This is a genomic window from Sulfitobacter sp. GN1-4 (assembly GCF_055693825.1).
In genome coordinates this window covers 638,702-868,411 of record NZ_JBVFUQ010000003.1, presented here as the reverse complement: position 1 = coordinate 868,411, position 229,710 = coordinate 638,702, and the positions used below count along the sequence as shown (strand labels likewise).

The following is a 229,710-nucleotide window of genomic DNA, read 5'->3' as shown; positions in this document are numbered from 1 at the left end:
GCCGAGGGGCGCAGCCCGGTAATGTCGTCGCCCTGATGCCGGATGTGGCCCTTGGTGGGTTTCATCAGGCCTGAGATCAGCCGCAGCAGGGTGGTTTTGCCATGTCCATTCGGACCAAAGAGCCCGATGTTTTCACCTGCCTCCATATGCAAGCTGAGCCCCCGCAGGACGGTAACAGAGCCGTAGGCGGCCTCGATGTTTTCCACCTCAAGAATGCGGGTCATGCGGCGCGTGTCCCCAGATAGGCTTCAATCACGGCAGGGTCCTGCATCACTGTTTTGGGATCGCCCTGGGCCAGAAGCCCGCCCTGGTTCAGCACGATCAACCGCTCAGACACCGCCATCAAAAGCCCCAAGACATGTTCAATCAGGATCACCGTCACGCCGGTTTTGTTTATTCTGCGCAAAAGCGTCTCAAGCGCTGCAATCTCGGGTCGGGTCAGGCCTGACGCAGGCTCATCCAGCATCAGCACCTTGGGGCCTGTCACCAGAGCTGAGGCGATCATGAGTTGCTTGCGTTCATAGACCGACAATTCTGTCGTGGGCATGTCGCGCCGGTCTTCGGCAAATTCCACGGTGTTGAGCGGCGCTTGCACATCAGCATCCGCCCCTCCGCCATAGGTGGCGGCGATGGCCACGGTTTCGGTGGCCGTCAGATCGGGAAATTCGACATCTTTTTGAAAGGTACGCGTCAGACCAAGCTGCGCAATCTTGTGCGGGGCCATGCCGTCTATCCGTTGTCCGTCAAACAGCACCTCACCCGAAGTTGGGCCAAAAGGGATACGCGTCATGACGTTAAACAACGTGCTTTTGCCAGACCCGTTTGGCCCGGCCACACCCAGAAACTCACCGGGGACGACATCAAAACTGACATCATTGACAGCTGTGAGGCCACCGAAGCGTTTGGTCACCCCCTTAAGGGAGAGGATCGGCTGTGTCATGAAGGTCTCTTTGTTTGTGTCCGGGCCACGTATAGGTGCGCGGCCCGGATCAGGGAGGTTATTGCATCCAGGACGGTTCTACGAATTCACCTGTCGCATAGACGGGTGGGTAGAACAGCGCACGGTTGCCGTCTTGGATCTGGTAGAACTGCAGCGGGATGCCGTCGTTTGATTGGACAGCCAGGTGTGTCGCGGGATCAAAGGCAACCGCGCCCATTGCTGTCTGCGTTTTGGAGGCCCCAATCGCTTTGCCGATGGCCACACGATCTGCGGGATCACCCACCTGTTCCAAAGCCGCCGCATAGATCAGCACCTGCTCATAAAGGGCGGCACCGTAGGTGCCCGGCTCATTGCCGAAGGCGTCTTTATATTTCGCGATCACTTCGGCCGCACGTGGGTTGGTCGGCGTGTTCAGGATGCCGCCAAGCAGGTTGTAGACGATACCTGATGATTGCTCTTTCGTCAGTTCGATAAACTCAGGCACCGAAGGGGCGTATTGGATGAACACCAGGCTGTCGGTCGGGTTTTCGTTGAACTGGGACACAAAGAGTGCGGCGTTAGAGGACACATAATCGGTGTTGATGATCACCGCCGGTTCGGCATCACGCACGGTGCCAAGGAAACCACGCCAGTCGTTGATTTCACCAAAGGGCACCAGATCGTTGGTGACAACTTCCCATCCGGCCCCTTCAAAGGCCTCGACCATGCCGTCCGCAATCCCTTTGGAATAGGGGTTGTCAGAAGCAATGAGCGCCACCTTTTTGTTGGGCAGATTCAGTTTGCCATCCGCGGCCAATCCATCAATCACGGGTACGATTTCGGTGTTGTAGCCCGCAAATGACGGGGTCAGCGACCAGACGGTCGGAAAGGCGTCTGGGTCAGGCGAAATGATGGCTTCGGTCTGGGATGAGTTGGCGGAGACCATGTAGATCATCTCCATCTCGGCCATCAGCTCAATCTCAAAATTTGAACCGGAGGCATATCCGGTCATGATGGCCCCCATGTCGCGGTCCCCCAGCAGACGTTCTGCAGCGGTCGTGACCTTATCGGCAGCACCATCGACGACATCGCCGACCACCAGCTCAAAGGTATGACCGGCCACACCGCCCGCCGCGTTCAACTCGTCGACGGCCATCTGCGCCCCGTTGACCATTTCGGCCCCGTCCGCAGCTTGCGCGCCCGAGACGGGTGCCAGCACACCGATTTTGACCACATCAGCTGCGGCAATCCCGGCCTGGGCGATCAGCCCAAGCGCGGTGGCGCAGGCAAGTAAAGTTCGACGTTTCATGAGTTAGCTCCCTGTTATTGGCTAAGGTCGTTCAAAAATCTGCTGAGATAGGCATCAAAGGTTTCGGGCGCTTCCCAGAAGGGCGCGTGCCCAATGCCGGCCAGATCATGAACCTTTTTGTCCCAAAGGTTTCGGTATGGCAGCCGTGCGATAAATTCATTGTGGATAAACGCATCCTCCGCGCCGTTCACAATCGCTAATGGCACTGGCGCGTTTACGGCCAGATGTTGCTGGTTTTCGCCAACGCCGCAGGCAAGTTTGGCAATCATCAAAGAACGCGCGCGCCCGTCGCAGCGGGTCACGGCCTCTTTTAGAAAAGGATCATAGGGGGCGTTTGGCCCGCAGGTGTTATGGGCAAAGACATCAATCTCTTCATCAGACAGTATCTGTTTGGAGGCGATCGAATGTTCGATATCACCTGCGAACCCTTCGGCCACCGCCCCTTTGCCTTGGGTGATCGGCGGTGAGCCTGTGATCATCACCCCCGCTAACGCCTGTGTTTGCGCCATCATGTCCAGCGCGATGTGCCCGCCAAGCGACCAGCCTAAGACGGCGTAACGCTCAATCCCCAAGGCGCGCATAAGCTCAATGGCAGCCGCCGCATATCCCTTCATGTTGTAACTCAGATCCGGATCGGCGGCATCTTCGCTGGCACCGTGACCGGGCAAATCGAAGGCGATGCAGCGATGTTTGGCCCCAATGGCCCCGTCCAGTTGGTTGCGGAACACCTGATGCGAGGTGGAGTTGCCGTGGATCATCAAGAGCGGCAGCCCAGCCCCTGCCGTTTCGACATAGGCAAGCCGCGCGTGGGACGTGTCTATGTAGGCCAAATCGCTCAAGACTTGACCCCGCACATGTCCAGCACAGTGGCGGCAATCACCTTTGTCGTATCAATCAGGCTATCCACCTCAACACATTCGTTGTCGCCGTGAAAGCCATCGCCCGAGGGGCCATAGATGATTGGCACCACCCCTTTGCCTGCGTAGTGCGCAGCGTCTGTCACGGCCTCAAACCCTTTCAGGCGCGGTGCCTTGGCTTGAAACTGCGCCGCCCGCGCCAAAGCGGCTTGGGTCAACGGGTGATCGTCCGGCGTGTTCATCGGCGGAAAGTGCAGACCCCAGAGCGACCATTCGATCTTGGGTGGGTTTTCCCGCATCCAAGGATCCATCTGTGCAAAATGATGTACGAAAGCCTCAAACTCCGCCTTCACATCTGCAAAGTCTTCTTGCGGCATGAATTTGTAATCCAGCACGATGGTGCAGACATCTGATGTCATGGCAGCATTGCTCATGATGGCCGGGTTGCCGTCTTCGCCCATACCGGCCCCGCCCATGATGGTGCCGGGGTTGATGGTTGCCAATCCGGCGGGCATCAGCAGGTGGTTGTTGTCACGACAGCGGCTGGCCTCAAAATCACGCAAAGCCGCAATGAACCTTGTGGCCAGCTCAATCGCGTTCACCCCCGGCTCAAGCCGGCCGGGCGTATCGTGCTGGGGCCAGATCATGTTGTAGCGCCAACCGGCGTGGGATTGTTTGCCAAAGATGGTGATCTTGGTCCAATCCAGCCCCCCTTCGGCGGGGATCACATCGCCCCATGTCGGCTCCGCGATCAGCGCGTGCTTGGCCAGATGGCCGCGGTTTACAACGTCAATTGCGCCAAAACCGCCTGCCTCTTCGTCCACGACCGTGTGAACCGACAGGCGGCCCTCAAGCTCAACTCCCGCTTTGCGAATGGCGCGGGCGGCTGAAATGCAGGCGGCCACGCCACCTTTCATATCCACAGCCCCCCGGCCCCAGATCTTACCCGCATCAAGCTGGCCACCAAACGGATCACGGTCCCAGGCGTTTGCATCGCCCACGGGGACCACATCCACATGGCCGCACAGGATCATGCTTTTTTCATCTGAGCCGGGCAGGTCGGCAATCACGTTTGGGCGATCCTCAAAGCTCTCAAACCGCTCAATCCCGAAATCAAGCGGGCGCAGCTCCTGCTCAATCCGGTCTTGAACATCCGCTTCGCGGTTCAGCCCTTGTTCGGTCTGGAACTTTGGGTTCACGGACGGGATGCGCACCAGGTCTTGGGTGAGGGCCACAACGTGATCCTTGTCCGCCTCAATCGCATCCATCACAGCCTTTAATGCGGTATCCATCAGGTGTTCTCCAATTCTGCAATCAGCTCAGCGGTCGTGACCTGGCGGCAATAGCCTTTTATGGCGCTGATTGAATTGTCGTGCCGCTCATCGTTGTAGGTCAGACAGGCATCCGTGACCTGCGTGACCAGATACCCCAGATCACAGGCATCCCGGATGGCGCTTTCCACACATTGATCGGTCAGCAGCCCTGACAGGACCAACTGTTTCACCCCAAGATTGCGCAGGATGTAATCAATATGGGTGGACACGAAGACGGATGAGGACGACTTGGGCAGAACAATCTCGTCTCCCTCGGGCGCGATCTGATCAATCACCTTCCCGTCCCACGACCCTTTTGGCACGTTGAATCCGGTGATCTTGTAATCGAGCGAACGGTCCCGCCCGTCCAGCGTCAGGCTTTCGATTGTGGTGTACATAACCTCAACCTTTGCGCCCCGCGCCGCGGCCTGAAGCGCCTGCATGTTGGGAATGACACGGGTGTTGAGCTGGTCAAAATACCAGCCGTATTTGGCTTCAAACTCTGCTTTGTCATAGTCTGCAAATTCAGCCCCCTCAGGGTGCGCAGAGAAGTTCTGCACATCAACGAACAGCAACGCGGACTGCGATGGATCAAGTGGGATGTTGCGGGACAGGGTCATATGGTCTTTCTCAAACAGTGGGGAACGCTGGTGCGCTGTCTGGCCCTTCGGGCGAGGGCACCCGCCACGACCACGCCCGCCTCCATTGGGGGCCGAACGCCTTGAAGTGCCGGCTCCAAATCCACATGACGAAACCCAGGCGAGGCGTTCCGCACGTCCGCGAAGGCGTCTGGCATTGGGTCATCTAGGTTGAGCAGCGTTTGCGCAGAAGCATCTCTCATGAGGATCAGAGTAAGGAAAATAAAAATTCAAAGTCAAGGCAATTATAATCTGTTGAAATTATATTTCCAAAAATCCAGATGCGATGAACTAGGATTAGCAATGGATGCACAAAGAGGTGGCATCAACCTGTCTGACGGATTTTGGAAAAAACGCGCTACGCCCATCAACACTGTGGGTTCATCGCACTGCATACCACCGATCATCGCAGCATCCGCAAGTCGCCGACACCTGTACCGCAATGCAACCTATGCACCGGTGCTCATCGGGTCTGGCTCCGGCGGGAAACGGCAGGTGTCAGAGGTGATACGCGCTGGTCCTTTGTGCCTGCAAAGCCACTGGCGCAGATCAGGTGCCCAGCAACGGATCTGAGCGCCATGCCACGCCTTTCATCAAACCTGCGAGAATGACTACAGACCCAGGGCCAGCTTTTTCTTCTCCGACCACGTCAGGATCGCCATATCAAAGGTCAGCGCCATCAGCGACACACAGAACCCAAGCACAAAATTCTTACCCAAATCCGTGCCCGCCAGGGTCTTTTGCAGCTCTTGGCCCAAACCTTGGGTGCCGATAAATGCCGCGATGATCACCATGAAAAAGGCGAACATGATGGCCTGGTTGAACCCCACCGCCATGGTCGGCAGCGCGAGTGGCAGTTGCACGTTCCAAAGCTTTTGATAGGTCGTCGCCCCCGACATCTCCGCTGCCTCAACCATTTCAGCAGGCACGCCGCGCAACCCTTCCACGGTGTAGCGCACCAAAGGCACCATGGCGAAGATCAGGATCGACATCACCACAGAGGTTGCAGTGATCCCAAAGAGCATGATGGCCGGGATGAGATAGATAAAGCTGGGAAAAGTCTGGGCCGTGTCGCAGACCAGCAGAACACGCCTGGCGCGCTTTTCAGAGCGGGCCGCGTAAACACCCAGCGGGATGCCGATCAGCATCGCCAGTGTCACAGCAGAGATGACCGAATAAAGCGTGATCACCGATCGGTCCCACCAGCCAGAGAACGCCACCAGCCCAAAGAACACGGCGGCATAGATGCCGGGGCGTCTGCCCCCCATCGCAAGCGCGCCTGCGACGACGAACAGGATAAAGGCTGAGGTCGGGATAGATAGCAGGAAATCACGGAAAGGGTTCAGCACCTTGACGTTCAAAAAGAAGCGGATGGCTTCTGTCGTAGATTTGACAACATCAAGCGCCAGCAGGGATTTGATCGCGGTATCAATCTCCTTGCCCTGGGAAAAGCTTTGGCGGCGGCCAATCTCAGCGAACCATTCCACCATCTGGCCCAGCACGAAGAAGAAAACAAAGGCGCCAAAACCCAGCAGCAACAACTTGTGTTGCGCCCACCAGGGGTGTCACGCTCAAAGTGTTCGGGCTGTTTGGCCACCCAGGCTTTGGACAGCCGGTCCAGCGTCACGGCAAGCAAAACGATCGTCACGCCAATCTCAAAAGACCGGCCCAGTTTGAAGCTGCCCATCATGGCTAGCAGCTTGGCACCCAATCCGGGCATGCCGATAAAGGCGGTCAGAACCACCATCGCCAGGCACAGCATGATGACCTGGTTGATGCCGACCAGAATGTCGGTGCGCGCCGACGGCAGATAAACATGTCTAAGCATTTGAAAGCGCGAACAGCCCGCCATCTTGCCCGCTTCAACCACTTCACCCGGTACTTTTTTCAGACCAAGCGTGGTCATCAGGATCATTGGCGGGATGGCATAGATGATGGTGGCGATTGCTCCTGCGGTTGGGCCCACTTTGAAAAAGATCACGGCTGGCAGCAGGTAGGTGAAAAAGGGCAGCGTTTGCAGAACCGACAGAATGGGCCGCAACGCGCGGTCGACCCAATCGTATTTCCAAGCCGCAATGCCCAGGCCCAGCCCCACAACAAAGGCGATGGGGGCCGCCACCACGAGGACAGACATCGTCTCCATCGCGATCTTCCACTGACCGATAAGCGCGGTCCAGACAAAGGTGCCCCCTGCCAAAGCGGCAAGACGCCAGCCGCCAAGGTAGTACCCCAGCACAGCAGCAGAGGCGGCAATCGCGCTCCAGGGGATGGCATCAAACCGCGGCCAGCGTTTTTTGCCGTAAAGCAGGTTGGCCGTGGTATCGAGCATGAACTGCAATGGCCCTTCGGCAAACCAGCGGGTCAGCTTTTCAAGGCCAAGATCGGTGCGCACAAAGTTGAACAGCGCATCAAGCCAGACGGCAAAAGGCGGCACCAGGCCTTCGGGCACACGGTGCAACCACGCAGGCAGCAGGCCAAGGTATTGAACGACGGTGAGCAAAAACGCCAAACAGGTTAAGCCCAGCGCCACCTGTGACGCGGAATAGCCGGGTTTTGGCACTGTTGGTGTGTCGTTTGAGACAACCGCCATCAGGCCTCTCCCACCAGGATCATCAGTGTTTCTTGTCTTGAAATGGCACCGATGATGTCGCCATCCCGTTCAACGGGGATGACTTCGCGGTCATCAGATACCAATACGGACGCAAGCTCTCGTACCGTGGCAGAGGCTGGCACGGGCGCGCCCTCGCCCTTCAGATCGGATTTGGCCAAGACGCCCGCGTGCACCACGCGGGATTTGTCGATATCTTCGATGAACTTGCGCACGTAGTCTGTCGCGGGGTGCAGCACGATCTGATCAGGGGTGTCGCATTGCTCAACCGCGCCATCTTTCATGATCGCAATCCGGTCGGCCAGGCGCAGCGCTTCGTCGAAATCATGCGTGATGAACACAATTGTTTTGCCCAGCATTTCCTGCAGGCGCAGGAATTCATCCTGCATCTCTTTGCGGATCAGCGGATCCAGCGCCGAAAAGGGTTCATCCAGGAACCAGATGTCCGGCTCAATCGCCAAACTGCGGGCGATGCCCACGCGCTGCTGTTGCCCGCCTGAAAGCTCACGGGGGAAGTAGTCTTCACGGCCCTCAAGCCCCACCAGCTTGACCACCTCCATCGCCCGGTCCCGGCGCGAGTGGCGATCCTGTCCGCGCATTTCCAGCGGGAAGGCCACGTTTTCAAGCACGGTGCGGTGCGGCAGCAATCCAAAGCTTTGGAACACCATGCCCATCTTTTCGCGCCGTAGGTTGATCAGGTCTTTTTCAGACAGCGCACCAATGTCTTGGCCTTCGACCTCAATGGTGCCGCTGGTGATTTCATGCAGCCGTGAGAAACAGCGCACCAAGGTCGATTTGCCCGAGCCCGAAAGGCCCATGATCACCAACATCTCCCCCTGGGACACCTCGATGGAGACATCGCGCACACCGGCGATATAGCCATCTGCACGGATCTCATCAAAACTGCGTCCCGCTGGCATCTTCTTAAGATACGCTTGCGGGTTATGCCCGAAAACCTTCCAGACGTTTTTGCAAGATATCACGGGGGAACTTGTGGCCATTAGCGATCTACCTGGGGTTTTCGGCAAGCCGCAGCTTGCGCGACATGTGTCTGTGAGACAAGCAGCCCCGTTCCAAAAAGGATCGGGGCTGCTCAAGTTGGGTTGGTTGGGATTAGTTCAACCAAGCCTTCCAAACGTCTTCGTTGGCTTCCAGCCACTCAGCTGCGGCCTCTTCAGGCTCCAGCTCATCCACGTCAACCAGACGCGCCATTTCGGCGATCTGAGGGTTTGTGAAGCTGATCTTTTCCAGAACGCCGTAGGCTGTTGGCCACTTGGCTTCCATACCTTCCCAGGCCGCTTTCTTCAGATAGCCATCCGCTGGGTTGCCACAGTCATAAAGCGCGTTGGGGTTTGGCCCCACGGCTGGGTCTTTGTCACAGCCATCAACCCATGTTGGGAATTCAACGAATTCACCTGGCCAAACCGCTTCGGCAAAGTTGGGTGTCCAGTTGAAAACAACGATAGGACGCTTGTCTGCTTCGGCTGCACCGATTTCCGCCCAAAGTGCCGCAGCGGAGCCCGCGTTGATCACTTCGAAGTCCATGCCCAGCGCTTCGACACGTTCCTTACCGTGCTTAAGCCAGTCCACAGGACCATCCAGATAACGGCCCTTGGAGCCGGTTTCAGCTGTCGCAAAAAGTTCAGCACATTCGTTCAAGGCTTCCCAGCTTGGCAGACCTGGGCAGGCCTCTTTCGTCCACATCGGATACCACCAGTCTTCGCGTGTGACGGCGTTGTGGTCACCTACGTCAACAATGCCGCCTTTTTCCATGGCAGCGCGGAAGGATGCGCCAAATGCGCCTTCCCAGACTTCCAGCTCAAGCGTCACGTCGCCCAGGCGCACGGATTCGTAGACCGCCTGGCTATCGGTGGTGACGTATTCAACGGAATTGCCCATCTCTTCGAAAATCTGGCCAACCACATTCGACATCACGATCTGCGAAGACCAGTTGTGGATTGGAATTACGATGGGGTCAGAGCTGTCGGCGGCGAAGGCGGACATTGGCGCAAGCGCCAACACACTTGTCGCCAGTAATTTATTTAGCTTGGTCATTTTAGTCTCCCTAGTCGTGGACACGGTTTTTGGGGGCTTCCCTTCCGCGTTTTATGCAACACCCGTGCGCGCCACGTTGGGGCATCCACCAGTGCTGACTTATCCTTTCATAATTTTCCCCATAATCAATCTTTTTTCTTGGTAGTACCTCTTTCACCCGACCTACATCGCAGTCTGCTGTTCAAATTATGGCCTTAACCCACCGGTTTATGCAGGTTTCGCTCAATTCCTGAGCAGTAGAGTAACAGCGGGTTCGGAGCGCCTATGCCGCGCAAGTGCCGCCCCCTGCAGCAGTCTGGCGATTCTTCAAGAGTCGGCTTTTTGGGCCCGCAGCACGATCAAGCTTTTGCCCAGCGCCGTCTTGTCTTTCAGGGCGATACTGATGGACATCTGGTCAAACTCACCTGTCACCTGATCAAAGGTGTCGGGGTGATTAACGGGCGATGACGACACAATGCTCTCGGCCTGCGCGCAGCCCAGTAGTTGGGTGCGCAAAGCCTCAAACGTCGCCTTAGCCGAACCTGCGCGCAGATCATAGGTCCAGATGCAGTGCTTTGAGGTCCCGCCGCCCAGGGTTTGGGACTGGCCACATGTCACGTCCTGCGCCTGTATCTGGGGCGGTTCGCCGTGCAGTGCGAAGGCGCGTAAATCCTGACACACCTCTGCCACGGCAACCGTGGGCCATGCACAAACCGCCAATTGCACCAGCAAGGGCAGCCTCATTCAGGCACCAAAACTTGGCCGTCCAGCACCTGAAATGGGGTGGGTGGGGTGGTTTTGGAGACCCAATAGAAGGTGTCGCCAAAGCTCATGACGAACCAACCTTGCCAGCTTTCATCCCCCGGCCAGATGCTTTCATATTCCTGGGTGGCCTCGTTCACTTGCCATTGGCCGCGCGCTGACCGCGCGCCTTCTTGCGCAAAGATCGTGATGCCATCGGGCGCGAAATACTGCCGGTATTTGACCCCTTCCCAGCGGCCAATCGCGGTGTTGCCGGACAAAAGCTCCGTGATCTCTGCGCCGGTCAGTTTCACCGCCTGCGCATGGGCGGTGGAGGCACAACAAATGGCGGCAGTCAGAGCGAGGGCAGTCCAATGAAACACGCAAGCCTCCTTTCGTTGGTCACAGGCCCCCTAGAGTGCAAAGAAATTATGCCGATGCAACAAAGCAATTTCGGCGGCCATCGCTCTGATGCTGCTGGAAGCGGAAACTTGGCATGTCAAAAAAGTTGTGGCAATTCTGAGAAACTGAAAACAGAAGGCCCTGAACGACCATGTCCGAACGCAATTTTGAACCCATGACCAAAGCCGAAGTCGTGACCGCCCAGCGCGCCTGGGCCAGGTGTGTCACTGAGCAAGATGTGGACGGGCTGTTGGAGCTCTATGATTTCGGTGACCCGGATGAGCCACTGCTGTTCAAACCGACGCTCGCTGATGTCATCCGACTGGATGAAAAAGGCGCACGGGCCTATTTTGTAGGCGGTGACGCGGATTACCCCCAAGACAGCGGCTTTCTAAAGCGTGGCTGGAAAACGGTTGAGTTTCAAAGCGCTGTTGGGCCGATCCTGAAGGCAGGCGGGCTGGGGTACAAAGACATGGGGCACTACACCTTTGTGAATGGGGCCGGCAATGCGACGCGTGCGGATTACACTTTTGCCTATCACAAGTTGGACGGGCGTGTTCTCATCTCACTGCATCATTCATCCCTGACCTGGTTCCCGCCGGTCAGCGAGTGAACCCACTGAAATAACCAGGCGCGTCCCAAAAAACGGAGCGCGCCCTTGCACAGAACCGAGGTCGCGGAATGTCACTGAATTACGTCATGTTAGGCTCCAACGACGTGGCAAATGCCGGCGCATTCTATGATGCTGTGCTCCCCCATGTGGGCGGCAAATGTGTCGCTGAATATATGCCCCACGCCGTGTGTTATGAGCTGCGCGGCGGCGGGCGCATCTGGGTTGTCACGCCCTATGACAACCAAACTGCAGTTGCCGGAAACGGAAACATGGTTGGGCTGGCCTGCGAAAGCAAAGAAGAGGTCGACGCGGCCCATGCGGCAGCACTTGACCAAGGTGGCACGAATGAAGGGGATCCGGGGCCACGGCCCATGTATGGACCTGACTTTTATGGCGCATATGTGCGCGACCTTGACGGCAATAAAATGAGCTTCGTCTACCTGGGTTAACGGTTGCCCTTGCGCTTTGCATTGGACGTCATGTCCCTGCCAAAGCACTTGTGCAGCCCCCAATCGCGCCCCTGCCTTTCATAGCCCCTCACGCTGAACATGCGTGCAAAGCTGATCCTGCTAGCCGCGGGCGGTTGACGGCGAAAACGCATCTGCGACACTCACATATCAAAGGACTGCTGGCGCGCCTTGCGCCACGCGGGGGATGTGGCGGCACCGTCGCTCCAAACGCCAAAGGGCCGTGAAAGGAAAACGTGATGACGAAACCTCCGATTTGGCAGTGGAGTGCCTCAGAAATCGTGACCGCAACGCACGAAGGAGCCGTATCCGCGACAGAGGTGACAGAAGCGGCGCTGGCCCGGATGGAGGCCGCCAATCCGTCCCTGAACGCCGTTGTCGTCAGCTTGGCCGATGAAGCGCGGGCAGATGCGGCAGCGCTTGATGCACAAGACGGGCCAAAGGGTCCGCTGCACGGGGTGCCTGTCACCATCAAAATCAACGTGGATCAAAAAGGGCAGGCCACCTCAAACGGTGTGCCCGCATTCAAAGACCTGATGGCCAGCGAAGATGCCCCCATCGTGCAAAACCTCAAGGCGGCGGGGGCCGTTGTCATCGGGCGCACCAACACACCTGAGTTCTCATTCCGCGCAGATACCGACAACCCACTTTTCGGCCGCACCCATAACCCCTGGGGGCCGCATCTGTCGGCAGGCGGGTCATCCGGTGGGGCAGGCTCAGCTGTGATGGCGGGGATTGGCGCGCTGGCGCATGGCAACGACATTGGCGGATCGCTGCGCTTTCCAGCCGCAGCCAATGGCGCGGTCACGGTCAAACCGGGGCTGGGGCGCGTGCCCGCCTATAACCCAAGCCAAAAGGCGGAGCGCGGGCTGTTGGCGCAATCAATGTCCGTTCAAGGGTTGATCGCCCGCAACGCCGCTGATCTGCATCTGTCGATGCCCACCATGATCGCGCCTGATCCGCGTGATCCGTTTCACGTCCCCCTGCCCTGGCGTGCCGCACCGCTGCATGGCCCCATACGCGTGGCCGTGGCACGTGATGATTTCGGCTTTGGCCTGCATCCCGATGTGGCCACCGCCCTTGATCGCGCGGCATCCGCCCTTTCAGACGCGGGCTATGCCATCGAGGAAGTGGAGCCGCCCTTGGCCAAGGAAACCGGCGAAGTCGGGTATCGGGCGTTGCTGGGTGAAGTGGAAGAACTGCTTGGCCCTGACATTCGCACCTACGGCTCACCGGACATCATCAAGATTTTCGATGAGTATTATCGCCAGTTCCCCCTATGCGGGCAAAGAGCTGTTGAGCATGCTGGCGCAACGGTCACACTACGCCCGTGCTTGGGCTGGATTTTTAGAAGACTACCCGCTGGTTTTGACGCCCTTCATGCTGAAACCGTTCTTTGCGCCGGGCCGCGATACAGAAGGGGCCGAAGGGGTGGCGGACGCGCTGGGAGGGTCGCATTGGTCGTTCATCATGAACTTCCTGGGGCTGCCTGCGGGCAACTTGCCAACGCATATCGCCCAACTGCCCGACGGCCCCAGCCCGATTGGCGTCCAGCTTGCCGGGCGCAGATGGCGCGAAGACCTGATTGTGGACGCCATGCAAGCGATCGAAGCGCGCATTCCGCCAACGTGTGGCACGCTCTGGTCTGCCTGAGGCGCTTTGGGTTAGCGTGCTTTTTGGACGGCACAGCTCAGCCCATTGAGACCGCGCCAGGTTGGGCCTTTTCCAAAAGAAACCCCCGCAACGGATCATCCGTTGCGGGGGGCATCAATCACACAGACCTGCGGAGCTTTTTAATAAAGGTCCACGCGGAAGGCAGAGCGTTCCCAAAGCAGCTTGGCCAGCGCCGTAATCCGGTCAACCGGATCTTCTGGAATGCGCACCCCTTCACTGGCCGCAAACGCATTAAGTGCTGCCAGACTTTGAGGACCGAAGGAGCCATCAACCTCAATCTCAACACCCAGTTCCTGCATCAACTTCTGCGTTCCGCCACCAACTGCACGGCGGTCCAGCGCACGCAGGGTTTTGAGCGCTTCTGCCTTGGGCTCAGAGTTCTTGAGGCTGGCCGCTTTGGCCGCAAAGACAGCCGCATCATAGGGGGTGAACCCCGCAGGCTTACGGTTCGCAATGAGCCAGGCCGCGTTGGCACCACCCCAGCCGTCACCACGGGCCAGACCAATGCTGTACCACTGGATCGCTTTGGTCAGGTCTGTGCCACCCGGCGCGGTTCCTGCATTATACATCCGGCCCACGCTTGAGGGCGCACGGGGGTGCCCCCTTCGCTGGCTTTGACAAACAGATCATAGGCGCGCGCCGTGTCTTTCTGGGTGCCCCCAATGCCGTTGGCATAGACGAAACCCATGTTCTGATAGCCATAGATATCCCCCCGCGCCGCACTTTCCCGCAGATAGCGAAGCCCGCGTTCCGCGTCGTAGTGATCAGCATCTTCGTTGAGGAAATAGAGGCCCAAGGCGTTCATCGAAAATGTATGCCCAAGCTCAAGCGAGCGTGACAACAGGTTGAACCCCTGGCGCTGCTCATCCGCATTTTCCGGGTACAACAAGAACTGCCGCCCAAGCGAGTGATAGGCATAGGGATCGCCGCGCTCCACACCTTGGCGGTAGAAATCAAGTGCTGCGTCCGGTGCCCGGCCCGCCCGCACGCCCGCGGTTTGTGCAACCTCGGTCACCAGAGCGGTGCCTTGTGCCTGCAACGCGCGGGTGTGCCCCAGTGCTGCGGCCTTTTCAAACGCGGCCTGTGCAGCGTCCAGGTTGCGCAGCGCCAGATGCGCCCGGCCCAGCTGATAATGGAACCGTCCATTGTTAGGCTCGCGCGCGACGCTTGCCTGACACATTTCCAGCGCCACCTCAGGCTTCAGCTCATTGGGGAAACGGCCGATGCCAACACCGTCCGGATCCAAGTGGTCTCCGGCTTCGAAATCGCAGGCATCCACTGAGATGTTCAGCTGAACGTCACGTACCTCACCCCCGATGGCCACCTTAAAGCTGTCCCCGATGGAGAAATTCTCGGCCGCCGCTTCCTCATTTGATGAGGTCAACACCAGCCCACGGGTGCGCTGGCGTTGGGGCCTGTAGACAAGCGATTGCCCTTCGGTCAGCACAACCTTACCCGACCCGGTCAGGTTCGAAGACTGCCCCTCTCCCAGAATGGCCAAACTGCCCGATGTCGGCAAAGACACCAAAGACACATCCAGCCCGCCGGCAGGGGCGTTCTGGATCAACTGGTTGTCGATGCGGATCGAGCGGTCAAAGGTTGCTGTAATGCTGACCTGAGAGACCGGCATTTCCTCGGTCGGCTCTTCCAAAGAGGCTGTGACGATGGCGTCGCCATCGCGTGACAGATAAATCGGCTCCACCAAAGAAGAGCTTTCCCACGGCACCTGCCTGCGGCCTGTCAGGCCATAGACGTTGCGGCGGATCTCTTTCAGCATGTCGTTAAAAGGCAGCTGCGGAGATTTCTGTGCCACATCCAGAAGGGCCGTCGTGAAGGGCGAATTATCGCCAACACCATCAAGCGCCACAGCACCAGGAGAGGTGGAAAAGACCACCAGAGAATTAATCGGGCTGTCCTGTGCGGTAAAGCCGGTGCGCAGCTTGGACGGCACACCGTCGAGGAATACCACCCCTTCCTGATCCGGGAACGGGTTGTCCCGGCAGGCATCCAACACCGCCACCATCGACCGTGCCCGCGCGGATGTCAGCGACATCACGCTGGACAGCGATACCGTCGCAAAGGGCACATCATAAATGCTGGTGACTTGCGTGTCGGACGGCAGCAAATAGTTCTGCCCACCGATCTGCACGCCATGACCTGCGTAATAAAAGAAAAGCTCAGCGCCGGGTTCCACTTCGAACAACATCCGGCGCAGCGCAGCTTCGAAATCCAGTTTGGTGACGTTGTAGTATTCCGCCACCTCATACCCACCACTGCGCAGCAGGTTTGCCATGTCACGTGCATCACGTTCCGCATTCGGCAAATCGCCAACTGTGGTGTAATCACCATTCCCGATGACAAGCGCGTATCTTTGGGTGCTTTTCTCCTCCAAAACGAAGGAAAGGGGAGGCACACCGTCAAGCTGAGTGGAGCGGACGATGACAGTTCCATCGTCCGCTGTCTGTGCAAATGCCATGCTTATGGCTGACGCACATCCAATCGCCAGAGCAGGTATACCTCGGCGCAGTGTCTTTTTACAAAGTGCCGAGTTCCTAGCCATGTTTTACCCCCAGGAGCCACCACCAGAGCCGCCGCCACCGCCGCCGGAACCACCGCCGCCATCGGCATCACCAACCGAGGATTGCGAGCTGCTGGGTGCAACGGTTACGGGCTTTGGTGTGGCCGGACGTGGTGCAGGTGCCGCAGCTGGCTTGGCCTTAGCTGTTGTGGTCGTCGTTGGTTTCGCTTTGGAGGCTTCCGGCATGGTTTCCGTATTGCAGGCCGAAAGGCCCATCGCCATGCCAAGCGCCGCACAGGTTAGCGTAATTTTGTTCATCATGAGTACCATCGCAATAAAAGTTAAAATAATGGCCCGAGCATATCGCCCCTGAACAACATTTCAACATTTTAGAACATCTTTACGTAAAGCAGCCCCATACATCCTTGCCCGAAATCAGCGATTTCAAAGGGTTGTATGATCTGCCGTCTGGCAAGGCGGTGGCATTTCGCTGTGGCTGACATCCGTATCTGCACGCCAGACCACATGCCGACCTCTTAATGAGCCGCAGTAAGGCCAGGCCGATCAGGGTTTGATGTGATGGCCCGCGCTGAGGTAACGCGTCACTGACTGGTGGCATTGGGCCGCAAGGCCGTTTGGTATCAGGCTGATATGGGCCCAGGTCGCGGACCTAAGTGCAAGACGGCGCCAGTGATGCAGCACAAGGATGCGCAGGATCGTTTGCGCGTGCGGTGCCAGCACCTGGTTGGGCTCTTCGGCCTTTTGGATCACTTGGCACAGCGCCGCCGCGTTCCCATGAAAGGGCTCGGGGAGCAGCAGGTCTGAGATCCAGCCAGGCAGGCCGCTGTCCATCGGCCGCAAAATCAGCGCATCGGTTTGCTCAGACGTCTCGCCCGCGGGCTGCAGAAACACGTCCTGTGTGACAGTCACCGCATCTGCCGGGGCCTGCGTGTCTTTTGTCAGATGAAAACACCATCCGCCGGGATGTTTCACCGCGCGGCCATAAACGTCCGCTCGGACCGCTTCGGTCTCATCCCGCCCGCGGTCTGACAGACGGTAGCGCGCTTCGCGTCCAACCTTGTCTGCAACAATCCAGCCATCCGCTTTCAGCCGGTGCAGCGCCACACGGATGGCCTCCGGCTTGACGCCGATCTCTTGCAGCAGGCCGCGCAGCTGCGTCCCCGTCAGCACATCCCCATCCAGATCACCAAAGACCGTCACGATCAGCGACCAGGTCTTGAGCGGTTCAAGGTCAATCAAAGACTGAATAAGGGGATGTCGATCTGGCACGAGGCTTCTTCCGCTGGCCGCTAGGCTGACGCGCCAAAGGCGTTCATCGTGAGCAGTTCATATTCCGCGACAGGCTCTGCATCCTGATTGGTCAGCGTGACGTGCCAACGCACCTCGCCGTATTCTTCATTCCGCGGCGTCTTATGTTTGACCGTCAGCCGGACCTGAATGCTGTCGCCTGCCTCAACCGGCTTCATGAATCGCAAATTATCAAGGCCGGTGTTCGCCAATACCGGCCCTTCGTCAGGTTGCACAAAAAGACCCGCAGCAAAGCTTAGCAGCAGGTAGCCATGGGCCACACGTCCGGGAAAGAACGGGTTCCGCTTGGCCGCGGCATCATCCATATGCGCATAAAACGTATCGCCCGTGAAATGCGCGAAGTGTTCAATATCCTCCAACGTCACAACACGTGCGGCGCTGTTGAATGTCTCGCCGATGGCAAGCGCGTCGAAGGTGCGCGTGAACGGGTGATCCGGGTGCGACAGCTCTTGCGCGCCGGGCACCCACTTGCGGCCAATGCTGGTCAAAAGATCCGGGCTGCCCTGTATCGCCGTACGCTGCATGTAATGCATCACGCCGCGCACCCCGCCCAGTTCTTCGCCGCCGCCCGCACGCCCCGGCCCACCATGCACCATGTGCGGCAAGGGTGAGCCGTGGCCGGTGCTTTCAGCCATTGAAGTGCGGTTGTTAAAATAGAGCCGCCCATGAAACGCCCCCGCCCCCAGCGTCACCTCACGGGCCACATCGGCGTCGTTGGTGATCACGCTGGCCACAAGGCTGCCTTGGCCCTTGTTCACCAAGGCAATGGCGTGGGCCAGATCCCGGTACGGCATGACCGTGGATACCGGGCCAAAGGCTTCAACCTCGTGCACGCAGCGGGCCGCATCCGGGTCCGCGCAGTGATAGAGCATCGGCGGCAGGAACCCGCCCGCCTGGGCATCAACACCCTGCACCTCAAAGGCATCGGGATCGCCAAAGACGCGTTCCGCTTCCTGCCCAATTTCACCTGCCTTTTGCAGCACGTCCTGCCGTTGGCTGGCAGACACCAGCGCGCCCATGCGGGTTTCTGCGTCTCTGGGATCGCCAATCTTAATCTCGGCCAACCGCTTTTGCAGGGCGTCAATGACCGCAGGCACATGCGCCTCAGGCGCGATGATCCGGCGGATCGCGGTGCATTTCTGCCCCGCCTTCGTCGTCATCTCACTGCTAACCTCTTTGACAAATAACTCAAACTCCGGCGTGCCGGGGCCCGCATCCGGCCCTAGGATGGAGGCGTTCAGGCTGTCTTGTTCGGCCACAAAACGGATGGCGTTGGACAGGATATGCGGTGCGGACCTCAGCATAAGCGCGGTGTCGGCTGAGCCGGTAAAGCTGACCACATCTTGGTTTGTCAGCTGGTCCAGCATGTCGCCCAAACCACCTGACACAAACTGCAAGGCTCCTGGGGGCAGAATGCCACTGTCCAGCATCAGCTGCACGGCAAGCTCTGTCACGTAACAGGTCGCGGTCGCAGGTTTAACGATGGCGGGCACACCGGCCAGAAGCGTGGGGGCGAGCTTTTCCAACATGCCCCAAACGGGGAAGTTGAACGCGTTGATATGAACGGCCACCCCCTGCAACGGGGTGCACACGTGCTGGCCCAAAAACGTCCCCTGGCGTGAAAGCTGCTCAAGCCCGCCATCCAGGTAGATGTGATCATCCGGCATTTCACGCCGGCCCTTGGCCGCGATCACAAAGGCCGTCCCGATGCCGCCATCAATATCGATCAGGTGATCTTTTTGCGTGGCCCCTGTGGCAAAGGAAATGTCGTATAGCTGCTGTTTGTGCTGCCCCAGATGCTGGGCCAGCGCCTTGATCATCTTGGCGCGCTGATGAAACGTCATAGCCCGCAACGCAGGGCCACCTTTTGTACGGGCAAAGGACAACATCGCAGCTGTATCCAACGATTGGCTGCCTGCGCGCGCAATCACCTCACCCGTGATGGCCGAGCGGATATCGCGGGCACTTTCATCAGGCTCAACCCACTGACCTGCAGCGAAGCTTTTGACGTTTTGAATGACCACTCTGTTTCCCCCTAAAGCACGTGTCGTAAAGCCAGCCACCTAGTGGCCCGCTTCGTCATAATCCCAAACCACTTTGTCACCAGTGACGGGATAGCACTGACAGGTCAGCACATATCCGGCTTCTACTTCGTAATCCTCAAGCGCGTGGTTCGCGATCATTTCTACCTGGCCTTCGATCACCTTGGCCTTGCAGGTGGAGCAAACCCCCGCCTTGCAAGCAAAAGGCGCATCCAGGTTGTTGGCAATCGCCGCCTCAAGCAGGGAGGTCTGGTGAGGAATTATCAGGCTGCGCGCCTCACCCCCGATGGTGACCCGGCCTGGCACGCCTGCTTCCATTTCATCTGCTGAGGCCAAGGGTTGCGGCAACCGACCAGGCTGTGCGCTGGCGAAAAGCTCAAACCGTATTTGATCTTTCGTCAGCCCATGAGCGCCAAGGGCCTCAGATATGGCCAACATCATCGGCTCAGGCCCGCAGATGAACGCCATGTTGACGGTGTCGATATCAATCCAATTTTGAAACAGGGCCGCGCATTTTTCGCCATCAACCCGGCCTTTGAACAGGTCAATCTCCTGGCTGTCGTCTTCGAGGATATGGATGATGTTGAACCGGCCAATGTGGCGGTTTTTCAGATCCTCCAATTCCTCGCGGAACATAATCGTATTGGGGTTTCTGTTGGCATAGACCAGCGTGAACCGGGCCTGCGGTTCATCCTGCAGCCCCGTGCGCAGAATGGACAGAACGGGCGTGATACCTGAGCCGCCTGCAAACGCCAGATAGTGCGGTGCTGCACCCTCAGCTGGGGCGAAAAAACTACCCATCGGCGGCATCGCCTCAACCCTGTCGCCCACGGCAAGCTCAGTGTTGGCCCAGGTCGAAAACGCGCCGCCCGCGACCCGTTTGATGCCAACCTGCAAAACGCCGTCGTCCTGGCCCGCGCAGATGGAATAGGAGCGGCGGATTTCCTGATCTTCAAACTTCCGGCGAAACGTCAGGTATTGGCCCTGCGTAAAGGCAAACGCCTCTTTGTCCTCAGGCTCTAGCGTCACCACGACCGCATCGCGGATCGTCTTTTCAATACCGGTGACCTTTAACGCGTGGAACTGGGCCATGCGGGGCTCCTTAGATGCATTTGAAATAGTCAAAGGGTTCCAGACAATCCGTGCACCGCCACTGCGCCTTGCACGGGGTTGAGCCAAACTGACTGATCTTCTCAACAGCCGCCGATTGGCAATGCGGACAGCGTTCAGGGCCTCCCGCGGCCTGGGGCGGCGCAATGCCGTAAGCCTCAAGACGCGCGCGCCCCTTTTCAGACAGCCAATCGGTTGTCCAAGCAGGTGCGACTTGCGTTTTAAGTGTCAGGTCCGTCACGCCTTGTTTTGCAAGCGCCGTTTCAATGTCCATCGCAATCACAGACATCGCAGGGCAGCCCGAATAGGTCGGCGTGATCGTGACAGTCACCGCCTTGCCTGCAATGGCCACATCCCGCACCACGCCCAGATCCACAACGGAGATCACGGGGATCTCAGGATCAGGCACGCCATCCAGCCAGGCCCAAACCTGCGCGGGATCCACCGCTTGCGTTGCACTCACCAAACCGCTCCGGGATGTGAGCGTTGAAGGACCTGCATGCTGGCCAGCATATGGCCCAGGTGTTCGGTATGGCGGAACCCGGTCCGTCCACCGCTATGGGCGAAATCACTGTCCGGCTTGGCAAGGCAGGCTTCTTTAAAGACCCGGGCGACCTCTTGCTCCCAAAGGGGGCGGATGCTGGAGGGCAGCGGCGCGATCTGCGCCTTTGCCATTGCCGCGTCGGTTGCGTCATCTGCAAAAATCTCACCCGCATAGGGCCACAAGTAGCTCAATGCCTTTTGCATCCGGGCATTGCTGGCGTCGGTGCCATCGCCCAACGCGATGACCGTCTCAGCGGACCGGTCCAGATGATAGCGCGCTTCTTTGACGGACTTGGCCGCAATTTCAGCCACCCGCGTGTCCGCGCTTTCGCAAAGGGAGGTGAGCCATGGGACTTGAAACGCATCAAAGAGGAACTGGCGCATCAACGTGCGGCCAAAATCCTCATTGGGGACCTCAACCATCAGCACATTGCGAAAATCATAGACCTCACGCAGGAACGCCAAATCATTGGCCGTGCGGCCAGCACCCTCAACCTCGGCGGCATAGCCCAGCCACATCTGCGTCTGGCCGATAAGGTCAAGCGCGGTGTTGGCCAGCGCGATATCTTCTTCCAGCGCGGGGGCGACACCGCACCATTCTGAGGTCCGGTGACCCAGGACAAGCGCGTTGTCCCCCTGTCGCAGCAGGAACTCAAAAAGCGCGTTCTCAGCGGCTGCCATCACATCTTTCCCACTTCTTTGGGAATGTCGTAAAAGGTGGGGTGGCGGTACACCTTGTCGCGCGCAGGGTCGTACATCGGCCCCTTGTCAGAGGGGCTGGAGGCGGTGATCTTTTCAGCCTCAACCACCCAGATGCTCACCCCCTCATTGCGACGGGTATAGACGTCACGCGCGTTCTTGATCGCGTGATCCGCATCCGCTGCGTGCAGCGATCCGACGTGCCGGTGGCTCATGCCATGTTGGCCGCGGATAAACACTTCCCAAAGGGGCCATTCATTTGCCATCGTGCTTCACCTTTCCAAAATCTCAAATGTCGGACGCTTACGTTCCTGTGGCACCTTCACAACGCCTCCGGCACGAGCCAAGTCAGCGGGATTGCCGCGCGTCCTGCGCGGGCAGGCAACCGCTGCATTGGTCAGCCAGCCCCATCGCTGCTACTCAGCGGCCAGCTTACGCGCCCGTTTCTTTTCGGCATGCGCCATCATGCCCTCGCGGACCCACGCGCCATCATCCCAGGCCTTATTGCGCGCGCTCAAGCGTTCTGTGTTGCAAGGACCGTTGCCTGACAGCACATCATGGAATTCACGCCAGTCGGGTTCTGAGAACCGGTAATGGCCGCTCTCTTCATCGAAGCGCAGGTTTTCGTCGGGGATGGTCAGGCCCAGATAGTCCGCTTGCGGCGCGGTTTCATCGACGAACTTCTGGCGCAGTTCGTCATTGGTGTTCATCTTGATCTTCCAGGCCATGGATTGCGACGAATGCACGCTGTCCTTGTCGGATGGCCCAAACATCATCAACGCGGGATACCAGAAGCGGTTCAAAGCATCCTGCGCCATCCGCTTTTGTTCAGCCGTGCCGTTCACCATCGCCATCATGATGTGGAAACCCTGCCGCTGGTGAAAGCTTTCTTCCTTGCAGATCCGCACCATCGCGCGGGCGTAAGGGCCGTATGAGGTCCGCTGCAACGGCACCTGGTTCATGATCGCCGCCCCATCCACAAGCCAGCCGACCGCCCCCATGTCGGCCCAGGTGAGCGTGGGGTAGTTGAAGATGGAGGAATATTTCATCCGGCCATCCAGCAACATCTCGGTCAACTCATCCCGGCTGACGCCTAAGGTTTCAGCCGCACAATAAAGGTAAAGGCCATGCCCCGCCTCGTCCTGCACCTTGGCCAGCAGGTTCGCCTTACGCTCCAATGACGGGGCGCGGGTGATCCAATTGCCTTCGGGCAGCTGACCGACGATTTCGGAATGGGCATGCTGACCGATCTGGCGGATCAGCGTCTTGCGATAGCCCTCAGGCATCCAGTCCTTCGGTTCAATCTTTTCGCCCGCGTCGATGCGCGCCTGAAAGGCGGCGAGCTTTTCGGGGTCTTCTTGCGTGGCCTCAGATTTGATCATCTGTGCATACATGTCTCATACCCTTTCCAAAATAAGTGCCACACCCTGGCCCACGCCCACACACATCGTGCACAGCGCATAACGCCCACCCGTGCGGCGCAGTTGATAGGCGGCGGTCATCACCAAACGCGCGCCTGTCATGCCCAAGGGATGGCCCAGCGCAATGGCACCACCGTTGGCATTCACATGCGCAGCGTCATCGGGCAGGCCCAGCTGCCGCATCACCGCGACCCCCTGGCTGGCGAAGGCCTCATTCAGTTCTATCACATCCATCTGGTCCAGCGTGAGGCCCGTGCGTTCCATCACCTTGTGCACCGCAGGCACCGGGCCAATGCCCATAATGCGTGGTGCCACACCTGCCGCGGCCATCCCCACAACGCGGGCCAGCGGGGATGCGTTTTTTGCAGCCTCTTCATCCCCCAAAAGCAGGGCGGCAGAGCCGTCGTTCACACCTGAGGCATTGCCAGCTGTCACGGTCTTGTCCGGGCCATTTACGCCTTTGAGCTTGCCCAGTTTTTCTGCCGATATGCCGGGGCGGGGATGTTCATCGGCTTCAAATAAGATCGGATCGCCTTTGCGCTGCGGGATGCTGACGCTCATCAGCTCATCCGCAAAGTGCCCCGCCGCTTCTGCCGCCGCATAGCGCGCCTGAGACCGGGCGGCAAAAGCATCCTGATCCTCACGCGAGATACCAAAGTCATCAGCGACGTTGTCCCCCGTCTCGGGCATGGAATCAACGCCGTGCGCGGCCTTCATCTTGGGGTTAATAAAACGCCAGCCAATCGTTGTGTCATAAACCGCGTTGGCACGTGAAAATGCGGCCTCTGCCTTGGGCATGACAAACGGCGCGCGGCTCATGCTTTCGACACCGCCAGCGATGGCCATCTTGTAATCCCCCGCTTTGATCCCGCGTGCGGCCATGCCAACGGCATCCATGCCAGACCCGCACAGGCGGTTGATCGTGGTGCCAGGCACGCTTTCCGGAAGACCGGCAAGCAACGCGGCCATGCGCGCCACGTTGCGGTTGTCTTCGCCCGCCTGATTTGCATCGCCCAGGATCACGTCGTCAACACCACCGAAATCCACACCGGGATTGCGTCGCATCAGCTCTGCGATGGGAAGTGCGGCAAGATCATCGGTTCGGATAGATGAAAGTGCGCCACCAAACCGCCCAATGGGCGTGCGCACCGCGTCGATGATATATGCCATAGATCCTCCGATAGATCGCACCCTAGCCCACAGGGATAAAGTGTTACGATATTTTGTCAACTGGCAAATTCGTGTAACCAGTTAAGGTCTCCTGACAGCGCAGCAAAGCCCAATACCATTCTGTTTCGCTGCTGCCCGTTTCAACAACACACTCCGGCCCAGAACGCAAAAAGCCCGGCCAGACGTGGTGTCTGACCGGGCCTTTTATTTTGCCATCGTGGGCAAACTGATGCGGGATTACTTCCGCGTCAGTTCAACCCAGTTACCGTCACGAATAACCGAGATAACAACCTCATCCGCGCCTTGGTGATCTTCGGCTGAGTAGGTCACGGTGTTGCCGGACACGACATCTTCGTAGTTCAGGCTTTCCATGCCGGCCTGGAACGTTTCAGCGTTCAGGTCAGGTCCTGCAGCTTCCAGTGCCTTGACCAAAGAGATCGCCGCAGAGTGACCCAGCAGCGCGCCGGAGCCTGGCAGCTGTTCGCCGGTCGCTTCCGTGAAGTTTTTGACGAATTTCTGAACCTCTGGCTGGTCCATGCGGGACAGCAGATCAGCCCAGCCAGCCGCAGCATACATGCCTTCGGTCACGCCACCTGGCACTTTGGCCATCACGGTGTGGAAACCGGCAGAGGAGTTCAGGAAGGACATGTCAGTCAGGCCCAGCTTCTTAGCGGTTGCGGAAACCGTAATCGCCTGACGCACGCCCAAAGCCAGGGCAACAATCTGACAGCCGTCTGCGTTCAGCTTCTGCAAGGAGCCGACGAAATCGGAATCGTCCGGCTTGTGCGTTGTTTCAGACACAAAGCTCAGACCGTCGGTCTCAGCGGAAATGGATTCAGCGCCTTCTTTGATGTCCTTGCCAAAGTCAGTCGGCAGATACATCGCGCACACGTTGCTGACGCCCTTTTCGTTGGCCAGATACACCACACCGTCGCGGATCTGTTCGTAATATGTGGCCGTCCCTGCATAGTGCAGCGAGTTGAAAGGCTCTGCCATTTCACGTGCCGCAGACAACGGTGAAACGTTGGCAACCTTCTTGGCGTCCTGCAGCTTGAACGCCGCGATGTTCATGGGTGTGCCCAGCGACAGCAGCATCGCAAAGACTTTGTCGCCGTTGACCAGCTTGTTCATGCCCTGAATGGCTTTGGGCATCTGATAGGCGTGATCTTCGACAATGAAGCGGATCTTGCGGCCGTGGATGCCGCCGGCGGCGTTCACTTCATCAAATACAATCTGTGCCGCTTTCGTGGCTGGCGCGCCGAAGGCTGCAAAAGGGCCGGACAGGTCATTGTTGGACCCGATCAGCACTTCTGTGTCGGTCACACCCTGCTCGGCGTGGGCCGGTGTCATCGCAGTCGCGGCAAGCAGCGCAGCGGCGCCCAATTTCTTAAAGAGTGATTTCATGTTGGTCTCCCTGAGTTTAGTTTGTTGGCTCGGCCCATTTAGTACATTTGACCAATGAGCTCTTGGTGTTTGGTTTCGACAAAGCTGCGTTTCAGCTTCATCGTTGGTGTAAGTTCATCATCTTCTGCCGTCAGCAAGACGTCAATCAGGCGGAAGTCTTTGATCTGCTCCACACGCGCGAAGTCTTTGTTCACTTCGTTGATGGTTTCGCGGATCAGCTCCTGAACTTCTTTCGCCGCGCAAAGCGACGCGTAGTTGGAGAACGGCACCCGTTTGTCTTGGGCAAACTTTTCGACGTTCTCTTGGTCAATCATCACCAGACAGGTGAGGAATTTACGTTTGTCGCCAATCACCACAGCGTCAGAAATATAGGGCGAGAACTTGAGCCGGTTCTCAATCTCTGCCGGGGTGATGTTCTTGCCACCCGCGGTGATGATGATGTCTTTCAGACGTCCGGTGATCGACAGATAGCCTTGGTTGTCCATCATCCCGACATCGCCAGTGCGCAGCCAGCCATCCTCCGTAAAGGTCTCAGCGGTTTTTTCGGGGTTCTTCCAATAGCCCTGAAAAACGTTCCCGGCTTTGTACTGCACTTCACCATCGCTTGCGATGCGCACCTGAGCGCCGGGCAAGGGTTGCCCAACCGTCGACATCTTGTTGCTGCCCAGGTTGTTGATCGCGATTACGCCCGCACTTTCCGTCATCCCGTAGCCTTCCAGCACCGGCACCCCGATGGAGGCATACCACTTGAGCAACTCCGGCGAGATCGGTGCCGCACCAGAGCCGCCACGGCGCAACCGGTCCATCCCAATCATCCGGCGCAGGTTTTGCAACAGCATCATGTCCCAGAATTTATAGGCGATGTTTGCCCTAGCAGAGAGCGTCTTGCCCTCGGCCTCGGCCTCAACCCGGGCGGCCCCGGCCTGAAGCGCTTTGGCATAAGCCCATTTTTGCATACCCGTTGCTTCGCCAATGCGGATCGAAACCTGGGAATAGATCTTTTCCCACAGGCGTGGAACGGCGACAAAAGTCTGCGGGCTGACCTCTTGCAGGTTGTCAAAGATCGTCTCAGGGCTTTCAGCAAAGTTGATCGTTGATCCCGCAGCAATCGAGGCGTTGACCGAAAACACCCGCTCCAGGATGTGGCAAAGCGGCAGAAAACAAATCTGATCATCTGTTGGAAAGGTGGGGGCATCCTTGATGCCCGCGCTGACCGAATACATCAGGTTGCCATGGCCAATCATCGCCCCCTTGGGCAAGCCGGTTGTGCCCGAGGTATAGACCAAGATTGCTGTATCTTCGGGCTTAGTCTGATCAATGGAGGCCTCAAACGCTCCGGGATGTTCGGCGTCATAGGCCGCGCCGATCTCATAAAGCTCATCCAGAAAGATCACGTCGGGGTCAGAGAAATCATGCAGACCGTCACGTTCGATGACGATGACCTTGATCAGCCCCTGCATCGCGTCGCGGACTTCAAGATATTTATCAAGCTGCTCGTCGTTCTCCAGAAACAGGAATTTGCTTTCAGAGTTGTTGACCAGATACTCAAGCTGCTTGGCGGAATCGGTGGTGTAGACGCCGGAACAAATGCCCCCTGCCCCCTGCACACCCATATCGACATACATCCATTCTTTGTTGTCTTCCGACAGAATGGACACGACCTCTCCGCGTTTCAGACCCAAGGACACAAGCCCAAGACCAATCTGCTTGGCGCGGGTGAAGTAATCATTCCACGAATGCGACCGCCAAATGCCATAGCTCTTCTCGCGCATCGCGGTGCGTTCACCCAGGGTTTGGCACCGCAGGCGGAACAGCTTGGGCGTGGTGTCTTGGCCGTCGATATAGAACGGGCCTTGGGACAGGTCTGCGTTGAATGTCAGACCGTGCATGGTTTGTTGGGGGGCAGCGTTCGATCCATCGTTGTTCCCTATCGCCAGGTCTTGCGTTGCTTCCAGCGGCGTTGGCCGCGTTGGTTTTCCTCTTGGCTGACGCCAAGATAGAATTCTTGGATGTCCTGTGATGCGGCCAGCACGTCGGCTTTGTCGTTCATCACGATGCGGCCAAGCTCCAGAACATAGCCGTAATCAGCCGCGTCCAAGGCCACCTTGGCGTTCTGCTCAACCAGCATCATCGTGACCTTTTGCTCTTTGTTGAGCCGCACGATGATCTCAAAAATCTCAGAGGTCAGGCGCGGAGAAAGGCCAAGGCTTGGCTCATCCAGCAGCATCAACTTGGGCTGAGACATCAGCCCCCGGCCAATCGCCAACATCTGCTGCTGACCCCCTGAAAGCGTGCCTGCACGCTGGTCGCGGCGTTCTTTCAGGATGGGGAAATAGGAATACACCATCTCTTCGTCCGCCGCGATGCCGCCCCGATCCGTCCGGGTATAGGCCCCCATGGCGATGTTCTCAGCAACCGTCATCAACGGAAAAATCTCGCGCCCTTCGGGCACATGCACGATGCCTTTGCGCACAATCGCATCCGGCTCAAGGCTTTGGATGTCGGTGCCCATCATCTTCACGGTGCCCTTTTCAGGGTCCATCACGCCCGAGATGGTTTTCAGCAACGTTGTCTTGCCCGCGCCATTGGCCCCCAGAACGGTCACGATCTGTCCTTCGTTGACCTTCAGGCTCACCCCGCGGATGGCCATAATCGGGCCATAGAAACTCTCAAGGTTTTCGATCTCCAGGACGACGTTCCCGGTGTCATTTGCCGTATTCATGCCCGTGATGTCCCCGTTTTGGAAATCTCACCCGTGCCAAGGTAGGCCTCAATCACCGCTGGATGTGATTGCACTTCAGCAGCGGATCCGGTCGTCAATTCCTTGCCGTCCGACAGCGCCATCACCCGGTCTGACACGGCTGAAACAAGCCCCATGTCATGCTCAACCATCATGACCGAAATACCCATCTGCTTTTGGATGTCCTCTATCCAAAAGGCCATGTCTTGGGTTTCCTCAACCGACAGACCAGAGGCCGGTTCATCCAACAACAGCAGCTTCGGCTCAGACGCCAGCGCGCGGCCCAGCTCAACCACCTTGCGCACACCGTAAGGCAGCCCGCCGATCATCTTGTCGCGGTAGGCTTGCAGATCGAGGAATTCGATCACCTCTTCTACCGTTTCGCGGTGGCGCAGCTCTTCTTTGTGGGCCTTCGGCGAAAAGATGATGTCCGACAGAACGCTGGTGCGCCGATGCCGGTGCCGTCCTACCAAGAGGTTCTGCAGCACGGTCGCTTGCTCAAAAAGCTCAATGTTCTGGAACGTCCGTGCGATGCCATATCCGGGCACCTGATCGGCTGTATTTTTCAGAAGGTCATTGCCGTCAAAGCGGATCTTGCCCTCAACCGGGTCATAGAACCGAGAGATCAGGTTAAATACCGTGGATTTACCCGCCCCATTCGGCCCGACCAGGGCAAAAACCTCGCCTGCCTCAACGGTGAGCGAGACGTTATCAACAGCCACCAGCCCACCAAATTTGAGCGTGACATTTTCAATCTCAAGCAAGCTCATTGCAGGCGTTCCGTTTTCAGATAGGATTTCTGACGTTTGAACATGTCCTTGCGGTAGAAGGGGAACAGTTCAAAGTAGGTGCGGATCTTGAGCCAGCGGCCATAAAGCCCCATCGGCTCCAACAGGATAAAGCACACCAGAATGAAGGCGAACATCGCGCTTTCCAGGCCCGGAATGTTGATGTTGACGTCAAAGGCATTCGACAGAAACGACCGTCCGTTTGCAATGGCCACCGGGATGATGCCCACAACAATCGCACCAAAGAAGGCCCCGTGGATAAACCCAAGCCCGCCAATCACGATCATCAGCAAGAGCGTGATGGACATCACCAGATCGAAGGTTTCATTGGTGACATAGCCTGCCGAATGGCCGAACAAACCGCCCGCCAGCCCCGCCATCGTGGCCGACAGAAAGAACGAGGTCGCTTTCGTCCGGGTCAGGTTGATCCCCATGGCACGGGCCGAAATTTCACTGTCGCGGATCGCGGTAAAGCTGCGCCCGGTCGGCGTGCGCAATAGGTTGCGGTAGAACCAGACCAGCAAAATCGCCACGAAAAGGACGAGATAGTAGAACTTGTATGGCGTGGAGTAGCGGTTGATTTCCATGCCGAAGATATTGATGTCCGGCACCGCAGACCCTGCAATCCCCCCGGTCCAGGGTTCGGCCAGCACGACGATATCGCTCGTCAGGATCGACATCGCCAGAGTGGCAAGCGCTAGGTAAACGCCATGCAGCCGCAAAACCGGCAGCGCCACCAAAGTGCCCAAGGCCCCGGCACACAGCCCCGCCAAAGGGAAGGCCAGCAACCAAGGCACGCCAGAGGACAGCAAGTTGATGTGCACATAGCACCCAATGGCCATAAACGTGGCGTGGCCCAGGCTGGGCAGGCCGGTGTGACCGGTCAACAGCATCAGCCCCATCCCGGCAATCGCCAAGATGAGGACACCGGTGATTTCACCCAAAAGGTAGGCATCGCCGATGGCCACGAAATAGAGCGGCGTGCCCAAAAGCAGCAGCAGCAACAAGGCGTACCAGGTGGCCTGCGCACGATGTTTGAAGAGGCGAATATCTGCGTCGTAAGTGGTTTTGAAAACAAAGCGCATGGAGTTACACCTTCTTGCTTTGTGTCTGAGAGAAGATGCCGCCGGGGCGGAAAATCAGGATCAGCAACAAGATACCGTAAGGGGCGATCTGGCTCACGCCGGGGGGGCCAAAGCGCGAGGCCAAAGGCTCAACCACGCCGATGATCAACCCGCCAACCAACGCGCCCGGCAAAGAGCCAAAGCCGCCAATGGCCGCCGCCGCAAAGGCTTTGATCCCCAAAAGACCGGTCGCCGGATCAATCGCCCCCTTAGAGGCAAAAAGAATGCCCGCCACCGCGGCCACCATGCCGGACAGCCCCCACACAAGGCTATGAATGCGCCGCACCGGGATGCCCATGTAATAGGCCGCCAGTTGGTTTTGCGATGCGGCCTGCATTGCAAGGCCCAAGCGTGTGCGTGAGAAAAAGAGATAGAACAGCAAGGTCAGAACGGCCGTCACAATGACGATCAGCACTTCATCCACGCCCAAGACCAGCCCGCCAGATCGTATGTCCTGCCCGGCATAAGGGGTTTCCAGCGATGTGGGCTCATGTGTCCAAAAGGTGCCCGCGAAGAACCGGATGATAAAGCCCATCGCGATGGTCATGATCACAATGGATGTCTGGGACTGGCCAAACATGTGCCGCAGGATGCCCCAGTTAAAGGCATAGCCAAAGACCCCCATCACCAGGATGGACAGGGGCACGGCCAGCCAGAAATTCAGGCCCATATATTCGTGATTGGTAAAACCGATGCAGATGAAGGCACCCAACATCATGAAATCGCCCTGGGCGAAGTTCACCGCCTCGGTTGCTTTGTAGATCAGCACAAAGCCAAGCGCGATCAGGCCATAGACACAACCATTCGCGAGGCCGCTGATAATCAGCTGCAAAAAGTCCACTAGATCCCTCCCTAAGACCCAGAGTATCCGCCGCATTTTCGCCAGTTCCGACAAAGGGTCTGGTCTTATTGGTAAGACAACGACGCCGCCCATTCCAACAGGCAAGGTGCTGAAAAGGCCTTTCTTACAAAGTGACGCTGCGTTTTTCGGATGGTCAAGCAGGTTTTTGGCCTGACGACGCTGAATTCGAGCGAATTGCGGTGCTTCCGCAAGGCAGGTGCTGCATTTTGAAACTCAGCGCTGCCCCCCGTCCCGTTGTGATCTTTGACGCCCGAAGGGACCTATGATCCAAATGCATGAAATTCCGCTTTGGGTGGTGCTTTCCTTGCATTTTCAGCGCGCGCGGCCCTTGGATGCAGGTGCCCGCGACGCCCCTGATCTGTGAATTTGGCTTGACCAAGGGGCGCGGGGCTGTGCTCACATTGAGGGAGCTTTCATCAACTTACCTTGCGGCAGCGCGCGGATGCGCGTGCTTTGGACCTTGGATACTATGCAACACGCTTCCCCGTCTCCTGAACGCGAACGCCGCCGGTTAATGCAAATCGAATCCATTGCGGTGGCTGAACGTGTGGGGTCGATCCAGTTCTACGTTCACATTGGTCTGATCTCTTTGGGTTCTGCTGTTGCTCTGTTGCTCTATGATGATGCGTCTTTTGTGATCATCGGGCTGCTCTACGTCATTTTTCTATCGTTGGAGAAACTGACAGCCGCCCGTGCAGCCCAACTTAGAAACACGCGACTTTATGCGCTGGTGTTATCGCTGCTTGCCGGGCGCGCGTCTCTTTACGCACTTCTGGTGCTATCGGTTTGGACCAATGAAGGAGACATCTACAAAGTCGCGGCGCTGGCCCTCGTGATGGCCGCGACGATCAACATCTTTGTGTTTCATGCCACCTATCCCGAGATCATTGCCTGCGTCGTTGTCCCGATCTGGCTGGTCTTTGCCGCATTGGCATTGCTGATCGGGATGGATCAGGGCCTGAGTGTCGACACCATCGCCGCGATCATCGTTTTTCTGGCCATCTCCCCTTACGTCTACATGTCGCTTAGATACGCCAGTGACCGCTGGGGGGAATTTGATCGGACCCGCCTTGCCCTTGGTGAGGCGCAAAAGCATGACGCCCTGGGTAAGCTGGTGTCGGGTGTGGCGCATGATTTCAACAACGTTATGGCCATCACCTTGGCCACCGCAGAGTTTCTGCGCGATGCCTCGGAGGAGGAAAAAGACGCCCTTGTCGATGAAATCGTAGAAGCGGCTGAGCGGGGGGCCTCACTGTCGGCGCAGCTTTTGGCCTTTGGGCGCAGCTCAACCCTTGAACCTGCGGCCTATGATCTGGAGGAAGTGTTTGAAAACCTGCGCTCCATGCTGGGCCGGGTGTTGCCGCAGAATATTGAGACTAAGGTGACCGTCGCACCTGGGCTGCCCCAGGTCTTTGTGGACCGCTACCAATTGGAAACGGCGCTGCTGAACCTGGTGATCAACGCCCGCGACGCGATGCCCGATGGCGGCACCCTGCGCATTGACGCTGCGGGGATGCCGCATGCCTCTGTCAGTCCAGCTACCAAAATACCCCCAGGCGGGGATGGCTCGCAAATCTGCATAACCGTCCGGGACAACGGGCGCGGCATATCAAAGACCATCCAGAGCCAGGTTTTCGATCCTTTCTTCACCACCAAACCGGTTGGCGAAGGCTCGGGGCTTGGGCTTTCGATGGTACATGGCTTTGTGGGGCAATCGGGCGGCAAGGTCAGCCTCAAAAGCAGGCCCGGCAAGGGGACCAGCATCCGGTTGTGTCTGCCCGCTGCCGCCGAAAAACCAGCGCCGCGTGTACCGGCCAAGGCCAAAGCCGCGCAGCCCGGTGAAGGCCAGATTTTGCTGGTTGAGGACGAACCCGCGTTGCGCCGGGTGCTGTCCCATCAGCTTGAGATGCAGGGCTATGTCGTAACCACGGCCAGCAATGGGGACGATGCCGACCGGCTGCTCCAAAGTGGCTTTGCGCCCGACGTCGTTGTGACGGACATCGCTATGCCAGGGCGCATTCAAGGGGATGAGTTGACGCGCATCCTGCGCAAGTCACACCCGCGAACGCCGGTCATTTGCATGTCGGGCTATCCCAAAAAGCCGATAAATTCATTCACCGAAACGGAGACGCCTGACATCACCTTGCGCAAACCCATCCCGGCAGAGGAATTGGCATCGGCAGTGCAAATGGTCCTTCAACGGGTTTCCTCTTGAAATCAGCACCTTAGCACTTTCCAGCCGCCACGGAATTTACATTTCCCGGATTGCACTAACCGCTGAACCCGGTCACCCTTTAGGGCGTTAATGGTATCTTTGCTTTGTTAAATTTCATTTATCTTTTGTGCGGAGATCACTTTGAATTCAATAACTTGCCTCCCCGATACTGAAACAAATCAACTTCACGCCCTACTGGTGGAAGACGACGAAAAACTGAACCAGCTGATGAGCCGCCAGTTGGAGAAAATGGGCTGCACCGTTCGCAGCGCGAAAAACGCCAGTGATTTTTTTGCAGAACTGATCCAGATCGACACGCATTTCGATCTCGCCATTGTGGATTTGCAGCTACCCGGCTTGGCCGGGGACAAGATCATAAGCTGGCTTCGGGAAAGTGAGATGAGCAAGCTGCGTCATCTGCCCATTCTGGTGGTCACAGGTTTTCCCCAACTGGCAACGGACATGCTGTTGGAGCATGGCGTCAAGATGGAAGTGGTCAGCAAACCCTATCGCTATGATGAACTGAAATCAGCCGTCACACGCATCGTGTCCAAGGGCCAGGTTCACTAACACGGCCCCGCGCCTGCGACGGGCATTAGAAAGCCCTCTCATAGCCTGATCCGGCCAACCGGCCCCCGTTTAAAGGGGCTGAGGCAACATGCCACGGCCCCACTGCGGGTCCTTTTTGCCGATTTCCCCATAAAACAGCGAAAACACGCAGCCCCCAGCCCCCGCGATGCTGCGTCGCAGCCCCTATCTATTAAGGGTCTGTGGCTTAGGTATGTCCCAAGACGACATAAGGACAAAGTTCATGGAACCGGTTTTCGACACGTTTTTGCTTTCGCGCATTCAGTTCGCCGCGAATATTTCGTTCCACATTCTCTTTCCCACCATCACCATCGCGTTGGGGTGGGTGCTGCTGTTTTTCCGTCTGCGCTACAACCGCACCGGCGAAGAGCGGTGGATGGAGGCCTATGGCTTTTGGGTGAAGGTCTTTGCCCTTTCCTTTGCGATGGGTGTTGTCAGCGGCATCACCATGTCCTTTCAGTTCGGCACGAACTGGCCCGGCTTTATGGAAATTGTCGGCAACATCGCGGGCCCGCTTTTGGCCTATGAAATCATGACGGCCTTCTTCTTGGAGGCTGTGTTCCTTGGCATCATGCTCTTTGGGTTTTCGCGTGTGCCGCGCTGGGTGCATACGGGCGCGACCTTCTTAGTGGCCTTTGGCACCACGATGTCGACCTTCTGGATTATTGTCCTGAACTCCTGGATGCACACACCCCAAGGATTTGAGATGATTGACGGCGTGGCCCATGCCACCGATTGGTGGGCGATCGTCTTCAACCCCTCAATGCCTTACCGTTTCTTCCACATGATGCTGGCCAGCTTCCTGACTGTCAGCTTCCTGATAGCAGGGGTCAGTGCCTTCCGTTGGTTGATCGGTGGACGGACCACCGGTGTCCGCACGGCCCTGCAGACCGGTGTGGTGATGGCCGCGCTGGTGATCCCGGTGCAAATCTTTGTGGGCGACCTGCACGGGTTGAACACCAAGGAATATCAGCCCGCCAAGGTGGCCGCGATGGAAGGCGTGTGGGAAACCCAGACCGCCGCCCCCCTGCTGCTCTTTGCGCTGCCCAATGAAGCGGAACGGGCCAATGATTATGAGATCGGCATCCCCGGACTTGCTTCCTTTATCCTGACCCACGACTGGAATGGGGAAGTCAAAGGCCTGAACGAATTCGTGGCCGAAGACGGCACAGCCCTGCACCCGCGGGTGGCCCCTGTGTTCTGGTCTTTCCGCATCATGGTGGGCACCGGTGTGCTGATGCTGCTGGTCAGCTGGGCCGCTGTCGCTCTCATGCTGCGCAAACGCAAGGACCAGATGGGCCGCCAGGGCGTGGACGGTTTGCCAAAGATCTTCCTCATCGGTCTGGTGGGCATGACCTTCAGCGGCTGGCTTGCCACGCTGGCGGGCTGGTACACCACTGAGATCGGGCGCCAGCCTTGGCTGGTTCAGGGTGTGATGACCACCAAAGAGGCGGTGGCAGATGTCGCGCCTGCGATGGTGCTGTCCTCTCTCATTGCCTACCTCGTGGTCTATGCCGTCCTGTTGGGGGCCTATATCGGGGTGATCTTCTATCTCGCGCGGCGGGCGTCCAATGGTCAGTCCATCGAACCCCGCGTCCCACAAGCGGCTGAGGCACCTGTGTCCAGCGTACCAGCGGAGTAAGTGATGTTTGACATGAACATGTTCGGGGAGCCGACCCAATGGCTGCCTTTCACCTTCGCCGGGCTGATGGGCCTGTCTATCCTGATCTATGTGATCCTGGATGGGTTTGATCTGGGCATCGGCGTGCTTTTCCCCTTCGCCAATGAAGAGGAAAAAGACGCCATGATCGCGGCCATCGGCCCGTTCTGGGATGCCAATGAAACCTGGCTGGTGCTTGCCGTGGGCCTGATGCTGGTGGCCTTTCCGGCCGCGCATGGGGATATCCTGACCGCGCTCTATGCGCCGGTGGCGATCATGCTGATCGGTCTAATCCTGCGCGGGGTGGCGTTTGAATTCCGGGTCAAGGCGCCTGCGGCCTACAAAAGGCTGTGGAACAACGCGTTCTTTATCGGGTCTTTGATGACCTCGCTTAGCCAGGGGTTCATGCTGGGGCTCTACGTGATGGGGCTGGAATGGACCTGGATCAACGTGGGCTTTGGCTTTCTGACAGCGATCTTTCTGACCGTTGGCTATTCCTTCATCGGAGCGACCTGGGCCATCCACAAAAACTCAGCTGCCCTACAGCTCAAGGCGGTGCAATGGGCCAAGGGCGGGATTTGGGGGCTGGTTCTGGGCATCGGGGCCATTTCGTTGGCGACCCCTTTCGTCAGCGACCGAATCTTTGACAAATGGTTTTCGTACCCGGCTGTCCTGTATCTGGCACCCCTGCCTATCATCTCTGCCTTTTTGATTGGGGGCCTGTGGTGGATGCTGCGCCGGATGCCGTTCCAAAATGACCGGCTGAACTGGCTGCCCTTCGTCTTTGCGACAGCGCTTTGGAGCTTGGCCTATGGCGGCATGGCTTACAGCTTTTATCCTTACGTCGTGCCCGAACAGCTGACCATCTACGATGCCGCCAGCGCACCTGAATCGCTCTTTATCATCCTGATCGGATCGTTCTTCGTGCTGCCTGCAATCGTAGGCTACACGCTGCTGTCCTACTGGATTTTCCGCGGCAAGGCGCGCGAATTGCGCTACGATTGATAACTGTGGCGCGGGGTGTTTGCCGCCCCGCGCCATGGCTTCGGCCTTCACGTTTCGTTGATACCCCCCTGTTGCCGATCCGCTCCCTACCATGTAGTAGGTAGTGAAATTCCGAAAGAGGCGCGTCATGGAACTAAACTCCGATTTCTCCACACCCGTTGTCGTCCACTCTGACCAGCTTGAGTGGCAACCCTCGCCCATGAAAGGCGTGGACCGGCGCATGCTGGACCGCATAGGTGGCGAGGTTGCGCGGGCGACAACGATTGTCCGCTATGCGCCGGGCAGCAATTTCTCGGCGCATACCCACACAGGAGGCGAGGAATTCATCGTGCTGGACGGCGTGTTTCAGGACGAACATGGTGATTTCCCGGCAGGCACATATGTGCGCAACCCACCGACCAGCCAACACACCCCCGGCTCTGAACCCGGCTGCACGATCTTTGTGAAGCTTTGGCAATTCGACATGGACGACCGGACCCAATTTCGCAAAACAATGGCTGACGAACTTTCCGCGCCCGTAGACGGCATTGCCAAGGCGGTGCTGCACGAAGATGCGCGCGAAGTGGTGACATACTACCACCTGGATCCGGGCGTTGCGCTTTCATCTGATGCCGCGGGCGGCACTGAGGCGCTGGTCATCGACGGCAGCATCGACCTGGCAGGGGAAACCCTTGGCAAAAATGCCTGGCTGCGGCTGCCCGAAGGCGCGCCGCTGCGCGCAACAGCGGGCAAGGCAGGGGCAAAGATCTGGATGAAGACCGGCCATCTGCCCTTTGCCAAAGCCCCCGACGTCTGAACCCTGCGACATAGATGATCGCAATCCATCCCGGCGGAGCTTTATGAAAACCGACACCCTCATCATTGGCGGCGGGCTGGCAGGCTTGCGCTTGGCCGATCTTTTACAAGACGCTGGCCAGGATTTTGCCCTGCTCGAAGCCCGCGACCGGCTGGGTGGGCGTGTGCTGTCTGACGCCCATGGGGCATCCGCCTTCGATCTTGGGCCCGCGTGGTATTGGCCCGGCCAACCCCGCATGGAAGCGCTGGTGGCCCGTCTGGGCCTCAATAACTTTGCGCAGTTTTCCGAAGGCCATCTCATGTTGGAGCAACCGGACGGCCAAGTGCAGCGCGCGCACAACCAAATGTCCATGCAAGGTTCTTACCGCCTTGAAGGTGGCATGCACGCCCTCATCTCCGGGCTGCAGGGCCAGATTGGGAAAGGGCGCGTTCATCTTTCCTCACCGGTTGAAAGCATTGCTCAGAGCGGCCAAAGCCTTATCGCGACAACGGCGTCCGGTCAGAGGTTTGAGGCCGCGCAAATTGCGCTGGCGCTGCCCCCGCGCCTTGCCGCCACGCTGCGCTTTACCCCCGCCCTGCCCCAAAACGCCCTGGACAGCATGACCACCATAAGCACCTGGATGGCGGGCCAAGCCAAGGCCGTTGCGATCTATAAACAGGCGTTCTGGCGGGACGCTGGCCTATCGGGTGACGCCATGAGCCGCCGTGGCCCGCTGGTAGAGATCCATGATGCCAGCACAGCCGACGGTGGGGGTGCCGCCCTCTTCGGGTTTATCGGCTATCCCCCCGACATGCGCTGCGATGAAGCAGACCTGCGCCAACGCATTGGTGCGCAACTTGTGCGCCTATTTGGCCCGCAGGCGGCCACACCAGAGGCGTTGTTGATCAAAGACTGGGCACAAGACGGTTTTACCAGCACGCCGCGCGATCTCGCCCACCCAAGATATGGGCTGTCAGCACCCCTCAGGGGTCTGTGGAACGGGCGGCTGGCCTTTGCCGGGACAGAAGTGGCACCGCAATTCGGCGGCTATCTTGAAGGGGCGCTGGAAGCTGCCGAGAATGCCTTTGCCCAGCTCTTGGACGTCAACAGGGGGGCACCATCATGACAACTGATACCAAAACCGCGCTTCTGGATTGCGCCACTAAGGCTGCGATGTCGCGTGGGTTTGACGGGTTCAGCTATGCTGATCTCTCTGCAGCGGTGGGCATTCGCAAAGCCTCAATCCACCATCATTTCCCGACCAAAGCGGCGCTTTCTGCTGCCTTGGTCGAACGCTATCACCAGCAAAACGATGCCGCCTGCGCCCGCATCGCTGAGGCGGCAGAAACCGGTGCCGACCGGCTGGCTGCGATGATTGATATCTATAGGCAGGCGCTGAATGGCGGGGAAACGCTGTGCCTGTGCGTGTCGTTTTCGATCAGCACGGAAAGCCTGACGGATGAAGTGTCAGCCCAGATCACAGGCTTTCGCGCGATGATGCGTCGGTGGTTCAAAGAGGCCTTTGCCCAGGGGGCCAAGGACGGCAGCCTGACGCTTCAGTCCACACCACATAAAGAGGCGCTTTATGCGCTGGCCCTGCTGGAAGGCGCGCATCTGGCCGCCCGCTGCGAACGCAACACAGCGACCTTTGAACATGCGGTTGAGGTGCTGCGCGCCCGGTTTTGATGTCCGCGCTTTATAGACCACCGACAACAGCAATGATCGCCCTGCCGGCGCGTCCTTTGAGCTTGGCGCACAAACCACACATAAGGCTGGCTGGGTTACTCCACCCCAAGAAATAGCAAATCTGATTTGCAACATCCCTTCTTTGAGGTCAAACCTGCCACAAAGACGGAGAACACAGATGACCATCGCCAGCAGAGACTGGGTGCCAGCGCCCAGCGAAACACGGGTTCAACAAATCGCGTCCACCACAGCCAAGGCCACATCACCGGATTTGCTTGCGCATATAGAAGAGCTGGCACGGCGCAACAAAGAGATCCACGAGGCTGAGTGTTTCAACCTCAACCCCGCCACCAATGTGATGAACCCGCGGGCTGAGGCATTGCTCGCCTCTGGCATCGGGTCACGTCCGTCCTTGGGGTATCCGGGCGACAAATACGAAATGGGGCTTGAGGCCATCGAAGAAATTGAGGTGATCGCCGCCGAACTCGCCGCTGAAGTGTTCCAGGCGAAATTTGCTGAGATCCGCGTGGCCTCTGGTGCGATGGCGAACCTCTACGGCTTTATGGCCACCTGCAACCCGGGCGACACCATCATCGCGCCGCCCGCCGCCATCGGGGGGCATGTCACCCACCACGCCGCGGGCTGCGCCGGTCTTTATGGCCTGCGCACGCTTGAGGCACCGGTGCATGCGGATGGCTATACCGTTGATCTGGACGCGTTGCGCGCGCTGGTCCTGAAAGAACAGCCCAAACTCATCACTATCGGGGGCAGTCTGAACCTTTTTGAACATCCCGTGGCACAGGTGCGCGACATCGCGGATGCGGTGGGGGCCAAGGTGATGTTTGACGCGGCCCATCAATGCGGCATCATCGCGGGGCGGGCCTGGTCCAATCCGCTGACCGAAGGTGCGCATTTCATGACTATGAGCACCTACAAAAGCCTTGGTGGCCCCGCCGGTGGTCTGATCGTCACCAATGAAGCCGACATTGCACAGGCCCTGGACCATATCGCCTTTCCCGGCATGACCGCAAACTTTGACGCTGCAAAATCAGCGGCCCTGGCGGTGACCATGCTGGACTGGCGCGCGTTCGGCGCGGCCTATGCCGCTGAGATGATCGCGCTGGCCCAAGCACTGGCAAAGGCGCTTGCCGCTGAGGGCGTGCCTATCTTCTCAGGTACGGGCGGCTTTACGCAATCGCACCAATTCGCGGTTCTGGCGGCAGAGTATGGCGGGGGGCAGGCAGCCTCCAAAACCCTGCGGCGCGCCGGCTTTCTGGCCTGCGGCATCGGCCTACCCATCCCAGAGGTCAAAGGCGACATGAACGGCCTGCGCATCGGCACACCAGAGCTGGTGCGCTGGGGCATGACGCAGGGCGATGCCCCCCGTCTGGCGCATCTGATCGTACAAGGGTTGGCAGGCGCAGACATTGCCGCAGAGGTGGCCACATGGCGGCGCAGCTTTGATCAGCTGCACTTCGTGCATTCCTAGGGTCAGCTCGCATGTGCGCAATTTCTGCTCTGGTGCCACGCAAAAAACTGACATAGCACTTCGGTCTGACGGCTTTTGAGTGAGACCGCACATGGCTGACACACAGACCCGCTTGCAAACCCAGCTTGATCAGCTTGGCCCCTTGGCACAGGCCGCTTTGCCCCTTTGGGGCTTGCCTGCCACGGCGACGCTGGAACTGATCAACGTGTCAGAGAATTACACCTATCTTGTCACCACGCCAGCAGGGTCAAAATCCGTTCTGCGCGTGCACCGACACAACTATCACACGCGGCGTGCGATTGCCTGCGAACTGGCCTGGCTTACCGCATTGCGCCAAGACGATGTGTTGCCAACGCCCCAGGTGGTCCTAGGCCTGGACGGCCAAGCGATCCAGCAGATCCATGAGCCCGGCCAGACCGATCCGCGGTATCTGGTGCTGTTTGAGTTCATCCCCGGCGGCGACCCGTCCGAGGCAGGCGAGATGCCCGCGCATTTCGAAACTCTGGGCAAGATGGCCGCACACTGTCACCTGCACGTCCAAAACTGGCAGCGCCCCGCCCCGTTTGAGCGGCTGACCTGGGATGTGGAAACCGTCTTTGGCGCGGACCCCACCTGGGGGAACTGGCGCGCGGCCCCTGGTGTGACAGACCCCATTCGCCGCGTGTTGGAAGACGTTGAACAACGGGTGCGCCTGAGGCTGGCGGCCTACGGGCAAAGCCAAGACCGCTTTAACCTGATCCACGCGGACATGCGCCTGGCCAACCTGTTGGTAGAAGGCGATGACATTCGCTTGATTGATTTTGACGACTGCGGCTTTGGGTGGTTTATGTATGACTTTGCCGCCGCAATCAGTTTTATCGAAGACGATCCGATGATCCCCCAGCTCAAAGCCGCATGGCTGCGGGGTTACCGCACCATCCGGCCCCTACGCGCGCAAGACGAGGCTGAGATTGACACCATGATCATGCTGCGCCGCATGGCGCTCCTGGCCTGGATCGGCAGCCATATCGACGCGCCAGAGCCACAACAGCTTGCCGCTGGCTTTGCCAGCACAACGGCCCGTTTGGGTGCAGCTTGGCTGGATCGCCAGACTTAAAAACCTAGCCCAGCGCCTTCATCCAGCCCAACGTCTGATCGGTTGGAAAATCAGATTTATACTCGGCCCCAAGAGGCGCGGTATATCCTGCCGTTCTGATGCGCGCAAAGACATCGCGGTAATTCAGCTCGCCCCCGTCTGGGGGGCCACGGTCTGGCACTGAGGCGAATTGCACATGCCCGATCAACGGCAATAGCTGCGCGAAACGGTGCCCCACATCCCCTTCGGTGCGCTGCACGTGATAGCAATCAAACATCAGCCGGATGTTTGCCTTGCCCACAGCACTGATCAACGCGGCAGCCTGATCGGTCGTGCGCAGGAAGTATCCTGGCGCATCGTGGCGGTTCAGGGGCTCAATCAGAATGTTCATGCCCTGCGAAGCCGCCAGATCCGCCGCATAGCTGAGTGAGGCCAGAAAAGCCGCCTGCGCCGCTGGCCCTTCGGCCCGCCCGGCCATGACATGGACGTTATGCGCGCCGATTGCCTTGCCGTAGGCCACTGCTTCGTCGATCGCCGCGCGCGCATCTGTGCCGCGCCCTGGCAGGGCCGACAGGCCGTTTTCACCTGCCGCCACATCGCCGCGCCTTGTGTTCAGGCCCAGCATCGGCAGCCCCGTTTGCGACAGTGCGGCGCGGACATCCTCAGCCGGGATGTCATAGGGCCAATGACACTCCACCGCATCAAATCCGGCCGCTTTGGCCGCGCGAATGGCATCTGGCAGCGGCCGGTCGGCCCAAAGAAAGCCCAAGTTGGCGGAAAACTTCACGCCTCCCACTCCACATTGAAGGTGGTCACCAAGGCCTGCACCTGATCTTCGCTCAAGCCCACGGGGGACATGCCCCGTGTCATCATCGCCAGCCGCGCGGTGTCTTCCAGCTCTTCAATGGCATTGCAGGCCGCTTCAACATCCTTGCCCGCTACCACCGGCCCGTGGTTGGCCAGCATTACGGCAGACCTTTTGCCTGCCAGGCCGCGCACGGCATCCCCCATTGCGGGATCGCCGGGCAAAAAGAAAGGTAGCAGTTTGACCTTGCCCAACTTCATGATCGCGTAAGGCGTCAGCGCAGGCAGGAAATTCTCCGGGTCCACCTCCGGCATCATCGACCAGGCGACCGAATGGCAGGCGTGCAGATGCACAACCGCACCCGCCGTGCTGCGGGTATCATAAAAAGCGCTGTGGAGTGGCATTTCCTTGGTCGGCGCATCGCCTCCAACGAATTGACCTGCGGCGTCAAACCGGCTCAGCCTGCCCGGATCAAGCCGGCCAAAGCTGGTGCCTGTGGGGCTGACCAACAGCCCCCCATCGGGCGTGCGGGCCGAGATATTGCCCGTGCTGCCGCCAGTCAGCCCCCGGTCAAACATCGACTTGGCCAACAGGCACATCTGTTCGCGCAGCCGCGCCTCTTCTGTCATGCCTGCTCCAACACGTTTTGAGCATCCTCAAAGAAACTCTCTTGGCCAAAATTGCCCGATTTCAGCGTCAAGGCAATCCGCTGCCCTGCCGACGTGCAAAACGTCCAAGGCACGCCCGGTGCAATTTCCGCGCCGATGTCCAAACTGCTGACGCCCAGCGCCTTTGTCACCGCACCCGAGGTTTCGCCCCCCGCCACAATAATCCGCCGCGCGCCCGCATCGCGGGCGGCCACGGCGCAAGCGGCCAGCACTTGCTCAATCCGTTCGCCCACCTGGGTGGCGCCAAACCTGTCTTGCGCGGCCTTCACGCTGGCCGGATCGGCGGTGGCATAGACCAAGGGGGCCGCTGACAAATCCTGTTCTGCCAGCCAAGCCAGCACCGGGCCTTCGCCGGTCTGAGCCAACACAAGCGGGTCTAGCTGATAGCTTGGCGCGCCTGCGGCTTTGTAATGCGCCACCTGGCGGTTGGTCATGTCCGAACAACTACCTGATAGCACGATGCTTTGCGCGGCCACCTGCGGCTGGTCGGTCTGCAGCGCCTCCGCCTTGAGCAACCCGTCTTTTACAAAAAGCGCAGGCAACGGCATGGCCAGCGCCGACCCGCCAGTCAGCAACGGCATATCCCGGCAGGTCTGTGCGATGATCTCCAGATCCGCATTCGCCACCGCGTCGACCACCACATGGGCCACGCCCTTTGCCTGCAACTGCTGCAGGGCATCACGCAACGCCTCAGGCCCCTGCGCCACGGTCAGCCGGTCTGCCAATCCAACGGGTTTGCGCACTTGCGGGGCCAAAAGCCGCATCAGATTGCTGTCCCGCATGGGTGTTAAGGGATGATCCTTCATCGGGCTTTCAGACAAAGGCTCTTGGCCGACAAAGAGGTTGCCCATAAAAATGGACCGCCCGTTTTCTGGAAAGGCCGGGCAATAGATGGTCTGTTCCATCCCCAGCTCAGCCATCAGCGCCTCTGCAACCGGACCGATATTGCCCTCGGCTGTGCTGTCGAAGGTGGAGCAGTATTTCCAGAAAAACCGCCCCGCCCCGGCCTGTCGCAACCAGTTCAAGGCGGCAGTGGTCTGGGATACCGCATCAGCCACCGGGGCCGTCCGCGATTTCAACGCAATCACTTCAAACGGGGCGGGATCCTGCGGTGGCTCCTCTGGCACACCGATCCGCAACGAAACCCGTGCGCCGCTGCGCGCTAACAGCCCCGCCAAATCGGTGGCCCCTGTGAAATCATCTGCGATGCAACCCAATACGGTGCTCATGCTGTGCTTGCCCTTCTCAGTCTTGGTCGCAGCGGTTCCTGCACCGCCGCCGGATTAATGTATCCACTAATGTATACTTTGACCAGCGATAGCCGCACAGCCCCGCTTTCACAACCACCCTCTATGCGGGAGGCAGCGGATTTGCTTAACTGAAGCCAACGCACAAAAGCAGCAATAAGCAGGGCAACAGGCATGGCAGGCAGTGGATCACTCGATAAAACGCTGGCGCGGGGCCGCAAGGCAGCAAAGGCTGGGGATTGGCTTGGCGCTGTTGACGCCTATCAAAGCGTGCTGTCGCGGTTTGCTGGCAACAAGAAAGCGCTCAAAGGGATGCAAGAGCTTCGGCCCATGCTCCCGCAGCTGCTGCCACAGGCTCAGACCGCGCAGAAGGCGGGCGATTGGTACGGGGCGGAGCGTATCCTGGCTGCGTGTTTTGCGCTTGCCCCTGACACCGTGGCAATTGGGCTGGCGCTTGCGGCCAATCAGCTTGAGATGAACCGCGCGCCAGCCGCGCTAAAGACAGCGCGCAAGGTTTTGCAACATGCCCCAGGCAACCCTGAGGCCCTGAACTTCAAAGGGCGCGCGGAACGGATCATGGGCCTGTCCGATGCGGCAGAGGCCAGCTTTCAGGCCGCCTTGGGACACCCTGCAACCGATGCGCAGACCTATAGCAACCTTGGCATCCTGGCCCGCGCGCGCGGGGATCGCGCCGCCGCACGCGGCTTTTACGAACAGGCGATCAGCCTGGCCCCAGATAATCCGATCCTGCACCGAAGCCTTGCTGAGGTGACGAAATACACGTCTGACCATCCCCATCTGGGGGCCATGCGCGCCTTGGCGCAACAGGCGTCCCAGACGGACAGTGCAACCGCACCGCTGCATTTCGCGCTCTTCCGCGCCTTGGATCAGGTAGACGCCCGCGATGAAGCCTTTGCCCATTTGGCGCAGGCAAATGCCCTGTCCCGCAAAGCCGCCCCTTACGACTTTCAAAAAGACGCCATTCCAACCGCGCTTGGCAAGGCGCTGATCAAAGGGCCCATAGCGGGTGTTCAAGACACCCCTGCTCCGCGCACGCCCATCTTCGTGACTGGCCTGCCGCGGTCAGGCACCACGCTGGTTGAGCGGATGTTGAGCCGCGCCAAAGGCACGCAGGCCTGCGGGGAACTCGGCGTGGTCCAAACCACGGTATCACAGTTTTTGCGGGCCCTGATGGACCGGCAGGACAAAGCCCTCACCCCCGACGACATCGCCACCCTGCGCGATAAGCTGCGCGCGGGGCTGGCAGAGTATTCAGACGGCAGTCCGGTTATGATTGACAAGATGCCGTTGAACTTTGAATGGACCGGCTTCATCTGCGCCGCCCTGCCCGAAGCCAAGATCATCCACATCACCAGAGATCCGATGTCTGTGGCCTGGTCGCTTTACCGCATGTCGTTTGAAGGGGCCGGGAACGGCTATGTCTATGCGCCAGAAGACATCGCCCGCTTTATGGTGCTGCACAACGACATCATGGGCCATTGGCGGCAGTGTTTTGCGGACCGGATTTGTGACATCACCTATGAAGAATTGGTCAGCGCGCCCGAAGGCGTGACGCAAAAGATGGCGGCGGCCACCGGCCTGACCTGGACGCAGGACTGGCTCAGCCCCGAAAAGGCGAAATCGCAGGTTCTGACAGCCAGCGCGGATCAGGTCAGAAAACCGATTTACGCCGACAGCAATGACCAATGGAAACGCTACGCGCCTCAGCTGGAACCGATGCGCAAAGCCCTTACAGCTGCCGGGGTTTTACAGGAAGCGCGTTAAAGCGAACTGTATGGGGCGATGATGACCCGAAGCACCGGGCCAGCACTTTGCAGCCCCAGGGTCCTGATCCTAAGCCCGCAAATCCAACTGCCCAATCGCCTGGCCCAGCTTTGAGATCAGCTCATCCACCTGGGCCGTTTCGTAGATAAACGGCGGTGCCAGCAGGATATGATCGCCCAAGCGGCCATCGCGTGTCCCGCTCATGGGATAACAGATCAACCCCGCCTCAAACGCCGCCTTTTTGGCCTTTGCTGCGACCTTTCGCTCAGGCGCGAAAGGTGTCTTGGTCTCTCTGTCCTGAACCAGCTCCATCCCGATAAACATCCCCCGGCCCCGAATGTCTCCTACATGGGGGTTCTGGCCAAAGGTGCTGCGCAGGCCTTCGAAAATCTGTTCAGAGCGCTGATGCACCGCAGACAGCAAATCACGCTCAAGGATCGCATTCACCACAGCCAAGCCCGCGGCACAGGCAACGGGATGGCCAATATAGGTGTGCCCATGCTGAAAGAACCCGGATCCCGCCCCCAGCACGTCATAGATCTGTTTGGAGCACAGCATCGCCCCGATGGGCTGGTATCCCGCACCCAGTCCCTTGGCGATGCACAAAATATCGGGGGCCACGCCATCGGCCTCGCAGGAAAACAGATGCCCCGTGCGCCCCATGCCGCACATCACCTCATCCAGGATCAGCAGCACGCCATACTGGGAACAAATCTCACGGATGCGTTTGAAATACCCCTCAACCGCCGGAACCGCGCCCATCGTGGCGCCCACAACCGGCTCTGCAACAAAGGCCATGACGCTCTGAGGTCCCAGACGCAAAATCTCATCTTCCAGATCCTGGGCGGCACGCTGACCATACTCAAAAGCGCTCTCATCGGGTTGTTGATCCACATAGGCATAACAAGGCGCGATATGGCTGACGTTCACCAACAGCGGTTCAAACTGCGCGCGACGCCACTGGTTGCCGCCCGTAGCCAGCGCCCCCAGCGTATTGCCATGATAGCTTTGCCGCCGCGCGATGATGTGACGTCTGTCAGGCTGCCCGTTTTCAATATGGTATTGGCGCGCCAGCTTAAGCGCCGCCTCCATCGCCTCTGATCCACCAGAGACGAAATAGACCCGCTCCATCCCCGCTGGCGCGTGTTTGATCAACAGATCCGCCAGCGCCTCAGCCGGTGCGCTGGTGAAAAAGCCGGTGTGCGCAAAGGCCAGCTGTGCGGTCTGTTCCTGAACGGCGGCGATGATCTCAGGATCGCCATGCCCCAAACAGGACACCGCAGCACCACCTGAGCCATCCAGATAGGTCTTGCCGTGTTCATCGGTGATATAGCAGCCCTGCGCGCTGACGGCCTTCACCGGAGGGGCTGTGATTTGGCGTGGGAAAACGTGGTTCATTTAAAGACCTCGGTGAGAATCAGCAGCACCGTTCCGGCAACTGCAACGCTTCTGTGACGGGATTACGCTAACGCGGCAACGGGTTGAAACGCAAACGACCGCGCAGGCGTCTTAGCGCGCCATAGACACCTACCGCCTGCATCCTCGGCACGGGCGCGCAGGGGGATGGCCGCCCTTTTTGCCTCCGGGCAGGTCGACCCAACAGCTCCTGCTGCAAAACAATCGAGCCGACGCAAGCCCCTGAAATAACTGGCATATCAACGTTTCACTAGGTGAATTTGGGAAAAATTCTGGCTAGGGTAGTGACATCCCGGCCAACATTTAAGAACCTTGGCGCACAAGCGGTGCCTTTTGGACGCCGCAAAAATAAGGGAGACACATATGAATTATCGTACATTCCTCGGTGGACTTGCAGCGGCTGCATCTCTGTCCTTTGGCGGTGCTGCAATGGCGCAGGACCAACAGTTCATTTCCATCGGCACCGGCGGTGTGACGGGCGTTTACTACCCCACCGGTGGCGCGATCTGCCGCCTCGTGAACCGCGAGCGCAAAGATCATGGCATCCGCTGCGCGGTGGAATCAACCGGCGGCTCCGTCTACAACATCAACACCATCAAAGCGGGTGAGCTTGAGTTTGGTGTGGCCCAGTCAGACTGGCAGTTCCATGCCTTCAACGGCACCTCCAAGTTCGCAGACAACCCCTTCCCCGAAGTGCGCGCGATGTTCTCCGTGCACCCAGAGCCCTTCACACTGATCGTGCGCGCAGACAGCGGCATCGACGGCTTTGAAGGCCTCAAAGGCAAGCGTGTGAACGTCGGCAACCCCGGCTCCGGTCAGCGCGCCACCATGGAAGTGGTGATGGAAGCCTACGGCATGTCCATGGACGATTTCGCCCTGGCGACAGAGTACAAAGGCTCTGAAATGGCCAAAGAGATCTGCGACAACAACATCGACGCGATGATCTACACCATTGGCCACCCAGCAGCGGCGATCAAAGAAGCCACCACCACCTGCGACGTCAAACTGGTCTCTGTGACCGGTGACGCGATCGATAAGCTGGTGGCAGATAACCCCTACTACCGTGTCGCGACCATCCCAGGTGGGATGTATGCAGGCACAGATGGGGACACCACGACCTTCGGTGTGGGCGCCACCTTTGTGACCTCTGCCAATGTCTCTGACGATGTGGCCTATGTTGTGGCCAAGGCTGTAATGTCAAACCTGGATGATTTCCGCGGTCTGCACCCTGCCTTTGCAAACCTCGACGCCAGCCAGATGATCAACGATGGCCTGTCCGCCCCTCTGCACCCCGGTGCCGAGAAAGCGTATAAAGAGCTGGGTTTGATGGACTAAGCGACATCACTTTGATGTTTTGAACAATGAGAACGCCAGCGTGTCCCTTGGACCGCTGGCGTTTTTTGACCAGGGACATGGCTTGAGGGGACAAAGCAATGACAGACACATCAACCAGATCCGCAGAAGATATGGTGGCAGAGGCCGACACCGGCGCGCGTAACGCGGGCCCGTTTGCTGCCAATCTGATATTCGGGCTCTGCATCGCCTGGTCGCTCTTTCAGCTTTATATCGCGTCCAAATTGCCCGGTGTTTTGGCCCAGGCCACGGGCGTCAGCATCTTTGCCAATATCGTGGCGCAGGCGCGCTTTGTGCATCTTGCCTTTGCGCTGTCACTGGCCACGCTGGCCTTTCCGATGTTCGGCCACCGCAACAAAATCCCTTGGTATGACTGGGCGCTGGTGATCCTGGGCAGCTCTGCCTGCCTCTATCTGATCGTCTTCCGGTTTGAGATCGCTGACCGCCCCGGATTGTGGAGCACCTCAGACATTGTGATGTCTGGCATCGGCATGTCCGTGCTGATGATCGCGGTCTTCCGGTCACTGGGCCTGCCCTTGGTGATCATCGCCTCTGCCTTCCTCGCGCTGGCCTTCTTTGGCGGTTATTCGGAATGGGTGGGCAGTGTGACCAACTACGGCGGCGCGTCCTTCAGCAAGGCCATGGGCCACTACTGGATGCAGACCGAAGGTGTCTTCGGCGTGGCGCTTGGGGTTTCAACCTCAATGATTTTCCTCTTCGTGCTCTTTGGCGCGCTTTTGGAAAAAGCGGGCGGCGGCAATTGGTTCATCAAAGTGGCCATCGCCCTGCTGGGCGCGCTGCGCGGCGGTCCGGCCAAGGCGGCGGTGTTGTCGTCGATGATGACAGGCATGATCTCTGGCTCTTCCATCGCCAACACCGTGACCACCGGCACCTTCACCATCCCGCTGATGAAGCGCATCGGCTTTGCCCCTGAAAAGGCGGGCGCGGTTGAGGTGGCTTCCTCCACCAACGGGCAGCTGACCCCGCCTGTGATGGGGGCGGCGGCCTTCCTGATGGTGGAATACGTCAACATTCCCTACATCGAAGTCGTCAAGCACGCCTTCCTGCCAGCGGTCATTTCCTACATCGCGCTGCTCTATATTGTGCATTTGGAAAGCCTCAAGCTGGGCCTGCAAGGTCTGAAAAAGCCGGGCCGTCACATCGGCGTGGTGATGATCTTTATCCTCTTTCTCACCGGCTTTTTCGCTATGGCCGCGATCACCTTCCTGGTGATTGGTTTCCGCGCCCTGCTTGAGCCGATGATGCCGGGTGCCACGATCTATCCCGCGCTGGTGCTGTTGCTGGTGGCCTATCTGGCGCTCCTTTATGTGGCCTCGCGTTTTCCGGACGTGGTACCCGATGACCCCAACGCTGATGTGGTTGAGGCGCCGCGCCTCACGCCCACCTTCTGGGGTGGTGCCTATTTTGCGCTGCCGATCTTTGTGCTGGTCTGGAACCTGATGGTGCGCACCGACACGCTGGACCGGCTGTCACCTGCGTTGTCGGCGTTTTGGGCGACCGTGGTGATGATCATCGTGACCCTCACCCACCGTCCGCTCAAGGAAATGATGCGCGGCAACACCCACGCCCACCTCTCTGCTGCGGCGGAAAAGATGGGGGTGACAGGGGGCCTGCGCGATTCCTTCCGTGACTTTGTCGCAGGCCTGGAAAGCGGCGCGCGCAACATGATCGGCATCGGTGTGGCCACGGGTGCTGCAGGCATCATCGTGGGCACCATCTCTCTGACCGGGGCGCATCAGATCATCGGCCAGGTGATCGAAACCATCGCCGGGGGCAATCTGATGATCCTACTCATCCTGGTGGCGGTGCTGTCCTTGATCCTTGGCATGGGCCTGCCGACGACGGCGAACTACATCGTTGTCTCATCGCTTATGGCACCGGTGATTGTCAGCGTGGGCGCGCAATCTGGCCTGATCGTGCCCCTGATCGCAGTGCACCTCTTTGTGTTCTACTTTGGCATCTTAGCCGATGACACACCGCCCGTGGGCCTGGCCGCCTATGCGGCGGCGGCCATCTCACGCGGGGATCCCATCAAGACGGGCATCGTGGGCTTTAGCTATGACATCCGCACAGCGCTCTTGCCGTTTATGTTCATCTTCAACACCGACCTGTTGTTGATCGACGTAGGGCCTGCCAAGGCGGTGATGGTCTTCTTCATATCGCTCATCGCGATGCTGGTCTTTGCCGCTGTCACCCAAGGGTATTTCATCGCCCGCACCCGAAAATGGGAGGCCGTGGTGATGATGCTGTGTGTCTTCATGCTGTTCCGGCCTGGGTTCTTCTTGGACCAGATCCAGGATCAATACACTGAGACAACAGGCCCCGCCGCCCTCACCGCGCTGGGGGACATGCCGGTGGGCGATACCGCGCGGCTGCGCGTCTCTGCCCCGGATTTTGACACAGGCATCGTCGGCACCATCACCATCACCGTCACGCCAGAGGCCGAAGGCAGCGGGCAAGAGCGGCTTGAGGCGGTGGGCCTCACCGTCTTTGAAAGTGATGGTCTGGTCACGCTAGAAGAGCCCTTCCCCGGCACGCCATTCTTTGAAACCTTGGCCAACGATTATGACTTCTACGGCGATGAACCTGCCCAGATCGAAGCCATCCAGGTGGAAAATGACCGCATGCCGAAAGAGATCTTCTTTATCCCGGCAATCTTGCTGCTGCTGTTGATCGTGGCCATCCAACGGCCCCGTGCGACGCAGCCTGCCTTCTAAGCGGCCCCCAAGGAAATCGTCAGGGCGCGACCCCCTCGCCCTGACGCGACGCCAGGATCAGATTGCGCAGCCACAGGTTGCGGCCTGATTTTTCGTATCTGCGGTGCCAGACCAGATCATAAACGATGTCCGACATGCCAAAGGGCGGCATCGTGTAGGACAGCCCGCGATAGGCAAATTCCGAAAGCCGCTGCGGCATCGTTGCGATGATATCCGTGCCGCTGATCAGATCGCCCAACATCGACGCCGTTGGTGCCACCAAAGCCACCTCGCGCTTTAGTCCGATCTCAGCCAGCCGCTTTTCCACTTCGCTTTTTTGCGCGCCGCCAAAGTTGACCACGCCGTGCCGGGCGGCGGCATATTCCTCAACCGTGGTGATCGGCCCACGGCAATTGGGATCGTAATAGACCACGGATTTTTCCGTGCCATAAACGCAGTGGTTCAAGGTTGAGCCATATCTGAACCCCGCCACACAAATCGCCACCTCCGCCTCATCCTGCGACAGCATTTCTTGCAGACGGTCGCGGGGCGCGAGACGTTTCAGCTCCAGCTTCACCCCCGGTGCAGCCTCCAGCGCCTTGGCGTGCAGCGCGCGCATGTCGTTCAACAGGGCGGGTGTGGAAATCGCCAGCGCAATCGGGCGTTCATCCTTTGAGACGTCATAAACCTCAGGCGTGACCAGACCTTCGATATCGGCCAGGATTTGCTGCACGCGCGGCACCATGTTCAGCGCTTTTTCCGTGGGCGTGATGCCCCGGCCCGACTTTACAAACAAAGGATCGCCAAAGGCAGATCGCATCTTTTCCAACGTATGGCTGATTGTGGATTGGTTAAGGTCAAACAACTCCGCCGTGCGGCTGACCGAGCCGGTTTCACACACCGAAAGGAAGACACGCAAGGCGTGGCCGTCCACGCGAAAAAGATCAAAATTTTGCATGATTTTTTTAAGACCTATCGATTGTTTTTCTGAGACTATCGGCTCTATTGTACACTGGGAAGGCCAGAATGGGCCGTTTGAGGGAACAAACAGGTGAACGACCCCGAAAAAGCCGTAGACCGCACAACCGGGCTGCGAAACCTGACAATTCTGTTGGGATTTGCCGCGTTGCGTGCAGAAGAGCTTGGCGCAGAGAGCCTTGTCGCCGCCATTGAAGAGACCAAGAACCTCGCGTCTTCTGAGATGAAAAAGTCTCTGCGCCTGAGTTAACTGGGGATGCCGCGCAGGCATCCCGCCCTTTTTCAGGCTCTGAGCTCTACAACATATCCTCGCAAAACCATCGAAATTCTGCATCTGTTGCGGACAGCTTTTCGGCACCACACGTCACACGGGCCATCAAGGCCCCGTTGATCGGCAAACGCAGGTCCTTTCCGCATCACATATTTCTGCGCTAACCTGCGGACTTGTTTGAAAAATCACTTTGACCTAACCTGATCCAAAGGCCCACGGGTCGGTACATCCAGGTGGGCGATATGGCGGCTTTTCCCTATAATACAGCACGCGGCGCGGCGAGTTCTCTGCAAATGTCGCCTCCCTTTGCGTTCAGCGACGTCACCATGTCCGTCTTCCCGCTGCGCGCCAGCCTGCCGCGGCTTGAGACCTTCTGTAACAGCTACCTCAATCAGGCACCGCACCTGGTGCAGTTCAAACCCTTCATCCCCTTTGTTTATCTGGTGATCCTTGATTATGGGCGCATGTCCCTGCAGGCCGCCAACATGGGCTGGGTGTCCCAGCGCGAGGTCGCCTTTGGCATCCCGCTGCGCTGGCTGAACATGACACCGGATGGGCCTGAGTTCCACGATTGGGCCTTCACCTCTCCTTTCATCTTTGTCGACAATGAAATGTCGATGAGCACCGGGCGTGAGGTTTATGGCTGGCCCAAACTTTTGGCGCAGCTTGATCCTTCTGTCAGCGAATGGGTCCGTGACCCCCATGGCGCGCGCCGCGTTTTTCAGGTCAGCACCAAGCGGGCAGCACACGCCTATCAAGGCGAGGTTCAGCAATACCGCCCGTTTCTGTCGGTCTACCAACACCGCGCTGCGGGGCTTTTGATATCCCGCCCAGCCTGGACACAATCACAAAACCGCTCCAGCAGCTTTCAAGCACCACCGCTGGTGTCGCACGGCTGACCAAGGATCTGGCCACGACCTTTGCCGGCATGGCCAGCGACGGCATCACCGGCAGCCCCGTCTTGCCCAACTTCTCAGATCAGGACACGTTCCGCGAAAACCTAAAGCCTGACCGGCTGAAATCCTGGGCCAATCCCAAAGACTGGATGTCAGGGATCAGGGACACGCTGTGGTCGCTCTTCCCCCGCACCTACGCGAACACGATCAACTTCAAGCAATTCCGCGATGCCGGCGATCCGCACGCCACCTGCTATCAGGCGATCACATCCGCCAAGATGCCCGTCAAATCCTTTGCGCGGGGCGGGCTGTTGGGGCCGCAGAACATGATGCTGGGTCAGCTTGATGGCGGTTTCCGCGTGGACGTGCACAGCCTGGCGGGGCTTCCTATCGTTGAATCGCTGGGGCTAGAGGTGGCCGAGGAACGCGAGGCGGATGGCACCATCGTGGCGTCGCTCACGCCCGTATGCCCCCTATGGATGCAGGTCGATATGACCTATGGGCTGGCCGAAACGCTGGTCTGGCAGGGCAGCAAAGACAAATGGGCGATGGGCCCCTTCTTGCATCAGCTGGCCGAAAAACGCACAGCCGAAGCAAAAGCGAAAGCAGCCGAGGCGAGTGCCAAAGCCGCCGCCGCAAACGCCAAAGCGGCCACCCCAAGCGCCCCCGCCCCTGAGGGCACAAAAGCCACTGAGGCAATGCTGGAACACGCCAAGCCGACACCACCTGAGGGTAAGCCGCAGGATCTTGGTGATCTCGAAGACGCCTTTGATCTCGACTACATCCGCACGATGAACTTCTTTAACACCGCACGCGGTGCATCCGAGGCGATTGGCGGGTCGTTCAGCATGCCCAACGCCTCCGTCCGGGTGTTGCCGATCAAGGCGGATCACGCCGCTCTCAACAGCTTTGTGTCCAATTATCTCAACGTCAAAAACCACATGCGGTTTGAGGCCTGGGGCGATTTTGTCTACCTGATCATCTGCGATTTTGATCAGATGAATTCGTCACTGAACGCCATGGCCAAACGCCGCGCACGCGAGATTAACTTTGCCGTGCCGGTCAAAGCCTACGACTGGTTTGAAGACGACAAATATGCCGATGAGGATGAAACCGATCCCAAGGTCATCGCCAAAAAAGCCAAACGTCACCTGATGACCACCGGCTTTGTGTCGGCGTTTTCCTATGTTGATGACATTGGCACCGCGATCACCGCCAGCGAAGTGTCGGGCATCCCGACCATGAGCTCCAAGATCGAGTCTGCCGAAAACGACTGGCTCAGCCTTGATCTGTCCAAGGACCGCGCCGAGCGTGACATTCTGGAAATGCGCGCCTCTGTCCTGCCCGCCTTGATGAGCGGCGCACAGGCGCAAGAACGCTCCGTACTTGAGCTGCACAGCCACACGCCGACCCACACCGGCGTTCAGGAAAACCAGTACCAATCCGTCACCTCTTGGGTCAGCCTTTTAGCTGAAGATATTCAAGCCAAGGAAAAGCAGCGCGAACATCAGCCGCTTGAGCTGGGCCAGGGCTTTGTGCTGCAACTGTTGGGGGGCGATCTGCCAATCAACCAGTTCTCTCTCAAACAGTTCCGGGATTCGCGCCACACGGTGAACGCCTGCTACCAGGGCCTTGTGCAGCGCAGGCACCGTCTGAAAAAACTCGCTGACCTGCGCGAGCTGGAAGAACAGCTGCACGTCACGATCACCGATTATCCAACGCAGCCGATTTGCGAAATCCTGGGGCTGAAGCACAAGTTCGAATATGAACAAGATGGCCGCGCTGTGCGGGTTTTTGAACCCCTGCGTCCCTTCTCACTTACCGCAGATCTGTCGCGTGAGGCGGGCAATACGCTTTTTGAACGGGTCAAAAGCCACGTCTGGCAACGCGGTGATGTGGTCGAACAGCTCTTTGGCTGGAGAACCAGCGACACCGCCCGCGCCGAAGAGGTGATCGAGTGCGCGGACAAATTCTGCGCTGACCGCCCGGTTGAGCTGAACTATGTCTGCAAACTGCGCAATCGCCCCCGCGCCTTCCGGCTGCATTCGCGCAAAGTGTCGGCGCAGTTCCTAAAGGACGGCTTCCGCAAGCATCTGGAGGATGGCGATGTCTCCAGCCTGGCAATCCGCGACCGATATGAAACCGGCAAGCTCTTCGTGACAACGGACCGCAAGCTGCTCAAGGCGGTGTCGAAGGGCAAAACACTCAACATCGCCGCGTTCAACGAACGGGTGGCCCATGCCGGTCAGATGCAAGAATACAGCCAATCAGAGGCGGCAGCGAGACATTGCAACCTTGGATCCGGCAACCATCGCGGATTCCGTTCTGTCGCGCCAATGGGGCCTGGCCCAGGAACAAACCGCCGGAAATACCGCAAGACGGATTTCTGCGTGCGCGCGGAAACCGTACCGAACAAATTCATAGAAGACCTTTTCCCAACGCCTGAGCGGCTGCACGGCTATTGGCCGATGACGCGGATGTTCTTCAAAAGTGAGGTCGCACGCCGCACCGCTGATCTGCTGAGCTTCCGGTCTGAGCTTTTTACATTCATCAGCGGCGTGGGCGCTTTCATCAACAAGAAAGTGGAAGACGCCGGCAGCGATGATTATGCGGCAACGCAGATTAAAAACATGATCGCAGATATGCGGCACACCCTCACCGATCTAGAACAGCCGGTTTTTGAGAAAGCCTTGAAAGAGCTGCAGAAACACACCGAGGATGAAGGCACCCGTTTGCCCAAGCTCTTTAACGCCTACGCAGACACGCTGTTGCCCGGTGCGCTTCAGGTGGGCACAGATTTCACCCAGCACGGGCTGCTGATGCGCGCCATCCACGCCAGCGACATCCTGAAATCGGCTGACTGGGCGCGGGTGGAGGAGGCCATCCCCCGCCTGATGGCCGTGTCGAGCGATGTCTTCCGCGATGATCCCGAATACGTTGAGGGCCTGCAGGAAATCGCAGAGGCGTTTAGTGAACGTGCGCTATCGCACCGCGAAGACATGGCCGCCTTAGAGGCCGCCATTGGCCAGCGGGGCAGCATTGAAAACTACACCCTGCCCAACCCTGCCAAGATCCTGAACAAACGGCTGAGCAAACTGGTAACGGGCGGCATCATCCGGGGATAGCAGCGCTGCGACTGGCCCGCGCGTCTTGCATGTCAGACAGGGATGTCAGCGCGGGGGGCATGCGCCAGCCCTAGCAGTGCCCGATCTCTTTGTACCACGCCCAGGCATCGCGCAGCGTGTCGGGCAAGGGGCGGGGCAACACCCCAAGCGCTTGTTGTGCGGCACTCAGCGGCATGGCGCGCCCGGCGGCGGTCAGCAGAACCGGCAAACTGGGCCAAGCGGATTTGCGCCCCACCAGGGCCGCTGCGGTTTCGGCCCAATAGGCACCCGCCAATGTCATCAGCAGCGGCGCTTTCAGACGCGGCTCAGGCACCCCGGCCATGTGGCAGATCTGACGGGTCAGCTCATCAATGCGAATGTCATGGCCCAGCAACGGCAGCTGCGGCACCGCGTGCCCGGCTGTGACCGCGGCCACAACGCCCCGTGCAACGTCGCGCACATCGACCACATTGACCGTATGGCGCAGCGTGCCCGCCACCTTCCCAGACAGAAGCATCGGGATATAGGCCTGCTCAGCCGGTTTCAGATCGTAAGGTCCAAAGCAGGCCGATGGGTTGACCACCACGCCCCGCAATCCGCCGCGCAGGGCGGCATGGACCTCCTGCTCAACCGCTTCTTTCAGCTCAAAATAGGGGTGCATCCCCCGCAACGTGGCCAGCCGCAACCGGTCTTGCGTGCTGCCAGAGGGCGGCAGCGTGGTGAAGGATGAGATATGGACCAGTTGCGCCTGGGCCTGCTCGGCCACCGCAATGACATGCCGCATGCGCCCGCGCGCCTCGGCGACCACCCCGCGTACCTGCGTGCCGTGCCGCCACAGCGGATAGGGGGTTGCCGCATCCACGATCACATCCGCATCCGCGCACCAGGCCTTCAGCTGATCGACCTGTCGGTCATCGCCCGCCTGCTGGATCACGGCGGTGCCCTGCAAATTCGCGCGCGGTGCAGCATTGCGGCCGATGGCGCTTACATCCGCGCCCTGGGCCGCAAAGGCCCGCGCGATCGCAGCACCGATGTGGCCCGTGCCCCCTAAGACGACAACCTTGCCCACCAACGCCCTGCCCGTCAGCCGGTCAGCTTGGCCAGCAGGGCCTTGGCCTCTGACAACTCTGCAAAATCGTCCTTTGCCTTGATCTGCTCGATCGCGGCCTGCAACCCAGGTGCGGCCTCTGCGCCGCGATCTTGTGATGCATAAAGCCCGGCCAAGCCGTTCATACATTGCAAATTATGCATCGCCATCCCGTTTGCCCGGGCAAAGCCGATGCCCGCCTCAAAACAGGCCTCTGCCGCATCAGGATCCGCAGGTTCCATCAGCAACGCCTTGCCTTTCATCCGCAACAAGGCCGCGGTGTAGAACTCATCAAGCCCTTTGTCCGCGCGGGCCAATGCATCATCCGCCGCTGCCAAAGCATCCGCCTTGCGGCCTGCGGTGATCAGCCCCGCAATGAGATAGGTGCGCCAATAGGTCTGCGGGGTTTCCTGGCCGATCATGTCAAAGAACCCCAGCCCGGCGTTGATCATCTCAACCCCTTCCTCTTGGCCCGACAGCGCCATCGCCCAGCCCAAGCCAATCTGACCCGCTGTCGCCCAATAGGGATAGCCCTGGGTCATCGAAATCTCGATCACCTCAGGCGCAAGCCCGATCACCGCAGCGACATCGCCCAGCTCTTGCAGCCGGCCCATCCGAAACGCAAAGGACCGCGTCTGCGCGTTCTTGTTGTTCAGATCGTTGGCCATCTGCTCGGCGCGGTCGATGTATTCTGCTGACAGATCGACATCGCCCTTTTGCAAATGCAGCCACTGCAGATAGCACATCGAAAACTCAGCCAGGTTGTCGCCAAATTGTTCCACCAGCGGGCCATGCTGGTCATCCGAATAAAGCGCAACGGCCTTTTCAAAACTTGCTTGTGCGGCGTCCATGTGCCCTTGGAAAAACTGCGCGACGCCAGCCGCAAAATGCGCAGCGATGGCCCAGGACGGTACAGGCGCCTCGCCAAAGGTGCTGACCATTTCATCGGCCAAAGCCACCGCTTCTTCTTTGTTGGAGCGGGATGCATTGACCGTGAAAAGCCCATAAAGGCATGAGCAATACATCGGGTTGTCACCCAGCGATTGGCACAGTTGACGCGCCCGGTCGAAGGCGTTGTAGACATCCGGCGCGGCAAACCCGCGCGTAGCCATCAAGGCACCGCCCAAAAGCGCCTGGATCAATACCTCTTGGGCATCCCGCTCGGGCGAGGCGGGCAGGTCTTTCAACAGATCAAGTGCGGCTTGGTAATGGTTGGTCGCCTCAATCTGGCTCGCCCGCGAATTGGCCCGCTGGCCTGCTGCAATCAGGTACTGGATCGCTTCGCTCAGCTGACCAGATCCGGCAAAGTGGCGCGCCAATGTCTCAGGCTCTGTTTCCGCCAGGCCGGGGCGATGCTCCAACAAAAGGGCCGCGATTTGGGCATGCAGCTCTCGACGTTGCGTGCGCAAAAGCCCCTGATAGGCCGCCTGCTGCACCAAGGCATGGCGAAAGAGCATGGTGTCTGCATTCGCTTCCTCAACGGTGGAGATGATCTTGGCATCCACCGGTTCCTGAACAGCCAGCGCTAGCTTTTTCTCGTTCATCTGCAAGATCGGCTGTAGCAACGACAGATAAAACCGCCGCCCAAAGACCGCCGCCGTCTGGATCAGGCTTTTGCCTTGGGTCAGCCGGTCCAGACGCCCGCGCAAGGAGTCCTCCAAGGAGGAAGGCAGATTGATCTTCTGCGCTCCGGTCGCGTCAATCTGCTCAGCCGCATTGCGCGCCAGTTCTTCAACGAACAGGGGCACGCCGTCGGCGTTTTCAATGATCTCATACATCAGCTCAGCTGGGCAGGGCGTCTCACCCATCACCCGCAATACAATCTCGCGGCTTTGATCCCGGGTCAGACGATCCAGGTTCAGATGCGTCACCCGGTCTTGCCCTTCCCAGGCCAGATCAACCGTCGGGCGGTGTGTGACCACCAGCAAGACACGGTTGTTAGGCACGATCTGCGTCACGATGGACGTCAGAAACTCAAGCGATGTCGGATCCGCCCAATGCGCATCTTCGGCCAGGATCAGCACAGGCTGCTCGGCTGCATTCTGGACCAGCTCAGCTTGCAAAGCGGCAAAGGTGGCTTGTTTTTGTTGGGCCGCCGTCATGTCGAGCGGGGGCAAAGTATCGCCCACATCCACTGACAGCAAATCCGCAATCAGCCGCAGGCGCTGGCGGTCATCCGCGCCGATCACCGCCTCAATCTTGGCCAACCGAGTGGTTGCGTCATCCGTCGCCTGGATGCCTACCGCGTGGTTCAGCTGGGCGATGACGGGAAACATCGCGCTGTTTTCATAAAACGGCGCGCTGAAATAGCGGATGTGCATATGCGCATCCTGCTCCACAAAGCGACGCACCGCATCCAGCACCGAGGATTTGCCGATCCCCGCATCACCAGACACCACAGCCACCTGCCCGTTGCCCGCCTTGGCCTGTTCCCACAGACCTTGAAGGACGGCTACTTCCTCAGCCCGGCCAATCATGCCTGGCGCTGCGTCGCCCCCATCGGCGCTCAGCCGGTCGGCAATGTCGAACATGCCGGTGGCCGTCCAGATGCCCACAGGCTCCGAAAAGCCTTTCAGGTCATGTTCCCCAATGCTTTCAAGCCGGGCGGTTTTTTCAACGAGCCGTTTGGTGCCCGCGGCCAACACAACGGTGTCCAGCGCCGCGCGGTCCTGTAGCCGAGACGCCAGGTTCAGCGTGTCCCCCACAACATTCCCCGGCTCTTCCACCGCGCCCCGCACAAAAAGCCGCCCAGTGGCCACACCAATCCTGGAATGCAGGCGCAGCCCGTCGTCAAACGTCAGGGCCTTGATCGCAGCTGAGATCTCGAGCGCGGCGCGCAAGCACCGCTCAGCATCATTTTCCTGCGCTCTCGGCAATCCAAAGCAGGCGATGACGCCATCGCCCTGCGTGCCAAGCGGCCTGCCGCCCCAGCGCTCGATGATCTTGTAGCTTTGCGAATGGTACTGATGCAGGATCGCGGCCATGTCTTCGGCATCATAGCGGCGCGCCAGTTCGGTTGAGCCTGCAAGATCGCAGAACAACACCGTCAGCTGACGGCGCTGGCCCTGTTCTTGGGTCGCGGCCTGATCTGCGGCACCCTGCGCCTCCAACGCGCGGCGCAGGGCCTTCCGGTGCCCCATGGACAGGCCCAACTCCTTCAGATCCGCATCGTCAAGATCCGTCAAATCATCAAGCGTGATGTCTTCTGCGTCCATCGCGGCATGGTATTGTTCCAATCCATGCTCCGACAGCCAGGCCAGCAGCGGCTCAGTTGGCGTCGTTTCTTCTGTCATTTTTTGTCCCTCCACTGCGCCAATGGCGCAGCGCTTCCTGTTAGTGATCGCGCCGGAAGGTCCAGGTTATAAGTTCCTGGATGAACCGTTTGTCACGGCCATCGGGCAGGTCCTGCACCAAGGTCGTGAATTCTTCCAATGCTGCCCCTGCAAGTCCCCGGGCAAACATCTGCGCTTTCTCGATCGCGTCGATCTCATACATCTGCTCCAAAACCCATGCGACATCTTCCTCTGTCCGGGTTTCACGAGATTTCCTGAGATAGGCGTCGAACCGTGGCTTGTCTTTTTCCTGCAATGACCGCGCCACATCGATCAGCATCAGCGTCCATTTGGCCTCCCAAATATCTCCACAACTTTCCTTGCCATAGGTTAACCCGCCTTGCAGGTTCAAAACGTCGTCCTGAATCTGGAACGCCGCCCCAAAGAAAAACCCGAATCGGATAAAGGCATCGTCAGCGATTTTCCCCCGCCGCCCCAGCATAGCCCCTAAACGGGCCGGATAGATACCTGCCAGCCAACAGGTCTTTTTCAAAACCATGTTGAGATAGTCATCGCGGGTCGGGCGCGCGGTGGGATCTTTGCGCCAGCCCAGCTCCAATGCCTGCCCTTCGGCGGATTCGCGCGACATCCGTTCCAGGTCATGAATGATCGGCATGGCCAGCCAGGGACAGGTCTCATACACATTCTCAAGCAGGGGGCGAATGCTGAGCATCGCCAGTGTATCGCCCGCATTCAGCGCAATCGGAATGCCGTGCAAAGCATGCAACGTGGGCTGGCCGCGACGCTCTTCGCTCTCATCCTCAATATCGTCATGGATCAACAGCGAATTGTGCAACATCTCAATGCCCGCCGCCGCCTTGGCCGCGCGCTCAGGCTCCGCCCCGAAAAGACGCGCGGTTGCGATGCACAGGCTCGGACGCATCATCTTGCCCCCCGTGAGGGGTAATCAGCCACCGGATCGTAAAGGTATTCTCGGGGTTCTTCGCGGGGCAGATAGCCCGCCATCACCTTGCGCGTCATCGCACCATATTCGTCCAGCATCAGCGATACGGTATCGACGGCTTGATCTTTCACGCAGGCCCCACAGACGCCCCGGTGCCATGCACCGTGATGGTCAACACCCCAGCGGGGCTTTGATCCTCAGCAGACAATAGCAGGCCATGATAGACGCCCGGCGTCTGATCGGCGGGCACCTCCACCATCAGCCGTGCAGGGGCTTCGGCCACAAATGCAATGTCCGTGATTTGCGCAGGCGGCGTCACAGAGGAGCTGACCAACGGCTGCGGTGTCACAGCCGGGACCGGCTTGAACATCTCAATGCGGGTTTCAACCCGGCCTGCGCTGATCAGGCTCAGACCAAAGTTTGGTGCCAGCGCGGGCCCCGGCGCGGCAGCGCCTTCACCGCCCTGCCCCAGCCCTTCTACCTTTTGCGCCAAGGATCCCACGATATCCACCCAGACAGAGGCAACATCGGAATAGGCACGCACCAAGCCGGTCAGCAGGCCAGAGACATCCGTCTGGCTCAACGGGATGCTGGTGCCTTTGGCCAGCGATTTGGCGGTTTCCTCGCCCTGACGGATATGCGCATCCACCAGATCAGAGGCCGCGCGCACGCCTTCATCAATCACACCTTTGGGATCCACCCCTGCCCCGTCGTTAAAACCTGGGCCAAGCGGATGGCCCCCATCCTCAGGCGCTTGCATGGGGGGCGTCTGCGGCTGAGCGGTGCCGCCCTGCGCGCGTCCGTCGGTTTGCCCCAGCGCGCCCAGCACATTGCGGCGTGGCCCGGTGCGGGGCGGGATCGGGCGTTTTATGCGTTCTTGCGTGTCCATCGTGTTTTGTTCAGTCCCGTTCCCTAAGGGTGATCATACCCAATAATATGCTCCAGCCGAGGATAGCCGGAAACCGCCGAAGCCGCCAAGAGACCCGACATCACCGCCGCCTCCACACAGCCCGCCTGATGCCCGCAATCGGTCCAGTCTCCGGCGATGGTGAGATTGTCGAAATGCACCTCCAAAGGTGAGATGCGGTACTGCAGCGTGCCAGGCAGCGACAGGATATAGCGATCCGTTGGCGTGATGTTGGCCGACCAGAACTGGCTTTCAAACCGCGCCGGCCCGTCCGCTGCCGCCCCTTGCACGGCATCGGCGTGCAACAGCTTCCAATCAAATCCATCCGCCCCCGTGGAGCCGGGCCAGAAATAGCCCACGTCGCGGTCCAGAAACTGCACCGCATTGTCGCGCACATGGCTGCTGGCCCCGACGGGTTTTTTGGTGATATCGCCATCCTCAAACACATCCGCGTCCGGCAGCACGCTGCAGAAATAGGCAATCGCCTGTGGATCGGTTTCCCAATCCTCGCGGTGGATCAGCTGGCGCATGTCCGCCCAGGTGTCAAAGGGTTCCACATAGCCTGAGATGTTGATGGGCGGCAGGCTCCAGCCCAACTCCTCTACCGGTTTGTTCAACCAAACCTGAAAGGCCTGGGTGGCCACATGTTTGACCTTTTCGGTCATCAGTCGCCAATCGTCATTGGCCGCAATCAACTCAGCCGCGACCTCAGGCACAGCGCCAAGGCCCACGCCCAGCACCACAAGGTCAAAATCCTGACCCACCTTGAGCGTCTTTTGCTCAACCGACCGGAACGCGCCATGCATCTCCGGGTTCCAGCCTTCTTTCTTCAGCTGCGCGCCATTTGCCAAACGGTCATAAAGCGGCAGGCTCGGCCAGCATTCCAGCCCGCGCACATCCACCAGCGGATCATATTCCGTTCCCTTCTTGGCACGCGCCTGAACGCGCATCTGCAAGGCGGCAACATGCGTTTTGTCGGTGGAAAGGGCGACATTCTCTAACCGGTGGAAGAATTCAAACTGTACGCCACGCTGTTTGAGCACCTGATAGGCGGGGGTAAAGACGATGTCGCCCATGCCCGCCTGCATTTTCCAAAAGAGCGCCCCGCGATAGGTAAAGAACATCCGCAGCGCCCCACGCAGCGCCTGCCCCGCCGCCAGGCTGGGCTTGGTCACATCACCGTCTTCAAAGGCAAAGAGCAGATCATAGGATCCACGGATAAAGCCGCTGTTCAGGGACGCTTTGCTGGCCCCGTTCTGCGCCAGCCAGTCTTTCCAGTCGTAATGATCAATCGCCTCAAACCCGTTGGGCGCAAACAGCAACCCATCGCGCAGCACACCGCGAATAATGGCGACCACAACATCAACAATTTCCCAAATCCGGCGGATTTCGGGATCGTCTTTGATCATGTTGTCAAAATGGTGCTGCGCCACCAGGGCGATCTGATCCAGCAAAGACGCCGCCTGCTTTTCATCCTTTCGCGAACTCAGCGCCTCAAGCGCGATTTGCAGCGTCTTGATCGCCTCCAGGATGACACCGCTGACAGCCAGCTTGCCGTATTGCAAGGTGCGTTTGGTGAAGGCGGTCTTGTTGTTGGCCGCAGATTTAACGATTGAAGAGACCAGCACAGAAACCGCCGTGGCCAAGCTATCGCCTGCGCCTTCGATAGGCTCTGAGGTGTCGTCCTGCACGCTCAGCACCAAGGTACGCACCAAAAGCACGCAGCGGATCAGATAGCCGCGCACAGAGAACGGGTTGCGGTCGGCCAGAGGATCGCCCGGCAGCCCCGCTGCCGGTGGGAAATAGGCCGCCCAGTTGGTCCATTGGTTGCCCCCCGGTCCTCAGTCACCCCGACAAAGTTGTCAGGCACAAAGGCATCTTCCCAGGTGCGGATCGGATGGCCTTCGGGCCGATCCAGCTCAGCATAACAATCGCGCATCATGCGAAAGGCGTTTTCGTAAAACCCCATCCACAGGTGCAGCCCATGTTCTTCGATCCGGCCCGTATCGGCATCCCGACCCGACGCACCTTTGCCCCCCAACCGCCAACCGGTCTGGTAGAGTGTGACGTCATACGCCCCGTTGTGCTTTGGGTCCGTCAACTCCATGGCCGCCGCAATACTGGCACAGCCCCCGCCGATGATCGCCACTTTTTTCTTTTTCTGCATATACATAAACTGCTTTAAATCGCCGGTCAGAGTACCACAGAACCCAAGCCCGGCAAGCCCCCGTTCACTGATAATAAAACTAGTTTCACACGCGGAGAGGGAAGGACAAGCACCTCCAGCAGCCCCAGATCGACATCGGGCCTTTTGCCGCAGGGCCCCATGGAAATTTGCCACGCCTTCTGCCTAAATGCGCAGCACAACGTGGCCAAAGGAAACTCTATGCCCCCTCGCTATTACGCGCCGACAGGCGGTCTGCCTTCGCAAGAGCAATTGCTCACGGACCGTGCGGTCTTTACCGATGCCTATGCTGTCATCCCCAAGGGGACGATGCGCGACATCGTGACCAGCTTTCTGCCTTTCTGGGAAGGCGCGCGCCATTGGGTGCTGGCCCGTCCGATGACCGGCTTTGCGGAAACCTTTTCCCACTACATCACAGAAATCAGCCCAGGCGGCGGCTCAGACCAGCCAGAGACGGATCTGTCAGCCCAGGCGGTTTTGTTCGTGGTTGCGGGCACAGCCACGCTCACGACAGGTGGCCAGACATATGCGCTTGCCCCCGGCGGCTATGCCTATCTGCCCGCAGGCCAGGCCTGGCAGATCCACAACACCGGCGACGCCCCCGCCACCTTCCATTGGATCTCGCAAAGCCTACCGCGCGGTCGAAGGCCTGCCCCCGCCCGAGGCTTTTGTCACCAGCGACCAAGACGTGGCCCCCATCGCCATGCCCGATACGGATGGCAAATGGGCCACGACCCGTTTCGTCGATCCTGCGGATCTGCGCCACGACATGCATGTCAACATCGTCACCTTTGAACCGGGCGGCGTGATCCCTTTTCTGGAAACCCATGTGATGGAACACGGGCTTTATGTGCTCGAGGGCAAGGCCGCCTACCGGCTGAACCAGGACTGGGTTGAGGTGGAAGCAGGCGATTACATGTGGCTGCGCGCCTTCTGCCCGCAGGCTTGCTATGCCGGGGGTCCGGGCAAGTTCCGCTATCTGCTTTACAAGGACGTCAACCGGCACATGCCGCTGACGCTTTAGGCCGCGTCCACCACGGTGAAGGGCACATCGAACCAATGCTCTTGCAGGTTCGCGCCCTCTCCGATCCGGTCCACCACCGCAAACAGCCCCGGTCCGCCCAGCGGGGTCAGCACCCCATGCCAGGTGCCTTTGTGCAGGTTGATCCCCTGCCCCGGCGCCGTCAGAAAGGCCTGAGGGGCGTGGGGCGCACCGCCCTTATCTGAGGCGACCAGCACCAAAAACGGATCTTGCGACATCGGCAAAAAAGCTTGGCCGCCCTGCGGGTGCCGCTCCATCATCTCGACCTTGAGGGGCAAGGTGACACAGTCACTTTGAAACAGGCTGATGCCCGCGCGGCCCGTGTCAAAGTCCAGGCGTGCCCGGTCATGAAACCGTCCGCAGCGGCCTTGGTTGATCATCTTATCCGGCGTGCCCGACACCTCCAACACATCGCCGAAGGCGGCAAAGGCGGCGGCGGTCAGCGGGGTGGGGATTAGGGTCTGGCTCATGCGCCCAGCGCCTCATTCAGCCGCAGCTCTGCGATCCGTTCCACCTGGCGGCAGGCCTCAGTAAACTCGGTTTGTCGGTCATGGGTGATGCGCCGTTCAAAGGCCGCAAGAATGCTGGCCTTGGTGTTGTCGCGCACGGCGATGATGAAGGGGAAGCCGAACTTTTCGGTATAGGCGGTGTTGAGGCGCATAAAATCGGCGCGTTCATCATCCGTTAACGCGTCCAGACCGGCTGAGGCTTGCTCAGCGGTCGACTCTGCCGTCAAGCGTTTGGCCGCGGCCAGTTTGCCCGCCAAGTCGGGGTGCGCGCGCAAAACCTCAAGCCGTGCGGCATCGCTGGCGGATCGGAACACCCGTGCCAGGGCTGCATGCACGCCCTGGGCGCTGTCATGGGTCGGGCCCAGCTCCAGATCAAAGGCGCCTTCGGCGACCCAGGCGCTGTGCTCAAAAATCCCACCAAAGGCCGCAACAAAGTCTGCGCGGCTCATCTGCGATGGGCGCGGGCCGGGCTGGGGTGGATGGGTCTTGGCCCAATGCTCCGCAATCTCAAGGCGGGTGGCAAACCACACACCGTCATGGGATTTCATATGCTCCAGTGCCCGCTGTAGCGCGGCGGCCCGGCCGGGACGCCCGGCGATGCGGCAGTGCAGACCGATGGACAACATCTTGGGCGCGCCTGCCTGGCCTTCGGCATAGAGCAGATCAAAGCTGTCTTTCAGATAGCTTTCAAACTGATCCCCGCTGGTAAAGCCCGCCTGAATGGCAAAACGCATGTCGTTGCAATCCATCGTATAGGGCACGATCAGTTGATCGCGGCCAGCCGTGGCCAGCCAATAGGGCAGATCATCCGCGTAGCTGTCTGCGACATAGTCAAACTGCCCGGTTTCTGCGGCCAGACGGACCGTGTTCATCGAACAGCGCCCGGTGTACCAGCCGCGCGGAGCCGCACCGGTGACCTCTGTGTGTAGGCGGACCGCTTCGGCCATGTCCGCGCGTTCGTCCGCCTCGGCCATGTCTTTGTATTCGATCCACTTCAGCCCGTGGCTGGCGATCTCCCAGCCGGCGTCTTTCATCGCGGCCACCTGTTGCGGGGCGCGCGCCAGAGCTGTGGCCACACCGTAGACCGTCAGGGGCAGATCCCCCAACATCCGGTGCAGCCGCCAAAAGCCTGCGCGGCTGCCGTATTCATAGAGGGTCTCCATATTCCAGTGCCGCTGCCCGGGCCAAGGGGCGGCCCCGGTGATCTCAGACAGGAACGCTTCAGAGGCGGCATCGCCGTGCAGGATGTTGTTCTCCCCGCCTTCTTCATAGTTCAGCACGATCTGCACCGCGATCTTGGCCCCGCCGGGCCAAGCGGCAGCGGGGGCCTGGCCCCATATCCTGTCATGTCGCGCGGATATCTGTTCATCCTGTCCCTCATGCGAAGTGGCATTGCGCTGGATAGCCTAGGGGCAAGCAAATCCCAGCGAAAGGGGCTTTGACACGGAAGCCTTTGAAAGAGGCGGCCCCTTGGGCCTATAGAGGGGCAAGCAACGGAGGCTGCCATGACCGGATATCTGACCACCCATGTTCTTGACACAGCGCGCGGCTGCCCGGCGGCGGGTTTGCAAATTGAGCTTTTTCGTCTGGAAGGCACAGAGCGTGTGTTGCTGAACACGCTCACCACCAATGCTGATGGCCGCACCGACAGCCAGATCTTGCCTGCCGATCAGTTTGCCACAGGACGCTATGAGTTGGTGTTTTATGCCGGTGCCTATTTGGACGCCGTGGGCACGCCCCCCGAAGCGCCACGGTTTTTGGATGAGATCCCGATCCGCTTTGGCATGTCGCAGGCCGCGCATTATCACGTGCCGCTGCTGCTGTCGCCCTTTGGCTATTCGACCTATCGAGGCAGCTGAGCGCCTGCCCCCGGAGGGGATAGAGGCCTGCGTGTCCCCGCGGGGACAGCGGGGTGAATCCCACTTCTTTCAGTGTGTTACGGCGAATTTAACACTTAAGTAGGGATTTCTTCGTGGGCCGGACCTGCACCATGGGCGTTGTGTCTGGGGAAGATGCTGCGCTGTAAGTTGTATTGGAAAGATGAAGCGAGGGTGGTGCATTTTTGGCGAGGCTCCGGGGTGTGGGGCGGGGCAAAGGGCGCTAGAGTGGCGGGTGCGAATCTAAAGGGGTCAGCATGTTTGAACTTGCCGTGGTTTGGGATTGGATCGGCTTTGCGGTCCGCTGGCTGCATGTGATCACGGCGATGGCCTGGATTGGGGCGTCGTTCTTTTTCATTGCGCTGGATCTGGGGCTGAAAAAGGTGGCCCATGCCCCTGCCGGTGTTAGCGGTGAGGAATGGCAGGTCCATGGCGGCGGATTTTACCACATTCAAAAGTACATGGTGGCCCCTGAGCATATGCCGGAGCATCTGATCTGGCACAAATGGCAGAGCTATTTCACCTGGCTGTCCGGCGCGGCGCTGTTGATGATTGTCTATTGGGTGGGCGGGGAGTTGTATCTGCTGGATCCCAGCAAGGCGGAACTGGCGCTGTGGCAAGGCATTCTGATTTCTGCGGGGTCCTTGACCATTGGGTGGCTGGCCTATGATGCGCTGTGCAAATCACCCTTGGGCGATCAGCCCACGGTGTTGATGCTGCTGCTTTTTGCCATTCTGGTGGCGATGGCCTGGGGGTATGATCAGATCTTTACCGGGCGGGCGGCGCTGCTGCATTTGGGGGCGTTTACGGCCACGATCATGACGGCCAATGTGTTTTTCATCATCATGCCCAACCAGCGCATTGTGGTGGCGGATTTGCAGGCTGGGCGCACGCCCGATGCCAAATACGGCAAGATCGCCAAGCTGCGCTCAACCCATAACAACTACCTCACCTTGCCGGTGATTTTCTTGATGCTGTCGAATCATTATCCGCTGGCCTTTGGCACAGAATATGCCTGGATCATTGCCAGTTTGATCTTTCTGACCGGCGTGACGATCCGGCATTATTTCAACACGCTTCATGCCACGGGTGCAGGCCCACATTGGACCTGGGCGGTGACGGTGTTGATTTTCATTCTGATTGCCTGGCTGTCTACGGCCTCTGGCACGGAAAGCTATGAGGACGCGGAGGCGCGCAGCCTTACGGCGCATGAGGCGCGCTTTGCCTCAGCGGCGGGGTTTGACGCGGCCTATGACGCGGTGCAGTCCAATTGCGCGATGTGCCATGCACGCGCGCCTGTGTGGGACGGCATCCGCTGGGCCCCGAAAGGCGTCGTGCTAGAGACGCCCGGCGATGTGGCGCGACATGCGGGCCAGATCTATTTGCAGGCGGGGATGAGCCATGCGATGCCGCCGCCCAATGCCTTTGAGATGGATCCGGAGGACCGGGCGGTGATTGTCGCCTGGGTGCGCGCAGCACGGGAGCAGTAGCGGGCCGAGGGGCAGATTGCCCTAGTGGATCTTGATGTTCAGCAACACGCATTCAGAATAAAGCATGTCGATCTCTGACCACTTCAGCAGCCCCGGCTGGCAATAGCGCGGGGTGGCAAAGGGGCGCACGTCGTCGCATTGGATGCCGTCTGCGGCAAAGCGGCGGTCGAGCGACAGGATCGCCTCGCGTTCGGGCAGTACAGCGGCGGCGATGGCATGGGCGTGCTGGGCAAAGACTGGTTGGTTGCCCAGGTACATCACTTCGTGGGTCGCATAACCTTCGTTCTTTTTCTGCGGGTAGAGGACCATGGCCACCAGGCCGTCAGGCGTTTCCACTGCCAGGTGGCGCAGTTTGAGACCCTGGTGATCGCCGATGACCTTGCGGTCTTTTTCCGACAGCCTATCGCCCAGCGACAGCGGATCGTCATGCACCACCAGGCCTTTGGTGTTGGGCGCGGGTTCCCAGACGAGGCGTTCCTTGTCGAGCACGGTGAGCCCTGCGTTGACCAAAACGCTGACCGCGGCCTTGGCGGAGGAGAAATTGGTGACGGTCACCTCCGGATCAGAGGTGGCCAGTGCGAGCATCTGTTGGCCGATGCCCTGGCCACGATAGTCTTTCAGGATGTACCATGAGGTCATATCCGCCGTGGTGCGCAGCCCGCCGCTGGTCATCCGGTCGGCATAGACAAGGCCCAGCACGCCCACCAGTTTACCCGCATCGCGCACGGTGATGGCAAAGCGCCCCTCTGGTCCGCACCAGCGCCCCGCTAGCAGCCTGCGCCAGCCGTCGATGTCCCATTTGGCGCGGGTGAAGACGGCCTTCATGAATTGTGCGACTTCTTCGCGTTCATCTGGGCGGGCGTAGGTAATATCAACCATGTCAGCTCCGGTTTAGGAGGGTTTGAAGCGGGATCCAGCGGGCGCGGGCACGGTGCGCGAGCCGGTCACAAAAGGCATCGCAAAAGTCCCAAACCGCGTCCGGGGTTTGCAAATGGTGGGTGACGAGGCAGGTTGGCTCATCCCGCTCTGCCACACCGGTGCGGCGTTCGCGCAGGTGCTGGACGCACATGCTCAGGGTTTTCTCATCCCCCGCAAAACGCGCATCGGGCCGCCAGCGCAGCGGCTCAATGTGGCCGTGAAAGAGCTGCAGCGGGCCTGTGGGCGCGGGGTTGGGGCGGCGGTCAAAGCAAGAGAGCGCCAGGTAGCCCCACTCTGGCAGATGCGGCACAACCTTTTCGCCGATCCGCGTCCAGTGGTGGGACGAGCACCGGCAGAAGGCGCGGCAAAGCGGCGGCCTGCAAGCGCTGCCAGCCGTCTTTCAGGTCGGCACCGGTCGCGGCCAGATCGCGGTGCTGGCCCATCTCAGAGGCGCGCGCGCCTTTGGGTTCATGGTTCTTGTGGCGCAGACCGTGCTGCATCGACCAGACATGCGGGGCTGCGGTGAGGCGCGGTGCGAGGTCTGGATCAATCGCGTGGGGGATCACGGCCAGATGCAGGGGGGCGCCGTGTTTGGCGCTGAGGGCGATGAGCGTGTCGAGTGCGGCGGTCGGGGCCTCACAATCATCGTCGCGCCACCAGAAGGTGGGCGTTTCGCCTGCGGCCTGCCAGAGGTCAAGCTCTGCGTCTAGATCTGCCCAAGTTGCCATCGCTGAGCGATACACCAGCTGAAGGCGGGGGAAAACCGGTGGGATGGGTTTTTTCGAGGGCCAGACACTTTGAAGTGTCTGGGGCAATTCCGTTCAAGGAATTAGCCCAAGCCAGCAGCCGCGCGGGCCAAAGCCTCAATTCCCGCCCAGTCCCCCGCCTGCACCAGATCGCTGGGGGCCACCCAGCTGCCGCCTGCGCAGATCACATTGGACAATGCCAGATAATCGCCGGCATTCGCCGGGCTGATCCCGCCGGTGGGGCAGAAGGTGATTTGCGGCAGAGGCCCGCCGATGCCTTTGAGCGCTGCGACACCGCCGGAGGCCTCTGCCGGAAAGAACTTCAGCACATCATAGCCGCGCGCCAAAAGCGCCATCGCCTCGGACGCGGTGGCGGCACCGGGCAGCATCGGCAGGGCTGCGGCCTCTGCGGCATCCAAAAGCGCATCCGTGGCACCGGGAGAGACGCCGAAGGTCGCGCCTGCGGCCTTGGCGGCCTGCACATCCTGAGGCGTCACCAGCGTGCCCGCGCCGACATGCCCGCCGGGCACTTGCGCCATCTCCGAGATGACCTCCAAGGCCGCCGGGGTGCGCAGGGTCACCTCAAGCACCGGCAGACCGCCTTTGACCAAGGCTTCTGCCAGGGGGCGGGCCTGGGCTACGTCGTGCACCACCAGCACTGGCACAATCGGGGCCAGGGCACAAAGCTTGCGGGTCGCGTCAGATTTTGATGCGGTGTTCATGGTCTTGCCCTCCTACCAGCCAAAGACAGCGGCACCGCTGTCCGCCGTGCCCACCGCCGCGCGGAACGGGGCAAAAAGCTCGCGCCCCGTGCCTGCGTGAGAGGCGCTAAGATCGGCCGTGACACAGGCGCGTTCCATCACGCCTTGGGTCAGAATGTCCAAGGTGCCTGCGGCTGCATCGACGCGCAACAGATCACCGTCTTGGATGCGGGCAATCGGCCCGCCGTCCACTGCCTCGGGGCAGACGTGGATCGCGGCCGGCACTTTGCCCGAGGCCCCGGACATGCGGCCATCGGTGACCAGCGCCACTTTTTGCCCGCGCCCTTGCAGGATGGCCAACAGCGGCGTGAGGCTGTGCAGCTCAGGCATGCCGTTGGCCTTGGGGCCCTGAAAGCGGACAACCACAATCACGTCGCCGTCAAATTCACCGGCCTTAAAGGCGGCCTTGACGTCCTCTTGGGTGTGAAAGACCCGGGCGGGGGCCTCTACCACATGGTGTTCTGGGGCCACGGCAGAGATCTTGATCACGCCCGCGCCCAGGCTCCCTTTGAGCCGTTTGAGGCCCCCGGTTTTCTGGAAGGGCTCAGACAGGGGTGTGACGATCTTGGGGTTGAGGCTGGTCTTGGTGCCGGGCTTCCAGATCAATTCTCCGTTTTCCAAAAAAGGTTCTTGCGTGTAATGGGCCAGGCCGTCACCGGCGACGGTTTTGGTATCGGGGTGCAGCATCCCGCCGTCCAACAGCTCTCCGATCAGATAGCCCAGACCACCGGCGGCGTGGAAGTGATTCACATCCGCCAGCCCGTTTGGATAGACCCGCGCCAAGAGCGGCACCAGATCCGAGACGTCAGAGAAATCTTCAGGCGTCAGCAGAATGCCGCCCGCCCGCGCCATCGCCACCAGGTGGATCAGCAGGTTGGTAGAGCCGCCCGTGGCCATCAAGCCCACCATGCCGTTCACAAAGGCTTTCTCATCCAGGATATCGCAGACCGGCGTGTAGTGATTGCCCAAAGCTGACAGCGACAGCGCGCGGCGCGCGGCCTCAGCGGTAAGCGCTTCACGCATTTTATTTCCCGGATTGATGAAACTGGTGCCCGGCAGGTGCAGGCCCATGAACTCCATCAACATCTGGTTGGTGTTGGCGGTGCCGTAAAAGGTGCAGGTGCCCGGCCCATGGTAAGCCGCCATCTCTGCCGCCATCAGCTTGTCGCGGCCACATTCGCCAGCGGCGAATTCCTGGCGCACCTTGGCTTTGTCATCATTGGCCAACCCGCTGGTCATCGGCCCTGCGGGCACAAAGACGGCGGGCAAATGCCCGAAGGCCTGCGCGCCGATCACCAGGCCCGGCACGATCTTGTCGCAGACGCCCAAAAAGACCGCCGCATCATAGACATTGTGGCTGAGAGACACGCCTGCGGCCATTGCAATGACGTCACGGGAAAAGAGGCTCAGCTCCATGCCCGCCTCGCCCTGGGTCACGCCGTCACACATCGCGGGCACGCCACCTGCGACCTGGGCGGTGCCGCCCACGCTGCGGGCTGCGTCACGCAAGATGGGGGGAAAATGCTCAAACGGCTGATGCGCGCTGAGCATGTCGTTATAGGCGGTCACAATCCCAAGGTTCCCCGCCGTGCCCGTGGCCAGCGCACCCTGATCATCGCCCGCGCCCGCATAGGCATGGGCCTGCCCGCTGCAAGACAAATGCGCGCGCGAGGGGCCTTTGCTTTGCGCCGCGCGCATCCGCGCCAGATAGGTGCCTCGTGGCCCTTCGCTGCGCTCGATGATGCGCTGGGTGATGGCTTGCAATGCGCTGTGCACGGTCATTGGGCTGTCCTCCTTGGGGCCAGATGTGGCTTAGATAAGAGCGGCCATATGGCCCGCCGTGTCGAGCATCCGGTTGGAGAAGCCCCATTCGTTGTCATACCAGCTGACAATGCGCACCATACCATCGCCGGTCACACTGCTGAGCGCGGGGGCAAAGACCGACGACAGCGGGTTGTGGTTATAATCAGACGACACCAGCGGTGCTTCTTCATAGCCCAGCACGCCCTTGAGCGGACCTGTCGAGGCCGCTTGCATCGCCGCATTGACCGCGTCGACCGTGGCAGGTTTGTCGGTCATCACGCACAGATCTACCATGGAGACATTGGCCGTGGGCACCCGCAGGGCGGAGCCTTCAAGCTTGCCTTCCAGATGTGGCAGCACCAGAGAGATCGCCCGCGCCGCCCCTGTTGAGGTGGGCACGATGGACAGCGCCGCTGCGCGCGCGCGGTAGAGGTCTTTGTGATCGGTGTCATGGGTGGGCTGGTCGCCCGTATAGGCGTGCACAGTTGTCATATAGCCGGTCTTGATGCCGAATGTATCGTCTAGCACCTTGGCCACGGGTGCCAAGCAGTTGGTGGTGCAAGAGGCGTTGGAGACGACGACATCCTCTGCCGTCAGCTCTGTGTGGTTGACGCCAAAGACCACCGTGCGGTCCACGCCCGAGGCCGGAGCCGAAACCAGCACCCGTTTGGAGCCGTTCTGCAGATGCAGGCCCGCTTTATCCTTGCTGTTGAACACGCCGGTGCATTCCATGGCGATGTCCACATCAGACCAGGCCAGGGCGGCCGGATCCCGCTCAGAGCTGAGGCGGATCTTTTGGCCTGCGACGGTGAGCGTATCGCCGTCCAGGCTCACGTCTTGGTTGAAGGTGCCATGCACGCTGTCGTATTTCAGCAGATGCGCCAAACGATCGGGCGGGGCCAGATCGTTGATCGCCACCACTTTGATGTCGCTCCGCCCGCTTTCAAAAACGGCTCTGAGGACACAACGGCCAATGCGGCCAAATCCGTTGATGGCGATATGCGTTGTCATGGACATGCTCCTTGGAATGCTGGTGCAGGCGTTCACCTGCGGTGTTGCGGCCTTGTTAGCGCTAACAAATCCGTAATTCAAGGCGATCTGTCAAATTCACCAGACCCGAGATGCGCCAGGGCACGTGCAAAAGACGACATACTACGTCGCAAACGCTCAAGAGGGCCACGGCTTTGCCCCGCTACGCTCACGACGGAGGATCTTATGGACCAAGACACCAAACCGCGCCGTGCAGGCGGCCGCCGCCGCGCCCAGCAGGCGCAGGCCACCCCCAGCCGGGCCCCCAACTACCGCCAGCTGCGCCATCCCTTTCCACCTCAACAGGTGTTTTCAGACGACGAAGTCGCCGCGATCCACAACACGGCCTTGCGGGTGCTGGAAGAGCTGGGGATGAAAATCCTGCTGCCCGAGGCGCGCGAGATCTTTGCCAAAGGCGGCGCGCGGGTTGAGGATGAGATGGTCTTTGTGGGCCGCGACATCGTTGAGGCGGCGTTGCAAACGGCCCCCTCCTCCATTCCGATATCGGCCATCAACCCGGACAAATCGCTAACTTATGAAAACGGCGCGATGATCTTTATGGCCGGGGCCGGGTGCCCCAATGCCACCGATTATCGGCGCGGGCGCCGCCCCGGTGATCTGACCGCCTTTGTTGAGACGCTGAAGCTGGTGCAAAGTTTTGACGTCATCCACCTGCTCAGCCCCATGGCTGAGCCGCAGGACATCCCCGTGCATCTGCGCCACTACCAGATGACAATGGCTGAGATGCAGTTTTGCGACAAACCGCTCTTTACCTATGCCCGGGGGCGCGCGCAGGTGCAGCAGAACTTTGAGATGATCCAGCTGGGCTTTGATCTGTCGGACGAAGAGTTTGCGGCGTCGTCCTGGTGCACCACGGTGATCAACTCCAACTCTCCCCGGCTTTTGGACAACCCAATGGCGCAGGGCGTGATTGATTATGCCCGCGCAGGCCAGATGCCGATCATCACGCCCTTTTGTCTGGCAGGTGCCATGGCCCCGATCACCGTGGCCGGCGCGCTGACCTTGCAACACGCTGAGGCGCTGTGCTGCATCGCGCTGTCGCAGCTGACCAAGGCGGGCGCGCCGGTGAGCTATGGGGGGTTCAGCTCTAACGTGGATATGAAATCCGGCTCCCCTGCTTTTGGCACGCCTGAACATGTGAAAATGCAGATCGGCGCGGGCCAGCTGGCGCGGCATATTGATCTGCCCTGGCGCTCAGCCGCGGGATCGGCGGGCAACATCGCGGATGCGCAGGGGGCCACCGAATTGGTCAATGGTTTGTGGGGCGGGATGATGGCCAATGCCACCGTGAACGTGCATTCCGCAGGCTGGCTCGAAGGGGGGCTGAGCTTTGGTTATGAAAAGTTCATCACCGATATCGAAGCGGTGCAGATGTGCGCAGAGCTGTGCAACAAACCCTCAGGCGCTGAGGCAGAGATTGGTTTTGACGCGCTGGCGGATGTCGATCCGGGCGGGCATTTCTTTGCCACGCAGCACACGATGGACCGCTATGCCGATGCCTTTTATGCGCCCGTCGTCTCTGACCTAAGCAACTACGGCGCTGGGAAGAGGCCGGCGCGCAAACCGCAGATGTGCGCGCCACGGCGATCTGGGAATCGCTCTTGGACAATTTCACCCCGCCCAAGACGGGCGAGGCTGTGCCAGACCGTTTGGCCACCTACATCGAAAAGGCGACCAAGGCGGGCGGTGCCCCGCCGGTGGAGTAGCAGGCAGTCGCAGGACCCTAAACCGGGTTGGGAACCGCTTTGCCGTCAAAGAAGGCAATGAGGTTGTCCACCGCCATCAGCCCCATGCCTTCGCGCACCTCCAAGGCTGAGGTGCCAAGGTGGGGCAGCAAGGTCACGTTCTCCATCGCCTTCAGCGCATCGGGCACGACAGGTTCATGTTCATAAACATCTAGCCCCGCGCCTGCGAGCTGTCCGGCCTGCAAGGCGGCGATCAGCGCTGCTTCGTCCACCACATCGCCGCGCGCGATGTTGATCAGATAGCTGTCCGGCGTCATCGCCGCCAAAGCCTCAGCATTGATCAGGTGATGGGTCTGGGGGGAGGCAGGCACCGCCAACACAGTGACATCTGCGGCCCCCATAACCTCTGCCAGGCTGCCAAGCTGCTGGGCCTCAAAGGGCAGGCCGGTGACCTGCGACCGATTGTAGAACACCACCTTCATGCCAAAGCCGAAATGCGCGCGCTGGGCAATCGCCTTGCCGATCCGGCCCATGCCGACGATGCCCACCGTCTTGCCCGACATGTGCATCCCCAACAGCTGAGTGGGATGCCAGCCCGGCCACTGGCCTGCGCGCACCAACCGCTCCCCTTCGCCCGCGCGGCGGCAGGTCATCAGCATCAGCGTCAGCGCGATATCTGCGGTGGCATCGGTGACGGCACCGGGGGTGTTGGTCACTTCCACGCCCGCCGCCCGCGCAGCATCGGCGTTGATGTGGTTAAAGCCGACGCCAAAGTTGGCCAGGATACGGCAGCGGGGCTTTTGTTCAAACAGATCAGCCGAGAACTGATCGCCCAATGTGGGCAATACGCCGTCGTATGCTGTCAGCGCCTCGGTCAGCTCTGCCGGTGTGAGCGGCAGCGTCTCTTGCCGCACGGTCACGTCAAACCGGGCCTTGGCCGCTGCCTGTACCTTTTCCGGCAATGGCCGCGTGATGAGCACTTTTTCCACGATGATCCCCTCCGTCTGTTGCAGGGATATCTAACGCAAGTGGGGTCGGTGACCACCCCCTGCCATGCGCTTAGGGTCAGGACCCGTTCATCTCACGCCACTGGCGTCAAAACCGCGAAGTTTCAGTGGTCTGAGACATGTCCGCGCCGAACGGGCTCATTGCAAATGGCTCATGCTGCTGAAAGGACGCGGTTTTGTCGCCCTTCGGATTTGACGGATTTTCCTCATGAACCTTGTCACGAGAAAAATCTGTCAGACCAGGGGTGCGAGATTGATCGATCCTGGCCCTAGCTCGGGGCGATGACGTTGCCGCCTTCGACGTCGATCATGGCGAAGACACCCAGCACCTCAAACGCGCCCCCGGCCCCGGCAACCGTATAGCTTTGCGGCGCGGTTTCAGAGATGGTCCAGTTTTCGCTGTCCTCAAACATCACCGTATCCAAGCGGTCCGCTTCAATGGTGATCGCGGCGGTGCTTGGGCCCTCTTCGCCCAAGAGCGCCAGGAACGCATCGCTGTCGACCATCAGCGTGTCCGCCCGCCCGTCGTTCAGATCAACCTCAGCCGCAACCGTATCGCCCAAAGCGCTCAGCCCGCTGAGATCCACCGCCTCGCTGAGCAGCGTGGGCAAGGTGCCAAAACTGCCGGCCTCTGTGGGCGCGACAAAGCCGTCTTGTTGCGTGACGTCGATGCGGGAGGAGAATTGAGGCGTTAGGTTCAAATCCCCTTGGGTGGTATACCCTGATGCTGTTGTAACGGAATAGGTGACTGGCACGGTATCTGTGCTGCCCAGATCCGTGATCTGCCATTGCCAGGACCCATCAGATTCCAAGGTAAATTCTGTTGGCGCGCTGACGACAGAGAAGGTAAAACTCTCTGATGTCAGGCCTTCCACATAGTTAAAGAGACTGCCGCTTGCAAAGCGATCAGGGCCTTCATGTTCGACGTAGTAACCGAGGTCCGATTGGCCGTCACCGCCGTAGGCATCCAGGCTGTCAAAGGCCACGTCGTTCCAAGCCCCATTGGCGTTTAGGACCACGTAATCTTCATCTATCCCTGACCCACCGCCATTGTTTGGCTCAGAGCCGCTCCAATTCGTAAAGCCAGCGTCAAATGTCGGTGGAGTGGTGCCGGGCTCCTCAACCCAAACCCATGTGTCCTCGGTCGCTGCATCCGACCCGCCAAGCCAGCCGGTCTTGCCCGTGCCTGCAAGCCCTGAGACAAAGCTGTTCTCATCCGCGGACGTGATTGTGGCCAGATACCCGCCCAAAGCATCTGCGGCGGCGGCGGCAGCGCCCCAAGTCAGTTCAGTATCAAAGAACTTGTAAAAGTGGTCATTACCAGATGGAGATGCCGACCATTGCGCCCAGCCAGGTTGCCCATCGGGACCGGCTTGAAAGGGATCAAAGGTTGCCGTCTGATCAGACAGCGTAAAGGGCGCAGCCGGCACGGTGATTGTGATCTGGCCGGTGGACTGGGCGCCATTATTGTCCTGAATCGTATAGGTGATCACATCATCACCAACGAACCCTGCGGCCGGTGTATAGGCGATCTGTTCAATCGTGTTGGGATCGCCGGTCATAGCGTCAATGACATAGCTGCCGCCGCCTGTGCCACTCACACTGAGCAGGGTGAGGGTATCATTGGTGTCGCGGTCAATGACATTGTTTGACAGATCAATGTTCTGCGCCCCTCCACCCTCCGTGTAGTCTAAATCATAGGTGGCCGCGATGGGCGCATCATTGGTGCCGGTGACATTAAAGTTAAGCGTGCCCGCCACCACATTGCCTTGCCCGTCATCAGCATCATACCCCAGGCTAAAGCTGCCCTCTTCGTCCTTGGCCAAAGCGACAAAGTTGGCGCTGGTCAGATCGAACGTCCATGTCCCATTGGCGTCGAGGGTGACCCCCGTCAGAGCGGAGGTGACGGTATAGGTAATCGTGTCCCCCTCATCGTCACTGTCATTTGTCGCAATGGAGCCGCTGGTGGTATTTACTGGATCACTAAACTCCAGCACGTAGCCGAAGAACTGATTTGAATCGCCAACGGCTGAGATGTCGTTCCACTCGCCATTGTTGGTCAAGTGGAGATAGTCTTCATCTTCTGCAGCGGATGGGACGGGTTGCCCCGACTGCCATGGGTCAGTGAGCCCGCCGCCTACAGAGAACCCGCCATTGCCAATGCTATTGCCCACCCAAAACACCAGACCTGCCTCTGGGCCATCCGCCCAACGCCAGACCCCTTCATCAACCTGGTCGGTTCCGCCCGCATAGGCGACGCGGCCTGCCAAAATGGTCTCAATATGCAGCTGCTCAGGTTCGCTGGTGATCGTCGCAAGGTATCCACCTTTGGCCTGTGCGTCATCGAATGCGGTTGTCCATAGGAAGCTTCCGGGGACATAGAGATAGTAATGCCCATTCACGCCCCATTGCACTGCACCGGTCGGTATCCCCGAAGCCGCAGCTATATCAATGGTTTCAAGATCAGCGCCCAGAACCGGTGCCTCATTGGCTGTTTCCGCCCCCGCGACTGCGAAGGTCACCGTGCTTTGAACGAGGGATCCATCGCCATCTGAAACGGAGTAATTGACAACAATGTCTGTTGTATCCCCCTGATCCAGCCCGGTGATCTCCGCAGGCGGCGTGTAGGTCAGCGTGCTGCCAGACAAGGTCACATCCGACGGGCTGCCCACCAGCGCATATGTCAGCGTGGTGCCGGTATCAGGGTCCGTGGCCAGCGAGGCCAAATCCAACATCACCGCATCACCACCTTCGACCGCGGCCACAGTGCCAGCCTGCACCAAAGGCGCTTGGTTAGAACCGGTGATATTGAGGGTTAACGTGCCGTCTTCAAGAACCGTACTCAACGGGATGGTATAGGAGTACTCAATGTCAAAACTGACCTCATTCCCGCTTGCGATCGCAAGAAGCTCAGGATCATTGACCAAAACGGTCCAGTCTCCGCTCGCCGACAGTTTGAACCAGTCAGGAGCTGATGAATCCAAGGAAAAGGTCCGTTCTCCGCCTCGGCCGGGACCAGATCCGGGCAAGCTGCCCGTGACAGAACCGCCCGTTTCTAGGTAATAGCCGGCCAAGGCAGATGTTGGGCTGAAATCATTCCATTCGCTTGCACCCCAGTGGTGCAGCGCCGTCTCACCGAAACCGTCAGGCTGACCAGCAGTCCAATTCGCAAAGGACCCATTCACAGTTGAGCCGCTTGTCCCGCCCTGCCAGAAGGTATCGCCCGTTTCTGGGCCTTGGCTCCACTGCCATACGGCCGTCGTGACGCCAACGTCTTCCCCACCAAGCCAGCCAACGCTAAGCCCCCCTACGGGCCGAAGCGCGTCAATGATGGCCTGTTCCGTTGGCGAGGTGATGGTGGCAAGGTAGCCGCCGCTGCTGGCGGCGGACAGTTTGGCCGTTGCGAAATCAATGTCTGCGTCAACGTAAGAATAGGTGCTCAGCCCTTCCGTCGAGAGGTTGATATCAACGCTTGAGGTGTCGCCGGTCGTATCCCCCACCCCGGTGACCGTAATCGTGACGTCATTCTCAACCGTGGCACCGTGATCATCTGTGGCCTCAATCCGCACGGTAACATCGCGGGTTGCCCCTTCGGCCAGATCGTCAAATTCTGAACCCGCTGTAAAGCTCAGCGTGCTGCCGTTCAGTGTAGCCCCCGGCGTGCCGGTTACAATCTCGTAGGTCAGTGAGCTGCCGTCGTCGTCCACATCCGGGTCATCCCCCAGACCGGTCAAATCCAAGCTGACCTCTGGCCCACCTTCGGTCGCCGCCAGTGCACCCGCGCTCAGCGTTGGCGCATCGTTGACCCCGTTCAAGGTGATCGTGATGGTCTGCGTTGTCTCGTCGCCCTCTGCATCGCGCACGGTGACGGTAAAGGTCTCTGTTTCCGGGGCGGTCGCGCCAAGACTATTGGCAGCGGCACTGCTCAGCGTATAGGTCCATTCCCCCGCACCGCTGATCACCATCGACCCGCGAGCAACCGAATCGGGCAGGACAGACCAAACCACCGCTTCGCCTTCCACAGCATCAGGATCGACAATGCTCAGCTGGCCAGAGGCGGTCAAAGTGCCGTCTTCGGTCACCGTGCCCACCAGCTCTTCGGCGGGGGCGTTAAATTCGGGCGCGTCATTGGCGCCCGAGATGGTCACCGCGACCTCAACGGTATCTGACAGCCCGTCATCGTCCGTGATCGTCGCCAGGAAAACGTCGTCTGCCGTTTGCCCTTTTCTGAGGGAGTCGGCGGCGTTCTGGTCGACCGTGTAGGTCCACTGGCCAGTCACCGGGTCAATCGTTGCCGATCCGTAAAACGCAGTTGTTGGCACGATGGACCACGTACCGTCCGTCGCCGTGGTCGCGTCTGTATCGTCATAGTACAAGCGCCCTGTGGCCTGCACCACACCTGCGCCCGACGCGCCAGCTTCCACAACGGTACCGGTCAGATTAGACTCGTTCTCGATGATAACGGGCGCAACGCCATTGCCAGTGACCGTAATGGTCACCGCCGCAAAGGTGGTCTCTGTGCCGTCTGACACCTGCACCTCAACCACCACCTGGGCGCTTTGCCCGTCAAGCAAATTGTCGTAGGCGCCGTTGGGATCAAAGGAAAGCGTGCTGCCGCTTAATGTGATGTTGGGGGTTGGTGTTGGGTCAGAGATGACGGAGCTTGTGGCACTGCTGGTTGACAGTGCAAAGGTCAGCGTATCGCCCGCATCGGGGTCAGAGGCCAAAGGCGCCAGCTCAACTGAAACGCCTGCGGCATCCTTGTCGACGGTGCCCGCCCCGTTGGAAAAGGTCGGCGCGTCATTTGCGCCGGTGATGTTCACCGTGATCTGCTGCGTGGCTGTCAGGCCAGCCGCATCCTCAATCGTAGCAACGAACGTGTCTTGTGTTGTCACGCCCTCCGCCAGGCTTTCGGCTGCGGTATTGTTCAGCGTGTAGGTCCATTCACCCGTGGTCGCGTCGATCGCCGCGGAGCCAAGAGCGGCTGAGAGCGGCGCGATGCTCCAAGTGCCTTCGGTGGGAGAGGCCGCATCATCGTCGGTGTAGCTTAGCGTGCCGCCTGCCGTGGCGGTGCCGCCTGCGTTGGCGCTGCCTGCTTCGATTACGCTGCCTGTGGCATCGGCCTCTATCGAGGTGATCACCGGCCCCGTGTTACTGCCCGTCACGGTGACGGTCACGATCCCCATGGTGGCAGCACCCGCGCCGTCGGTAGCGGTGATCTCAATATCAACCTCACGGCTTTGGCCGCTTGCAAGGTCATCAAAATCGCCGTCGGTGTTAAAGGTCAGCACCTTGTCGGTGATGCTGGCCGAGCCTTCGCTCAGCGTGCCAGAGACCGTGTAGGTCAGCGAGTCCCCATCCTCGCCAGCGTCAGGGTCATCGCCCACTGTGGTCAGGTCCAGTGTGACCGATGGGTCTGCCTTGCCCGGGGTAAGGACCGCGGCGTCCAAGGTCGGCGCGTCGTTTGAGCCGGTGATTGTGATGGCGATTTGCTGGGTGTCGGACTGGCCATCGACGTCTTGGATTGCGGCCAGGAAGGTGTCCTGCACCGTTTCGCCTTCGGTCAGGCTGTCCGACAACGTGCTGTCCAGCGTATAGGTCCATTCGCCTGTGGTCGCATCAATCGCGGCGGTGCCGTAAGACGCTGAGACCGGTTGAATACTCCACACACCTTCGGTGGGAGAGGCCGCATCATCGTCCGTGTAGCTTAGCGTGCCGCTTGCTGTGGCGGGTAAGGCAATTTTACCAGCACCATTTTCCGTGACGCTGCCCGTGGCATCGGCCGCGAGGGAGGTGATCACCGGGCCCGTGTTGCTGCCCGTCACGGTGACGGTCACGGTGCCAACAGATGTTTCACCAAAGGCGTCTGTGACTGTGATCTCAACCTCAACATCCCGGCTATCGCCTTCTGAAAGGTCGTTGAACGCGCTGTCGGTGTTAAAGGTCAGCACCTGATCTGTGATGCTGGCCGAGCCTTCCGTTGGCGCGCCAGAGATCGCATAGCTGAGTGAGGCACCATCTTCACCCGCGTCGGGATCGCTGCCCAGGGTGGTCAGATCAAGCGTGGCGCTTGGCTCAGTCTTGGCAACGGTGACAGATCCTGCGGCAAAGGCAGGGGCGTCATTCACACCGTTCAGAGTGATTGTGATCGTTTGGGACGCGGTCGCGCCAAAGCTGTCTGTGACCGTGGCGGTAAAGGTCTCAACCTCAGGCTCGCCTGCGGCCAGACCGTTGGCAAGTGCGGGATCAAGGGTATAGAGCCACTGGCCCGACACCGCATCAATCTCCATCGTGCCACGGCTGCCGCCATCGGCGGTAACAGCCCAAGTGGCGGCCTCCCCCGGTTGCGCGTCGGGGTCCACGAAATTCAGCTGGCCCGTCGCGGTGGCCACGCCGTCTTCGGCCACCACGCCCGACAGCTGCTGCGGATCTGCGATCAAGTCAGCGGCATCGTTAGAGCCTTGCACGGTGATGGTGATCACCTGGCTGGCTGTTGCGCCAAAGGGGTCTGTGACCGTGGCGATAAAGGTCTCAACCACCTCATCGCCCTGGCGTAGACTGTTGGCGGCCTCTTGATCCAGGAAATATTCCCAGGCCCCGGTCACTTCGTTGATGGTCATGGAGCCCAGCGTGGCGCTTTCAGGCTCAACCGACCATGTGGCCGCACCAGCTTGGCCATCCTGATCCACATAGCGCAAGGTGCCTGTGGCATCGGCGCTGCCGGCCTCATCCTGTTCGTTCAGGCGGCGGGCGTTGCGGGTGCTGTCCTCAGCCGGGATCACGCGCAAAGAGGGTGCCGGATCGGTGCCAAAGCCATCCTCAACAACTGTCGCACTGATGTCTTCGATGGAGAACTCAATGACCGGCGCCTCATTCGTGCCGACCAAGGTGATGGTGATGGCCTGTAGGCTGCTGGCGCCTTGGGCATCCGTCACGGTGGCGTTATAGACCTGCGTGACGGCATCCCCATTGCCCAGCGGCACCGGTACATCAGAGGGCAGCGTAAAGGTCCAGTTGCCGGTTGCGGCATCAATGACCATGGTCCCGAAATCGGTCTCATTGCCCGCATCAGCGACAATGCTCCACTGTGCCGCAGCGCCGCGCTCATCAACGTCGGTGTAGCTGAGCGTGCCGCTGGCCGTCCCACCTGCCGACGCATCGGGCAGATTATCGCTGCCGGGGCCGGTGACCAGGAACCCTTGGGTGTCTTCCAGGCTGGCAGAGATCTGCGGCGCGTCATTGGTGCCTTCAATGGTGATGACCAGCGTACTGACATCGCTGGCCCCTTCGGCGTCGGTGATCGTGGCAACGAAGCTTTCTTCAAAAACCTCGCCGTCGATCAGCGTATCGGTCGCTTCCTGATCCAGATCATAGCGCCAAATGCCCGTTACCGGATCAATGGAGATGGTGCCGAAAGACGTTGTGTTTTCTGCGGCTGCGGCAATGCTCCAGCTGCCCCTTTCGCCGCCTTCGTCGACATCCACATAGGTCAACGTCCCGGTGACAGAGCCGCTGCCCGCAGGCGCGCCATCGCCCTCTTCCAGACTGGAGGCGTTGGCCACCCGAAGGTTCACGACAGGCGCGTCATTAACCGGGTCCACAACCACGGTGATGACAGATTCCTGCTGCTCCCCGTTTTCGTCCGTGCCTGAGACGACAAAGCTGTCCGTGCCTTCAAAATCGGGATCAGGCGTGTAGGTAAATGTGCCGTCACCTGCGAGGATCACCAGACCGTTTTCAGCGCCGCGCGCCAAGGCCACCTCAATCGTCTCACCTGAGCGGGTGGTGATGGGCAATGCATCCACCACTGCCCCGTCCTCAACCACCTGAACGGAGAGGTTGGAAAACTCAACACCCGATCCGTTTTCAGCGAAGTCCGTTTGTGGCCCGGTGGGGGCCGCATCAAGCGATGCATCGTCATCATCGCTGTCGGGTCCGGGCGCTTCTTCGTCGATGATCGGCTCGTCAGTGCCATCAAGCTCTGGATTGCCGGTGCCCGATCTGCCCTCTTCGCCGTCACCGGTGCCGGTTTCATCCAGCGGCGCAGGGCGCAACGGCTCTGCCTCCTCGGGGGCTTCTTCTTCCTGGAATTCGGGTTGCTGGACCTCTTCTTGCACCTCGCCTTCGGCGTCGGGCAATTCCACAAATGTCTCACCCTGATCCACCCGTGTAACCGCCGCACTGGAAGGCGGCCAGCGCCTGGGTCAGCAGAGGGGCATCGCTGCCCAGATCAATGGTGTCACGCTCAACCTCAATGGGCGGCTCATTGGTAAAGGGGGGCGGATGATCCATTTCGTATCGGTGCTGGTGATGGTCGAAATCAGGTTGCCGGAAAGATCAAAAAGCTCAATCGCGCCAAGCCCGCCATCAGGGTCAGGGTTCAGCGACACCGTGACCGTCGACACACCATTGGCGGTTTGAATGTCGATCTTACCGGTGGTGCCCCGGATGCCCATCGTGGCGGCAGGCGTGTTAATTTCGATCCCACCGGTTTTCGCCGCCTGCCCGGCGATGAAAACAAAGCTGCCCTCAATCAGATTGAAAACACCTGAGTTATCAGTTGCTTGAGCATCATAAATCAGCTCATCCAGCACCATACGTGAGCCGGAGGCGAGCGTGAAGATCGTCCCATCCGCAAAGGTCAGGCCCAGGGTGCTGCCGTTCTCCGTGCGCACCACGTCGCCCTGAAACACCTTGGTGCCAATCTCCAGTTCTTCGACAACGCCGTCGGTGCGCTGCACAAATGCAACCCCTTCAAGCGTTTCAACCTGACCAATCGCGTTGGCCAAATCGGCCCCGCCCAGCTGGGCGTATTGGCCGGGGAAAAGCGGGCCTGCCAGCTTTTCAACAACCGCGCCGCGCAGGGCCGCCCCGTCGTGCGACACCACATCACCAAGCACCGCCTCAGCGAAATATCCATCCAACCGAACGCTCTGGCCGTCCTGGGTTTCGATGATCAGATCGAATTGCTCTCGGCTGAATTCAGCGGTGAAAAGCGCAATCGTTTCGGGTACATGCCAAGTGCCGGTATCGTCTGCAGAAATACGCAGCATTGCTTCCGGCAGCGAATGGCTGGAATGGTCATCAAGAGACAAAATACTCATCCTAAAAAATGAAATAAAATAATGTGCTGATATTCTACTAGTTTCACTTGTGGGACAAGAAATTACGGCAAAAGAATGGCGGCTTCTACTTTCCCGTGAAATGGAGTGCCTGCCATTTGTGCAGCCAACCCGTTGCCCTGCGGCCATAATTCGGCATAGGGTCGGAGCAAATTCAGACGGGCCCAAATGAAAGCAATCAAATGGATCATTCGGAAATTTGATTGGGGCCGCGCTGTTGCGTTGGGCCTGCTTAGTCTGTTGTTGCTGGTCCGGATCTGGGACCACGAGTTTATCCAGACTTTCCGGTTTCAGGCGTTCGATCTTTATCAACAGATTAAGCCGCGGGAAAAACAGCCCTTCCCTGTCACCATCATCGATGTGGATGACAAAAGCCTAGAGGAAATTGGCCAATGGCCCTGGCCCCGCACCACCATCGCCGATCTGGTGGACAAAACGCGCGAGGCTGGGGCCGTTGCCACCGCCTTCGATATTATTTTTGCCAATCCTGACCGGCTGTCGCCGGAAAACATCGCCAAAGACAACGAAGACCTGCCTGAGGACATTCGCGCCGCACTCAGCGCGCTGCCGCGTGGCGATACCGTACTGGCGCAGGCCTTTGCCCAAAGCCGGATCATCGTGGGTGAAACCAGCATCCGCTCAGAGGACGGCAGCGATGGTCCGAAACGCCCTGGGCCAAAGGTGGAATATGCGTTTTTGGGGAATGATCCCAAACCCTTTATGCTGAAGTTCCCCGACCTGGTGCAAAACATGCCCGAGCTTGATGCCGTGGCCACGGGGCGCGGTATCTTTACTGTGCGCCCCGATACGGATGGCGTGTTCCGTCGCGTACCTTTGGTGATGACGGTGCAGGATCAAATCCGCCTTGGCCTGTCGGTTGAGCTGTTGCGGGTGGCCACCGGCGGCGGGGCCTTTGCGATCAAATCCAACGCGGCAGGCATCGACGGCGTTGTCGTGGCGCGCCAGCTCATTTCCACCTACCGCGACGGCACGGTCTGGCCCTATTTCTCGCCCGCATCACGCGAGCGCTATGTCTCGGCCGCGGACATCCTGATGGACCGCCTGCCCCCCAACCGGTTGCGCGGGCAGCTAGTGTTTGTAGGCACCTCGGCCATCGGGCTCGAGGATTTCCGCGCCACCCCGCTGGGGGTTTCCATGGCCGGTGTCGAAATACACGCGCAGGTGCTGGAGAATATCCTGGGTAAATCCATGCTGATCCGCCCCAACTACGCCATTGGTGTGGAACTGGTGACCATCGCCATTCTAGGGCTGTTGATGATCATCCTTGTGCCGTTTCTGGGGGCCACCTTTACGCTGCTCAGCACCGTTGTCGTCATGGGCGGATACACCTTTGCGTCCTTCTACGCCTTCACCGAATACCGGCTGATGCTGGATCCGACCTATCCCACCTTTGCCGTGGCGGTGATTGCGATGTTCATGGCCACCGCCAACTACCTGCGCGAAGAACAGGAACGCCGCCGCATTCGCGGGGCCTTTGGTCAATATGTCTCGCCCGATCTGGTCAACCAGTTGTCCGAAGACCCCGACCGTCTGATCCTGGGGGGCGAGCGGCGTCCGCTGTCGATCCTATTCTCTGATGTGCGCGGCTTCACGACGATTTCCGAAAGCTTCAAAGACAATCCATCAGGACTGACCCACCTGATGAACCGCTTCCTGACCGTGCTGTCAGACGCGATCCTGCACCACAGCGGCACGATTGATAAGTTCATGGGCGACGCGGTCATGGCCTTTTGGAACGCGCCGATTGACCACCCTGATCACGTCCGCTCATCCTGCCGGGCCGCGCTCAAGATGCTGGCCGATGTTGAAGCCCTGAATACCGAACGTGAGGCTGAGGCGGCAGAGACCGGCGAAGACATTCACCGCATCGATGTGGGCATTGGCATTAACACAGGCGATTGTGTCGTGGGCAACATGGGCTCAGACACCCGCTTTGACTATACCGCGCTGGGGGATGCCGTGAACCTTGCGTCCCGTTTGGAAGGCCAGTCCAAAACCTATGGCGTGGGCATCATCCTGGGCGCGGACACCGCAGGCCCCGTAGAAGACATCTTTGCGGTGCTGGAGCTGGACCTGATACGCGTCAAAGGCAAGAACGAACCGGCCCATGTCTTTGGGCTTTTTGGGGATGAGACGCTGGCAGGCAACGCCGCCTTTGCAAAGCTAAAAGAGCATAACGCCGCCATGCTTATCGCGTACCGGGGCCAGGAGTGGGACACGGCCAGCCAACGGCTGGACGATATTGATGCGGTAGCGAAAGAGGCGGAGCTGAACCTGCGCACCTACACAGCCCTCTATCGCACCCGTCTGGCTGAGATCCACGCAACCCCCGTGCCCGCAGATTGGGACGGTGTTTTCGTGGCCACATCAAAATAACGCGTCCGCGTTTTCTTTTGTAAGATCAATGGCTCAGGCGCCAGCCCCAGCACCCCGCCAAGGATACGCCGCGATTGCGCCTACCGCTCCCGCAGCGCCTCTTGCTGGGCGCGCAAGACCGGTTTGCTGAGGTAGTTTAACACCGACTTACGCCCGGTCTGGATATCGACGGTGGCCACCATGCCGGGGATGATATCGAGCCTTTTGTCCTCTGTCCCCAGATGCACCTGATCCGTCTCAACCACGATGCGAAAAAACGCCTCGTCCTGGCTGTTTTCAATCGTATCGGCCCCGATCCGCGTGACACGCCCGGTCAGCGCCCCATAGACCAGGTAATCATAGGCGGTGATCTTAACGTTTGCTTCTGCACCGGGGCTGATAAACGCCACGTCCTGCGGACGCACATCCACCTCAATAAGCAGCCGGTCATCAACCGGCACGATCTCCACCAGCGGCGCGCCGGGTTGGACCACGGCGCCGATGGTGGCCACGTTGACGGTGTTGACGGTGCCTCGCGTTGGCGCGCGCACAGCCGTGCGCGTCACCCGGTCATTGGCTGCGCGCAGGCCTTCTTGCACAACGGCCAATTCCACCTGCAGCCGGGCCAACCGTTCACGGGCGGAGGACACATATGACGCCTGCGCGGCTGCCATCGCACTTTCCGCCTCTGCAATGCTCGCCGCGATGCGCGGGCCAGAGGCGTCGGCCACACCCAGATCCCCCCGCAGCTCAGCGTGGCGCGATTTCAGGCGCAGCAATTCGATCTGGGGAATGGCCCCGCGCGCAAAAAGATCTTCGCTCAGCGCGATTTCCTCTTCCAGCGGGGCCAGCGTAAAGCTGATTTTCTCGCGCAACGCTTCCAGCTCTGCCAGCTCTGCCTGACGCTGGTTCAACCGTTTGTCGAGCACGGACATCTCACGCTCCAACTGGATGCGACGGGACAGGAACACCTCTTGCTCAGCGCCTGTTGCCAGAGGGTTGCGTGCGGCCAAACCTGTCGGGAAGTCCAACGCTTCCGCCAATCCAGCCTCAGCCTCAAGCCGCGCCTTTTCGGCCAGCAACGCGGCCTCTTGCTCCAACAGCTCGCCCTGCTCAGCCGCAAAGCCGGTATCATCCAGCTCAATCAGCACCGCGCCTGCGTCAACGGTATCGCCTTCGGCGACCTCAATGGCGCGCACGATGCCGCCTTCCAAAGACTGCACGATCTGCACCTGAGTTGAAGGGATCACCCGGCCCTGGCCGCGCGTGACCTCTTCGATCTCATAAAAGAACGCCTAGTGCCAGAAAGGCCCCAACGCCTGCGAGGACCAACAACAGCAGCTTCCAGTGGCTGCCCCCCGGTCCACCAGCTCCGCACCGGAGATGTCGTTGATGTATTCGCTGTCGTCGGCGTTTCGAAACATCGCGCTACTCCGCCGCCTTGGCCGCTGACAGCGCGCGCAGCTGTGCGGCCACTTCGGCGCGCGGCCCATCCAGCGCCTTGCGCCCGCGATCCATCACAATAACGCGCCCTGCCACATCGGCCAGTGACTGGCGGTGTGTGCAGAGGATCAGCCCCATACCCTCTTGCGCCAACTCTCCCAGACGTGCGGCGATGGTGGCCTCCATCTGCTGGTCCATGGCCGCCGTCGGCTCATCCAGAAACGCCAGTTTGGGCCGTTTCAGGATCATCCGCGCCAAGGCCAGACCCTGCCGTTGCCCCCTGACAGGCGGTTGCCCTTTTCGCCAATGAACTGGTGCAACCCTTCGGGATTTTCTGAGATGAAAACTTCCATCCCAGCAAAATAAAGTGCGCGGTGGATTTCTGCGTCGGTGGCATGGGGCCGGCCCACCACCAGGTTTTCGCGGATGGTGCCGGTGAAAAGATCCGTCTCTTGCGTCAGATAGGCGACACCCTCGCGCAGCTCAGCCGGATCGTATTGGCCAATCTCCTGACCATCGACCAGCACGATGCCCGACGAAGGCCGCAGCAAGCCGTTGCACAGCTTGCCCAGCGTGCTTTTGCCTGACCCGACGCGGCCCAAAAGGGCCACAACCTCACCCGGCGCAACCGAAAAGGACACGCCGTTTAAAGAGGCGACAGGTGCATCGGGGTAAGAGAAACTGACGTCCTTGAATTCAAGCGCGCCCGCGCGCACGCGCAGGCTGTTGCTGACCACATCGGCGTTCTCAACAGGCAGCTTCATAAACACCGACAAGGCGCGCATCGCCTTGACCGCGTGTTGCGCCCGAAAGAGCGTTTGCGCAATGCTGCCCAAGGGGGCCAGCATGCGCCCTGCCAGAATATTGGCGGCAATCAGCCCGCCGATGGTGATCTGCGCATCCGCCACCAGAAACACACCCCAGACGATGATCGCCACGCTGACCGCCTGTTGCGTCAGCATCGTGCCCGACACCGCAAAGTTTGACCAAAACCGCGTCCGCCCTGAAATCAGCGCGGATTGCGCCACCGCCTTTTCCCATTCGCGCTGCATCACGGGTTCGGCGTTCAGGCTTTTGACCGTCTCAATACCAAAGAGCGACTCCACCAGCACCACATGCCGTTTCGTCGCCACGGCTTGCGCCTTTTCAACCGTGCGGCCAATCGGGATCTGGGCAAAAATAGCCATGACAATCACCACAGGCACCGCCACCAACGGCACCCAGGCAAGTGGTCCCACAATCGCGAAAAGCACCGCGATGAACACCCCGATGAACAGCAGATCAATCAGTGCGATAAAGGTGGAAGAGGCAAAGAATTCCCGCACCATCTCAAAATCGCGGATCGTGTTGGTGATGCCCGCCGCCCCGCCGGGGCGGTCCAGCAGTTTCACATTCATGGCCTGGCGAAACACACTTGTCGCCGCCTTGACGTCGACCCGCTTGCCGATGGTCTCCAGCATCCCGTTGCGCAGCACACGCAACAGCAGGTCCAGCCCCATCGCAATCGCAACGCCCAGCGCCAGCGTCCACAAGGTGACATAGGCCAGATTGGGGATCACCCGGTCATAGACGTTCATCACGAACAGCGGCAGCGCCACGCTCAGCAGGTTGATCACGAAGACCGCCAGGATGATCTGAACCCAAACCGTCCAATTGGCCCAGAAAGGCGTCCAGAACCAATGCCGCTGTGTCTGCACCGCCGCACGGGTTTGCGGCGACAGCAGGCTTTCGCCGCGCGTGCCCTCAGGCGTGATCAGCATGACCATCCCGTCGGTTTGGCGGCGCAGCTCTTTCAGGCTGCGTTCCTCCACCATGGGACCCGTGGCCGGATCAAGCACCTCAGCGGCGGTGCCGCCCTCGGCCAGCGCGCGCAGCACCAGGGGCCGCCCATCCTCTTTGTCAAAAACCACGCAGGGCAGAACAATCGGATCAATCCGCCGCAGATCACGCCGCGCCAATTTGCTGCGCAACCCAATCGCCGCCAGGGCACGGCCCATCATGGCCCTGTCTGTGGGATCAGGATCGCTTGGCAACCGCGCCAGCACGGCGGCTTGCGAAAAGGGGTGCCCAGGGCATCCGCAAACCAGGCCACAACAGCCAGTCCCGGATGGCCTTCGTGCGGCTCCGTCATCTGAGCGGTTCGACAACCGTGTTAAAGACGGCCGCCCGCGGTGATTTGCGCGCTTGCTCTTCATAATTGGGGGCAAAGATCACATGGCTTTGCGCCAATCCGAAATGGGCCGCCAACCGGCTTTGCGCCGCCAGAATGCGGTAGCGGCTAAAGGTCAGCGCCGCGTCTGAGCTGGCTTTCTGGAACTTGACGTTGAACACCGTCCGCTCCGCTTCCAACAGATCAATCAGTGATCGCTTCGCGGCGTTCAGCTCATCGCGGTACTGCCGCACGATCATGTTGTTTGCCCGCAGCTGCTTGTCCAAAAGCCGACTACGCTCCACGTTCTTCACATAGGCGTTCCAGGTGCGTGCGGCCAGTTCGCGCACCTCTTCTGCGGCCACCCGGCGCTCCATCTCGGCCTGGCGAATACGCTCTTTTGATCCGGCCTCTTGCGCGGGGCGGCGCCCGTTATAAAGCGTCCAGTTCATGCGCAGTCCAACAAACGCGTCTGAGCGTTTGGCCTTGTTCCCGTCCCGGTTCACCCCATGGGTCACACCTGCGTTCAACGTCACCCGTGGCTTACGCTCAGCCCCCTTGATGGAGGCATCAAACCGCGCCTCAGTGGCAACTTTGTCTGCAATCCGAACCCGGTAGCTGTTGCGCACGGCGGTGCCCTGAAAGGCACGCAGATCTTTGGGCAGGGCTTTGACACCTGGCACATGCATCTTGCCTTTTGGGGCATGGCCCACCACACGGATATAACGCGCCTTGGCGTTGGCCAGGGATTGATCAATCCCGATCTTGGCATCCCGCGCCGCCGCGATGCGGTCATCCACCAAGAAGCCATCAGAGCGGGGCAAACGCCCGCCATTGACCAGATCGCGCACCTGCGCGCCAATGTCTTCATGCCGGGCAATGTTATCTGCCGCCAGCTGCGCCAAACCGCGCAAGCGGATCACGTCGATATAGGCCTCTACCGCATTCAGCGCCAAGGTCTCAGAGGCATCCATCTGGCGCAGGATACTGGCATCCAGCCGCGTGGCATTGCGGTAGACCAGGTTTTCGCGCCGGTGCCCGTCAAAAAGCGTGTATTCCACCGCGATCCCGATCTGCCCGGTTTCCTTGAACTGGTTGTTCTCTGCTGCAGAAAGGCTTGCTGGGTTGTCCACGATCTGCCCGCCCAGCTCACCAAAAACGGTGACCTCGGGCTGATATTCACCGCGCAGCTCCAGCATCTCAAAAAGGGTGGCACGCACATCAGCGTCGGCTGCCTGCCCCGCCGGGTTGCTGGTGACAGCGGCCCGTACCGCTGATTTCAGGCTTTCGGCTGACGCGCCCGTTCCAATAAAACCAATGGCGCAAAATAACGCCGCAATCGCGCCCAAACGGCGCTGATGAAAAAATACCATCAAACTCTAATTCCAAAATAAATTTGCAAGAAACAAACCCCTTGCAGTGCGAGCCCACAAATACCAGGACACGTTTGGCAATCTTTCCCCGGGAAAACTCCTGCCAGTTCAACCGGCATTTGCAAAGAGAAACCTATCAGAATCCGCATTTTAAGGGCCCATTGTGCTATTTTTGGTGGCACCCGGCCTGCATACCCAGGCCCATTCGCGCCACACGTGCATTGCGCTTGGCCTGCGAAGTTGAAATGTTGCCCCCAACCACCATCAAAAAGGGCACCCCCATGACAAAACAGCCCCCCTGCCCCAAGACGCCATCGCCCAGGCCGAAGCCGTCTTGCCTGTCACGGATCTCAAATCCGAAATGCCGTTTTTCCTCGGCGATCTGGGGTTTCGCCTCGATACGATCTATCCCGCAGATGACCCCGCCGTCGCGGTGATCTCCGGGCATGGGCTGCGGTTGCGGCTTGAGCGGGGCAGCACAGCAGCCCCCGGTCATGTCCGGGCCTATGTAACAGGGCCTGCAGGCAAGCCTCACATCGGCCAGACCCGCACCTCCCCCAGCGGCAACCAGATCAGCTTTCATGACGCGGACCCCGATCTGACCATCCCCGAGACACAGCACGCCTTCATGGTGCGCCACCTTGCCGACAGCGATGCCTGGATCATCGGGCGCGCTGGCATGCATTACCGCGATCTGATCACCGACCGGCTGGGCGGCTCCATCATCGCCAGCCACATCCGCATCCCAGATGGCGGTCCGGTGCCCGACATGGTGCACTACCACGTGGTCGGTTTTCAGCTGATCTTTTGCTATCGCGGCTGGGTGCGGCTGGTCTATGAGGATCAGGGGGATCCCTTTATTCTGGGCGCAGGCGATTGTGTGATCCAGCCCCCACAGATCCGGCACCGCGTGCTCGAAGCCTCAGATAACGTTGAGGTTTTGGAGATCGGCGTGCCCGCCGAACATATCACCACGATTGACCACGACATGACGCTGCCCAATGGCACAGGTGATCCCAACCGCAGCTGGCAGGGCACCAAATTTGTCCACCACAAAGAGGCTGAGGCCACCTGGTCGCCCTGGCGCCTGCCCGGCTGGATTGCGCGTGATACAGGCATTGGGACTGGCACCGCCGGGGTTGCAGGGGTTCAGGTCGCCAAACCCGATGGCACGCAAGGCCCGCCCGCCTGGCACCATCACGACACGGACATCCATTTCACCTTTGTCAAAGAAGGCTCCCTGACGCTTGAGGCGGATACCACCGGCCCGGCCAGCCATGCGCTGGTGGCGGGTGATGCCTTTGTGCTGCCGCCCTTCCTGAACACCCGCTACACCGATCCGTCGGCAGATTGCGAGTTGATCGAAGTCACGCTGCCCGCCACCTACGCCACCCACCTTCGGTGATTCTGGACGGGGTCAAGGATCGCGGCACGCGACCAATCTTTGATTGGCTTGTCCTTGAGGCCGGCCAGAATCGCCCCCAGCCTTGATGAGGTGCCTTGAGGACGCAGTGCGCCCTCAAGCACCTCTCAGCAAAAAGGCAAAGCGCGCCCCAAGCGCATGCCTATGCGGGGGAACGCATCAGTCGCGAAAGGCCGCACAAGGATCGCCGCGGGCAGGGGCTTGGGTTGTAGTCGCACCGTCATAGGGCGCCGCATCAGCCCCTTCGGCAAAGGCGAATGCAAAAACGCGGACGTCAGGTGCAGCCTGCGCCAGAATATGGGGCATCCCCCAGTCTTTGCGCACATGGCCACTGCCCGCAATCACCACCACCGGCGCGCCAAAGGCCTCAAGCGCGGCAAGCGCCGTTTGCGAAAAGCGCGCATCGCGCAAGCGCTGAGCTTCCACCATCCCGCCCATCATCTCGCGTGGCATGGCCTCGCAATGGGCCTCAAACTGCATCTCTTGACGGGCCTGCGCTTGGTCATCTGGCAAAGGCGCTGTCAGACCAAAGCGCGCAGCCTCTGCCCCAAAGACCGCAGCCGCCCCTTCGCCAAAGGCCGCGCGCACCGTCTCACGTGGCACCGCCGCCCCCAACACTTCCGCTGTGCCCAGCGCGGCAAAGACCGGGGCATAGATGTCAATGGACGGCCACCCGGCGGCCTCCCATCCCATCGCGGCATCCAGCGCTTGCAAATCTGTCACGCCCACGGCGCGCAGGGTGCTTGCCATCTGAGGGGTGAGCATCTCAAAAACCACAGCCCTGGGCGCAATATCGCGGATCACCTGCCCCTGGCCTTGGTGGTGGGCCGGGTTGTCATGGATCTCCCCCAACAGCACGATATCGGCAGCACGCATGGCCGCCAGATCTTCAGGCGCAATCTCAACCGCGCCCGCTGTGGCTCCAAGCCACCCGAAAAGAACTGCCGCCAAAAAACGTCGCATCGCACCGCTCCCGCCTTCACGCCAAAGCTAGATCGCCGCCGCCGACCTGCAAGCCCGCGTCACGCAAGGCACCTTGGTCATCTCAAAGATGGTCGCGAATGGTCCCGGTCTTGGGCGAAAGTGCTGGATCAATGTCGCGCATTTCAAACGACAGGGCGATGGGCCGCTGCGCCATGACCGGTGCCACAAAGGCCTCAGCGACATCAAAAAGCGCTTGGGTGGCCGTTTCCTTATCCGCCAAGGCACGTCCGGCCCGCAGACGCACCGAAATGTCGATATAGCCATGCGCCGGATTGCCATCGGCGATGCTGTAATGAGGGGCGGGAATGGCGCGCACCCGAACGCCTGCGGCAGGAAAGATCGGCAAATCCACCATCGCCGCGCGCAGCGCGTTACATAGATCTGCGAAATTGATCACCTCTTCGAGGTTTGCAGAATAATCGATCGTCAGATGCGGCATCTGTTGTCCTTCCCTCTCTTCCCCACTCTCGCCTGACGGGCCGGGCCATGCAACGGCTGGCTTCTTGCCAGCCTGCCCCGAATATGAAAAACCTGTCGCAATTTTGGTGGGCTGGACGATTTAATGAATATTGCTGTCTTTGGGATAGGATACGTGGGCCTATCCAACGCCGTTCTTCTGGCCCAGCACAACAGCGTCACCGCCGTGGACATCGCGCAAGAACGTGTGGCCCAGATCAACGCTGGCATCTCTCCGTTAGAGGAAGCGGCGCTGTCTGACTGGCTCAGCACCCGCGATCTTGATCTGCGCGCCACCACCGACGCAGAGGCCGCTTGCCGCGCGGCTGATCTGATCTTGATCGCCACGCCAACCGACTATGACACCAAAACTAACTTCTTTGACACCTCATCGGTTGAGGCGGTCGCAGCGCAAGCCTGCCAGCTGAACGACACCGCCCCCATTGTGATCAAGTCTACCGTTCCGGTGGGGTTCATCACCCGGCTGCGGGCGGAACTTGGCACCGACCGGATCTTTTTCAGCCCTGAGTTTCTGCGCGAAGGTCAGGCGCTTTATGACAACCTGCACCCCTCGCGCATTGTGGTGGGTGCCGACACGCCCGCTGCACATGCCTTTGCCGATCTGCTGGTGCAGGGGGCCGAAAAAGAGAACATCGACGTGCTCTTCACCGGTGCGGAGGAAGCGGAATCCATCAAGCTCTTTGCCAACACCTATCTGGCCATGCGCGTGGCCTTCTTTAACGAATTGGACAGCTACGCACTGAGCCAGAACATGGATGCGCGCCAGATCATCGACGGCATCGGCCTCGATCCCCGGATCGGGACACATTACAACAATCCTTCCTTTGGCTACGGCGGCTATTGCCTGCCCAAAGACACCAAACAGATGCTGGCCAATTTTTCCGATGTCCCGCAAAACCTGATGCGCGCGGTCGTGCAGGCCAACAAGACCCGCAAGGAATTTATTGCCGATCAGGTCATCGCCATGGCCCCTGAAACCGTGGGCATCTACCGGCTTGCGATGAAAGCGGGCTCCGACAATTTTCGGCAAAGCTCCATCCAGGGTGTGCTGCGCAGCATTCGTGATGCGGGCATTCGGGTGCTGGTCTATGAACCCACGCTTGAGAAAAAGAAATTCATGGCCTGTGAAGTGCTCAATGATCTGGCGGCCTTTAAGGCGCAAAGCGATGTCATCGTCGCCAACCGGGCCTCGGACGATTTGGCGGATGTGCCGGATAAGGTCTTCACCCGAGATATATTTGGCCTGAGTTAGACGTCAGGAGTTTTTATGTCCGACCCCAACCGCGCCTTTTTGGCGCATCTTTTCGAAACGGCCGTTGCGGCGGCGGATCCAATGCAAGCGCTTAGCGGCAGGTTGCCCCCGGCCCCCAAGGGCAAGACGGTTGTGATCGGCGCAGGCAAAGGGGCCGCGCAATTGGCCCAGGCGTTTGAGGCCCTGTGGGAAGGCCCTTTCGAAGGCGTCGTTGTCACCCGCTACGGCTATGACGCGCCGTGCAAGACCATCCGCGTACTACAAGCCGCGCACCCCGTGCCGGATGCCGCCGGGATTGAGGCGGCTCAGGCACTGAAAGAAGCCGTGACGGGGTTAGGTCCAGATGATCTGGTCATCGCCCTGATTTGCGGCGGGGGGTCATCGCTGTTGCCTGATCCGCCCGATGGGCTGACCTTGCAGGACATGCAGGCGCTGAACCAGGCTTTGCTGGCCTCTGGTGCGCCCATCAATGTGATGAACGACATCCGCAAGTGCTTTAGCGGGATCAACGGTGGCCGCCTTGCCGCCCTCGCGGCCCCCGCGCAGGTCCACAACTTCATCGTCTCTGATGTGCCCGGTGATGCACCGGGCGAGGTAGCCTCTGGCCCCACCGTGCCGGGCCGGCGCAGTGCTGCGGATGTGGCTGAGATGATCACCGCACGCGGCATCGCGCTGCCTGATAACCTGATGGCCTATTTGGCCGCCCAAAGCGGGGGTGCCGCGCCAGATGAAATGGCGCATGTTTCAACCACGCTCATCGCCTCTGCTGCGATCTCGCTTGAAGCGGCGGCACAGGCTGCGCGGGACAGGGGCGTGAATGCCTGGGTCTTGTCCGACCGGATTGAGGGCGAAGCGCGCGATGTGGGCCAGGTGCATGCCGCGCTGGCACAACAAGCGCAGGCCAGCGGCTTTCCGCATGCGGCCCCGGCGGTGCTTCTTTCAGGGGGCGAGACAACTGTCACGCTGCGCCATAAGGGACGGGGCGGGCGCAACAGTGAATTCCAGCTGGCCCTCGCCCTGACACTGGAAGGCAGCAGCGGGATTGCCGCCCTGGCCGCGGACACCGACGGCATCGACGGATCCGAGGATAACGCAGGGGCCTTTGTGGACGCCAGCACAACCCAACGCATGCGTATGGCTGGGGTGGACCCGCTGGTTTATCTGCAAAAGAACGATGCCTATTCCGCCTTTGACGCGGTGGGCGATCTTTATGTGACGGGTCCGACGGGCACCAACGTGAATGATTTTCGCGCCTTGCTGATCGGAGACGCGCCCGAAGGGTAAGCCATCCCGTCCGGGCACTGCTTAACCATTTGATAAATAACCCTAATTGATCATTAAAGGCACACCTAAACCCTTGTGATCCCCCAATAAAACGCATCTGTCCCCGCGGGGACAGTTCGAACCATGACCTAAGGAGCGTCTGCGCTAGGGGTGCTGCTCAGCGATGTGCTGGGCAATCAGCGCTCTATACAGCTCTTGGATGCGGGCCGTCACCGGCCGCGCGCCATCGCCAATACGCTGCCCGTCAAGGCTGGCCACCGGGGTCTGGGCACCAAATGTACCGGTCAGGAAAGCCTCATCCGCGCTGAGCGTTTCGTACAAAGAGAAGTTCTTTTCAAAAACCGGGATGCCATCGGCGCGGCACACATCAATGACCTTTTGCCGGGTCACCCCGTTCATGCAGTAGTCCCCAGTTGAGGTCCAAACCTCGCCCTTGCGCACAATAAAGAAGTTGCACGCGTTCGTGGTGTTCACAAACCCATGCGGATCCAGCATCAACCCCTCATCCGCGCCCGCCGCTTCGGCCTGCAGACAGGCGATGATGCAGTTCAGCTTTGAGTGGGAATTCAGCTTGGGGTCTTGGCTGTGTGGCAGGCCGCGTACCTGCGGCACGCTTGCCAAACGGATGCCCGCGCTTTGCAGCCGGTCCACGGGTTTGGAATGCTCCATGATGATCACCAGCGTTGGGCCTGAGGTGCTAAGCTGAGGATGTTGAAACGGTTTGTCTTTGATGCCGCGGGTCAGCATCAGACGGCAATGCACATCCGTGTGCATATCGTTGGCCTGCTGCGTTGCCAAAAGGGCGGCCCGGATGCCCGCGCGGTCCATACCGACGTCCAGCGATATCGCTTTGCACGACCCAAAGAACCGGTCCATGTGTTCCTCAAAAAAGGCCCAGACTCCTTGATAAAGCCGCATGCCTTCCCAGATGCCATCGCCCAGCATGAACCCACTGTCATAAACAGAAACCTTGGCCGCATCGCGGTGCAGGATCTCTCCGTTCACATAAATCTTGATATCGCGGTTGCGCAGATCTTCGTCAGCTTCGTGGGTGGTGGCCATGGATGCATCTTTCGCTAAGGGTGGCACGGTCAGAAAGGGAGCTTCGCCGCCAAAGGTCAAGCCATCACCTCTACTGGTAATTCATCCTCAGCTATGGCACGCCAAGGCATGAAGTTCTTTTCGGGCAAATCGCGGCCCGTCCACCTGGGCGGCTATCCATTGGAAAAACTCAAACGGCTGGCCGCCCCGCCTGCGGATTTCCCAGCGGTGCCCTTTCCAACGCCCCGCTTTAATCGGCCAGAAACCCCTGAAAGCATCGTCAATGCGATGGCCCCCTTTCAGGCGATGATGGATGTGGTGCGCCGTGGGCCTGTGAACCCCAAAGAGGCGGTCATCCCCGCCGATCCACAAGAGCGCGCCGACCACCTCAAAGCCTTCGGCTATTACAACGATGCCGCCATGATGGGGGTCTGCGCCCTGCCTCAGGCCGCGCGTCTGGATCAGCCGCGCCTGAACCCCGCAACCCAGGCCCTTGCCCGTGATCTGACCGAACGGCAGACTAAAACGCTGGCCGCCGGGGTGGATGTGATCATGGCCAATCTGCGCGATGCGGCGGCGGCACCGATCACGCCTTTGCCCGCGCATCGCTTCGCTTTGGTGATCCTGAACGCCTATCCGCGTGATCCCCGCGCCGATGAACCCGGCAGCGATTGGATACTGGATGCCCAGGCCGAAAGGGCCTGCATCCGGGCCAGTGAAAACGCCACCGTTCTGGCCGAATACATCCGCCAGCTTGGCTTTGACGCGCGCGCCCATTCGGCCACGACCAGCGATGTGCATCTGGGCCTCTGCGCGTTTGCCTCGGGTCTGGCAGTTTGGGAAGACGGCGCGCTGCAAGCACCCGGCTGGGCGACCGGTTCGGTCTTGCCGTGGTCACAACAGATATGGCGCTGGCCCCCGATATGCCGCTGGCCCCGCTGGCCGCGCAACCGGCCTCTGTAATAAAGGGGCTCGGCTGGCATCTTGGCACCCACGGCGGGGTGCGCGCGGGCACGCATGATCTTTTCGCCAAACGCAATTTCGCCGATGGCCCCCACCCCTTTGAAAAGCTCCAGCGGGTGGAGAAGCCCACCACCTACATCGATGCGCCCAATGTCCCCCGCGTGCCAAAACGCGCCGACATGTTCGCCCGTGGCCAGTTTGGTGACATGGGTGCCAAAGTGCAGGACGCGATGAAGGGCGGCCATCACGTCATCAAATCCGCCCCTTCCGCCGCACAGCGCAGGCTGTTGGGCGCGTTGATCTTGTTGCAGGACGGCGATGTCATCGGCACCCCTGCCACAAGTGACCCCCACCGCAACGCCGCCAACCTCAAAGCGGCCAGCTATTTTCTGGGCATCGACGCGGCTGGGCTGTCCGCCTGTCCCGACTGGACCTGGTACAGCCACGACGCAACCGGCACGCCCATCACCCCACCCCATGATCAAGCACTCAGCGCGATCATTGATCAGGGCTATGAAACCATGGAAGGGGCCTCGGGCGATGATTGGATATCGGTGTCGCAAAGCATGCGCGCCTATCTGCGGTTTTCCGTTCTGGGCGGCATCCTCAGCCAACATTTGCGCAATCTGGGGTATGCTGCCAAAGCGCATACGGTGATGGACGGCGACGTCTTGCAACCGCCCCTGTTGCTCTTGTCTGGCCTGGGCGAGGTCAGCCGGATCGGCGAGGTGATCCTGAACCCCATCCTGGGCCCGCGCCTGAAATCCGGCGTGGTCACCACCACCCTGCCCATCACCCACGACAACCCCATCGACTTTGGCCTGCAGGCGTTTTGCGAAGCCTGCAACAAATGCGCGCGTGAATGCCCCTCGGGCGCGATCACGGCAGGGCCAAAGAAAATGTTCAACGGCTATGAGATTTGGAAATCCGACAGCCAGAAATGCGCCACCTACCGGATCACCAACCAAGGCGGCGCGATGTGCGGGCGCTGTATGAAAACCTGCCCCTGGAACCTTGAGGGCCTCTTTGCCGAAGCCCCGTTCCGCTGGGCTGCGATGAAACTGCCGCAGGCCGCACCGATGCTGGCCAAACTGGATGATAAAGTGGGCCGCGGAGGTTTGAACCCCGTCAAAAAGTGGTGGTGGGACATCGAGGTCCAACCCGATGGCCGCTACGGCGTCCCCGCCGCGCCGGTCAACGCACGCGATCTGCAGACCGATCTGGACCTGAGGTTTGAGGATCAAACCCTCGCGGTCTATCCCGCGCCCCTGGCCCCGCACCCCTGGCCCTACCCCGATCCGATGAACCGCGAAGCCGGGATCAAGGCCCATGCAGCACTTCTGTCTGCTGAGGCGCACCGCGCGAAATCAGCGCGCGGCGACACCGACCATCTGCACCTTTACGATCTTAGCAGCGATGCGCCCGTGCTGGACCTGCGGGTCACCCGGACCGAGATGCTCAGCGATGATGTGTTGATGTTTGATCTGCAAGACGCCCAAGGCGGCGCACTGCCCGCCTGGCGCGCGGGGGCACACCTCGACATTGTGGTGGCCCCTGAATACCTGCGACCCTATTCGCTGATGGGCGATCCTGCGGACCGCCACCGCTACCAGATTGCGGTGCTGCGCGAACCGGCGGGCCGCGGCGGCTCTGCCCTGCTGCACCGGCTCTTTACGCAAGGGCGGCGCGTCTTTGTGGCCAAACCTGTCAACCATTTTGAACTGATCGAAGATGCTGCGCATTCCGTGCTGATGGGCGGCGGGATCGGTGTGACGCCGATGATCGCCTTTGCCCATCGGCTGCACGCTTTGGGCCGGCCCTTTGCTTTGCACTACTCCGCCTCAAAACAGGCTGAGGCGGCATTCAGCCAGGTGTTGAAATCCATGCCCTGGGCCAAACATGTCCATGTCCACCTCTCAGACGCAGGCAGCCGCGCTGATCTGGAGGCCATCATGTCTGCGTTACCAAAGGGCAGTCACGTTTACACCTGCGGCCCGGATGCTTACATGCAGGCCGTCATGCAAAGCGCCCAAGCCGCCCAGATCCCCGAAGATGCCTGCCATCTGGAGTATTTCTCAACTCCAGAGGTGCCAGACTACGTGAACCACCCCTTCACCCTGCGCCTGAAGGACGGCCGCGACATTGCCGTTGCCGCCGATCAATCCGCCTCAGACGCGCTGATCGCGGCGGGGGTGCATGTGGACATCAAATGCAGCGACGGCATCTGTGGCGTGTGCAAATGCGGCGTCACCTCGGGTTCGATTGAGCACCGCGATTTCGTGCTCTCCGCCAAACAGCGCGAAGACACGATCATTCTGTGCCAATCACGCGCAGCACAGGCGGACGGCCTGCTGGAGATTGATCTTTGAAAACAGCGCTGATCACCGGCTCTTGCGGCTTTGTCGGGTATTTCACCGCGCGCGCCCTGCTTGAGGCGGGCTGGCGGGTTGTGGGCATCGACAGCCTGTCTGACTATTACGATGTCGCGCTCAAACAGCGCCGCCAAGAGATGCTGCTGGCGCATCCGAACTTCCAGGTGGTGAACGATAAGATCGAAACCCCCGGCACGCTGCTGACCCTGTTTGAGGCGCACCGCCCGCAGATCGTGATCCACCTGGCCGCACAGGCCGGGGTGCGCCATTCCATCGAAATGCCCCGCGCCTATCTTGAGGCCAATCTGATGGGCACCTTCGAGCTTCTAGAGGCCGCGCGCACCTTCCCGCCCGAGCATATGCTGCTGGCCTCCAGCTCTTCTGTCTATGGCGCCAACACAAACCTGCCCTACAGTGAGACCGATAAGGTCGACACCCAAATGTCGTTTTACGCAGCCACCAAAAAGGCCAGCGAAAACCTCGCGCACAGCTACGCGCATCTCTACAACCTGCCGATCACGATGTACCGGTTTTTCACGGTCTATGGCCCTCGGGGGCGCCCCGATATGGCGCATTTCAAATTCACCCGCGCGATCCTCGCAGGCGAGCCGATTGACGTCTACAACCACGGCCAGATGCAGCGCGACTTCACCTATGTCGATGATCTTGTGACGGCCCTGCTGGCGCTCATCGAGGTTGTGCCAGATCCAGCCGCCCCCGTACCCGGCGACAGCCTCTCCCCCACAGCCCCCTTCCGGGTGGTCAACATCGGCAACGACAGCCCGGTCAAGCTGATGGATTTCATCCAAGCCATTGAAACCGCCTGTGGCCGGGAGGCGCAAAAAACCTTCCACCCCATGCAACCCGGCGACGTGCCTGCCACCTGGGCCGACGCATCGCTGCTCACCACGCTTATCGGTAAGCGCCAGGTCACCCCGCTGCACACCGGCATCCAGCAATTTGTCGACTGGTACCGCGCCTATTACGCTGTCTGAGGGTTTGCCCACCGGCCCCAGCTTCATCTTTCCAATACAACTTACATTCCCCGCTTTCCCCCGCACCTGCGCCCGCTATGAGAACGCCAAAGGAGACCGCTCATGTCCTTCACCCGTTCGATCAAAATTGCCCCATCCATCCTGGCCGCTGACTTTGCCAACTTCGGTGCCGAATGTGCCGCGGTTGAGGCACAGGGGGCCGACTGGATCCATGTTGATGTGATGGACGGCCACTTTGTGCCCAACATCACCTTTGGCCCGGCGACCTGCGCGGCCATCCGGCCCCACATCAAGGGGATCATGGATGTGCATCTGATGATCGCGCCCGTTGATCCTTATATTGAGGATTTCGCGAAGGCCGGCGCAGATGTCATCACCGCCCATGTTGAGGCTGGCCCGCACATCCACCGCACCTTGCAGGCCATTCGCGCCACCGGGGCCAAGGCGGGCGTGGCGTTGAACCCGGGCACCCCGGCTGAGGCCGTGGCCCATCTTCTTGATCTGACCGATCTGATCTGCGTGATGACGGTGAACCCCGGCTTTGGCGGGCAGAAGTTCATTGATATGAGCGCCAAGATCCGCCAGCTGCGCGCCATGATCGGCGACCGGCCCATCCACATCGAAATCGACGGCGGCGTTGATCCCACTACCGCGCCCCTTGTCGCGCAGGCGGGGGCGGATGTGCTGGTGGCGGGCTCTGCGGTGTTCCGGGGCGGCTCGGTCAGTGATCCTGCGCCTTACGGCAAAAACATCAGTGCCATCCGCGCGGCGGCTGAAGGTGTCTACGTCTGACGCGGTGGTGCAGACATGTGATCCGCACCCTTGCCTGATGGGATCGTGGCGGGCCAGACGTCGTGCAAGCCGCACTGACGCGCGCCTCTTTACGCTGGCATTGCGCGCGGCGCGGGTTTTATCCAGAACAGCAGCACCGGGCGCTCGGACCTTTTGAAAGGTCCGGCCCCGCCCCCAAAGCATCGACGCCTCAAAGCTGATCGGCAAACGCCTCTTTCAGCTTATGTTTCAAAAGCTTGCCTGTCGGGGCCGCCGGAAGCGCCGTGGCAATGACATATTGCGTGGGGCGCTTATAGCCTGCCAACCGCTCTGCCACAAAGGCGCGCAGCGTCTCGGCTGTCACGTCCCCCTGCTGTGCCACTTGCACAAAGGCCAGCACCTTTTCATCGCCCGCCACCATCTGCCCCACCACAGCCGATTGGATCACCTGCGGATGATCGTTGATCGCGGCCTCCACCTCGGGCGGGTAGACGTTAAAGCCGCCGTGAATGATCAGCTCTTTGGAGCGACCCAGGATGTGCAGGTTGCCCTGCGCGTCGATCTTGCCCAGATCGCCGGTCCGCAGCCACCCCTCCGCGTCAATGACCTTGGCCGTTTCCGCAGGGTTGCGGTAATAGCCCTTCATCACATGTGGGCCGCGCACCAGCACCTCGCCCTCCCCCGCGCCGTTGCCGCCCGGGGCCTCATCATCAATACGCATCTCCGTCTGCGGCACGGGCACGCCAACAGAGACATCCGGGGTGCCGATGGGATTGGCGGTCACGGCTGTGGCCGCTGCGGTTTCGGTCATGCCGTAGCCATTTTGCAGGGGCAGTTCATAAAACGCCTCCGCCTTGCGTTTCCAGGTGGCATCCAGCGGCGCTCCCCGGATGAGACATAGCGCAGCTGCGCAGAGCCCAGACGGTCCAGCCCCTGTTCCTTGACGTATTGCATCACCATCGCATGCATCTGCGGCACCGCGGGCAGGATGGTCACGTCCTCCATCACCGCACGGTGCAGCGCTTGCACGGAAAAGCGCGCGTCCTGGCGCAGTTTCGCGCCCGCCCGCATCGTGGCCATCACCACCGAAATCAGGCCGATGACATGGGTCAGCGGTGCAACGGCATAGACTACATCCCCCGGCACCATGCTGCGCTGCGCCACGGATGCCTCGGCCCCGAAAACCAGATTAGCGTGGGTCAGCATCACGCCCTTGGGATCCCCTGTTGTGCCGGTGGTATAAAGCAGAGTGGCCACGTCTTGCAGATCCGCGTCCGGGGCGGATGTGCCTTGCACCAGATGCATCTGCCCGAAATCACCTGCAATGGGTTGGCCCTTCAGATGGGTGGCATGGGCGGCGGCGTCTTTGGAGACCTCAGTGGTCATCAACACGGCCGCAGGGGCGGCATGGCTGAGGATGCGCGCCACTTCGACGCTGGTTTGGCGCGCGTTCACGGGGATGATCACCGCCCCCAGCTTCCACGCCGCAAAAAGGCTTGCCACCGCTGCCGCGCAGTTTTCAGACAAAAGCAGGACCCGGTCATTGGGCTGCACACCCGCCGACATCAGTTGCTGTGCCAGCGCATCACTGGCCTGATCCAGATCCTTGTAGGACCACGCGTTGCCCAGGCTGTCCAGGATCGCAGGCGCATCGGGGCGGCGGATCACCTGATCGGCAAGAAGGGCAGCAAGCGGTGTGGTCATAGCATGCGACTTTCCAAGGCAGCCCGGATCATGTCGTGACCCGCTTAAAGACGCCCGAGGCTGAGGATAAGACCCGCCCGCTGTCATCCTTCATCAAAGCATTCGCATAGATAATTTTGAATCCACCCCCGTCACGCGGCCCGTGACGGTCACCACGCCGTCCGCGGATGAGGCCACGTAGTTGGTGGTCAGCGACAAGGTCTGCACAGGCACCAGCTCTCCGCCCCGCTCAGGCTGCGGGAGGCGGCAAACCCTGCGGCGGCGTCCAGCATCATCGCATGAAGCCCGCCGTGCAGGGTGCCATTGCGGTTACAATGGCGCGGCTCAATGCCCAAACTGACCCGGACCGCGCCGGTGGGATCCGTGAGGTCAATGTCATATCCCACCATCTCTTGCGCCCCGCTGCTGGGGGCGCTGTGAGGTGGCATATCAGGGGTGTCCGCGCTCATGCGGCGGCAAGGGTGATGTAGCGTTCCAGGTGGTGATCGGTATCGCCAAAACGGTGATCTGCCATCATGATCCGTTTGGCGATATGGGCCAGCTCATATTCCTGGGTCATGGCAATGCCGCCGTGCATCTGAATGCTCTCTTCCCCCACCAGACGGCCAACGCGGCCCATCAGATTTTTGGTGGCCGAGACGTGGGCTTCGCGGGTCATCCGGTCAGCATCCAGATGCCCGGCCAGATTGATCACAGCAGACCGCGCTTGCTCCATTTCAATCAACAGATCCGACATGCGATGCGCGAGCGCCTGAAAGGTGCCGATGGGGCGGCCAAACTGCTTGCGGGTCATCAGGTAGTCTTTGGTCAGATGGGTCGCGGTTTCCATCGCGCCCAGCGTCTCAGCGCATTGTGCCACGCAGGCGGCGGCAAAGCGGGCTTCAATAGCACCAAAGGCGTCCCCTGCGCTGCCGAGGCGCGCGGTGGCAGGCACACGCACGTCATCCAGCATCACCTCAGCCGCGCGCCCACCGGCCAAAAGCGCATAGCCCTGCACGGTCAGGCCCTTGGCGCTGGCCGGCACGATGAACAAAGAAATGCCCGCCTCATCATCCGGCGCGCCGCTTTCGCGGGCGGAGACGATGATGTGATCGGCGGCTTCTGCGTTCACGACGACGGCTTTGTGACCGTTCAGCACGATAACATCGCCGTCCGTTTTGGCGGTGGTTTGCACGCGGTTCAGATCATAACGGCTGGAGGGTTCGCCATGGGCAAAGGCCATCTGGCAGCTGCCTGCGATGATCTCTTCGACCAATGCCACCTGGTTCTCATCGCCCAGATCGGCCACCAGGCCACCCGCCAGCACGGCGGTATCGAGGAAGGGTTCCACAACGCCCGCGCGCCCCAGCTCTTCGAACACCACAGCGATGTCGAAGCCCTGTCCGCCAAAGCCGCCTTTGTCTTCGGAAAAGAGCGCGCCAATCACGCCCAGCTCTGCCAATTCTGCCCAGATCTCAGCGGACATGCCGCTGTCGCTGTCGATGATCTGGTTGCGGGTCGCGGTGTCGTATTTCTCACGCAGGAAGCGGCGCAGCGTGTCTTGCAGCATTTGCCGTTCTTCGGTCAGGTCAAAGTTCATCTTAGGCCCCTCCGCTCATGGTGACTTTGGCGATGATGCCGCGCTGGATTTCGTTGGAGCCACCAAAGATGGAAAGCTTGCGGTTGTTGAAATATTTCGCCGCCACCGGCCCCGCGCCGTGCGGATCGGGCAGACCAGCGTTGGAGCCTTCAACCGCCTCAGACGCGAAGGGCATCGCATAGGCACCCGCCGCGCGGCGCGCGAGGTCGTTGATTTCCTGACGGATGATCGTGCCTTTTACCTTGAGCATCGACGCCTCAACCCCAGGTGCCTCACCCGCTGCCGCTTTGGAGATGATGCGCAGGTTGGTGGTGGCCATGGCCTTCAGATCAATCTCAACCTGGGCCACACGGGCCGCGAAATGCGGATTTTCCATCAGCGGGCGGCCATTCGACATCTCAGAGCGCGCGATGCGCTTCACGGATGTGAGACCGGCGTGAGAAAAACCCACACCCGCGATGTTGGTGCGTTCATGGGTGAGCAGATATTTGGCGTAGGTCCAGCCTTCGTTCTCTTTGCCGACAAGGTTTTCGATGGGCACTTCGACGTTATCAAACCAGACCTCATTTACCTCATGGGTGCCGTCCAGCAGGATGATCGGGCGCACCTCAATCCCCGGTGTCGCCATGTCAATGAGGAGGAATGAAATGCCCTCTTGCGCTTTGGCGTCCTTGTCGGTGCGCACCAGGCAGAAAATCATGTTGGCGAACTGGCCCAGGGTGGTCCAGGTTTTCTGGCCGTTGACCACATAATGCGTGCCTGCGTCGTTCAGCACAGCGGATGTTTTCAACGATGCCAGGTCTGAGCCTGCCCCCGGTTCGGAATAGCCTTGGCACCACCAGTCATCGCCATTGAGGATGCGGGGCAGCCAGTAATCGCATTGCTCCTGGCTGCCGAACTTTTGCAGCACAGGTGCCAGCATCGAAAGGCCAAAGGGGACGATGCGCGGGGCGCTCGCGGCGGCCGCCTCTTCTTCAAAGATATGGCGCTGCACGGCGTTCCATTCGGCACCGCCGAATTTCTTGGGCCAGTTGGCGGCAAGCCACCCGCGCGCGTTCAGCGCGGCGTGCCAGTTTTCCATGTCCTCTTTGGACAGCGCCTCGGCCCCTTTGCCGGCCACCTTGTCAGCCAGCTCTTTGGTGACGTTCTCTTTCATAAAGTCGCGCACGTCGTCGCGGAAAGCCTGTTCTTCGGCGGTGTAGCTCAGATCCATCTGGTCTTCCTCCCTTTGCGCCCCGGTTAGGGGGTGTTGTTCAAATCCTCAAATCTGCGGCCCTCGGCCACAAGCTGGGTCAGCAAAGGGGCAGGTGTCCAGAACCACGCGTCCTCTGCCGCATAGCTTTGGATGTCGGCCAGCACGTTGGGCAGACCTTCGGTATCCGCCCATGTCATGGGGCCGCCCACATCGCGGGGAAACCCGTAGCCAAACAAGAGCACCGCATCCACGTCCATCGGACGGCGCGCGATGCCTTCACCGACAACCTTTGCCGCTTCGTTTACCATTGCACACATATAGCGGCGCACAATCTCTTGGCTGGTGAAAGGACGTGGCGTAATTCCCAGTTCGGCCTGCTCTGCGGCAATAAGCGCCAGCACTTTGGGGTTGGGGGACCCGCTGCGCGCGCCCTTTTCGTAGACGTAATAGCCTTCGCCGGTTTTCTGACCCAGATGCCCCTGTTCGCACAGCCGGTCCATATGGGTGGGGATGCGTTCGGCGGGATGGCGGTGCGGCGCTTTGCGTTTGCGGGTGGCCCATCCAATGTCGAGCCCCGCCAGATCCGAGACCGCATGCGGCCCCATCGCAAAGCCAAATTCGGTCAGCGCCGCGTCAATCTGGTAAGGTGAGGCCCCATCAAACACCATGTGACCCGCGGCATCGCGGTAATGGGCCAGAATGCGGTTGCCGATGAACCCGTCACAAACACCCGCCCGTACCGAAATTTTGCCCAAGGCCTTGCCCAGGGCAAACCCCGTTGCGACGACATCCGGCGCGGTTTTGTCCGCCACGACGATCTCAAGCAGCTTCATCACATGGGCCGGAGAGAAAAAGTGCAGCCCGATCACATCGCTGGGACGGCTGGTAACAGCCGCGATTGCATCCACGTCCAGATAAGAGGTGTTCGTGGCCAGAACCGCCCCCGGTTTGCAGGCGGCGTCAAGCTTGGAGAAAACGTCCCGTTTCACGTCCATGTCTTCAAACACGGCCTCAATCACCAGATCGACCTGGCCCAACGCGCCGTAGTTGGTCGACAGGCTGAGCGCCTGCGTGGTGAGGCGGTCAAAATCCTCTTGCGTGATCTTGCCGCGTTTGAGCGCGCCTTGCAGGTTCTTCGCGATGCGCCCGGCTGCGGCCTCTGCCGCGGCGTCTTGCATTTCGATCAGCACAACCTCCAGCCCGGCAAGGAGCGATGCAGTGGCGATGCCCGCGCCCATGGTGCCGCCCCCGATGATGCCAACGGCCTGGATTTGGCGCGGTGAGATGCCGTCAAGTTCGGGCAGGTTGCTCAGCTCTGACAGGTTCATGAAAGCGGCCTTTGATAGATAAAACAACGCCCCGGCACCGCGTCAGCTGGCAAAGGCATTTCGGTAAAGCCCTCAAAATACATCCGGTCCGACGATACCATCAAGCCACCTGGTGCCAGCAATGGCGCGACCAAGGGCGTGACGGCGCGGGCAAAGGCATCGTTTTTGGCCAGGTTGTGCCCGCCCAGATCGGCGTGAATAAGCGACGCGGTGGGACCAAAGCGGTCAAATGCGGCGGGAAGCGTTTCATGGACATCGCCCAGGATCAGTTGCGCATCAGGGGGCGTACTGTCCGGGTGCGAGGCCACGGCGCGCTCAAAGACGAAAATTTCGCGGTCCGGCATGATTTCCAGCATGTGGTGATAGGTGCGCCCGTTGCCCAACCCCAGCTCAAACACCGGCCCCGGCATTTCAGCGGTCTGTGCGGCCGCTGCATTTAGGCAGGCGCGCTGTGACACCATGCGATTGATGAAAACATCCAGTCGGCTCATGCGCCCCGTTCCTCCCCCAGATGCGGCATCTTAGGCGTGCCGCGCGCGCAGTTTGCCTGATGGGCCCAGGAAGGACCAGAGCGATTACAGCGCAGATCGTGACACCCGTAGAAAGAGTAACAGGCTCAGTCCCCTAGACGCTGCGGCTCAAATCGGTTTCACTCCGAATCCAAAGCCTCATGCCACCAACAGGATATTGATGACCTCATTGCTGGAAGTAGAAGCGCTCACGATTGGGTTCGGCGATGCGCCTCCGGTTGTCTCGGACGTTAGTTTTTCTGTGCGCGCAGGGGAAACCCTTGCGCTGGTGGGGGAAAGCGGCTCGGGCAAGACACTGACCTGTCGCACCGCCTTGCGGATTTTGCCCGAAGCGGCGCAAATTCGGTCTGGCCGCGTGACCTTTATGCGCAGCGATGGGGGGCAGGTGGATTTGACCCGCGCCTCTGACCGGCAGATGCGGTCGATCCGGGGCAACAAAATCGCGATGATTTTCCAGGAACCGATGCGCTCCCTTTCGCCGCTGCACCGGCTGGGCAATCAGGTAAGTGAGGTTTTGCGGATCCACCGCAGCATGGGGATGGCTGAGGCCAAGCGCCGGGTGGTGGAGCAATTTGACAAGGTGGGCTTTGTCGATCCCGAACGCGCCTGGCGCAGCTATCCGTTTGAGATGTCAGGCGGCATGCGCCAACGCGCGATGATCGCGATGGCCATGGTCGCTGAGCCTGAGTTGTTGATCGCGGATGAGCCGACAACAGCCCTTGATGTGACCACACAGGCGCAGGTTTTGGGGCTGATCAACACGCTGCAAAAAGACACCGGGATGGCGGTGATCCTGGTGACGCATGACCTGGGCGTGGTGGCAAACATGGCCCAAAAGGTTGTGGTGATGAACAAAGGCCGCGTGATGGAGGCGGGCCGCGCCGAGGATGTCTTGGGCGCGCCTGCGCATGGCTATACCGAAAAGCTTTTTGCAGCCGCCCCCACCATTCCAGAGGTGGCAACGCCCGCAGACGCGCTCAGCTACAAGGACGTGATCCTTGATCTGAAAAACGTCACCAAAAGCTTTACGCTCAAGGCGGGGGGCTGGCGTAAGCCTACGATTGTAACGGCCTGCCGCGAAGTGAACCTGCAACTGCCCCGTGGCAAAACCCTTGCTGTTGTGGGGGAAAGCGGGTCAGGCAAAACCACCTGCGCGCGTGTCGCATTGGGGGCCGAACGGCCTGATGCGGGTGGTGAGGTGCTTTTCTGCCCGGACCCTCATCAACCCGCCCTGCCCGTGCACGATATGACCCGCGCACAGCGCACCACCTTCCAGCGCCAAGCGCAGATGGTGTTCCAAGATCCCTATTCCTCGCTCAGCCCGCGGATGCGCGTGGTGGAGGCGCTGACCGAACCGATGGAAATTCACGGGCTTGGCAACCGGCGCGATCGTAAGGAAAAAGCGGCTGAGATGCTGCGCTGGGTTGGGCTGAACCCGGATATGCTGGGGCGGTATCCGCATGCCTTCTCAGGCGGTCAGCGACAGCGGTTGTCGATTGCGCGTGCGCTGACGTTGGACCCCAAGCTGCTGATCTGTGATGAGCCGACCTCAGCCTTGGATGTCTCCGTACAGGACCAGATCTTGTCGCTGTTGGAAGAGATCCGCGACCGGGCCAACCTGAGCTATTTGTTCATCAGCCACGACCTGGCCGTGGTGGCGCGGATCGCCAACGAAGTGGCGGTGATGCGCGCCGGTGTCATCGTGGAGCAAGCCCCCCGATACGCTGTTCTATAACCCACAGCACCCCTATACCAAGGCGCTGATTGCGGCCCAGCCGGAACCGGATGTGTCACGCCCGATTGACCTGGATCTGGTGTCAAAAGGGGCCGGTGCGCCAACAAGCTGGCCTGAGATGTTCCGTTTCGACGGCAATTCGGCCCCCGACCTCAGAGAATTGGAACCTGGCCATATGGTGCGGTGTCATGCGTAGATTACTAGCTTTCCTGATTTTCCTTGCCTCCCCCGCGCTGGCCATGCCTGAGCTGCAGGAGACCAGCTTTTGGGAACAAGAGGTCAGCGATGGCAACCTGCCCCCGATTGCTGAGCGGTTGCCGCAAACCCCTTTGGTCGTTGATCTTGAGGCCAAGGGACGGGAATTTGGCACGCCGGGCGGCACGCTGCGCACCTTGGTCACGCGGTCCAAGGATGTGCGGCAGATGGTCGTTTACGGCTATGCGCGGCTGGTGGGTTATGACAGCAACTATGAGCTTTACCCCGACATCCTGCGCGACATTGAGGTGATTGAGGACCGCAAGTACATCTTGCACCTGCGCCCCGGACATCGCTGGTCTGACGGGCATCCCTTCACGTCCGAGGATTTCCGGTATTGGTGGGAAAAAGTGGTCTGGAACGATGAGATCACGCCCTCAGGCCCGCCGGAATTCATGAAGGTTGATGGCCAGATTGGCACCGTCACCTTCCCTGATCTGCACACGGTTGTCTTTGAATGGCAAAGCCCAAACCCCAATTTCCTGCCGCTTTTGGCCAAGGCAGCACCGCCGTTCATCTACCGGCCCGCCCATTACCTCAAGCGCTTTCATGTGGATTTCGCCGATCCTGAGGACCTCTTTGAAGAGGTGCGCCGCGCCCGCGTCAAAAGCTGGGCCGCGCTGCACAATCGGCGCGATAACATGTACAAGTTCGACAACCCCGACCTGCCCACCCTGCAGCCGTGGCTGAACGCAAGCGGGCGCACCTCGCGCCAGCTTTTTGTTCGCAACCCCTATTATCACCGGATCGACGCACGGGGCTATCAGCTGCCCTATATTGACGTCGTCAACATGACGATTGTCAGCGGCGGCCTGGTGGCGGCCAAGGCCAACGCAGGAGAGGTGGACCTGCAGGCGCGCGGCCTGTCCTTTCCCGACATCGCCATTCTAAAGAAGGGCGAAGAGGATGGCAGCAACTACCGCACCTTGCTGTGGGGCAGCGGCGTGGCCAATCAGATCACGATCTACCCCAACCTCAATTTCCGCGATCCCGTGTGGCAACCCATCTTGCGCGATGTGCGTTTCCGCCGGGCGCTGAGTCTGGGGATAGACCGTCGGATGATCAACCGCGCGCTCTATTTCGGGCTGGCGGCTGAGGGTGGGATGACGGCCCTGTCCTCCAGCCCGCTTTATAAAGAAGAAGACCTTTATATGTGGTCCACCTTGGACGTAGCCGCGGCAAATGCGCTGCTGGATGACATGGGACTGACAGACCGGACGCCTGCGGGCTTGCGGATGCTGCCAGATGGTCGCCCGATGGAGTTTGTCATTGAAACCGCGGGCGAGCGGCAGGAGGTTGAAAATGCCCTGGCCATCGTCACAGACACCTGGCGTGAGCTGGGGGTGAAGTTGATTATGCGCCCTCTGGACCGCGATATCCTGCGAAACCGGGTTTATGCCGGGGTCAGCATGGCGGCGGTCTGGTTTGGCTGGGACAATGGGCTGCCCACCGCGGCCACGTCGCCGAAATATCTGGCCCCCACCAATCAGGAATTCTTTGCCTGGCCGATGTGGGGCCAATACTACGTCAGCGATGGTGCCGCAGGAGAGCCGCCCGACATCCCAGAGGCCAAAGAGCTGCTGCAGCTGTCCTATAACTGGACCAAGACCAACGATGTTGAGGAACGCACCGCCATTTGGCACCGCATGCTGGACATCCATGCCGAGAACCAGTTCGGCATTGGCATTCTGTCCGAAGCCCCCCAGCCCGTTGTGGTATCCAAAAGGTTGCGCAATGTGCCCGAAACCGGCATCTGGGCCTATGAGCCAGGCGCGCATTTTGGGATACACCGGGTTGATGAGTTCTTTTTCGATGATGCGTTTGAGCAGGTGACGCAATGATGCTTCTGCGCTATGCGGTCTTTCGGCTGCTGTCGATGTTGCTGACCCTGTGGGTCGTGTCGATCCTGGTCTTTATCATCATCAACCTGCCGCCCGGCGATTACCTGTCCAATCAGATCGCTGAGCTGCGGGCCACCGGCCAAGCGGAGGCGGTGGCAAAGGCCGAATTCCTGCGCAAGGAATACGCCCTCGACCGGCCGTTGTGGGAGCAATATTTTATCTGGGTTGGCATGATGCCCGGGCCAAACGGCTATGCCGGGTTGTTGCAGGGTGATTTTGGCTGGTCTTTTGAATTCGACCGCCCCGTGGGCGATATCGTGGGCGACGCGCTGTGGCTCACGGTTTTGGTCAACCTTGCGGCGGTGCTTTTCGTTTATGCGGTGGCCTTGCCACTGGGCATTCTGGCGGCGGCAAAATCGGAAACCTGGGTGGATTATACCGCAGGCTTTGTCGGCTATCTGGGCCTGGCCACACCCAACTTCTTGCTGGCGCTGATCCTGTTTTATTACGGCAACAAATATTTTGACCTGCCCATTGGGGGTCTGATGGACCCTGATCTGGAAGGCGAGCCGATGTCTTGGGAAAAGGTCAAATCGATCCTGTTACACCTGATCGTGCCAACCTTTGTGATCGGCACCTCGGGGGCTGCGGCGATGATGCAACGGCTGCGGGCCAATATGCTGGATGAGCTGAGCAAACCCTATGTTGAGACGGCCAAGGCCAAGGGGCTTGCGCCGTCAAAGATGTTGGCAAAATATCCGCTGCGCATGGCGTTTAACCCTTTTGTGGCCGATATCGGCAACCTGCTGCCTGCCATGGTGTCAGGATCGGTTTTGGTGTCGGTGGTGTTGGGGCTGCAGACCATTGGGCCGTCCTTGCTCACCGCGCTCAAAAGCCAGGATCAGTTCCTGGCCGCGTTTATCCTGATGTTTGTGGCGCTGCTGACACTGATCGGGACGATGATTTCGGATCTGCTGTTGGTGCTGCTGGATCCCCGCATTCGGTACGGAGGGCGTGAAGGATGAGCCAGCCTGACGACAGATTTGTTGATCCCGCCCCGTGGTCAGATGAAACGGACATTTCCGCGCCTGAACGGTCGGACATGGATGCGCCGGGCTGGTTGCTGACCTGGCGCAAGTTCCGGCGGCACAAGCTGGCGTTGATCTCAGGCATCTTCCTGTTGACCTGTTATCTGATCCTGCCCATTGCCGGGTTCATCGCACCCTACACGCCCAACGAACGCAGCGCCGATTACCTTTACGCCCCGCCGCAAAGCATCAACCTGTGGCATGAGGGCTCTTTTGTAGGACCGTATGTCTATCCGATCACGGCTGAGGCCGATCTGGTCAATTTCCGCTGGACCTATACCACGGATGAGACCACGCCGATGCCGCTGCAGTTTTTCTGTGAGGGCGATACTTACCGGCTCTTTGGGTTGATCCCATCAGACACACATCTGTTCTGCGCGCCTGAGGGGGCGACTGTGTTCATCTGGGGATCAGACCGGTTGGGGCGCGATGTGTTCAGCCGCATCCTTTATGGCGCGCAGCTGTCGCTGACAGTGGGGTTGATTGGCATCACGGTGTCCTTCCTGTTGGGCATCACCTTTGGCGCGATGGCGGGCTATTTCGGTGGCACCACGGACTGGGTGATCAACCGCGCGATTGAGATTTTGCGGTCCTTGCCGGAACTGCCTTTGTGGCTGGCGCTGTCAGCAGCGGTGCCGTCAAACTGGGGGCCGGTGGCGGTGTTCTTTATCATCTCGATTATCTTGGGGATATTGGATTGGCCGGGACTGGCCCGTGCGGTGCGCAGTAAGTTCCTGTCCTTGCGAGAAGAAGAGTTCGTTAAAGCCGCCGAGATGATGGGGGCCAAACCCAGCCGGGTGATCCGGCGCCATTTGTTGCCCAACTTCATGTCGCATTTGATTGCCTCTGCCACCCTGTCTATCCCTGCGATGATCCTGGGCGAGACGGCGTTGAGCTTTCTGGGGCTGGGGCTGAGGGCACCGGCGGTCAGCTGGGGTGTGATGCTGAATGATGCGCAGAACCTGGCGTCGATTGAGATCTATTGGTGGACCGCGATCCCGATGCTGCCAATCATTGTGGTGGTGTTGGCGTTCAACTTCCTGGGCGATGGACTGCGGGCGTCGCTGGATCCTTACAAGAGTTAAGGCGCGCCTTGAGGGGCCCCGCACATAGATTTTCTATGGGGGCTCTGCCCCGTCGGCCAAAGGCCGACCCCCCGGAGGTGTAGTTGGAAAGATGAAGCGGGCCGCAGCTGTGGCGTCTGCGGCGCGGTTGCTTTGCGTTAGGGGGCGGCGTGGTGTTGAGGGGCGCGCCTTGGGTCAGGACACTAACTAGCGGTCGTCGCCGCCCTGATCTTCGGCACCGGGCAATTCGTCTTCTTCGATAGCCGCTTGGGCGGCAGAGGTGACTGCGCGGCGTTGGTCTTCGGTCAGCTCCTCTGCTTTGCCATCGGCCAGGCGCACCGTTACTTCGCGGTGGGCGAATTTGATGCCTTCGCGTTCAAAGAGGATGCGAATTTCTTCATAAACACGTTTGCGGATCACCCATTGGTCACCCGGCTTTGTCATGAACTTGACGCGGATGATCATGGCGCTGTCTTGCATTTCAATCACGCCTTGGGATTTCAGCGGTTGGATGAAGTCGGGGCCAATGACGGGGTCTTCGAGCAGCCGCTGGCCCAGTTTCTTGATCAGCTTGCGGACCTTTTCGACATCCGTGTCATAGGTCACCCGCAGGGGCAGTTTCATCATCACCCAGTCGCGGGAGTAGTTGGTCATCACCTGCAGCTCCCCAAAGGGGATGGTGTGCAGGGCACCCAAGTGATGGCGCAGTTGGAAGGAACGCACTGAGATTTTCTCAACCGTGCCTTTGACGCCGTTGACGTCGATGTATTCGCCTTTGCGAAAGGCATCATCAAAGAGAAAGAACGCGCCCGCAAAGATATCGCGCACCAGTGCTTGGCTGCCAAAACCGATGGCCACGCCGACGATACCAGCACCGGCAAAAAGCGGGCCCACGTTCACCCCAAGTTCCATCATCACGATGAGCAGGATCGACACGACAACCGTGATCAGCACGATGTTGCGGAAAAGCGGCAGCAGCGTGGCCAGACGCGAGGCAGAAGAACCGCCGCCCTCATCGCCCAATTCGGCTTCTTCTTGGTCGCCCACTTCTTCTTGGATCTTGCCGTCGATCCAGATGCGGAACGCGTGGTAGATGATATAGCCGATGAAGATGATCGCCATGATGTCGAGCAGCCTGTCGGCATAGCTTTCCACCATTTCGGCGCTTTCATTGTCCCAGATGTAGAAGAAGGCATAAAAGCCCGCGACAAAGGCCAGAATGCCGGCAACACGGCGCGCGAGACCTTCAAATGAGTGCATGTGCCGGATCTGGCCCACGGCGGCGCGCGCCTCTTCTTCGGCCTGGCGTGTTTCGGCCAGCTCTTCTGAGAGTTTGGCCGCGTCCGCCGCATCCGCCGCCTGCGCTTCTGCCTGGGCCAAAGCGGCCTCTTGCGCCTCCTCCTCTGCCATGATCGCATTCATCCGGCGCAGCGCACGCGCGCGGGCAAAGCCACGCTCAATCAGGTAGTTGATCACGCCGTAGACCACGATGATGCTGCTGAGGATGGCATAGGCCCCGGCAATCAACGGGATCGGATCGGGGTTGCCCAGCACCAGCTCATAGGTCAGCTCAAACCAGGCGATCACCACATAAAGGATAACCACAGGTGCCCAGGCGCGGCTGAGCGTGCGCATGATCGCGCTGCTTTCAGCGGGGGCTTTGCCCGCCAGCATCGCGCCGGAAATGGCGCGGCGGTTCACCATCACCATGACGATGTTGCACATCACAATGAACGCCGACAGGATTGAGGACAGGAACGCATAAACGTCATAGTTCAACCCCAGTTCCGCAATCCACGCCCCAAACAGGATCGCGCAGATATCAAGCGTTGCCAGCCCCCAAAGCCAGCGGTGCAGGCGGTTGGCGTCCCGGTCATTCAGCGCGGGAATGCGGTATTGGCTGAGGTAGGGCGACAGGATCATTCGCCACAGGCCCGCCACGAAACGGCAGGTAAAATAGCCGATGTTGATCAGCGTAGCGGTGTATTGCAGTGCGGTATCTTCCAGCGGGCCAAACAGGATGAACCCCAGGATGTAGGCCACGGTCATTGACACCAATATACCGCCTACCCCGCCCAAAAAGCGCAGCACCAGGAACGGCATCTTTTCGGTATAGCCTTGAGGATCTGATTTTATGCGCGGCACGATCACGTGGATCATGATCCGCTTGCCATAAATCTGGCGCTCGAAAAGCACGCCGACTGCAAACAGCAGCAATGAATAAAACAGCACCTCGCCATAGGCAAAAAGCGTGCCATCCGGGCTGGCGGCCCGCAGGATGAACAGCACCTCGTTGAACGAATTGGGCAGCTGCAACATCCGGTCAATCAGGGCCGTGCGGAACGTGACCAACTGGTCTTGTACCATCATCACCGCAGATCCATCCGGGTCCACCTCTGCCGCCTCGGGCGGGGATTCGGGCAGGCCGGTGCCAGGCACCAGATTGCCAGCACTGTCGATGATCACCACGCTCACCCCGTTTTCAGCGGCCTGGCGCATGATTTCCTCGATGCGGCTGGCCTCTGCCTCGGCTTCTGTGTCCGGTGTGGTCAAAAACGGACTGACGCCCTGGGCCTGCGCGCTCTGCGACAGAGGCAAACAGATCAGGCAAAACAAAACGCTCAGCAGGGACAGGATTCGCATGGCGACCTCATGGTTCTTTTGCGCCACGCTACCCCAGTTTGCGCCTAAGCTGAATCACGAATGCTCAAACCCCGCTGATCACACGACAACGCCCAACATCCCAAACCATCGCCCCGCCCCCACGAGGCCGATCTGGCGCAGCATCGGGCTTCATCTTTCCCCTAAAACTCATTTGCAACGGTGCCACCATATGCAGCGACATCACATTGGCACAACTTCCGCTCCTGCGGCTTACATGCCGGGGCTAACTGTGCCATAGGATGGACGAACGCGGGTGTCAGCGACATCCAAAACAGCAAGACGAATGAACCCCAAGCGGTGTGGCACCTCACGGTGTCCCCTGGGGCTGGGTGAGACGATGGGGCCAACGCTCTCAACACCGGGCGCGGTAGGAACCTCAACGCGCCGCGTGATGTTTTACAGCCATGACACCTTTGGCTTGGGCCACCTACGCAGGTCGCGCGCGCTTGCGGCTGCGATCACAGAGGCTGATCCCAAAACTTCGGCGATTATCCTGACCGGTTCTCCGGTGGCGGGGCGGTTTACTTTTCCCGAACGGGTGGACCACATCCGCCTGCCGGGGGTCACCAAACTGTCGGATGGCAGCTATATCAGCCAGATGCAGGGGATCAGCATTGATGATACCACATCCCTGCGCGCCGGGCTGATCCAAAGTTCGGTGGAACGCTACGAACCCGATCTTTTGATCGTCGACAAAGAACCCACAGGCTTTCGCGGTGAATTGCTGCCCACGTTGGAATATCTGCGGATGCGGGGGGCGCGCACGCGCACGGTTCTGGGGTTGCGCGATGTGCTGGATGAGCCTGAGCTGCTGTCAGCGGAATGGGAACGCAAAGGCGCCGTGGCGGCGGCTGAAAACCTTTATGATGAGCTTTGGGTCTACGGCGTGCGCGATATCTATGACCCGACCGAAGGGTTGCCCTTCTCTGACAAAACCCGCGCGCGCATGCATTGGACAGGCTATCTGCGCCGCGAAATTACCGATGCCTCAGATGCGCCCGACACCCCTTATGTCCTGATCACCCCCGGTGGCGGCGGGGACGGGGCGGCGATGGTTTCATTGGTGTTATCCGCCTATGAACAAGACCCCGATCTGTCGCCAAACGCGGTTTTGGTCTATGGCCCGTTCCTGTCTGGTGAGGTGCGCGATGCTTTTGATGCGCGGGTGGCGCGGCTAAAGGGGCGGGTCACGGCGATGGGCTTTGAAAGCCGGATCGAATCCTTTTTGCAGGAGCCGTCGGCGTTGTCTGCATGGGCGGCTACAACACTTTCTGTGAGGTGCTGTCTTTTGATAAGCCCGCGGTCATCCTGCCCCGTACCAAGCCGCGGCTTGAACAATGGATCCGCGCCAGCCGCGCCGAAGATCTGGGGCTTGTGCGGATGCTGGATGAAAACCGCGACGGTATGACCACCCAGGCCATGATCGCCGCCATCCGCAACCTGCCCCACCAGCCGCATCCGTCTGAGGCGGGGGCCGATGGGTTGCTGGATGGGCTGGATGTGGTGATTGAACGGGCCAACGCCCTGATGGAAAGAGACGTATAATGTCCACAAAGCCCACACTTGCGGTCGTGGTCAAAGGTTGGCCACGGCTGTCTGAGACCTTTATTGCGCAAGAACTGGTGGCGCTAGAAGAGGCTGGTCTGGCCTTTGAAATCTGGTCGCTCCGCCATCCAACTGACAAAAAGCGGCATCCGCTGCATGACCGGTTGCAGGCCACTGTCAGATACCTGCCCGAATACCTACGCCATGAACCCGCGCGCGTGGGCCGCGCCATGGGGGCAGCGGTGGATTTGCCGGGGTTTGAGGCCGCCGCAGCCGCCTTTGCCGCAGATGTGGACCGCGATGATACCCCCAACCGGCGCAGGCGCTGGGGACAGGCCTGTGTGATGGCCACTGAGATGCCTGCCGATGTGGCCGGGATCTATGCGCATTTTCTGCACACGCCGTCCTCCGTGGCGCGCTATGCGGCCATCTTGCGCGGGATACCGTGGTCCTTTTCCGCCCATGCCAAAGACATTTGGACCTCCCCGAATGGGAGCTGCGCGAAAAACTGTCTGAGGCGCATCATGGGGCGGCCTTTGGGGCCACCTGCACGGGCTTTGGCGCAAAGCACCTGCAAGACTTGGCAGACCGGCGCGACAGGGTGGATCTGGTCTATCACGGCCTGGATCTGTCGCGTTTTCCCGCGCCTCCTGACCGCGCGCTGCGCGTAGCGGATGCGCCTTTTCACATGATGTCCGTTGGGCGGCTGGTGGAAAAAAAGGGCTTCGACAACCTGATTGATGCGCTGGCCCTTTTGCCCGCCACGCTCAACTGGCACTGGACGCATATTGGCGGCGGGGCTTTGGATGCCCAGATGCGCGCCCGTGCCGAAACCCAGGGGATCAGCGACCGGATCACCTGGCGTGGTGCCTGCGATCAGCCCGAGGTGATAGAGGCGATGCGCCGCGCGGATCTGTTTGTCCTGCCCTCGCGCATTGCAGCCGATGGGGACCGCGACGGGCTGCCCAATGTGCTCATGGAAGCGGCAAGTCAAAAGCTGGCCATTCTCAGCACGCCGGTCTCAGCCATTCCTGAGTTCATCGACGACGGCACCCATGGTCTGTTGCGCAGCGATGCCCCCGCCGTTCTGGCCGAGGCGATGACCTGGGTCGCGGCCCACCCCGACAAAGCGCGCCACCTGGCAGATGCCGCTTATGACAGGTTGACGGCGGATTTCCTGATGCATCCCGGCATCACCCACCTCAAGGCCCGCATCACAGCGATGCTGGCACAGGGGGCGTGATGCGGCTGGCTTTTTATGCGCCGATGAAATCACCAGACCATCCCGTGGCCTCCGGGGACCGCAGCATCGCCCGCGCTTTGATCAAAGCCCTGCAAGACAGCGGGGCAGAGGTTGATCTGGTCAGCACCTTGCGCAGCCGCGATGGCGCAGGAGACGCCCAGGTGCAGGCCGATCTGATGCAGGCCGCCCAAACCGAGCGGGACCGCATCCTTGCAAATCCCGCGCCCTGGGATGCCTGGATCACCTATCACAACTATTACAAAGCGCCCGATCTGCTGGGACCCGCCATCACCAAGGCTCTTGGTCTGCCCTATCTGCTGGTCGAAGCGACGCGGGCGCGCAAGCGGCTGACCGGACCTTGGAAGGCCTTTGCCCAGCAAGCAGAAGCCGCAACAGATGCAGCGCAGGTGGTGTTCTATTTCTCCAACCGCGATGCAGAGGCCCTGCGCCGGGATGCGCCTGCCGACCAACAGCATCTGCATCTGCGCCCGTTCCTGGCGCAGACAGCGCTGCCCCATGCGGCCAAAGGCGGCACAACACTTTTGAGCGTCGGCATGCTGCGCCATGGCGACAAACTGGCGTCCTACCGTTTAATAGCAGCCACGTTGGCCCTGATCACAGACCTGTCTTGGCAGCTGCACATCGTGGGCGACGGCCCCGCGCGCGCAGAGGTCGCAGCCCTGATGGCCCCCTTTGGCGACCGGGTGGTGTATCACGGCACCCTGCACGGTGCAGCACTTGACGCCCAGTACCACAATGCCGGACTGTTTTTCTGGCCCGGCGTGAATGAGGCCCTCGGCATGGCCTATCTTGAGGCACAGGCCGCAGGTCTGCCGATCGTCGCCCAAGACCGCCCCGGCATGCGTGAGGTTCTGGCCCCCGCCCCCTACCCCGATGTTGATGCCGGACCCGAAGGGCTTGCCCATATGCTGCGCCATCTGCTGACCAATGATACCGCGCGCGCCAGTGCCAGCAGCACAGCCCGCGCCCATGTCGCGGCACATCATCTGCTGGCTCAGGCCGGCCAAACGCTGCAACAAGGGCTGGCCTTGGCCGGGGTGGCGACATGATCCGGCTTGCTTTGATCCGGCATGGCCACACGGCCTGGAACCGTGCGGGGCGTATTCAGGGGCGCACGGATATCCCGCTGGATGCAGAGGCGCGGCAGGATCTGGCCAAGCTCACCTTGCCAGCCGATTGGATCAACGCCGCACTTTGCGCAAGCCCGCTGGCGCGCGCGCAGGAAACCGCGCGGCTGATATCTGACCGCACTCCCAACGCTGAGCCTGCTTTGATGGAGATGAACTGGGGCGATTGGGAAGGCGCGCAAGCGGCTGTGCTGCACGCTGATCCCGGCAGTGATCACCGGCCAATCGAAACCTGGGGCTGGAACTATACGCCGCCGAATGGCGAAAGCCCGGCAGCACTGCGCGCGCGGCTGGTGCCTTGGATGGCAGCTTTGCAGCAGGACACCGTTGCCGTCTGCCATATCGGTGTGATGCGGGTCATTCTGGCCTTGGCCACCGGCTGGCAGTTTGAGGGGCCTGCCCCTTTCGGATCAAGCGCAACCGGCTCTATGTCCTCGACATCCACGAAGGGGCGCTTACCCTGCACCCCGATCCCGTCCGATTGGTGGAGCGCGGATCATGAAGATCATGATCGTGGTCACACATCTGTTGGGCACCGGGCATCTGACCCGTGCCGTCACCCTCGCTGAGGCATTTCATGCAGGCGGCCACAGCCCCGTTGTCGTCTCAGGCGGGATTTGGCCCGCCCATCTGCCAACGCCACCCTTTGAGGTGGTCCAGCTGCCCGGCATTCGCTCCGATGGGGTTGATTTTGCACGCCTTTTAAACAGCGACGGCCAAGAAGTGACGCCTGCGGCACTGGCCACCCGGCAAGCGGCCCTTTTGCAGGCGTTAGAGCGCATTCAACCCGATGCCCTAATCACAGAGCTTTTCCCTTTTGGCCGTCGCATCCTCAAATCAGAGTTTGCCGCCCTGCTGCAAGCCGCCCAAGCACTGACGGCTGCGCCCAAGGTCTTTGCCTCCATCCGTGACATCCTGGCCCCGCCGTCAAAACCGGCCAAGGCCGACTATGCGGATCAGATGGTGGCAGCGCATTACGATGCCGTCCTCGTGCACAGTGACCCGGCCCTGACTCCATTGGAAAAAGTTGGCCGGTCTCAGACCTATTGGCCGCCAAACTGCGCTACACCGGGTTTGTCAGCCCGCCCCCCAGCGGGCCACATCCAACGCAGGCAGGCGAGGGCGAGATTATCGTCACTGCAGGCGGCGGTGACGTGGGGCAGGCGCTTTTTGAATGCGCTGTTGCGGCGGCGGCTTTGGACGGGGATATGCGGTGGCGGCTTTTGGTGGGCGGGCAGGATGCAGAGGCGCGTTGCGCGACCCTGCGCCAGTCAGCGCCCGCCAACGTGGTGGCCGAACCGGCGCGCCGGGATTTCAGGCAGATGCTGCATCACGCCACGGCCAGCGTTTCCTTTTGCGGCTATAACACTGCCCTCGATATCCTGCAGGCCCCCTGCCCTGCGGTCTTTGTGCCCTTTGACGCAGGCAGCGAGGTGGAACAGAGCATTCGCGCGACAGCCTTGGCGCAGGCCTCAGGGATTGCGATGATCCGCAGCGCGGATTTGACACCCGCCGCCTTGTTGCATCAGATCAAACAGGGTCAGGCCCAGGGCCGCGCTGCGGGCATCCCGCTTATGGCTTCCGGGGCGCGGCGCACGGTTGAGATTGTCACGGATGTCGTTGGGGGCGCTGATGACCGCTGACTGGTCCGCGATATCACAAGAGCTGTCCTTTTGGCGGCGCGACGGATTGCAGCTGCGCCTCTGGTGGCGCGATGACGATGCGATTGCGGCAACACCTGCGCTGGAGCGGCTCAACGCGCTTTCCATACGGCTCAGTATGCCGATCCACCTCGCGGTGGTCCCCAAAGACGCGGATGACAGCCTGGTCAGGTTTTGCGGGGCCGCCCCCAACCTTGTCCCGGTGGTGCACGGCTGGGCCCACCATAACCACGCTGAGCCGGGCCAAAAGAAGGCCGAGTTTGGCGCGGCCCGCCCCGATCTTGAACAAGACGCCGCCGCAGGCTTGGCACGACTGAGCACGCTTTTTGGCAGCGATTGCCTGCCCGTTTTTGTCCCGCCCTGGAACCGCATCCACGAAAGCCTGCTGCCCAAACTCCCCGCTCTTGGGTTTGCGGCACTCTCCACCTACGGCCCGCGCAAGACCGCCATCGCGGCACCCGGGCTGGCGCAGATCAACACCCATCTTGATCCCATTGACTGGCGCGGCAGCCGCAGTCTGGTGGAGGAACCTGTGTTGATTGACCGGCTGCTGACCCTGCTGCAAGACAGGCGCCAGGGAAAGACGGACAACGCCGAACCCTTAGGGATATTGACCCACCACCTTGTGCATGATGCCGCCATCTGGGGCTTTACAGAACGTTGCATCTCTCATCTACAGGACGGCGGCGCATTGGCCCAAGGCAGGCTGACGATGGAAGGACACACCGCATGAGCAGATTGGAATCCATGTACCGGCGGCTGGGGGCCCAGATTGATGGGCTGAACTGGGCCGCAGCGCAGATTGCGCCGGTTGCGGGCGATGTGCTTGAGCTGGGGTTGGGCAATGGCCGTACCTATGACCACCTACGACAGGTGCTGCCGGACCGGCGGATCTGGGTCATTGAACGGCTCGTATCACCGCACCCCGATTCCATGCCCCCGCAGGATGATATCCTGCTGGGCGAAGCGCTGGATATCCTGCCCTCCTTGGCTGCAAGGGGCACAACGATTGCCCTGGCGCATTATGATTTGGGCAGCGGGATCAAGCACTTGGACGTGGATGAGGCGGCAGAGCTTTCGGCCATGATCGCCCCCGTCATGACGCCTGGCGGCCTGGTTGTGTCTCAACAACCGCTGCCGGGTTTCACGCAGGTGTCCGGCCCGGATACGGTCCACCCTGAACGCTATCTTTTCTACCGGGCCTGACGCCGCAAGTCGGACCGCCTAGGCCGGGCGCAGCTGCAACATATCGCGCGCCTGGGCTGGGGTTGCGACAGGGCGTTCGTAGTGTTCACACAGCGCTGCGGCCCGCTGGATGAGGGCGGCGTTGGAGGGGGCCAGCGTGTTTTTGTCGAGGCGCACGTTGTCCTCAAGCCCGGCGCGCGTGTGCCCGCCTGCGGCGATGGCCCATTCGTTGAGCACCAGCTGATTGGGGCCAATTCCGGCAGCACACCAGAGCGCGTCGGGGGCCAGGCGGTTGAGGGTTTTGACATAGAAATCAAAGGTTTCGCGATCGGCTGGCATGGCGTTTTTGACGCCCATGACGAACTGCACATAAAGCTGGCCGGGGATGCGGCCATCGCGGTTCATCTCGGCTGCTTTGTGGATGTGGCTTAGATCAAAAGCCTCAATTTCCGGTTTAATATCATATACTTGCATCTCACTCGCCAGCCAATCCACAAGGTCTGGCGGGTTCTCATAGACCCGCGTGGGGAAGTTGTTGGAGCCAACAGAAAGGCTGGCCATATCGGGCCTGAGGGGCAGCATCCCGCCGCGCTCCTTGCCCGCGCCCGAACGCCCGCCGGTGGAGAATTGTATAATCATATCAGGGCAATGCCTCTTCACCCCCTCCATCAATGCCGCGAATTTATCTGGGTCGGAGGACGGGGTTTCATCGGCGTTGCGGACGTGGGCATGGCAAATGGACGCGCCCGCCTCATAGGCTGCGTGCGTGCTATCGATCTGCTCTTGTGTGGAGATCGGGACGGCCGGGTTGGCGGCTTTGGTGGGGACAGAGCCGGTGATGGCGACGCAGAGGATGCAGGGGGTGGTCATGGGGGTAAGGCCTTGGGATTATGTGATTTTTCGGCGTTAACGGGTGGAACGGTTAAGATTTGGTGAATTGTCACACAGTGTACACCGCGCGTGCACTGGGCGTACAGACGTGTGTTTTGGCATCGCAACCGGTGAGAACGTGTTAACCTTGGGTGAACAGCAGTACGTTTTTTCGTGTACGTTTTTGGTAATAACTACTCCACCATACACCAGCTACCTCTCAGAGATATCAAAACGACAGTTGTTCCATAGCTTTTCTGCTTTATCACGAGCAATTCTAAAGCAGTCTCCTGAAATGTCGAAACTGGTTCCGTTCACATGACAATACAGAGCTTCGATTAATTCCACTGTCGTATTAAGAAGTTTCTTTTCATCGCCATACTTCATGTTTCGGTCAAAACCATTCAGCTCTCGCCATGTTTTTGTGAGTGAGTGGGAAGACCAATCACGCAAGTTGCGAACAGCTTGGACTTCGATTTTTTTGCCGTTATCTTAACGGAAGCAATCGCTTTGAGGATCGCGTCGTTTGAAATAATTGATCTTTCGTCGGCAAACTCTTGATGCAAGGCATTCATAGCTTCAGATATCGTATCTCGTCTGGGGTCATCTTCGCGAGGCTTCAGATTTTGAACACCCCCTCGCAAGTACGCCTGTCGAATATCTTCTGCTAACTGTCGAATGACCCGTTCGTCATCAATTAGTGCAATCACAGTCGGGATAGAGACTGCATTTGCTTCACTCTTGTCCCAGAGACTTACCAGTCGAATGATTTCCATTCGAAACTGTGCATCCACAAATACGTTAAATGCCGATGCTGCGCGCGAACACGGAATCTGTTTTGATAGCTGGTCGCTGTAGATGATGATTTCGTTTGCAGTATGCAATTCAATAACATGCTGCACACGGTAAGTTAGCTCTTTGGTAACTTCCCTAGCTTTATCAATTCTATCTTGAAATGTCCAAGTTTCTAGCTGTTCAGCAAATGACTTTCGCTTTGGCAAACCTGTCTCTCCTTAATTGAGGACGGTTGGACACATAGACGGAACCAGAGTGACCCCGCGCCTTGCAGCGCAAGCGTCTCACCCCACCGTCTTTCATCCGTGCTGCAAATCGTCGGCTGTTAGCCGTCCATCTTCAGTGCGCTGATGAAAGCCTCCTGCGGAATATCCACCTTACCGAACTGGCGCATTTTCTTCTTACCGGCCTTCTGCTTTTCCAGCAGCTTCTTCTTCCGCGTCGCGTCGCCACCATAACATTTGGCCGTCACGTCTTTGCGCATGGCGCTCAAAGTCTCGCGCGCAATCACTTTGCCGCCGATGGCGGCTTGGATCGGGATTTTGAACATGTGGCGGGGGATCAGGTCTTTCAGCTTTTCGACCATCGCGCGGCCTCGGGCCTCGGCGCGGTCGCGGTGGACCATGGTGGAGAGCGCGTCGACGGGTTCGTCGTTCACCAGGATCGCCATCTTCACCAGGTTGTCGGTGCGGTAGCCGATCATCTGGTAATCGAATGAGGCGTAGCCCTTGGTCACGCTTTTCAGCCGGTCATAGAAATCAAACACCACTTCGTTCAGCGGCAGGTCATAGACGACCATGGCGCGGGAGCCTGCGTAGGTGAGATCTTCTTGAATGCCGCGGCGGTCCTGGCAGAGTTTCAGCACGTCGCCCAGATATTCGTCGGGCACCAGGATTGTGGCCTTGATGCGCGGCTCTTCTAGGTGGTCCACATGGGTGAGGTCGGGCATGTCGGCGGGGTTGTGCAACTCCGTCATGGTGCCGTCTTTCATGTGGATGTGATAGATCACCGAGGGTGCTGTGGTGATCAGCTCAATGTTGTATTCCCGCTCAATCCGGTCGCGGATCACTTCGAGGTGCAGCAGGCCCAGAAAGCCACAGCGGAAGCCAAAGCCCAGCGCGGCGGAGGTTTCCATTTCAAAGCTGAAGCTTGCGTCATTGAGGGCCAGTTTTTCGATGGCATCGCGCAGGTCTTCGAATTCAGCGGAATCGACGGGGAAGAGGCCACAGAAGACCACAGGCTGGGAGGGCTTGAAGCCATCCAACGCGTCTTCGGTGCCTTTTTTCTCATGCGTGATCGTGTCACCCACACGGGTGTCACGGACCTGTTTGATGGAGGCGGTGAGGAACCCCAGCTCACCCGGGCCCAGCGCGTCAATCTCTGTCATTTGCGGGCGGAAGACGCCGATGCGGTCCACGTGGTGGGTGGAGTTGTTGGACAACATGCGGATGCGGTCGCCCTTTTTCAGCTGGCCGTCCATGATGCGCACCAGGACGATCACGCCGAGATAGCTGTCGTACCAGCTGTCCACCAGCATCGCCTTGAGCGGCGCATCCAGCGTGCCGGTGGGCGCGGGCAGACGGGTGACGATGGCCTCAAGCGTGTCTTCAATCCCGATGCCGGTTTTGGCGGAGACCTGGATGGCGTCGGTGGCGTCGATGCCGATGACGTCTTCGATCTGCTCGGCCACGCGATCACAATCGGCGGCGGGCAGGTCGATTTTGTTCAGGACGGGCACGATTTCATGATCGGCCTCAATAGCGTGATAGACGTTGGCCAGGGTCTGGGCCTCAACCCCTTGGGTGCTGTCCACGACCAGCAGAGAGCCTTCGACCGCGCGCATGGAGCGGGAGACCTCATAGGCGAAATCCACGTGGCCGGGCGTGTCGATGAGGTTGAGGACATATTCCTCGCCGTCTTTGGCGGTGTAGTTGATCCGCACAGTCTGGGCCTTAATGGTGATGCCGCGCTCACGCTCAATGTCCATGTTATCAAGCATTTGCTCTTTCATGTCGCGGTCCGCCACGGTGTTGGTGGACTGGATCAGACGGTCAGCGAGCGTGGATTTCCCGTGGTCGATATGAGCGACGATGGAGAAATTGCGGATATGGGATAGCGGTGTCATGCACAGGGATATGAGCCAGGGCGCGGTGGGGGTCAAGGTGGATGATGTCGCGGGTGAAATTGGCGGCGTTGGGGGGCTGCGGATTTGATTTGTGTGCGGCGGTTTTTCGGGCTGGATCGGCGTGCGGCGGGGGCGTTTTGAAGGTGCGGGAGAGGCTGCCGAGTGTTGCGGGTGAAAGGTGTGGCGGCGGAGGGGCGTGGAGGGGCTGCCTGGTGTACCCAAGACAGCCGGGCTGAGGCCTCGACACTCTGAAAAGATTTTTTCGCGATTGCCCCAGTCCTACCGCATTCTCAGAAAATTATCGTCGAATTCGTTTCGTAACTCTTGGACAGCCGACCAAGAGGGTTAGACCATGAGCTACGACATCTACGTGCTGGAAGAGAACGCCGTCACCATTTCAGGTGGGGTCGGTCTTGATGGGGTTACCCAAGGCGATGGCAGCCATCTGCCCGGTCAGACCATCACGCTGAACGCGCCAGCTTGGGTGCCGATCTCCATCACGGATGATGATGCGAATTTTCAGGACAACGATGGCAGTCAGACGCTGGATGGTCCGGCCACGTTGAACGGCACCACCTATGGATCGGGCACCAAGGTTGAGGCTGAATACGGGATCACGGTCACCGATGGCACCAATTCCTGGACGCTGTTGGGCTTTAATGTCACCAACTCATCCCCCTCTTATGGCACGGTTGAGGGATTGGCTTTTATCGGTGGTGCGGGGGTTCCCCCCGTAAGCGTGCCCTTGACGGTCACGAGTTCACTGGAAGGGCCCAATTTTGCAGCCGCCGATTATGCCACGCCGATTTGCATGGCGGCGGGCACGTTAGTGGAAACCCCAGATGGTCTGGTGCCGGTTGAACAGATTGCCGTTGGCGATCTGGTGCACACACGCGATCACGGGGTGCAAACGGTCCGCTGGCATGGCAAGCGAGAGGTCCTCTCCTTGGCGTCGTTTCAGGCGGTGCGCTTTGAGACCGGTGCCATTGGCAACACGCGGCCCCTGGTGCTGTCCCAGCAGCACCGCGTCTTGGTGGAAGGTTGGCAGGCGCAGTTGATGTTTGGCGAAGATGAGATCCTGGTTTCTGCGGTGCATCTGGTCAACGGCAAGACCATCCGTTTGCTCAAGAAAGCGGAGATCACCTATCACCATCTGCTTTTGGACTCCCATGCCGTGATTTGCACCGAAGGGGTGTGGACCGAGAGCCTGCATCTGGGGACAGAGACGCTGAAAAACCTTGACCCCAAGGCGCGCGGTGAGCTGGTGGCACTTTATCCTGATTTGGCACAACCTGCCTCAGCGCCTGCGGTCCGCCTGGGCTACCCTGCTGCAAACGGACGCGAGGCACAGGTACTGGCCGCCGCCTGAGCGCCGTTGCGTCAAGGGCTGAATGGGCAGTCTACGCCGGGCCTGACAGATGCATTTTTCGTGAATTGCCCCGCTGCGGCGGATGCGGCATACTCTGCGGAAAATAGACATGGGCGAGAGGGGCCAACCCTTTGCGCCCCAGGGCAAGGCAGTTGTCATGATACGTTTGACGGTGGTGCTGGTGGCACTTTTGGGATTGGTCGCTTGTGGCGGTGGATCACGCTATGCCTCAACCAAAGCGAATTACGGGGCGTCGACGGTGCTGTTTGCCTCTGGCCCGCTGCAACAGGCCTGCCGGGCGGATCGGCGCAAGGCGGCATCACGGGCGCGATGCGGCTGTATTCAGGCGGTCGCCAACAGAGAGCTTTCGGCCTCAGACCAGCGGCGCGGGGCGTCTTTTTTCAAAAACCCTCACCGGCTTCAGGAAGTGCGCCAGTCTGACAACGCGGGCAATGAGCGGTTTTGGGCAGCATGGAAAGCCTATGGTGCGCGGGCCGCGGAGCTTTGTGCGGGCACGTGATGGGACGATCCCTTTGAAGGGATCGGTGCGAAGCCTTTAAAGGCTTCGGCCACGCTCACAAATCGCGGTGCCAAAATTGCAAGGGTTTGGGGGTTTCATCCGCCTTACCTACGTCTTTCCAATGAAATTGCGCCACAACGCCCGGCAAAGGCCGGTATCCCCGTGCGCGCCAAAAGGGATCGAGCGGCGCATAATCTGCAGGCCTGGCAGGATGATCTGCAGGGCGCTGCACCCCGCAAAAACAGCAGCTTTCAAAGCCCAGCGCCCGTGCGTGGGCCTCGCGCAGGTCAAAAAACCGGTGGCCCACGCCTCTGCCGCGATAGGCGGGCAAGAGCACGCTTTCCGCGCAATAGAATATCTTGGCCAGATCAAGCCCGGTCTGCGCAAAGGCCGCTGCGAAATCATCGGCGTGATCGGTGAGCGGGGTGCCGGTACTGGCCCCCACAAGGGTTGCGCCATCATAGGCCCCCACGACAAGGGCGCCTGCGCTGTTGCGGTAGCTTTGCAGGTAGGCTTCCTCATACGCGGGATCGCCATCGTAGAGATAGGGCCAGGCCCGAAAGACCGCGATCCTGAGCTGCGCCACATCGGGCAGTGCGGCGGTCAGGGCGTCACCTGTCAGGGGGCGGATGTCGAGGGGCATAACAAGCGATTTTGGGGGTGCAACGGGGGAATTGAGTTATAGAGGAAAGATGAAGCCCGGGGGCGTGGATCACCCCACCTGGCGGGTCCAGTCAGAGAGATTGTAGCGGGTTGTCACGCGCGTGATCTTACCCTCTGCAATGTCAAAAAAAGAGCCTGCGGGCAGTGTGTAGGTTTGCCCCCGCGCCTCAGGCAGGCCTGCGTCAGTGGCCAGATAGGTGCCGTTCACGGTGTATTCTGCGGCACCTCGACTGCCGTCTTCGTTGACGAAAAGCACCATGTCGGTGAGCGTTTCATCATAGCAGCGCGTCATATGGGCACAAAAGGCTGCGAATTTTTCCTTGCCCAGGCGCACGTCCCCTTCGTTGACGTGATGGGCCACATCATCTGACAGGCAGGCCAGCATGGCATCTGTGTCTTTGGCGTTGAAAGCGTCGAAGTAGGTTTTGAGAAGAGCGGTCATGCGGTGTCCTTTGGCGGGCCGAAACGCGCGATGAGGCGTTCGGAGATTTGGTCGCGGGCGGCGCGGAATTGAGTGAGTTTTGCCTCACGTGTTTCGCCCAGACCGGTGGGATCAAGGATCGGCCAGTATTCGACCTCAAGGTGGAAATAGCGCGTCAGTTCCAGCGCACGGCGTTGGCTGGCAGGCGACAGGGCGATGACCAGATCGAAGGAAGAAAGATCATCGCCCCAGTCCTCCATTTCGTCAAAGCTACGAGAGCGGTGGCGGGACAGCTCCACATCCATTTCAGCACAGACGGCGATGGAAAAGCCGTCGATTTCCAGGTCATTCTTAACACCAACCGATTGCACATAGGTGCCGGTGCCGTAGTACTTTTTCATGATCCCTTCGGCCATGGGCGAGCGCACGGCATTGTGGTCACAGCAAAACAGCACCGACTGAGGCAAATCGCCTGACATCTAGCCCCCGAAGTGCAGCACGCAGATGAGGGTAAAGAGGCGGCGGGCGGTATCTGTGTCGATCTCGGCCTTGCCCTCCAGGCGTTCTTGCAGGACGCGGGACCCTTCGTTGTGAATGCCGCGGCGTGCCATGTCGATTGTCTCAATCTGGCTGGGCGGGAGTTTTTTTACAGCGTCAAAGTAGCTTTCGCAGATCTGGAAGTAGTCTTTGACCACCTGGCGGAAGGGACCCAATGACAGATGGAATTCGGCGGCTTTTTCCGCCTTTTCGGTGGCCACGTCAAAGACCAGCCGTTTGTCACGGATTGAAAGCCCCAGATGATAGGGGCCTTGCGGGACGGGGCGGTCATCGCGGGGTGGGATCACGAATGTGTTGTCTTCCAACAGATCGAACATGGCGACTTTGCGCTCTTGTTCGATCTCCGGCGTGGGGGGCGGAAGATTGGCGTCGTCTAGGTTTATTTCTGTGATGCGAGACATGGCGCATCCTTTCCAGGCGGGAGGGTCTAGCGCCAGAGATACGCCAGCGGTTTTGCCATGGCAATGGCCCCCAAAGGTTCACGCAGCGCCACAAGGCGCCACAAAGGGCACCACTGCACACCCATTCGCCGCAAAAACCGCAAGATGACAGGGCGCGCAGCCCGTGCTTCATCTTTCCTCTACAACTCAAAAACACCCTAACAACCAACGCAACGCCTGCGTTGCGCGAACCCCAGCTGCACGCTTATGGCTTGGTCTAACTCAACAAAACGTAGTTGGCGATGACCAGGATCATCGTGGCCACCAACAGCGCGTGACGCGCCGTTTTTGCGTGTCCCTCAAGGGTGATGCCCTGCGTCATGGATTGGCTGGCGCTAAGCACGATGAGGAAAATGAAGGGTTGCATCACATCAGGTGGGGCAATCACCCCTCCTGCCAATGATATCATCATGGCCAGCAGCATCAGGAAAACCGGCGGTGCCCAATAGGTGATGGGCCAGCCTTCCAGCATCGAGGTATCCGCGCGGCGGCCTCGGGTTATGAAGGCCACCACCATGGGCAGAACCAGCGCCAGGCCCACGATCAGGCTGACAAAGACGGGCAGTGGCAGGTAAACGCCTGCGCCGGTGAAGATGCCAAAGAGCACAATTGCGTCAAAAACCACCATCGCGCAGCGAGCGTAGAGATCTTTGGGGCCGACCTTGACTGCGGCAAGCAGGGCCTTAAAGCTCGCGTCGCGGATGCCCAGGGCCGTCATGTGGATGACGATGGCCAGGCTCGCCATCACGGCCAGGGGCACCGGGGCGCGGTTGGCTGAGGTGTAGATCAAAAACACCGCCACCCCCATGAAAAGGGGGGCGATCAGCTGGCGCGGGGCGAGGGTGACGGGGATCATATCAGCGGTTCAACTTGCTTAGACGTGCGCTCACACTCAGGCCGTGCGCTTCAAGGCTCTCAGAACTGGCGAGCCGCTCAGCCGCAGGGCCAATGGCCCGCAGGGCTTCTGGCGTCATATGGGCCAGCGTGGTGCGTTTCATGAAATCAAGCACCGACAACCCGGAGGAAAAGCGCGCGGAGCGGGCGGTGGGCAGGACGTGGTTGGGCCCGCCGATGTAATCGCCAATCGCCTCGGGCGTCCATTGGCCCAGGAAAATCGCGCCAGCGTGGGTGATCTGCGCGCTCAGCGCCTCAGGATCGGCCACGCAAAGCTCCAGATGCTCGGGCGCGATGCGGTTGGACAGTGCCGCAGCTGAGCTCAGGTCCGGCACGGTGATGATGGCGCCGTAATCGCGCCAGCTGGCCCCCGCGATGGCGCGACGCTCAAGCGTTGTGAGCCGTTTGTCCACCGCCTCAGCCACGGCCGCGCCAAAGGCGGCATCTGTGGTGATCAGGATGGATTGCGCGCTTTCATCGTGTTCGGCCTGGCTGAGCAGATCGAGGGCGATCCAATCAGGATCGTTGTCCCCGTCCGCGATGACCAGAATTTCCGAAGGCCCTGCGATCATGTCGATGCCCACTTTGCCAAAGACCCGGCGTTTGGCTGCGGCCACAAAGGCGTTGCCGGGGCCGGTGATCTTGTCCACGGGCGCGATGGTGTCCGTGCCGTAGGCCAACGCCGCCACGGCCTGAGCGCCACCGATGCGGTAGATTTCATCCACACCCGCCAGTTGCGCGGCCATCAGCACCAGCGGATTGGTTTCCCCGTCTGGCGTGGGCACCACCATGGCCAAGCGCCCGACACCCGCCACCTTGGCAGGCACCGCGTTCATCAGTACGGAGGATGGATAGCTGGCCAGCCCGCCCGGCACATAAAGTCCTGCCGCAGACACCGGCGTCCAACGCCAGCCCAGGGTGGCGCCCACCTCATCCGTCCACTGGGCGTCTTCGGGCAGTTGGCGTGCGTGATAAGCGCGGATGCGCGCAGCGGCCAGCTCCAACGCTTCTTTATCAGCCGCAGGCACGCGGGCCACGGCTTCTGCGACTTCGTCAGCCGAGATGCGCAGGGTTTCAGGCGTGAGGGTGATCCGGTCAAACTTGGCCGTCAGATCAATCACCGCATGGTCACCCCGGTCGCGGACATCGGCGATGATCTCTGCCACCACGGCATCCACATCCGGGCTGTCTTCGCGTTTGGCAGAAAGCAGCGCGGCAAAGGCTGTTTCAAAGTCAGGGTCTGTCGCGTTGAGAGTGACGGGCATGTCTGCGGGTGCTCCAAAAGGGATTGATGCCCAGGCCAAGGACGGGAGGTCTTCCACCACAGGCCCAGTGTTGCGGCTGGATTTAGAGCGTTGCGCGCCTTGGTACAAGCGGGTCAGGACCGCGCAGGGGCGCTGAGATCGCAGATCATATGGATATCGGCGTAAGACACCCCATCTATGATCACCGCATTGGGTTTGGTGCCATAGGCCGCAAAGCCCAGCGCCTTATAGAGCGCCTGCGCGGTGGTGTTGTGCTGTGCCACGGCTAGTTCGGCCTGCATGCATCCCGCCGCGGCAACAGCCCCAAGCACATCCTGCATCAGCGCGCGGGCCGCCCCCTGTCCCCGATGGGCTGGTGTGACATAAAGCGGGCCAATCTGTGCGCTGTGTTTGGTGCGGGTCAGCGTGCCGGGGCGGGCGACGACAAACCCCGCCAGGCTGTCATTCGCAAACGCGCCAAAGAAGAGGCCCGCGTCGATGCCTTGGGCGAAAGGGACATCTGGGATCGCCAGCAGCTCATCCTCGGTCAGCAAAAACGAGGTCGGGTCAGACCGCAGGCCTTCGGCCCAGAGCGCGCGCAGCGCGGGTGCATCCGCAGAGGTGAGCCTGCGGCGGATCATTCGGGGTGTTGCGGCATCTTTTTGGACGGGGCCACATAGGGTTTTGTGACGTCTTTGAGCGTGACATCAATCGCCTCAACCGTCAGGCGCAGGGCACCGTCCCCAGCAAGGGTCAACAGAATGTGGCCTGAGGGGCTTTCGGTTTCCTCAAACGTCAGGCTGAGAAGCGACAGCACGGTATCGCCATCGCCGCGCGGCACGCCCTGGCTGGCCACGGCCTGTACGGTGTTGAACATCAGTACCGACTGCACGCGTTCGGGGGCATGTCGGGTCTTGCCCTCATCCTCCCAACGGACCCGGTTGAGCAGGAGGGCAAAGCGCCCTTCGGCCCGCATCCAGCGCATTTCAGAGCCGGGAAACACCGCGTCTTGGATGAGCGATGAGATGACCTGGAGATCATCCGCATCCAGCGCGCCAAGGTTCAGAGGCGATTCGCGGCCGTCTTCAAAGCGGGCGTCATCTGTCATGTCTCTTTGATCCGTTCGATGTCTGCACCCACGCCGGAAAGCTTGGTGACCACATGTTCATATCCGCGGTCCAGGTGATAGACCCGTGCGACCTTGGTTTCCCCTTCTGCCGCCAGCCCCGCCAGAATAAGCGAGACAGAGGCGCGCAGGTCCGTGGCCATCACGGGTGCCCCTTTGAGCCGTTCCACACCTGTCACCGTGGCCGTGCCGCCCTGGACATCAATGTCAGCCCCCATGCGCATCAATTCAGGCGCGTGCATAAAGCGGTTTTCGAAAATTTTCTCTTCGAGCACCGAGGTCCCATCAGCGGTGCACAAAAGCGCCATCATCTGGGCCTGCAGATCGGTGGGAAAGCCTGGGAAGGGGGCGGTGGTGACATCCACCGCCTGGATGCGGCCATTTCGGCGGGCCACTTTCAGGCCGGCCTCTGTCTCAGTTACATCAATGCCTGCGGCGTCGAGTTTTTCGCAAAAGGATTCCAGCAGTGCGATGCGGCCGCCCAGCAGTTCCACCTCACCGCCACAGACGGCGGGGGCCAGCATGTAGGTGCCAAGCTCAATCCGGTCGGTGACAACCTTGTGGGTGGCCCCGTGCAGGCGGTCCACGCCCTGGATGGTGATGCTGGAGGTGCCATCGCCCTCAATCTGGGCGCCCATCGCGCGCAGGCAAGTCGCCAGATCCACGATCTCAGGCTCGCGCGCGGCGTTGTTGATGACGGTGGTGCCCTTGGCCAGGGTCGCGGCCATCAGGATGTTTTCAGTGGCCCCGACAGAGGCGAAGGGGAAATCAATCACCGCCCCTTTGAGGCTGCCGCCGGTGGCCTTGGCATGCAGGTAGCCATCGCGCAGCTCAATCTCCGCGCCCATTTTGGCCAGGCCATCGGTGTGGATGTCCATGGGCCGCGCGCCAATGGCGCAACCGCCGGGCAAAGACACCTCAGCATAGCCTTCGCGCGCCAAAAGCGGACCCAGCACAAGGTTGGAGGCGCGCATCTTGCGCACGATGTCATAGTCAGCTCGGGTATTGACCGGGCCGTGGCTGGCCATGGCGATGACCTTACCCTCTTGGAGCGACGTCACCTCGGCCCCGAGCGATTGCAGCAGCTGCGTCATGGTGCGGATATCGCTGAGCCGGGGCGCATTGGTCAGCGTCAGCGGCTCTTCGCTGAGCAGGGTGGCGGGCATCAGGGTAAGGCAGGCGTTTTTGGCACCCGCGATCGGGATTGCGCCCTGCAGCGTTTTGCCGCCTCTGACCAGGATTGAGTCCATCTTAGCTGCTTTCCTCATTAGGGGCGGTACCCGGGTCCGCCGCATCGTTCTGGGCCTGGCGCGCGCGGGCCTGTGCCTTGCGCCGCCCCATGTTTGCCTTCAGCGCCGCCTTGAGCCGGTCAGCCCGATCCTGCGCTTTGGTTTTGGGGGTTTTGGAGCCACCTTTGTCTGCCATGCCGCCTCTCTAGCGCAGCACTGCGGGAGGGTCCAGATTTGGGTTGCAGTGTTTTTGGTTTGCCGCTAATGACCGCGCACATCGGCGCTGCTGTAGCTCAGGGGTAGAGCACTCCCTTGGTAAGGGAGAGGTCCGGAGTTCAAATCTCCGCAGCAGCACCATTAAACCCCCTTGAAAAACAAAAAAGAATTCCCGATTTGCTGGAATTAAGCCACTCACCTTGTGGGGTGATTTCGTGCGATATGGTGTGAGCTGGATGGGATTGTGCGGATTTTTGGTGCAAAATCCGTGCAGTCAATTCTTGAAGCGTTCCGCCAGATCAGGCGGGTTTCATACCGAGCGCGCCAGACGATCGGCCCACAAGATTGATAATGGATCGGCATGCTCAGGTCGTTCAGCCTCCGGTCTATTGTTCGCAGTGACGACACCGGTGCCATCGGCGAACACTCTATTTGATCGGCAAGGTCGGAGGGGAACGCTCCGGTGCCTCTGACCAACCGCTGCATCAATCAACTGCCGGTGCCGCCAAATTGAAGCATCATGCCCCACACCCTTGGACAGGTACGGGCAACACGGACCGTCCCCCGCCACAACTGCGCCGATCAAGAGGCCGCTTCGCTTTGCCCTGCGGTGTTGAAAGAAAAGGCCGTCAGGCTGCGCCTCGCTAGGCTGCCGCGGCCGCGCGCAAGGCGTTTTCGACCACCCAAAGGCGATCCTGGCCCCAGGTGACCGTGTCCCCCACCCGGAACGTGGGCGCGCCCCATAGGCCCAGTGAGATCAGCTTTTTGCGGTTCTCCTCAGCCTCAGCGCGCCAGCTTTCGTCGCTGATGTAGCTCTTAGCCTCAGACCAGTTCAGGCCCGCGCGCGACACGATGCGGCTGAGCCCCCGGTCAGAGGCGGCATCAAAGCCATCGGCCCAAACGCCTTTAAAAAAGCTGGAGGCATAGTCATCATACCGTCCCATCTTGCGCGCATAGGTCAGGATGGATTGGCCACGGCTGACGCCATTTCCCAAGGGATCGACAATGCGGCCGAAGGGGATGCCAAGCCGCTGCGCTTCGCGGGCGGCGTCGCGCATGATGTAGATCTTTTTCTGCGGTGGCACGGCAAGCCCCCGCGTGACCATGGGCAGGATCGCATAAAAAACGAATTTTGCGCCATAGGCCTCGGCCAGCGCGCGGGCCTGATCAAAGGCAATATAAGCATAGGGGCTGCGGAATGAGGCGTAGAGTTCCAAGGTCAGGCCGGGGCGTGGGGCGGTGTTGGCCAGCAGCTTGGGCGGATCAAACAGCGGCTTTGCAGACAGCTTGCTGCGCGTGGCCCCGATGGTTTGCAAGCGGCGTTCCAGGAAATGCAGCCGGTCGAGCCCCCAGTAACATTCCTTTCCATATATGAAGGTCGCGCCAAGGTAGTGCCCGCCCTGGGCCAGCTTGGCATCGCCTTCAGCCATGGCTGGCTGCGGGTCTTTTTGTGGCACCTGGGGCAGTTCCTGCCCTGACCAGAGCGCGGTGCTAATGGCGGTGGCACGCGCGGCAAAATCTGCGCTGTCTAACGCGGCGGCGAGCTGTGCATTGGCTTGCTCCAGACGGCTTGAGCTGGGCACCACAAGCGGGTCGGGCAGATCAAGGCCAACGTGATCCGCCAGAACCTGCGCGTCTTTGCGGGCGTAGAGACCCAGCGCTGCGCGCTCTGGCGTGGCATTGGCGGGCGGGCCTGAGATCAGATGGCAGGCCAGTTCGATATCGTAGCGCGTTTGCAGCTCCGTCAGCACCTGCAGCGTCAGATGCGCATAGGGATCTGCCGCGTCGTGGTAATATTCAACCACACGCTGCGCGTTGCTGCGCGAGAGGATTTTTTCGTGGTGCACATGGCTGCGCTGTCGCTTTTTTTCGCTGAGCGCATGCGCGACGATCCGGGACCGGATCAGAGATTTCACGGTCATCCTCCCCCCCTTTTTGCGCTTACGGCTCAACAATACAAAACGCATCAGCCGGCTCAGCAAAGCTGGCCATCAGCTGTTTTAGGATGCCGACATCGCCCTCAATGACGGTCTTTTCCTCTTCGATCAGTGCGGCCAGCGTGGTTTCCTGCCCCAGGAGTTCGTTGAAATCTGACCGGTTCAACGACAGCGTCAGATCGGCCTGAACCGGTTGGCCCACGGCACTGTGAATGAGCGCGCAATTGTGCAGCCGCAGATGGTGCCTCTCCTGCCGGTCTGGGAAGGCAAATATTAGGCTGAGTGAGGTGCCCGCAGCGCGGTCTGGGTCAATCCAGGTGCCCATTAGGTCAAACAGATCATGCCCAGACAAGGCAGCCAGCGCGGCGGTTTTCTTGCCCGTATAGACACCCATCGTTGAGCGGCCATTGCGCAGTTCATACGCGCCAAAGAGGTAGCTGTTGCGCCAGGTGGCGCATTCCGTGAGGTAGCCCAGCTGTTCATAGGTATCGGCCAAGAGGGTGCGGGCCGCCTTGTGGTTGGGATCGCTAAAGACGGCGTGGTTCATCACCTGCGCCACCCACCGGTAATTGCCTGCCTCAAAATCGGCCTGGGCCCGTTCGACGGCGGCGTCGATCCCGCCCATATAGGCCATCATTTTTTCGCCGGTCTCCACCGGGGGCAGCGGATCAAGGTGGGCGGGCACAGCATCGTACCAGCCCATGTAGAACTGATAGATGGCCTTCACGTTATGCCGCAGTGAGCCATAGTAGCCACGGGTGTGCCAATGCTGTTCCAGCGCGTCGGGCAGTTTGAGGTGTTCTGCAATTTCGTGCGGGGTGAGGCCGCGGTTGATCAGTCGGACGGTTTGATCATGGATGAACTTGTAGAGATCGCGTTGCACCTGGAGGTATTCGCGCACGGCATCGCCGCCAAAGGTGGGCCAATGGTGTTGGCCGATCAGGATGTCTGATGTGTCGCCCCAAAGCTCCAGCGCTTCTGTGATGTAATGCGCCCAATTGGCAGCGTTGCGCACCTTTGCGCCCCGAAAGGGCAGCAGATTGTGCAGGTTGTGCACCGCGTTTTCGGCAAGGTTGAGGACGCGGAACTGCGGCATGTAGATGTGCATTTCTGCCGGGGCTTCGGTGTCGGGGGCCATTTGAAATTCAAATAGAATCCCATCAATCTGGCGGGTATCGCCGGTGTTGATGATCAGGTCATTGGGCGTAGCAAGCTGAGCCTGGCCGCGCGCAAACATCAGCCCCAAGCCGTTATCAACCTGCCCGCGCGGTCCGGGCGGCAGCGCGTTGCCGAATTGATAGATCGCCCTGCGTCGCATGGCGTTGCCCAACAGGATGTTTTCAGAAATCGCATGTTCCAAAAACTCATCTGGCGCGATCAGAGGGATGCGCCCGCTGGCATAGTCATCGGCAGAGGCGACAGCCAGGACACCGCCCCAATGGTCTGCGTGGGTGTGGGTGAGAATCACCCCTGCGACCGGACGCTCCCCGCGGTTTTTATGGTAAAGCGCGAGGGCGGCAGCGGCACCTTCCTGCGTGGACAGCGTGTCGATGACAATAATGCCGGTCTTGCCCTCAACAATTGTCATGTTGGCCAGGTCCATGCCACGGATCTGGTAGACACCCGGCACCACCTCAAAAAGCCCATGCAGCTTGTTGAGCTGCGCCTGACGCCACAAGCTGGGGTTCACACTTTCCGGGCTGGCGCCGCCATCAATGAAGGCGTGGCGATCCATGCTCCACGCCAGGGCGTCAGCGCTGTTTTCATAGGCCGCCGACGGCAGGGTATCTATGAGTCCGCGGGCGGCATCGTCAAAGTCAGCGGCGTTCTCCCAAGGGAGCGTCTGAGAAAACTCGGCCAGCTGTTCGATGACGAATTTGCTCGCTGGTTTTGGCTGTGTGTCCACTGTCGTCTCTTCCCCTGTTGATCACGCGCCCTTTCCGGCTGCGTTAAATTTGCGTTGCAATGTTGGCTTTGTCACCCTAACCTGAATCTGAATTCGGATTCAACTCTTGTGAAAGATGAGGCTCTAAATGGCGCAAACCGTTGTTCAGGATGCTGACCTCAGCGTGCTTCAAAAGCTGCGTCCGACGCTTCAACGGCGCAGCCATGAAAAGCTGCAGCGGATGTTGAAAGCCGGGCGCGAGCTGATCGAAGAGAAGGATTTCGCGCAGATGCACATCGAAGAGATTGTACAGCGCGCAGGCTGCTCCGTTGGCGTGTTTTATGAACGGTTCGGCAGCAAGGATGCCTTTTTTGCCTGCATGCTTGAGGTGGCGGGTGAGGAAACGACCCAGCTTGTGATGGAGCTTCTGACCAAAGAACGGTGGGAGGGGATCCCGACCGAAGAACTGATTCATCAGGTCATCCGGAACTATGTCAGTTGGTTTCGCAAGAATCGCGGTCTTTATGTTGCGGCCCTTTCGACGCCGCTGGATGACGGGTTGAATTTCACCCCGTTCCGCAAGCAATTCGTCGTCCACTGCGAGGCGCTGACAGATTTGCTGATGGCGCGGCATGACGAATTTACCTGCGATGATCTGAGCGCGGCCATTTGGTATCAGATGCAGTCCATGAATGGCACGCTTGTCGTTGCTGGTTTCTCAGAATTCGCAGCAGCGAAGGGTGCCAAACTGCATGGGGATCGCAGCATTGGCCTAAGAGATGATGCGCTGATGGAGCAGCTTGTGCGCTCTTTCAAATTTGGCCTCGGCCTGCGTCCGGTGCCATGAGCCAGGGGTTCGATTTTATCGTGATCGGCGCAGGCTCTGCCGGATGCGTTCTGGCCAATCGGCTGAGCGCGGATCCGGCGGCACGTGTCTTGGTCCTTGAGGCGGGTGGCCCGGACAAAAACCCGTTCATCCACATGCCTGCAGGCATCAACCGGGTGAAAGACAATCCGCGCACAGACTGGGTGTTTCAAACCGTACCGCAAGATGGCTTGCAGGGGCGGCGCATTCCAATTCCGCGGGGCAAAGGGATAGGCGGGTCCTCTAACATCAATGCCATGGTCTATATTCGCGGCCAGCGGGAAGATTATGAGGATTGGGCAGCGGCAGGGGCCACGGGCTGGGATTATGACGCGGTGCTGCCCTACTTCATCAAATCAGAAGACAACCGCTGCGCTGAAAAAGACGCAGGTTTTCATGGGACAAATGGTGGGCTGACCGTATCAGACCGGGCATACACCCATGCTCTATCAGATATGTTTGTTGATGCGGCCGAGGCCGCAGGGCTTGCCCGCACCACCGATTTTAATGGCGCATCCCAAGCCGGGGCTGGCCGGTATGCCGTCACCCAGCGGGACGCCAAAAGGTGCAGCGCTGCTGTCGCGTTCCTTACGCCGGTGCGAGATCGGCCCAACCTGCAGGTGGCCACCGGGGCCTTGGTCACACAGATCGAACTGCAGCACAGCCAGGCCACACATGTGCATTACCAGCAGGCTGGCAAAAGCTGTATCGCAGAGGTTGCGGGGCAGGTTGTGTTGGCGGCGGGTGCCATTGGATCACCGCAAATCTTGATGCTGTCTGGGATCGGCGCGCCGGACCAGATCACGCCGCATGGCATCAAGATGCAGCACGCCTTGCCGGGTGTGGGGCAAAACCTGCAAGACCATCTGAACATCTCGTTGATGTGGCGCACCAAGGATCCGATTTCGCTGGCGGGCACGGCTAAGGGTGGCAAGGCCATTGGCGCATTGGCGAAGTATCTGTGGAACAAATCCGGGCCGGGCACCTCTAACGGGGCTGAAGCGGGGGCCTTTTGGGCCTCTCCTGATGCGGGGGGCAGGCCGGACATTCAGCTGCATTTTATCCCCATGATGCTGGGCGAAGGGGGCCGCGATATTGGCCTGCACGGCGTGACCATGCATGCCTGCAACCTGCGCCCTAAGGAACGCGGCTCTGTCCGGTTGGCGAGCAGTGATCCGGCTGCCGCACCATTGATCGACAACAGGTTTCTCAGCACGCAAAGCAGTGTGGACACGCTTTGCCACGGCATTGAGCTGTGCCGCGATATTGCTGGTGCAGGGCCTTTTGCCCGCGTTCTTGCCGATGAATATGCACCGGGGCGCAACCGCCACGATAAGGCGACGCTCACATCATTTATTCAGCGCACCGCTGAGACGGAATACCACCCCGTGGGCACCTGCCGCATGGGCCAGGATGACATGGCGGTGGTCGATCCGACGCTGAAAGTGCGCGGCCTGGACAACCTCTGGGTCGCTGATGCGTCCGTTATGCCCACCTTGATCACTGGCAACACAAATGCGCCCAGCATCATGATCGGTGAAAAAGCCGCCGATCTGATCACGGCGCAACAATAATTTATCTAGTTTGGGAGGAAACAATGAAGATTAAGAAGTTTGCCGTCGCGACGGCTGTGACAGTGGGGCTGAGCGTTGCAAGCGCTGTTGGCGCGACGGAGTTGAAATACGCCACCGCAGCCCCCGCCAATTCACCCTGGGCCAAAATGGTTGACGCCCTTGTCCAGGCCGCTGCGGCAAAGACCGATGGAAAGCTGGCGGTCAAACCGTTCCTTAACTCTCAGTTGGGCGATGAGGCCACCGCCATTCAACAGGTTGCCCGTGGGCGCATTGACATGGGTGGCTTTTCACTGACGGCGACGTCAATCGTGGTGCCCGAATTGGGCCTGCTTGCCGCACCCTTTTTGTGGGACAGCATCGAAGAGGCTGAATGCGCGCTCGACAACCATCTTGTCAAAACCCTGCAGCCCTTCTTTGAGGAACGCGGGCTGGTGAACATCGGTTGGGGCGAGGCGGGATACCAGCGCGTTTTTGCATCCCAGCCGATCACAACTGCAGCGGATCTTGAGGCGCTGAAGATCCGGGTGGCCCCGTCAAAGGGGTCCGTGGGCGGCTTTAAGTCCGTGGGCGCGAATGGCGTTGTCCTGCCAGTGACTGAGATCAACTCAGCGCTGCAAACCGGGCTGGTTGATGCAGCTGAACTGAGCCTGACCTTTGGGGTTATCACAGGGGCGGGCAAGCTGGCCCCGGTGATCACCAAGACCGATCACGTCTATTTGCCGACCCTGACGATTGTGTCCAAACGCAGCTTTGACAAGCTGTCTGAGGCCGATCAAGAGGCGCTGGCGACATCTGTTGTGGCCTCCCCCCAGCAGCGCGCGACCTTGCGCGGTGTTGAGGCTGCGCTGAGCAAAAAGCTGACCGATGCGGGCGGTGTTGTGGCGGAGATGCCCGCCCAAGAGCGGGCGAAGCTGCGCGACATCATGGTGCAGTCCTGGCCAGCGCTTGTTGCCGATTCAGGTGAGCATGCAGAGGCTGTCTGGGGCATGATCATGGACGCCAAATCCGCCTGTGCGGGCTGATCTGGTTCCGTCCAAGGACATGCTTCATCGTCTTCTAAAATCCTTCGAGGTTTCGAAGGCACCATCGCCGCCGCCGCCTTTTTGATGGCGGCGGCGGCGGTGCTGTCGGATGTTTTCGCGCGCGAGCTGTTGGCCAGTAGCATCTGGGGATCGACAAAGTTTGCGGTTTTCTGTGCTGCTGTTGCTGGTTTTCTTGGAATTGGTCTGGCCACGGACGCAGGCATGCATCTGCGCCCCTCTTTTGCTGACCGCGCAATCCCTCAGGCGTTTGAGGGCGCGATGGCGCGCATCACGCCCTTGGTGACCGCCGGGATCTATCTGGCGGCGGCTTGGATCAGTTTCCTTTATGTCCGCGAAAGCTTTGAGTTCAATCAGGCGGCACCGGTGCTGGATTGGCCGCTTTGGGTGATCCAGATCGTGATGCCCTATGCGTTTTGCAGCAATGGGCTGAGGCAGTTGATCTATGCCATCAACCCAGCGCTGACGCCCAAAAGTGCGGGGCTGTTTTGATGTCAGCGCTTGTTGTTATTTTGCTTCTGGTCACGGCTCTGTTGCTGCTTCGGCAGAACATCGCTGTAATCTTGCTGGTGGTGCTGGGCTATCTGCAGGTCTGGCACGGGGGCGGGTCCTACACCTGGATTGTCGAAGACATCTGGAACGCCATCGACAATGAAATCCTGCTGCCGATCCCGCTGTTTATTCTGTGTGGCGGCGTGATGACGCGCGGCACTATTGCCGCAAAGCTGATCCGCATCATCCGCGTGCTGACAGCCCCCCTGCCCGGCGGCCTGGCGGTAGCGGCCATTGTGTCCTGTGCCGTCTTTGCGGCGATCTCAGGCTCATCGCCGGTGACGATGTTGGCGGTTGGCACGGTGTTGTTTCCGGCCCTCCTGCAGCAGGGGTATGAGAAAAAGTTCGCGCTGGGTTTGCTGATGTCGTCAGGCACGCTGGGCATCATCATTCCACCCTCTATCCCGATGATCCTTTATGGCGTGTCGACGGAGACCTCGATCACGGACATGTTCCGCGCGGGCATTTTGCCTGGGCTGCTGCTGACCAGCGTGCTGGCCACCTATGCCTTGGTGATGAACCGTCATCATACCGGCACGCCCTGGGACTGGGCCGAAATCCGCGAGGCCTTTCGCGAAGGGTTCTTGGCGATGATGATGCCAGTGATCCTGCTGGCGGGGATATTTTCGGGCTATTTTACCGCCACTGAATCCGCGGCTGTTGCGCTGTTTTACGCGGTTCTGGTCGAAGTTTTGGTGCACCGTGAAATGTCTGCGCGCGACTTTGCCACCGTGGCCATCAAAACTACGGCGCTCCTGGGCACGCTTTTTCCCGTGCTTGCCCTGGCGCTGGGTCTGAACAAGTTTCTGATTGCCGATGGTTTTCCACAGTTGGTGGCGGAATGGCTGAGCACCCATGTTGAAACGCGCGCGGGCTTTTTGATCCGGTTCAACCTGCTGCTTTTGATTGTGGGCTGTTTCATGGATGCCGGCAGCGCCATCCTGATCCTGTCACCCATCTTGAACATCATTGGCGAAACCTATGGTCTGGATCCGGTGCATTTGGGCATTGTGATGATCATGAACCTTGAGATCGGTTTTTTGACGCCGCCGATGGGGTTGAACATCATTGTCGCGATGACGGCCTTTGGCGTGTCCTTTGGCACAGCTGTGCGCGCTGTCATTCCGTTCATTATCCTGATTGTAGGGGTGTTGTTGGTGGTGACATGGATACCCTGGTTTTCCCTTGCTCTGGTCTAGCCATTGTTTGGTGGTGATCCAGAGCCTTGCAAAGGCGGTCCTGTTTGGGCTGCCTTTGTGCTTGAGGAGTGAAGAGAACAGGCCAGATGTGCTTTTGAGCAGAGGCGTTACGGGCTGTCGCAGTCCGCTTTCAGGCGGGTGTTCTGCGATCAGGAAACATTTCATTTGGTGAAATCAGCGTGGATGACGGGTGCTTTTCACGCGGCGAAATGAAAGAGTTCAACAGACCTTATCAGCCAGTGATTGTGTACCTGTTGTGAACTATTATTCTAGGTTGAGTGGAGATCTTCGCGTGCGGCCAAGACGCTTTCTGCCATCCATGAAACACCTTATGGCGTTTGATGCTGTGATGCGCCAAAAGTCTGTCACTGCGGCCGCTGAAGAGCTTGATCTGACGCAGAGCAATGTCAGCCGTTTGATCCTGTCACTGGAGACGCAGATTGGCATGTCGCTTTTTCTGCGTGAGCGTCGCCGCCTGGTGCCAACACCGGCGGCCAAGGCGTATCACTGCGATGTGTCGCGTGCGCTGGACAGCATCATGCGGGCCACGATGAATGTCGTCACCAACCCGTCGGGCGGCACCTTGTCTCTGGCGGTGCTGCCGACCTTTGCAACACGTTGGCTTGCCCCGCGTTTGAATACCTTCATGAACGACCATCCCGGCATTTCGATGAATGTGGCGACCCGCACCGCGCCCTTCGATCTGGAAAGTGAGGGCTTTGATGCCGCGATTTGTTTTGGCCAAACGCCCTGGCCCGGCACGCAAAGCATCAAACTGCTGGATGAGACCGTGACCGCCTGCGTATCGCCACAATTTGCCCAGCAGCATCCCCTGACGACGCAGCAGGATTTCATGCAGGTGACGCTGCTTTATCTGGAAAATCGCCCAACGGTTTGGGAAGACTGGTTTCACGGTCAGGGGTTTGAGCCGTTCAGCGGGGCCGGCATGGTGATGGATCAGTTTTCCATGATGACCCAGGCGGCTATTGCCGGCCTGGGGGTGGCCCTATTGCCGGACTATCTTGCGCAACATGAAATCGCCAAGGGCCGGTTGGAACCTGTGTTGCGCCCCGCAATTGCCGTGCGCGGGTCCTATTGGCTGGTGTGGTCCCCGCAAAAGTCAGACTACGGGCCGTTGCAGGCCTTGCGCGAAGCGCTGCCGGGCTGAGAGGCCGCCGCACCTTTGGGGCAAAACAGCGATTGATCTCGATACACGCGTTGCCAAATGGGCCGCATTTCGCGACCTGTGCTTTCCTTTCTGATCGTTTCGTGCAAGATTAGCAAAATCGTATATGATTTTGAGAAGTTCCAATCATGGCAACGAAATCTGATCTGGCCTATGCCCACCTGCGCGCGCAGATCATATCCGGGCAGATTGCCCCGGATGTTCCTTTGCGCATTCAGACCCTGGGGCAGGACACAGGGTTTGGCAGCACGCCGGTGCGCGAAGCCCTCAGGCGGCTCGAATCCGAGCATCTTGTCGTCTCTGCGGTGAACTGCGGCTTTCGCTCTGCCGCGATTTCGGTGGAAGAGATCAAAGATCTGGATCGCAGCCGTCTGGTGATTGAGACCGCGCTGCTGGAGGAGGCCATCGCCGCAGGAGATGACGCCTGGGAAAGCCAGATCGTCGCGGCGCATTACCAACTGGCCAAATTAGACCTGCCCTTTGAGACCACATCCCCGGAGGCCCATGCGGATTGGTCGCTGAAACACCAGCGCTTTCACGACGCGCTGCTTGCCGCGGCCCCGTCGCGGTGGCTGCACAGTTTTCAACGGCAAATCGCAGAGCAAACGGAACGGATTTTTCAGTTCACCATGAACGCACAGCTGTTGGCCCGTCTGGACCAGAACCCGGACCTGAGAGAGCTGTTGGCCCAGTCCTTGGGCATTGCGCATCACACCCAGTTGATGGAGGCCGCACTGAACCGTGATCAGCCGCGCGCCCAGAGCCTGTTGGCAGAGCATATCGTCTTTGCGTCTCAGTTCTTTGCCCAGGTATTTCCAGAGCCTGCGGAAGGTGCGCCCCAGGCCATTGGACTTAGCCCACGCAATTAACCCCCAAAGCCCCCGCCACCCGAACCGTTCAGGTGGCCCCAGACAGGATACCCCCCGATGACCGACTTCACCAAAACCCGCCAGATGTTCGATATCCCTGAGGGGATGATCTATCTGAATGGTAATTCGCTGGGCCCCATGCCCAAGGCTGCGCCTGAGAAAATGACCGACTTTTTGACCAACGAATGGCGCACAGAATTGATCAAGGGCTGGAACACCAAGGGGTGGTGGATGCAGACAAACGATCTGGGCGACCGGATCGCGCGGCTGATCGAGGCGGCCCCTGGCACAACCGTTGTCAGCGACACGCTATCCATCAAGGTCTTTCAGGCGGTGTCAGCGGCGCTGGCCATGGTGCCGGATCGCAAGATCATTCTGTCAGATAACGGCAATTTTCCCAGTGATTTGTATATGGTTGAGGGGCTGACGCGGCTGAAAGACGATGGGTATGAGCTGCGCATCCCGGACCCAGAAGACGTCGCAATGAGCATCACCGATGAGGTGGCCGTGGTGATGTTGACGGAGGTCGATTACCGCAATGGACGGCGGCACGACATGAAGGCCATCACCGAAAAGGCGCACCAGAAAGGTGCGGTTGTGGTGTGGGATTTGGCCCATTCTGCGGGCGCCATCCCCGTTGATCTGGCGGGATCGAACGTCGATTTCGCGGTGGGCTGCACGTACAAATACCTCAATGGCGGCCCCGGCGCGCCCGCCTTCATCTATGTCGCCCCCCAGCATCTGGACACAGTAGAGCCGTTTTTGTCAGGCTGGTACGGCCATGCCAGCCCGTTCGAGTTTGACACCAAATACAGCCCCGTGCCGGGTAAAATCACCCGGATGCGTATCGGCACCCCCTCCATCGCGGCGTTCAACCTTTTGTCGACTGCATTGGACGTCTGGGATGAGGTGGACATGCAAGACCTGCACGCCAAGGCGATCGAGCTGTCAGAGCTTTTCGTGCAAGAGGTTGAGGCGCGTTGCCCCGGCGTGCGTTTGGCCAGCCCACGGGATCCGCAGACCCGTGGGAGCCACATCGCCTTTCAGTTTGAACACGGCTACGCCTGCATGCAGGCACTGATTTCGCAAGGTGTGATCGGCGATTTCCGCGCCCCCGATATTATGCGGTTTGGCATCACGCCCCTGTTCATCAATGAGGCTGACATTCAAAAAGCCGTGGGCATTTTGGAAGACATCCTGAAGAACGAGACCTGGAAGGAAGACCGCTTTCAGGTGCGTGCGCAGGTCACGTGATGGCGGCGGATCTTCCGACGCTTCTGTGGCGCGATATGGACCTTGTCGCGCGCGCGGTTGCTTATTCGCCCAGCTCAGCGTTGGAGGGTCCGATAGATCCGTTCATTCAGGCCTATGCCGACAAAAGCCAAGCGGCCTATGCGGCGTGCGAAAATGTGCAGACGCTGCGCTATGGTGGCAAAGCGGCCAATACCGTTGATGTCGTGTGCCCGCCGGGTGCCGGGCCGGTGCCGATCTTGGTGTTCATACACGGTGGGTATTGGCAGCAACTGTCAAAGAAAGATGCGTTTTTTCCCGCTTTGGGCGCACTATCACGCGGCATGGCCTATGCATCGGTGGATTACACCCTGTGCCCAGAGGCCACTTTGGATGACATCGTGGATGAATGCTGTGCCGCGGTGCAGCTTTTGGTTTCTAAGGCAGATGCCTTGGGCATTGATCCTGACCGGATTGTGCTGGCGGGCAGCTCAGCAGGGGCGCAGTTGGCGGCGATGGTTGCCTTGCGTCTGGCCCAAGGGGGGCAAATTGCCGGTGTGGTGCTGCTGTCTGGCGTTTTTGAGTTGGAGCCGCTGATCGAAACCTACATCAACGACGCGGTGGGGTTGGACACAGAGGCTGCATTGCGCAACAGCCCTGCCCTGCAAGACCTTGGGCATTTCCCGCCCGCCCTTGTGGCTTGGGGCGCGCAGGAAACGGATGAGTTCAAACGGCAAAGCCGCCGGTTTGCAGCGCTGTTGCAGCGTGCGGGCCGCACCGCTGAGGTGTTGGAGGTGGCGGGCCGCAATCATTTTGACATTGTTGAAGACATCACAGCGGAAACGGATTTGGGGCACCGGATGGCCAAGCTGATTGGGATGTAGCGCGCGTTTTACGCAGACATCTTGATGCGCAGGGTGCCGGACCGCGCGACGGCCGTGGATTTTCGGCAGCGCAAACGCTCAAAGCGTCAGGCCACAGCCCTCAAACGCGGCACGCGTCGCGGCTTTCTCCGCCTCTGTCAGCTCAAGCATGGGGTGACGGACGCTGCCGCCCACCTGACCCAAGAGGTCTTGCCAATATTTGCTGAACGCCGTGGGTTTGCCGCCGGGCTTGGCGCTTTTGATAGCGTCGCGCACGGGGTTGAGGCTGTCGCGGACTTTTCGGGCTTCGGCAAAGTTTCCCTCAAAGGCCAATTGGGTATAGCGATGCATCCGCAGATCATTTTTGGTTTGCAACAGATACGGCGGAGAAGAGCAAAGATAGAGCTTCCAGTTCAGCTCTTCGATATTATCAAGCCAATCATCTTCCAAAGACGTTGAGACGTGGATCTTGTCGCCCACCATATGGGTCAGGCGCACATACATCTCACGCGGGACAGAGTATTTGATGCCCATGATGTTGGGCAGCTCTGCAATTCTGGCGCAGGTCTCAGGCTCCATCAGATAGCCGCAGTCAGGATGAGACCACATCGCGATCCCTATATCGAGGTTGTCGCAGATATGCGCGTAGTAGCGGTAGAGGAGTTCATCGCGGTCATGACAAAAGCTGAGCATCGGGGTGTGAACAACAACGTAATCCGCACCACAATCCTGAGCATGCCGCCCCAGCTCTAGCACGGTATCAACGTTTTGATCAGAGATCGACATGATCGTTCCTGCGCGCCCTTTGCAGGCGTCTGCTGCGATCGTCATGTTGTGTTTGCGTTCCTCGAGTGACATCGACCAGAACTCACCCTGTTTGCCCGCCACAAAGAGGCCCTGGATCTTGAGATCATCCACCCAGTGGTCGATGTTTTTGCGCAGCCCGGCTTCATCAAAGCGACCATCCGCATGAAACGGGTTCAGCGCCGCCGCCCAGATGCCTTGCATGTTGGCCAAGGCATATTCTTTCGCTTCGCTTTTCTTGTATTCCATACCACCGGTCCTTTTCCTGCGCGCGTATCGTCAGACCGTGCCATACCTGCGGATTTTTTGGGCCAGCACAAATCCAAACTTCGAAAACAGGTATACCCCAAATGAATACCCAATCGGTTTCGATGTAAGCTATGAACAGATCAAGATCAGGAGGCACCATGAAAATAGGGATGATCGGCAAAGGCGCGATTGCCAGCTATGTCTGCGAAAAGCTGGCGGTCGAAGGGCATGATGTGACCGCGTTTCTGCTGCGCGCCGAACGGGTGCGGGCGTTGCAAGACACAGCACCTGCTGGTGTGGCCTATGTCAGCCGCGTGGCGGATCTGCCCCGTGATCTGGATCTGGTTGTCGATTGCGCGGGGCATGGCGCGTTGCAGGCTTACGGCGCGGATGTTCTGCGGTCAGGTCGGGATTTGGTGAGCCTGTCCTTGGGTGCTTTGGCAGATCCTGCGCTTGAGGCATCGCTGAGACAGGCAGCACGGGCCGGTGATTGCGCCTTGGTTCTTGCCAGCGGGGCCATCGGGGGAATGGATGCGCTGCGCTCTGCCCGTACCGGGGGGCTGTCCACGGTGCGCTATGTGGGGCGCAAGCCGCCTGCTGGCTGGAAAGGCTCACCTGCTGAGGCAAAGGTGGATCTGGATGCCCTTACGACTGAGGCCTTTGTGCATTTCGAAGGATCAGCCCGAGAGGCCGCGCAGGCCTATCCCAAAAACGCCAATGTCGCGGCGGCAGTGGCCCTGGCCGGGGTCGGGTTTGACCGCACGCAAGCGATGTTGATCGCCGATCCGACTGTGACAGAGAACATTCATGAGGTCATTGCGGAAGGCGCGTTTGGCCAGTTCAGATTCCGCATTGCCGGCAACGCCCTGCCCGGCAACCCGCGCAGTTCCGCCTTGGCAGCCATGAGCGTGGTCGATACGATCCTGGAACGCAGCCGTCCCATCCGATTTTAGGAATATCCCATTGGCATCTGGTCACGCCCGCATTGTTGACCGCGTCACGACGCGCCTCAAACTCAAGCAGCTGCGCTTGCTTGTTGCGGTGGGCAAACACGGCAACATCCAATACGCCGCGCGCGAATTAAATGTGTCGCAGCCGTCCGCCACCAAGATGATCAAAGACCTTGAGCTGGATTTTGAGGTGCAGCTTTTTGAACGGACCAACCGCGGCGTGGTGCCCACCCCGTTTGGTGAGGCGCTGATCCGCCATGGCAAACTGATCTTTGCCCAGATTTCAAATGCCGCGCAGGAGCTGGATGACCTGAACGAAGGCAGCAGCGGTCGCGTGGTGATTGGCACGCTATTGGCGGCCTCTTCCAATCTGCTGCCGACAGCCATTGATCACGTCCTGGCCGCGCGGCCCCGGCTTGCGATCAAGGTGGTTGAGGGGACGAATGAGGTGTTGATGCCTGAACTGCGGTCCGGTGAGATTGATCTGGTGGTCGGGCGGCTGCCCACGCATCGGCACCGCACAAAACTGACGCAGGAAAAGTTCTTTGACGATCCGATTGAGGTCGTGGTGGGGAAGGATCATCCCTTGGCGCAGAAACGGGATGTGAGCTTTGACGCGTTGCGCGAATTTGGCTGGATCTTGCCGCCGGTGGAGACCACGCTGCGCCGCCAGGTTGACCAGTTTTTCCTCAAACAGGGCCAATACACCCCGCCCCTCACGTTGGAATCCGTTTCCTATTTGACCAACCGCAGCCTGCTGCAATCCAACACCTATGTCGGGCTGATGCCAGCACATGTTGTGGCGCAGGATTTTGCCACGGGAACGCTTTGTAAGGTTGATATCACCTTGCCCTTTGGCACCGGTCCTGTCGGCGTGTCTTACCGTCAAGAAGACCTGCTTTCGCCCGCCGGTGAGGCGATGCTTCAGGCCTTGCGAGCCGTGGCAAAAAAGATGGCTGAGTGAAGGTGCTTGGGGTGGGGTCACGGGCGGCCGAAGAGCATTTCACCTGAGGTCATTCGCAAGATGACTGAAGTGTGAGGGATGCGGAAATTTTATTTGTTCACACGACCACAAAAAATGGGCAGCTCAGGGATTTTGACCCCCTCGTTTGGCGTATTAATCATCATCCGCGCTGAAAACGGCCTTCAACAACTTGCGAAAAATCGAAGACAGCTCGGGCAAAGGCGGGACTTTATGGGGGTTTTGCGCGAAATATCCAAACAGGCCATCAACCGCACCATGGCAAATCAGCACCTTTTCTTCCGCAGCCTCGGCTGTCCAACCTAAGAAACGCTGCCCCAGCACCTTTGCAAGAACCAGGTTTTCGGCTTCAAACTCTTCCGTATGCACCCGCAACTCAGGCTCATAGAGGGATTGGTTTCTGATCTCATACCAGAGTTTGTGCTTATCACCTTCCTCAATAAGGCCCTGCGAAATACCTTGAGCAAGCATTTCAATAATTTCAGGGAAATCACCCGGTGCCAAAACAATCTCGCGCATTTGGCCCAGAAACTCTTCTCTTCGCAAACGCACGCAGTAGATAACAATCTCTAATCGACTGCCAAAGTAGTAGTGGTACGTGCCCAGCGGGTGACCTTCGGCCTCGGCAATGTCTCGCAAGCTGGTATTGGCAAGCCCCCGCGCACAGAATACTCTCTCCGCGCCCTGAGCCAGCTCTCGCCGTTTTGCCTCACGCTTGTCAGTGATCCGCTTTGAGCGCTGTTTCGTCTCGGCCTTTGTGCTGCTTGGCTTAGGGGGCATCCATTCCTACGCGAAAATAATGTGGTGAACCTAAGGCCGAATATCCTTCAGTCCGCCAGGCGATGCAATCAACATCCCTGAACGCGCCTACTTGTTTGAACGCTTGAACAACATTATACATGCATCAATTACATAGTTTGTGCAGACCCGGCTTGCCCAAACCTGTGAAAAGCCGCCTCAGAGCGGCACCCAAGGCACCGCAAATATGTAACTTTAAGTTGACATATTGTGTGTCACTCAATTGACCTTGACGCCAAGGTCTTTATCGTAAGGGCGAGATCACGCGCCTAGCTGAGGAAGCCCTATGTCGCTCTTGGATCCGATCACGTCAGAGGGTGCCTCGCTTCATCTTCGGGACGCCTTGCGCGCGCAATGTATGCCGATGCACATGAAGCTGGAAAATGTCGTTGAGGCTGGCGGCTTTTTTGCGGATCTGACGGGCTATCGCCGCTGGCTTGGCACCATGCGCGAGGTGCATCAGGAGTTTGCGCAAGCCTATGACCGTGGCGCGCAGGCCCTTGGAATGACGCCCGTGTCGGCCCCTTTGTTGCGGGCGCTGGACAAAGATCTGTCTGCGCCACGCAATCCGCTGCCCCTGCAAGAGATGACAACGGCAGAGGCCATTGGCGTGGCCTATGTTTTCGAAGGTTCGGCCATGGGCGGCAAACTGTTGCTGCGCCGCATTGGGGACATCGCCCAAGCGCCATCTCGCTATTTGGACGACCTTGTTGCGACCAGTCGCAGCCGCTGGCCTGCGTGTAAAGATGCGCTGCAAAATCATACCACTGACCGCGAGGCGATAATCATAGGCGCGCAACAGATGTTTGAGCATTTGCAGCAGGTCTTTTTATCAAAGCACGCGCATCATGCTTGATGCCAAGGCCGAAAAAGAGGCGCTGGCCACTTGCGAGAATGAGCCGATCCGAACGCCAGACCGGGTGCAGCCGCATGGCGTTGTGTTGATCGCAGACCTGACGCTGGGGCCGATCACGCATCTGTCCGCGAACGTTGCCGATCTGATCCCGGGTGCCAGCACAGCTTGGTTGGGAACGCCGCTCAAAGACCATCTGACCGACAAAGACGCCCACATGCTGCGCAACACGCTGAGCCTGCCGTCGATCAGGGCGCAGCGTGAGTTTATGGGGCTCTTTGAAATTCAAGGACAGCCGGTTCAAGCAGCCGCCGTGATCGTGAACGAAATGGTGGTGCTTGAGCTGGTGCCCGCACAGGGTACGTCTGATGTATTGGGTTTCGGGTTGGACCGTGTGCGGTGGCTTTTTGTCGCGTCAGTCGCGTGATCTTTCCCTGAACCGTGCGTTGAACCGGATGGTGCGAGATTTGCGCAATATCGTGGGCTATGACCGTGTGATGGCCTACCGGTTTCGGCCCGATGGCTCAGGCGAGGTGGTGGCTGAAAGCCGTCTGCCCAGCATGGACAGCTTTGTTGGACTGAGGTTCCCCGCCCAGGATATCCCGCAAGTTGCCCGTGCCATATGCCTGGATCAGCCCATCCGCATCATCGGTGACACCAGTCAGACAGATGTGCCCCTGCTGGCCGCCCCGGATCAAACCGCGCCTGTGGACATGACCCTGCTTGAGCTGCGCGGCACCTCACCTGTGCATCTGCAATACCTCAATAACATGGGGGTCGGTGCGTCGCTGGTGTTGCCGATTGTCACGGATAACACACTGTGGGGCCTGTTTTCCTGCCACCACCGATCTGCCCGCCTGCTTTCGATTGCTGAGAGCGTGACGTTTGAACTGGTGGGCAAAACCCTTGCGACCAGTATCGACGGCATTCTGAGACAGGAGCTGACGGAAAATGTGGCCCACTGCCGTTCCATGGTCGAAGGGCTAAAGCGCGAGACACAGGCAAAGGCAGGCACGTTTTACACGCAACAAAGCTGGCGCGCCTGCACAGATAACATCATGCCGCTGTTTCGCTGTGATGGTGTCCTGCTGACCGTTGGCGACACAAGCAATGAAACGGGGCTGTGCCCGGCGGCGGATCGGCTTGCGCCTTTTGCAGACGCGTTGCGTGACGGTTTGGCACCGGGCGTTGCGACAGCGGATGGTTTGCTGCGCGATGGGATAAGCCAAGGTGCTATCGCGGGGGCCCTGCGGATTGAGCTTTCGGCAAAAGAGAATACGCACCTGTGGCTGTTCCGGCGCGAGGAAAACGAAGCCATTCAGTGGGCAGGCTCGCCCCAAAAGGAGATCGAACGTTCCACCGAAGGCACTCGCTTGCATCCACGCAGCTCTTTCAAAATCTATGAAGAACAGACAGCCGGACGCAGCCGCGCTTGGGAGCCGGAAGATATTCAGATGGCAGCGGCGCTGAAAACGGCTTTGCAGCAATCCGTGGATCAGGAATTGGAGCGGGACGCGAATGAAACCCGGCTGTTGCTTATGGTGCAAGAACTGAACCACCGGGTGCGCAACATTTTGAACATGATGCAATCCATCACATCCCTGTCGAAATCCGCAGATATAGACGTGGATGAATATGCCGAAACCCTAAGGCGTAGGTTGCTGGCCTTGGCCACGGCCCATGATCTGCTGGCGACCGCCAATAATGCTGGCGTCAACCTGCGGTCGGCGATTGAGTTGGAAATCGCACCGTTTCGGTCGCATGTCATTGAGTTTGAAGGCCCCGATCTGAGGCTTCTGCCCAGCGCTTCGACGCTGTTGGTGCTGGTGCTGCATGAGATTGTCACCAATGCCGCAAAGTATGGCGGGTTCAGCACGGCGGCGGGCAAAGTATCGGTCACCTGGGCAGTTGAGGATGATCACCTGGTGCTGCGCTGGCGCGAGACGGGCGTTCCTTCGATGCCATCAGAGGTGCCATCGGGGTTTGGCACATTCCTGATCACGCAAGGCATCCGCCATCAACTGACAGGCAAGGCGGAGATGGTGTTTGGGGACGACACCGCTGAGATTACGCTGACACTGCCCCAAGCCACCGTCTTGGTCGCTGACATGGTCGTCGCTCAGACGGCGGAGGCTGAGAAGGCGGCGGACTTGGAAGAGGACGATCGCCTTGGCATCGCTTCTGTCCTGGTGCTTGAGGACAATTTTTTGATTGCAGCGCAGCTTGAAGAGACGCTGCTGGACCTCGGCATCGGTGACGTCATGCTGTCGCGCAGCAATGCCGCGGCGGCGGATTTGATCGCTGCCACGCCGCCGGATTTCGCCATTCTGGATGTGAACCTGGGCAACGAAGACAGCGAAACGACCGCCAGACTCCTTGAAAAATTGAACATTCCCTTCATCTTACTCACTGGGTATTCCGAAATTTACGCTTGGCTCAGTGAGTTTGGGGAGGATGTTGTGGTGAACAAACCGCTTCGCCCAGACACGATGCGCTCTGCTATGGAGCGCCGCTGGGCCGCGAAGAGGGGCGATATGTGAACATTCTTGTGATGGAAGACTATTTTCCGCTGCGCACTGAGTTAGTGGATGTGGTCGAAGCACTGGGCCACGACGCCTTTGGTGTGAACAACGCAACGGAGGCGGTGGAATTGCTGACCAGCGTTGCCATTGATGCTGTGATCGCAGACATCTTTGTCGTTGAGAATGATAAGTTCCAGCCAGATGGCGGCATCCTGCTTCTGAGCAGAATACGCACCGCCTTTAACGATCTGAACATTGATCCCAGCGCGCCGGTGCTGGTGATTACCGGTGGGCTTGAAGTGAAGGGTGGCTTTTCCCCCGTCAATTGGTCCGCAACATGGGCGCAAGCGAGACGATGGCAAAACCTCTGGACATGGAGGATGTGGCCAATTGGGTGATTGCAACGGCAAAGAAGCTGGACGCCAAGATCGACTAATGGCGCCCCCTGGCCTAGGCATCGGCCCAGACAAGGCAGCTCAACCGCGCGGATTTTTCTGAGCATGAGCCAGCGGGCGTTAATCAAGCCCGGCCTATACCCCCCAAGACCCGAAACCAGCCGTCATCCCCGGCTTGGCAACGCCGCCTGTTGCAGCCAGAATGTTGCAAGCGCGCTGGCCATCACCTTGAGATCTTTGATCGAGTTCCGCTTGACCAGATGCGCATTGGCCCCGGCCAAATAGGCGTTGCGGATTTCAGCAGGCGAATCTGAGGTGGAGAACATGATCACCGGCAAATGCTGCGTGATCTTTGAGTTTCGGATGGCGGCAAGCGTTTCAAACCCGTTCACACCTGGCATATTAATATCCACCAATACGATCTGCGGCAGATCATCTGCCTCGGACAAAGCCAGCAGAAAATCCAGCGCCGCAGCGCCATCTGTGATGTGGCGCACCTGCACATCCGGGTTCACAGACCTGAGCGCCCATTTGAAGGCAAACACATCTTCCTCGTCATCATCCACAATCAAAAGATACGGGCCCGTAGGGTTTTCAGTCATACGATACGATCTCTCATTTGGACGCTCTCTCATTTGGCGGCCACAATCGGCACCGCAGAACTGGACAAGTTATTTAGAATTCAAAACTTACGAATTCATGACCCGGCAGGCCGAAAGGAGTTTGGCATGCGCCCAGGCGCCTTAAGCTAGTGCAAAAGGCACGGATGTCCCTACTCAAAAAATATCCGATATCCGTGGCGGACCGTTAATTCAGCCGCGCCAGCAATGCCTGCGAAGGATCACCAGTGGCCGCCATGCCAATGCTGGACTGATAGGCGGCGATGGCTTTGCGGCTGTTGGGCCCAATCACGCCGTCTGCGCCGCCGGTATCAAATCCTCGGGCTGTCAGTCGGGTCTGCAGCTGAATGCGGTCGGCTTTTGTCAGTCCGTATTTGTCAGGCGGGAAGCTGCCGCGCAGCGGACCTCCGCCCAGAATACGATCTGACAAATGGCCCACACCAATCGCGTAACTGTCTGAATTGTTGTAGCGCTTGATCACGTTGAAGTTCCGCGTAACCGAAAAGGTGGGGCCACCCGGTTGCGGCTGGATCATCTTGCCGATGGGGCCGCCATTGCCGACCTCGCCGCCCCATTTCAATCCCTTTTGCCAGCCGTTACGCGACAGATAGGCCGCTGTTGAGGCCAAGGAATCCGCTGGGTTGTCAGACCAGATGTCGCGACGGCCATCCAGGTTGAAATCAACGGCGAAGGCCTCATACGATGTGGGGATGAACTGGGTATGCCCCATGGCACCAGCCCAGGACCCTTTCAGGTTCGCCGCGGTGGTATCGCCTTTCTGGAGGATTTTAAGGGCCGCGATCAGTTGCTTTTCAAAAAACGCGCCGCGCCGCCCGTCAAAGGCCAGCGTTGAGGTGGCTGAGATCACCGGCACATCACCGCGACGCTCTCCATAAAAGCTCTCAAGCCCCCAAACGGCGGTCACAATCTCTGGCGGGACGCCGTAGCGGGATTCCACCGCGGCCAGCGTGCTGCGATGCTTGGCGAAGGCCGCACGCCCCTTTGCCACACGCTCATCCGAGGCGGCGATGGCAAGGTAGTCTTCTAATGTGCGCGTGAACTCCGTTTGGTTGCGGTCCCGCTTGACCACACCGGGCAGATAGCCGGCACCGCGAAAGCCTGCTGTGAAGGTGGCCGGCGTAATTCCTTGCGCCAAGGCGCGGCCACGAAAGTTAGCCACCCAGGCGTCATAGGCCGGGTTTGGTGCTGGCCGCAGGTCAGGCGGCAGGCCGGATGATCTGCGGGTCACGGGGCCTGCAACCGGTGCGCCGCAGGCGGCCAAGCCGAAGGCCGCAAGCCCTGCGAGTGTTGTTCTGCGTGTAAGGGTCATCTGCTCTGATCCTTTTTATGTTTTTTTGTACCCTACCCCAGCGCGCAGGCCGGGCAAAGTAACGATTGCACTGCGCGCCCTGCATCAGCGGAAATCCCAACTGCGACAAACCGGCGCTTGCCAGATGCGTCGCAAGAACATAGCAAGAACACATGGGAACTTTGACGCTCAAAGAAAAGCTGGCTTTGTTAAGTGATGCAGCCAAATACGACGCCTCTTGCGCGTCGTCTGGCACAACGAAGCGCAACAGCCGCGATGGCTCTGGCCTGGGCAGCACGGAAGGATCGGGCATTTGCCACGCCTATGCGCCGGATGGGCGGTGCATTTCACTGCTGAAAATCCTGATGACAAACTTTTGCATCTACGATTGCGCGTATTGCGTGAACCGGGTGTCATCCAACGTGCAAAGGGCGCGTTTTTCGGTGGAAGAGGTGGTGCATCTGACGACGGAGTTCTACCGGCGAAACTATATCGAGGGGTTGTTTTTATCCTCAGGCATCATTCGCAGCCCGGATGATACGATGGCAGATATGGTGCGCATTGCGCGGTCCCTGCGCCAGGAACACCACTTTCGCGGCTACATCCACCTGAAGACCATTCCAGATGCCGCCCCCGAATTGATTGAGCAGGCGGGGCTTTACGCGGACCGTTTGTCGATGAACATCGAATTGCCCACAGACGCGGGGCTGAAAGCCTATGCGCCTGAAAAGAACCCTGCCGAAATTCGCAAAGCCATGGCCGATGTGCGCGCCCGCAAGGACGAGCTGAAGACCCCAACCTATCGCGGCCGCAAGGCCCCAAAGTTTGCACCTGCAGGTCAGTCTACGCAATTGATCGTCGGGGCGGATGGCGCAAATGATCGGACGATCCTGCAAAGCTCCACGCATCTTTACGGATCGTATAAGCTTAAGCGGGTCTATTATTCGGCCTTTTCCCCGATCCCCGACAGCACCGCAAAGCTGCCACTGATTAAACCACCGCTGGCGCGGGAACATCGGCTGTATCAGGCCGATTGGTTGTTGCGGTTCTACGGCTTTGCAGCAGATGAAATCACGCCGGATCAAGGCAGCGGCATGCTGGATTTGGAGGTAGACCCGAAACTGGCCTGGGCGCTAGCGAACCGGCACCTGTTTCCCGTCGATATCAATCGCGCGGGCAAGGACATGCTGTTGCGGGTGCCCGGCTTTGGCACCAAATCGGTGGGTCGCATCCTATCGGCGCGGCGCAGCGGCGCGTTGGGATATGATGATCTGCGCCGGATTGGAGCGTCTGTGCGCAAGGCGCAGCCCTTTATCGTTGCGCGCGATTGGTCGCCCGGCGGCTTGACGGATGCCGAGAACCTGCGCGCGCGGTTTGCGCCGCCGCCTGAGCAGCTGCAGCTTTTCTGATGCAGGTCATCACCCTTCCAAGAATTGGCACCTTTGATGCCTGGCGCAATGCCGCACGCCAGTTGGCCCGGCACCACGTTTCAGCAGATGAGGTGACTTGGCAGCTTGAAGGTGAAGCGGCATCGCTTTTTGAGGCGCAAAACGCTGAGTTGCCCCGCCACCCCACCGCTCAAGTGAGCGTGCCCAAAGCATTCCCAGCGCTGGCCAAATTCCTGTGTGCCAGTCGCGAAGGGGGCGCATTTGATTTGGCCTACCGGCTGCTTTTGCGGCTGCAAGGCGACCCCAGGCTGCTGAGCAACCGTGCAGATAAAGAAGTTGCGCGTGCGGAAAGTCTGGCCAAACACATCCGGCGGGATATGCACAAAATGAAAGCCTTTGTGCGGTTTCGCGATGTGACGCCGCAAGGAGCCAATCGGCGCGCGTTTGCGTCGTGGTTTGAACCCGACCACCGGATTGAAGAGCTGATTGCGCCCTTTTTCGCCCGCCGGTTTGGCGACATGGACTGGGTCATTGTCACACCCGAGGTGCGCATCATTTTCGATGCGGGCGATATCCGTTTTGTCGCCGAAACCTCAGAACGTATGGACCTAAGCGATGAGACGGAAGCGCTTTGGAAAACCTACTACGCCAATATCTTCAACCCCGCGCGGTTGAAGATCAAAGCGATGCAATCAGAAATGCCCAAGAAATATTGGAAGAATCTGCCCGAGGCTGATTTGATCCCCGGACTGATTGCCAAGGCTGAAGCGCAGGTACAACAAATGCGGCAAGCGGACCCAACGGAGGCACCGAAACGCGCCCAGCGCGTGTTGGACAGGCTGCATGCAGCGCAAAGCGCGCCCCGCAAAGGCGCGCGGTAACTTGCAGGTCTGATTACAATTCTAGGCGTAAGATTTTCTTGCTTTTTCACCGGCTCCCCGCAAACTCGGTCAAGTGGCCGTTTCACAACTTAGATTCGACCACACATTTGCTGCGCGTTTTCTGGCGTGTTTTTTTCGGTTCTGCAGAAGCCTCAAAAGAAGGCTCGCGCTCTGAAATATCACATGCCAACCAAAACAATGATTGCGCGTTGCAGCCTGAGCCGGACGATAACCGGTTCATTTTTCCCGCTTTGCGGGGACGTTCTTTTGGGAGGAAAAAATGAACTTAAGACCAGATCCAACATTCTACCCATCGCCAAAGATTGCGATGGAAGCCCCGGTGGAGAATTACGCTTTCACCGTGATGCTCAGCCCCGACGGATCGCAAGGCGATGGCATTGCCGTGGTGGACCTGAACCCGAAATCAGACAGCTACGGCGAAATCGTGCATCAGGTGATCGTTCCGAATTTGGGGGACGAATTCCACCATTTCGGCTGGAACGCCTGCTCTTCTTCACTGTCCCCCTGTCAGGTCACGCTTTCCTTGAACGGCGCTATCTGATTGTTCCGGGCATCCGGTCCAGCCGCATCTACATTATTGATGTCAAAGAACCGCTGAAGGCAAAAATTCATAAAACCATTGAGCCTGAGGAAGTCTTTGCCAAGACTGGCTATTCGCGCCCGCATACGATCCATTGCGGCCCTGAGGGGATCTATGTCTCAACGCTGGGCGGTGGCGGGCCAGATGGCACTGATGGACCTCCTGGTATTTTCATCATGGATTGCGAGACGTTTGAGATCATCGGCCAATATGAGATGGACCGCGGTGAGCAGGACAAACACTATGATTTCTGGTGGAACCTGCCGCAGGATTACATGGTCAGCTCTGAATGGGGCCTGCCGCCGCAGTTCGAAGGCGGGATCGTTGCTGAGGATTTGCTGAGCAACAAATACGGGCACAAGATCCATTTCTGGGACCTGCGCAAGCGCAAGAACATCCAGACGATTGATCTGGGCGAGAACCACCAAATGGCGCTTGAGATCCGCCCGGCGCATGACCCCAAGAAGTCCTATGGCTTCTGCGGTGTTGTGGTCGATACCACCAACTTGCAGGGGTCAATCTTTACCTGGTGGCGGGATGATGATGGCAAATGGCAGGCCAAGAAAACCATCACCATTGATCCGCGTCCTGAAAAACCTGAAAACCTGCCACCCCTTTTGCAAGGGTTTGAGGCCGTGCCGCCGCTGGTGACGGACATCGACCTGAGCCTTGATGACAAATACCTCTACGTGGCCTGCTGGGGCTTGGGGGAGATGCATCAATACGATGTCTCTGATCCGATGAACCCCAAACTGGCAGGGAAGGTCGAAGTGGGCGGCATTGCCCGTGGCACGGCCCACCCGAACGGCAAGCCCTTTGTCTACGGCCCTCAGATGGTCGAGGTGAGCCGGGACGGCAAACGCGTCTATTGGACAAACTCGCTCTATTCCACTTGGGATGACCAGTTCTATCCTGATGACGAAGGCGGGCAGATGGTGATGGCGGATGTGGGGGCCGATGGTGGTCTGACGCTGAACAAGGATTTCTATATTGATTTCCCCAAAGGCTACCGTTCGCATCAGATCAGGCTAGAAGGCGGCGACTGTTCCACGGACAGTTTCTGCTACCCTTCCGTCTAACGAATGGTTGAAACCCTATCTTTGGCGGCCCTTTGGTGGGCCGTCATTTTTTCTGGCATCTACCATGGCGTTAACCCCGGCATGGGCTGGCCCCTTGCGGTTTCCGCCGCCCTGATGGAGCGCAAGCGCAGTGCAATGCCCAAAGCGCTGGCCATGCTAGCGCTGGGGCATTTCCTGGCCATGATCGCAATCCTGTTGCCGTTTTCGGTCATGCTGTTTTTGGTCGAATGGGAAACCCAGATCCGCGTGGGTGCAGGGCTTATTGTGATCGCGATGGGTGTCTATCTGGTGATCAACCGTCGCCACCCGAAATTCCTGGCACGCGTTCATCCTGCGCGCCTTGCGCTGTGGTCCTTTTTGGCTGCGATGGCCCATGGCGCGGGTCTGATGCTGGTGCCGATATACCTTGGCATCTGCGCCATCCCGCCTGAGGATACCGGTCATCTTGCGGTTGAGGCGCTGATGCAAAGCAACATCGCCATCGCCTTTTGGGTGGCCGCCGCGCATACCGTGGCCATGACCCTGTCAGGGGCCGTGGTGGCGGTGATCATCTACTTTTGGCTGGGGCTTAGGTTTCTGTCCAAGACCTGGTTTAATCTGGATCTGGTGTGGGCGCTTAGCCTGATTGCGGTTGGGGTTTTCGGGATCGCGTCGACTTATTGGGGTCACTAAGAGGCCGGAGGACCGCTCAGCGGAAACCGCATCACAACGCGCAGGCCCTTGGGCGGTTTTTCAAGTGATAAGCTGCCACCGTGCCCTTCGACAATCGCCTCCACAATAGAAAGCCCAAGCCCGGTTGAGCCGGTTTCAGGGGATTGAACGAAACGCGTTGTCGCCCGCTTCAACTCTGCCTGCGGCAGACCTGCGCCGTCGTCTTCGACACTAAGATATATGTCCTGATCCTCTGCCGCGACGTCCACGGTGATGGTTGTCAGCCTGTCGCCGCCGTGCCGCAGCGCGTTGTCCAGCAGGTTCGCAAAAGCTTCGCGCAGCATCACTCGGTCGGCCTGCAGAGGGGCCCCGGCGCTGGGTGAGTTGACCCTGAGCTTGACACCACGTTTGGCAAAGCGGGCGTCAGGCACGGCCCATTCCTGGACCAGCTGGGCCAGGTCCACGGTTTCAAGGGCGCTGGCCTGTGTGAGCGCTTCAGCACGTTCCAAAAGCAACAGTTTCTTGCTGAGATCTGCCGCTTCTTCGGCAGCGGTCAGCAGATCCGCTGCCCGGCTTTTGGCGCGCTTGGTGTCTGGGGCGCTAACCACCGCTTCGGCCAGGGCCATCACACCCGCAATGGGGTTGCGCAGCTGATGGGCCGCGTTGGCAATAAACTCAGACTGGGCCGACATGGTGGTTGAGACCTGACCAAAAAGCCGGTTCAGCGTCGCCACCACGCCTGCAACCTCTTCGGGGACGGCGCGCTGGATTGGCGACAGATCCGCGCTGCTGCGTTGTGCGATGGCTTGTTCCAGTTCCAACAGCGGACGCAGGCCCAGACGGACACCGAACCAGACGATCAGGGCCAACGATAGGATCAGCGAAGATATCGCGATGAAAGACCGCATCGTCAGGTCCCTGACAAAGGCGCTGCGCAATGCGGTGTCCTGCCAGACCGTGGTGGTGAACAATCCGCTAAAACCTTCGATTTCCGTTTGCGTTTGCAGGCGCACGCCGCTCACGGAACGGCCCAGATAGATGGCTTCGAAATAGGCAGGCTCGGACACTTCGGAGGCCAGTCTGGGAATGCCCACGGGCGGTGTGGCGTAGCCTGCCACAATCACCCCGTCCGGGGCGTAGACATGATAAAACACCGACCCACCCGACGTGCCCGCCAGGATATCGCGGGTGCGCGGGGAAAGGGCATCACCGCCTGAGATCGCAACATCATTCGCCACGGCCAAGGCGGCAGAAAGCAGGCTGCGGTCAAAAACATCATCTGCGGTGCGTTGTGCATTGCGCAGCTGCCAAAGCCCCGCAAGGATCGCGATGGTCAGAAGCGGCAGCAGTATGATCGCCGTCAGGCGGAGCCTGAGCGAGATGCGCCGTGTCACGGCAGGACCTCTAGCACATAGCCGATCCCGCGTTTCACCGAGATCCGCAGGTGATGCGCATGCAGGCGTTTGCGCAGGCGTGAGACATAGACCTCAATCACCTTTTCATCCGCATCTGTTCCGGCCCCATAGACGGCATCCAAAAGCTGTTCCTTGCTCAATGCGCTGCCAGATGCGCCAGCAAGAGCGGCCAGCAGCATCAGTTCGCGCCGGGGCACATCAAGCGGACCCTCAGGCGTCGACAGGCTGAGCGGTTCAAGCTCTAGCTGAAGCGCACCTAAAGCGATGCGCTTGCGGGGGGCCACCGATTTGCGCCGGGCAAGCGCACGGACACGTGCGGCCAGCTCATCCATGGCAAAAGGTTTGACCAGATAGTCATCCGCCCCCGCATCCAGCCCTGCCACCCGGTCTTCGGTTTCTGCCCGCGCTGTCAGCAGGATAACAGGACGCGGGTCGGCACGTTTGCGCATCGCACGTAACACATCCAGCCCGCTTTGCCCCGGCAGATTGATATCGAGAATGATCAGGTCGCAGGATTCCTGCCGCAGGAAATCCTCGGCTTGCAGCCCGTCGGTGATGACATCCACCACATGGCCTTCGTCCTCAAGCCGGTAGGTGATGCCTTTGCGCAGGCTGGCGTTGTCTTCGATAAGCGTGATCCGCATGCGCCAGTTTTTGCGAGGATGAAGGCTTGATGCAAGGTTCATATCACATCTTGTGGGCATTGGTTCGGGAATCACCCGTTCAGAATATCTGCGCCCGGTGGGAGTGACCGGCGCAATTGGGAGGAAATTATGACTGTATTGAAAACCACGCGTCGCGTGGCCATGGGCTTTGTCGCGGCTGCGGCGGCCAGCTTTGCGACATCTGCATCCGCAGGGGGGCATGGCATCGACCTGACCGGGAAAACCGTTGAATGGGTGATCCCTTTCTCTGAAACCGGTGGCTCGGCCAAATGGGCCAACTTTTACGCGCCACTGCTGTCGGAGGCCCTGCCAGGGGAGCCGACCGTTGTGGTGAAATTCATGCCAGGTGCAGGTTCGACCAAAGGGGCGAATTGGTTCCAGCAGCAAAGCTATGACGACAGCGAAGGCACGCTGATCTTTGGCTCTTCCGGCTCTACTCAGTTCCCATATCTGCTGGGCGATCCGCGCGTGCGTTATGAATATCAGGACTGGAACGTGGTTCTGGCCTCTGGCACCGGCGGCGTGGCCTATCTGCCACCGGATCTGGCGGGCAAGATGGATGGCATGGATGCCTCTGCCTTGCGCGACACAGACTTCATCTATGGCTCTCAGGGGGCGACACGTCTGGACCTGGTCCCACTTTTGGCCTGGGAAATGCTGGGCCTGAATGTTGAGCCTGTCTTTGGCATCAAAGGTCGCGGTGATGGCCGCCTGATGTTTGAACGTGGTGAAGCCAACATCGATTATCAGACGTCTTCGTCCTTCCTCAAAGGGGTCACACCTTTGGTTGAGGCAGGCACAGCCGTGCCGATGATGTCCTGGGGTGCGCTGGATGCGGATGGCAACATCGTGCGCGATCCAACGTTCCCAGACATGCCAACCTTCAAAGAGGTGTGCGACGCAACAGATGGCTGTGAAACATCCGGTGAGCAGTGGGATGCGTGGAAAGCGTTCTTCATTGCAGGCTTTCCTGCCCAGAAGATGGTGTTCCTGCCTGCCGGTGCCTCCAACGACGCGATCGTGACCTACACCAAGGCGTTTGAGGCGGTGAAGGCACGTGCGGATTTCGCTGAGATTTCTGCAGGTCGCTTGGGCAAATACCCACAGATGACAGGGGACGAGGCCACAGGCGCGCTGAACAGCGCAACCAATGTGCCAGATGCGGCAAAGTCCTATGTCACAACCTGGCTCAAAGACCGCTACGGCGTGTCGCTGGACTAACAGACGAACGGGGCGGGTTTTACCCGCCCCTTTGCTTTGCAAGATCTGAGAAAGGCTGTTCCCATGGATGTGATATCGGTCGCATTGCCAGCGCTGTCTGATGCTGCTGGTCTTATCCTGCAACCCATTGTGCTGGGCTATCTTGTGCTTGGCGTTGTGATGGGGCTTTGCATTGGTGTCTTTCCCGGCTTGGGCGGCATCGCGGGCCTTTCACTGTTGTTGCCTTTCATGTTCGGCATGGACCCGGTTCTGGGTCTGGCATTGATGATCGGTATGGTGGCGGTTGTGCCAACCTCAGACACTTTCGCCTCGGTCCTGATGGGGATACCCGGGTCATCGGCAAGCCAGGCCACGGTGCTGGACGGCTTTCCCATGGCCAAGAAAGGTCAGGCGGCGCGTGCGCTTTCAGCGGCCTTCGCCTCATCGCTTTTTGGCGGGCTTGTGGGGGCCGCTTTTCTTACAGTCTTTATCCTGGTGGCACGGCCCATCGTGTTGGAGTTCCGCACGCCGGAGCTGTTGATGATCACCATCTTTGGTCTGTCGATGGTCGGTATCCTTGCCGGGCGCGTGGCGCTGAAAGGCATCGCGGCGGCGGGCCTTGGCATGATGATCGGCACCATCGGTGAAGGCGACAGCGCAGGTGAGCTGCGCATGGCCACCTATGACATGCCTTATCTGGTGGACGGCCTGAAGCTGGTCATCGTAGGGCTTGGTATTTTTGCGATCCCGGAAATCATCGCCCTGCTGCGTCAGGACCGCGCGATCTCAGATCGTAAACCGCTGGGCGGCGGCTGGCTATCTGGTGTGCGCGACTGGTTCGCCAACATCTGGCTTTCCGTCCGGTGCTCCATCATCGGCGTGGTTGTCGGTGTGATCCCGGGCCTGGGGGATCCGTGGTTGATTGGATCGCGTACGGGCATGCGGTGCAGACCACCAAAGACAAATCCAAATTCGGCTCAGGCGAAGTGCGCGGCGTGATCGGGCCGGAAAGCTCAAACAACGCCAAAGAGGGCGGCGGGCTGGTACCAACCTTGCTCTTTGGTATTCCCGGCTCAGGCTCCATGGCGATCTTTATTGGGGCGATTGCCCTGTTGGGGTCGGGCAATATTGAGGTTGGGCCCTCCATGCTCAAAAACAACCTGGATATCACCTATGCCATTGTCTGGTTGCTGGCGCTGGCCAATGTGGTGGGCACCTTGATCTGCATCGCGGCGTCAGGCGGCATCGCGCGGCTGACCACGATCCCTTTCTCACTGCTGGCACCCTTCTTGTTCATGATCATCGCCTTTGCCGCGTTCCAATCCGGGCAAGACATCATGGACCTTGTTGCCCTTTTCGCAATTGGCCTTCTGGGCATCCTGATGCGCCGGTTTGATTGGTCGCGCCCCGCGTTTCTGATCGGCTTTGTGTTGTCCAATCCCGCAGAGACCTATGCCAACCAAGCGGTGCAGATCGCGCAGTCACGCTTTCGCAAAGGGTTTGAGGAAGGTATGGATTATATCTTTTCACCCATCGTGATTGTGCTGATCATCATCACGCTGATCTCGGTTGTGCTGGGCCTGCGTCAGGCCAAATCCATAATGGCAGAGGGCGAAGTCAATTCCGGCTCAAAGCGCGCGCCGATGATCTTTTTGCTGGTCGTGCTGGCCTATCTGCTGATCGCCTTCACCAATGCCTCCATGATCCCGGATTATGCGGCGGCAGACCGGGTGTTCCCGCGCTTTGTCTCGGGTGTGGCCATTGTGGCCTGTGTGATCTTGCTTATTCAGATGATGCTGCGCTCTGAAACCCATGCGCTTTTTGCGGATCGGGAAGCGCAGGAGGAAACGCGGTTCGGGCTTTGGAGCACCTTGGCCTGGTTCGCGGGCTTGTTGGTCCTTACCGCGCTTTTGGGCTTCATCCTGGCGCTGGCGCTGTTCCTGTTTGCCTTCATCCGGTTCCGGGCAGGCAAAAGCCTTGGCTTTGCGGCGGCCTATACCGCTGCGGGGATCGCCTTCATCTGCCTGATGGCGGGCCTGCTAAACCGCGACTTCCCTGCAGGTCTTTTGCAAAGCGTGGCCGAGCTGCCTTGGCCCCTGGGCTAGCGCACGTGACCGGTTGGAGGATGTATCCATGACGCAAACAGCCATTCCGTTCCACTTCATGCGCGGCGGCACGTCGCGGGGGCCGTACCTGAACCAGGCGGACCTGCCGCAGGATCAGGCGGCCCTTGCAGAGGTTTTGATCGCGATGGTTGGCTCTGGTCATCCGCTTAATATCGACGGGATCGGCGGCGGGGCAGCTGTGACCACCAAGGTCGCGATCCTGTCGCCTTCGTCCGAAAATTGGGCCGATGTCGATTATTTCTTTGCGCAAGTCAGCGTTGAGGACCGCACGGTTGATTTCAAACCGACCTGCGGGAACATCCTTGTGGGCGTTGGCCCCGCCGCGCTTGAGATGGGTTTGGTTGAGGCCACAGGCGCCGAGACAGAAGTGAAAATTCGCGCCGTGAACACCGGCGCGCGCGTTATCTCAAAGGTGCAAACATCTGCGGACGGCGTTGTCTATGAGGGGTCTGCGCAGATTGACGGCGTGCCGGGCACCGCAGCACCGATTGAGCTGATGTTCATGGACGTCACAGGCGGGGCGACTGGTGCGCTTTTTCCAACCGGCAACCGGGTCGATGTGATCGACGGGATTGAGGTGTCCTGCCTTGATGTGGCCATGCCAATGGTGATTGCCCGTGCGGCGGACTTTGGCCTGACCGGGGCCGAGACGGCGGCAGAGCTGGACGCCAACCGCGCGTTCTATGACCGGATGGAGCCGATCAGAGTTGAGGCCGGTCGGCGTATGGGCATGGGCGATGTCTCAGGCTCTGTCACGCCAAAGTTCGGGCTGGTCGCGGCACCCGTTGCAGGGGGCACAGCCTTGGTACGGTACTTCATGCCCAAGTCATGCCATCCAAGTTTGGCGGTCACCGGATCACAATGCCTATCGGCCTGCATCCTTTGCCCTGGCACGGTGGCAGACGGCATCGCAGATTTGCCAGCCCACGGCCCGACGCCCATGCAGCTGGAACACCCCATGGGCCTGTTGGGCGTGGTGATGGATTACCGCAGAGAAGGCGACACGTTTGAGGTGATCTCAGCAGGGCTGGTGCGCACCGCGCGCAAGATTGCCGCGGGCGAGGTGTTCGTGCCGAAATCAGTTTTCGCTGGCGAATGACGCGCCCTTGGTATACTATGGTATACAGATCAGGAGATATACCATGTCTTTCGAAGAACCCCTGAGCGCCGCGCGTCATGCTTTGCAACAGGCCCAGTCACTGATTGCCAACGAATTGCGGGATTATCCGACACCCGTTTCGGGATGTGATGCGCAGTATAACTATCTGCTGGGGCAACGCGGGGCGGTGTCTCAGGCTCTGCGTCATTTGGAGCAGCCCAGCTTTGTCGCCACACCGCGCACCCCCACCCCAGAGGCGGGCATCGAAAGCCGGTGAAGGTTCACATCCTCGACGATTGGTTTGACACCCTGCGCACCCTCCCCTGTTTTGAGATGCTGGCAGGGCATGACGTCACGGTTTGGACAGACCATGAGCCTGACCCCGACAAACTGGCCCACCGCGTCCAGGACGCAGAGGCCTTGGTGCTGTTCCGTGAGCGGACGAAGATCACCGCGCAGCTTCTGAGGCAATTGCCGCAGCTGAGGCTGATCTCTCAGCGCTCTGTCTATCCTCATATCGATGTGCCCGCCTGTAGCGAAAACAATGTGCTGCTTTGCTCAAACATGCACAGCGGAACGCCATCTTATGCGGCGGCTGAAATGACACTTGCCCTGATGCTGGCCAGTTACCGGCAAATCCCACAACAGGTTGCATCCATCCGCGCAGGGGATTGGCAGATGGGCGTTGGCCGCACCCTGCGGGGGCGCACCCTGGGGCTTTATGGCTACGGGCGCATTGCGGGGGCTGTTGCGACCTATGCCAAGGCCCTTGGCATGAAGGTGCAATGGTGGGGATCAGAGGCAGGTCGTGCGCGGGCACAGGCAGATGGGGAAACACTGCCCGACAGCCGCGCTGCGTTTTTCGCAACCTCCGACATCGTCAGCCTGCATGTGCGGCTAAAGCCGGAAACCCGCGGCATCATCACCGCAGAGGATTTGGCAGCGATGCAGCCGCGTTGCCTTTTGGTCAACACGTCGCGGTCCGGTCTGATCGCACCTGGCGTGCTGGAGGCCGAGATCGCGCGCGGGCGCATTTATGCAGCGGTCGATGTCTTTGATGATGAGCCGCTGCGCGATACCGCGAACCCGCTTTTGACCCATGCCAACGTACTGCCAACCCCTCACATCGGCTATGTCACGGAAGATGAATTTGATTTGCAGTTTTCAGACATCTTCGCACAAGTGAACGCCTACGCAGAGGGCAAGCCCATTCATATGATCAACCCTGAGGTCTTTGATTAAAGACCTTTGCCGCCAGCGGTGCCCCAGGATGACAACGAAAATGCGCAAGACATGGTGCGCCACCACAAAGGCGATGTCGGCCCCAACGATCAGTGCGAGCACCGTCAATTCGGCCTGCCCGCCGGGGGCGAAGGATAACAGCGCTTCCATGCCCGGGGCAAAACCCAAGCCGTAGATGGCTTCGACAAAGATCAGCGTGAGCACGATCAGGATGGCACAAAATCCGAGGCCTGCTGCCAGATCGCGGCGCACCTCTTGCAAGGTGATGCCCGCGTATTTGCTGCCAATCCCCATCCCGATAAAGAACTGCGCCGCCCAGATCGCCTCAGCCGGGGGGCGATTTTGCAAACCACCGGCCAGTGTCACCAAAGCCGTCAGGATCAGTGGCCCCAGGATGGAGGCCCCGAAAAGTCCGATGCGCTTGGCACCTTGCCAGCCCACCACCGCACAAACGGCCATAAGCGCCAGCTCATAAGGTGGCACGGTGCGGGCCGGCACGCCCGGCGGGTTGGTCAGATCCGCTTGCCATATGCCCTGCAACAGGAACGGCAGGGCCACGACGATGACCAAAACCCGTGTCGCATGCACCAGGCTGAGGGTGCGCACATTGGCACCTGCCTCTTCTCCAAACACGATCATGTCCTGCAGCCCACCCGGCATGGTCGCGTAGTAGGCCGTGGGGAAATCATAGCCGCAGAAGCGCTGAAAATAGGGCACGCCCAGCACCCCGATCAGCGCGACCATCACCGGCACCATCAACAGCGTCGGCCACATCGCGGGAAAGCTGCCCAGAACCACTGGGGTGAGAGTGGCCCCCACGGCCACCCCAAGAACGGTGCGCATCCCGTCATTCAGGATCTTTATGCCGCCCAGGGGCAGGCCCAACAGGGCCGCCAGAAGACAGGCAAAGATAGGGCCCAGTAGCCATGGCAGGGGCAAGCCGGTTGCGTTGAAAAAGGCAACGCCCAGGCCCGCGGTGCCAAATGCGATCGCCGTTGCTTTCATGCGGGCGTGCTTTTGAGACGGTGCAGCAATGAGGTTTGCAAATGCGCCTCTGCCGCCGCCCCCGCCGCTTCTGCGTCACCTGCCCGCAAGGCGGTGATGATGGCCCGGTGTTGTCGGACCACGACGTCTATGCGCGCGGGATCTGAATAGGTAGATGGCCCAACGACCAAGAGCGCATTGTTCAGCGCCCGCGCCGCTTCGACCAGGAAGCGATTGCGTGCGGCTAGGTACAGGTTGCGGTGAAAGTCCTGGTTGATCGCAGCACCCCGCGCAGGATTGTCGCGCGCCGCTTCGATGTCATCGTTCAACGCCTCCAGCGCATCGAACTCTGCCTCCGCGCCGTGCTTGGCGGCCATTTCGGCTGCCGTCCGCTCCAACACCATGCGCATCTCATAAAGCTCAACCAGTTCAGCATGGGACAGCGAGCGTATCACAGCCCCGACACGCGGCCGATGCTCAATCACGCCATCGCTTTCCAGGCGCCGAAACGCTTCGCGCACGGGTGTCCGGGACAGGTTAAGGCGGTCTGCGACGTCTTCTTCTCTCAGCCGGTCTCCGGGACGGAAATGGCCCAGCCGGATCTCCGTCAAAAGCGCGTCATAGGCTTGTTCGCCACTTGATTTTTTAAACTCAGGCATTTTTGTATCCAACTGGATACAAAACTGATACCGAAACCAAGATCCAAAGTCAAAACCGCCGATTTTTGGGATGTTAAGCGGGTGCTGCTGCCGTCACCTCGACCTCAACCTTGAACTCAGGCCGGGTAAATCCCGAAACGATCAACAAGGTTGAGCTGGGCAAGCGCGCGGCATCGCCCACAAAGGCATCCCGCGCGGCCATATAATCCTGCATGAACGCCCGGTCCGTCACATATGCCGAAATATGCGCGACGTCCTCGGGTGTCATGTGAGCACTGCGCAAGATCTCGGTGATCGCGGCAAAACATAGATCCGCCTGGGCCCGCGCGCTTTGCGGGATCACGTCCTGGGCATCAATGCCCAGCTGGCCAGATGTCTGAACGATCCGCCAGCCCGCAGGGATCTCAACCCCATGCGCGTAATTGGCAAACGGGGGGCGCAGGGTTGATGGCGTAAGCGCTTTGATCATCTGCGGTCCTCATCTTCGAAAGGCTCTTGCGAGGGGCCAACTTTTTTGTCAGCATCACACTATCTCTGGCACAGATTCAATCTAAGGGCCACGCATCAGCTTCTCTTGAAGGAGGGTTTGGGTATGTGTGCCTATTTGTCGTGCGCCTGTCGCATCGCTGTTGAAAATGTCGTCGCCTGTCTGAGGGCCGCTCCATGACGGTGCAGGGGTATTGGGCCGATTACCCAACGCAAGCCTTTGAAACCTTGCCCCCGGATGCCATCGCGGTGCTGCCGCTGGGCGCGATTGAGCAGCATGGCCCGCATCTGTCGCTGAGCGTGGACCGGGATTTGGCGGATGCTGTGGTTGAACGCACGCTGGGTGCCTTGAAGGCAGAGCAAACTGTGCTGTTCCTGCCCACACTGGCCATCACCAAAAGCGCAGAGCATGACGCCTTTGCTGGCACGTTGAGCCTTGGCACGGATACGCTTCTTGCCGTGCTGCGCGATGTTTGTGCGTCAGTGGCGCGTGCGGGCGTGACCCGGCTGGTGTTCCTGAACGCACATGGGGGCAACACGGCGCTTCTGGAAATCATCGCCAGAGAGATGCGGCAGGCACATCAGATGATCGTCGCTACATGCTCATGGTTTGCCTTCGCTGACTATGACGGCCTGATAGACGCGGATGCCTTGGCTGTCGACCTGCACGCCGGGGACATCGAAACCTCAGCGATGCTGGCGGCCTATCCGGGCAAGGTGGACATGACCCGCGCAGAGGATTTCGTGCCTGTGATGCGGGAGTGGGAAAAGACCTATCGGCACATTGGCCTTACCGGCCAGGCCGCCCGCCCGGCATGGCTGGCACAGGATTTGCATCCACAGGGGGTGTGCGGAAACGCTTCTGCCGCGACAGCGGACAAGGGGGAGCATCTGTTGGCCTCCGCCGCCCAGGGCATCGCGGCATTTCTAGAAGAGTTTGCAACCTTTGACGCAAGACGGGGCGGGACATGAGCCGGCCTATCCCACTGGACGGCGTGATTGAAAACGTGACCCTGCCCCGCGCGTTGATCCGGGGCAGCGCAGGGTTTGGGGATGGAGGCACGGGGGAGTGTGTGTCTGGCGATCTGATCGTCAAAGATGGCGCCGTGCGGGCACTGCAGCCCAGCGCGAACATCACGCCACAGCGTTTGGTGCTGCCCTACCTGACCGAACCCCACGTCCATCTGGACAAATGTCACACCGTTGACCGCCTGCCCGCCGTTGGCGGTGATCTGCATGCAGCCATCGCCGCGCAATATGAGGACAAGCAGAATTGGACGCATGACGACGTGCGCGCCCGCGCCAGCCGGGGCTTGGCTGAGCTTGCGGCGGCGGGCTGTCGGCTGATCCGGTCCCATGTTGATTGGGAGGTCATGCCAGACCCTGAACAAGGTCCACTGGCCTGGTCCGTCCTGACCGAGATGGTAACGGACAGGCCCATGAACCTCAGCGTGCAGTTGGCACCGCTTGTCAGCCCCGCGCAACTGACATCGCCCGGCATCACGAACGCCATTGCCCGTCAGGCGGCAGGCGTCAAAGGGGCGCTGGGGTGTTTTATCTACGCACAGCCTGAACGGAAGCACGCCGTAGAGGAGATGTTTCGCGCCGCAGATGCCTATGGTTTGCCGCTGGATTTTCATGTCGATGAAGGGTTGGACCCAGATCTTGATGGTCTGGAACTGATTGCGGACACCGCACTTGCCCTGCGCTTTGAAGGGCCTGTTCTGTGCGGTCATGCCTGCAACCTGATGAACTTTCACGGCGACGCCTGCCAACGCGTTTTGGACAAGGTCGCGCGGGCGGGGCTCAGCATTGTGACCCTGCCGACAACGAACCTTTACCTGCAGGGGCGCAGCACAGGCACGCCCGACCGGCGCGGGCTGACACGGATCAAGGAACTGCGACAGGCGGGCGTCAATGTGGTGGTGGGGACGGACAATGTGCGCGACGCGTTCTGCCCGATTGGCAAACATGATCCGCTGACCGCCTTGGCGCAGACCTGCCTGGCGGCACATCTTGACCCGCCGTTGGGCGATTGGCTGCCCTTGGTCACAACAGGTGCCACCACGGCATTGGGACATGACCCGGTATTCATTGATGGGGCTAGGGTCACGGACCTGATCGCTTTTGACGCCCCCTCCCCTTCTGAACTTCTGGCCGCACCCCCTAAACCGGTGCCGCTGACATCGTTGATCACAGGAGCAATGTGATGACCTCAATTTCCGGCAAGACATCCGCTGACTGGTCCGCAATCGAAGCCGCGTTGGCCCCGGTGGAGACAATTTCAGAGACCGTTCTGGTCAAAAAGAGATCGAGGGATTTCTTTGGTACAGCCCCATCCTGAACACCGAATTGAAGACGTGTTTCGGAGATCTTGTGGCCCGGCCCAAATCGCCCGAAGAGATGGGACATTGCCTGAAGATTGCCTATGAAAACGACCTGCCTGTTGTGCTGCGCGGCGGGGGTACGGGCAATTATGGTCAGGCGGTGCCGATGGACGGCGGGTTGATCATTGAAACCACCGGGATGAACCAAGTCCCTGAAGTTGGGCCAGATTTCGTGCGCGCGCAGGCCGGGGCCTTGATGGTGGACATCAATGCCGCCCTCGCCCCGCATGGCCGCGAGATGTGCATGTTCCCCTCCACCCAAGAGATTGCGACCATCGGCGGGTTCGTTGCAGGCGGGTCATCGGGCATCGGCTCTATCGCGAATGGCATGCTGCGAGACCCTGGCAACCTGATGGCGCTGAAAGCAATGGATGTTTGCGCCACCCCGCAAGAACGTCTTTTCGAGGGCGCGGATGTTTTGCAGATCCATCACGCCTGGGGCTGAACGGGGTGATCACCGAAGTGACGCTCAGAACTGTGCCCGCACAGGATTGGGTGGGGTGCATCGCGACTTTTGATGACTATGCGCAGGCGTATGGCGCAGGATACGCCCTGGCGCAGGACAGCGCCATTGGCTGCAAACTGATCAGCACGGTGGATGCACGGATTTGCGCCTACTTCCCCAAGCTGGAAGGACATATACGGCCTGAGAAACATCTGTTGGTTTCAATGATCCCGGCAGCACAGAAGGCTGCATTTGCAAAGCTGGTCGCAGCAGAGGGCGGTGTGGTGGATCTCATGCTCTCTGATGCAGAACGCGCGGCGCTGAAAATCCCGCATGTGTATGATTTTTCCTATAATCACACCACGCTTCAAGTGCTCAAAGCGGACCGTTCCGCCACCTATCAGCAAATCGGCTGCCCGTCGCCGCCGGACCCGCAGGCCATTGCGGATTTGCGTCCAAAGCTGGGGGAAGACGTCTGGATGCACCACGAATACGCCCGTGTGGGCGGTGAGATCGTGACCTTCGATTTGCCCATCATCTGGTACAAAGACCAATCCCGTCTGGAAGAGATCAACGCCACCTACGCGGCCAACGGCTTTCCCGTCTATGACGCGCACACCTGGCAAGTGGAGGGCGGTGGCCTGAAGAACGCCGATTACCGCCACCTTGCCTGGAAAAAACGGATGGACCCGAGAGGGCTGTTGAACAGTGCAAAGAGCATGGCCTGGCCCATGGTCAAAGACCTCAGCCCGGACGAAATCGCGGCCAAGGCCACCGCAGGAGATGACACATGACACAGATCACAACCAAACCGCTTACACCTGCCTTTGGCGCCGAGGTGTCGGGGCTGTCTCTGCAAGATGCGGCGCATGGCGATGGGTTTGACAGATTGCGCGCCCTTTTTGAGAGCCACTCAGCACTGCTTTTGCGCAACCAAGAGGTGACGGATGAGACCCACCTGGCGCTTGCTGGCCGCTTTGGCCCGATTGAAGACAGGCTAGCGGATGAGCGCAAACCTGATGAGGCCTATAAAGTGCCGCAGGTGTCCAACGTGCGCGAAGATGGCGCGGTCAGCGGTGAGATGGACCTGCACACCTTGAACCTGAAGGCGAACATGCTGTGGCATGCCGATAGTACGTTTTTACCCAATCCAGCGCTGACCAACATCCTTGTGGCCCGGGTCGTGACGTCATCCGGGGCGCGACTGAGCTTGCGTCAACCCGCGCCGCCTGGGCCGAGATGCCTGAGGCGCTGAAGTCCCGCATCAGGGGGCGTGGCATCTGGCATAAATACAGCCATTCACGCGCACGCATCTCACCTGAGCTGGCGGCCATGCCGATGTTTCACAAATGGCCAGACCAACATTGGAAAGCGGTTTGGACCAATCCGGCAAATGGCACTGAGGCGCTTTACGTGGCAAGCCACGCCTACCTGGTTGACGGGTATTCTGAGGCTGAAAGCCAGGCGCTTTTGGATGAGTTGATCGCATTCTGCACGCAAGAGGCCTATCGCTACGCGCATTCCTGGCAGGTGGGCGACGTTCTGATCTGGGATCAACGCGCCGTGCTGCACCGGGCGACCCCCTGGCCCTATGAGGAACCCCGGACGCTATCAAGCTTGTGCGTGACAGCCACGGCGGATGGCGGGTTGGCGCAGATGCGGGTGGAGGGCTGAGCGATGCCAGATTTTCAAACGATGGTCCTGATTGCCCAGACCTTTTGCACTGCTTTTCTGGCCCTTTGGCTGACCACAGGGGTCAGAGACAATATCCTCTATCCCATGGTCAATGAAACCTTCACCGCCGAGGTGATGGACATGTCGCGCATCCGGCAGGACTACCCCGATGCCTACGCCCAAGTTGCCCATCGCCGAATTGAAAACCGCGCGATGCAGCGTGGCGCGTTCTGGTTGGTGGTGACGTGGGAGGCTCTAGCCACGCTCGCGCTTTGGGGAGGGACAATTGTGATGGTACTAGCGCTCTTTGACGGTGTGGCGCTTGGCTTGGCAAAATCCTACGCCATCGGGGCCGTGCTGATGTTCACCTCAACCTGGGCCATGTTTTTGGTGGTCGGCAACCACTTTAGCTATTGGTTTGGCCATGAGGGCGCGCAGAACACGCATTTTCAGATGACGCTTTGGGGCATCGCCACGATGGTGTTTTTGGCGGTGGCCTGAGGAACGCGCGCGGTTCCCCGCCCCCGGTCGCCCCAGAAACCGCAAGCCGATGCTTTACCCTGCCGCAAGCCGCTGAACTGCTGTGTGCACAGCGGCCTCGGTCCACGCCAGATCATCCTTAGTGACCGCCAAAGAAGGATAGAGCTTGCCCGGGGATTTAAAGATCCCCTCGCTGCGCAGTACATCGTTATAGGCCGCGTTTATGCTGGGATCATCATGCTTGGCCGTGCGGTAATCGCGGCAGGTTTGCTGGGTAAAGAAGATATCAAACAAGGTCTCGTCGCCCACGATTTGATGCGCGATCCCGGCGGCCTCCAGTGCCTTGCTTTGCATGTCCTGCAGCGCCTTACCGGTCTGGCGGAGACGGTCATAGGCCCCGTCCCGGCGTAAGATCTCCATCGTTTTCAGGCCCGCCACCGAAGCCACCGGATTGCCTGACAAGGTGCCCAGCTGCATCAACCACCCCTCAGCACCCACACGGGCTTTGTCAAAATGCTGCATGATCTCGGCGCTGGCACCCAGAGCGGCCAGAGGAAAGCCGCCGCCGATGATCTTGCCCAAGGTGCAAATATCAGGGACGACGCCATAGCGTTCTTGTGCCCCGCCGTAGGCAAGGCGAAAGCCGGTGACGATTTCGTCAAAGATCAGCAGAACATGATGCTTGTCACACAAATCCCGCAGCCCTTGCAGGTAGCCAGGTTCCGCCGGGATGATGCGTTGGAGCGGCTCTACGATGATCGCGGCGACATCCTTGTTTTCTGCCAAGAGCGCCTCAACCGCCGCCAGATCATTAAAGGGCGCGATCAGCATCTCAGCGGCCACGCCTTCCGGGATGCCCGCACTGTCTGGGACTGCCTCGGGGAAATTCACCTGCTGCGCGGGCGCCAGGCTCATTTGCGCCTCGGCACTCATCCCGTGATAGCCGCCTTCAAATTTCAGGATTTTGCTGCGCCCGGTATAGGCGCGCGCCAGCCGGATGGCGTACATATCCGCCTCACCACCGGAGGCCACAAAGCGCACCTGTTCGCAGCAGGGCACGGCATCCACGATGGCTTCAGCCAGTTCGATGCCTGCTGCGTTATTGGCAAAGAACGTCATGCCCTTTGGCAGTTGTTCCAACACAACCTCCATCACCTCTGGATGCCCATGCCCAAGCAGCATCGGACCGGAGCCAATAAGGTAGTCGATGTATTCCTTGCCGTTCTCATCCCACACCCGGCTGCCCGCCCCCGTGCGATAACGATGCCTGGATCAAAATTGCCAAAACCACCCGCAGGCAGCACGGCTTCTGCGCGGGAAATCCAATCCGCTTGGGAGGTGAGTTTTTGCATGGGTCAGGCCATTTCTAAGATAGGGGTGCCAAGGATGTCGGGATCAGGTGTCACGCCAAGGCCAGGGCCTTCGGGCGGGGCGATGCGGCCATTCTGGCGGCTGGGTGCATCAGGGCACAGGCGGGGTGCGACATAATTCGACAGATCACAGGTGTTCAAGAGCGACCCTTGCGGCGTGCTGGCCGCAAAATGCAGCGACGCGGCTGTTACAATGTCCGACCCCGGTGCATTCGGCGCAAATCTCCGCGCCAAGATAAACCACCAGATCGCGGGCGCGGCGCATAGCGGACAGCCCGCCGAACTTGGACAGTTTCAACGCAACCGCGTCCAGACACCCCAGTTTGTGCGCCCTAAGAAGGGTTTCCAGATCAAAGGCGTTCTCATCAATCTTCATGGGCAGCCCTGTGGCCTGCCGCACAGCGGCGCAGTCTTCCAGCGTTTTGCAAGGCTGTTCCAGCATGACGTCCAAATGAGCCACGGCCCGGCCTGTGCGCGTTGCCTGCAACCGCGTGGCACCGCAGTTCCAATCCCCGTAGACCAAAGGCCCCGGGCCAACGGCCTCACGCACTTTGATCAGCCGCTCTGCATCCGCCGCCCAATCCGCATCTGCGCCCAGCTTGACCTGGAATTGCCTGATGCCGGTTGCATAAGCCTCTTTGGCGATGCGCGCCATTTCATCGGGGGCGATGCAGGTAATGGAATGATAAAGCGGCATGTCCTTGCGCGTCCGCCCGCCCAAAAGCGCGTAGAGCGGCAGGTTGGTGGCCTGGCCAAACAGATCCCACAGCGCCATATCCACAATGGATTTGACGTGAAAATGCCCTGGCAAAAACCCATCCAACTTGCGCATGGGCGCATCCACACCGCAGGGGTCGATGCCCAGGATTTCTGGTGCCATTTCGGCAATGCCACTTGGCACGCCCTTCGCAAATGCAGGCAGGTAATGCGGGATCGGGCAGACCTCTCCCCAGCCTTTCAGGCCGGTATCCGTCTCAAGGCACAGCACATGGGTTTCGACCGTGGCGCAGGTTTTGCCCTCGGCCATATAGTACGTCTCATGGCTGGTCAGGTGGGCGGACCAGAGGGTAAGCTTGCTCACTTTCATCGGTAGACCGCCACTGGATTGCCCAAAGTGTCCTCATCTGGATGCACGCCCAGGCCGGGTGTTTCTGGCAGATGCAAATGGCCATCCGTGTTGCGCGGCCCCCGGCCGCCTGCGATGTCTAGGGTCAGCATGTCTTGGCAGGCCCAAACCGCATGGCAATTGGCGTCAGGGATCGTGGCGGCCAGATGCAGCGCCTCTGTATCGGCCAGAACGGACCCACCTGTGGCCATCACAAACATGTCGATGCCATGGGCCAAGGCGACATCCCGCATGCGCGCCGCCTTGGTCAGCCCGCCCACACGGTTGAGCTTGATGCCAAAGATCTCTGCCAGCCCGTCCCGCGCGATGCGCGTGGCGTCTTGCAGGCTTACCAGGCTTTCATCCACGGAAACCGGCGTGGCGTGTTTGCCGCAAATTGCCCCGATATCATCAAGGGTTTCGCAGGGCTGTTCGACCATGACATTCAGGTCCTCTACCGCTGACATCACCCGCAACGCCTGCTGCCGCGTCCAACCACGGTTAACGTCATAGAGCATGATGTCACCGGGGTTTTTCAGCGCCTCGACATCGCGGATGCGCTCAATATCGCGCGCAACATCGCCGCCAATCTTGACCGAATGCGCGATATAGCCACGCTGGCGGTAGCGGTCGATCACGGCGCGGGTCTCCTCAACGGTTTTGGCCCCCACCGAAGAGGCAATCGGGCGCGGCGTACGTGACCCGCCCCCCATCAAATCCGCAATCGGCAGGCCTGCTGCCTGGCCTGCGATGTCCCAACAGGCCATGTCGATGGGGCTTTTGGCATAAAGGTGCCCGGGCAATGCCAGATCCATCGCCCGCTCCACCTCCAAGACACGGCGCGGATCCAGGCCCAGGACAAAGGGCGCCATCGTTTCAATGCCTGCCCGGATGCCTGGCCCATGGGCGGGGACATAGGTATGACCCCATGGCGTGCCCTCGCCCCAGCCAATCAGGCCTGTGTCCGTTTCAAGTTTGACCAAGGTCGCGTCCAGAACCTCAAACTTAAGCCGCCCACCGGACAGCCAATAAGGATGCTCCAACGGCAGATCGACCTGATAAACGGTGATGCGTTTGATCTTCATTGCCCTTGCCCCCTTTTCCGTCAGGCCATTGCCAAAGTGGCCGCATCGGTGCGGGGCAGCAGGCTGTCAGGATCATAGGCGGGTGCCCCTAGAACCTTTGCGGCACGGGGTTTGCCATGGATCACAACTTCCAGTGCTGTGCCTGGCGTGGCAGCCTCTGGCTTGATGTAAGCAAAGGCTAAAATCTTACCTACACTTGGTCCGAAGGCCACAGAAGCTGTCGATCCAACGACGCGGCCCTCCAGCATCACAGCCTCGCCGCCGTGGCCGTCGGCCTCGCCGTCGGGTGCGATCTCCAGATAGGCGCAGATCCAGGGCAGGTCTTCGTTCAATGTCAGGTCGCGGCCCAGATAGTCTTTGTCCCGCCGGGCAAAGCGCAATACATCCGCCTCGGCCAAGGTCACCTCATTGGTCAGCTCGCCCGCGCCTTTGAACCCTTTCTCCATCCGCATCGCGTTCATGGCAAAACTGCCGTAGTCCGCGATGCCATGCGGCGCGCCTGCGGCCCAAAGCGCGCGGTAGACATCAAGACAAGCGGCGTTTGGCATGTGCAGCTCCCACCCCAGCTCGCCTGCATAAGACATCCGAAACGCCCAGACAGCGTGCCCCGCGATGCGCACCTCTTGGGCAGAGAGCCAACGGAAACCCGCGTTGGACAAATCCGCATCCGTGCAGGCCCCCAGAACATCCCGCGCGCGCGGGCCGTTCAGCGACAGGGCCGACCAATCCGCCGACAAAGCGGTGATCTGGGCATCGGCCCCGTCCAGATGCTGCGCCAAGTGATCCAGCAACCGCTGTTCAAAGAAGGCCGCACAGACCAGATAAAACCGGTCTTCGGCCATGCGCACGATTGTGGTCTCCAGCTCAATCCGCCCGCGGCGGTTCAACATATGCGTCAGGGTGATGGAGCCCACCTTTTGCGGCATCCGGTTCGCGGTCAGCCGGTCCAGGAGCGCGTAAGCGTCAGGGCCCGACACCTCAACCTTGGTGAAGGCGGTCACATCCATAATCCCCACCCGTTCCCGTACAGCGGCCACCTCAGCTGCCACGATGTCATCCACAACCGTGCGCTTGAAAGAATAGTGATCCTCTTGCGCGACACCGTCCTTGGCAAACCAGCGCGGGCGCTCAAAGCCGTAGTTCTCTTCGTGCACCGCCCCTTTGGATTTCAGCAGATCATGTAGCGGCGATGGTTTGATCGGCCGCCCGGCTAAACGGTTGAAATGCGGAAACGGGATTTCGTGGCGCAGGCAATAATCCTCTTCGGCTTTCACGACCTGCCATTCTTTGGTGGCATAACTGCCAAAGCGGCGCGGGTCATAGTCCCGCATTGAGATATCGGCCGCCCCATGCACCATCCAGCGCGCCAGTTCCCGCGTCAGGCCCGGCCCCCAGCCAATCCCGATCTGGGTGCCGCAACAACACCAGTAATTGCGCACCCCCGGTGCCGGACCAATGAGAGGATTGCCGTCAGGGGGATGGCTAATCGCGCCATGCACTTCGCGCTGAATGCCAAGCTCTGCAAAGATCGGCATACGGTTCAGGCTTTCCTCAAGATAAGGCATCACCCGGTCGTAATCGGCGTCAAAGAGCCAGTTCTCGTATTCCCACGGGCAGTGATCGTGCCAGACGGAGTTTGGATTCTCTTTCTCATAAATCCCGATCAGGCCGCGCTTTTGCTCCATCCTGATGTAGCCAGAGACCTTTTTGTCGTCGCGAATGACCGGCAACTCTTGGTCCAGTGCGGCAAATTCGGGCACGGGTTCTGTCACAAAATAATGGTGCGTCATCGACGTCATCGGCAGCTGCAGGCCGGACCATTCGCCCATCTGGCGCGCATAGGTGCCGCCAGCGTTGACCACATGTTCACAGATAATGATGCCCTTTTCGGTCTCCACGACCCATTCGCCACTGTCCGCTTGGGTGATGTTGGTGGCCCGACAGTTGCGTACAATCCGCACGCCTTTCTGGCGCGCACCTGCGGCCATGGCCATGGTCACATTGGTAGGGTCCACATGCCCGTCATCTGGCGTGTGCAAAGCACCCAAGACCCCCTCAAGATTATAGAAAGGGTGCAGCGCGGCAATCTGCTCTGGGCCCACCAGCTCAATGTTGAACCCCAGCGACCGACCCACAGAAAGCGTATGGCGGAGCCAATCCATCTCGTCCTCAGTATAGGCCAGCCGGAACGAACCGCAGCCATGCCAGGTCACCGGCTGGCCGGTCTCAGCCTCCAGGCCCCCGGAATACAGGCCGATGTTGTAATCAACACATTTGCCCAAGCCAAAGCTGGAGGTGGAATGCGTGATCTGTCCTGCTGCGTGCCAGGTGCTGCCGCTGGTCAGCTCAGCCTTTTCCAGCAGCACCGTATCATCGCCCCAGCCCTCATGCCCCAGATGATAGGCCAGCCCCACGCCCATCACGCCGCCGCCTACAATAACCACGCGTGCGTGGGTCGGGAATTCGGTTGCCATGACCGCATCCTTTTTTGAGTCGATTTTCGCTCGACATCGTAATCAAACAAAAATACCATCGTCAATCATGAATGGGACAAATGTATCAAATACGATTCTGAGCCGCCTGGCCGAGGAGCTGCCAGAGTTGACGCCAGAGGCGCGCAAAGCCGCCACCTATGTGTTGGAAAACCCGCGCGATGTCGGGGTTTCAACCGTGCGCGAGATTGCGGAGGCGGCCAATGTGAAGCCCAACACCGTGGTGCGCATGGCCCGCCAGGTTGGGTTTGAAGGCTATGACGATTTTCGTGTGCCGTTTCGCGATGCGATCCGCCGTGGCGCTGCGGACTTTCCCGACCGCGCCCGCTGGCTGCAGGACATCCGCAAATCCGACGATTTGGGCGGGCTTTATGCCGATATGGTACAAGAGATGCTGCGCAATGTTGAGGAAACCTTTGCCGGCATCTCAGCCGATCAGCTGAAAGCGGCGGCAAATGACATCTGGCAGTCGCGCAATGTCTTTGTGCTGGGCGTGGGCATCAACAACTCCAACGCCCGCAACTTTACCTATCTGGCGTCAACCGGGATGGTGCAATTTCATGCGATCCCCCGGTCCGGCTCCACCCCTGTGGATGATCTGGCCTGGGCAGACAAACGCGATGTGCTGATTGCCATCACCTGCAAACCCTACCGCACCGAAGTGGTGGAGGCCGTGCGCATCGCGCGCGCGCAGGGGATGACCGTGATTTGTCTGTCTGACAGCCCCGCGAGCCCGATCCTGCGCGATGCGGACCACGGCTTTGTTGTGTCTGTGGACACGCCACAGTTCTTCCCATCCTCGGTCAGCATCATCGCACTGTTGGAGACGCTGCTGTCTTTTGTAATCGCCGTGGCCAGCGACGAAATCGTGGAGCGGGTTGAAACCTTTCACCAACGCCGGCACCAGCTGGGCCTCTATCACGCGGAGGAGTAATGACGAAACCGATCCTGTCGCTTGACGCGAAATACTACACTGACCCGCAGGTCTTTGCCCTCGAAAAGGAAGGGGTGCTGGCCAACACTTGGCAATTCGGATGCCACACCGCAGACCTGGCGGAAACCGGGGCCTATGCCACCTTTGAGATTGCTGGCGAAAGCCTCTTTGCGATCCGGGGGCGCGACGGCCAGATCCGCGTCTTCTACAACGTCTGTCAGCACCGCGCGCATCAACTGGTCGAGGGCACCGGCACCACCCGCGTGGTCGTCTGCCCCTATCACGCTTGGACCTATGAGCTAACCGGAGAGCTGCGCGCAGGCCCTAACATCAAAGCGGTTGAGGGTTTTGATAAATCCAGCGTCTGTTTGACCGAAGTCCGCGCAGAAGAGTTTCTGGGCTTTCTATTTGTGAACCTCGACCCGGATGCCGCCCCCATGGACGATTGGTTCCCTGGCGCGCGGGCAGAGTTGAGCGAATGGGTGCCCAACTGGGCCGATCTGAAACCCCTCGAATGGGTCGATATCCCAGAGAATTGCAACTGGAAGGTCTCGGTTGAGAACTATTCAGAGTGTTATCACTGTTCGCTCAACCACCCGACCTTTGCCAATGGCGTGGTAAAGCCCGAGACCTACGACATCCAGCCCCAAGGCAAATGCCTGCGCCACACAACAGAATGTCAGGCGCTGGATCAGATGACCTATGACATACATTCTGGTTTTGAGCATTTTGACGAATACTCCAGCTGGTTTCTCTGGCCGATGTTTTCGTTTCAGGTCTATCCCGGCAACGTGCTGAACACCTATCATTGGCGCGCGATTGATCCGGGTCGTGTGGTGGTCTGGCGCGGCTGGTATTCGGTGGACGGGGTGGATGACCTCAAGGTGCGGCAACTGGCCAAACAGGACCGCGCCACCACGGTTGAAGAAGACATCCACCTGGTGGAATCCGTGCAGCGCGGGCTGGGCTCTCGCGGGTACCGCCCTGGCCCACTGGTGGTGGACCCCAAAGGTGGCGTGAACTCAGAGCATCCTGTCATGCATCTGCAACGCTGGATGCGGGAAGCGATTGATGGCTGATCTTGCAATGCCGGAAAAGTGGACGGACGCGCAGAAGCTGTTCCCGCATCAGGTTGGCTTTACCTGTCCGCCCTTTGATTACGACGCGGCCCCCTCGGATTTTCTGCGCATGTCGCCTGAAACCGTTGGTGTGCATGGCTGGATGCTGCATGTGCCGGACTACGCCCATGGGTTGGATCAACGCAAAGCCAACTTTGGAATGATGGAAGACTTCGTGCATTGTATGGCGCGCAATGGTGTGGATGTCTGCGGGCAGGTCGGGTCGAACTGGGTGCATGCTAGTGGGCTTGGTGTTGAGGGCATACGCCAACACTGCGCCGATCTTTCTGACAAATACCAAACACGCTTCCATATGGCGGGCTACGCAATGGTCGAAGCCCTGCGGGCCATGAACGTTGAAAGGGTCGCGTTGAACGCGGCCTATCATTGGCCCGACTGGTGGCAAGGCACCGCGGGTTTCCTGCGCGAGGCTGGTTTTGATGTGCTATGGGCGGGCAATTTCGTCGATCAAGGCTGGTTTGCTGACCAAGAGGCCGTGAACGCCAAACGCTGGATTTTTGACGGGGATCTGTTCGACAAAAGCTTCGACTACGTTGCTGAGCAAGCCCCAACCGCAGATGCCTACCTGATTAACGGGATGTGTAATTTTCGCGCGGGCCCCAACGGTTTGCCGCGGCGCCCCCTGCACCTCGCGCGCAACGCCGAGGCCAGGCTTGGCAAGCCGGTCATCGGCCATGACACCGCCCTTTATTGGCGGATCATGAAAGACCTTGGGATAGCCCCGGTCACGTCGCAAAGTGCGCTGTTGGAGAGCCTTCATGCATAAGATCATTGCCCTTTGGGCGATCCCCCGTTCCACCTCGACCGCTTTTGAATGGATGATGCGCCAGCGGGGGACCTCGACTGCCTGCACGAACCCTTTGGTGAGGCCTGGTATCAGGGCGAAGACCCGCTTTGGCCACGGTTCAAAGACGGTGAAAAGACAACACCGGGGTTAACGATTGAAAGCGTCTGGGACGATATCAAATCCCGTGCTGAGCATGGGCCGGTCTTCCTCAAGGATTTCCCACATTATATCAATCACATGTGGACACCTGATTTTCTCAGCCACTTCACCCATGCTTTCTTGATCCGTGATCCGGCCAAAACCATTTCCAGCATGTATGACAAATGGCCTGATTTCGATGAGCTTGAAGTTGGCTTTCCCGAGCAACGCGCCTTATTTGACTTGCTCACCGCGATAAACGGCGCGCCGCCGCCCGTCATCGACAGCGATGATCTTCTGGAAGACCCCGACCGCATGGTCGCGGCCTTCTGCGACGCTGTTGGCATTCCTTTCCTGCCCGAGGCGATGTCATGGGCACCGGGGGCGACCCGTCCGCGCACAGTTGGTGGGATGGCGGGTCCTTTCATGCCAACCTTGCACAGTCCACAGGCCTCAAGCCACAAGTGCGCCGCTACGTCGAGGTCGCGGATGCACCAGAGCGGGTACGCCGTGTTCATCGGCGGATGAAACCCCACTACGACCACCTCTATCAGCATCGGATCACCCCTGAATGAAGACATATTGGCAAAACTACATTGACGGTGCATGGGTCGATGGCGGCGCAGGGCGGATCGACGTACTCAACCCAGGTACGGGTGAAAAACTGGCTGAACATGCGCTGGCAGATGCGGGCGATGTGGACCAATCGGTCATGGCGGCAAAGCGCGTGCATCTGTCCGGCGCGCTGTCGGATCTGCGCCCGGTGGAGCGCGGACGCGTGGTACAGGCCATGGGGCGCTACCTGCTCGAGCATATCGACGATATTGCCCAGTGTCTTGACCCTTGAACAGGGCAAACCACTGTGGGAAGCCCGGATCGAGGTTGAGGGTGCCGCACGCTATTTCGAATACTACGGCAATCAGGCCGAAACGGTTGAGGGGCGATCGATCCCGCTGGGCAAGGGCTATTTCGATTTCACAACCTATGAGCCGTTTGGCGTGTCAGCCCAGATCATCCCGTGGAACTACCCGGTTGAGATGACCGCGCGCTCCCTCTCGGCGGCGCTGGCCACGGGCAACGCCTGTGTGATCAAGACGCCAGAGCTGACACCGCTTAGCAACGCCTGGTTCGCCCATGCGGCCGAGGCGGTTGGGCTGCCGAAAGGCGCGGTCAACATCCTGTGCGGTTATGGACATGACGCAGGGGCTGCCCTGTCGCGTCATCCAGATGTGAACCAGATCGTCTTTACCGGCTCCGTCGCCACGGGCGTTGCCATCGCCACAGCAGCAGCGGCCAATGTGGTGCCTTGCGTGCTGGAGCTGGGCGGAAAATCCGCCGCCATCGTGCATGACGATGCGGATTTGGATGCGTTCGAAAACGACGGCCGCTGGGGGATCTATTTTAACGCAGGCCAGGTTTGTTCAGCCATGTCCCGGGTCATCGTGCATGACAGCGTGCATGATGCGCTGGTGGAGCGCATGGTCGGTGTGGCCCAATCTCTCAAGGTCGGTCCGGGGATTGATCAAGCGGCCTTCGGCCCCACGATGGGCGCGATGGTGTCAGACGCGCAGCGCGACCGCGCGGCTGGCATGATCACCGATGCGGTCACCGCAGGGGCAACCGCCGTAACCGGCGGGCGCAAGATGAACATCCCCGGTGCTTTCCTCGAACCCACGATCCTGACGGATGTAACGCCAGAAATGACCATCGCCAACGAAGAGGTGTTTGGCCCGGTCCTGTCGGTGTTGAAGTTCAGCACCGATGCCCAGGCCATCGAAATCGCCAATGGCACGCCTTATGGCTTGGTTGGCGGCGTCTTTACCCGTGATCTGGACCGCGCCACATCTGCCGCGCGCCAGATGCGGGCGGGACAGGTTTTTGTCAACGAATGGTATGCAGGCGGGGTGGAGACCCCCTTTGGCGGCTACGGCAAATCCGGCTATGGCCGTGAAAAGGGCCGCGAAGCGCTGTGGAATTACGTGCAGACCAAGAACATTGCGATCAAGCTGAAGGACGTCTGACCTTCTGCGCACAGCAGCTTGCTAGGGAAATACTATGACGCGGGTGCAAGCATCCGCTTGGACACATCGCGCAAAAGATGATCAAGCGCGATGTCTCCGCCCATCTCTTTGAGCTTTTCATCGGCCAGCAAAAAGCTCAGCCCGTGCACAAAGCTCCACAGCATAAAGCCCCTGCGCCGCACCTCATCGGTGATGTCCGCCTCGCCCAGGCAGGAGGCGACTTCGCGCAGCACAATACCAAAGGTATCATCGCCCGCTTGTTGCAGTTCAGGATTATCAATGCGGTCGGTAAAGCCGCCAAATTTCAATCGGAAGAGTGCTGGTTCTTCCAAGGCAAAGGTCACGTATTCCCGGCCCAACTGGGTGATCCGCTCAGGCGTGCCTTCGGGAATGCCTTCAAGCGCCTCAAGCATCTTGTCCCGGTGTCGGCCCATACCTTCCAGGACCATCGCGCCAACCATTTCTTCCTTGTCTTTGAAGTGCTTATAGGGTGCCGCCGTCGATACGCCCGCCAGGCGGCAGGCCTCTGAAACGGAAAAACCGTCAGGCCCTTTTTCCTCAACCAAGCGGCGCGTCGCCTCAATAAGTCCGGCGCGCAAATCACCATGGTGATAGGCTGATTTCTTCAGCTCATCTTTTTTGTCTTTTTCGATGGTTTTCATGATCCATCCTTTTGCATGGTGCGTACCCCTTGTCAAAGTAAGAACGGCTTACATATATGTTAGACACGCTAACTTCACGAGGGCAAACCAATGACCGCGACTGAAAACAACCAGGAAATGCAAAAAGTCGGACTGTTCCGCCGGGCTGCACGCGCGGTGGTTCGAACAGGCGTCACACTGGGAATTGCAGCCATTGCGGTCGTCGCCGTTCAAATGGGCAGCAACGAACTGGCCCGCCAGGCCGAAAGCGCACCTGCGCCAGATCCTGCCCCCGTGATGCCCGTGGCGACCCAACCGGTTGTGCTGCAAGACAGCTATGAGATCACGCGCACGTTCGTCGGTCAGGTTGAGCCACAAAAAACCGTTTCAATTTCATTCGAACTCAGCGGCCAGCTGAGCGGCATTCTGGTGGATGAAGGCGATCAGGTGACCGCCGGGCAGGTGCTGGCCACGTTGGACACACGCCTGCTGGCCGCAGAAAAAGAACGGCTGCTGGCGTCAAAATCAGCTCTTGAGGCGCAGAAGCGATTTGCCCTGCAAACGGTAGAGCGCCAATCAAAGCTGTCAGACCGCGGCTTTGCCAGCCAAGCAGGGCTGGATGAGGCGCTGTCACGCGCGGATGAGCTCACATCGCGTATTGCTGAGGTCGACGCGTCGCTTGTGACAAATGAAATCCGGTTTGAAAAATCCACTGTCCTTGCCCCTTTCACAGGGACCGTGACCGAGCGGCGCGTGGATGGCGGTGAAAGCCTGACACCGGGCCAGCCTCTTATTGAAATTGTGCAGCAAACCGCACCACAGGTGCGCGTCGGTGTGCCAACGGAGGTCACGGCGCGCGATCTGGAGGCTGTCAAAATTCGCATCGGTGACACCGATTATGACGCCACACTCACGTCGCTGCGGCCGGATATTGATCCCGTAACGCGGACCCGCACGGCGGTGTTCGAACTGGCAACGGACGATCCCCTGGCATTTGGCCAAACAGCACGGCTGGTGTTGAAAGATGAAGTTGCAGCCAGCGGTCTTTGGGTACCCCTGACCACTTTGAAAGAAGGGCTGCGGGGACAATGGATGCTGCTGGGCGTAGACCAAGATAACGTTGTGCGCCCTGTGACCGTTCAGGTGTTGCACACCCACGCGGACAAGGTGTTTGTGCGCGGCATCTTTCCCGAAGGGACGCAGCTGATTGGTGCAGGACCGCAACGGGTGACCCTTGGCCAGACGGTTGATCCGCAACCGCAACCGGCCTCCTAAGCCTCCCCGCCTGCACCGCCACAAAGGACCAAGCCCATGGAAACACTCACCTTCCGCCAGCCCCGCCTTGTTGCGCTGATCATCCTGGTTCTTGTCTCTGCTGGGCTTTCCTCTTTCCTGTCTTTGGGTCGGCAAGAAGACCCCACAATCACGAACATCTTCGCCACCGTCACAACGCAGTTTCCCGGCGCGGACCCGCAGCGCGTCGAAGCGCTGGTTACAGCCGAAATTGAAGAAGAACTGCGCAAGATCCCTGAAATTGATGAGGTGTCCTCCGTTTCACGAACCGGCGTGTCGGTCGTATCGATTGAGCTGATTGAAACGCTGGCGGACGACAGAATTGAGCAGGTTTGGTCCGAAGCGCGCGATGCGGTAGCGGATGCGCGGCGCAACTTTCCAGCAGGCACATTGGCCCCTGATTTTAATGCCGAAGGCATCTCAGCCTATTCCGGTGTGATTGCCGTGACGTCCAGCCAAGACACCGCGCCACTGGCGCTTTTAGCCCGTCACGCCGAAGCCTTGGGCGACAGGTTGCGGGCCATCCCCGGCACACGGGCCGTTGATTATTTCGGCCTGCCAGATGAGGAAATCCTCATTCGCGTTGATCCCGATAAGGTGGCTGGTTTGGGCCTGACAGCGCAGGAAATCTCGGCCCGGATTGCTGCGGCCGACGGCAAAATCCAAGCGGGCAGGTTGCAGGGCGACGTGGACCTGACAATCGGTGTCAGCGGTGAGATTGAGACACTTGAACGTCTCAGAAACGTTGTGCTGCGCGAAAACGCGGCGGGTGCCACCGTCACCTTGGGCGATCTGGCGCAGATCACGCGCACGCCGCAAACCCCTGCCGAAGAAATTGCGATGGCAAACGGCAAACCTGCGATCCTAATTGGCACCTTGGCGCAGGAAGGTCAGCAGATTGACCGCTGGATGGGCTTTGTCCGGGATGAGCTGGCAGCAGGCCAGGACATGATCCCGATGGGCATCGAAGAAACGCTTCTGTTTGATCAAAGCACCTACACGCTTGACCGGCTGAGTTACGTCATCACCAACATGGTGATCGGCGTTTCCTTGGTGGTTGCGGTGCTCTTTTTGACACTTGGTGTGCGCGCGGCCTTGATCGTGGCGGCCGTGCTGCCGGTCGTGTCGCTTGCCACATTGGCCAGCATGAACATGATCGGGCTTCCAATTCACCAGATGTCCGTGACCGGGTTGATTGTGGCCTTGGGCCTATTGGTGGACGCCGCCATCGTCATGGCCGATGAGGTGCGCAAGCGCCTCAAGGCGGGCATGCCAAGAGAATTGGCTGTAGGCGATGCTGTCAAACGGCTGGCCGCCCCCTTGCTGGCCTCAACCGTGACAACGGCTCTTGCCTTTACCCCGATGATCTTGCTGCCCGGCCCTGCGGGTGATTTCGTGGGTTCCATCGCGATTGCCGTGGTGCTGATGCTGTTCTGGTCGCTGCTGATCGCGCTGACCGTCACGCCGGCCATTGCCGGTTGGATCCTGCCCTCCTCCGACAGCCGTGGTGGTTTTGCCAATGGGATCACAATCGGGTGGTTGGGGCGGCTTTTTGAAAGCTCCATCCGCCTTGCCATCCACAATCCCATCCGCGCCATCTCACTTGCGTTGGTGCTGCCCGTTTTGGGATTTGCCGCTTTCCCAACGCTGACCGCGCAGTTCTTTCCGGGGGTAGAGCGCAATCAGTTCTATCTGGAGGTTTCCATGCCCTCGGGCACCGCCATCACAGATACGGCGCGCGTGGCGCGCGAAATGGATGCGGTCATCCGAATGGATGCGGGTCTGGACAACGTCTATTGGTCCATCGGTGCCTCTGGCCCTGCGTTCTATTACAACATCGTTGGTGGGCGCAGCCAGGAACCGGGGTTTGCGCAGGCCATGGTGACCACCAAAACCGATGCCGATGCCGCGCGTATGGTCGCCGATCTGCAAGATCAATTTGACCGCGATTTTCCGCAAGCACAGGTCATCGTGCGCGGTCTGGTTCAAGGCCCGCCCATTGACGCGCCGGTCGAAGTCAAAATCCAGGGGCAGGATATGGCCACCCTGCGCGCGCTTGGGGATGAGCTGCGCGCGATCATGGCTGATCTGGAACTGGTGACCCAGGCCCGCGCTGGCGTAAACGGAGGCGCACCGCAGGTCCGTTTTGAGATCGATGAGGTCAAAGCGCGCCTGTTGGGATTTGATGTGGCCGACGTGGCCGCCCAGTTGGATGCGGCCCTGGTCGGTGTCACGGGCGGATCTCTGGTTGAGGGGACCGAACAAATGCCGGTTCGGGTCCGGTTGGGGGACGCGCTGCGCACGAATTTGCAGGCCATCGCTGACATGCCGATCATGCTGCCGAACGCGGCGGCGGTCTCGGCCTCTGGCGCGTTCCCCGCCCTTCCTCTGTCTGAGATTGCGACGCCCATTGTAGAGCCTGCAGAAAGCGTCATCACCCGCGTGAACGGCATGCGTGAAAACGTGATCCAAGCCTTTTTGGTGCCAAACGTGCTGCCCGAAGAGGCGTTACAGCAGGTGCTTGTGGCCATTGATGAGCGTGGGTTTGAACTGCCTAACGGCTATGCCCTAAGCCTGGGTGGGGACAGCGATGCGCGCGCCAATACGGTGGGCAACCTGTTGGCCTCCATTGGCCTGATCGTCACGCTGACCATCGCCACGATTGCCTTGACCTTTAATTCCTTCAGGCTGACTGCTGTGGCGCTTGTGGTCTGCGTTCTGTCTGCGGGGCTGTCGCTGTTGTCGCTTGCGATCATGCAGTACCCCTTTGGCGTTGTGGCCATCATCGGTGTGATCGGATCTATCGGTGTATCGATCAATGCGGCCATCATCATCCTGACCGCCTTGCAGCAAGACCCGGACGCTGCAGCAGGGGACCGGTCTGCCATGACCCGTGTCGTTGTCGGATCAAGCCGCCACATCGTTTCAACCACGATCACAACATTTGGCGGGTTTCTGCCCCTTATCCTGGATGGCGGCGCGTTCTGGCCGCCCTTTGCGGTCTCCATCGCGGGTGGGGTTTTGCTGTCCACGGTTGTCAGCTTTTACTTCACGCCACCGATGTTTGTTCTGATCTCAAAGCGCACCAAACCAGCCACAGAGATCAAGGAAACCACCTCTCCGAAAATCGCTCTGGTGCAACACGCAGCAGAGTGATCAAGCCCCGGGGCCACATCTCTCCCTGTGGCCCCGGTGAGCGCATCTTGGTGACGGTTGCAGATCGTCTTTAGGGTGATCAAAGCGCCATCACCTGTGGCCAATTCTGCCCAGTGACTGACCAGAATCCAAACTCCGTAGTCCAGCGCGCCAGATATTTGTGCAAAGCGCTCTAAATCTCCTACTATTGCAGCACAACAGTTCGGAGATTCTCATGAAATTCTATGCGCGATTTGCGGCCGCCTTGGCCGTTACCACCTCTGCGGCCTTGGCCGATGGGCATGCAACAGAAGTCCCTTTTGCATTGGACTGGAAATTTGAAGGGCCCGCCGCACCCTACTTTGCCGCCATCGATAACGGCCATTTCGCGGATAATGGACTGAGCGTCGAAATTACCGCAGGCTCAGGATCGCTGGACGCGATCCCAAAGGTGGCAACCGGTGCTTTCCCCATTGGCTTTGCTGATATCAACAGCCTGGTCCGTTTCCTGGACCAAAACCCAGGCGCACCCGTGATTGCCACGATGATGGTTTATGACAAACCGCCCTTCGCCGTGATTGGCCGGAAATCCCTGGGCGTCGAAGCGCCCGCTGATCTTGAGGGCAAAGTCCTGGGCGCGCCGCCCCCAGACGGGGCATGGGCACAGTTCCCAATCTTTGCGGCTGAAAACAACCTGGACACCAGCAAAATCACCGTGGAGCCTGTGGGCTTTCCTACCCGCGAACCGATGCTGGCTGAGGGCAATGTGGCCTCCATCACCGGCTTTTCCTTTAGCTCATACCTGAACCTGGTGCGCCTTGGCGTGGATGAAGCGGACATCACAACGCTGCTGATGGCGGACTACGGCCTCGACCTTTATGGCAACGCGATCATCGTCAACACGGATTATGCCGCGGAAAACCCTGATGTGGTCCGCGGGTTCCTGACTGCTGTCGCTATGGGTTGGAAAGACGCGATTGCCGATCCTGCAGCGGTAATCCCTTCCCTGATTGAACGCAATCCTGCTGCCGATGCCGGGCTGGAACAGCGCCGGTTGCAATTGGCCATCGACGCCAATGTGATGACAGAAGCGGTGGCCGCAAATGGGATGGGCATGGTTGATCCGGCGCGCATGGCCTCTGCCATTGAGCAGATCAAACTGACCTATGAGTTCCAGAACGACCCTGATGTCAGCCTCTATTTCACCGATGCTTATCTGCCTGACGGCGGCTTTGCCTTGAAATGATAGACCACGGGCAGGGCCTTGATTGGCCCTGCCCAACGGGATCACATAAAGACCATGACACCATTGATTGATATTAAGGGCGTGCGCCACGCCTACCCGACGGCGGCTGGCCCGCTTCCGGTTCTGGACGGTCTGGAAGTGACCGTGAACGAAGGCGGCTTTTGCGCGGTGGTTGGCCCCTCGGGCTGCGGTAAATCCACGCTGACACGTCTGATCGCCGGTTTGATGCGCCCCGATGAGGGCGAGGTTTGGCTGCACGGCGAACAGGTGCGCGGGCCACGCTCAACAGTTGGGATGGCGTTTCAGAACCCTGTTCTGCTGGAATGGCGGTCGATCCTGAAAAACGTGATGCTTCCGCTGGAAATCGTCCCTGACGGGCTGAAAGGCAAGGCGGCAGAGGAACGCGCGCGTTACCTTTTGTCTCTTGTTGGGCTGGAAGGGTTTGAAGACAAACGCCCCTCAGAGCTGTCGGGCGGGATGCGCCAACGTGCATCGCTGTGCCGCGCGCTGGTTCATCAACCGGATGTTTTGATCCTGGATGAACCCTTTGGCGCGTTGGATGCCTTTACCCGTGAAGACCTGTGGCAAACCATGCATGAGGTCAAAGAGCGTGAACCCTTCACCGCGGTTCTGATCACCCATGATCTGCGCGAGGCGATATTTTTAGGCGACCAGGTTGTTGTCCTGTCGGGCCGCCCTGCGCGGACCCAATATGTCATGGACATCACCCGCACCACCAAACCCACGCTGGAAGATCTCTATACGCCTGAGGCCGCTGAGCGGCTGAACACGTTGCGCCACCAGATCGAGATTGCTCAGGGCCGGGCCCCTGCGGAGGCAAGCGCATGAACGCCACGCTGAAGAAAATCCTTGTCCCACTGGCCGCTATGGTCATTTTTCTGCTGTTCTGGGAAGCCCTGGTTTGGATCAATGGCTGGCCGAACTTCAAAATGGCCTCTCCCAGTGATCTTTGGCCCGCCTATGTCCGCTATTGGGAGCTGTTCCTGGTCATGGGTTGGCAAACCTTGTGGCGCACGATTGTTGGGCTTTTGCTGGCCGTGATCGTTGGCACGGCCATTGGGATGGTCATGGGCTTTTCGCGCACGATGCGGGATGCGCTCTATCCCCTTCTGGTGGGGTTCAACGCCATCCCCAAGGCCACCGTGGTGCCAATCGTCGCGCTGATGTTTGTCGGGGCGCATGACTTTAACACCATTCTGATCGCCTTTCTGATCTCGTTCTTTCCGATTGCGGTATCCGTTTCCATCGGACTGTCGACGCTGGAGCCAGAATACCGCGACATCCTCCGCTCACTCGGGGCGTCACAAACCACGATTTTCTGGAAGATCGCGCTGCCCAAGACCCTGCCAGAGTTCTTTGGCGCATTGAAAGTCGCCGTGACGCTGGCGTTCATCGGCACGAACCTGATGGAGATCGTCAGCCCGCATGGCCGTGGTCTGGGCGCGCTTTTTGACAGTGGCAAAACCAATTCAGACTATCCGCTGATGTTTGCCGTGCTGATCGCCTTGGCGCTTCTTGGCATCGTTCTTTATTACATCGTGGTTTTGCTTGAACGCATCTTTGCCGGCTGGGCTGAGCGCAAATCCGAATAACACCAGCTGGGCCTGCGCCAACGTGGGCCCAACACCTTTCGCCAAGGCAGAAACGCAGCAGCGTGCGCGCCCGGGCATTATATGCAATTTCCGAATTAACATTACAGAATTTCGGCATTTATGCAGAAATCCAAGCGCCTATCTTTCATCCTAACACGATCAGTGAAAGGAGGCCCCGATGCCCAATGTTGGAAGCGTGAACTATCATGTGCACAAGCCAGAGCGGCAGGCGTTTGAAATCGACGCGGGCGGCGTCATCGGCAAGCTGATCTCACCCGAGCTGATTGCGACGGAAATTTCTGTCAAAGACATCCGCGCAAAAGACACATCCGTCAGTTTCCAACAAGACAGCGTAGGCTTTGCCAACCAGCCCAGCGCCGTGCATGATTTTGGCGCCGACGGCTGGCAACCGCTCTATGATGCGGAGCTTTCTGCGTTGCTGACAGACAGGCTGGATGCCCAAGAGGTGGTCATCTTTGATCACACCGTCAGAGAGGATGATCCCAATTCTGATCGCAAACCCGCCAGAAACGTGCACAGCGACTATAGTGAGGAAGGCGCGCAGAAACGGCTGATCGACATCCTCGGCCCGGAACGCGCCGCGGACTGGGCCAAGGGCCACTATGCGTTCATCAACGTTTGGAGGCCGGTGGGTGCCCCCATCAACTCTGCCCCCTGGGGTTTGTGCGCCCGCGTTCTGTGGCCCCCGATGACTGGATCCTGATTGACCTGATCTACCCTGATCGGTGTGGTCACATCATGGGGCTTGCCGCTAATGCGGATCATGAATGGGTCTACCAATCCCGGATGACGCCGGATGAGGTGGCGTTCTTTAACATCTATGATAACCGCGGCCTGCCCTCCATCGGGCACAGCGCCATCGACCTGGTCGAAGACCCAGAGGTCAACACCATCCGCAAAAGCATCGAAAGCCGCACCTTGGTGCGCTACTAGGGAACCGCATGTCTGACTTTGACGCCACATTCCCCAGCATCAACCGGGCCTATGCGCGGGCATTTCAACCGGGCGCGCTGACCCTTGGGATCGTCATTCCAATCGAAGGGCATGGGCACAAGCCCGTCCCAACGCTGGAGCGTCATCTGGAGCGCGCGCAGCTGGCCGATGATCTGGGTTTTGCCGCTCTTTGGCTCAGGGATGTGCCTTTTAACGTGCCCACCTTTGGGGACGCAGGCCAGATGCATGATCCCTTTGTCTATCTTGGGGCGCTGTCCGGCGCGACGCAGGATATCGGGTTGGGCGTTGCCTCTGTTATCTTGCCCTTGCGCCACCCCGCGCATGTGGCCAAGGCGGCGGCCTCAGCGGATGTGCTTTCCGGCGGGCGGTTGTTGCTTGGTGTCGCCTCGGGTGATCGGCCCGAAGAGTATCCCGCGATGAACGCGGATTTCGAAAGCCGTGGCGCGCGCTTTCGCGACAGCATGGCCTACATCCGCGCGATGTCCGAAAGCTATCCTCAGATCAGCACAGCCCAGGGCACCCTGGCCGGGAACGTCGACATGCTGCCAAAACCGGTGGGTGGCCGTTTGCCCCTGCTGATCACCGGCGGATCGCGGCAACCACCTGAGTGGGTGGCCCAGAACGGAGACGGCTGGATCACCTATCCCCGCGATGCGCGGTCTCAGGGCCAAATCGTATCGGCCTACCGCGCCCGGATTGCTGAGGCTGGTTTGCAAAACAAGCCGGTTCTTCAATCGCTCTACGTCGACGTTCAAGCCGACCCCGATGCCGCCCCCCGCCCGATCCACCTGGGCTTTTCCTCAGGCACCACCTTTTTGCGGCGCTATCTGCGCGAAATTGCAGCGCTCGGCATCAACCACGTGGCCTTGAACCTGCGGTTCAACAGCGCCCCCATCGAAGACACTCTCAAACAGATCGCAGATGAACTGCTTTCAGAATTCAGCCTTTAAAGGACATCTCATGACAAAGACCATTCTTATCACCGGTGCCACAGATGGCATTGGCCTGCTGACCGCTCAGAAACTCTCCGCTGCGGGGCATACCGTTTTGCTGCATGGCCGCAGCGCGGAAAAACTTGCCAAGGCCGCCCAAGAGGTTGGCGGCGCGCCCGCAACTTACCGCGCGGATCTTAGCGATCTCACAGAGGTGGCGGCACTGGTTGAGGCGGTGAAGGCGGATCATGGACAGCTCGATGTTTTGATCAATAACGCCGGCATCCTCAAAACGCCTCAGGTCAAAACGGCCACCGGGCGTGACATTCGTTTTGAGGTCAACACAATCGCCCCCTACATCCTGACGCGCGGTCTTTTGCCCCTGCTGCCAAAGGACGGACGGGTTGTGAACCTGTCCTCTGCCGCGCAGGCGGATGTGGACGTGAGTGCCATGGCAACCTTTCGCGAAATGACAGACTTTGATGCCTATGCGCAAAGCAAGCTGGCCATCACGATCTGGACCGCAGAAATGGCACGCGACTGGCCGGATGGCCCGGTTTTTGTGGCGGTTAATCCGGGGTCATTGCTGGCGTCGAAAATGGTGAAAGAAGGCTTTGGCGTTGCGGGCAGCGATCTGTCCATCGGCGCAGACATTCTGATCCGTGCCGCGCTGGATCCAAGCTTTGCCAATGTCTCGGGACAGTATTTCGACAATGACAGTGGTGCGTTTGCAGCTCCGCATCACGGGGCCTCTGACGCCGCTCAGGTCAGCGCTGTGATGGCGGCGCTGCGCGAGATTGAAGCAGGGGTGAGCGCCTGATTGACCGAGACTGGTCAGGTGCGCAGGCCTTAAGACGCTTCGCACCGCCGGATCGCTTTGAGTGCCGCGGCATAAAGGGCAGCAGCGGGCAGCGCGGGCTGCCCGAAGGCTGCTTGGGTGGTTGTATGTGCCTCGGCCCGGACAGGATCAAGGTCCAGATCTTGGTGAAAGGCCGCCACCGCTTCGGCACCGGCGCCACTGGGACTTGCCCGTCAGGATCAGCGCATGGGCCAAAACGCGCGGATTGCCGCCGCGCACAGGCCTCCACCGCTGCGCTGTTCCAACAACCTTCTTCCCACCTACAGACAGGTTCCAGGCCCCGTCACAAAAACTGCCGGGGGTTTCGCCGGGGGCCATGTCTGCGCCCGAAGGGCCAAAGCCCTCTTTTATGGCGTCCGTCAGCAAGCGGTAAACATCTTCAATCGTGGTGCTCTTTGGCGGATTGAACGCCAGCACAAGGTTCTCACTGCCTGCCCCCTGGGGCACGGTGCCCCCCCTGTGGGACGTAAATGCACCGGCCAGCCGCGGGCGGCTGAGTTTTGTGTGGCCCGTTCAAAACCATCCCGCTTTTCGTAAACGCGTGGGCACACAAGCCCGGGTGCGGCCGCCGTCCACATCCCGATCTGCGGACCCTGTGCGGTGAAAAGCTGATGCTCAAACGCCAAGCCTTCACCTGCATCCGAGAGCTGTTGCACTTCCTTGCTCACTTGCCTGTCCTCCGCCCTTTCCCCCGCGCTGCCCGCATCGAAGGGGCCGCCGCCTCATGCGCATGCCTGACCTTTCGTGATATCTGAGGAGGCAATCAAGCCCTAGATTTCTGACCGCCGCCGTCCCCTTACGCGCGTTTTTCGTTGACACAAGGCCGCCAGCGCGGGTTTGTGGTGGTCCGATCACGTCCTAAGGGGGGAAACATGGACATCATCGTCGGCGTCGCGCTGCCCATTTCGCTTGCTATCATTATGTTTAGCCTTGGCATCGGGCTGACTGCGGCAGATTTCAAACGGGTCTTTACCAACTTCAAAGCCTTCGGCGTTGGTGCGCTTTGCCAGGTGATCGTCGTGCCTGCGGCAACGCTTTGCTGTCGTGAAATCCTTCGGCATCACCGGTGAGTTGGCCGCAGGTTTCATGCTGCTCAGCCTGTGTCCGGGTGGGGTCACATCAAACGTGATCTCAAAATTCGCAAAAGGCGATGTGGCGCTGTCCGTTTCGCTAACCGCTGTCGTTTCACTGCTGTCGATCGTCACGGTGCCGATTGCGATCGTCTGGACAGTGGCGCATTTCATGGGGGATCAGGCCCCAGAGATTTCCGTCGCATCCCTGGCGGTTGCGATGTTCGTGATTACCACCGTGCCCGTCGGCATCGGCGTGGCGATCAGGCACTTTGCGGCCAATGCTGCAAACCGGATTGAGCCTGTTGTTTCTACGCTGGCCAGCGTGCTTTTTGTTGTCATTGTCCTGGCGGCGGTTGCCAGCAACTGGAGCCTTTTTACCGAAAACCTCGCCCGGCTTGGCCCAGCTTTGATCGTGATGAACGTGGTGCTGATGCTGCTGGGATTGGGGATTGCTACTGTAATGGGGCTGAGCTTGCTGGAGCGTAAAACAGTCTCCATTGAAGCGGGCATTCAAAACAGCACGGTTGCCATCACCTTGGCCCCAATCATCATGGGCACCACCGCCAGTTTTCCGGTGCTGTCGCTGCCCGGGGCGGTTTATGGGATCACGATGTATGCGGTCGCCCTGCCCTTTGTGCTGGCTTTCCGCCGCACATAACGGTCCCGTTCAAAAGGCGCTTGGGGGTATTCGGCGTGCCTGTGCCCAAGCGCCTTTCGCCTTAGAACTTACCTGAATTGCCCCAGCTTTCCCTTGGGCCAATCGTTTCGGCATTGCGCCAGTGTTCTGCAATCTTGCCGTCTTCCAGGCGGAACAGGTCAAAGACCGCGTGATCTTGCCCCTTGGCGTGGCATTTGCCGTAAGTCACCACAAAATCACCCTGCCCCAAGAGGCGGAAGAGCATCTCATAAGACCCGCTGTCTTCTGAGGCGAGCCAGCTTTGCAGGCCGTCACACCCTGGGCCGATATCAGGTGCGTGTTGTAACAGGTCTTCGGCAACGAAATCGCTGATCTGGCCAAGCGCACCGCCCTGCACCACTTGCTTGGTATATTCCAACACAACTGCCTTGTTGGCCTCTGTGTCGGCACTAAGGTCCACCTCAGTGGCACCCCCGACCATTTCCGCACCCGATACGGTTTCGGGCACATAAGGCGCGATGGTGTCCCAATGCTCCAGGATCAAGCCGTTTTGATCGGTATAAAACATGTCCATCGTGACCCATTGGGCCGCACCATCGTTCAGTGATTGATAGGCGCTGCAGAATACCCACGGGCCGTCCTCAAAAATCCTGACGATCTCAATGTCCCGCTTTGGGTTCCGTTCCACGAAGGGTTCAAAGAAAGCCAGAAATCCTTCGGCCCCGTCCGCCACCCCGGTGGAATGCTGGGTGTAGCGATGACCGGTATATTTCTGAACCGCGTCGCGCGCCTGTCCGCCTGCGATCCCTTCCAGGTAAATCCTGCGGACGTTTTCAAGCCCTTGTGCCATGCGATGTCTCCTATGCTTTTGGCGCGGGCCCATCCGCCCGCGCCGGTCAACGCGAAATGCAATTGATCTGAACCTAGTCGCTTACCTTAAGCCCCCGAAATCAAAGACCTCAGGCACGATTGCAGTATACAGACCTGTGCACGTCGCTCTGGGGTTACTTGTCCCAGTACTCGTTAATGAGGCTCAGTAGAAATTCGCCTTCATAGGCCGGATAGGCAGCTTTCATTGCCCCGATCACGTCATCGGGGGTAGAGGCATTGTCCCAGGCGGCATCGAGCGCTTTTACATAGGTGATCGCTGTATCCAGCTCACCCCGGGATGTGGGCAGGCCGTGCCCAACCAACAGCGTCTCAAACGAGGCATCATCACGCAGTGTCTCAAGCGTGCTGATCCAGTTCTTTCGGTCAACACCAGGCGCAAAGTAGATGCCATTGTAGACCAAATCCTGCACTACGGCGACTTTCTGCTCGGGCAGAACCGCGACGATGGTTTCAGGTGCTTCGGCGTTTTCATAAGATCTAAACTCTACCGGCACACCACCGATTTCTGTCGTGCCCAGCGCCAGGTCCGCGCTGTTCAAGAGCGATGTAGGTTCCGGGAAATTGCCCGCTGTAGCCTCTGCGCGCAGACCTTCGCGAATGCCGGGCAAGGTCTGAAAACCGATGCCCTCAAAGCTTGATACGCCACCCCAATGATCGGGATGCTCATGGCTGACGTAGGCTGTATGCACCGGCTTGCCGGTAGAGGCGACAAGTGCGGCAACCTCAGCCGCCGTGGGCGGCAGCATCGTGGCATCGACCAATAGCAGTTGATCGCCCAGTTCAATCACATGCGACGTGACATTCACGGCCTGTGCCGGTGAGACGTAGGTATGAAAGGTCACGCCAGCCTTGGCAAAGCTCATGACGGTCCCTGCGGGCATCTGGCCTTGGGCAAAGCTGGGTTTGGCGGCGAAACTGCCCTGCACAAGGGCCGCAGCCCCCGCTGTCATGGCTGCACCTTTGATCAGTTGGCGGCGGTTCAATGTCGTTGTCATTGTTTCATTAACCTCTGGTTAGCATTCGGGTTGCTTTGAATTCATATTGTGCAGGCCAAAGGTATTGACCGCAGCGCCTCTCCATAAGTAGATCAATACAGACATCTCTATTCGGAAAATCGGAACAATGATCAGCAAACTACGCGCCATTGCGGTTTTCTCAGCGGTCGTCGAACAGGGCACGTTTCGCGCGGCGGCCACGCATCTGGGCCTTGGACCATCGCGGGTGAGCGAGACGGTTTCTGATCTTGAAAAAGACCTTGGCGTGACCTTGCTCTACCGCTCAACGCGCAGGCTATCGCTCACCCATGAGGGGCGCATTTTGCATGAGAAGGCGCAAGAGATGCTTGCCACCATAGAGGAGGGGCTTGACGCGATCAGCCCGGCTGCTGACGATCCGCAAGGGACGCTTAGGATCACGGCACCAGCCTTTGTGACCCAAACAGAATTGATGGATGCCTTTGCATCCTTCGCCAAAACCTATCCCAAGATTGATCTTGAATTTGATTTCTCAGACGCGCCCCGCGATTTGATCAGGGATGGGTATGATCTGGGGATCAGGGCAGGATGGCTTGCTGATAGTGATCTGAAATCCCGCAGCATCGGAGGGGCAAACCGCCTGCTGGTGGCGCACCCCGATTATGTCGCTGAGCACGGTTCGCCGCACGCGCCTGCCATTCTGGAAACATGGGACTGGATCCGGTTCAGCATTCGGCCCCACCCCACCACGCTCACTGCGCAAGACGGTCGCGAGGTGACGCTGACGGGCAAAAGCCATTTTGCGGTCAACTCTGCCGATGCGCTTTATGAAGCTGCGGCGCGTGGTTTGGGTCTGGCCGCTGTGCCCGAGAACATCGCGCAACGCGGGTTTGATCAAGGCGACCTGGTGCATGTGCTGCCAGAGTGGTCCTTGCGACCCTTGGGGTTCCACGCGGTCTGGCCAGACCAATCGCGGCGCCAGAATGTGCGGGCCTTGTTTGTACAACACCTTGCCAAACGCTGACCCACAGCCGGCAGTTTTGGCAGATTGCGGACCACCCTCTTGGCAAGCTGCCAAAGACACCCAATATTGAAAGGGGCGCGCAGTTCGCAAAAGGGGTGCCCCCCATGACCATCCAACCCACCAACCTCTCTGCTGAATACGGCCTTGAAGTGCATGACATCCCCGGCGTGGTGCGGGCCTATCGCGGTGATACGCTTTTGGCCGAAAGCGACAGCGCGCGCGTGGCCTTTGAGACCCGGTTGGAGCCGGTTGTCTATTTCCCGCAAGAAGACATCAAAGTTGAGTTAAGCCCGCCCACCGCCCTGAAAACCTTCTGCCCCTTCAAGGGCACCGCCCGCTACCGCGACATCTTGCTGGCAGGCCAAACGCTGCCCAACGGCGTTTGGACCTATGCAAACCCCTTGCCAGAAAGCAGCCCCGTCGGCGGGCTTTTTGCCTTCATGCCGGGCATGGCCACACGGATTGTCACCGAACAGGGCCCGATCGCACGGCCCGATTATGCCTCCGTTTCCGGGCCAATGATTGATTGGCTGTTGCGAGAGGCTGCTTTCATCCCTTCCCCGGATGCCTTGACCAAGGCGTTGGGCGAAAAGCTGCGCGAACAGGGCGTGCACCTGACCCGGATCAGCATGATGATCTGGTCGTTGCACCCTTTGATTGCGGGCAGGCACTATGTCTGGACCCATGCCACAGATCAGGTTGCAACCTCGACGCCGACCTATGAAATCCATGACCACCCCGCTTTCATGAACTCCCCCTTGCGGTATGTCTCAGAAGGGCTGGGCGGGGTGCGGCAGCGGTTGGGATCAGACTATGTCGATAACAGTTTCCCGATCATGCAAGACCTGCAAACCCAGGGGGCCACGGATTACGTGGCCATGCCGATGCCGTTCTCTGATGGCCGCGTTAATGTTCTGACCGCCACCAGCGATCATCCCGACGGGTTTTCAACCGCCAACCTTGGGGTGATCTTTGAAACCGTAGCAGTGATTTCGCGGTTCTATGAGGTCTTTGCCCAACGCGAAAACGCACAGGCCTTGTTGGAAACCTATGTGGGCAAACGCACCGGCGCGCGGGTGCTGGGCGGTGATATCCGTCGTGGGGATGGCGATGAGATTGACGCCGCAATCATGTTCTGTGACCTGCGGCATTCGACGCGGTTGGCAGAAACGCTGTCGCGGGACGCGTATATCAAGCTGCTCAACCGCTTTTTTGAAACCACCGCAGATGTTGTCCACGCCCATGGGGGTGAGGTTCTAAAGTTCATTGGCGATGCGGTCCTGGCAGTCTTCCCCGCAGCAGAGGATGCCGCCGCTGCCCGCGCCAAGGCCCTCGCATCGGCGCGCAAAACCCTTGCGGAGCTGTCCGCGCAAGGGGAAAGCGAAGGGGCGGTGGGCATTGCTTTTGGCCGCGTGACCTATGGCAATGTCGGCTCACGTGAGCGGTTGGATTTCACTGTTATCGGACATGCGGCGAACCTGGCTGCGCGTCTTTGTGAGCATGGCAAACACACCGGCCACGGCATTGTCGTGACGCAAGATATCTTGGCCGCAGACGACGTCGCTGATGATCTGGGTGAAATAGCACTCCATAACGTCAGCGACCCGGTGCAGTGTTTCGGGATCTAGATCGCGACACTGTGTACCTAAAACAAACAGCATTCCATTGCGTGGCCCCCCAGAGATCCGGTTGCCCCACCGGTCCAGACAGTTTTATCGTGCAAGTCTGCGCCAGGGTGAACCGGCACTCATCTCAAAGGAAGTCGCGATGTTCATAGAACCTTTCAAGGTCGAGCTGTGGATGAACGAGTGGGAGACCCGTTGTTCTTACAACCTGGCCGAAACCTGCGTTGCCAGCATCACCGTCGAAGAACTGCTGCATCTGTCTGGTCGCAACAGCACGGATTTGCACGATCTGCTGCCCATGAAACTGACCTATGGGGCCATTGAGGGATCAGAACGCCTCAGATCCGCCATTGCAGCGCTTTATGAAACGCCTCAGCCCACAGATGTGACCGTGACCCACGGCACCATCGCCGCCAACATGCTGGTGCATAAATCGCTGCTGGCGGCGGGCGATCATATCGTGTCAATCATCCCGACCTATCAGCAGCATTATTCCATTCCCCAAAGCATCGGTGCGCAGGTGGATTTGCTGCCACTACGGGCACGGGACAACTTTCTGCCTGATCTGACAGAACTGCGCCGGCTGGTGACGCCCCAGACCAAGCTTATCGCTCTGACAAATCCCAACAATCCGACAGGGGCGCTTATCCCCCGCCAGATGCTGGAAGAGATCGCCGCCATCGCGCGCGCGGTTGGAGCATATGTCCTGTGCGATGAGGTCTACCGCGGGACCGCACAACAGGGCGATGGGATGTCTGCCTCAATTGTCGATGTCTACGAAAAAGGCATCAGCACGGCGAGCACCTCCAAGGCGTTTTCGCTGGCTGGTCTGCGCGTCGGTTGGATCGTGGCCCCGGCTGAGGTGACCGAACAGGTGATGATCCACCGCGATTTTGACACCATTTCTGTGGGCATGATCAACGATCACCTCGCCGCAATCGCGCTTGAAAGCAAAGACAAGTTGTTGGCCCGCAGCCACCACATCACGCGCACCAACCTCGCTGTTCTTGCAGATTGGATTACGACCCAACCGCGCATTTCCTGGATCCAGCCAAATGCCGGGACAACAGCGATGCTGAATGTTGAGACGACGCTCAGCTCTCGTGATTTCTGTTTGCAGCTCCTGGCAAAAACGGGCGTGATGCTGACCCCTGGGGATGCCTTTGAAATGGAGGGTTGCGTGCGCATCGGCTTTGCCAATGATCCCGCTGTGTTGCGCGACGGGTTGGACCAATTGGCTGAGTTTTTGCAAGACTGCCCCTAGCAGGCGACCGCCAGATAGGGGCCCTGCCCGTTAGGCGGTCCACACATCAATAGGTGTCTGCCGCCCCCGCAATTTAACGCCCGTCTTGTGCTGAAAACCGCTAAGCGGTGCGTCGGGGGCTGAGGTATGTTGGAAGGCACGCTGCATCAAGGCATCGCTGACCACGCAATTGCAGGCAAGCTCTCGGCTGGCCGCTTCAAGACGGCTGGCCACGTTTACCGTGTCGCCAATGACCGTGAACTCCAAGCGCCGGGATGAACCGACGTCGCCCATCGTGACAGCCCCAAAATGCAAACCAACAGAGACCTGGATGACGCTCAGCCCTTGTGCCGATCTGACGCCGTTGAGTTTCTCAGTTTCCTGCAAAATCTGCTGCGCAGCTTGCAGGGCGTTTTGCGCATCATTTGGCCCTGCCTCGGGCGTGCCAAAGGTCGCCATCGCACCATCGCCAAGGTATTTGTCCAAGGTGCCCCCATTTTGGAACACCGCCGCTTCGACCATTGAATGATAGTCCCGCAAAAGGGCGATCACTGCTTCGGGCGCATTGCTTTCGGCAAATTGCGTGAAGCCGACGATATCGGTGAAAAGCACCGCCACGTCCTGGTTCCTGACCGCGCCCACATCGTGACCGGAAGACGCCAGCGTATCCACCAGACTGGAAGGGAAATAGCGCGACAGATTGGCCCGCTCTGCCGCGACGTTTGCCTGCGCGATCAACAGCCTGTTTGACCGCGCGCCTTTGAGGCCCAGAATGACTGCCACCATCAAGATCACAACAATCTCTTCAACCCTTTCGGTAAACTGCAACCCGTTCGGATCAAGCGCCCACTTCAGCAACTCATGTTCGCCAAACAGGCTATTTGATGCCTCTGTCAGTTCGGGGATGCGGTGGCCAAAGAAATGCACGCAGGCAAGGCCAATGGCCCAAAGGCTCGCGGTCCAAAACCCAATAGCCCATACTGTCCGCCAGGAATAGGCAAGCGTGCCGAGGGCCAGAAACAGAAAAAAGAAGATAAAGTTGTCGAAACGGTAATTGAACGCCGTCGGAATATCATCTGGCCTGAAAGGGTTTGAGATGGTGAAAACCAAGGTCAAAAGCGCAAGGTCTGCAAAAATCAACAGCAGCTCTGACCGGGATTGGCCGACCCGTGCCGCACGCAGTTGCAGCCAGCCCAACGCGATGAACAACACGATGATGACAACGTAAAAGAGCGTGTGGAAGGCTGGCACCAGGACTAGGACCAAAACCGCCAGAATACCCAATGCGATGGACCGGGCGAAGACAGCCAGCCGGTGGCCTTCGTATTTCTCCCGCTCCAGCGCTTCGGCCAGATAGGGGTTTACGGCCGCTTGTGCCAATTCTTCCTGACGCATGCTGCGCAGGCTGTGAATAAAGGTGCGTGAGCTGTCAAAAAAGCCGCCAGCCATTTGGATATCCCTCTTTTGCGGTGGGCCACCAACCTGCCGGTTTGCCAAGGTGCCCCCCGTATCATGGGCGCAGTTTGGGCTGAGTTGCAAAGCAATCCAAACCCATGCCCCCCAGATGTCTGAATTCAGACGGTCCAGCTGGGGCAGGCGCGTTGAAAACTGCTGTCGCTTGCTGCGTTCACTGCTAGCGTGGCGATAAGATGAGCATTGATCCCACAACCCTCTATTCCACCGTGTCGCGCCACTTTATCGCCGATTGGCTGTCGGCCCTGCGCCCTTTGTGCACAGAAAGCCACTTTGCCTCTTTGCTGGACCGCGCTGATCTGACGGGCACGTCAGATGCGCCGCACGAACGTGTCACGCTTGATCAGATCGTTTGCCTTTATCAGCTTGCAGCCGTGGAGACAGGGGATGAGATGATGGGGCTGTGGTCACGCCCAATCCGGCCACGGGCCTTGCAGCATTTGCTGACCTCGGTGCGCGAATCCACGGCGCTGCCTTCGGCGCTTTATCGGTTTTCGACGTTTTGGAACCTGCTGTTGGATGACCACCTCTTTGAGCTGCTGGAAACCCCAGATACCGTCACCCTGCAGCTGGTTGCACAGACAAACGCCCCAGCGCAGCGGTTTGGGCATATGTTGATCCTAAAGCTTGCGCACGGGCTGCTGTCCTGGCTTGCCCGGCGCGAGGTGATGGTGCGCGCTGTTGATTTCACCTTTGCCCAGCCGCCTTTTGAACAAGACTACGCGCTGATTTTTCCTGCCCCCGTGCGCTTTGATGCAGCTGCCACCGCCATGCATTTTGATCCTGCTGCCCTGGGCCCGGTACAGCCGCGCAGCACCCGCGATCTGAACCGGTTTTTGGAGAACGCGCCGCGGGATTGGATATTTACGCAGTCCCAGCAACACACCCAAGCGCTACGCGTGCGCGCCTATCTTGGTCAGGTGCCCTGGGCAGAGGCGCATCTGATCGGTGCGGCCCGCGCACTGCACATGACGCCGCGGACATTGATCCGCAAACTGGATGCCGATGGCACCTCTTTTCAGGCCATCAAAGATGCGCTGAGACGCGACATCGCGATCCGGCGGTTGCATCTGGGGGAAGCGAGCATTGAGGCGATTGCGCAGGATGTCGGCTTTGCCTCAGCGGCGAGCTTTCACAAAGCGTTCCACAGGTGGACGGGCAGCACCCCAAGCGCTTACCGGAGAGGGCCAGTGGCACCCGGCTAAATCTGTCACTTTTGGACAATTACCTGTCACTGGGCGAGATGGCGCGGACGCATTAATTCATTCTATTGAGGCTCAACTTCAAATCTCGCGTGGTATCTGCCGCCTCCTGCCAGTCCAAATTGGCAAGATCGGAGATATGCGACCATAGCAAAGGATCCCCCAATGACGCAGACAATCGCCACTATTCTTGCCGCTGCCCGTGCCCATGCCGATGACGTAATCACCCCAAACGTGAATGACTGGAACGCGCAGAAAGCCTGGCCGCGGGCGGCCTCTGACCAAGCGGGGGCTGCGGGGTTGACCGGCCTTTATGCCCCCCAGGAATGGGGCGGTCAGGGCCTGCCCTTGTCAGAAGGGATCCAGGTTTACGAACAGCTTGGGCTGGGGGACGGGGCCTATGCCTTTGCGATCTCCATGCACAATATCTGCACTTTCGCGGCCTGTGGATATGGCACCGAGGCGTTCAAAGAGGCTTGGGCGCGCGATCTGACGTCAGGCCGCAAACTGGCCAACTTTGCACTGACAGAGCCGCAGTCAGGTTCTGACCCGATGACGATGTACAGCCGCGCCACCGTCAACGGCGATGGCACCTGGACGATCAATGGGGCGAAAGCCTGGGTCAGCTTGGCAACGGAGGCGGATGTCTATTTCACAGTTGTGAAAACCAGCGACGCGCCCGGTCACAAAGACATGGCCATGATCGCCATCCCCGCAGATGCCCCCGGGGTCAGCTTTGGCCCCCTTTATGACACGCCGTCTTATACCTTCCTGCCAATGGCAGAGATGTATCTGGATCAGGTTGTGGTGAGCGAAGACAACATCATCTTGCCCATCGGACAGGGGTTCCAAGGATCATTGATGGCGATTGACATTGCCCGTGTGTCGATTGCGTCGGGCTGCTGTGGTCTGATGCAGGCGGCGCTGGATACCGCGCTGTCTTATGCCAAAAACCGCAAGATGTTTGGCGGCAAAAACCTGGATCTGGATGGCATCCAGTGGATGCTGGGTGAGGTGGCAACGGATCTGGAGGCCTCCAAGCTGCTGTACCGCAAGGCGGCAGAGGCCCTTGGCACGCCCGAAGGCCCGTTGATGGCCGCACATGCCAAAAGATTTGTGCCCGATGCCGCCGTGCGGGCGGCCAACACCTGCACCCAGGTGTTGGGGGGCATGGGCCTGCTGCAGCCTTACGGATTGGACCGGCTGTCACGTCTGGCGCAGATGCTGCGGATTGTGGACGGCACCACAGAGATCAGCCGCGTTGTGATCGGACGGGCGTTGCAAAAACGTGCAGCGGGCCTGCCGGATTTACCGGTGCCAGCAGGCTATGGTGAGACGACGCAAGACTTAGCTGCGGAGTAAGCGCAGATCGGGCGGCATGAGAGATGCTGCCTTGGAGCTGAATTGGGATCGCGCGTCAGAGCCTGAGCTTTGGCGCGCGGCCTTTTGAACCGGCTTGCCCTCCACAGAGCGCCCTTTTGTGGCGAAGGAGGAATTGAGTTGTAGTTGGAAAGATGAAGCGCAGGGCGCGTCATTGCGACTGCCTGCGCTGGCCGCTGATCTTAGGGGCCGAGGCCGGTCAGTGCGCGCTCCAGCTGATCGGCGGCTTTTCTCAGCAGCGGCAGCAAAGCGTCCCTGCGGGCATCGGTCAAATCGTTTTGCGGCAGGGCAAGTGCGATAGAGCCTTCGGGATCAGTGCCGTCTCCGAAAAAGGGCATCCCGATGCTGGAGACATCGCTTTCAAAGGTCTTGCGGGTTTGGGAATACCCTTGGGCTTTGAATTTGGCGATTTGCGCACGCAGCTCACTTTTTGAGGTGATGGTATCCTCAGTGATCCGCTCACGATCAAGCGCCAGGATCCTGTCGGTGGTTTCCTCACTGGCGAAAGCCAAGAACGCGAGGCCAGAGGCGGTGGCGTGATAGTAAAGCAGCTGCGAGGGCACGATGTTGATCACGTTGCCCCGGCGCGGCAGCCGGTGGGCAATGTTGATCATACCTTGATCGCCCGCGACACTCACATGCACCGTCTCATTCGCCTCTTCTACCAGCCAATTGCAGACCTCTTGCGCGGCCTTGGCGATGGGCACTGTCGCCTCTCGGATCCGCGCGAGGCGCAGAAAGCCGTGGCCAAGCCGGTATTTGCGGGTATCCTCGACCTGTTCGATAAAGCCATGTGTTGACAGGGCCACCAGCAACCTGCGGGTCGTCGCCTTGTCCAGCTCGGCCATTCGGGACAGCTCACTCAACCCAATTTCGGTGCGCTCCATCGAGAATTGGTCAAGGACTGCCAGCGCTTTGTTGACTGTCTTCATCGGCTGGTTTCACCATGGCTTGAACGGTCAGGGCATCCTAACATGCGAACCTGTGTTGTCTATAATGAACCGATTGCCTCATCGGCCTTTGGCGGTGCTTTGGGCCTTAGGCGGCGCGTCGAATAACACTGGGGTTTCGCGGCGGTAGATGCCTACAGTCGGCGCATCAGAGATCAACCTGCGCGCCTCGGCATGGCCCGAAAAGACCGCCGCCTGGATGATCCCCGGGGCCAGGCAATCTCCGATGCTGCTTACGGTGCCTTTGAGGCCGTCTGCGGATTTCAGGGAGGTGAGCAAGCTGTCGTTGGGGTGGCGGGCCCCGACGAAGATAAGGTGATTGGCGGGGACCGGCGGCAGCAATTGCCCGGTGTCAGAGCGCGCGATTTCCAACGCAGAACCGGTCCAGCGGGTTGCCGTGGTGTTGGGGTGCATCTCAACGCCCAAGGCCATCATTTCTTGCAAAACACGGGGGCTTTCCAGCGTGTATCCCATCCATTCTGCGATGGAGGGAAGCGGACAGACCAGATGAACCGCGTGCCCTTGCGCGGCCAAATGCGCGGCAATCACGTTGCCCATATAATAATGGTCATCGTCATAAACCACGATGGGCCCAGCAAGCGGCGCACCCGCCATCACATCATCGGGGGTCAATGCGGCACCTGCAAACCCAGGCAGGCTGTCAAAGCAGCTGGCCCCGGCCCCGTCATCGCGCCACCGCGCCCCGGTTGCGACAACGATGTTGTCCGCCTCAAAGCCCGCCACATCATCCACCCCGATATCGCTTTGGGCATAAAGTGCGACATTGCCCAGTTGCTGCAACTGGTACAGGCGATAATCCCGCACACGGCCCCAGGCAGACAGCCCTTTCAGTGCGCTCTCCTTCAACACGCGCCCCCCAAAATCAGCTTCTCTTTCAGCCAAGGTCACCTCATGGCCTGCGCGGGCCAGGGTAAGGGCGCATTCCAGCCCCGCAGGGCCTGAGCCGATGATCAACGTGCTGTCACGTCTTGGGGCCTGCGGGATGATCTCAGGATGCCAGCCGCGCCGCCATTCCTGGCTGATGGTGGGGTTTTGTGTGCACATCAACGGCACCGAATAGGCATCCGAGGACACACAGACATTGCATCCGATACATTCGCGAATGTCGTCGATCCGGCCTTCTTTGATCTTGTTGGGCAAGAAGGGATCAGCAATGGAGGGCCGAGAGGCGCCGATCAAATCAAACACACCCTTCCGCACCAGGCTGACCATCGCATCAGCCGAGGTATACCGCCCAACGCCGACAACGGGCTTGGAGGTTACCTGTTTGACGTAGCTGGTATATTTCTCCTGATGGCCTTCGCCATCAAAACGCGACGTGCCACTGTCGCGCGGCCAGGAGGCAACGTTCACATCCCACAGGTCGGGCACCTCGGCCAGTGTTTCAATGACCGCGCGGGCCTCATTGTCATAGGTCAGGGGGCTGCCGGATTTGAAATCATGGGCAGGGATCCGCACGGCCACCGCAACATCACCTGCGGCCTCTTCCATCGTGTCTTGCAGGACTTCGCGCAGCAGGCGCAGCCGGTTTTCAAACGACCCGCCATATTCATCGCTGCGCTTGTTGTAGGCGGGGTTCAGGAAATGCCAGACCAATGCGGCATCATGCGCGGCATAGACATACACAATGTCATAGCCCGCCTGTTTGGCCCGTTGCACGGCGCGGCGGTGGCTGTCGCGAAAGGCGCGGATGTCGTGTTTATCCATCGCTTTGGATTGAATGGGGTTTTGCGGCTTGAGAATTCTTTGGCTGGACGGGCCCAAAACCGGCGTGCCGGTATCCATGTTGCGGGCGCGGATGCCGGTATGGGCAATTTCAACGGCCGCAAGCGCCCCGTGCTGTTTGACCCGCTCCACCATCAGCGCGTGGGATTTGACGTCCGTTTCGTCCCAGAACCTCTCCATCGGCAGGTTGGAGATATCGGACGAGGGGTCAATCTCGGCCACCTGCATGGAGATCACGCCCCAGCCCCCTTCGGCCTTCATCGCGCGCATGGCGATAGAGCCGTTTGGCATCAGAGGGCTGTGGCCCGTGGCATGGGGGACCGCATAGAACCGGTTCGGCGCGGTGACTGGCCCGATCTGCACCGGTTCAAACAGCACATCATACCGGGGATCGCACGGCGGGTGGCCAGGCATGCTGCTCAGGCCTTCTGCTTGATCGTGCCGTCGGCGACCCAGGCATCGAAGATCTCAAGCGCCTTATCGGCAAAGGCGTCATCATTGATGTGACAGTCCAGTTCTGTGAACTGCAAAGGCTCGGTCATCTGCTGGCGCATCTCATCGCAAAACGCGGCAAAGGCCTCTGGGTCATGTGCCACATCGCCTTCGCGGTCCCATTCTTCAATGCCGTGATTGGTCAGGATCACATGGGCGGGCGTGTCAGAAGCCTTGAGCCGTTTGGCGATTTCCTGTGCTGTTTCACGACGTTCTTGGGCATTCAGGCCAGAGGATTTGATCAACCGGTTATGCGCATGAAACGGGCGGTCCTGATACTGCTGGGGGATGTCTTGCCAACCAGCAAAATCAATCAGGTCCAGACACCCCGGTGCCACGATTTGCGGGATGCCCGCGCGGCCTGCGTTCAGCATGCGGTCATCGCCACCATTCACCACGGAGCCGGCCAGCAGGTTACCCAATTCGGGCAAGGCAAAATCCATCACACAGGCAAAACCACCCTCGCGGGCGATGCTTTCATAGGCCATGCCGCCCATGCCCGTCGCGTGAAAAATCGCCACTTCGAACCCACGCGCTTCCAGCGCTGGCTTCAGCTTTTTCATGTACTTCAGGCAGGACGAGCCAAGTGATGTCATGCCAACCATGGGGCGTTCGTTGCGGGGCGGCTCAACCGCGCGGGCGGCCCCCAGCACGGCACCAGCAGCCTGGCTAAGCGATGATTTGCAGACAGAGTTTAGCCCATAAAGCCCCCCCGCCCAGAGGATCATCTGGATATCAGCCGATAGGCGTTGCGGCTCAATCAGCGGAGAGAAGGACACGGTTGAGACAACATATTTGGGCACCCCAAGCGGCAGCGCCTGACAGATATCAAGGGCCGCATCGGTGCCCATTGTACCGCCCAGCACGACCACGCCATCAAACCGCCCCTGATCAAAAAGCTGGCGTGCCAGGGTGCTGGCCCCCTTTGCCATGATCTGCATTGCGGTGTTTTCATCCCCGCTGTCGATGGCCGCGTGGATTGAGCTGCCGCCCGCTTGGGCCACATCATGTTTGGAGAAATCGGTGGGCTTTTCAGGATCGCCCAGCACCGAGATATCCATGCTTAACGCGCCCCCACCCATCGTGGTGATCCGCTCAACCATATATTCCAGTTCATCGTTCTTGGTGTCGTAGGTACCAACGACGAGGATTGTCTTATCCGTCACTTTCTTCTCCCTCAGTGTCTTGGGTCAGCTGCGCATGATGTCGCCTTTTGGGTCGTAGAATGGACCAAGCTGCACCTCTATTGGGTACATTTGTCCCGCGATTTGAACCGTAAAGCCACCATCCGCGATCCATGAACTGCTCACCCCGTCCTCGCGTTCAAGACTGGCCAGTCCGATCATCGCCTCCAGCCGGAACCCCCAGTCGCCTGAGGTGACATGGCCCACGATCGCGCCGTCTTTCCATATCGGCTCATTATGAATGAGGTAGGGTCCGGTTTGCGCGGTCAGATCTGGCACTTTGATGCAAACAGTCCGGTGGCGGTAGGCGGGGCCCTCTTCCGCCTTTTGCCGGGCCAGACGGTCTTTGCCCAGAAATTTCTCTGGCTTGTCCAGGTCAACGGCAAAGCCGAGCCCCGCCTCAAGTGGTGTGTCCTCTTCGCCGATATCGTGGCCAAAGTGCCGAAAGCCCTTCTCCAACCGGCAGGCATTCATCGCGAACATACCCATGTGGCGCAGGCCGTGCGGCTTGCCCGCAGCCAAAAGCGCGTCATAAACGCCGCCGCTGAATTCAGCAGGAACCATTATTTCAAAGCCAAGCGCGCCCAAAAAAGACCGGCGGATCACCCAGCCGCGGGCGTGTGCCACATCGATCTGACGCGCCGCGCCAAAGGGAAAGGCCGCGTCTGAGACATCATCCGTGCTGAGCGATTGCAAAATATCGCGCGCCCTGGGGCCATGAAGCGTCAGCAAGCCGTAAGCAGACGTCGCATCAAAGACCTCAAACCGCCAGGCGGGATCCGCGTGGGTTTTGATCCAGTGCAGGTCACGCATCTGGCTGGGGTGCCCCGTGACAATCATAAAGCTGTCGGTTGCCGTGCGGATCACCGTGACATCCGCCTCAATCCCGCCCTTGGCGTTCAAAAACTGCGTATAGACAGAGGTGCCAACAGCCACGTCCAACTGCGCGCCGCACAGGTGGTTGAGCGCGCGCAAGGCATCCCTACCCTGCACCAGGATCTTGCCGTACATGGATTGATCCAGGACTACCGCCGCATCCCGCGCCGCCAGGCATTCCTCCTGGATCTGTGCGGACCACGGTTTCCAACGCAGGGAGGCGGTTGTGGGCCAAACGGGGTTGGCTGGATCGAAATACATCGGGATTTCCCAACCGATCCGCTCTGCCATCACCGCGCCTGCAGCTTTCAGCGCTTGGTGCAACGGCAGGCGGCGCACCCCCGCGCTGAGCTTACCTGCCGCCCCGGCCAGGCCAACCCATAGTGAAACCCGACGCTTTCCGCCGCTCTTTCCTGATTGTAGCGCGTGTTGGCCTGAAACGGATGCGCCCGCACGGCCAAAAGCGGCCCCATCGCGCGGGAGGGCATACCATCGATCATCCATTCCGCCATGGTCAGCCCCGTGCCGCCCGAATTCAAAATCCCGTTCGAATTCATACCCGTCGCCAGAAAGACGCCCTCCACTTCGGGCGCTGGCCCCATATAGGGGCGGCCATCGGGCGTGAAGCTTTCTGGTCCGCAGAAAAACGTCTGGATGCCCATCCCTTCCAGCGACGGCATCCGCGCAAACATGCGCCTCAGATCGTCTTCGACATGGTCCATGTCAAAGGGCAGTTCATCAAACTCAAAATCGCCAGGAATGCCGTCTTGCCCCCACGCTTTGCCTTGCGCTTCGAACCCGCCGATCAAGATTTTGCCAGCATCTTCCTTCCAATAATTGCGCTCTTCGATGATGTTGAGGATTGGCTGATCTGAGGGCAGGCCCGGCACCGGCTCCGTCACGATATAGAAATGCTCAGCAGCATGCAGCGGCACCGTGATCCCGTGCGCTTTGCCAAAAAGATGTGACCACATCCCACCAGCCAGCAGGACCTTATCCGTTGCAATGACGCCTTTGTCGGTGACAACGCCTACGACCTTCCCGTCGCGGATCTCCAGCTTGTCCACCATTGTGTCTTCAAAAACTTGCGCGCCCTTCTGACGGGCGCCCTTGGACAAAGCGATGGTCACATCAAGCGGGTTGACCTGACCGTTGGAGGGCACAAAAAACCCAGACTGCACATCGTCAATCACCAATGCGGGCCAGTATTCTTTCACCTCTTCCGAGGTCAGCATCTGGCTGGGGATGCCCATCCGCGCGGCATGGTCATGCTGGCGCAAAAGCTGCTCATGGCGCACATCGCTAAGCGATATGTTGATGGTGCCGTTCTGTTTGTAACCGGTGCCCTGCCCGGTTTCCTCTTCCAGGTCCCGGAACAGTTTGGCGGTGTATTTCCCAAGCGCCGTCTGCGAGTTGCTGTCGCGCAATTGCCCCACGATGCCAGCGGCGTGCCAGGTGGTGCCACTGGCGATTTTGCGGCGTTCAACCAAAACCGCCGCCACACCCCGGTGGGCCAGATGGTAGAGCGTTGACATGCCAATGATGCCGCCCCCCACAATGACGACCGGCGCTGATTGAGGCAGCGGCTGGCTCATCCGCGCGCCCCCAAATTGGCGGCGTTCACAGCGGCCAAGTGGGCTCCTGACCGCGTTGCATCGCCGCAGCCGGACGGCAAAATGAACCGCTGAGCTGAAGCGCTGATTCGTGCACGGTGGTTTTTTGTGCTGTTATAGTGTGCGCATTTGCCAGAGGTGCCTGCCAAGTGATCGGCCCTATGGGGCGCATCCGAACCGCTGAAAAATGTATGTTTGACAGCATCTTCCACGGCTTTTGCGCCTCCCCTTTACGCAGAGCTCCTGATTTCAGGCCAAATTTTGTCTGATCAGGATCTTCCTCATCGTTGACAGAACTTGGTTTCTGGATCAATGTTTTTACACCGCCGGTGCTAATAGTGCACCGACCAATTGGGAGACAAGAAATGAAAAAGACACTGATCGCGGGCGTCGCGGCGATTGCAGCCATGATGCCGGGCATCGCAGCTGCGGAATATCCAGAAAAACCTGTGGAATTTGTTGTGCCATGGCCTCCGGGCGATGCAGAAGACGTGCTGACGCGGATGATCGCCGAGGATTTTCAGGAAAAATACGGCGTGCCAGCAGCGGTCGTGAACAAACCAGGTGGCGGTGGCGGACCGTTCCCCGGCGCGGTTGAAGTCGCAAATGCTCCTGCGGATGGCTACACGGTTGGCTCTTTCATTCTGGCGGTTCCGGTTGTTGGGCCAAACATCGGCATTCCTGAGCTGAACCCAAATCCGTTTGAGCCACTGGGGGCCTTCCTGACTTATCCCTTTGTGATCGTATCTGGCAAAGATGCGCCTTACACGACCGTGGACGAACTGGCCGCCCATGCGCAGGACAATGACGTTGTGCTGGGCCACTTTGGTGCCCCCCTGATCCCAACAAAAGTGACCTTTGCGCTGGCCAAGCAAAAAGGCTTTTCTTTCGCAGCCGATGCGGCCTTTGACCTGCTGGATTGCAATACGCTGGCCTCTGGCGACGTGGACGTGATGAACACAACCTTGCAGTTGGTTCTGCCCTGCCTGGACAACATCAATGTTCTGGCCTCCATCGGGGAAGAGCGGATTGGCCTGACGCCAGACACGCCAACCGTCGGTGAGCTGGATGACAGCCTGACGCTGTCTCTTTGGAACGGCCTGTTTGTGCACAAAGACACACCTGCCGACGTGCGCGAAAAGATCATCGCAGTCGCGCAAGAGACTATGGCCTCTGAGCGGGCACAAGAGTTCATGGCCCAGACCGGTGTGCTGGTTTACTGGCAAGGTGCTGATGAAACCACAGCCCGGATTGAAGCCGACATCGAAGCGTTGGCCAAAGTCAACGCAATGCTGGAATAAGATCCAACACAAACGCGCACGGCGGGCCACTATGCCCGCCGTGTGCGCATCTGGCTAAGCCACGGGGGTGGACGCATGATCAAAGCTCGGACGTTACAAGATCTGTTCAAGCGCTATCGCCGCCCTGGTGATCTTTTCTACAGCTGCATCTGCCTGGCCTTCAGCCTGTTTCTTGCGATCAATCTGCCGTCTGAAACGACCTGGGCCTCCAACACCAAGCTTTTTGCCCAGCCCGCGTTTTGGCCCTATGCCGCCGTTTACGCGATGATCGTTTTCTCCGGCCTGCATCTAATCTCCTCCTTACTGTCTGAAAAATTGGACGGGCGCTGGCAAGAGATCGGGTTCTGGCTGTTGTCTATCGAATATGCGGGATGGTTCATGATCTATGTGATCGCCGTGCCGCAATTGGGCTATTTGCCCACCACCGTTTTATTCGCGGTCCTTCTGTCCCTGCGCCTGGGCTATCGCGGCTTTAGGATGCTGGGATCCGCTGCCCTTTTTGGCGTGGTCGTTGTCGTGGTGTTCAAATCGCTTTTGCAGGTCAAAGTGCCCGGCGGGGCAATTTACGAATACCTGCCCACCGCGGCGCGTTCATTCTTTCTGACGTATTTCTAAAGGACCGGAGTGATGGATACCTTTCTTTCCGGTGTAGAGCTGCTGATGCGGTGGGACGTCGCACTTGCCCTGATGATCGGCTCCATTGGGGGCGTGATCATTGGCGCCATTCCGGGTGTGGGTGCGGCTGTTGCCATCGCGATTTTGCTGCCCGCGACCTTCTCACTCGACCCGATTGTCGGGTTGACGATGCTGCTCGGCATCTACGGCTCGTCGATGTATGGCGGGGCCTTGCCTGCGATCTTGATCAACACACCGGGCACAGCGGTCAATGCGCTGACAACCTATGACGGCTATCCGATGACCAAGCGAGGTCAGGCGCGACGCGCCTTAGCGCTGGCTTATTCCGCGTCGTTCTGGGGCGGTATGTTCGGCATCCTCTGCCTGATCTTTTTGTCCCCAGTCCTGGCGCTTATCGCGCCGCATTTTGGCAGCCGAGAGATTTTCCTGGCAGCTCTATTGGGCATCATACTGGTCGTGCTGGCGCACCGTGGTCAGGTCTTTGCCGCAGGCGGTTTGGCGGCTTTCGGCATTCTGCTTCACACCGTGGGGCTTGATATCAAATACAACCAGCGCATGACGTTTGAGCAAACCTGGCTGACCGGTGGTTTTGACCTTATCGTTGTTGTGCTGGGGCTGTTCGCGCTGAGCCAAGCGTTCCTGCTGCTCACCGAAAAAGACAGCGCGCCTGACCCCCAACCGGTCGAAGGGTCATTGGCCGCAGCAATGAAAGAGACGTGGCTCTATAAACGAGTGGCCACAGTTGCGGGCGGTTTTGGTGTCTTGATGGGCATGATCCCGGGCGTCGGGGAATTCACCGCGCAGTTCATGTCCTACACCTATGCCCGCCGTACCTCGGCCACGCCGGATGATTTTGGCGATGGCGCGCCGGAGGGGCTGATCGCGTCGGAAGCCGCCAACAACGCCGTCCCCGCCGCTGCCATGATCCCGTTGCTGGCTCTTGGCATCCCAGGCGAGGCTTTGACAGCCATGATGCTATCGGTCTTCTACGTACACAACGTCATACCGGGCCCACAGCTTTTTCAAAATCAACTCGACTTCGTCTATGCGCTTTATGTGGCGATGATCCTGCTGAACATCATCGTTATTGTGTTTTTGATCTTCTCAACCAACCTGCTGACAAAGATCATCCAGATCCCCACCCGCTTCTTGGGCATGGTGATCCTCACGCTCAGCTTCGTGGGCGTCTACTCGCTGCGCAACTCTGTGACCGATTGTGCGATCGCTGCCGCTTTTGGGGTGATGGGGCTGGTGCTGAAGCGGCTTAATCTGCCGATTGTGCCCATTATCCTGGGGATGGTCCTGGGCGGCATCATGGAGGTCAAACTGCGCTCTGCCATGATCCGCGTAAAGACCCCCTTGGATTTTGTGGACCGGCCCATTGCGGCGATACTGGCCGCTTTGATCGTGCTGGTGATCTTGATGCACATCCGCACCCTGCGCAAAGAGCATTTGGCCCGGCTGACAGAAGGTGACATTGACCACGACATGCACGACACACAGCAAAGATAAAAGCATGGGCCGCGAGGAAACGCGCGCTTTCCAGCCTGCCCTTGCAAGCCCCGCATTTGACGCACCCCAAGACCCTTCTGGATGAAAGACGCCCCATGACTGACGCCACACCACGCCCCACCACCGCGGACCTTCTTGATGCGCGGGCGCGTCTTTTGGGCCCGCAGGTCAGCACGTTTTATGAAGAGCCTGTGCACCTTGTGAAAGGGGACGGGGTTTGGGTCTGGGACGCGGAAGGGCGCAAGTACCTTGATTGCTATAACAACGTCCCACACGTTGGCCATTGCCACCCAAAAGTGGTGGCCGCGATTGCCGAACAAGCCGCCACTCTGAACACCCACACCCGTTACCTGCACGAGGGCATCATCCGGTATGTGGACAAGCTGACGGCTACCTTTGACGCCCCACTGAAAACCGCCATCATGACCTGCACAGGATCTGAGGCGAACGACATTGCCCTGCGCATGGCCGAGGCGGTGACAGGCAAGCGCGGCGTGATCGCGACCGATCACACCTATCACGGCAACACGACCGTTGTGTCCCAGCTGTCCATGACCAACCGCCCCGGCACCGGGGATGCCAGCAACGTCCGTCACGTGCCTGCGCCAGACAGTTACCGCCCGCTTGGAGGCGAAGCCGGTGCCGCCCACGCCCAGGCCTTTGCTGAGGCGGTTCAACGCCAGATCGACGATCTGGGGGCAAGCGGGCATGGATTTTCCGCGCTGATCATCTGCCCCTATTTTGCCAATGAAGGCTTCCCTGATTTGCACAGCGGGTTTCTGGACCCAACCGCCGAGGTGGTTCGCCGTGCGGGCGGGCTGATCATCGCTGACGAAGTTCAGCCCGGTTTTGGCCGGATCGGCAGCCATATGTGGGGCCACCAGCGCATGGGGTTGACGCCCGATGTGGTGACGCTTGGCAAACCGATGGGCAACGGCCATCCCGTGGCGGGGGTTGTGACCTCCATGGAGGTGATGACAGCCTTTCGCACCTCTTTTCGCTATTTTAACACCTTTGGCGGCAATCCCGTGTCTTGCGCCGCTGCCGAAGCGGTGCTCGATGTCCTTCAAGACGAGGGGCTGATGGCACGGGCCGACGATGCGGGTGCCTATGCAAGGGGCCGGCTGCAAGAGCTTGCCACCCGGCACGCCTGTATTGGCGATGTGCGCGGATCGGGGCTGTTCTTTGGGGCTGAGATGGTGCTGGATCATCAGACCAAAGCCCCCGCCACCGCCTTTACCAAACGGGTGGCCAATGAGATGCGGCAAGAAGGTGTGCTGATCAACTTTCTTGGCATCCACTACAACGTGCTGAAAATTCGCCCCCCCATGCCCTTCACCCGCGAAAACGCCGATCTGCTAATCGACACGCTTGATCGCGTCCTGGCCCGCGTGCCGCTACAGCCATGATAGAGGCCACCGCGCAAAAGGCACTTGCCCGATGGGGCATGTCGGGGCGGCGCCGCAGCTTGTAGCCCAGCGCGAGAATATCGTTTTCCGGGTCACGTATAACGACCAGCCTTATGCCTTACGCCTGCACCGCCCTGGGTATCAGACGGCTCGGATGATGCAGTCAGAACTCGACTGGATCGCGCATCTTGCCACCGAAGGCCTGATCGTACCCCAGCCTATACGGGCCGAGGATGGGACACATTTGCAGGCTGTTGGGGATTACCACGTGGACCTGCTGAGCTGGCTAGGCGGCACGCCGATGGGTGCGACGGGCGCCCCCTGGCATTGGCCGACCGCACCGGCACCTTTCACCGCTTGGGCAACCTGATGGCCAGGATGCACCAGATCTCTGACGCATGGCAGCGTCCCGCAGGATTTGAGCGCAAACATTGGGATATCGAAGGGCTGTTGGGCGACACCCCGTTATGGGACAGGTTTTGGGACAACCCCGGTCTTTCGACCCGGCAGCGCACACAGGTTCTTCACGCACGCGATCAGCTTAGATCTGAGCTGACGGGGGCCGATCTGGACTTTGGCCTTATTCATGCGGACATGGTGCGTGAGAATGTGATGATCGACGGGCAGACATTGGGCCTGATCGACTTTGACGACAGTGGCTTTGGCTACCGGCTGTTCGATGTGGCCACGACGCTTTTCAAAAACCGAAATGAAGCTGATTATGCCGATCTGGAAGCGGCCTTTTGCGACGGCTATCAAGGTCTGCGGCCCCTCAACACATCGTTTTTGCCGCAGTTTATGCTGATCCGTGCGTTGACCTATTTGGGCTGGATCATCACACGCATGTCAGAACCTGGTGCAGACGCACGGCAAGCGCGCTTTATGCAGGCCGCAATGCCCTTGGTGACAAATTATCTTGAGGGCAAAGGCGCGGTAGCCTAGCTGGTTGAGGATCCACCTGTGCCCCGCACCCTGCACAGTGACCCGATCCGGCTTGCAACTCACCGCTGACCTGCCGCAGACTGTGCACCGTGTCCGATCCTTTGCCCTCAAACCACATCCAAGAGCTGACCATTAAAGGAGAGCTGCAAAGCGCCTCTTTCCTACCGTGGGTTGAACGGCACAGCTGCCGCTTGGGTTTGGACTGTGAAACGCTCTATGCCGATGCAAACAAAGCGATTTTCAAAGTCAGTGGGCAAGAAGACCTGATCGACGCCTTTGAGGTTGGGTGCCTGCTGGGCCCCTTCGATGTGTGGGTCGAAACAATCAGCCGCGCGCCCGCCTTATCCGATGTTTGATTGCTTTTTCAGCACGATGATGAAAAACTAATCACCGGATCATTTCGTCCCTGCGCTTGTCTGGAGGAAAGCCGCCGTTTGGCTGTTCTGGGCTGTACAGGATTGAGGTTGCCGCCTTTGCTCGTGTGGGTTTGGAATCGATGCCGCACCACACAAGCCATCAGGGCTGTGTGGGACGCCAGATGGTCCAACTGGGGATAGGAAATACACGAATATGGCTGCCGAAACCGACGCTGGATGGGTGCCAATCGCAGTGTCAGCCGACATACTAGATGGGACAGTTGTGCCCGCCAGGTTGCCGTCAGGCCCGATCGCAGTGTGGCGGTCAGCCTCCGGTCAACTTTTTGCAAACGGAGATCGCTGCCCCCATCGCGGGATGCGGCTGTCGCATGGGTTTGTACGCGGTGACACGCTGTCGTGCATCTATCACGGTTGGCGCTTTGGCACGGATGGGGCCTGCCAGAAAATTCCTGCTCATCCCAATGTTGTCCCACCAAAGACCATCAACTGCGGGCCCCTGCCCGTGGCCGAAGTCAATGGCGTGGTTTGGGGGGCGGTGAGCCCGCCAGCGCAGGCTCCCGTGGCGTTTGACGGATATGTGGCACTGCGCAGTCTGGTGATGCAGGCGACCGCCGCGCAGA

At 59.5% G+C, this 229,710-nt stretch carries 189 protein-coding genes, 1 tRNA gene and 18 pseudogenes (2 of these 208 only partly in view); 103 read left to right on the top strand and 105 right to left on the bottom strand.

Annotated elements, in window-relative coordinates:
• The 11 genes and pseudogenes from ACZ1HM_RS04755 to ACZ1HM_RS04705 form a co-directional block, all read right to left on the bottom strand.
• On the bottom strand, window positions 1-224 hold the 5' portion of the coding sequence (locus ACZ1HM_RS04755; protein ID WP_472741621.1) for an ATP-binding cassette domain-containing protein. It extends 220 nt beyond the left edge of the window; 224 of the gene's 444 nt are visible here — the first part of the coding sequence; its start codon is at window positions 222-224; its stop codon lies beyond the left edge, outside the window.
• A complete protein-coding gene (locus ACZ1HM_RS04750; RefSeq protein WP_472741619.1) occupies window positions 221-940 on the bottom strand; it encodes an ABC transporter ATP-binding protein in 720 nt (239 codons plus the stop codon). The genes ACZ1HM_RS04755 and ACZ1HM_RS04750 overlap by 4 nt, the downstream gene beginning before the upstream one ends.
• Window positions 941-998: 58 nt before the next feature.
• Window positions 999-2,228: an ABC transporter substrate-binding protein gene (locus ACZ1HM_RS04745; protein WP_472741617.1), complete on the bottom strand. Its 1,230-nt coding sequence runs from the start codon at window positions 2,226-2,228 to the stop codon at window positions 999-1,001.
• A 14-nt stretch (window positions 2,229-2,242) separates the two neighbouring features.
• On the bottom strand, window positions 2,243-3,067 hold the full coding sequence (locus ACZ1HM_RS04740) for an alpha/beta fold hydrolase (protein ID WP_472741615.1): 825 nt from the start codon (window positions 3,065-3,067) through the stop codon (window positions 2,243-2,245).
• A complete protein-coding gene (locus tag ACZ1HM_RS04735; protein ID WP_472741613.1) occupies window positions 3,064-4,377 on the bottom strand; it encodes a M20 family metallopeptidase in 1,314 nt (437 codons plus the stop codon). Before ACZ1HM_RS04735 ends, ACZ1HM_RS04740 begins: the two co-directional genes overlap by 4 nt.
• A complete protein-coding gene (locus ACZ1HM_RS04730; RefSeq protein ID WP_472741611.1) occupies window positions 4,377-5,018 on the bottom strand; it encodes a cysteine hydrolase family protein in 642 nt (213 codons plus the stop codon). The genes ACZ1HM_RS04735 and ACZ1HM_RS04730 overlap by 1 nt, the downstream gene beginning before the upstream one ends.
• 629 nt (window positions 5,019-5,647) lie before the next feature.
• Window positions 5,648-7,626, bottom strand: a pseudogene (locus ACZ1HM_RS04725) (ABC transporter permease).
• Complete coding sequence (locus ACZ1HM_RS04720) at window positions 7,626-8,645, bottom strand: quaternary amine ABC transporter ATP-binding protein (RefSeq protein WP_472741609.1); 1,020 nt, start codon at window positions 8,643-8,645, stop codon at window positions 7,626-7,628. The pseudogene ACZ1HM_RS04725 and the gene ACZ1HM_RS04720 overlap by 1 nt, the downstream one beginning before the upstream one ends.
• 112 nt (window positions 8,646-8,757) lie before the next feature.
• A complete protein-coding gene (locus tag ACZ1HM_RS04715; protein WP_472741607.1) occupies window positions 8,758-9,699 on the bottom strand; it encodes an ABC transporter substrate-binding protein in 942 nt (313 codons plus the stop codon).
• A 306-nt stretch (window positions 9,700-10,005) separates the two neighbouring features.
• Entirely contained in the window at window positions 10,006-10,422 is a 417-nt protein-coding gene (locus ACZ1HM_RS04710; RefSeq protein ID WP_472741605.1) for a hypothetical protein, read from the bottom strand.
• Window positions 10,419-10,802 (bottom strand): hypothetical protein, encoded by a 384-nt coding sequence (locus ACZ1HM_RS04705; protein WP_472741603.1) that lies wholly within the window; start codon window positions 10,800-10,802, stop codon window positions 10,419-10,421. The genes ACZ1HM_RS04710 and ACZ1HM_RS04705 overlap by 4 nt, the downstream gene beginning before the upstream one ends.
• Before the next feature lie 170 nt (window positions 10,803-10,972).
• Here ACZ1HM_RS04705 and ACZ1HM_RS04700 point away from each other — a divergent pair, with 170 nt between their 5' ends.
• The 3 genes and pseudogenes from ACZ1HM_RS04700 (at window position 10,973) to ACZ1HM_RS04690 (ending at window position 13,554) form a co-directional block, all read left to right on the top strand.
• Window positions 10,973-11,434, top strand: coding sequence for a hypothetical protein (locus ACZ1HM_RS04700; RefSeq protein WP_472741601.1), 462 nt, complete (start codon window positions 10,973-10,975; stop codon window positions 11,432-11,434).
• Window positions 11,435-11,502: 68 nt separating this feature from the next.
• On the top strand, window positions 11,503-11,883 hold the full coding sequence (locus ACZ1HM_RS04695) for a VOC family protein (RefSeq protein ID WP_472741599.1): 381 nt from the start codon (window positions 11,503-11,505) through the stop codon (window positions 11,881-11,883).
• A 257-nt stretch (window positions 11,884-12,140) separates the two neighbouring features.
• Window positions 12,141-13,554 (top strand): annotated as a pseudogene (locus ACZ1HM_RS04690) (amidase family protein).
• 140 nt (window positions 13,555-13,694) lie between these two features.
• Here the strand turns inward: ACZ1HM_RS04690 and ACZ1HM_RS04685 are convergent.
• From ACZ1HM_RS04685 to ACZ1HM_RS04605, 17 genes are all read right to left on the bottom strand, one after another.
• Window positions 13,695-14,144 (bottom strand): hypothetical protein, encoded by a 450-nt coding sequence (locus ACZ1HM_RS04685; RefSeq protein ID WP_472741597.1) that lies wholly within the window; start codon window positions 14,142-14,144, stop codon window positions 13,695-13,697.
• The gene (locus ACZ1HM_RS04680) at window positions 14,105-16,051 is read right to left on the bottom strand and encodes a caspase family protein (RefSeq protein ID WP_472741595.1); all 1,947 of its coding nucleotides are present in this window, start codon (window positions 16,049-16,051) and stop codon (window positions 14,105-14,107) included. Before ACZ1HM_RS04680 ends, ACZ1HM_RS04685 begins: the two co-directional genes overlap by 40 nt.
• A gap of 87 nt (window positions 16,052-16,138) precedes the next feature.
• Entirely contained in the window at window positions 16,139-16,411 is a 273-nt protein-coding gene (locus ACZ1HM_RS04675; RefSeq protein WP_472741593.1) for a hypothetical protein, read from the bottom strand.
• Between the two features lie 246 nt (window positions 16,412-16,657).
• Entirely contained in the window at window positions 16,658-17,383 is a 726-nt protein-coding gene (locus tag ACZ1HM_RS04670; RefSeq protein WP_472741591.1) for a hypothetical protein, read from the bottom strand.
• Between the two features lie 20 nt (window positions 17,384-17,403).
• A complete protein-coding gene (gene paaZ / locus ACZ1HM_RS04665; RefSeq protein ID WP_472741589.1) occupies window positions 17,404-19,446 on the bottom strand; it encodes a phenylacetic acid degradation bifunctional protein PaaZ in 2,043 nt (680 codons plus the stop codon).
• Between the two features lie 39 nt (window positions 19,447-19,485).
• Window positions 19,486-20,556, bottom strand: coding sequence for a 2Fe-2S iron-sulfur cluster-binding protein (locus tag ACZ1HM_RS04660; RefSeq protein WP_472741587.1), 1,071 nt, complete (start codon window positions 20,554-20,556; stop codon window positions 19,486-19,488).
• 10 nt (window positions 20,557-20,566) lie between these two features.
• On the bottom strand, window positions 20,567-21,037 hold the full coding sequence (paaD, locus tag ACZ1HM_RS04655; protein ID WP_472741585.1) for a 1,2-phenylacetyl-CoA epoxidase subunit PaaD: 471 nt from the start codon (window positions 21,035-21,037) through the stop codon (window positions 20,567-20,569).
• Entirely contained in the window at window positions 21,034-21,798 is a 765-nt protein-coding gene (gene paaC / locus ACZ1HM_RS04650) for a 1,2-phenylacetyl-CoA epoxidase subunit PaaC (RefSeq protein ID WP_472741583.1), read from the bottom strand. Before paaC ends, paaD begins: the two co-directional genes overlap by 4 nt.
• Complete coding sequence (paaB, locus tag ACZ1HM_RS04645) at window positions 21,798-22,082, bottom strand: 1,2-phenylacetyl-CoA epoxidase subunit PaaB (protein ID WP_472741581.1); 285 nt, start codon at window positions 22,080-22,082, stop codon at window positions 21,798-21,800. Before paaB ends, paaC begins: the two co-directional genes overlap by 1 nt.
• Window positions 22,083-22,232: 150 nt before the next feature.
• On the bottom strand, window positions 22,233-23,210 hold the full coding sequence (gene paaA / locus ACZ1HM_RS04640) for a 1,2-phenylacetyl-CoA epoxidase subunit PaaA (RefSeq protein ID WP_472741579.1): 978 nt from the start codon (window positions 23,208-23,210) through the stop codon (window positions 22,233-22,235).
• A gap of 3 nt (window positions 23,211-23,213) precedes the next feature.
• Complete coding sequence (gene pcaF, locus ACZ1HM_RS04635) at window positions 23,214-24,407, bottom strand: 3-oxoadipyl-CoA thiolase (protein ID WP_472741577.1); 1,194 nt, start codon at window positions 24,405-24,407, stop codon at window positions 23,214-23,216.
• Window positions 24,408-24,644: 237 nt separating this feature from the next.
• Complete coding sequence (locus ACZ1HM_RS04630; protein ID WP_472741575.1) at window positions 24,645-25,811, bottom strand: ABC transporter substrate-binding protein; 1,167 nt, start codon at window positions 25,809-25,811, stop codon at window positions 24,645-24,647.
• 38 nt (window positions 25,812-25,849) lie between these two features.
• Window positions 25,850-27,700 carry an AMP-dependent synthetase/ligase gene (locus ACZ1HM_RS04625; RefSeq protein ID WP_472741573.1) on the bottom strand — a complete coding sequence of 617 codons (1,851 nt, stop codon included), beginning with the start codon at window positions 27,698-27,700 and terminating at the stop codon, window positions 25,850-25,852.
• Between the two features lie 38 nt (window positions 27,701-27,738).
• Window positions 27,739-28,533, bottom strand: a complete 795-nt coding sequence (locus ACZ1HM_RS04620) for an ABC transporter ATP-binding protein (protein WP_472741571.1) — start codon at window positions 28,531-28,533, stop codon at window positions 27,739-27,741.
• Complete coding sequence (locus ACZ1HM_RS04615; protein ID WP_472741569.1) at window positions 28,530-29,321, bottom strand: ABC transporter ATP-binding protein; 792 nt, start codon at window positions 29,319-29,321, stop codon at window positions 28,530-28,532. Before ACZ1HM_RS04615 ends, ACZ1HM_RS04620 begins: the two co-directional genes overlap by 4 nt.
• Window positions 29,318-30,424: a branched-chain amino acid ABC transporter permease gene (locus tag ACZ1HM_RS04610; RefSeq protein ID WP_472741567.1), complete on the bottom strand. Its 1,107-nt coding sequence runs from the start codon at window positions 30,422-30,424 to the stop codon at window positions 29,318-29,320. Before ACZ1HM_RS04610 ends, ACZ1HM_RS04615 begins: the two co-directional genes overlap by 4 nt.
• A 4-nt stretch (window positions 30,425-30,428) precedes the next feature.
• Window positions 30,429-31,304, bottom strand: coding sequence for a branched-chain amino acid ABC transporter permease (locus ACZ1HM_RS04605; protein WP_472741565.1), 876 nt, complete (start codon window positions 31,302-31,304; stop codon window positions 30,429-30,431).
• Between the two features lie 535 nt (window positions 31,305-31,839).
• Between ACZ1HM_RS04605 and ACZ1HM_RS04600 the strand changes: the two genes are divergently transcribed.
• From ACZ1HM_RS04600 to ACZ1HM_RS04560, 9 genes are all read left to right on the top strand, one after another.
• Entirely contained in the window at window positions 31,840-33,540 is a 1,701-nt protein-coding gene (locus ACZ1HM_RS04600) for an ATP-binding protein (protein WP_472741563.1), read from the top strand.
• 198 nt (window positions 33,541-33,738) lie between these two features.
• Window positions 33,739-34,110 carry a response regulator gene (locus ACZ1HM_RS04595; protein ID WP_472741561.1) on the top strand — a complete coding sequence of 124 codons (372 nt, stop codon included), beginning with the start codon at window positions 33,739-33,741 and terminating at the stop codon, window positions 34,108-34,110.
• A 241-nt stretch (window positions 34,111-34,351) separates the two neighbouring features.
• Window positions 34,352-35,770: a cytochrome ubiquinol oxidase subunit I gene (locus tag ACZ1HM_RS04590; protein ID WP_472741559.1), complete on the top strand. Its 1,419-nt coding sequence runs from the start codon at window positions 34,352-34,354 to the stop codon at window positions 35,768-35,770.
• A gap of 12 nt (window positions 35,771-35,782) precedes the next feature.
• Window positions 35,783-36,793 carry a cytochrome d ubiquinol oxidase subunit II gene (locus ACZ1HM_RS04585; RefSeq protein ID WP_472744563.1) on the top strand — a complete coding sequence of 337 codons (1,011 nt, stop codon included), beginning with the start codon at window positions 35,783-35,785 and terminating at the stop codon, window positions 36,791-36,793.
• Window positions 36,794-36,920: 127 nt separating this feature from the next.
• Window positions 36,921-37,589 carry a cupin domain-containing protein gene (locus ACZ1HM_RS04580; RefSeq protein ID WP_472741557.1) on the top strand — a complete coding sequence of 223 codons (669 nt, stop codon included), beginning with the start codon at window positions 36,921-36,923 and terminating at the stop codon, window positions 37,587-37,589.
• Between the two features lie 43 nt (window positions 37,590-37,632).
• A complete protein-coding gene (locus ACZ1HM_RS04575; RefSeq protein WP_472741555.1) occupies window positions 37,633-38,694 on the top strand; it encodes a flavin monoamine oxidase family protein in 1,062 nt (353 codons plus the stop codon).
• A complete protein-coding gene (locus ACZ1HM_RS04570) occupies window positions 38,691-39,254 on the top strand; it encodes a TetR/AcrR family transcriptional regulator (protein ID WP_472741553.1) in 564 nt (187 codons plus the stop codon). The genes ACZ1HM_RS04575 and ACZ1HM_RS04570 overlap by 4 nt, the downstream gene beginning before the upstream one ends.
• Window positions 39,255-39,432: 178 nt before the next feature.
• The gene (locus ACZ1HM_RS04565) at window positions 39,433-40,743 is read left to right on the top strand and encodes an aminotransferase class I/II-fold pyridoxal phosphate-dependent enzyme (protein ID WP_472741551.1); all 1,311 of its coding nucleotides are present in this window, start codon (window positions 39,433-39,435) and stop codon (window positions 40,741-40,743) included.
• Between the two features lie 91 nt (window positions 40,744-40,834).
• Window positions 40,835-41,839 (top strand): phosphotransferase enzyme family protein, encoded by a 1,005-nt coding sequence (locus ACZ1HM_RS04560; RefSeq protein WP_472741549.1) that lies wholly within the window; start codon window positions 40,835-40,837, stop codon window positions 41,837-41,839.
• 4 nt (window positions 41,840-41,843) lie between these two features.
• Here the strand turns inward: ACZ1HM_RS04560 and ACZ1HM_RS04555 are convergent, their stop codons facing one another.
• Genes ACZ1HM_RS04555 through otnK form a run of 3 tightly spaced genes read right to left on the bottom strand, consistent with a single transcriptional unit; the run spans window position 41,844 to window position 44,520 of the window.
• Window positions 41,844-42,605, bottom strand: coding sequence for a hydroxypyruvate isomerase family protein (locus ACZ1HM_RS04555; protein WP_472741547.1), 762 nt, complete (start codon window positions 42,603-42,605; stop codon window positions 41,844-41,846).
• Window positions 42,602-43,252: a 3-oxo-tetronate 4-phosphate decarboxylase gene (otnC, locus tag ACZ1HM_RS04550; protein WP_472741545.1), complete on the bottom strand. Its 651-nt coding sequence runs from the start codon at window positions 43,250-43,252 to the stop codon at window positions 42,602-42,604. Before otnC ends, ACZ1HM_RS04555 begins: the two co-directional genes overlap by 4 nt.
• Complete coding sequence (otnK, locus tag ACZ1HM_RS04545) at window positions 43,249-44,520, bottom strand: 3-oxo-tetronate kinase (RefSeq protein ID WP_472741543.1); 1,272 nt, start codon at window positions 44,518-44,520, stop codon at window positions 43,249-43,251. The genes otnC and otnK overlap by 4 nt, the downstream gene beginning before the upstream one ends.
• A gap of 192 nt (window positions 44,521-44,712) precedes the next feature.
• Between otnK and ACZ1HM_RS04540 the strand changes: the two genes are divergently transcribed.
• Complete coding sequence (locus tag ACZ1HM_RS04540) at window positions 44,713-46,323, top strand: tetratricopeptide repeat-containing sulfotransferase family protein (RefSeq protein ID WP_472741541.1); 1,611 nt, start codon at window positions 44,713-44,715, stop codon at window positions 46,321-46,323.
• A gap of 69 nt (window positions 46,324-46,392) precedes the next feature.
• On the opposite strand, the gene ACZ1HM_RS04535 is transcribed toward ACZ1HM_RS04540, so the two are convergent.
• Window positions 46,393-47,721, bottom strand: coding sequence for an aspartate aminotransferase family protein (locus ACZ1HM_RS04535; RefSeq protein ID WP_472741539.1), 1,329 nt, complete (start codon window positions 47,719-47,721; stop codon window positions 46,393-46,395).
• 381 nt (window positions 47,722-48,102) lie between these two features.
• Here ACZ1HM_RS04535 and ACZ1HM_RS04530 point away from each other — a divergent pair, with 381 nt between their 5' ends.
• Together ACZ1HM_RS04530 and ACZ1HM_RS04525 are read left to right on the top strand one after the other, a co-directional pair.
• Complete coding sequence (locus ACZ1HM_RS04530; protein WP_472741537.1) at window positions 48,103-49,074, top strand: TAXI family TRAP transporter solute-binding subunit; 972 nt, start codon at window positions 48,103-48,105, stop codon at window positions 49,072-49,074.
• Window positions 49,075-49,172: 98 nt separating this feature from the next.
• Complete coding sequence (locus tag ACZ1HM_RS04525; RefSeq protein ID WP_472741535.1) at window positions 49,173-51,830, top strand: TRAP transporter permease; 2,658 nt, start codon at window positions 49,173-49,175, stop codon at window positions 51,828-51,830.
• A gap of 19 nt (window positions 51,831-51,849) precedes the next feature.
• Here the strand turns inward: ACZ1HM_RS04525 and ACZ1HM_RS04520 are convergent, their stop codons facing one another.
• Entirely contained in the window at window positions 51,850-52,767 is a 918-nt protein-coding gene (locus ACZ1HM_RS04520) for a LysR family transcriptional regulator (RefSeq protein ID WP_472741533.1), read from the bottom strand.
• A gap of 93 nt (window positions 52,768-52,860) precedes the next feature.
• Here ACZ1HM_RS04520 and ACZ1HM_RS04515 point away from each other — a divergent pair, with 93 nt between their 5' ends.
• From ACZ1HM_RS04515 to ACZ1HM_RS04505, 3 genes are all read left to right on the top strand, one after another.
• Window positions 52,861-53,037, top strand: a complete 177-nt coding sequence (locus tag ACZ1HM_RS04515; RefSeq protein ID WP_472741531.1) for a hypothetical protein — start codon at window positions 52,861-52,863, stop codon at window positions 53,035-53,037.
• A gap of 263 nt (window positions 53,038-53,300) precedes the next feature.
• Window positions 53,301-53,957, top strand: a complete 657-nt coding sequence (locus ACZ1HM_RS04510) for an acetoacetate decarboxylase family protein (RefSeq protein ID WP_472741529.1) — start codon at window positions 53,301-53,303, stop codon at window positions 53,955-53,957.
• A 29-nt stretch (window positions 53,958-53,986) separates the two neighbouring features.
• Window positions 53,987-57,079 (top strand): hypothetical protein, encoded by a 3,093-nt coding sequence (locus tag ACZ1HM_RS04505; protein WP_472741527.1) that lies wholly within the window; start codon window positions 53,987-53,989, stop codon window positions 57,077-57,079.
• Between the two features lie 70 nt (window positions 57,080-57,149).
• Here the strand turns inward: ACZ1HM_RS04505 and ACZ1HM_RS04500 are convergent, their stop codons facing one another.
• The 7 genes from ACZ1HM_RS04500 to ACZ1HM_RS04470 are packed head-to-tail and all read right to left on the bottom strand — an operon-like array spanning window position 57,150 to window position 65,455.
• Entirely contained in the window at window positions 57,150-58,127 is a 978-nt protein-coding gene (locus ACZ1HM_RS04500; RefSeq protein ID WP_472741525.1) for an NAD-dependent epimerase/dehydratase family protein, read from the bottom strand.
• A gap of 14 nt (window positions 58,128-58,141) precedes the next feature.
• Complete coding sequence (locus ACZ1HM_RS04495; protein WP_472741523.1) at window positions 58,142-61,438, bottom strand: ATP-binding protein; 3,297 nt, start codon at window positions 61,436-61,438, stop codon at window positions 58,142-58,144.
• 40 nt (window positions 61,439-61,478) lie between these two features.
• Window positions 61,479-62,363: a polyprenyl synthetase family protein gene (locus tag ACZ1HM_RS04490; protein WP_472741521.1), complete on the bottom strand. Its 885-nt coding sequence runs from the start codon at window positions 62,361-62,363 to the stop codon at window positions 61,479-61,481.
• Window positions 62,360-62,512, bottom strand: a complete 153-nt coding sequence (locus tag ACZ1HM_RS04485; protein ID WP_472741520.1) for a hypothetical protein — start codon at window positions 62,510-62,512, stop codon at window positions 62,360-62,362. The genes ACZ1HM_RS04490 and ACZ1HM_RS04485 overlap by 4 nt, the downstream gene beginning before the upstream one ends.
• Complete coding sequence (locus tag ACZ1HM_RS04480; protein WP_472741518.1) at window positions 62,509-63,270, bottom strand: hypothetical protein; 762 nt, start codon at window positions 63,268-63,270, stop codon at window positions 62,509-62,511. Before ACZ1HM_RS04480 ends, ACZ1HM_RS04485 begins: the two co-directional genes overlap by 4 nt.
• Before the next feature lie 23 nt (window positions 63,271-63,293).
• The gene (locus tag ACZ1HM_RS04475) at window positions 63,294-65,033 is read right to left on the bottom strand and encodes an FAD-dependent oxidoreductase (protein WP_472741516.1); all 1,740 of its coding nucleotides are present in this window, start codon (window positions 65,031-65,033) and stop codon (window positions 63,294-63,296) included.
• Window positions 65,018-65,455 (bottom strand): NAD(P)-binding protein, encoded by a 438-nt coding sequence (locus ACZ1HM_RS04470; RefSeq protein ID WP_472741514.1) that lies wholly within the window; start codon window positions 65,453-65,455, stop codon window positions 65,018-65,020. The genes ACZ1HM_RS04475 and ACZ1HM_RS04470 overlap by 16 nt, the downstream gene beginning before the upstream one ends.
• A gap of 219 nt (window positions 65,456-65,674) precedes the next feature.
• Between ACZ1HM_RS04470 and ACZ1HM_RS04465 the strand changes: the two are divergent.
• Window positions 65,675-66,497, top strand: a pseudogene (locus ACZ1HM_RS04465) (bifunctional allantoicase/(S)-ureidoglycine aminohydrolase).
• On the opposite strand, the gene ACZ1HM_RS04460 reads toward ACZ1HM_RS04465, so the two are convergent.
• Window positions 66,494-66,985 (bottom strand): ureidoglycolate lyase, encoded by a 492-nt coding sequence (locus ACZ1HM_RS04460; protein ID WP_472741512.1) that lies wholly within the window; start codon window positions 66,983-66,985, stop codon window positions 66,494-66,496. The pseudogene ACZ1HM_RS04465 and the gene ACZ1HM_RS04460 sit on opposite strands and share 4 nt — an antisense overlap.
• Window positions 66,982-68,393, bottom strand: a pseudogene (gene puuE, locus ACZ1HM_RS04455) (allantoinase PuuE). Before puuE ends, ACZ1HM_RS04460 begins: the two are co-directional and overlap by 4 nt.
• Before the next feature lie 136 nt (window positions 68,394-68,529).
• Between puuE and uraH the strand changes: the two are divergent.
• Window positions 68,530-68,883 carry a hydroxyisourate hydrolase gene (uraH, locus tag ACZ1HM_RS04450; protein ID WP_472741510.1) on the top strand — a complete coding sequence of 118 codons (354 nt, stop codon included), beginning with the start codon at window positions 68,530-68,532 and terminating at the stop codon, window positions 68,881-68,883.
• A gap of 275 nt (window positions 68,884-69,158) precedes the next feature.
• Window positions 69,159-70,391, top strand: coding sequence for a urate hydroxylase PuuD (locus ACZ1HM_RS04445; protein ID WP_472741508.1), 1,233 nt, complete (start codon window positions 69,159-69,161; stop codon window positions 70,389-70,391).
• A 21-nt stretch (window positions 70,392-70,412) separates the two neighbouring features.
• Here ACZ1HM_RS04445 and ACZ1HM_RS04440 read toward each other — a convergent pair whose 3' ends face one another.
• The 6 genes from ACZ1HM_RS04440 to gap form a co-directional block, all read right to left on the bottom strand.
• Window positions 70,413-71,270 carry a GNAT family N-acetyltransferase gene (locus ACZ1HM_RS04440; RefSeq protein ID WP_472741506.1) on the bottom strand — a complete coding sequence of 286 codons (858 nt, stop codon included), beginning with the start codon at window positions 71,268-71,270 and terminating at the stop codon, window positions 70,413-70,415.
• Window position 71,271: 1 nt separating this feature from the next.
• The gene (locus ACZ1HM_RS04435; protein WP_472741504.1) at window positions 71,272-71,619 is read right to left on the bottom strand and encodes a polysaccharide deacetylase family protein; all 348 of its coding nucleotides are present in this window, start codon (window positions 71,617-71,619) and stop codon (window positions 71,272-71,274) included.
• A complete protein-coding gene (locus tag ACZ1HM_RS04430; RefSeq protein ID WP_472741502.1) occupies window positions 71,573-72,037 on the bottom strand; it encodes a polysaccharide deacetylase family protein in 465 nt (154 codons plus the stop codon). Before ACZ1HM_RS04430 ends, ACZ1HM_RS04435 begins: the two co-directional genes overlap by 47 nt.
• Before the next feature lie 101 nt (window positions 72,038-72,138).
• The gene (gene eda / locus ACZ1HM_RS04425; protein ID WP_472741500.1) at window positions 72,139-72,777 is read right to left on the bottom strand and encodes a bifunctional 4-hydroxy-2-oxoglutarate aldolase/2-dehydro-3-deoxy-phosphogluconate aldolase; all 639 of its coding nucleotides are present in this window, start codon (window positions 72,775-72,777) and stop codon (window positions 72,139-72,141) included.
• 12 nt (window positions 72,778-72,789) lie between these two features.
• Window positions 72,790-74,598: a phosphogluconate dehydratase gene (gene edd, locus ACZ1HM_RS04420; protein WP_472741498.1), complete on the bottom strand. Its 1,809-nt coding sequence runs from the start codon at window positions 74,596-74,598 to the stop codon at window positions 72,790-72,792.
• Window positions 74,599-74,628: 30 nt separating this feature from the next.
• Window positions 74,629-75,630, bottom strand: a complete 1,002-nt coding sequence (gap, locus tag ACZ1HM_RS04415; RefSeq protein ID WP_472741496.1) for a type I glyceraldehyde-3-phosphate dehydrogenase — start codon at window positions 75,628-75,630, stop codon at window positions 74,629-74,631.
• 204 nt (window positions 75,631-75,834) lie between these two features.
• Between gap and ACZ1HM_RS04410 the strand changes: the two genes are divergently transcribed.
• Entirely contained in the window at window positions 75,835-77,436 is a 1,602-nt protein-coding gene (locus tag ACZ1HM_RS04410) for a trimethylamine methyltransferase family protein (RefSeq protein ID WP_472741494.1), read from the top strand.
• Here ACZ1HM_RS04410 and ACZ1HM_RS04405 read toward each other — a convergent pair.
• The 3 genes from ACZ1HM_RS04405 to ACZ1HM_RS04395 form a co-directional block, all read right to left on the bottom strand.
• Window positions 77,393-78,343 carry a 2-hydroxyacid dehydrogenase gene (locus tag ACZ1HM_RS04405; protein WP_472741492.1) on the bottom strand — a complete coding sequence of 317 codons (951 nt, stop codon included), beginning with the start codon at window positions 78,341-78,343 and terminating at the stop codon, window positions 77,393-77,395. The genes ACZ1HM_RS04410 and ACZ1HM_RS04405 overlap by 44 nt on opposite strands.
• A 287-nt stretch (window positions 78,344-78,630) precedes the next feature.
• On the bottom strand, window positions 78,631-86,505 hold the full coding sequence (locus ACZ1HM_RS04400) for a VCBS domain-containing protein (RefSeq protein ID WP_472741490.1): 7,875 nt from the start codon (window positions 86,503-86,505) through the stop codon (window positions 78,631-78,633).
• 60 nt (window positions 86,506-86,565) lie between these two features.
• Window positions 86,566-87,456: a FecR family protein gene (locus ACZ1HM_RS04395; protein ID WP_472741488.1), complete on the bottom strand. Its 891-nt coding sequence runs from the start codon at window positions 87,454-87,456 to the stop codon at window positions 86,566-86,568.
• Window positions 87,457-87,651: 195 nt separating this feature from the next.
• Between ACZ1HM_RS04395 and ACZ1HM_RS04390 the strand changes: the two genes are divergently transcribed.
• Window positions 87,652-89,880, top strand: coding sequence for a CHASE2 domain-containing protein (locus ACZ1HM_RS04390; protein ID WP_472741486.1), 2,229 nt, complete (start codon window positions 87,652-87,654; stop codon window positions 89,878-89,880).
• A gap of 80 nt (window positions 89,881-89,960) precedes the next feature.
• On the opposite strand, the gene ACZ1HM_RS04385 is transcribed toward ACZ1HM_RS04390, so the two are convergent.
• The 4 genes from ACZ1HM_RS04385 to ACZ1HM_RS04370 all read right to left on the bottom strand — a co-directional run bounded on the left by ACZ1HM_RS04385 (window position 89,961) and on the right by ACZ1HM_RS04370 (window position 94,827).
• Window positions 89,961-91,109, bottom strand: a complete 1,149-nt coding sequence (locus tag ACZ1HM_RS04385) for an HlyD family type I secretion periplasmic adaptor subunit (protein WP_472741484.1) — start codon at window positions 91,107-91,109, stop codon at window positions 89,961-89,963.
• 178 nt (window positions 91,110-91,287) lie between these two features.
• Entirely contained in the window at window positions 91,288-91,560 is a 273-nt protein-coding gene (locus ACZ1HM_RS04380; protein ID WP_472741482.1) for a hypothetical protein, read from the bottom strand.
• Window positions 91,548-93,302, bottom strand: a complete 1,755-nt coding sequence (locus ACZ1HM_RS04375; RefSeq protein WP_472741480.1) for an ABC transporter transmembrane domain-containing protein — start codon at window positions 93,300-93,302, stop codon at window positions 91,548-91,550. Before ACZ1HM_RS04375 ends, ACZ1HM_RS04380 begins: the two co-directional genes overlap by 13 nt.
• Window positions 93,303-93,429: 127 nt before the next feature.
• Window positions 93,430-94,827, bottom strand: a complete 1,398-nt coding sequence (locus tag ACZ1HM_RS04370) for a TolC family protein (protein WP_472741478.1) — start codon at window positions 94,825-94,827, stop codon at window positions 93,430-93,432.
• Window positions 94,828-95,185: 358 nt separating this feature from the next.
• Between ACZ1HM_RS04370 and ACZ1HM_RS04365 the strand changes: the two genes are divergently transcribed.
• Window positions 95,186-96,229 (top strand): cupin domain-containing protein, encoded by a 1,044-nt coding sequence (locus tag ACZ1HM_RS04365; RefSeq protein ID WP_472744562.1) that lies wholly within the window; start codon window positions 95,186-95,188, stop codon window positions 96,227-96,229.
• 177 nt (window positions 96,230-96,406) lie between these two features.
• On the opposite strand, the gene ACZ1HM_RS04360 is transcribed toward ACZ1HM_RS04365, so the two are convergent.
• Window positions 96,407-97,210, bottom strand: coding sequence for a ChaN family lipoprotein (locus tag ACZ1HM_RS04360; RefSeq protein WP_472741476.1), 804 nt, complete (start codon window positions 97,208-97,210; stop codon window positions 96,407-96,409).
• Window positions 97,211-97,292: 82 nt separating this feature from the next.
• On the bottom strand, window positions 97,293-97,670 hold the full coding sequence (locus tag ACZ1HM_RS04355) for a 5-carboxymethyl-2-hydroxymuconate Delta-isomerase (protein WP_472741474.1): 378 nt from the start codon (window positions 97,668-97,670) through the stop codon (window positions 97,293-97,295).
• Between the two features lie 123 nt (window positions 97,671-97,793).
• Here ACZ1HM_RS04355 and ACZ1HM_RS04350 point away from each other — a divergent pair, with 123 nt between their 5' ends.
• Both ACZ1HM_RS04350 and ACZ1HM_RS04345 read left to right on the top strand, forming a co-directional pair.
• On the top strand, window positions 97,794-98,960 hold the full coding sequence (locus tag ACZ1HM_RS04350; RefSeq protein WP_472741472.1) for a nucleotide sugar dehydrogenase: 1,167 nt from the start codon (window positions 97,794-97,796) through the stop codon (window positions 98,958-98,960).
• 15 nt (window positions 98,961-98,975) lie between these two features.
• Window positions 98,976-100,244 (top strand): glycerate kinase type-2 family protein, encoded by a 1,269-nt coding sequence (locus ACZ1HM_RS04345; protein WP_472741470.1) that lies wholly within the window; start codon window positions 98,976-98,978, stop codon window positions 100,242-100,244.
• A 144-nt stretch (window positions 100,245-100,388) separates the two neighbouring features.
• On the opposite strand, the gene ACZ1HM_RS04340 is transcribed toward ACZ1HM_RS04345, so the two are convergent.
• Complete coding sequence (locus tag ACZ1HM_RS04340) at window positions 100,389-101,306, bottom strand: aminotransferase class IV (protein ID WP_472741468.1); 918 nt, start codon at window positions 101,304-101,306, stop codon at window positions 100,389-100,391.
• Window positions 101,307-101,414: 108 nt separating this feature from the next.
• Here ACZ1HM_RS04340 and ACZ1HM_RS04335 point away from each other — a divergent pair.
• From ACZ1HM_RS04335 to rpe, 3 genes and pseudogenes are all read left to right on the top strand, one after another.
• Window positions 101,415-104,617, top strand: a pseudogene (locus ACZ1HM_RS04335) (4Fe-4S dicluster domain-containing protein).
• Complete coding sequence (locus ACZ1HM_RS04330; RefSeq protein ID WP_472741466.1) at window positions 104,614-105,615, top strand: NAD-dependent epimerase/dehydratase family protein; 1,002 nt, start codon at window positions 104,614-104,616, stop codon at window positions 105,613-105,615. Before ACZ1HM_RS04335 ends, ACZ1HM_RS04330 begins: the two are co-directional and overlap by 4 nt.
• Before the next feature lie 102 nt (window positions 105,616-105,717).
• Entirely contained in the window at window positions 105,718-106,407 is a 690-nt protein-coding gene (gene rpe / locus ACZ1HM_RS04325; protein WP_472741464.1) for a ribulose-phosphate 3-epimerase, read from the top strand.
• A 190-nt stretch (window positions 106,408-106,597) separates the two neighbouring features.
• Here rpe and ACZ1HM_RS04320 read toward each other — a convergent pair.
• The 6 genes and pseudogenes from ACZ1HM_RS04320 to ACZ1HM_RS04295 form a co-directional block, all read right to left on the bottom strand.
• Window positions 106,598-108,090, bottom strand: a pseudogene (locus tag ACZ1HM_RS04320) (class I adenylate-forming enzyme family protein).
• Between the two features lie 188 nt (window positions 108,091-108,278).
• Window positions 108,279-108,518, bottom strand: coding sequence for a PaaI family thioesterase (locus tag ACZ1HM_RS04315; RefSeq protein WP_472741462.1), 240 nt, complete (start codon window positions 108,516-108,518; stop codon window positions 108,279-108,281).
• 17 nt (window positions 108,519-108,535) lie between these two features.
• Window positions 108,536-109,669, bottom strand: a complete 1,134-nt coding sequence (locus ACZ1HM_RS04310; protein WP_472741460.1) for an acyl-CoA dehydrogenase family protein — start codon at window positions 109,667-109,669, stop codon at window positions 108,536-108,538.
• A 1-nt stretch (window position 109,670) separates the two neighbouring features.
• The gene (locus ACZ1HM_RS04305; protein WP_472741458.1) at window positions 109,671-110,882 is read right to left on the bottom strand and encodes an acyl-CoA dehydrogenase family protein; all 1,212 of its coding nucleotides are present in this window, start codon (window positions 110,880-110,882) and stop codon (window positions 109,671-109,673) included.
• Window positions 110,883-110,908: 26 nt separating this feature from the next.
• Window positions 110,909-112,174 (bottom strand): annotated as a pseudogene (locus tag ACZ1HM_RS04300) (3-hydroxyacyl-CoA dehydrogenase); the annotation flags it as partial.
• Between the two features lie 14 nt (window positions 112,175-112,188).
• Window positions 112,189-112,683 (bottom strand): class I SAM-dependent methyltransferase, encoded by a 495-nt coding sequence (locus tag ACZ1HM_RS04295; protein ID WP_472741456.1) that lies wholly within the window; start codon window positions 112,681-112,683, stop codon window positions 112,189-112,191.
• 199 nt (window positions 112,684-112,882) lie between these two features.
• Between ACZ1HM_RS04295 and ACZ1HM_RS04290 the strand changes: the two are divergent.
• The 4 genes and pseudogenes from ACZ1HM_RS04290 (at window position 112,883) to ACZ1HM_RS04275 (ending at window position 118,726) form a co-directional block, all read left to right on the top strand.
• A pseudogene (locus tag ACZ1HM_RS04290) lies at window positions 112,883-114,653 on the top strand (ABC transporter ATP-binding protein).
• Window positions 114,646-116,553: an ABC transporter substrate-binding protein gene (locus tag ACZ1HM_RS04285; RefSeq protein WP_472741454.1), complete on the top strand. Its 1,908-nt coding sequence runs from the start codon at window positions 114,646-114,648 to the stop codon at window positions 116,551-116,553. The pseudogene ACZ1HM_RS04290 and the gene ACZ1HM_RS04285 overlap by 8 nt, the downstream one beginning before the upstream one ends.
• A complete protein-coding gene (locus ACZ1HM_RS04280; RefSeq protein WP_472741452.1) occupies window positions 116,550-117,578 on the top strand; it encodes an ABC transporter permease in 1,029 nt (342 codons plus the stop codon). Before ACZ1HM_RS04285 ends, ACZ1HM_RS04280 begins: the two co-directional genes overlap by 4 nt.
• Entirely contained in the window at window positions 117,575-118,726 is a 1,152-nt protein-coding gene (locus tag ACZ1HM_RS04275) for an ABC transporter permease (protein WP_472741450.1), read from the top strand. Before ACZ1HM_RS04280 ends, ACZ1HM_RS04275 begins: the two co-directional genes overlap by 4 nt.
• A gap of 186 nt (window positions 118,727-118,912) precedes the next feature.
• Here the strand turns inward: ACZ1HM_RS04275 and ACZ1HM_RS04270 are convergent, their stop codons facing one another.
• On the bottom strand, window positions 118,913-121,348 hold the full coding sequence (locus tag ACZ1HM_RS04270) for a mechanosensitive ion channel family protein (RefSeq protein WP_472741448.1): 2,436 nt from the start codon (window positions 121,346-121,348) through the stop codon (window positions 118,913-118,915).
• A 358-nt stretch (window positions 121,349-121,706) separates the two neighbouring features.
• On the opposite strand from ACZ1HM_RS04270, the pseudogene ACZ1HM_RS04265 reads away from it, so the two are divergent.
• From ACZ1HM_RS04265 to ACZ1HM_RS04235, 7 genes and pseudogenes are all read left to right on the top strand, one after another.
• Window positions 121,707-122,914: pseudogene (locus tag ACZ1HM_RS04265) on the top strand (glycosyltransferase family protein).
• Window positions 122,914-124,157: pseudogene (locus tag ACZ1HM_RS04260) on the top strand (glycosyltransferase family 4 protein). Before ACZ1HM_RS04265 ends, ACZ1HM_RS04260 begins: the two co-directional pseudogenes overlap by 1 nt.
• Window positions 124,157-125,227 carry a glycosyltransferase family 4 protein gene (locus tag ACZ1HM_RS04255; protein ID WP_472741446.1) on the top strand — a complete coding sequence of 357 codons (1,071 nt, stop codon included), beginning with the start codon at window positions 124,157-124,159 and terminating at the stop codon, window positions 125,225-125,227. Before ACZ1HM_RS04260 ends, ACZ1HM_RS04255 begins: the two are co-directional and overlap by 1 nt.
• A pseudogene (locus tag ACZ1HM_RS04250) lies at window positions 125,224-125,807 on the top strand (histidine phosphatase family protein). The gene ACZ1HM_RS04255 and the pseudogene ACZ1HM_RS04250 overlap by 4 nt, the downstream one beginning before the upstream one ends.
• A gap of 544 nt (window positions 125,808-126,351) precedes the next feature.
• Window positions 126,352-126,948, top strand: coding sequence for a glycosyltransferase (locus ACZ1HM_RS04245; RefSeq protein ID WP_472741444.1), 597 nt, complete (start codon window positions 126,352-126,354; stop codon window positions 126,946-126,948).
• Window positions 126,938-127,699 carry a polysaccharide deacetylase family protein gene (locus tag ACZ1HM_RS04240; RefSeq protein ID WP_472741442.1) on the top strand — a complete coding sequence of 254 codons (762 nt, stop codon included), beginning with the start codon at window positions 126,938-126,940 and terminating at the stop codon, window positions 127,697-127,699. Before ACZ1HM_RS04245 ends, ACZ1HM_RS04240 begins: the two co-directional genes overlap by 11 nt.
• Entirely contained in the window at window positions 127,696-128,172 is a 477-nt protein-coding gene (locus ACZ1HM_RS04235) for a class I SAM-dependent methyltransferase (protein WP_472741440.1), read from the top strand. Before ACZ1HM_RS04240 ends, ACZ1HM_RS04235 begins: the two co-directional genes overlap by 4 nt.
• Window positions 128,173-128,190: 18 nt before the next feature.
• Here the strand turns inward: ACZ1HM_RS04235 and ACZ1HM_RS04230 are convergent, their stop codons facing one another.
• From ACZ1HM_RS04230 to lepA, 3 genes are all read right to left on the bottom strand, one after another.
• Window positions 128,191-129,021: a 3-oxoadipate:acetyl-CoA acetyltransferase gene (locus tag ACZ1HM_RS04230; RefSeq protein ID WP_472741438.1), complete on the bottom strand. Its 831-nt coding sequence runs from the start codon at window positions 129,019-129,021 to the stop codon at window positions 128,191-128,193.
• A gap of 404 nt (window positions 129,022-129,425) precedes the next feature.
• On the bottom strand, window positions 129,426-130,022 hold the full coding sequence (locus ACZ1HM_RS04225) for a hypothetical protein (protein ID WP_472741436.1): 597 nt from the start codon (window positions 130,020-130,022) through the stop codon (window positions 129,426-129,428).
• A 119-nt stretch (window positions 130,023-130,141) separates the two neighbouring features.
• Entirely contained in the window at window positions 130,142-131,941 is a 1,800-nt protein-coding gene (gene lepA / locus ACZ1HM_RS04220; protein WP_472741434.1) for a translation elongation factor 4, read from the bottom strand.
• Between the two features lie 352 nt (window positions 131,942-132,293).
• On the opposite strand from lepA, the gene ACZ1HM_RS04215 reads away from it, so the two are divergent.
• Both ACZ1HM_RS04215 and ACZ1HM_RS04210 read left to right on the top strand, forming a co-directional pair.
• Window positions 132,294-133,310 carry a Hint domain-containing protein gene (locus ACZ1HM_RS04215; RefSeq protein ID WP_472741432.1) on the top strand — a complete coding sequence of 339 codons (1,017 nt, stop codon included), beginning with the start codon at window positions 132,294-132,296 and terminating at the stop codon, window positions 133,308-133,310.
• A gap of 157 nt (window positions 133,311-133,467) precedes the next feature.
• Window positions 133,468-133,830, top strand: a complete 363-nt coding sequence (locus tag ACZ1HM_RS04210) for a hypothetical protein (protein ID WP_472741430.1) — start codon at window positions 133,468-133,470, stop codon at window positions 133,828-133,830.
• A 55-nt stretch (window positions 133,831-133,885) separates the two neighbouring features.
• Here ACZ1HM_RS04210 and ACZ1HM_RS04205 read toward each other — a convergent pair whose 3' ends face one another.
• The 10 genes from ACZ1HM_RS04205 to ACZ1HM_RS04160 form a co-directional block, all read right to left on the bottom strand.
• Window positions 133,886-134,473, bottom strand: a complete 588-nt coding sequence (locus tag ACZ1HM_RS04205) for a GNAT family N-acetyltransferase (RefSeq protein WP_472741428.1) — start codon at window positions 134,471-134,473, stop codon at window positions 133,886-133,888.
• Window positions 134,474-134,542: 69 nt separating this feature from the next.
• Complete coding sequence (locus ACZ1HM_RS04200) at window positions 134,543-134,935, bottom strand: ketosteroid isomerase-related protein (protein ID WP_472741426.1); 393 nt, start codon at window positions 134,933-134,935, stop codon at window positions 134,543-134,545.
• The gene (locus ACZ1HM_RS04195; RefSeq protein WP_472741424.1) at window positions 134,932-135,393 is read right to left on the bottom strand and encodes an arsenate-mycothiol transferase ArsC; all 462 of its coding nucleotides are present in this window, start codon (window positions 135,391-135,393) and stop codon (window positions 134,932-134,934) included. Before ACZ1HM_RS04195 ends, ACZ1HM_RS04200 begins: the two co-directional genes overlap by 4 nt.
• Window positions 135,394-135,873: a UPF0262 family protein gene (locus ACZ1HM_RS04190; protein WP_472741422.1), complete on the bottom strand. Its 480-nt coding sequence runs from the start codon at window positions 135,871-135,873 to the stop codon at window positions 135,394-135,396.
• Between the two features lie 256 nt (window positions 135,874-136,129).
• Entirely contained in the window at window positions 136,130-136,768 is a 639-nt protein-coding gene (locus ACZ1HM_RS04185) for a hypothetical protein (protein WP_472741420.1), read from the bottom strand.
• Window position 136,769: 1 nt separating this feature from the next.
• A complete protein-coding gene (hisD, locus tag ACZ1HM_RS04180; RefSeq protein ID WP_472741418.1) occupies window positions 136,770-138,071 on the bottom strand; it encodes a histidinol dehydrogenase in 1,302 nt (433 codons plus the stop codon).
• A gap of 113 nt (window positions 138,072-138,184) precedes the next feature.
• On the bottom strand, window positions 138,185-138,691 hold the full coding sequence (locus ACZ1HM_RS04175) for a GNAT family N-acetyltransferase (RefSeq protein ID WP_472741416.1): 507 nt from the start codon (window positions 138,689-138,691) through the stop codon (window positions 138,185-138,187).
• Window positions 138,688-139,158, bottom strand: a complete 471-nt coding sequence (locus tag ACZ1HM_RS04170; protein ID WP_472741414.1) for a DUF2948 family protein — start codon at window positions 139,156-139,158, stop codon at window positions 138,688-138,690. Before ACZ1HM_RS04170 ends, ACZ1HM_RS04175 begins: the two co-directional genes overlap by 4 nt.
• Window positions 139,155-140,426: a UDP-N-acetylglucosamine 1-carboxyvinyltransferase gene (gene murA / locus ACZ1HM_RS04165; RefSeq protein ID WP_472741412.1), complete on the bottom strand. Its 1,272-nt coding sequence runs from the start codon at window positions 140,424-140,426 to the stop codon at window positions 139,155-139,157. Before murA ends, ACZ1HM_RS04170 begins: the two co-directional genes overlap by 4 nt.
• Before the next feature lies 1 nt (window position 140,427).
• A complete protein-coding gene (locus tag ACZ1HM_RS04160) occupies window positions 140,428-140,601 on the bottom strand; it encodes a hypothetical protein (protein WP_472741410.1) in 174 nt (57 codons plus the stop codon).
• 86 nt (window positions 140,602-140,687) lie between these two features.
• Here ACZ1HM_RS04160 and ACZ1HM_RS04155 point away from each other — a divergent pair.
• Window positions 140,688-140,762 (top strand) — tRNA-Thr (locus ACZ1HM_RS04155).
• A gap of 503 nt (window positions 140,763-141,265) precedes the next feature.
• Here the strand turns inward: ACZ1HM_RS04155 and ACZ1HM_RS04150 are convergent.
• The gene (locus tag ACZ1HM_RS04150) at window positions 141,266-142,543 is read right to left on the bottom strand and encodes a DsbA family protein (RefSeq protein WP_472741408.1); all 1,278 of its coding nucleotides are present in this window, start codon (window positions 142,541-142,543) and stop codon (window positions 141,266-141,268) included.
• Between the two features lie 19 nt (window positions 142,544-142,562).
• A complete protein-coding gene (locus ACZ1HM_RS04145) occupies window positions 142,563-144,464 on the bottom strand; it encodes an alkyl/aryl-sulfatase (protein ID WP_472741406.1) in 1,902 nt (633 codons plus the stop codon).
• 127 nt (window positions 144,465-144,591) lie between these two features.
• Here ACZ1HM_RS04145 and ACZ1HM_RS04140 point away from each other — a divergent pair, with 127 nt between their 5' ends.
• From ACZ1HM_RS04140 to ACZ1HM_RS04100, 9 genes are all read left to right on the top strand, one after another.
• Entirely contained in the window at window positions 144,592-145,290 is a 699-nt protein-coding gene (locus ACZ1HM_RS04140; protein WP_472741404.1) for a TetR/AcrR family transcriptional regulator, read from the top strand.
• Window positions 145,287-146,882 (top strand): GMC family oxidoreductase, encoded by a 1,596-nt coding sequence (locus tag ACZ1HM_RS04135; RefSeq protein WP_472741402.1) that lies wholly within the window; start codon window positions 145,287-145,289, stop codon window positions 146,880-146,882. Before ACZ1HM_RS04140 ends, ACZ1HM_RS04135 begins: the two co-directional genes overlap by 4 nt.
• A 23-nt stretch (window positions 146,883-146,905) precedes the next feature.
• Complete coding sequence (locus ACZ1HM_RS04130; protein ID WP_472741400.1) at window positions 146,906-147,904, top strand: TRAP transporter substrate-binding protein; 999 nt, start codon at window positions 146,906-146,908, stop codon at window positions 147,902-147,904.
• Window positions 147,905-147,988: 84 nt separating this feature from the next.
• On the top strand, window positions 147,989-148,414 hold the full coding sequence (locus ACZ1HM_RS04125; protein ID WP_472741398.1) for a TRAP transporter small permease: 426 nt from the start codon (window positions 147,989-147,991) through the stop codon (window positions 148,412-148,414).
• Window positions 148,414-149,673 carry a TRAP transporter large permease gene (locus ACZ1HM_RS04120; protein WP_472741396.1) on the top strand — a complete coding sequence of 420 codons (1,260 nt, stop codon included), beginning with the start codon at window positions 148,414-148,416 and terminating at the stop codon, window positions 149,671-149,673. The genes ACZ1HM_RS04125 and ACZ1HM_RS04120 overlap by 1 nt, the downstream gene beginning before the upstream one ends.
• Window positions 149,674-150,004: 331 nt before the next feature.
• Window positions 150,005-150,841, top strand: a complete 837-nt coding sequence (locus ACZ1HM_RS04115; RefSeq protein WP_472741394.1) for a LysR family transcriptional regulator — start codon at window positions 150,005-150,007, stop codon at window positions 150,839-150,841.
• Between the two features lie 146 nt (window positions 150,842-150,987).
• On the top strand, window positions 150,988-151,728 hold the full coding sequence (locus ACZ1HM_RS04110; protein ID WP_472741392.1) for a GntR family transcriptional regulator: 741 nt from the start codon (window positions 150,988-150,990) through the stop codon (window positions 151,726-151,728).
• Between the two features lie 57 nt (window positions 151,729-151,785).
• Window positions 151,786-152,982 carry a kynureninase gene (gene kynU, locus ACZ1HM_RS04105; protein WP_472741390.1) on the top strand — a complete coding sequence of 399 codons (1,197 nt, stop codon included), beginning with the start codon at window positions 151,786-151,788 and terminating at the stop codon, window positions 152,980-152,982.
• Window positions 152,982-153,842 carry an alpha/beta hydrolase gene (locus ACZ1HM_RS04100; RefSeq protein WP_472741388.1) on the top strand — a complete coding sequence of 287 codons (861 nt, stop codon included), beginning with the start codon at window positions 152,982-152,984 and terminating at the stop codon, window positions 153,840-153,842. The genes kynU and ACZ1HM_RS04100 overlap by 1 nt, the downstream gene beginning before the upstream one ends.
• Window positions 153,843-153,920: 78 nt before the next feature.
• Here the strand turns inward: ACZ1HM_RS04100 and ACZ1HM_RS04095 are convergent, their stop codons facing one another.
• Window positions 153,921-154,874, bottom strand: a complete 954-nt coding sequence (locus ACZ1HM_RS04095) for a dihydrodipicolinate synthase family protein (protein ID WP_472741387.1) — start codon at window positions 154,872-154,874, stop codon at window positions 153,921-153,923.
• A gap of 158 nt (window positions 154,875-155,032) precedes the next feature.
• On the opposite strand from ACZ1HM_RS04095, the gene ACZ1HM_RS04090 reads away from it, so the two are divergent.
• A complete protein-coding gene (locus tag ACZ1HM_RS04090) occupies window positions 155,033-155,827 on the top strand; it encodes an aspartate dehydrogenase (protein WP_472741386.1) in 795 nt (264 codons plus the stop codon).
• Between the two features lie 10 nt (window positions 155,828-155,837).
• Window positions 155,838-156,788 carry a LysR substrate-binding domain-containing protein gene (locus ACZ1HM_RS04085; RefSeq protein WP_472741384.1) on the top strand — a complete coding sequence of 317 codons (951 nt, stop codon included), beginning with the start codon at window positions 155,838-155,840 and terminating at the stop codon, window positions 156,786-156,788.
• Window positions 156,789-156,941: 153 nt separating this feature from the next.
• Here the strand turns inward: ACZ1HM_RS04085 and ACZ1HM_RS04080 are convergent, their stop codons facing one another.
• Together ACZ1HM_RS04080 and ACZ1HM_RS04075 are read right to left on the bottom strand one after the other, a co-directional pair.
• The gene (locus ACZ1HM_RS04080; RefSeq protein ID WP_472744681.1) at window positions 156,942-157,325 is read right to left on the bottom strand and encodes a TetR family transcriptional regulator C-terminal domain-containing protein; all 384 of its coding nucleotides are present in this window, start codon (window positions 157,323-157,325) and stop codon (window positions 156,942-156,944) included.
• Between the two features lie 54 nt (window positions 157,326-157,379).
• Window positions 157,380-157,586, bottom strand: a pseudogene (locus ACZ1HM_RS04075) (TetR/AcrR family transcriptional regulator); the annotation flags it as partial.
• A 304-nt stretch (window positions 157,587-157,890) separates the two neighbouring features.
• Here ACZ1HM_RS04075 and ACZ1HM_RS04070 point away from each other — a divergent pair.
• The 4 genes from ACZ1HM_RS04070 to ACZ1HM_RS04055 are packed head-to-tail and all read left to right on the top strand — an operon-like array spanning window position 157,891 to window position 161,377.
• Window positions 157,891-158,460 carry a biliverdin-producing heme oxygenase gene (locus ACZ1HM_RS04070; RefSeq protein ID WP_472741382.1) on the top strand — a complete coding sequence of 190 codons (570 nt, stop codon included), beginning with the start codon at window positions 157,891-157,893 and terminating at the stop codon, window positions 158,458-158,460.
• Window positions 158,453-158,884, top strand: coding sequence for a hypothetical protein (locus ACZ1HM_RS04065; RefSeq protein WP_472741380.1), 432 nt, complete (start codon window positions 158,453-158,455; stop codon window positions 158,882-158,884). Before ACZ1HM_RS04070 ends, ACZ1HM_RS04065 begins: the two co-directional genes overlap by 8 nt.
• The gene (locus tag ACZ1HM_RS04060; RefSeq protein WP_472741378.1) at window positions 158,826-160,997 is read left to right on the top strand and encodes an HWE histidine kinase domain-containing protein; all 2,172 of its coding nucleotides are present in this window, start codon (window positions 158,826-158,828) and stop codon (window positions 160,995-160,997) included. Before ACZ1HM_RS04065 ends, ACZ1HM_RS04060 begins: the two co-directional genes overlap by 59 nt.
• Window positions 160,994-161,377 carry a hypothetical protein gene (locus ACZ1HM_RS04055; RefSeq protein ID WP_472741376.1) on the top strand — a complete coding sequence of 128 codons (384 nt, stop codon included), beginning with the start codon at window positions 160,994-160,996 and terminating at the stop codon, window positions 161,375-161,377. The genes ACZ1HM_RS04060 and ACZ1HM_RS04055 overlap by 4 nt, the downstream gene beginning before the upstream one ends.
• Before the next feature lie 161 nt (window positions 161,378-161,538).
• On the opposite strand, the gene ACZ1HM_RS04050 is transcribed toward ACZ1HM_RS04055, so the two are convergent.
• Both ACZ1HM_RS04050 and ACZ1HM_RS04045 read right to left on the bottom strand, forming a co-directional pair.
• The gene (locus tag ACZ1HM_RS04050; RefSeq protein ID WP_472741374.1) at window positions 161,539-161,976 is read right to left on the bottom strand and encodes a response regulator; all 438 of its coding nucleotides are present in this window, start codon (window positions 161,974-161,976) and stop codon (window positions 161,539-161,541) included.
• 205 nt (window positions 161,977-162,181) lie between these two features.
• The gene (locus tag ACZ1HM_RS04045; RefSeq protein WP_472741372.1) at window positions 162,182-163,324 is read right to left on the bottom strand and encodes a lytic murein transglycosylase; all 1,143 of its coding nucleotides are present in this window, start codon (window positions 163,322-163,324) and stop codon (window positions 162,182-162,184) included.
• Window positions 163,325-163,476: 152 nt separating this feature from the next.
• On the opposite strand from ACZ1HM_RS04045, the gene ACZ1HM_RS04040 reads away from it, so the two are divergent.
• The 4 genes and pseudogenes from ACZ1HM_RS04040 to ACZ1HM_RS04025 all read left to right on the top strand — a co-directional run bounded on the left by ACZ1HM_RS04040 (window position 163,477) and on the right by ACZ1HM_RS04025 (window position 167,924).
• Window positions 163,477-164,712 carry a putative DNA modification/repair radical SAM protein gene (locus ACZ1HM_RS04040; RefSeq protein ID WP_472741370.1) on the top strand — a complete coding sequence of 412 codons (1,236 nt, stop codon included), beginning with the start codon at window positions 163,477-163,479 and terminating at the stop codon, window positions 164,710-164,712.
• Window positions 164,712-165,572: a TIGR03915 family putative DNA repair protein gene (locus ACZ1HM_RS04035; protein WP_472741368.1), complete on the top strand. Its 861-nt coding sequence runs from the start codon at window positions 164,712-164,714 to the stop codon at window positions 165,570-165,572. Before ACZ1HM_RS04040 ends, ACZ1HM_RS04035 begins: the two co-directional genes overlap by 1 nt.
• Window positions 165,573-165,852: 280 nt before the next feature.
• Window positions 165,853-167,252, top strand: a pseudogene (locus tag ACZ1HM_RS04030) (selenium-binding protein SBP56-related protein).
• A 3-nt stretch (window positions 167,253-167,255) separates the two neighbouring features.
• Window positions 167,256-167,924, top strand: coding sequence for a hypothetical protein (locus ACZ1HM_RS04025; RefSeq protein ID WP_472741366.1), 669 nt, complete (start codon window positions 167,256-167,258; stop codon window positions 167,922-167,924).
• Here ACZ1HM_RS04025 and ACZ1HM_RS04020 read toward each other — a convergent pair.
• The gene (locus ACZ1HM_RS04020; RefSeq protein WP_472741364.1) at window positions 167,921-169,297 is read right to left on the bottom strand and encodes a sensor histidine kinase; all 1,377 of its coding nucleotides are present in this window, start codon (window positions 169,295-169,297) and stop codon (window positions 167,921-167,923) included. The genes ACZ1HM_RS04025 and ACZ1HM_RS04020 overlap by 4 nt on opposite strands.
• Complete coding sequence (locus ACZ1HM_RS04015) at window positions 169,294-169,962, bottom strand: response regulator transcription factor (RefSeq protein ID WP_472741362.1); 669 nt, start codon at window positions 169,960-169,962, stop codon at window positions 169,294-169,296. Before ACZ1HM_RS04015 ends, ACZ1HM_RS04020 begins: the two co-directional genes overlap by 4 nt.
• Window positions 169,963-170,118: 156 nt before the next feature.
• Here ACZ1HM_RS04015 and ACZ1HM_RS04010 point away from each other — a divergent pair, with 156 nt between their 5' ends.
• From ACZ1HM_RS04010 to ACZ1HM_RS03990, 5 genes and pseudogenes are all read left to right on the top strand, one after another.
• Entirely contained in the window at window positions 170,119-171,204 is a 1,086-nt protein-coding gene (locus ACZ1HM_RS04010) for a tricarboxylate transporter (RefSeq protein WP_472744561.1), read from the top strand.
• A gap of 63 nt (window positions 171,205-171,267) precedes the next feature.
• Window positions 171,268-173,288: pseudogene (locus ACZ1HM_RS04005) on the top strand (tripartite tricarboxylate transporter permease).
• Window positions 173,289-173,316: 28 nt separating this feature from the next.
• Window positions 173,317-174,408, top strand: a complete 1,092-nt coding sequence (locus ACZ1HM_RS04000; protein WP_472741360.1) for a 4-oxalomesaconate tautomerase — start codon at window positions 173,317-173,319, stop codon at window positions 174,406-174,408.
• A gap of 43 nt (window positions 174,409-174,451) precedes the next feature.
• Window positions 174,452-174,685, top strand: coding sequence for a hypothetical protein (locus tag ACZ1HM_RS03995; protein ID WP_472741359.1), 234 nt, complete (start codon window positions 174,452-174,454; stop codon window positions 174,683-174,685).
• Window positions 174,682-175,650, top strand: a complete 969-nt coding sequence (locus ACZ1HM_RS03990) for a D-2-hydroxyacid dehydrogenase family protein (RefSeq protein ID WP_472741357.1) — start codon at window positions 174,682-174,684, stop codon at window positions 175,648-175,650. The genes ACZ1HM_RS03995 and ACZ1HM_RS03990 overlap by 4 nt, the downstream gene beginning before the upstream one ends.
• Here ACZ1HM_RS03990 and ACZ1HM_RS03985 read toward each other — a convergent pair.
• The 3 genes from ACZ1HM_RS03985 to ACZ1HM_RS03975 form a co-directional block, all read right to left on the bottom strand.
• The gene (locus ACZ1HM_RS03985; protein ID WP_472741355.1) at window positions 175,573-176,655 is read right to left on the bottom strand and encodes an AbrB family transcriptional regulator; all 1,083 of its coding nucleotides are present in this window, start codon (window positions 176,653-176,655) and stop codon (window positions 175,573-175,575) included. The genes ACZ1HM_RS03990 and ACZ1HM_RS03985 overlap by 78 nt on opposite strands.
• Entirely contained in the window at window positions 176,652-177,293 is a 642-nt protein-coding gene (locus ACZ1HM_RS03980; RefSeq protein WP_472741353.1) for a GntR family transcriptional regulator, read from the bottom strand. Before ACZ1HM_RS03980 ends, ACZ1HM_RS03985 begins: the two co-directional genes overlap by 4 nt.
• A gap of 73 nt (window positions 177,294-177,366) precedes the next feature.
• Window positions 177,367-177,762, bottom strand: a complete 396-nt coding sequence (locus ACZ1HM_RS03975) for a RidA family protein (protein ID WP_472741351.1) — start codon at window positions 177,760-177,762, stop codon at window positions 177,367-177,369.
• Between the two features lie 194 nt (window positions 177,763-177,956).
• Between ACZ1HM_RS03975 and ACZ1HM_RS03970 the strand changes: the two genes are divergently transcribed.
• The 7 genes and pseudogenes from ACZ1HM_RS03970 to ACZ1HM_RS03940 all read left to right on the top strand — a co-directional run bounded on the left by ACZ1HM_RS03970 (window position 177,957) and on the right by ACZ1HM_RS03940 (window position 182,786).
• Window positions 177,957-178,751 carry a creatininase family protein gene (locus tag ACZ1HM_RS03970; RefSeq protein ID WP_472741349.1) on the top strand — a complete coding sequence of 265 codons (795 nt, stop codon included), beginning with the start codon at window positions 177,957-177,959 and terminating at the stop codon, window positions 178,749-178,751.
• Window positions 178,748-179,989 carry an amidohydrolase family protein gene (locus ACZ1HM_RS03965; RefSeq protein WP_472741348.1) on the top strand — a complete coding sequence of 414 codons (1,242 nt, stop codon included), beginning with the start codon at window positions 178,748-178,750 and terminating at the stop codon, window positions 179,987-179,989. Before ACZ1HM_RS03970 ends, ACZ1HM_RS03965 begins: the two co-directional genes overlap by 4 nt.
• Window positions 179,989-180,123 (top strand): hypothetical protein, encoded by a 135-nt coding sequence (locus ACZ1HM_RS03960; RefSeq protein ID WP_472741346.1) that lies wholly within the window; start codon window positions 179,989-179,991, stop codon window positions 180,121-180,123. Before ACZ1HM_RS03965 ends, ACZ1HM_RS03960 begins: the two co-directional genes overlap by 1 nt.
• Window positions 180,124-180,155: 32 nt before the next feature.
• Entirely contained in the window at window positions 180,156-180,611 is a 456-nt protein-coding gene (locus tag ACZ1HM_RS03955; RefSeq protein ID WP_472741344.1) for an FAD-binding oxidoreductase, read from the top strand.
• A 5-nt stretch (window positions 180,612-180,616) separates the two neighbouring features.
• Window positions 180,617-181,405: a hypothetical protein gene (locus ACZ1HM_RS03950; protein WP_472741342.1), complete on the top strand. Its 789-nt coding sequence runs from the start codon at window positions 180,617-180,619 to the stop codon at window positions 181,403-181,405.
• Window positions 181,402-182,285 (top strand): annotated as a pseudogene (locus ACZ1HM_RS03945) (TauD/TfdA dioxygenase family protein). The gene ACZ1HM_RS03950 and the pseudogene ACZ1HM_RS03945 overlap by 4 nt, the downstream one beginning before the upstream one ends.
• Before the next feature lie 3 nt (window positions 182,286-182,288).
• Window positions 182,289-182,786: a DUF2165 family protein gene (locus ACZ1HM_RS03940; protein WP_472741340.1), complete on the top strand. Its 498-nt coding sequence runs from the start codon at window positions 182,289-182,291 to the stop codon at window positions 182,784-182,786.
• A gap of 54 nt (window positions 182,787-182,840) precedes the next feature.
• On the opposite strand, the pseudogene ACZ1HM_RS03935 reads toward ACZ1HM_RS03940, so the two are convergent.
• The 4 genes and pseudogenes from ACZ1HM_RS03935 to ACZ1HM_RS03920 all read right to left on the bottom strand — a co-directional run bounded on the left by ACZ1HM_RS03935 (window position 182,841) and on the right by ACZ1HM_RS03920 (window position 188,799).
• A pseudogene (locus ACZ1HM_RS03935) lies at window positions 182,841-184,117 on the bottom strand (aspartate aminotransferase family protein).
• Window positions 184,118-184,120: 3 nt separating this feature from the next.
• Window positions 184,121-185,123 (bottom strand): annotated as a pseudogene (locus ACZ1HM_RS03930) (mandelate racemase/muconate lactonizing enzyme family protein).
• 95 nt (window positions 185,124-185,218) lie between these two features.
• Complete coding sequence (locus ACZ1HM_RS03925) at window positions 185,219-186,325, bottom strand: mandelate racemase/muconate lactonizing enzyme family protein (RefSeq protein ID WP_472741338.1); 1,107 nt, start codon at window positions 186,323-186,325, stop codon at window positions 185,219-185,221.
• 20 nt (window positions 186,326-186,345) lie between these two features.
• Window positions 186,346-188,799, bottom strand: a complete 2,454-nt coding sequence (locus ACZ1HM_RS03920; RefSeq protein WP_472741336.1) for an FAD-dependent oxidoreductase — start codon at window positions 188,797-188,799, stop codon at window positions 186,346-186,348.
• Between the two features lie 67 nt (window positions 188,800-188,866).
• On the opposite strand from ACZ1HM_RS03920, the gene ACZ1HM_RS03915 reads away from it, so the two are divergent.
• From ACZ1HM_RS03915 to ACZ1HM_RS03890, 6 genes are read left to right on the top strand one after another with little or no spacing between them, the layout of a single operon-like run.
• Window positions 188,867-189,751, top strand: coding sequence for a MurR/RpiR family transcriptional regulator (locus ACZ1HM_RS03915; protein ID WP_472741334.1), 885 nt, complete (start codon window positions 188,867-188,869; stop codon window positions 189,749-189,751).
• Window positions 189,751-190,830: an aromatic ring-hydroxylating oxygenase subunit alpha gene (locus ACZ1HM_RS03910; protein ID WP_472741332.1), complete on the top strand. Its 1,080-nt coding sequence runs from the start codon at window positions 189,751-189,753 to the stop codon at window positions 190,828-190,830. Before ACZ1HM_RS03915 ends, ACZ1HM_RS03910 begins: the two co-directional genes overlap by 1 nt.
• Window positions 190,823-191,656, top strand: coding sequence for a hypothetical protein (locus ACZ1HM_RS03905; RefSeq protein ID WP_472741330.1), 834 nt, complete (start codon window positions 190,823-190,825; stop codon window positions 191,654-191,656). Before ACZ1HM_RS03910 ends, ACZ1HM_RS03905 begins: the two co-directional genes overlap by 8 nt.
• Before the next feature lie 48 nt (window positions 191,657-191,704).
• Window positions 191,705-192,343: a sulfotransferase-like domain-containing protein gene (locus ACZ1HM_RS03900; RefSeq protein WP_472741328.1), complete on the top strand. Its 639-nt coding sequence runs from the start codon at window positions 191,705-191,707 to the stop codon at window positions 192,341-192,343.
• A 43-nt stretch (window positions 192,344-192,386) separates the two neighbouring features.
• Window positions 192,387-192,662 carry an aldehyde dehydrogenase family protein gene (locus tag ACZ1HM_RS03895; RefSeq protein ID WP_472741326.1) on the top strand — a complete coding sequence of 92 codons (276 nt, stop codon included), beginning with the start codon at window positions 192,387-192,389 and terminating at the stop codon, window positions 192,660-192,662.
• Window positions 192,652-193,836, top strand: coding sequence for an aldehyde dehydrogenase family protein (locus ACZ1HM_RS03890; protein ID WP_472741324.1), 1,185 nt, complete (start codon window positions 192,652-192,654; stop codon window positions 193,834-193,836). The genes ACZ1HM_RS03895 and ACZ1HM_RS03890 overlap by 11 nt, the downstream gene beginning before the upstream one ends.
• A gap of 32 nt (window positions 193,837-193,868) precedes the next feature.
• Here the strand turns inward: ACZ1HM_RS03890 and ACZ1HM_RS03885 are convergent, their stop codons facing one another.
• Window positions 193,869-194,498: a TetR/AcrR family transcriptional regulator gene (locus ACZ1HM_RS03885; RefSeq protein WP_472741322.1), complete on the bottom strand. Its 630-nt coding sequence runs from the start codon at window positions 194,496-194,498 to the stop codon at window positions 193,869-193,871.
• A gap of 90 nt (window positions 194,499-194,588) precedes the next feature.
• Between ACZ1HM_RS03885 and ACZ1HM_RS03880 the strand changes: the two genes are divergently transcribed.
• From ACZ1HM_RS03880 to ACZ1HM_RS03845, 8 genes and pseudogenes are all read left to right on the top strand, one after another.
• Window positions 194,589-195,752: an efflux RND transporter periplasmic adaptor subunit gene (locus ACZ1HM_RS03880; protein WP_472741320.1), complete on the top strand. Its 1,164-nt coding sequence runs from the start codon at window positions 194,589-194,591 to the stop codon at window positions 195,750-195,752.
• Window positions 195,753-195,788: 36 nt separating this feature from the next.
• On the top strand, window positions 195,789-198,926 hold the full coding sequence (locus ACZ1HM_RS03875) for an efflux RND transporter permease subunit (RefSeq protein ID WP_472741318.1): 3,138 nt from the start codon (window positions 195,789-195,791) through the stop codon (window positions 198,924-198,926).
• A 214-nt stretch (window positions 198,927-199,140) separates the two neighbouring features.
• Window positions 199,141-200,151: an ABC transporter substrate-binding protein gene (locus ACZ1HM_RS03870; RefSeq protein WP_472741316.1), complete on the top strand. Its 1,011-nt coding sequence runs from the start codon at window positions 199,141-199,143 to the stop codon at window positions 200,149-200,151.
• Window positions 200,152-200,205: 54 nt separating this feature from the next.
• Complete coding sequence (locus tag ACZ1HM_RS03865) at window positions 200,206-201,000, top strand: ABC transporter ATP-binding protein (protein ID WP_472741314.1); 795 nt, start codon at window positions 200,206-200,208, stop codon at window positions 200,998-201,000.
• Window positions 200,997-201,764, top strand: coding sequence for an ABC transporter permease (locus ACZ1HM_RS03860; protein ID WP_472741312.1), 768 nt, complete (start codon window positions 200,997-200,999; stop codon window positions 201,762-201,764). Before ACZ1HM_RS03865 ends, ACZ1HM_RS03860 begins: the two co-directional genes overlap by 4 nt.
• Before the next feature lie 178 nt (window positions 201,765-201,942).
• A pseudogene (locus ACZ1HM_RS03855) lies at window positions 201,943-202,718 on the top strand (CmcJ/NvfI family oxidoreductase).
• Window positions 202,719-202,726: 8 nt separating this feature from the next.
• Entirely contained in the window at window positions 202,727-203,689 is a 963-nt protein-coding gene (locus ACZ1HM_RS03850; protein ID WP_472741310.1) for an LLM class oxidoreductase, read from the top strand.
• A gap of 10 nt (window positions 203,690-203,699) precedes the next feature.
• Entirely contained in the window at window positions 203,700-204,491 is a 792-nt protein-coding gene (locus tag ACZ1HM_RS03845) for an SDR family NAD(P)-dependent oxidoreductase (protein ID WP_472741308.1), read from the top strand.
• A 147-nt stretch (window positions 204,492-204,638) separates the two neighbouring features.
• Here ACZ1HM_RS03845 and ACZ1HM_RS03840 read toward each other — a convergent pair whose 3' ends face one another.
• Window positions 204,639-204,977, bottom strand: coding sequence for a hypothetical protein (locus ACZ1HM_RS03840; RefSeq protein ID WP_472741306.1), 339 nt, complete (start codon window positions 204,975-204,977; stop codon window positions 204,639-204,641).
• 425 nt (window positions 204,978-205,402) lie between these two features.
• Between ACZ1HM_RS03840 and ACZ1HM_RS03835 the strand changes: the two genes are divergently transcribed.
• Both ACZ1HM_RS03835 and ACZ1HM_RS03830 read left to right on the top strand, forming a co-directional pair.
• On the top strand, window positions 205,403-205,600 hold the full coding sequence (locus tag ACZ1HM_RS03835) for a hypothetical protein (RefSeq protein ID WP_472741304.1): 198 nt from the start codon (window positions 205,403-205,405) through the stop codon (window positions 205,598-205,600).
• A complete protein-coding gene (locus ACZ1HM_RS03830; RefSeq protein ID WP_472741302.1) occupies window positions 205,575-206,261 on the top strand; it encodes a bile acid:sodium symporter family protein in 687 nt (228 codons plus the stop codon). Before ACZ1HM_RS03835 ends, ACZ1HM_RS03830 begins: the two co-directional genes overlap by 26 nt.
• Window positions 206,262-206,322: 61 nt before the next feature.
• On the opposite strand, the gene ACZ1HM_RS03825 is transcribed toward ACZ1HM_RS03830, so the two are convergent.
• Window positions 206,323-207,090, bottom strand: coding sequence for a nuclear transport factor 2 family protein (locus ACZ1HM_RS03825; protein WP_472741300.1), 768 nt, complete (start codon window positions 207,088-207,090; stop codon window positions 206,323-206,325).
• A gap of 154 nt (window positions 207,091-207,244) precedes the next feature.
• On the bottom strand, window positions 207,245-208,126 hold the full coding sequence (locus ACZ1HM_RS03820) for an MBL fold metallo-hydrolase (protein ID WP_472741298.1): 882 nt from the start codon (window positions 208,124-208,126) through the stop codon (window positions 207,245-207,247).
• A 127-nt stretch (window positions 208,127-208,253) separates the two neighbouring features.
• Here ACZ1HM_RS03820 and ACZ1HM_RS03815 point away from each other — a divergent pair, with 127 nt between their 5' ends.
• From ACZ1HM_RS03815 to ACZ1HM_RS03805, 3 genes are all read left to right on the top strand, one after another.
• Window positions 208,254-209,129 carry a LysR family transcriptional regulator gene (locus ACZ1HM_RS03815; protein ID WP_472741296.1) on the top strand — a complete coding sequence of 292 codons (876 nt, stop codon included), beginning with the start codon at window positions 208,254-208,256 and terminating at the stop codon, window positions 209,127-209,129.
• 104 nt (window positions 209,130-209,233) lie between these two features.
• Window positions 209,234-210,757, top strand: a complete 1,524-nt coding sequence (locus ACZ1HM_RS03810; protein ID WP_472741294.1) for a DUF427 domain-containing protein — start codon at window positions 209,234-209,236, stop codon at window positions 210,755-210,757.
• Window positions 210,758-210,896: 139 nt separating this feature from the next.
• The gene (locus ACZ1HM_RS03805; RefSeq protein WP_472741292.1) at window positions 210,897-212,018 is read left to right on the top strand and encodes an aminotransferase; all 1,122 of its coding nucleotides are present in this window, start codon (window positions 210,897-210,899) and stop codon (window positions 212,016-212,018) included.
• A 30-nt stretch (window positions 212,019-212,048) separates the two neighbouring features.
• Here the strand turns inward: ACZ1HM_RS03805 and ACZ1HM_RS03800 are convergent, their stop codons facing one another.
• A complete protein-coding gene (locus tag ACZ1HM_RS03800) occupies window positions 212,049-213,446 on the bottom strand; it encodes an adenylate/guanylate cyclase domain-containing protein (protein ID WP_472741290.1) in 1,398 nt (465 codons plus the stop codon).
• Between the two features lie 200 nt (window positions 213,447-213,646).
• Between ACZ1HM_RS03800 and ACZ1HM_RS03795 the strand changes: the two genes are divergently transcribed.
• Together ACZ1HM_RS03795 and ACZ1HM_RS03790 are read left to right on the top strand one after the other, a co-directional pair.
• On the top strand, window positions 213,647-214,675 hold the full coding sequence (locus ACZ1HM_RS03795) for an AraC family transcriptional regulator (RefSeq protein ID WP_472741288.1): 1,029 nt from the start codon (window positions 213,647-213,649) through the stop codon (window positions 214,673-214,675).
• Window positions 214,676-214,837: 162 nt separating this feature from the next.
• Window positions 214,838-216,034 carry an acyl-CoA dehydrogenase family protein gene (locus ACZ1HM_RS03790; protein WP_472741286.1) on the top strand — a complete coding sequence of 399 codons (1,197 nt, stop codon included), beginning with the start codon at window positions 214,838-214,840 and terminating at the stop codon, window positions 216,032-216,034.
• Window positions 216,035-216,234: 200 nt separating this feature from the next.
• Here the strand turns inward: ACZ1HM_RS03790 and ACZ1HM_RS03785 are convergent, their stop codons facing one another.
• From ACZ1HM_RS03785 to ACZ1HM_RS03760, 6 genes are all read right to left on the bottom strand, one after another.
• Window positions 216,235-216,984 (bottom strand): IclR family transcriptional regulator, encoded by a 750-nt coding sequence (locus ACZ1HM_RS03785; RefSeq protein WP_472741284.1) that lies wholly within the window; start codon window positions 216,982-216,984, stop codon window positions 216,235-216,237.
• Window positions 216,985-217,062: 78 nt separating this feature from the next.
• The gene (locus ACZ1HM_RS03780; RefSeq protein WP_472741282.1) at window positions 217,063-219,162 is read right to left on the bottom strand and encodes an oxidoreductase; all 2,100 of its coding nucleotides are present in this window, start codon (window positions 219,160-219,162) and stop codon (window positions 217,063-217,065) included.
• Window positions 219,163-219,167: 5 nt separating this feature from the next.
• On the bottom strand, window positions 219,168-220,406 hold the full coding sequence (locus tag ACZ1HM_RS03775) for a Tm-1-like ATP-binding domain-containing protein (protein WP_472741280.1): 1,239 nt from the start codon (window positions 220,404-220,406) through the stop codon (window positions 219,168-219,170).
• Window positions 220,407-220,430: 24 nt separating this feature from the next.
• Window positions 220,431-221,591: an aminomethyl transferase family protein gene (locus ACZ1HM_RS03770; RefSeq protein ID WP_472741278.1), complete on the bottom strand. Its 1,161-nt coding sequence runs from the start codon at window positions 221,589-221,591 to the stop codon at window positions 220,431-220,433.
• A 17-nt stretch (window positions 221,592-221,608) separates the two neighbouring features.
• A complete protein-coding gene (locus ACZ1HM_RS03765) occupies window positions 221,609-222,895 on the bottom strand; it encodes an FAD-dependent oxidoreductase (RefSeq protein WP_472741276.1) in 1,287 nt (428 codons plus the stop codon).
• A gap of 25 nt (window positions 222,896-222,920) precedes the next feature.
• Window positions 222,921-223,226 (bottom strand): hypothetical protein, encoded by a 306-nt coding sequence (locus ACZ1HM_RS03760; RefSeq protein ID WP_472741274.1) that lies wholly within the window; start codon window positions 223,224-223,226, stop codon window positions 222,921-222,923.
• 52 nt (window positions 223,227-223,278) lie between these two features.
• Here ACZ1HM_RS03760 and ACZ1HM_RS03755 point away from each other — a divergent pair, with 52 nt between their 5' ends.
• The 8 genes from ACZ1HM_RS03755 to ACZ1HM_RS03720 form a co-directional block, all read left to right on the top strand.
• Window positions 223,279-224,214, top strand: coding sequence for a tripartite tricarboxylate transporter substrate binding protein (locus ACZ1HM_RS03755; protein ID WP_472741271.1), 936 nt, complete (start codon window positions 223,279-223,281; stop codon window positions 224,212-224,214).
• Window positions 224,215-224,289: 75 nt separating this feature from the next.
• The gene (locus ACZ1HM_RS03750; protein ID WP_472741269.1) at window positions 224,290-224,829 is read left to right on the top strand and encodes a tripartite tricarboxylate transporter TctB family protein; all 540 of its coding nucleotides are present in this window, start codon (window positions 224,290-224,292) and stop codon (window positions 224,827-224,829) included.
• A 12-nt stretch (window positions 224,830-224,841) separates the two neighbouring features.
• Window positions 224,842-226,362, top strand: a complete 1,521-nt coding sequence (locus tag ACZ1HM_RS03745; protein ID WP_472741267.1) for a tripartite tricarboxylate transporter permease — start codon at window positions 224,842-224,844, stop codon at window positions 226,360-226,362.
• 95 nt (window positions 226,363-226,457) lie between these two features.
• Window positions 226,458-227,771: an aspartate aminotransferase family protein gene (locus tag ACZ1HM_RS03740; RefSeq protein ID WP_472741265.1), complete on the top strand. Its 1,314-nt coding sequence runs from the start codon at window positions 226,458-226,460 to the stop codon at window positions 227,769-227,771.
• A 31-nt stretch (window positions 227,772-227,802) separates the two neighbouring features.
• Window positions 227,803-228,141 (top strand): phosphotransferase enzyme family protein, encoded by a 339-nt coding sequence (locus ACZ1HM_RS03735; protein ID WP_472741263.1) that lies wholly within the window; start codon window positions 227,803-227,805, stop codon window positions 228,139-228,141.
• Window positions 228,099-228,713, top strand: a complete 615-nt coding sequence (locus tag ACZ1HM_RS03730; RefSeq protein WP_472741261.1) for a phosphotransferase — start codon at window positions 228,099-228,101, stop codon at window positions 228,711-228,713. The genes ACZ1HM_RS03735 and ACZ1HM_RS03730 overlap by 43 nt, the downstream gene beginning before the upstream one ends.
• An 89-nt stretch (window positions 228,714-228,802) precedes the next feature.
• Window positions 228,803-229,069: an acylphosphatase gene (locus tag ACZ1HM_RS03725; protein WP_472741259.1), complete on the top strand. Its 267-nt coding sequence runs from the start codon at window positions 228,803-228,805 to the stop codon at window positions 229,067-229,069.
• A gap of 214 nt (window positions 229,070-229,283) precedes the next feature.
• Window positions 229,284-229,710 carry the 5' portion of a Rieske 2Fe-2S domain-containing protein gene (locus tag ACZ1HM_RS03720; protein WP_472741257.1) on the top strand. 215 nt of this gene lie beyond the right edge of the window, so the window shows 427 of its 642 coding nt (coding positions 1-427); it begins with the start codon at window positions 229,284-229,286; its stop codon lies off the right edge, out of view.

What these genes read in the sequence shown, in the direction of transcription:
- ACZ1HM_RS04080 (WP_472744681.1), bottom strand. Translation starts at nt 157,325, where the DNA reads ATGCGCGAGATTGTTTTGGCACCGGGTGATTTCCCTGAAATTATTGAA.
- ACZ1HM_RS04135 (WP_472741402.1), top strand. Translation starts at nt 145,287, where the DNA reads ATGAGCCAGGGGTTCGATTTTATCGTGATCGGCGCAGGCTCTGCCGGA.
- ACZ1HM_RS03925 (WP_472741338.1), bottom strand. Translation starts at nt 186,325, where the DNA reads ATGAAGATCAAACGCATCACCGTTTATCAGGTCGATCTGCCGTTGGAG.
- ACZ1HM_RS04215 (WP_472741432.1), top strand. Translation starts at nt 132,294, where the DNA reads ATGAGCTACGACATCTACGTGCTGGAAGAGAACGCCGTCACCATTTCA.
- ACZ1HM_RS04270 (WP_472741448.1), bottom strand. Translation starts at nt 121,348, where the DNA reads ATGCGAATCCTGTCCCTGCTGAGCGTTTTGTTTTGCCTGATCTGTTTG.
- ACZ1HM_RS04430 (WP_472741502.1), bottom strand. Translation starts at nt 72,037, where the DNA reads ATGGCAACTTGGGCAGATCTAGACGCAGAGCTTGACCTCTGGCAGGCC.
- ACZ1HM_RS04015 (WP_472741362.1), bottom strand. Translation starts at nt 169,962, where the DNA reads ATGCGGATCACGCTTATCGAAGACAACGCCAGCCTGCGCAAAGGCATC.
- ACZ1HM_RS03755 (WP_472741271.1), top strand. Translation starts at nt 223,279, where the DNA reads ATGAAAAAGACACTGATCGCGGGCGTCGCGGCGATTGCAGCCATGATG.
- ACZ1HM_RS04530 (WP_472741537.1), top strand. Translation starts at nt 48,103, where the DNA reads ATGAATTATCGTACATTCCTCGGTGGACTTGCAGCGGCTGCATCTCTG.
- ACZ1HM_RS04460 (WP_472741512.1), bottom strand. Translation starts at nt 66,985, where the DNA reads ATGAGCCAGACCCTAATCCCCACCCCGCTGACCGCCGCCGCCTTTGCC.
- ACZ1HM_RS03805 (WP_472741292.1), top strand. Translation starts at nt 210,897, where the DNA reads ATGTTCATAGAACCTTTCAAGGTCGAGCTGTGGATGAACGAGTGGGAG.
- ACZ1HM_RS04235 (WP_472741440.1), top strand. Translation starts at nt 127,696, where the DNA reads ATGAGCAGATTGGAATCCATGTACCGGCGGCTGGGGGCCCAGATTGAT.
- ACZ1HM_RS04445 (WP_472741508.1), top strand. Translation starts at nt 69,159, where the DNA reads ATGTTTGAACTTGCCGTGGTTTGGGATTGGATCGGCTTTGCGGTCCGC.
- ACZ1HM_RS04715 (WP_472741607.1), bottom strand. Translation starts at nt 9,699, where the DNA reads ATGACCAAGCTAAATAAATTACTGGCGACAAGTGTGTTGGCGCTTGCG.
- ACZ1HM_RS04130 (WP_472741400.1), top strand. Translation starts at nt 146,906, where the DNA reads ATGAAGATTAAGAAGTTTGCCGTCGCGACGGCTGTGACAGTGGGGCTG.
- ACZ1HM_RS03735 (WP_472741263.1), top strand. Translation starts at nt 227,803, where the DNA reads ATGGGGCATGTCGGGGCGGCGCCGCAGCTTGTAGCCCAGCGCGAGAAT.
- ACZ1HM_RS04730 (WP_472741611.1), bottom strand. Translation starts at nt 5,018, where the DNA reads ATGACCCTGTCCCGCAACATCCCACTTGATCCATCGCAGTCCGCGTTG.
- eda (WP_472741500.1), bottom strand. Translation starts at nt 72,777, where the DNA reads ATGAACACCGCATCAAAATCTGACGCGACCCGCAAGCTTTGTGCCCTG.
- ACZ1HM_RS04115 (WP_472741394.1), top strand. Translation starts at nt 150,005, where the DNA reads ATGGCGTTTGATGCTGTGATGCGCCAAAAGTCTGTCACTGCGGCCGCT.
- ACZ1HM_RS03970 (WP_472741349.1), top strand. Translation starts at nt 177,957, where the DNA reads ATGACGGTGCAGGGGTATTGGGCCGATTACCCAACGCAAGCCTTTGAA.
- ACZ1HM_RS03785 (WP_472741284.1), bottom strand. Translation starts at nt 216,984, where the DNA reads ATGAAGACAGTCAACAAAGCGCTGGCAGTCCTTGACCAATTCTCGATG.
- ACZ1HM_RS04375 (WP_472741480.1), bottom strand. Translation starts at nt 93,302, where the DNA reads ATGATGGGCCGTGCCCTGGCGGCGATTGGGTTGCGCAGCAAATTGGCG.
- ACZ1HM_RS03895 (WP_472741326.1), top strand. Translation starts at nt 192,387, where the DNA reads ATGAAGACATATTGGCAAAACTACATTGACGGTGCATGGGTCGATGGC.
- ACZ1HM_RS03810 (WP_472741294.1), top strand. Translation starts at nt 209,234, where the DNA reads ATGACCATCCAACCCACCAACCTCTCTGCTGAATACGGCCTTGAAGTG.
- lepA (WP_472741434.1), bottom strand. Translation starts at nt 131,941, where the DNA reads ATGACACCGCTATCCCATATCCGCAATTTCTCCATCGTCGCTCATATC.
- ACZ1HM_RS03885 (WP_472741322.1), bottom strand. Translation starts at nt 194,498, where the DNA reads ATGAAAACCATCGAAAAAGACAAAAAAGATGAGCTGAAGAAATCAGCC.
- ACZ1HM_RS03985 (WP_472741355.1), bottom strand. Translation starts at nt 176,655, where the DNA reads ATGAAAGCAACGGCGATCGCATTTGGCACCGCGGGCCTGGGCGTTGCC.
- ACZ1HM_RS03865 (WP_472741314.1), top strand. Translation starts at nt 200,206, where the DNA reads ATGACACCATTGATTGATATTAAGGGCGTGCGCCACGCCTACCCGACG.
- uraH (WP_472741510.1), top strand. Translation starts at nt 68,530, where the DNA reads ATGACCGGATATCTGACCACCCATGTTCTTGACACAGCGCGCGGCTGC.
- ACZ1HM_RS04200 (WP_472741426.1), bottom strand. Translation starts at nt 134,935, where the DNA reads ATGACCGCTCTTCTCAAAACCTACTTCGACGCTTTCAACGCCAAAGAC.
- ACZ1HM_RS04565 (WP_472741551.1), top strand. Translation starts at nt 39,433, where the DNA reads ATGACCATCGCCAGCAGAGACTGGGTGCCAGCGCCCAGCGAAACACGG.
- ACZ1HM_RS03845 (WP_472741308.1), top strand. Translation starts at nt 203,700, where the DNA reads ATGACAAAGACCATTCTTATCACCGGTGCCACAGATGGCATTGGCCTG.
- ACZ1HM_RS04340 (WP_472741468.1), bottom strand. Translation starts at nt 101,306, where the DNA reads ATGGCCACCACCCACGAAGCTGACGAAGATCTGCGCAACCGCGATATC.
- ACZ1HM_RS04360 (WP_472741476.1), bottom strand. Translation starts at nt 97,210, where the DNA reads ATGCGACGTTTTTTGGCGGCAGTTCTTTTCGGGTGGCTTGGAGCCACA.
- ACZ1HM_RS04110 (WP_472741392.1), top strand. Translation starts at nt 150,988, where the DNA reads ATGGCAACGAAATCTGATCTGGCCTATGCCCACCTGCGCGCGCAGATC.
- ACZ1HM_RS04140 (WP_472741404.1), top strand. Translation starts at nt 144,592, where the DNA reads ATGGCGCAAACCGTTGTTCAGGATGCTGACCTCAGCGTGCTTCAAAAG.
- ACZ1HM_RS04240 (WP_472741442.1), top strand. Translation starts at nt 126,938, where the DNA reads ATGACCGCTGACTGGTCCGCGATATCACAAGAGCTGTCCTTTTGGCGG.
- ACZ1HM_RS04355 (WP_472741474.1), bottom strand. Translation starts at nt 97,670, where the DNA reads ATGCCGCATCTGACGATCGATTATTCTGCAAACCTCGAAGAGGTGATC.
- ACZ1HM_RS04040 (WP_472741370.1), top strand. Translation starts at nt 163,477, where the DNA reads ATGGGAACTTTGACGCTCAAAGAAAAGCTGGCTTTGTTAAGTGATGCA.
- ACZ1HM_RS04190 (WP_472741422.1), bottom strand. Translation starts at nt 135,873, where the DNA reads ATGTCTCGCATCACAGAAATAAACCTAGACGACGCCAATCTTCCGCCC.
- ACZ1HM_RS04510 (WP_472741529.1), top strand. Translation starts at nt 53,301, where the DNA reads ATGGCGGCTTTTCCCTATAATACAGCACGCGGCGCGGCGAGTTCTCTG.
- ACZ1HM_RS03995 (WP_472741359.1), top strand. Translation starts at nt 174,452, where the DNA reads ATGTCTTTCGAAGAACCCCTGAGCGCCGCGCGTCATGCTTTGCAACAG.
- ACZ1HM_RS04390 (WP_472741486.1), top strand. Translation starts at nt 87,652, where the DNA reads ATGAAAGCAATCAAATGGATCATTCGGAAATTTGATTGGGGCCGCGCT.
- ACZ1HM_RS03960 (WP_472741346.1), top strand. Translation starts at nt 179,989, where the DNA reads ATGACCTCAATTTCCGGCAAGACATCCGCTGACTGGTCCGCAATCGAA.
- ACZ1HM_RS03860 (WP_472741312.1), top strand. Translation starts at nt 200,997, where the DNA reads ATGAACGCCACGCTGAAGAAAATCCTTGTCCCACTGGCCGCTATGGTC.
- hisD (WP_472741418.1), bottom strand. Translation starts at nt 138,071, where the DNA reads ATGCCCGTCACTCTCAACGCGACAGACCCTGACTTTGAAACAGCCTTT.
- ACZ1HM_RS04365 (WP_472744562.1), top strand. Translation starts at nt 95,186, where the DNA reads ATGCCGTTTTTCCTCGGCGATCTGGGGTTTCGCCTCGATACGATCTAT.
- ACZ1HM_RS04160 (WP_472741410.1), bottom strand. Translation starts at nt 140,601, where the DNA reads ATGGCAGACAAAGGTGGCTCCAAAACCCCCAAAACCAAAGCGCAGGAT.
- ACZ1HM_RS04630 (WP_472741575.1), bottom strand. Translation starts at nt 25,811, where the DNA reads ATGAAATCACTCTTTAAGAAATTGGGCGCCGCTGCGCTGCTTGCCGCG.
- ACZ1HM_RS03820 (WP_472741298.1), bottom strand. Translation starts at nt 208,126, where the DNA reads ATGACAACGACATTGAACCGCCGCCAACTGATCAAAGGTGCAGCCATG.
- ACZ1HM_RS03815 (WP_472741296.1), top strand. Translation starts at nt 208,254, where the DNA reads ATGATCAGCAAACTACGCGCCATTGCGGTTTTCTCAGCGGTCGTCGAA.
- ACZ1HM_RS04620 (WP_472741571.1), bottom strand. Translation starts at nt 28,533, where the DNA reads ATGAATACGGCAAATGACACCGGGAACGTCGTCCTGGAGATCGAAAAC.
- ACZ1HM_RS04070 (WP_472741382.1), top strand. Translation starts at nt 157,891, where the DNA reads ATGTCGCTCTTGGATCCGATCACGTCAGAGGGTGCCTCGCTTCATCTT.
- ACZ1HM_RS03905 (WP_472741330.1), top strand. Translation starts at nt 190,823, where the DNA reads ATGGCTGATCTTGCAATGCCGGAAAAGTGGACGGACGCGCAGAAGCTG.
- ACZ1HM_RS04535 (WP_472741539.1), bottom strand. Translation starts at nt 47,721, where the DNA reads ATGAACCACGTTTTCCCACGCCAAATCACAGCCCCTCCGGTGAAGGCC.
- ACZ1HM_RS04700 (WP_472741601.1), top strand. Translation starts at nt 10,973, where the DNA reads ATGTCCGAACGCAATTTTGAACCCATGACCAAAGCCGAAGTCGTGACC.
- ACZ1HM_RS04000 (WP_472741360.1), top strand. Translation starts at nt 173,317, where the DNA reads ATGACGCAAACAGCCATTCCGTTCCACTTCATGCGCGGCGGCACGTCG.
- ACZ1HM_RS04745 (WP_472741617.1), bottom strand. Translation starts at nt 2,228, where the DNA reads ATGAAACGTCGAACTTTACTTGCCTGCGCCACCGCGCTTGGGCTGATC.
- ACZ1HM_RS04660 (WP_472741587.1), bottom strand. Translation starts at nt 20,556, where the DNA reads ATGGCCCAGTTCCACGCGTTAAAGGTCACCGGTATTGAAAAGACGATC.
- gap (WP_472741496.1), bottom strand. Translation starts at nt 75,630, where the DNA reads ATGACAACGCATATCGCCATCAACGGATTTGGCCGCATTGGCCGTTGT.
- ACZ1HM_RS04035 (WP_472741368.1), top strand. Translation starts at nt 164,712, where the DNA reads ATGCAGGTCATCACCCTTCCAAGAATTGGCACCTTTGATGCCTGGCGC.
- ACZ1HM_RS03975 (WP_472741351.1), bottom strand. Translation starts at nt 177,762, where the DNA reads ATGATCAAAGCGCTTACGCCATCAACCCTGCGCCCCCCGTTTGCCAAT.
- paaB (WP_472741581.1), bottom strand. Translation starts at nt 22,082, where the DNA reads ATGGCAAATGAATGGCCCCTTTGGGAAGTGTTTATCCGCGGCCAACAT.
- ACZ1HM_RS03825 (WP_472741300.1), bottom strand. Translation starts at nt 207,090, where the DNA reads ATGGCACAAGGGCTTGAAAACGTCCGCAGGATTTACCTGGAAGGGATC.
- ACZ1HM_RS04520 (WP_472741533.1), bottom strand. Translation starts at nt 52,767, where the DNA reads ATGCAAAATTTTGATCTTTTTCGCGTGGACGGCCACGCCTTGCGTGTC.
- ACZ1HM_RS04470 (WP_472741514.1), bottom strand. Translation starts at nt 65,455, where the DNA reads ATGCAGAAAAAGAAAAAAGTGGCGATCATCGGCGGGGGCTGTGCCAGT.
- ACZ1HM_RS03870 (WP_472741316.1), top strand. Translation starts at nt 199,141, where the DNA reads ATGAAATTCTATGCGCGATTTGCGGCCGCCTTGGCCGTTACCACCTCT.
- ACZ1HM_RS04575 (WP_472741555.1), top strand. Translation starts at nt 37,633, where the DNA reads ATGAAAACCGACACCCTCATCATTGGCGGCGGGCTGGCAGGCTTGCGC.
- ACZ1HM_RS04100 (WP_472741388.1), top strand. Translation starts at nt 152,982, where the DNA reads ATGGCGGCGGATCTTCCGACGCTTCTGTGGCGCGATATGGACCTTGTC.
- ACZ1HM_RS04440 (WP_472741506.1), bottom strand. Translation starts at nt 71,270, where the DNA reads ATGGTTGATATTACCTACGCCCGCCCAGATGAACGCGAAGAAGTCGCA.
- ACZ1HM_RS03800 (WP_472741290.1), bottom strand. Translation starts at nt 213,446, where the DNA reads ATGGCTGGCGGCTTTTTTGACAGCTCACGCACCTTTATTCACAGCCTG.
- otnK (WP_472741543.1), bottom strand. Translation starts at nt 44,520, where the DNA reads ATGAGCACCGTATTGGGTTGCATCGCAGATGATTTCACAGGGGCCACC.
- ACZ1HM_RS04210 (WP_472741430.1), top strand. Translation starts at nt 133,468, where the DNA reads ATGATACGTTTGACGGTGGTGCTGGTGGCACTTTTGGGATTGGTCGCT.
- ACZ1HM_RS04150 (WP_472741408.1), bottom strand. Translation starts at nt 142,543, where the DNA reads ATGACCGTGAAATCTCTGATCCGGTCCCGGATCGTCGCGCATGCGCTC.
- ACZ1HM_RS03915 (WP_472741334.1), top strand. Translation starts at nt 188,867, where the DNA reads ATGAATGGGACAAATGTATCAAATACGATTCTGAGCCGCCTGGCCGAG.
- ACZ1HM_RS03795 (WP_472741288.1), top strand. Translation starts at nt 213,647, where the DNA reads ATGAGCATTGATCCCACAACCCTCTATTCCACCGTGTCGCGCCACTTT.
- ACZ1HM_RS03740 (WP_472741265.1), top strand. Translation starts at nt 226,458, where the DNA reads ATGACTGACGCCACACCACGCCCCACCACCGCGGACCTTCTTGATGCG.
- ACZ1HM_RS04710 (WP_472741605.1), bottom strand. Translation starts at nt 10,422, where the DNA reads ATGAGGCTGCCCTTGCTGGTGCAATTGGCGGTTTGTGCATGGCCCACG.
- ACZ1HM_RS04410 (WP_472741494.1), top strand. Translation starts at nt 75,835, where the DNA reads ATGGACCAAGACACCAAACCGCGCCGTGCAGGCGGCCGCCGCCGCGCC.
- ACZ1HM_RS04285 (WP_472741454.1), top strand. Translation starts at nt 114,646, where the DNA reads ATGCGTAGATTACTAGCTTTCCTGATTTTCCTTGCCTCCCCCGCGCTG.
- ACZ1HM_RS03780 (WP_472741282.1), bottom strand. Translation starts at nt 219,162, where the DNA reads ATGCCTGGCCACCCGCCGTGCGATCCCCGGTATGATGTGCTGTTTGAA.
- ACZ1HM_RS04065 (WP_472741380.1), top strand. Translation starts at nt 158,453, where the DNA reads ATGCTTGATGCCAAGGCCGAAAAAGAGGCGCTGGCCACTTGCGAGAAT.
- ACZ1HM_RS04205 (WP_472741428.1), bottom strand. Translation starts at nt 134,473, where the DNA reads ATGCCCCTCGACATCCGCCCCCTGACAGGTGACGCCCTGACCGCCGCA.
- ACZ1HM_RS03965 (WP_472741348.1), top strand. Translation starts at nt 178,748, where the DNA reads ATGAGCCGGCCTATCCCACTGGACGGCGTGATTGAAAACGTGACCCTG.
- ACZ1HM_RS04345 (WP_472741470.1), top strand. Translation starts at nt 98,976, where the DNA reads ATGTCCGACCCCAACCGCGCCTTTTTGGCGCATCTTTTCGAAACGGCC.
- ACZ1HM_RS03770 (WP_472741278.1), bottom strand. Translation starts at nt 221,591, where the DNA reads ATGGCAGAGCGGATCGGTTGGGAAATCCCGATGTATTTCGATCCAGCC.
- ACZ1HM_RS04275 (WP_472741450.1), top strand. Translation starts at nt 117,575, where the DNA reads ATGAGCCAGCCTGACGACAGATTTGTTGATCCCGCCCCGTGGTCAGAT.
- ACZ1HM_RS04610 (WP_472741567.1), bottom strand. Translation starts at nt 30,424, where the DNA reads ATGCGCTTTGTTTTCAAAACCACTTACGACGCAGATATTCGCCTCTTC.
- murA (WP_472741412.1), bottom strand. Translation starts at nt 140,426, where the DNA reads ATGGACTCAATCCTGGTCAGAGGCGGCAAAACGCTGCAGGGCGCAATC.
- ACZ1HM_RS04305 (WP_472741458.1), bottom strand. Translation starts at nt 110,882, where the DNA reads ATGGATCTGAGCTACACCGCCGAAGAACAGGCTTTCCGCGACGACGTG.
- ACZ1HM_RS04310 (WP_472741460.1), bottom strand. Translation starts at nt 109,669, where the DNA reads ATGAACTTTGACCTGACCGAAGAACGGCAAATGCTGCAAGACACGCTG.
- ACZ1HM_RS04685 (WP_472741597.1), bottom strand. Translation starts at nt 14,144, where the DNA reads ATGTATAATGCAGGAACCGCGCCGGGTGGCACAGACCTGACCAAAGCG.
- ACZ1HM_RS04615 (WP_472741569.1), bottom strand. Translation starts at nt 29,321, where the DNA reads ATGAGCTTGCTTGAGATTGAAAATGTCACGCTCAAATTTGGTGGGCTG.
- ACZ1HM_RS04560 (WP_472741549.1), top strand. Translation starts at nt 40,835, where the DNA reads ATGGCTGACACACAGACCCGCTTGCAAACCCAGCTTGATCAGCTTGGC.
- edd (WP_472741498.1), bottom strand. Translation starts at nt 74,598, where the DNA reads ATGACCGTGCACAGCGCATTGCAAGCCATCACCCAGCGCATCATCGAG.
- ACZ1HM_RS04570 (WP_472741553.1), top strand. Translation starts at nt 38,691, where the DNA reads ATGACAACTGATACCAAAACCGCGCTTCTGGATTGCGCCACTAAGGCT.
- ACZ1HM_RS04175 (WP_472741416.1), bottom strand. Translation starts at nt 138,691, where the DNA reads ATGATCCGCCGCAGGCTCACCTCTGCGGATGCACCCGCGCTGCGCGCG.
- ACZ1HM_RS03750 (WP_472741269.1), top strand. Translation starts at nt 224,290, where the DNA reads ATGATCAAAGCTCGGACGTTACAAGATCTGTTCAAGCGCTATCGCCGC.
- ACZ1HM_RS03940 (WP_472741340.1), top strand. Translation starts at nt 182,289, where the DNA reads ATGCCAGATTTTCAAACGATGGTCCTGATTGCCCAGACCTTTTGCACT.
- ACZ1HM_RS04525 (WP_472741535.1), top strand. Translation starts at nt 49,173, where the DNA reads ATGACAGACACATCAACCAGATCCGCAGAAGATATGGTGGCAGAGGCC.
- ACZ1HM_RS04480 (WP_472741518.1), bottom strand. Translation starts at nt 63,270, where the DNA reads ATGGACACGCAAGAACGCATAAAACGCCCGATCCCGCCCCGCACCGGG.
- paaA (WP_472741579.1), bottom strand. Translation starts at nt 23,210, where the DNA reads ATGTATGCACAGATGATCAAATCTGAGGCCACGCAAGAAGACCCCGAA.
- ACZ1HM_RS03920 (WP_472741336.1), bottom strand. Translation starts at nt 188,799, where the DNA reads ATGGCAACCGAATTCCCGACCCACGCACGCGTGGTTATTGTAGGCGGC.
- ACZ1HM_RS03910 (WP_472741332.1), top strand. Translation starts at nt 189,751, where the DNA reads ATGACGAAACCGATCCTGTCGCTTGACGCGAAATACTACACTGACCCG.
- ACZ1HM_RS04505 (WP_472741527.1), top strand. Translation starts at nt 53,987, where the DNA reads ATGGCCAGCGACGGCATCACCGGCAGCCCCGTCTTGCCCAACTTCTCA.
- ACZ1HM_RS04050 (WP_472741374.1), bottom strand. Translation starts at nt 161,976, where the DNA reads ATGACTGAAAACCCTACGGGCCCGTATCTTTTGATTGTGGATGATGAC.
- ACZ1HM_RS04185 (WP_472741420.1), bottom strand. Translation starts at nt 136,768, where the DNA reads ATGATCCCCGTCACCCTCGCCCCGCGCCAGCTGATCGCCCCCCTTTTC.
- ACZ1HM_RS04060 (WP_472741378.1), top strand. Translation starts at nt 158,826, where the DNA reads ATGTATTGGGTTTCGGGTTGGACCGTGTGCGGTGGCTTTTTGTCGCGT.
- ACZ1HM_RS04315 (WP_472741462.1), bottom strand. Translation starts at nt 108,518, where the DNA reads ATGCCACCTCACAGCGCCCCCAGCAGCGGGGCGCAAGAGATGGTGGGA.
- ACZ1HM_RS04590 (WP_472741559.1), top strand. Translation starts at nt 34,352, where the DNA reads ATGGAACCGGTTTTCGACACGTTTTTGCTTTCGCGCATTCAGTTCGCC.
- ACZ1HM_RS03790 (WP_472741286.1), top strand. Translation starts at nt 214,838, where the DNA reads ATGACGCAGACAATCGCCACTATTCTTGCCGCTGCCCGTGCCCATGCC.
- ACZ1HM_RS03745 (WP_472741267.1), top strand. Translation starts at nt 224,842, where the DNA reads ATGGATACCTTTCTTTCCGGTGTAGAGCTGCTGATGCGGTGGGACGTC.
- ACZ1HM_RS04295 (WP_472741456.1), bottom strand. Translation starts at nt 112,683, where the DNA reads ATGAGCCGACTGGATGTTTTCATCAATCGCATGGTGTCACAGCGCGCC.
- ACZ1HM_RS04680 (WP_472741595.1), bottom strand. Translation starts at nt 16,051, where the DNA reads ATGGCATTTGCACAGACAGCGGACGATGGAACTGTCATCGTCCGCTCC.
- otnC (WP_472741545.1), bottom strand. Translation starts at nt 43,252, where the DNA reads ATGACAGAAGAGGCGCGGCTGCGCGAACAGATGTGCCTGTTGGCCAAG.
- ACZ1HM_RS04540 (WP_472741541.1), top strand. Translation starts at nt 44,713, where the DNA reads ATGGCAGGCAGTGGATCACTCGATAAAACGCTGGCGCGGGGCCGCAAG.
- ACZ1HM_RS04600 (WP_472741563.1), top strand. Translation starts at nt 31,840, where the DNA reads ATGCAAATCGAATCCATTGCGGTGGCTGAACGTGTGGGGTCGATCCAG.
- ACZ1HM_RS04750 (WP_472741619.1), bottom strand. Translation starts at nt 940, where the DNA reads ATGACACAGCCGATCCTCTCCCTTAAGGGGGTGACCAAACGCTTCGGT.
- ACZ1HM_RS04090 (WP_472741386.1), top strand. Translation starts at nt 155,033, where the DNA reads ATGAAAATAGGGATGATCGGCAAAGGCGCGATTGCCAGCTATGTCTGC.
- ACZ1HM_RS04280 (WP_472741452.1), top strand. Translation starts at nt 116,550, where the DNA reads ATGATGCTTCTGCGCTATGCGGTCTTTCGGCTGCTGTCGATGTTGCTG.
- ACZ1HM_RS04495 (WP_472741523.1), bottom strand. Translation starts at nt 61,438, where the DNA reads ATGACAGAAGAAACGACGCCAACTGAGCCGCTGCTGGCCTGGCTGTCG.
- ACZ1HM_RS03765 (WP_472741276.1), bottom strand. Translation starts at nt 222,895, where the DNA reads ATGAGCCAGCCGCTGCCTCAATCAGCGCCGGTCGTCATTGTGGGGGGC.
- ACZ1HM_RS04350 (WP_472741472.1), top strand. Translation starts at nt 97,794, where the DNA reads ATGAATATTGCTGTCTTTGGGATAGGATACGTGGGCCTATCCAACGCC.
- ACZ1HM_RS03880 (WP_472741320.1), top strand. Translation starts at nt 194,589, where the DNA reads ATGACCGCGACTGAAAACAACCAGGAAATGCAAAAAGTCGGACTGTTC.
- ACZ1HM_RS04195 (WP_472741424.1), bottom strand. Translation starts at nt 135,393, where the DNA reads ATGTCAGGCGATTTGCCTCAGTCGGTGCTGTTTTGCTGTGACCACAAT.
- ACZ1HM_RS04095 (WP_472741387.1), bottom strand. Translation starts at nt 154,874, where the DNA reads ATGGAATACAAGAAAAGCGAAGCGAAAGAATATGCCTTGGCCAACATG.
- ACZ1HM_RS04720 (WP_472741609.1), bottom strand. Translation starts at nt 8,645, where the DNA reads ATGGCCACAAGTTCCCCCGTGATATCTTGCAAAAACGTCTGGAAGGTT.
- ACZ1HM_RS04695 (WP_472741599.1), top strand. Translation starts at nt 11,503, where the DNA reads ATGTCACTGAATTACGTCATGTTAGGCTCCAACGACGTGGCAAATGCC.
- ACZ1HM_RS04735 (WP_472741613.1), bottom strand. Translation starts at nt 4,377, where the DNA reads ATGGATACCGCATTAAAGGCTGTGATGGATGCGATTGAGGCGGACAAG.
- ACZ1HM_RS04675 (WP_472741593.1), bottom strand. Translation starts at nt 16,411, where the DNA reads ATGAACAAAATTACGCTAACCTGTGCGGCGCTTGGCATGGCGATGGGC.
- ACZ1HM_RS03850 (WP_472741310.1), top strand. Translation starts at nt 202,727, where the DNA reads ATGTCTGACTTTGACGCCACATTCCCCAGCATCAACCGGGCCTATGCG.
- ACZ1HM_RS04170 (WP_472741414.1), bottom strand. Translation starts at nt 139,158, where the DNA reads ATGACAGATGACGCCCGCTTTGAAGACGGCCGCGAATCGCCTCTGAAC.
- pcaF (WP_472741577.1), bottom strand. Translation starts at nt 24,407, where the DNA reads ATGGCATATATCATCGACGCGGTGCGCACGCCCATTGGGCGGTTTGGT.
- rpe (WP_472741464.1), top strand. Translation starts at nt 105,718, where the DNA reads ATGTCCTTCACCCGTTCGATCAAAATTGCCCCATCCATCCTGGCCGCT.
- ACZ1HM_RS04490 (WP_472741521.1), bottom strand. Translation starts at nt 62,363, where the DNA reads ATGATGCGTCCGAGCCTGTGCATCGCAACCGCGCGTCTTTTCGGGGCG.
- ACZ1HM_RS04255 (WP_472741446.1), top strand. Translation starts at nt 124,157, where the DNA reads ATGCGGCTGGCTTTTTATGCGCCGATGAAATCACCAGACCATCCCGTG.
- ACZ1HM_RS04120 (WP_472741396.1), top strand. Translation starts at nt 148,414, where the DNA reads ATGTCAGCGCTTGTTGTTATTTTGCTTCTGGTCACGGCTCTGTTGCTG.
- ACZ1HM_RS03900 (WP_472741328.1), top strand. Translation starts at nt 191,705, where the DNA reads ATGGATGATGCGCCAGCGGGGGACCTCGACTGCCTGCACGAACCCTTT.
- ACZ1HM_RS04125 (WP_472741398.1), top strand. Translation starts at nt 147,989, where the DNA reads ATGGCGGCGGCGGCGGTGCTGTCGGATGTTTTCGCGCGCGAGCTGTTG.
- ACZ1HM_RS04230 (WP_472741438.1), bottom strand. Translation starts at nt 129,021, where the DNA reads ATGACCACCCCCTGCATCCTCTGCGTCGCCATCACCGGCTCTGTCCCC.
- ACZ1HM_RS04625 (WP_472741573.1), bottom strand. Translation starts at nt 27,700, where the DNA reads ATGCACGGTCTGACATTCAACGCAGACCTGTCCCAAGGCCCGTTCTAT.
- ACZ1HM_RS04585 (WP_472744563.1), top strand. Translation starts at nt 35,783, where the DNA reads ATGAACATGTTCGGGGAGCCGACCCAATGGCTGCCTTTCACCTTCGCC.
- ACZ1HM_RS04025 (WP_472741366.1), top strand. Translation starts at nt 167,256, where the DNA reads ATGGTTGAAACCCTATCTTTGGCGGCCCTTTGGTGGGCCGTCATTTTT.
- kynU (WP_472741390.1), top strand. Translation starts at nt 151,786, where the DNA reads ATGACCGACTTCACCAAAACCCGCCAGATGTTCGATATCCCTGAGGGG.
- ACZ1HM_RS04580 (WP_472741557.1), top strand. Translation starts at nt 36,921, where the DNA reads ATGGAACTAAACTCCGATTTCTCCACACCCGTTGTCGTCCACTCTGAC.
- paaC (WP_472741583.1), bottom strand. Translation starts at nt 21,798, where the DNA reads ATGGCAGCCGCTGAGAACGCGCTTTTTGAGTTCCTGCTGCGACAGGGG.
- ACZ1HM_RS03875 (WP_472741318.1), top strand. Translation starts at nt 195,789, where the DNA reads ATGGAAACACTCACCTTCCGCCAGCCCCGCCTTGTTGCGCTGATCATC.
- ACZ1HM_RS04045 (WP_472741372.1), bottom strand. Translation starts at nt 163,324, where the DNA reads ATGACCCTTACACGCAGAACAACACTCGCAGGGCTTGCGGCCTTCGGC.
- ACZ1HM_RS03980 (WP_472741353.1), bottom strand. Translation starts at nt 177,293, where the DNA reads ATGCCTGAGTTTAAAAAATCAAGTGGCGAACAAGCCTATGACGCGCTT.
- ACZ1HM_RS03835 (WP_472741304.1), top strand. Translation starts at nt 205,403, where the DNA reads ATGGACATCATCGTCGGCGTCGCGCTGCCCATTTCGCTTGCTATCATT.